This window comes from Ancylobacter sp. Lp-2, from assembly GCF_020523795.1.
Taxonomy (GTDB): Bacteria; Pseudomonadota; Alphaproteobacteria; order Rhizobiales; family Xanthobacteraceae; genus Ancylobacter.
Window position 1 is genome coordinate 228,288 of sequence record NZ_JAJALI010000003.1, and the last position, 221,677, is coordinate 449,964.

A 221,677-nucleotide genomic window follows, 5' to 3' on the forward strand; every position below is an offset into this window, starting at 1 on the left:
CCTTGAGTTCGGCATTGCGCGAATTGGTCCAGCTCATGAAGGAAATCCCGGTTCCGGAAGGAGGCGCCGCCGATGCATCCTGCGCGGCCGGACGGTGCCCCGGAACGCCCTGCCTGCATGTCTGGCGAGTTCGACAACGACAATAATGATAAAAATATCGACTATCAATCGGAAACTGCACAAGCGGCCAACAGGCGATTTGCGGCCCTACCGCCGTCCGTCTAGCCTCCTCCGGGGAAAACGCGCGGCAGGGGCACGATGAGCAGCGATACCGGCGGGACTGAAGCCAGCCGCGAGAGCGACGACGACAGCGAAATCGCCGCCACCGAGCGGGCGCCGGCACGGCGCCGGCGCGGCCAGCTGCGGCTGAAAGTGCTGATCGAGGCCACCGACGCCCTGCTCGCCGAACACGACGTCAGCGAGGTCGGCCTCTACCAGATCGCCGAGCGCGCGGGGGTGCCGACCGCCTCGATCTACCACTTCTTCCCGAACAAGGAAGCGGCGCTGGTGGCGCTGGCGGAATCCTGCCTGGCGGAGATGGGCGAGACCGTCCGCGTCGAGCTGACGCCGCGCCCGGCGACATGGCAGGAGCTGATCACCCGGCGGGTGCGGGCCGGCGCCGCCTATTACAATGAGCACCCGGCACTGATGAAATTGTTCCTCGGCGCCAGCATCAGCGCCGAGGTGCGCAAGCGCGACATGGCCGGCACCCTCGCCATGAGCGAGGCCCGCATCGAGCTGCTCGACCGCTATTTCGTCATGCCGCCGGTGCCGGACTGGACCGACAGGGTCGCGACCTCGCTGGCGCTGTGCGACGGCATCTGGGCGCTCTCCTACAGCCAGCACCGCTGCATCACCCCTGCCTCGATCGAGGAAAGCACCCGCGCCGTCCTCGCCTATATGCGCCTCTATCTGCCGGAATGGATTGCTCCGCGCCCGCCGCAGGCCGGTTGATCGCGGCCGACCCGGGAGCCGTAATGAGAGAAATATCGATTTGCACGGTTGACGATACCCATCAACTGGCAAATCCTCACCGGCACCCACGACCCTAATCGAGTTCATCGACGCTTCGGCGCACGAGGCGGCATGGCAGATAGCCAAGATAGCGGCAACCAAGATACCGGCAACCAAGATACCGGCAGCCCAGACAGCAGCGGAACGCTGCACCGCCCGCCGGTCCGCAAGCGCGGCATCGAGCGCTTCGAGCACCTGCTCGACGCCACCGCGGCATTGATCGGCGAGCGCCCGGACGAAGAGGTCAGCCTCGCCAACATCGCCGCCCGCTCCGGCGTGCCGCTGGCCTCGCTCTACCACTTCTTCCCGAACCGCAACGCCGCGCTGGTGGCCCTGGCACAGCGCTACCACCGGCAGATCCACGAGCTGGCCACCTTCCCGGCCGGCAGCGCGCCGCAGCGCTGGCAGGAGGTCTTCGCCTTCCGCGTGCGCAACACCGCCCGATTCCTCAACGACAATCCGGCGGCGCTGCGCCTGTTCATGGGGGCCGGGGTCAGCGCCGAGGTGCGCAACACCGACGTGGCCGGCAACGACCGGCTAGCCGCCATGCGGGCGGATTATCTGCACCGCCATTTCGTCATGGCGCCGATGCCGGATCTGCCCCGGCGGATCGCCGTCTCGCTGGCGATCCTCGACGGCATCTGGGCCTATTCCTACAGCCACCACCGGCGGATCACCGACGACTATGTCGACGAGGCGATCCGCGCCACGCTGGTCTATCTGCGCTGCTTCCTGCCCGAAGAGCTGCAGCCGCGCACGGATTGAGCGCGCCCTCCGCCCACCCCGTCGAGGCGCCTCCAGGAATTTATCGACTTTTCTCTCATTTTCTCCGCACCCTTTCCGCGACCAAGTGGCGGCAGATCATCCCGCAATCCGCCCCTTCCCCATCCCGAAACAGCGAGAAAGGTCGACGAAAACAGCCGCGGAAGCAGCAGAATCCTGCCTAGACCCCAGCCATACCGCTCAAATTATCGGCAAGCAGGCCCGCCGCCGCCCTTTCAGTCAAAGTCGCGTTGATAATCGACAAAATTATCATTATTTATCTTCGACAACAGCGAGCGCAGCCCTGAGCACGCCGAGCCTGCGGCGCGGAATTTCCCGCGCGGCGGCCCGGCAGCGGCAGAGGGCGACCGCCCTCCCTCGGCGGACGAACCGCCGGAATTATCGAGTTCGTCGCGGCGCCGGGTGCCGAGGCCGCGACGTCCATCCGCAACCTGCGTCCGCGACCCAGATATCGACCCAGGCATGATCGAAGGGGAACCCAATGGCATATGACGTTCTGGCGCGGCCGCTGCGCCTGATGGGAAGCACGGCGCTGGCACTGACGCTCGCCGCGTCGCTCGCCGTGTCCTTCTCCTCCGCCGCGAGCGCGCAGGAGAAGGACACGCTGGTCATCGCCCGCTCGATGGACGTCAACGCCCTCGATCCGGCCCGCGCCTTCTGCGACACCTGCCAGATCGTGCTGACCTCGATCTACGATCCCCTCACCACCCTGGCGCCGGACAACAAGACCATCGTGCCCCGCCTCGCCAAGAGCTGGGAGGTCAACGACAACCAGACCGTCTTCACCTTCCATATCGACCCGGCGGCGGTGTTCGCCGACGGCTCTCCGGTGGAGGGCAAGGACGTGAAGTGGTCGTTCGAGCGACTGAAGAACATGAAGGGCAACCCGTCCTTCTTCATGGACGGCGTCAAATCCATCGAGGTCACCGACCCGAGGACCGTCGTCATCACGCTCGACGCCTCCAACTCCGAGTTTCTCAACAAGCTCTCGGCCGGCTTCACCGGCGTCATCAACAGCGACGTCGCCATCGCCCAGGGCGCCACGGCGGATGCCGACGCCGACAAGACCGACAAGGCGGAAGCCTGGTTCCTGACCCACTCCGCCGGCTCCGGCCCCTTCGCCCTCAGCGCCTACCGGCCGGATGACGAACTGCGCCTGACCCGGAACGAAGCCTATTGGGGCAAGAAGCCGGCCTTCTCGGAAGTGGTGTTCCGCCAGACCAAGGATTCGGTGGCGCAGGCGCAGATGCTGGAATCCGGCGCCGCCGACATCGCCATGCAGATCGACATGGATACCGCCGGCTCGCTTGCCTCGCCGCAGGTGAAGACCGAGATCATCCCCTCCTACAACTTCCTCTACATCGCGCTCGGCGCCGGGGCGAAGTCGAACACGGTTCCGCTCACCCCGGACGTGCGCAAGGCGATCGCGCTGGCCATCGACTATGAGGGAATGATCGACTTCACGGTCGGCGGCAAGGGCAAGAAGCAGTCGACCGCCATCCCCAACGGCTTCTCGGGCACCGAGGGTCTGCCGGAGCGCAAGGAGAACCTCGCCGAGGCGAAGGAGCTCCTGAAGAAGGCCGGCGTGCCGGACGGCTTCGAGATCGAGGCGGTCTATCCGAACGACAACATCTATGGCGTCGACATCAACCTGATGATGCAGAAGGTGCAGCAGGACCTCGCGCGCATCGGCGTCAAGGTCAGCCTGAAGCCCTCGACCTATCCGGTCTGGCGCACCCAGGTGAACGGCGAGGGCATCCCGCTCACCGCCGTCTACTACGCGCCGGATTATTACGGCACCGGCCAGTATGCCGACTATTTCGCGATGATGCCGGGGACCTCCTGGTCGAAGCGCGCCGGCGCGGCCAACAATCCGGCCATCATCAATCCGAAGGAGGCGCCCCTGCTCGCGAAGGCGCTCGCCTCGGCCGGCGCCGATCAGGAGAAGGCCTTCCACGAGCTCGCTTTGGAGATGATGGCCGACAACATCATCATCCCGATGGTCTCGCCCGATCTGGTGCTCGCCCATCGCGCCGACATCGAGGGCGTGCGCTACAGCGCCTGCTGCAACCTGCCGGTCGCCGAGATCAGCCGGAAAAAGTGAGATGCTGCGCTTCGTGCTTCGCCGCGTCATCGCCACCCCCCTGCTGCTGCTGGGGGTGGCGACCGTCGCCTTCTTCCTGTCGCAGATGACCAAGGGCGACCCGCTCTCCGCGATCGTCCCCGAGCGTCAGATGAACAACCCGGAAGTGGTGGCGGCGGCGAAGCAGAAATGGGGGCTCGATAAGAGCCTGCCGGAGCGCTACGCCCTCTATATCGGCAATCTCGTGCAGGGCGATCTCGGTACCTCCTTCTCCACCCGCCGCCCGGTCAGCGCCGATCTCGCCGACCGGCTGCCCGCCACCTTCGAGCTGGTGCTGGCGGCGATGAGCTTCGCCACCCTGTTCGGCATCGCCCTCGGCGTCGTCGCCGCGCGCTACCGCGACCGCGCGGCCGATTATCTCGCGCGCATGTTCGCGCTGATCGGCTCGTCGCTGCCGGTGTTCTGGTCGGGCCTGCTGCTGCTCTTCGTGTTTTCGGTGCAACTTGGCTGGCTGCCCGGCCCGGGCCGGCTCGACGCCCGCAGCGTCGCCCCGCCCGGCATCACCGGCCTCTACACCGTCGACGCGCTGCTCGCCGGCGACCTGCCGCTATTCATCGAGGCGCTGCACCACCTCCTGCTGCCGGCGGTGGTGCTCGGCTGGTCGGTGGTCGGCGTCATCGTGCGGCTGGTGCGCTCCAGCCTGCTGGAAGTACTGGGACAGGACTATATCCGCACCGCCCGCGCCAAGGGGGCCGGCGAGAAGCGGGTGATGCTGCATCACGCGCTGCGCAACGCGCTGATCCCGACGCTGACCATCATCGGCTTTTCCTTCGCCTACCTCATCACCGGCGCGGTGCTGACCGAGACGGTGTTCTCCTGGCCGGGCATCGGCTCCTACGCGGTGTCCTCGGCCCGCTCGCTGGATTTCCCGGCGATCATCGGCGTCACGCTGGTCGGCTCGCTCGCCTTCCTGCTCGCCAATCTGGCGACCGACCTCGCCTATGCGCTCGCCAATCCCCGGGTGAAGCTCCAGTGAGGCGGGCGTGATGACGGACCGAACCCTCGACATGGCCCTCCCCGCCGCCGGCCGCCTACGCGGCGCTGCCGCGCGGGCGCTCGCCACGCTGCGCCGGCTGCCCGCCCCCGCTCTGTTCGGCGGCGCGGTGGTGCTGTTCTGGGTGATCGCCGCGCTGAGCGTGCAGTATTGGGGCCTGCCGGAACCGCTGCAGATCGCCGGCAAGCGGCTGCAGGCGCCGAGCCTGTCGCACTGGCTCGGCACCGACGCGCTCGGCCGCGACGTGCTCTCGCGCACGCTGCACGGCGCGGTGTTCTCGGTTCCGGTGGCCATCGGCGTGGTGGCGGCCGGCGTCGCCATCGGCGCGGCACTCGGCGCCGTCGCCGGCTATGTCGGCGGCGTGGTCGACGGGCTGATCATGCGCCTCGTCGACGTCACCGTCGCCTTCCCGCCGATCCTGCTCGCCATGACGGTGGCGGCGATCCTCGGCCCCGGCCTCGTCAACGCCGCGCTCGCCATGGTCATCGTCTGGTGGCCGATCTATGCCCGGCTGATGCGGGCGCAGGTGCTGGAAGTGCGTGAGCGCGAGCATGTGGAGGCCGCCATCGCCGGCGGCGCCGGCCATACGCGGGTGCTGTGCGTGCATATCCTGCCGCTGTGCTGGACGCCGATCCTCGTCAACGCGACGATGGATTTCGGCCAGGTGGTGCTGCTCGCCGCCTCGCTCAGCTTCATCGGCCTCGGGGCCTCGCCGCCCACCCCGGAATGGGGCTCGATGATCTCCGAGGGCGCCTCGCGCTTCTACAATTGGTGGGTCGCCTTCGGCCCGGGCATGGCGATCCTCACCTTGGTGCTCGGCTTCAGCTTCCTCGGCGACGGCCTGCGCGACCTCCTCGATCCGCGTTCCAACTGAGGGCGATCATGACAGTCCTCGACCCCACGCCCCTCATCGACATCCGCGACCTGCGCGTCACCTTCAACACCGCGCGCGGGCCGGCGGAGGCGATCTGCGGCGTCAACCTCAGCCTGAAGCCGGGCGAGGTGCTGGGCATCGTCGGCGAGAGCGGCTCCGGCAAGAGCGTCGCCATGATGGCGCTGATGCACCTGCTGCCGCCCTCGGCGACCATCACCGGCAGCGTGAAGTTCCGCGGCCGCGAGCTGGTCGGCGCCCCGCGGGCGGAGATGGACCGGCTGCGCGGGGCGAAGATCGGCATGATCTTCCAGGACCCCCTCACCGCCTTCAACCCGGTGCTCACCGTCGGCGCGCAGATCGTCGAGGCGCTGCGCCTGCATGACGCCGCGCTGTCGAAGCGGGCGGCATGGAATCGAGCCATCGAGCTGCTGGCGGAAGTCGCCATCCCGCAGCCGGACCGGCGCGCCGCCCAGTATCCGCACGAATTCTCCGGCGGCATGCGCCAGCGCGCCATGATCGCCATGGCGATCGCCAACCGGCCGGAACTCTTGATCGCCGACGAGCCGACCACCGCGCTCGACGTCACCGTGCAGGCGCAGATCATGGACGTGCTGCACAAATTGCGCGAGGAGCGCGGCATCGGCCTCATCCTCATCACCCACGATCTCGGCGTGGTGGCGGGGGCCGCCGACCGCATCGCGGTGATGTATAGCGGGCGCATCGTCGAGCAGGGCACGGTGGACGACGTGTTCCACGCCTCGCGCCATCCCTATACGCGCGGCCTCATCGCCGCCCTGCCCCGTCTCGACGGCGGCGACGGGCCGCTCACCGCCATCGAGGGCACGCCGCCCTCGCTGTTCAACCGCCCGCGCGGCTGCGCCTTCCGCCCGCGCTGCCCGGTCGCGCTCGCGCCATGCGGCGAGGGCGTGCCGCCTCTGCGCCGGGCCGGCGCGGTGGAAAGCGCCTGCTGGCGCGCCACTGAGTTCGCCGAGGTGCCGGCATGATGGAAACCAACACCGCCTCCGCCCCCATCCTCGAGGTGCATGGCCTCGTCAAGGACTTCCCGGTCGGGCGCGGCCTCCTGCTCAACAAGCCGACCGGCCATGTGCGCGCGGTCACCGGCGTGTCGTTCAAGCTCGGCGCCGGCGAGACGCTCGGCCTGGTCGGCGAGTCCGGCTGCGGCAAGTCGACACTCGGGCGCTGCATCATGCGCCTGATCACCCCTACCGCCGGCGAGGTGCGCATCGACGGCCGCGACATCGCCAGCGCCTCCCCCGCCGAGCTGCGCGCCATCCGTAAGGATCTGCAGATCGTCTTCCAGGATCCGCTCGCCTCGCTGCATCCGCGCATGAAGGTGCGGCGTCTCCTCGCCGAATCCCTGCGCCTCGCGAAACTGCCCGCCGCCGCGCTCGCCGCGCGCATCGAGGAACTGCTCGCCCTGGTGCAGCTCTCCCCCGAAATGGCCGAGCGCTACCCGCACGAACTCTCCGGCGGCCAGCGCCAGCGCGTCGGCATCGCCCGCGCTTTGGCGCTGGAGCCGAAGGTGATCGTGCTCGACGAGCCGGTCTCGGCGCTCGACGTCTCCGTGCAGGCCGGCGTGCTCAACCTGCTGCAGGACCTGCAACGCCGGCTCGGCGTCTCCTATCTGTTCATCGCCCATGATCTCGCGGTGGTCCGGCACATCTCGCGCCGGGTGGCGGTGATGTATCTCGGCGGCATCGTCGAGATCGCCTCCGTGGAGGACCTCTATGCCCGCCCGCGCCATCCCTATACGCGGGCGCTGCTCTCCGCCGTGCCGCTGCCGGACCCGCGCGCCGAGCGCTCGCGCACCCGCATCGTGCTCAAGGGCGACGTGCCGAGCCCGATGAACCCGCCGAGCGGCTGCCGCTTCCGCACCCGCTGCTGGAAGGCTAGCGAGCTGTGCTCCCGTGCCGAGCCGCCGCTGCGCCAGTTCGCCGACGGCCATTTCGCCGCCTGCCACCACCCGGAAGGCTCGGGCTGAGCGCGACGCCCTTCCCACCTATCGCCCCGCCCGCCGCTCGGCTACACCGGCGGCGCCCGCCCGCGTCGCCCGACGCACCGTTTCCTGCCAGCTTCCGTCATCCCGTCATGCGCCGCGCCGATTTCCTGCTGCTTATGTTCGTCTGCTTCATCTGGGCGGTGAACGTGGTCATCGGCAAACTGGTCTTCGTCCACATGGCGGTGCCGCCGATCTACTACGCGGCGATCCGCTTCCTGCTGGTGGCCGGCGTGCTGGCGCCGCTGCTGCGCCCGCTCCCCGAGCAGCTCGGCCGCATCGCCATCGTCGCCCTGCTGGTCGGCGCCGGCCATTTCGGCCTGCTGTTCCTCGGCCTGACCGCCTCCACCCCGTCGAGCGCCGCCATCGTGCTGCAGCTCGGCATCCCCTTCACCGCCATCCTGTCTGTGACGGTGCTGCGCGAGCGCACGACCACCAAGGCGGTGGTCGGCACCGTCGTCGCGCTCGCCGGCGTATTGGTGGTGATCTGGAACCCGGACGAGATGCGCGCCTCGATCGGGCTGCTCGCCATTGTCGGCTCCACCCTGTCGCTGTCGGTCGGCAGCATCCTGCTGAAGCGGCTGCGGCACATCGAGCCGCTGCGGCTGCAAGCCTGGGTCGGCGTCATCTCGTGGCTGCCGCTCGCGCTCGCTTCGCTGACGCTGGAGAGCAACCAGCTCGCCACCTCGCTCGACGGCGGCTGGCTGTTCCTGGCGGCGCTGGTGTTCTCGGTGGTGGTGGTCACGGTGTGGGCACACACCAGCTATTACGGGCTGCTGCGCCGCTACGACGCCAATCTGATCGCCCCGCTCACCCTCGCCATGCCGATCATCACCGTGGCGCTCGGGGTGCTGATCACCGGCGACGCCGTCGGCCCGCGCCAGATCGCCGGCTCGGTGGTCGCTCTCGCCGGCGTCGCGCTGGTGCTCACCGGCCGCCCGGCGCCGCTGCGTCCTCGCTGAGGGCGCACGCCCATTCTCGCGGGTTGCGGAAAAGGCCACCCGCGATGTTAGTCTCTCCCTGCCGCAAGGTCGGGATGTCCACGCATTCGTGAAGGCGTCCGTCTTCCCGCTGTGGCAGCTGCCGTGCCCTTGTGGGCGACATCGATTCCCTGTCCGGAAAAGGAACCATGCTGTTCGAATGGATTGCCGATCCCGCCGCCTGGGCTGGCCTGGCGACGCTGATCGTTCTTGAGATCGTTCTCGGCATCGACAATCTCGTCTTCATCGCCATCCTCGCGGACAAGCTGCCGCCGGCGCAGCGCGACAAGGCCCGCATTCTCGGCCTGTCGCTGGCGCTGTTCATGCGCCTCGCGCTGCTGGCCTCGGTGTCGTGGATCGTCACGCTCACCTATCCCCTGTTCACCGTGCTCGGCAGCGAGATTTCCTGGCGCGACGTCATCCTGATCGTCGGCGGCCTGTTCCTCCTGTTCAAGGGCACCACCGAACTGCACGAGCGTCTGGAGGGCGGCGGCGAGGCCGAGGATTCCAGCCCGGTCCACGCCGTGTTCTGGCAGGTGATCGTGCAGATCGTCGTGCTCGACGCGGTGTTCTCGCTCGACAGCGTGATCACCGCGGTCGGCATGGTGCGTGAGCTGTCGATCATGATGATCGCGGTGGTGATCGCCGTCGGCGTGATGATGCTGGCGAGCCGGCCGCTGATGAGCTTCGTCAGCCGGCATCCCACCGTGGTCATCCTCTGCCTCGGCTTCCTGCTGATGATCGGCTTCAGCCTCATCGTCGAGGGCCTCGGCTTCCACATCCCCAAGGGCTATCTCTACGCCGCCATCTGCTTCTCCATCCTCATCGAGGCGGCCAACCAGATCGGCCGGCGCAATGTGCGCAAGCGCGTCACCACCATGGACCTGCGCGACCGCACCTCCCGCGCCGTGCTGCGCCTGCTGCGCGGTGGGAATAGCGCGCCGCAGACCTCGGACGAGATCGCCGTCATCGCCTCCACCATGGGCGAGGCCGGCGCCTTCAGCCCGCAGGAAAGCGCGATGATCGAGCGCGTCCTCACCCTCGCCGAGCGGCCGGTACGCGCCATCATGGTGCCGCGGGTCGACACGGTGTGGCTGGACGTCGCCGATCCGCCGGACGTCCTCCTCGACGAAATCCGCCGCAGCGGGCGCTCGCGCTTCCCGGTGTGCCGGGGGGAGATCGACGAGGTGCTCGGCGTCGTGCACGCCAAGGACCTGCTCGCCCAGCACCGCGCCGGCGGCACGCTCGACATCGAGACGCTGCTGCGCCAGCCGCTCTACATTGCCGAGACGCTGCCGATCCTGCGCCTGCTCGATCAGTTCAAGGGCTCGCCGGTGCACATGGCGGTGGTGGTGGACGAGCATGGCACCTTCGAAGGCATCGTCACGCCCACCGACATCCTCGTCGCCATTGCCGGCGATCTTCCCGAGCTCGCCGGCGAGGAGACCCCCTACGCCCAGCGGCAGGAAGACGGCTCCTGGCTGCTCGACGCCCGCATGCCGGTGGACGAGGTGGAGCGCGCCCTCGGCCTCGACGATTTGCGCGAGGACGGCGACGATTTCGAGACGCTGGCCGGCTTCGTGCTGGAGCGCTTCGGGCACCTTCCGACTGTCGGCGAGGCGGTGGAATGGCGCGGCTGGCGGTTCGAGGTTCTGGCGCTCAAGGGGCACCGCATCGACCGGGTGCGCGCCGGGCCGGTCGCCGGCGCCGAGGCCGCCCTCTAGGCGACCGCGCCGCCTACCAGGAGAACCCCGGCCGCTCGGTGGCGAGAGACAGGCCGGGGAACAGCGGCGGCACCGCGCCGATGCGCGCCTGCGGCAGGAAAGCCGGCAGCATCGCGCCGGGCCGGACCGCTGCCACCAGCGCGCGCAGCCCGCCGGCGGTCGGGTGGACGTTCCAGCGCCGCACTGTCGCGTGCCCGGCCGCCATCAGGCGCTCGGCCGCCGAGCCCTCGGCGACATGGCCGGTGAAGACGATGTCGGCCTCGCCGCTGGCGGCGAAGCGCTGCGTCAGCTCGGCGGACAGCCCGCGCTCCGCCTGCGCCCCGGCGACGATCATCGCGCCCGCCGGCCGACTGTCGGCGGTGAGTTCCTCCGTGGTCGCCAGCAGCTCCGCCGGCCAGTCGCGCAAGGCCGGCACGGCGGCGGCGGGATATTCCGTCATCGCCCGCGCCACCGCCCGGGTGGCGGCGCAGAGCGCCACCGGCACCCCGGCGCGCTGGAAGGCCAGCGCCATCTCCAGCGCCCGCCCGGCCGGCGGCGCCGGCAGCAGCAAAGGTCGCCGGCGCGCCCGCTCCACGAGCTCGACGATCTGCCGGTCCAGCGGCTCCTCGGCGTCGCCATAGCTGGCGTCGCACACCAGCGCCGCGGCGGGCAGCGGCGGCACGCAGGGAAACAGCGCGCTCTCGGCGGAATAGTCGCCGGTGTAGACGAGCCCCTGCGGCCCGCCGATGCGCATCCACACCGCCCCCGGCGCGTGGCCGGCCGGCCCGGTCTCGATCTCCAGCCCGGCGATCCGCGTCGCGCCGCCGAAGGGTAGGTCGCGCGCGCCCTTCAGCCGCGCGTCGCCCAGCGCCCGCACCGGCGCGGTGGCGTAGATCGGCGGGTCGCCGACCTGCGGCGCGAGGTCGAGCGCGCCGACATGGTCGGCATGGCCGTGCGAGATGAGGATGGCGTCCACCGCGCCGACGCCGGCGAGATCCGGCCGCCGCCCGGCATCGGGTCCCTCGCCGAGGTCGAGCAGCAGCCGCCGGCCCTCGACCTCCACGAGGAAGCAGGCCGGCCCCTTCACCCCCCAACCGGACAGTGCGACGAGGCGTCCCATCAGTGCAGCCCGGTGAAGCGCGCGCCGGCGAAGCGCCGTAGCGCGGCGATCAGCAGCATGGGGATCAAGGTCGTCAGCACGATGGCGATGAAGCTCATGGTCATCCCCAGGCCCACGGAGCCCTGCTCGAACTGCCGCCAGATATAGCCGGCAATGGTCATCATCCCCACCGGCGCCACCAGGAGCGAGGCGACCAGTTCCCGCGAGGCCACCGCGAAAACCAGCAGCATGGAGGTGATCAGGCTCGGCAGGATCAGCGGCAGCATGATGCGACGAAACACGGTGAGCGGCCCCGCCCCCGCCACCCGCGCGGCGGCCTCCAGATTGTCGCCGATCTGCTGGAAGGCGGCGGTGGCGTAGCGCACCGGCTGCGGCAGCAAGATGCAGCAATAGGCCAACAACAGGATGAAGGCGGTGTTGTAGGGGGTGAAGGGCAGCCATGGCTGGTTCCAGGCGAGGATCATGCCCACCGCGACGACGACGCCGGGCAACGCGCTCGGCAACATGGCGAGCGCGTCGAGCACCGGCCGGCCGCGCCCCTGCCCCTTCACCACCGCATAGGCGGTGAGCGCGCCCAGCGCCCCGGCGACCAGCGCCGTGCCGATGCCGAGGCTCAGCGAATTGCCGAGCGCCTGCAGCGCCCCGCCGGCATTGCCGAGCACCTCCTCGAAATTCTGCAGGCCCATATTCGAGGGCTTCAGCCCGCCGGAAATCGTCTTCGACAACGCGGTGGCGAGGATGGCGGCCAGCGGCAGTCCGGTCGCCAGCAGGGCCACCAGCGCGAAGGCCAGCGCCACCGGCAGCGCCCATGGGCCGAGCGCCCGCTTGTCCTTGGCCTGCGGCTTGCCGCCGACGGTATCGAAATTGCGCGAGGACAGAATGCGCCGCTGGATCAGGAACGCCACCAGCGACAGCCCGACCAGCAGCAGCGACAGCACCGCCGCGCCCGGCAGGTCGATCGGCCAGTCGGCGATCCGCCCCTCGATGCCGGTCACCAGCACCTGGAAGCCGAAGCGGGTGCCGAGCGCCGCCGGCGTGCCGTATTCCTCGATGGCGAGCGCGAACACCAGCAGCAGGCTCGCCGCCAGTCCCGGCGTCGCCAGTGGCAGGGTGATGCGCCAGAACGCCCGCGCCGGCCGCGCCCCGAACACCCGGCCGACATCGGCATAACGCGTGCCCACCGCCTCGATGGTGCGCGACACCGCGAAATACACCACCGGGAACAGGTTGAGGCTCATGATGAGGACCATGCCCGGCACCGAGAACAGCAGTGGCCCGAGATTGATCCCGGTCAGTTGCTGGAGATAGCCGCGCGGCTGCATCGTCATGATCCAGCCCAGCGTGGCGATGTAGGGCGGGATCATGAACGGCACCAAGAAGGCGACGTCCCAGAGGAGCGCGCCCGGCACCTTGAACAGCGCCCGCGCCACCGCGAGCGGCACGCCGATCAGCGTGCAGCCGGCGACGACGCCCAGACCGATGATCAGCGTGTTGCCGGCGAGGCGGATGAGCGCCGGGTCGGCGAGCAGCTTCGGCACGTGCTGGAACGGCGCGGCGAACGAGCCGCGCCCCAGCTCGGGGAAGATCGCCTGCAGCACGATGAAGACGAAGGGCACCGCCACGATCACCGTGAGGCTCGCCCCCGCGATCCAGCCGATCGGGCCGTGGCCCCCCGCCTTCGCCGCCGCCGCGCGCATCCCGGATGCCTTACTTGCCGAACACCTTGGCGAACTCCGCCAGCGTGGCGTCGCGCTTGCCATAGACGGCGGCGGCGTCGACCGGCAGGATCTTCAGCTCGGAGATCAGCGGCCGGTTGGCCTTCACGTCGGTGCGCGCCGGCATCAGATAGGTCGCCGCCACCGCCTTCTGGCCCTCGTCGGAGAGCACGTAGTCGATGAACTTCTTGGCGTCGTCCTGCTGCTTCGACCAGTTGAGGATCATCATCGGGCGGGGCGCGATCACCGTGCCGGAGGCCGGGAAGATCACGTCGATGGATTCGCCCTTCGCCTTGGCGGCCAGCGAGATGTAATCGACGGCGCCGAACACCGCCGCCTTGGCGCCCTGCATCACCGGGTTCAGCGCCTCGGCATTGGCGCCGGCGACGATGGCGCCGTTGGCGGCGAGGCCCTTAAACAGATCCCAGCCATCCTTGGCCTGCAGCGCGGCGGTGAGCTCGAAGGAGGCGCCGGACTGCGCCGGGTCGGGAATGGTGACGAGGTCCTTGTAGTCCGGCTTGGTCAGGTCGGCCCACTCGGTCGGCTTCGGCGTGCCGGAGGCCGGGTTCCAGGCGATGCCGAGCGCCGAGATGCCCTGCGCCACCGCGGTGTCGTTCTTCAGGAAGGCCGGCACCTTCTCGGCGTTCGGGCTGGTGTAAGCAATCAGCCAGCCGCGCTTGGCGAAGTCAGTGGCGGTATCCCACGAGGCCGAGATCAGCACGTCGACCACCGGGTTGGCGGCCTCGGATTCGATGCGCGCCATGATCTTGCCGGTGGTCGCCTGGAACACGTTGACCTTCACGCCGGTCTTGGCGGTGTAGCCGGCGGCCAGCTTGTCGATCAGCCCGCCGGGGCCGGCGGAATAGACGGTGATGTCGGCGAAAGCGGCGGTGGTCGCGACGAGCGACGCGCCGAGGGCGAGAGCGAGGGAAAGGGCGCGCATGATCGGCTCCTGGAGCTAGGCGGCGGCCGATGAGGCCGCAGGGGATGGGGTGGCGGGATCGGCGAACCAGCGCAGATCCTGCGGCGGGCAGAACAGCCCGACGATCTCGCCGAGGGCGGCGCGGCGCGGGCTGGTGATCTGGATGTCGAGCGCGGTGCCGCAGAGGCGCAGCGTCAGCACATGGCCGTCGCCGCGAAAGCGGCTGCGGATCACCTCGGCGCGCGGGCGCCCTTCCACTGCCGGGCCGACCAGCGTCGCCCGGCCGGGCAGCAGCAGCCGCGCGGTGTCCGCCGCCGGCCCGCCGGGGCCGACGCTCATGCTGGTGCCTTCGATCATCCAGCCCTCGGCGGCGCGGCGCACCGGCAGCACGCAACCGAGATTGAGGAACTCCGCCACTTCCGGGCTGGCCGGCGCGGCGGTCAGCGCCTCCGGCGCGGCGAGCTGGGCGATGCGCCCGCCGCGCATCACCGCGACCTCGTCGGCGAGAGCGAAGGCCTCGGTGCGGTCGTGCGTCACATAGATGGCGGTGAGGCCGAGCTGAGCGACCAGCGCGCCGATCTCGCCCACCATCGCCTCACGCAGCTCGGGATCGAGATTGGACAGCGGCTCGTCGAACAGCACCAGTTGCGGCTCGGCGACGATGGCGCGGGCGAGCGCGACGCGCTGCTGCTGGCCGCCGGACATGTCGGAAGGCCGGCGTTCCGCCATGGCGCCGAGGCCGACGCGCTCCAGCGCCGCCGCCACCCGCGCGCGCCGCTCGCTGGCCGGCACGCCACGCATCTCCAGCGGGAAGGCGACATTGGCCGCCACGCTCATATGCGGCCACAGCGCATAGTCCTGGAACACCATGCCGAGGCCGCGCGCCTCCGGCGGCACGAAGCGGCCGAGCGCGGCATCGGCCACCGGCGCGCCCAGGATCTCGATCCGCCCGGCGCTCGGCACCAGCAGCCCGGCGATCAGTTGCAGCAGGGTGGTCTTGCCGCAGCCGGAAGGCCCGAGCAGCGCCAGCACCTTGCCCGGCGCCACGTCGAAGCCGACCTCGTCGAGGATCCGCGCCGGGCCGTAACTCAGGCCGAGGCCGCGGACCGAGACCGCTGGGCTTGTGTCTGAGGACATGAGGGATCCGGATGCGAACGATCCGGCACTGCTAAGCGAGCCGCATGACAGTTGCGTGACGCCGGAAGCGCCGGGCCGCCCCGTGGGGAACCCCTCGCCGCCCCGGCCGTTAGCTCGGCATCGGCAGCGACAAGCGGGGGTCGGAGATGGGCATGCTCGACAGGCCGACATCGAATGCGCCCGTGCAGGACACCCCAATCCGGGACGCCCTAATCCGGGATGCCAGCGAGCGGAGGAGTTCGGCGCGGGACGCCGGCGCCCACCTCGCGGCCGAGGTCGCGGCGCGGACGCCGGTGGTGTTCGTGCCCGACGGCCCGCGCACCGGCGACCACCGCCAGCAGGCGGTCGAGGCGCTTGCCCGGCGGATCGCGCGCTTGCGCGGCAGTCCGTTTCTCGAATCCCTCCCCGATCCGGCGTCCCGCCCGCATGTCTATGCCGTGCCGGTGGCGACGCTCGTCGGCGGCCCGGCCGGCGCCGCGCTGGGCATCCAGACCGAGGCCGATCTGTATGGCGGGCTGGTGCCCTACGCCGTGCAGGCCGGCAAGACCATCACTCACGGGCTGGTGGACGCGGAAGCGACGCGGCCGGAAGGCTGGTCGCCGCGCTTTGGCGACGCCATCGGCGAGGTGGTGCTGTCCGGTTTCTCCGCCTTCGACAGTGGGAGCGCCCGTCGCGCCGGACGCCGTCTGCTGGAAGCCGGCACGGTGCGGCTCAAGCCCGGCTGGGCCGATGGCGGCCACGGCCAGACGCTCATCGACAGCGTCGAAGCGCTCGACGCCGCCATCGGCGACCTCGATCCCGCCGACATCGCCCGCCACGGACTGGTGCTGGAAGAGGACCTCGCCGACCCCTTCACCTTCAGTGTCGGCCAGGTGCGGCTCGGCGACACTCTCTTGTCCTATGTCGGGCGGCAGGACACCACGACCGACAATGACGGTGCCACCGCCTATGGCGGTTCGACGCTGATGGTCCTGCCCGGCGCGTTCGACCGGCTGCTGGCGCTGAAGCTCGATGCGCCGACCCACCGCGCGGTCGAATGCGCCCTCGTTTATGACCGCGCGGCGATGGAGCATTTCCCCGGCCTGATCGCTTCCCGGCGCAATTACGACGTGATTTCCGGCCGCGACGCGCGCGGCGCGCAGCGCATTGGCGTGCTGGAGCAGTCCTGGCGTATCGGCGGCGCCTCCGGTGCCGAGATCGCCGCCTTCGAGGCCTTCCACGACGATCCCGGCCTCGGCGGCGTGCGTGCCGCCTGCGTCGAGCGCTACGGCGAGGGCCAGCGGCCGCCGCAGGGCAGCTTCATCTATTACCGGGGCGACGACGCCGATCTCGGCCCCCTCGTCAAATACGCCACCATCGAGACTCGCTACCGTGCATCGTGAGAAGCTCTGCATTCCCGTCGACGGCGACCATATCGACGGCACCTTCGCCGTGCCGCGAACCGGCGTGCCCGGCGTGCTGTTCGTGCATGGCTGGACTGGCAGCCAGCAGGGCGACCTCAAGCGCGCCAAGGCCATCGCCGAGCTCGGCTGCGTCTGCCTCACCTTCGATTTGCGCGGCCACGCCGCCACCGAAGCGATGCGCATGAACGTCACGCCCCGGCAGAACCTGCACGACGCCATCGCCGCCTATGACGCCCTCGCCGCCCACCCGTTGGTCGACAGGAGCGCGATGGCGGTGATCGGCTCCAGCTACGGCGCCTATCTCGCCACCGTCCTCACCTCGTTCCGCCCGGTGCGCTGGCTGTCGCTGCGGGTGCCCGCCCTGTATCGCGACGAGCACTGGGCGCTCGCCAAGGGCCGCCTCGACCGCCTCGACCTCACCACCTACCGCAACTCGCGGGTGGAACCGGAGGACAACCGAGCGCTGGCCGCCTGCACCCGCTTCCAGGGCGACGTGCTGGCGATCGAATCCGAGCATGACGACCTCGTTCCGCACGCGACGGTGGCGAATTACCTCGCCGCCTTCCGCCAGTCCCGGTCCCTCACCTACCGGGTCATCGAGGGGGCCGATCATGCCCTCTCCGGCAAGGAATTCCGCGAGGCCTATTCCAGCCTGCTGCTCGGCTGGTTCCGCGAGATGGTGCTCGGCGCGCGCTGATCGTCCGCATCGGACAAAGCCGATACCCGGTCGTTCCCATCGTCCACCTCACCGTACTGCCGTCCGGCCCGCCTGCTGGGCCATCTCGCGCGCGCAAACCAGATCGGCGACGAAGGCGTCATAGGCCTCCTTCCTCCCCGCCTCGTCCGGCATGCGCAGCAGATAGGAGGGGTGCACGGTGAGAACGCCCCGCCGGCGACCGAAGGTCAGCGGCCCACGCTCCCGCGTCACCGTGACCCGCCGGCCCGCCAGCGCCAGCCCGGCGGTGGCGCCGAGCGCGACCACCACCTCCGGCTGGACGAAAGCGAGCTCCCGCTCCAGCCACCAGCGCTCCTGCGTCACCTCGCTGGCATTCGGCTTGCGGTGCAGCCGGCGCTTGCCGCGCTCGACAAAGTTGAACCTTTTCACGGCGTTAGTGACATAAGCCAGCCGCCGCTCAATGCCGGCATCCGCGAGAGCGCGGTCGAGAACGCGGCCCGCTGGCCCGACGAAGGGACGGCCCTGCCGGTCCTCCTCGTCACCCGGCTGCTCACCGACAAGAGCGATGGGCGACGGCACCGCCCCTTCCCCGACCACCACCCGCCCGATCCCTGGCCCCGGCGTCAACGCCGCCTGCAAAGCGTCGTTCAATGCCGCGAGCGAGGTGAACTCCTTCACCACCATGGCCGCGTCCTCCGTGGAACGGCAGCCGCCATTCTCGATTCAACATATTGATATCGCACGATTTACCTACCCGCCCCTCCGCCGCTCGGCGCAGCGACGACACGGAAAGCACAGCTCACGACTCCCGCGCGAAGAGGCTCAAGCGTCGAACGCGCCGCCGGCACGCAAGTTCCGCCCGAGGCAGGCCTCAACCGGGCACACGCCATACCCCGGCGCGGGTAAGCAGCGGGCGGTGCACTCCCGCTGCGGACGGCCGAAGAGCTGCGCCGCCGCCCCAGTCTCCATCACCTCGCCGGCGTAGACCAGCGCTGCCTCTTGTGCCCCGTGGGCGGCAAGGCGCAGGTCGTGGGTGGCGATCAGTACGATGGTTCCCTCGCAAGCGAGTTGCGCCAGCACTTCCACCACGTCCAGCGACAATCTGGGATTGGGCACCGAGGTCGGCTCGTCGCAAAGCAGCACTCGGGACGAGGAGGCGCGGGCACTGGCGACACGCGACTGTTGCCCCGCCGAACGTCACGCCGACCATCGGCTACTCGATTGTATTAATTGGAAATTTTTAGATACGGTCCGCGATCACACCAAGTGCCGCAACGTTTCCGTCGCCGCGGCGAAGGCGAAGCGGATCGGCTGCGGGTGGCCGAGAAAATATCCCTGCCCTTCGGTGCAGCCGACCCGACGGGCCACGTCCAATTGCTCGGCGGTCTCAATGCCTTCGGCCGTCGTGGTCATGTTGAGGCGCACCGCCAGCGCGGCGAGGGCATCGACGATGGCGGCGCTGTCGGAGCGATAGGTCATCTCCTGCACGAAGGAGCGGTCGATCTTGATCTTGTCGAGCGGGAACTGGCGGAGATGGCTGAGGCTGGAATAGCCGGTGCCGAAATCATCGAGCACGACGCGCACGCCGAGCGCCCGCAGGCGGCGCAGGACATCCAGGTTGCGCTGGTCGTCGGCGAACAGCGCGGTCTCGGTAATCTCCAGTTCCAGCCGGGCCGGATCGAGGCCGGTCTCGCGCAGCACCTCGCCCACCGTCGCGACGATGTCGCCGAAGGCAAGCTGCACCGGGGAAATGTTGACCGCCGCCTTGAGGTCGCCCGGCAGCAGCATGATGTCGGCGCAGGCCTGCCGCAGAACCCAAGCGCCGATATCGACGATCAGCCCGGTTTCCTCGGCCAGTGGAATGAAACGAGCCGGGCAGACGGCCCCGCGCCGTGGATGCGTCCAGCGCAGCAGCGCCTCGAAGCCACGCAGCCGCGCATTCGCCAGCTCGTAGATCGGCTGATAGAAGAGCTCGAACTGCTGTGCCGCCAGCGCCTCCCGCAGATCGGCCTCCATCTCCAGCCGGGCGCGCAGATGCTCGTCCATTTCCGGCACGAAGATGCGATAGGTGCCCCGCCCCTTCGCCTTCGCTTCGTAAAGGGCGAGGTCGGCCTGCTTGAGGAGGCCGTCGGCGTCGGCCTCGGCGCCGTCGGCGAGGGCGATACCGACGCTGACGCTGATCGCGATGGTGTGCCCCATGATCGCGTAGGGCTCGCTCAACGCCTCGATGATGCGCCCGCTCAGCGCTTCGGCCTCCTGCGAGGGGGCCGGATCAAGGCTGATGACCGCGAATTCGTCGCCGCCGAGCCGGGCGATCCGTTCGGAATCGCCGACACAGCCGCGCAGCCGCTCGGCCGCCGCCCGCAACAGCGCATCGCCGACCGGATGGCCGAGCGTGTCGTTGACGTCCTTGAAGCGGTCGAGGTCGAGATAGAGCAGCGCCAGGCGCACACCCTGTCCGGCGGTGGCGCGCAGCGCGGCCTCGGCACGCTCGCGGAACAGCACCCGGTTCGGCAGGCGGGTCAGGTCGTCATGATGGGCGAGGAAGCGGATACGGCCCTCGCGCTCGGTGAGCGCCGCATTCTGCCGCTGCGCCTCCTCCGCCGCCTCGGTCGCGCGTGCATTGGCTTCGGCGAGTTCGGCCAGCATGGTCTTCAGCGCGGTGACGTCGGTTCGGATGCCGACGATACCGCCATCGGCGGTGTGGCGCTCCCGCACCAGGATCCAGCGCCCGTCCGGCAGGCGGCGCTCGATGGTCCCGGCGCCACCGCGATGCCACTCGACCATTTCCGTCACGAAGGCATCGACATCGCCGCCGGCATCGGGGAACTGCCCGACCTGCACCCCCTGGCGGATGATGTCCTCATAGCGCGTGCCGGGGAGCAGGAACGGCGCGATCAGCGGATAGACGTCGCGATAGCGCTGGTTGCAGGTGACCAGCCGGTCCTGCTCGTCCCACATCACGAAGCCGTCCGACATCGCGTCGATGGCGTTCAACAGCACCGTGGCCGCCCGCGTGCGCTCGGCGTCGCTCCGCTCGCGCTGACGCAGCGCCACCAGCAGCGCACTCGAAAAGGCGGTGAGCAGCAATCCGCCCAACACGGTCGCGACGACCAGGCGGTCGCGGTCGCGCTGCCAGTCCTCCAGCATCGCCTGCCGGCCAGCGGTGAGCACCACCCGCACATCGTCATAGAGCGAGGCGCGGACCACCGCCAATTGCCGGCCTTCCTCGCCATGTCCAGCCACCACGAAAACCCGGCCGTCCGGCGTATGGGTCCCGAGCGCGCCCGGAGCGATCTGGCCGGTGCGCAGTTCGTCATGCGGTAGGGCGGCGATGAGCTGGCCGTTCGGCCGCTCCAGCTGGATCCGCATGCGCGGATCGATGCCGGTTTCGCCGAGCAGTCCCATCAGCGTCGGCAGCGGCACTTCGGCCACCGGGGTGACGTCCTTCCAGTCGGCGACGATGCGGGAGACGTAGAGCGCCCAGTCGCCGGTGATGCGATTGCGGACCGGGCCGATCAGCGCCGTCGGCCCGGCGCCGAATTCGGCGGCTCCGAAGGGCAGCGTCCGCCCGTTGCTGCGCGCCCGGGCGGACACCAGGATCCGGCCGGCGGGATTGACCAGCAGCAGGTCGTGATAGGCTAGGGTCTGGAAATTCACCCCCCGCAGCAGGTCCCCGGCGACCTCCGGCGTTTCCGGCGAGGCCTTGGCCGCCGCGAACAGGGTCGGCAGGCTGGCCAGCGCGCCGTGAACCTGCAGCAGCTGGCGGTTCAGCGCGTTCTCGACCGCCTGCGCCGTGCGCGTGAGCGAGGTTTCCGCCGCCGCCAGCGCGCCGCGCTCGCCGCGTTCGAGCAGCGCCGCCATTCCGACCGCCATCACCACCAGAATGATGGCGGTGCCGACAATGACGATCAGCTGGAGGCGGTGCCAGATCATCGCTTACCGTTGGCTGCAGCGTTCACCGTTCACTTTGCCTTGGCTTCGATGGCGAGGGTTGGGGCGATGTAAGTGTTCCAGGCCTTCACGCAGCCTTCGCCGCAGCGTTCGATCCAGCGCGGCAGCACCACCTCCCGCAGGAGATGGGCGCGGCGATCCTCGTCGGCGGCCGAGGTCGGCACCAATGTCATCGGTCGTTTCAGCGGCGTGGTGCAGACGATCTTGCCGGTATTGCAGGCGAGGCCGCGCTGCGTGTCCGCCTCCGCCTGCTGCCAGATGCGGCGCTCAAGATCGGCGACGCCGGTGCGGATGATGGCTTGCGCATCGGGCGGCAGGGCCTTCCATGCTGTCAAATTGGCGCCGAAGAAGGAGAGCCCCCAGCTGAGTGCCATGGCGTGCACATGGGTGGTGACCTCCGGGAGCCCGATCTCGAAGCCGCTCAGCGTGCCGGTGATGGCGCAGTCCACCACCCCGTCCTCAAGAGCGTTCGTCATCTCGGCGAAGGGAACCACCACCGGCACCGCGCCGAGCGCGTTCATCAGCTCGAACTGGGCGATCGACGAGGTCCGCACCTTGCGGCCGGAGAGATCGTCGAGCCCGGTGAACGGCTTGTCGCAATAGAGCACCTGCGCCGGATAGGCGTAGACCGCCAGCAGCTCGATGCCGTAGCGCGTGCGCAGCACCGTGCCCAGATGCTCGCGGAACAGGCCCAGCGTCCGGCGCAGCGTCTTCATGTCGGGATTGAGCACCGGCAGATCGACGGCGTTCAGCTCGGGATCGTCGGACGAGGCGATGCTGAGCAGCACGGTACCGAACGGCACCACGCCGAGGCGCATCAGCTGCAGCATTTCCTGGCCGCGCAGCCCGCCGGCGTCGAAGGATTTGATGGTGGCGGTGATGCGCCCACCGGAACGCTCGGCGATCTCCTTCTCCCAGAAGGGCTTCTCGAGCTTGGTGAACTGGGTGACGCCGGCGAGGCCGCCGACGATCTGCAGCTTGATGGTTCCGTCATCGGTCGCAGCCGCCAGCACCACGCCGCCGCACAATACCAGCGCGACCAAGGCAATGAGCACTCGCCGCCACAAACCACCCGGCCGGCCCATCACGCCTCCACGTCTCCCCGGCCTCACGTCCCCGTACGCAGCTTTGTGCCACTCTTGCGCATTTTCAGACAATAGGCGCGTTCGTGTATACGCGAAATAGTCAAACGAATGGCTTGCACATGAGACGATGCGACATCGTCGCGCTTTGTTTTTGCGCGCGTGCGTCCATTATTCTCGCTCGACTTGGGTATCGGCAGCTTCGCGATGGATGTCACGGCGAGCGCGGCGAGCCTCCGCCCGCGCTGGGGCGTCAGAACTCGTCGCGCCGCACCCGAAACTGCTCGGCCGCCAGCTTGTCGAGCAGGCGCGGCAGGTCGGAAGGATCGCGCAGTTCGACATCGAGCGACACCGAGCTCTCCTTGGCACGGCTCGCCGCCGCCAGCCTTTCGTGGCGCAGTTCGTAGATGTTGCCGCCCTCGTCGGCCACCACGGCGGTGAGCCGGGCGAGCGCGCCGGGATGGTCCGGCAATTCGGCGCGGATACGCACCATGCGGCCGGAGCGGGTGAGATGACGCTGGAGCACCGCCACCAGCACGCGGGTGTCGATATTGCCGCCGGAGAGGATCACCCCGACCCGGCGGCCGGCGAACAGCTCCGGCCGCGCCAGCATGGCGGCAATACCGGCGGCACCGGCGCCCTCGCACAGCGTCTTCTCGATGCCGAGCAGCAGCGCGATCGCCTCCTCGATGGCGTCCTCGCTCACCACCGCGATCCCGTCGACCCCGTCGCGCACGATGGCGCGGGTGATCTGGCCGGGATCGACGACGGCGATGCCCTCCGCCACCGACGAGCCCGGCGCCGGCTCGCCGGTATAGCGCCCGACCGCCCGCGCCATGCCGGGAAAGATCTCCGACTGCACGCCGACGATCCGCATGTCCGGCCGCAGCGCCCGCGCGACCACGGTAGCGCCGGCGATCAGCCCGCCGCCGCCGATCGGCACGGCGAGGGTGTCGAGCATCGGCTGCGCGCGCAGCATCTCCAGCGTCGCCGTGCCCTGTCCGGCGATGACGGCGAGATCGTCGAAGGGGTGGACGATGGTGCGTCCCTCCTCGCGGGCGAGGCGCGCCATCTCGGCGGCGGCCTCGGCGAAGCCGGCGCCGTGCAGCACGACCTGGGCGCCATGCTCGCGCACCCGCTCCACCTTGAGGTTGGGCGTAGTGGTCGGCATCACGATGGTGGCGCTCACCCCGGTGCGGCGGGCGTGATAGGCGACGCCCTGCGCATGGTTGCCGGCCGAGGCGGCGATCACCCCGCGCGCCTTCTCGGCCTCCGACAGCGACAGGAGCTTGTTGAGCGCACCGCGTTCCTTGAAGGAGGCGGTGAACTGCAGATTCTCGAACTTCAGCCACACCTCGGCGCCGAGCTTTTGCGACAGCGTCTCGGAATGCACGAAGGGCGTCACCGCCACCGCGCCGGCGATGCGCGCCGCCGCCGCCTCGACATCGCCGAGGCCGATTTCAGGAAAAGTCACGGACTTTCTCGCTCCAGTCGCCGGTGGTGCCCAACCTATCCCGACGGGTACCGCAGCAATAGTGGGGGGCGAGAGCCCCGGATCGTGGCCCGGAATTTCCAATCCGGCAGCGATCATGCTGGAATGGCCTACGTTACCGCCACAACGGAAGGGTGCGATGGAACGGCTGGATTGCGACCGCATGCTGGTGGCGGTGCTCGACCTCGGCAGCTTCGCCGCCGCCGCCCGACGACAGGGCACGTCGAGCGGCCAGGCATCCAAGCTGGTGTCGCGGCTGGAGGCCGAACTCGGCATCCAGTTGATCAAGCGCACCACCCGGGCGCTGGCGCCGACCGAGGTGGGCGCCGCCTATTACCACCGCATCAAGGCGCTGCTGGAGGAGTTCGACGCGCTCGACGCGGCGGTGCGCAACGCGTCGGGCACGCCGACAGGCACGCTGCGCATCACCGCGCCGATGTCGTTCGGCTCGATCCAGCTCACCCCGGCGCTGCTCGATTTCGCCAGCGCCTATCCGGAGATCCGGCTCGATGTCGGCTTCACCGACCGGGTGGTCGACCTCGTCGAGGAAGGCTACGACGCCGCTGTGCGCATCGGCACGCCGGTCGACAGCAGCCTCGTCGCCCGCAAGCTGTGCGACGCCCGCGTGGTGCTGGTGGCCGCGCCGGCCTATCTCGCCGCCCGTGGCGCGCCCCTCCGCCCGCAGGATCTCGCCGGCCACGACTGCATCGTCGACACCAATTTCCGCGATCCGCACAATTGGCGGTTCTCCATCCCGGACGGCGGCACCCTCGACGTGCCGATCGCCGGGCGGCTGCGCTTCTCCAGCGGCGAAGCCTGCCTCGCCGCCGCCACCGCCGGCCTCGGCATCGCCAATGTGCCGAGCTTCATCGCCGGCCCGCATCTGCGCGCCGGGCTGGTGCAGCGGCTGCTGTCGGCGAGCGAGCCGCCGCCGCACGGGCTGTTCGCCCTCTATCCGCCGGGACGGCATCTCGCCCTGAAGGTACGGGTGCTGGTCGACTTCCTCGTCGCCCGCTTTCGCGGCGAGCCGGCCTGGGACCACGGCTGGTAGCGCGCCACTCCTTCCATTTCAGAAGGAAACATTCTCGATCGAGCCGGATAATCACGCGCGCCCGATGGGAGCAGGATCGCGGCGATTTCCGTTTCCCTCGATAAGGATCCTGTCATGATCGATACGCGCACGGCCCCCTATGCCGTCTTCGTGCTGCGCCTTGCGCTCGGCATCCTGTTCCTGGCCCATGCCGGGCTGAAGCTGTTCGTGTTCACCCCGGCCGGCACCGCCGGTTTCTTCGGCTCGCTCGGCCTGCCCGGCTGGCTCGCCTATGTCACCATCGCCTGGGAGATCGTCGGCGCCGTGGCGCTGATCCTCGGCCTGTGGCCGCGCATCGCCGCCCTCGCGCTCATCCCGATCCTGCTCGGCGCCATCGTCACCGTGCACGGCCCGGCCGGCTTCTTCTTCACCAATCCGAATGGCGGCTGGGAATTCCTGGCGCTGTGGATCGTCGGCCTGCTCGCCGTGGCGCTCGGCGGCGACGGTGCGCTGGCGCTGAAGCCCACCACCTCGGCCGCCCGCTGACGCGACCGCATCGTCCGCCACCCGAGGCCGCCGGTATCCGCCGGCGGCTTCCTGCCTTACACAACCGGAACAGACACCGAGGAGCGCAGCCATGCTGGTCGACGGAAAATGGACGGCCGACTGGCATCCGGTCCAGGCCAAGGACGCCAAGGGCGGTTTCGTGCGCCAGGTGTCCGGCTTCCGCAACTGGGTGACGCCGGACGGCGCGCCCGGCCCCACCGGCGAGGGCGGCTTTGCCGCCGCGCCCGGCCGCTATCACCTCTATGTCGCGCTGATCTGCCCCTGGGCCTCGCGTGCGCTGATCGCCCGCAAGCTGAAGAAGCTGGAGGACGTCGTCTCGCTCTCCGTGGTCGAGCCGGCGCTCACCGACGAGGGCTGGCGCTTCGGCACGTCGTCGAGCCTGCCCGGCGCGACGCCGGACACGGTGAACGGGGCCACCTATCTGCATGAGCTCTATACCCGCGCCGACCCGCACTACACCGGCCGCGCCACCGTGCCGGTGCTGTGGGACAAGGAGCGCGGCACCATCGTCAACAACGAATCCGCCGACATCGTGCGCATGTTCAATTCGGGCTTCGGCGCGCTGGCGGATGCGGGGGTCGACCTCTACCCCGCCGATCTGCGCGAGGCCATCGACGCGCTGAACGAGCGGATCTATCCGCGCCTCAACAACGGTGTCTACCGGACCGGCTTCGCCACCACGCAGATCGCCTATGAGGAAGCCTTCGCCGATGTGTTCGGCATGCTGGCGGAGCTGGAGCAGCGCCTCGCCGGCGGCGGGCCGTTCCTGCTCGGCACCCGCTTCACCGAGGCCGACATCCGCCTGTTCGTGACGCTGGTGCGCTTCGACGCCGCCTATCACGGCCTGTTCAAGTGCAACCTGAGGCGCATCACCGACTACCCGTCGCTGCAGGCCTACATGATGCGGGTGCTGGACGTGCCCGGCATCCGCGACACCGTGAACATCGACCACATCAAGCGCGGCTATTACTCGATCAAGTCGCTGAACCCGAACGGTATCGTCCCGGTCGGCCCGGACCTGCCGGGCCTCGCCCCGGTGACGCTCGCCCCGGTGATGCTCGCCCCGTCGAGCTGAGGTCGGCGGCCTGAGCGCCGCCTTGCGACCGATCTGAGGCCCATAGCCCGCCCGCGCGCACCTGCCCTCATGGAGAGGCTGTGCGCGACGTCAACCTAACGTCACATACGGACTTGCGGCCGGGCGGCAATCGTTCCACGCTCCCTACTTGCCGATGATGCTTCTGCCTGCCTTGTCGGGCCGGCAAAGCAGTGCGTATGCGTGAGGGTGAGATGCCGGCGAGGTTTCCTCTTCTACAGGGCTTTGCGGGCTACAAGGCGCAGTGGCTGGGCCGCGACGCCATGGCTGGCCTCGCCATCGCCGCCGTGGCCATCCCGAGCGCCATCGCCTATCCGGCCATCGCCGGCCTGCCGCCGGAAGTCGGCGTCTACGCCTCGATCTTCCCGCTGCTCGGCTATGCGCTGCTCGGCCCATCCCACCGGCTGATCGTCGGGCCGGACGCCGCGACCATGACGGTGCTCGCCGCCGTCCTCGCCGGCCTCGTCGCACAAAGCCCGACGGCGGACCGCGTCGGCGTCGCCGCCTTGCTGGCACTCATCGTCGGCGTCATGTGCGTCGTCGCCAGCGCGCTACGTCTGGGCGCGGTCGCCGCCTTCCTGTCGCGACCGATCCTCATCGGCTTCATCGGCGGCATCGCCATCTCCATCATGGTCGGGCAGATCAGCCGCCTCACCGGGCTGAAGGTCTCGTCGGACGGCCTCCTCGAGCCGCTGGTCGATCTCGCGCACCAGTGGCACGACATCCACTGGCCGACGCTGGCGCTCGGCCTCGGCCTGCTGGCGCTGACCCTGCTGCTGCAACGGCTGAAATCTCCGGTGCCCGGACCGCTGGTGGTGGTGGTGCTCGGCATCGCCGCCTCCGCCCTGTTCGATTTCGAGGGGCACGGCATCAAGGTGGTCGGCGCGCTGCCGCAGGCGCTGCCCTCGCTTTCGCTGCCCTCGCCGTCCGGCCTGCCGCTGCAGAACCTGCTGCTGGGCGCCGGCGCGCTGTGGCTGGTGAGCTTCAGCTCCGGCCTCGTCGCCGCCCGCAGCTTCGGCGCCCGCGAGGGCTTCCCCGTCGATGCCAACCGCGAGCTCATCGGCTTCGGCGGCGCCAATTTCGCCGCCGGCCTGTTCAGCGGATTTCCGGTAACGGTTTCGGATTCGCGCACCGCCATCAACCTGTCGGTCGGCGGGCGCAGCCAGATGGCCGGCCTCGTCGCCGCGGCGGCGCTGGCCAGCGTGATGCTGTATCTCAACGACGCGCTGCGGCTGCTGCCCGCGCCCGCGCTCGGCGCCATCCTCGTCGCCGCCTCGATCGGACTGCTCGATCTCGGCAGCCTCCGGGAATTGTGGCGCATCAGCCGCATGGAGTTTGCCTTCGCGCTGATCGGCATGTGGGGTGCGATCAGCCTCGGCGTGCTCAACGGCGTCATCGTCGCGGTGGCCGCCACCCTGCTCTATGTGCTGATCAAGGAGATGCGCCCGCACGACGCGCTGCTGGGACGCCGGCCCGGCCGGCCCGGCTTCTACAAGCTGCATCGCTTCAAGGACGCCCGGCCGGTTCCCGGCCTCACCATCTTCCTGATCCAGGGCAGCCTGCTGTTCTTCAACGTCGACTACATCCGCGCCCGCCTGCAGGAGGTGATCGACGCCCTGCCGGCCGACACGCGCTGGCTGCTGCTCGACGCCAGCGCCGTGGTGCAGCTCGACAGCACGGCGGCCGGGATGCTCGACGAGGTGCGCGCCACCCTCGCCGCGCGCGGCGTCGCCTTCGGCATCACGGAGCTGCACAACACGCCGATGACGCTTTTGGAACGGGCCGGCGTGATCGACCGGATCGGCGCGAACATGATGTTCGACGACATCGAGGAGGCCGCCGCCCAGTTCAGCCTCAGGAGTTCCGAGGCGCAACCGCCCGTCATTCCGACGCCATCGCCGACATCTGTTCCGACAGCTTCGCCGTCTTCTTCTCCGTTGCGCGGATGATCGGCGGATACCTCGCGCACCGGTTCTCTGCTACCTTGGTCGAGTGTCCGCCGAAAAATTACGCCGCAGGCTGCCCAAGAAACTCCAGGGAGTAACGTGTCATGGACACCGTCATCGAGAAGCCCGCCATAACCGACAAGATGTCGCGCGCCGAATATGAGCGCGAACTCGCCAAGCTGCATGCCGAACTGGTGAAGATGCAGGAATGGGTCAAGGCGACCGGCGCCAAGGTCTGCGTGCTGTTCGAGGGGCGCGACGGCGCCGGCAAGGGCGGCACCATCAAGGCGCTCACCGAGCGCGTCAGCCCGCGCGTGTTCCGCGTGGTCGCGCTGCCCCCGCCCAGCGACCGCGAGAAGTCGCAAATGTACGCCCAGCGCTACCTGCCGCACCTTCCGGCGGCGGGCGAGGTCGTGATCTTCGACCGCAGCTGGTACAACCGCGCCGGCGTCGAGCGGGTGATGGGCTTCTGCACCGACAAGCAGGCGCGCCGTTTCCTGGAGACCATCGGCGGCGTCGAGAAGATGATCACCGATTCCCGCATCATCCTCATCAAATACTGGCTTGAAGTCAGCCAGGAGGAGCAGACCCGCCGCATCGAGCAGCGCATCCGCGACCCGCGCAAGATCTGGAAGCTCTCGCCGATGGATCTCGAATCCTATAGCCGCTGGTACGATTATTCGCGGGCCCGCGACGAGATGTTCGCCGCGTCCGACACCGACTCCTCGCCGTGGCATGTGATCCAGTCCGATGACAAGAAGCGTACCCGGCTCAACATCATCGCCCATTTCCTGTCGCAGGTGCCCTACGAGGCCCTGGAACGGGAACCGGTCAAGCTGCCCAAGCGCCAGAAGCCGAAGGGCTATGTCGAGCCGCCCTATGACCGCCACCGGATACCGGAAGTGTTCTGACGCGGCCCCGTAGGATCGGCAACGCCGTTGCCGATCCGCCCGCCCCGGCGCGCCGGCCGGCGCCATTCGTCGGGAAAAGACGCCGGCGACCGGCGCGATCATGCTGTCTTCGATCCCGGACATCCATCCGCGAGGAGAAGACGATGGAACACCTGTCCCGCCGCAGCCTGCTGGCCGCTGGCGCCGTCGGCAGCGCCGCGCTCGCCGCCGGCAGCGCTCACGCCGCCAGCTTCGGCAATCCCGACGAGCCGCCGCAGGGCGCGGTCAATTCGACGCCCGGCGCCCTGTCCAATCCCGGCCCGCGCAACCCGGCGCTGGAACAACAGCTGCCCAGCTTCCAGAGCCCGCCGCCCACCGATGTCGGCAACATGCCGATGATGTGGTCGTCCTTCAACATCATGCCCAAGCGCGTGCAGGGCGGCGGCTGGGCGCGGCAGGCCACCGCCACCGAATTCCCGGCGGCGAAGGAAGTGTCCGGCGTCAACATGCGGCTCGGTCCGGGGGGCATTCGCGAGATGCACTGGCACCTCGCCGGCGAATGGGCGCTGATGACCAATGGCCGCTGCCGCATCACCGTGCTCGACCCGCAGGGCCGCGCCTATGTGCGCGACGTCGGCGCCGGCGATATCTGGTTCTTCCCGGCCGGCTACCCGCACTCGCTGCAAGGGCTCGGGCCGGAGGGCTGCGAATTCGTCATCGTCTTCGACGATGCCTATCAGTCGGAATATAACACGCTGCTGCTGAGCGACTGGTTCATCCACACCCCGCCCAAGGTGCTCGGCCAGAATTTCGGTGTGCCGCCGGAGACGTTCGGCAAGATCCCGCTGCACGACCTCTGGATCTTCCAGGGCGAGGAGCCGCCGGCGCTTGCCGTCGACCAGGCGGCGGTCGCCTCCGGCGGCACCCCGCCCGAGCCCTTCACCTTCTCGCTGACCGGCACCACGCCGGTGATCGACGGTGCCGGCGGCAGCATCCACCTCGCCGACAGCACCACCTTCAAGGTGTCGAAGACCATCGCCGCGGCGATCGAGACCATCAAGCCCGGCGCGCTCAGGCGCATGCACTGGCACCCCAATGCCGACGAGTGGCAGTACTGGATCAAGGGCAAGGGACGCATGACGGTGTTCAATGCCGGCCCGCGCGCGCAGACCATCGACTTCCAGGCCGGCGACCTCGGCGTGGTGCCGAGGAGCCAGGGCCACTACATCGAGAACACCGGCACCGAGGACATCCAGGTGCTGGCGGTATTCCGCGCCCCGGAATATCAGGAGATCGACCTGTCGAACTGGCTGGCCCACGCGCCGCCGGAGCTGGTCGCCCAGCACCTGAACATCGATCCGGCGGTCATCGCCCGCTTCCCCAAGGGGCAGCCCGGCATCCAGCCGGGCTGATTGCTAGCGGGATCGCCGGCATCCTGCCGGGCTGATCGAGCGCAGGACCGAGGCAATGAGACCGCCTGCCCTCCGTTCCTCGCCGCAGGCAAGCCGGCACGATCCGGTTGCGGCCGGTGCCCCGCCCGTCCGATAAAGACGTGCGGGGCGATCGGGCGTGGAGACAGCGGTGGCAGCATCGTCGACCATCGAACTTCGCCCCGCCGATGAGGGGGATGTGCCGGCGCTCATTCGCCTTCTGCGACGTTCCTGGCTTGTCGCCTGGGCGCCCGAGCTGCCGTTCGAGGCCGTGCAGGCGTTCGCGTCCTTCGATCCCGCCCGCTCGCATGCCGAGACGGCGTGGCGGGATTTTACCGTCGCGATACGGAGCGACGACGGCACGCTCGTCGGCATGGTTCAGACTACCGACGATGTCGTGGACGCGCTGCATGTGGACCCGGCATGCTGGAACGGCGGCGTGGGAACGCGGCTGCTCGATGCCGCCGAGCGCCGGATCGCACGCACCCATCCCGTGGCGCGGCTGGAGGTCCGTCACTTCAACACGCGGGCGCGCACTTTCTATAAGCGGTGCGGCTGGGTCGAGATACGGCGCTACGCCGGGACCGAATGCGGGTCCCCGGTCGAGAACATCGAGATGCGGAAGATCTTGCGAACGTAAAGTCTTGCGGACGTATGGCGGAAATCGCCTGCCTCCACCACCGCCGATGCGCGGACGGCTTTCCTCCGGCGGCCGGACGGCGTTACAAGGTCTGCCTTACTTCGACCTTGTGCGTCCGGCGCGCCGGCCCGACCGGCGGCCGCCATTCGGAGAATTCCCGTGCTGACACTGAAGGATCCCAGCCTGCTGCGCGACGACTGCCTTGTGGGCGGTAGCTGGATCGGCGCCGAGAGCACCATCGAGGTCCGTAATCCCGCGACTGGCGAGCTCGTCGGCACCGTGCCGAATTTCGGCGCCGCGGAGACCCGCGCCGCCATTGCCGCGGCCGACGCCGCCTGGCCGGAATGGCGTGCCCGCACCGCCAAGGAGCGCGCCGCCGTGCTGCGCCGCTGGTTCGAGCTGATCATGGCCAACCAGGACGACCTCGGCGCCATCATGACCGCCGAGCAGGGCAAGCCGCTTGCCGAGGCCAAGGGCGAGATCGCCTATGCCGGCTCCTTCGTCGAGTGGTTCGCCGAGGAAGGCAAGCGCATCTATGGCGACATTATCCCGGCGCCGGCCAAGGGCCAGCGCATCGTCGTCACCAAGGAGCCTATCGGCGTCTGCGCCGCCATCACCCCGTGGAATTTCCCGGCGGCGATGATTACACGCAAGGCCGGCCCGGCGCTCGCCGCCGGCTGCACCATGGTGGTGAAGCCGGCCTCGCAGACCCCGCTCACCGCGCTCGCCCTCGCCGTGCTCGCCGAGCGCGCCGGCGTGCCGGCCGGCGTGCTCTCGGTGATCACCGGCTCGGCTCGCGCCATCGGCGGCGAGATGACCTCCAACCCGACGGTGCGCAAGCTCACCTTCACCGGCTCCACCGAGGTAGGCCGGGTGCTGATGGAGCAGACCGCCGCCACCATCAAGAAGGTGTCGATGGAGCTCGGCGGCAACGCCCCCTTCATCGTCTTCGAGGACGCCGATCTCGACGCGGCGGTGGAAGGCGCCATCCTCTCCAAGTACCGCAATGCCGGCCAGACCTGCGTCTGCGCCAACCGGCTCTATGTCCACGCCAAGGTCTATGACGCCTTCGCCGAGAAGCTGGTGAAGGCGGTTTCGGCGCTGAAGGTCGGCGACGGCACGGCAGAGGGTGTGCGCATCGGGCCGCTGATCGACGAGACGGCGGTGGAGAAGGTCGAGGAGCACATCGCCGACGCGGTGGGCAAGGGCGCGAAGGTGGCGCTCGGCGGCAAGCGCCACGCGCTCGGCCATTCCTTCTTCGAGCCGACCATCCTCGTCGACGTGAAGCCGGAAATGGCGGTGTCGCGTGAGGAAACCTTCGGCCCGCTGGCGCCGCTGTTCCGCTTCGAGACCGAGGACGAGGTGGTCGCGCTCGCCAACAATACCGAGTTCGGCCTCGCCAGCTATTTCTACGCCCGCGACCTCGGCCGGGTGTGGCGGGTGGCAGAAAAGCTGGAATACGGCATCGTCGGCGTGAACACCGGCCTGATCTCCAACGAGGTCGCGCCGTTCGGCGGCGTGAAGCAGTCCGGCCTCGGCCGCGAAGGCTCGCATTACGGCATCGAGGACTATGTCGTGGTGAAGTACATCAACATGGCCGGGATCTGATCCCGGCCCACCGGGCGGCCGGGATCTCCCGGCCGCTCACCCCTTCGGCTTCGAGGGAACGTGCTTCTCGATCGCGTCGAGCGCCTTGCCGACCTCGTCGAACCAGCCCTGCCGCAGCAGATAGCCACGGCCGCATTCGTTGAGCCCGCCGGCGGTCTCGTGATGCACCGGATCGACCGGCTCGCCGCGACGCGCAGCATCGAGGCCGAGCTCGCCCAGGCCGGCGAACAGCGAGCGCACATAGAGCGCCGCCATCGCTTCGGGGAGGCCGCGCGTCTCCAGCCAGCCGATGACGCGGTTCTGCAATTCGTAATGCGACGACATCACCGCGCTGGCATGGCCGATTGAGGTCAGCTCGCTCTCCTTGTCGACGACGATCAGGTCGCCCAGCCTGCCGAACAGTTCCTCGACCCGCGCATTGGCGGGATGGATCACCACCGGCCCCTTGCGGAAGCGGATCGGCGGCAGCGGGATCACCCGCACCACCGTCTCGGCCGGCGCCACCAGCGCCTTCACGCTCTCAATCGGCGCGCCGGCGATGAAACTGACGATCAGCTGCCCGGGGCGGAACGCCAGCTCCGCCGTCACCTCGGCCAGCTGCTTCGGCAGCACCGCGAGCACGACGACGTCGCTGCGCTCGACCACCTCGGCATTGCCTGCGCAGCGCTCCACCGCCTCATGCGCCTGCGCCAGCCGGCGCGAGACCGCCTCCGAGCGCGGCGACAGGAGGATGCGGCAGCGGCCGGCGTGAGTTTGCAAGAGGCCGGTGACCACCGCCTCGGTGAGCGTGCCGGTTCCGACGAATCCGATGGTGAGCATGGGGCGATCCGTATTGCTGCGAGATTTCCTGGACGATTTCCTGGGCGCCGCCGGTATAGGCCCTCGCCGCCGCGCGGCAAACAACCTCCGGGCCCGCCTCGCTCAGCGCCGCTTCGCCGCCATCACGTTGCGGATCGAGAAGCTCGAATGGATACGCAGCACGCCGGGCAAGGTCGAGAGAATCTCGGTATGCACCCGCTCGAACTCGCCGGCATTCTCCACCTCCACCCGCAGCAGGTAATCCGAGCCGCCGGTCATCAGGTAGCATTCGCGGATCTCGGGATGGCGGCGCACCGCCGTCTCGAAGCGGGTGAGGTAGTCCTCGGTCTGCCGCTCCAGCGTGATGTTGACGATCACCGCCATGCCGGGGTCGCGCGCCGAATGGTCGACGATGGCCGTGTAGCCGCGGATCACCCCGCTATGTTCCATCAGCTTGATGCGCCGGAGGCAGCTCGACGGCGACAGCCCGACCTCCTCGGCGATCTTCGCCGTGCTCATGCGGGCGTCGAGGCGCAGCAGGCGGAGAATCTCACGGTCGACGGGGTCGAGGGCGGACATGGCGGAATCGTCCGTTTCTTGATCGGTTCGTGCATGAAATACCAAACACCGGAATTTCCAAGCACGAAATGACCGGCAATTGCGCGATCGGCGCGCTACGCTTCTTTATTCCTGTAGAGAGGTGTCGCATGTTCGCGGATATTGCCGAGCGGCCGATCGTCGATGCCGCCTCCGGGGTTCTCACCATCGATCTCACGGCGCTGGCGGCGAATTACCGCCTGCTCCAGGCCCGGCTCGCGCCGGCCCGCGCCGCCGGCGTGGTCAAGGCCGATGCCTATGGGCTCGGCGCCTCTCGCGTCGCCCCGGCGCTCTATGCCGCCGGCTGCCGCGACTTCTTCGTCGCCCATCTCGGCGAGGCGCTGCGGCTGCGCCCGCTGCTGGCCGGCGACGCCCGCCTCTATGTGCTCAACGGCCTGCAACCGGGCGCCGAGGCCGCCTGCGCCGAGGCCGGCATCGTGCCGGTGCTCAACTCGCTCGACCAGGTCGACAACTGGGTGGCACTCGCCCGTGCGCGCGGCATCACCCTGCCCGCCCTGCTGCAGTTCGACAGCGGCATGTGCCGGCTCGGCCTGGAGCCGCAGGAGGCCGAGGCGCTCGCGGCCGATCCGGCCCGGCACGCCGGCCTCGAGATCCTGCACGTGATGAGCCATCTCGCCTGCGCCGACGAGCCGGACAACGCGCAGAACGCCGAGCAGCTCGCCGCCTTCGAGCGTCTCGCCGCGCTGTTTCCGGCCGCGACGCCCTGCTTCGCCAATTCCGGCGGCAGCTTCCTCGGCGCCGCCTATGCCGGTTCGCTCGCCCGTCCCGGCCTCGCGCTCTATGGCGGCGCGCCGTTCGGCGGCCTGCCCAATCCGATGGCCCCGGTGGTGCACCTCGACGTTCCGGTGATCCAGACCCGCACGGTGCCGGCCGGCTCGCGCATCGGCTATGGCGGGCGCTTCGTCGCCCCGACGCAGATGCGCCTCGCCACCATCGGCGCCGGCTATGCCGATGGCCTGCCCCGCCATTTGTCGGACCGCGGCGCCGCCTGGTTCGGCGACGTCCGGCTGCCCATCGTCGGGCGGGTGTCGATGGACAGCATCATTCTCGACATCAGCGCGCTACCGGCCGGCTCCTTGCATCTCGGCAGCCTGGTCGAGGTCGTCGGGCCGCACCAGACGCTGGAAGACGTCGCCGAGGCGGCCGGTACCATCGCCTATGAGGTCCTGACCCGTCTCGGCGCCCGCTACCACCGCATCTACCGCTGACGGCCGGCAAACGGCCGCAAGAACAACAGGGGCCTTCCATGAAGATCGTCATCCTCGGCGCCGGCGTGATCGGCGTCACCACGGCGTGGTACCTTGCCAAGTCCGGCCACCAGGTCACGGTCCTCGACCGCCAGACCGGCCCGGCGCTGGAGACCAGCTTCGGCAATGCCGGCGAGGTGTCGCCCGGTTATTCCTCGCCCTGGGCCGCGCCCGGCATTCCGCAGAAGGCGGTCAAGTGGCTGTTCATGAAGCACGCGCCGCTGATCATCCGGCCGATGACCGATGCCGCCACCTGGCGCTGGGTGCTGGCAATGCTGCGCAACTGCACCTCCGAGCGCTATGCGGTGAACAAGGGCCGCATGGTCCGCATCGCCGAATATAGCCGCGACTGCCTCGAGGGACTGCGCGCCGAGACCGGCATCCACTATGACGAGCGCATGCAGGGCACGCTTCAGGTCTTCCGCGACCAGAAGCAGCTCGACGGCATCGGCAAGGACATCGAGGTCCTGAAGGCCGACGGCGTGCCCTTCAACGTGCTCGATCCGGCCGGCTGCGTCGCCGCCGAGCCCGGCCTCGCGCCGGTGAAGCACAAGATCGTCGGCGGCCTGCAACTGCCCGGCGACGAGACCGGCGACTGCTTCAAGTTCACCAACGCGCTGCACAAGCTCTGCGAGCAGGCCGGCGTGACCTTCCGCTTCGGCATCGACATCCGCCGGCTCAAATATCAGGGCGAGCGCATCGTCGCGGTGGAGACCAGTCTCGGCGACGTCGAGGCCGATACCTATGTGCTGGCGCTCGGCAGCTACGCCCCGGCGCTAGTGAAGCCGCTCGGGCTCGACCTGCCGGTCTATCCGGTGAAGGGCTATTCCATCACCGTGCCGATCGTGAACGAGGCGCGCGCCCCGGTCTCCACGGTGATGGACGAGACCTACAAGGTCGCGATCACCCGCCTCGGCGACCGCATCCGCGTCGGCGGCATGGCGGAGATCGCCGGCTTCAACCTCGACCTGCCCCCGGCCCGCCGCGCCACGCTGGAGCATTCGGTCGAAGACCTGTTCGGCGGCGCCGGCGACCAGAAGCGGGCGACGTTCTGGACCGGCCTGCGGCCGATGACGCCGGACGGCACCCCGGTGATCGGCCCGACCCGCTACGGCAATCTCTACATCAATGGCGGCCACGGCACGCTTGGCTGGACCATGTCCTGCGGCTCCGGCAAGGTGCTGGCGGACCTGATCAACCGGGTGAAGCCGGCGATCGAGACCGCCGACCTCGCACTGTCGCGCTACCGCTAGCGCCCTCTCCGATCAGGTGGAATCACCTGATCGATAGGAATATGCCTAGCGCCGGCTTCGGCGCTCGCCTCCGGGGATCGTGAACACTGCATGGCAGGGTCGGCGATCTCGGGGGTTGCGGGGAGCGCCGAATTCCGCGATGCCGGGTCCAGGGGCCGCTTCCCGTCCGGGGCCCGCGCAAGAGCCTTCCGCCGGCCAAGAGCCTTTCATGCTGAACCCCTCCATGGCATCGCCCTTCACGCGGACACGCATCGCCGCCGCGCGCGTCCTCCTTCCCGGCCGCATCGCGGGATCCGGCCGGTGAGCGTCCCTGCCCTCGCCACCGTCGAGCCTCCCCGCGAGCCGGAAAGGCCGGCCGCTCCCCTCCACGCCGCGCCGCAGGCCGCCCCGGTCGCCCCGCGTCCACGGGTCAATCTCCTGCTGATGGCGATGACCACCGCCGTCGGCACCTTCAGCATGCATGTCTTCGTGCCGGCCCTGCCGGCGGCGGCGGCGGCGCTGTCGGCGACGCCCTCGCAGATCCAGCTCACCGTCACGCTCTATCTGGTCGGCCTCGCCCTCGGCCAGATCGTGCACGGCCCGCTGTCGGACCGCTTCGGCCGCCGGCCGATCATCCTCGGCGGCATCGGCGTCTATCTGGTCGGCACCGTCGGCGCGCTGCTGGCACCGAGCCTGTCGACCCTGCTGGTGGCGCGGGTGCTGCAATCGGTGGGCAGCTGCGCCGGGCTGGTGATCGGCCGCGCCACCATCCGCGAGACCTCCTCGCCGCAGGGAGCGGCGGCGGCGCTCGCCGTGCTCGCCTCGGCGATCACCCTCTCTTCCGCCGTCGCGCCGCTGGTGGGCAGTTATCTTTCGCTGCTGCTCGGCTGGCGCATGCTGTTCGCGGTGCTGCTGGTCGCCGCCAGCGTGATCCTGCTGCTGCTCTACCGGCATTTTCCGGAAACCAATAAGGATCGCGGCGGATCGCTCAGCCTCTCCGGCATGGCGCGCGCCTATGGGCAATTGCTGCGCATGCCGGCCTTCATGGGCTATTCGCTGTGCGGCGCCGCCTGCACGGTGACCGCCTATGCCTTCTACGCCGCCCTGCCCTTCCTCGTCGCCGAGGAGCTGCCGCATGCCAGCCTCGGCATCGGCTTCATCTATCTGGCGGTGGTGGCCGGTTCGATCCTCGGCGCCCTCACCGCCCGGCAGGCCGCCCGCCGGATGAGCCTCGACGCGCTCGCTTTGTACGGAACGGCAGGCGCGACGCTGGCGGCCCTCGCCTTCCTCGCCGGCCGCATGGTCGCGCCGGACACGGTGGTGACGGTGGTCGCGCCGCTGTTCCTGATGACCTTTGCCGGCGGCTTCGCCAATCCGGGCGCGGCGACGCTGGCGATGAACGCCAACCCGCATGCGGTCGGCACCGCCTCCAGCCTCTACGGCTTCATCCAGATGGCGGTCGGCGCCCTGGTGACGCTGTTCGTCGGCCTCATCGGCCACGATTCGCTGTCGGTCGGCGGCATCGTATCGGTGTCGATGCTCCTCGGCTTCGCCGGCCTCATGCTCGCCCGCCGCACCCGCGAGATCGACGACCCGGTCTGATCAGGCGACCGCCGCCGGATCGCCGACCCTGGCCGCGACGACTTCCGGCGCCTCCGCGGGCGGCAAATACATCAGGTTGCTGACATAGGGGCCGCGGCCCTCACCCCAGCCCGGCACCATGTTGTAGCGGTTGACCAGGAAGCGCTCGAAGCGCGGGATGTCGTCCCGCTCGATGGCGGTGAGCGTGACGCGCCGCGGCCCCTTGCGCGCCATGCCCGCCCATTTCTTCCATTCGAAGGTGAAGTTCTTGATGCGGAACTTGTCCGGCGTCTGCTTCAGCTCGGCATTGGCGGTGAAGAACAGCACCGGCGCCTCGCCTTCCTCCTCGACCAGCAACGGACGGGAATCCGCCGTCGACTGGAACGACAGGCAGATCAGCGGCCCCGGCAACTCGACGGCGAGGCCCTCGCCCGGCTTCAGCGCGCTCGCCTTCCGCACGAAACGGGTGTTCTCGAACGCGCGCACCTCGAGGCCGACCGGCATCTCGGTGATGCGATGGAGCTGCGCCCGGTCGAACACGTCGGCATGGCGCGGCGGCGGACAGGTGGACGAGGCCGGCAGCGGCTCCGTCGTCAGGTGATGGGCGACATAGCGGCTGAGAAGCGGGATGCCGTTCTCGAAATCGTAATGGGCATCGTCGCTGTAGTGCTGCTCGATGCGCGCCTGATCGTTCTCCAGCCTCTTGCGCAGATAGCCGTCGAAATCCAGCAACCGCACATCGCGATGGCCTTTGTAGTGATTGACGATCTGCTTCATCCCGTCGCGGATGCGCGCCGTCTGCTCCTGCTTGCGCTCGGCCCGGCGCCCGAGCACGAGATGGAACACCTGCGCATCAGGACAGAGCCGCAGAATATGGCGCAGCAGGCCCTCATAGGCGCATTGCCACGTCTCGAACCCGTCCGGCGTCGCCAGGGAAAAATCGTTGATCGCGAACTCGACGACGACCTTGTCGAACGGCCCTAATCCATCGAGTTCCTTGAGGTTTTCCAGCCCGATCAGGCAATTATTCGCGCCGACGCTGATATTGGTCAGCTTCGGGGCCTGGCGGCTCTTTTCCTTGATCCGTACGCAGGCCTGGCCGACATATCCCGGCGCCATGACGGAATTCGAGCCGCCGATCACCAGCAGTTTCATGAAAATGCCCCGGCCGTCGCGAAGAAACCGGGCGGATCATGCGGATCAACGTTCCCTTCCGCAAGCGGCGGGGCGGAAACGCTGCGGCAACGTCGGGCTTGGTCGAGCGAAAGCCGCCAGCCCGTGCCGCGAAAAGCCGAATCGCGAAATCAGAACCTGTCGTGGTGCCGCCGGCTGCGCACGGGAACGCGGACGGGAACAGGGCGCGGCTGCAGCCGGCCGCCGCGCCCGCTCGTTTCCTCGCCGAGCAGCATCACCGCGAAGCCCATCTGCAGGCTGGCGAAGGTGAGGCCGATGGCGGCGGTCAGCACCGCGACCGCGAGCGGGCCGGAAGGCGAACCGAACACAACGCGACCGAGGCCGGCCACGTCGAAGGCAAGAAGCGCCGCGATGAAGGGCACCGCGATGCCGAAGCCGATGAGGGCATGGCGGAAAAGGAAGCTGACGAGCCGAGGCATGGTACACCGCCCTTCTGAACCGCCGCCGGTCGACGCCGTGCGGGCCGACGGCCGCTACTGGTTTAACGGATCATAAACCTTGTCGGCGCGGCTGCGAAGCCCTGTTTCCCGGCGGCCGAGACGCGTCAGGCGGGGCCGATCGGACGCGGCCGGCGATCGGCGTCGATCGCCACGAAGGTGAACGTCGCCTCGGTCACCTTGATCATCTCCTCGCCCTCGCGCTTGCGGCGCCAGGCTTCGATGCGGATCCTCAGCGAGGTGCGGCCGGTGGTGATCACGGTGCCGTAGAAGCTCACCTCGTCGCCCACCAGCACGGGGCTGAGGAACGTCATGGCCTCCACCGCCACCGTGGCGGCCCGCCCCTTGACCCGGCGGGTGGCGACGTTGCCGGCCGCGAGGTCCATATGCGCCATCAGCCAGCCGCCGAAGATGTCGCCGGCCGGGTTGGTGTCGGCGGGCATGGCGATGGTGCGGATCACCGGGCTGTCGCCCGGCGGTTGCGGCGTGGTGTCTGTGTTCATCCGGCTGTGTCCCGAGGCGACGCATGGAAAGGCGGGAGCACGGAACGGCGAAGTCGGCAGTTCTGGAAATAGTAGAATAGTATCAGACTGCGACCGGGGCGGTGGCCGGGCAGTGGCCGGTGACGCGAGATTCGTGCGGCAGCGTCGCCTTCATCGGGCGCCTCGGCCCGGAATGGCGGATCGATCTGGTGCAGCGGCCATCGGGCGCGGTGCGGATATGATCAAATTTTAATCAGATAGCCCGGTTAGCGGGCACATAACGAAAGAGGGCCGGAACGCTGTGCGCCGGCCCTCTCCGGGGTGTTGACCGTACCGAGTACGGACCATCATCGGGCAATGACAACACGCGCGTCACGACCGCTTGTTGGTGGGCTGATCCTGCTTGATCGCCTCTTCATGGTACCAACTGGCGTCAAACGCCACCGGCACGGGGCGGGGGGCGGCAACATTCGCGTCGAAGCGTTCGGTTTCGCGACGACCAGCAAGGCCGGCACGCCCACCCCGGGGGAACTCGTAGATCTTGGCGCTGCCGCCAATCGGACTGACATTCATCGTTTCTTCTCCTGTTTACACCGCGTCTACCGACACCGGCGGTCAACGATATATAGCACGCATTGCGCGGATATCGATCAGGATGCGTAAAAAAATATCAGTCATTGCATAATATTTGATCATAAGCCGGAATGCTCCGGCCATCGGCACTCCAGCTCCTACCTACGACACCTTTTGACATCAACGCATGGCAGGGCATTCCGTTCATTGCGAGACCCAAAAGCCCCGGCATGGACGGCAAGGCAGCGGCAGATCCCCGCCGCCACAGGCCTCGCCCGCCGCCGGCGCACCCACCTTCCTTGCGCGCCGCCGTGCGGCGAGACACTAGCCCGCCGACGCTCTCGTCGACGCGATCCGGACACGGGACACCGCCAGGAGGCGACACCATCGAACTGGCACGAATAATGCTACGAATTCGTTGGCCGTTGGCGGCCGGACCCTCAACGGTCACTGGCAGCAACTTGGTTGGCGATGCCAGCTCATGAGAGACCCGATATGACGAAATACAAGCTCGAATACATCTGGCTGGACGGCTACACGCCGGTCCCCAACCTGCGTGGCAAGACGCAGATCAAGGAATTCGATCACTTTCCGGCGCTCGAGGAGCTCCCGCTGTGGGGCTTCGATGGTTCCTCCACCTTGCAGGCGGAAGGTCGCAGCTCGGACTGCGTGCTGAAGCCCGTCGCGGTGTATCCCGACCCGGCCCGCAAGAACGGCGTCCTGGTGATGTGCGAAGTCATGATGCCGGACGGCGTCACCCCGCACTCGACCAATGCGCGCGCCACCATTCTTGACGACGAAGGCGCCTGGTTCGGCTTCGAGCAGGAATACTTCTTCTACAAGGACGGCCGTCCGCTCGGCTTCCCCGAGCATGGCTATCCCGCGCCGCAGGGTCCCTACTACACCGGCGTCGGCTTCAAGAATGTCGGCGACGTTGCCCGCCAGATCGTGGAAGAGCATCTCGAGCTCTGCCTCGAGGCCGGCATCAACCACGAAGGCATCAACGCGGAAGTCGCGAAGGGCCAGTGGGAATTCCAGATCTTCGGCAAGGGCTCCAAGAAGGCGGCCGACGAAGTGTGGATGGCCCGCTACCTGCTGCAGCGCCTCACCGAGAAGTACGGCATCGACATCGAGTGGCACTGCAAGCCGCTCGGCGACACCGACTGGAACGGCTCGGGCATGCACTGCAACTTCTCGACGGAATATATGCGCACCGTCGGCGGCAAGGCCTATTTCGAGGCGATGATGGCGGCCTTCGAGAAGAATCTCGACGACCACATCTCCGTCTACGGCCCGGACAACCACCTGCGCCTGACCGGCAAGCACGAAACCGCGCCGTGGAACAAGTTCTCCTATGGCGTGGCCGACCGTGGCGCCTCGATCCGCGTGCCCCACTCGTTCGTCAAGAACGACTACAAGGGTTACCTTGAGGATCGCCGCCCGAACTCCCAGGGCGACCCCTATGCGATCGCTTCCCAGGTGCTGAAGACCATTTCGGAAGTCTCGACCTCCGCCTCCGCGGCGGCGTGAGCCTTTGCGGCGAAGCGGGCCAGGCTCGCTTCGCCGTCACACATCAAAGGCCCGGTACGCCCAACGGCGTGCCGGGCTTTTGCGTTTCAGAGCGAGAGCGGTCACGGCGGGGCGAGAATGGCGGGGCCCCGCAGGATGTGCCCGGCACCGCCCCGCCGGGGTGCCGCCCCACGGCTCTGGCGAACCGGCATGGCAGCCGCGAGGCCCCGCAGGAAGCGGCCGGGCGAGCTTACAATTTCGCCGGCCGACACCTCGCCGATCCTTGGGTCTTGCCCCAGCCCCCCCGCGAGGCCTGCGGCGCCTCGAAACACGGCGTAGCGCATGGCGCCATCGCGGATAGGGCGCCCCGATCGGCAACCGTCCGGGCGGGACGGCGTCATCGCCGCGATCGGCAGGACGACCGGCGACCGGCGGCAAGGGAGCACCGGCAAGACGCAGGCCTCGATACCGTAGCCGACGGCAACGAGCGCGGACGCGACCGGCCTCGAACGCCGGTCGGCGCACGGGTCGGGACATAGCCGACGCCGAGGCTAGATGGACGGCGTCCAGAAGCTCGTCAGCGCCTCCGCGTCCGGCCGAGGGCGTTCGGGCGGCACGCTTGCGGCGGTGCCGAGATGCACGATGCCTGCGATTTTCTCGCCCTCGCGGGCACCGATCAGGGTGGCGGCCGCGGGATTGGTCGCCGCCCAGCCGGTCACCCACATCGCGCCGAAGCCGGAGGCCTGCGCCGCATGCAAGAGGTTCATGCACACCGCGCCGGCGGAAAGCTCCTGCTCGAACACCGGGATGGCGCAGTTGCGGTCGGGGCGGCTGATCACCACCACGGCCATCGGGGAGGCAAGGAACAGCCGCTCCATGATCCCGGCGAATTTCTCGCGCTTTGCCTCGTCCATCTGTGGATTGGCCACGCGATAGAGCGGCGCAAGGCCGCGACCGAGCTCCGCCCGCGCCTCCCCGTCGATGACCACGAAGCGCCACGGCTCGCGCAGGCCATGGTCGGGCACTCGCAGCGCCAGGGCCAGCATGTGCCGCAGTTGCTCATGCGAAGGTGCCGGGGCGCTCAGCGCCGCCGGCGGCACAGAACGCCGGCGGGCCATGGCGGCAAGCAGTTGCGGCGCTGGCGGTACGAGCGCGGATTCGAGCGGAATGTCGGACATGGCAATCCTCCAGACTGGCACCGCGGGAACCCCGGCCGTCCGCGGAGGTTGACGATGGAGCCGGCATAGCCCAGGCCTCCGGCCGGGTCAAAAGTCGCCGCCGGGAGCTGCCGGAAGCCCCGCCTCCACCGCCGTGCAAAGATTTCACGCTGCCGGGGGGCGACGGCGGATCGGTTTTGGTCGACAATATCCCATGCAGCGCCTACCAGATGCGGACAAATCCCGAAAACGGGCATAGCCTCCAAGGAGCATGAGATGAGCATGAACGGCGAAATCCCGGTCCGCGACAACCGCGCCAAGGACCGGTTCGAGATCGAGGTCGACGGGCATCTCGCCATCGCCCAGTACATACTCGCGCCGGATCACATCATCTTCACCCACACCGAGGTGCCTCCGGAGCTCGGCGGTCGTGGTCTCGCGACCCGGCTGGTGGAAGCCGGCCTCGCCAGCGCCCGCGAACGGCATCTGTCGGTGATTCCGCGCTGCTCGGTGTTCGGCCGCTACATGATCAAGCACCCGGAGACCCACACTCTCATGGCGCCGGAAATCCGCGCCACGCTCGGCCTGCCGGTCTGATCGGTCACCCCATCGGCGTGGCGCCGGCGCATCACCCGCTGGGGAAAGTGCCGGCGCCAAACGCTTCATTAACGCTGATCTTCTATGCCTGAAGCCAGTTGAGTAGCGGGCCGCCATCGGCAGTCCGCCAAGGTTCCAGCGGCACAGGTTTGGCGGCTCATGCGTTTCCCGGATCGTCCTTCCGATCGGAATGGTTCCCCATCCACTCAGGCGAGCGACGATGCCGCGCGCGCCGCGCGCTTGGTCTCGCGCGTCAATCATAAGCTGAACGCGCCGCCGCCGCCCCAGGTGAAGAATCCGGCCGGCGGGCCCGGCTCCACCCTGCCGGCGCCCTCGCTCTATGCCGGCGCGCCCCTCGCCGAGCCGGCCAGCCGACTGGCGCCCCGCCCCGTCGCGGCGGGTTATCCCAACACCGGCACTCCCCGTCTGCCGGCGGTGCCCCGCGATCCCGCGCCGCTGCGCGAGCCGGCCTATGCCGGCAATCCGGTCCCGACGGTGGCTCCCGGCCCGCGCGTGGTGATTCCGAGCTGGCTGCAACCCTTCACCATGCCGCCCAATACCCGGTTCACCCGCACGCCGGACTACCTGCTTCGCCAGCCGCCGGCGCCGGAACCCGCCGCGGTTCCCGCCGCGCCGGTGGCGACGCCGGCCGAAGCCTCCGCACCGGCGACGACCGTGCGTCCGCCCGCGCTGCTGGTGCCGCCGCGCCGGCCGCCGGCCTCGCCGGTTCTCCAGCCGGCCACGCCCAACAACGTCATGCCCGCCGCCGTGGTGTCGAGCGAGACGGCACCCGTCGCCCTGACGGCGCCGACGCCGGCTCCCGCAGACGTGCCGCACGCACCGGTTCCGGTCGTCACTGCCAGCTTCGAACCGCAGGACAACGGCCTACCCAACTCCATTCAGCGCATCGCCGGACTAATCCAGCTCGGCTGGGCGGAACCGCCGGTGGTGCCGGCGCATCAGGACATGACGATCGACGCCTCCACCGCGGGTGCCGCCAACACCGGCGAGGCGATCGCCAACCTCGTCGTCGACGCGGATGACGCCGAAGAAAACACCTTCGAGGCGCTCGCCGACGACGGCGACGACCTGGCGTATGACGAGTTGGACGACGAGGATGACGAGGATGACGAGGACGGGTTCGACGACATCGATGACGACGAGGGTGTCGACGAGTCGCCTGTCGCCGCGGTGTCCGCGGAAGCGGTGATCGTCGAAAGCGCGCCGATCGAGGAGATGCTCGCCGCCGTGGCACCGGCACCGGAAGCCGCTGCGCAGGATCTCGCCACGGCGTTCGATGCCCCCTATGCGCTGGGCGGGGCTGCCGTCACCTTCTCCTGGCCGGCCTTCGCCATCGCCGCGGCGCTGCCCAAACCGGCGCCCGAGGCCCCGGCCCCGGAAGCCCCGGCGCCGGTCGCCGCCCGGCCGGCGCCGGCCACCGAGCATCCGGCGACGCCCGCTCCCCGCCCGGCCCCGGTGCCGGCGGTGTCCGCGCGCTTCGGCTACGAGTTGCCGCCGCTCGAGCTGCTGACCGTGCCGCCGGAAGTCGAGCCGGACTACGAGCTGTCGGAAGAGTTCCTCGAGCGCAACTCGGTGAAGCTCCAGCAGGTGCTGCACGATTTCGGCGTGCGCGGCGAGATCATCGACGCCAATCCCGGCCCGGTGGTGACGCTCTACGAGCTGGAGCCGGCGCCCGGCATCAAGTCGAGCCGCGTCATCGGCCTGTCCGCCGACATCTCCCGCTCGATGAGCGCCATCTCCGCCCGCGTCGCGGTGGTGGAAGGCCGCAACGTCATCGGCATCGAGCTGCCCAACCAGCGCCGCGAGACGGTGTGGCTGCGCGAGATGCTGTCCAGCCACGAGTTCGAAGCCGCCAAGGCCAAGCTTGGCATCGCGCTGGGCAAGACCATCGGCGGCGAACCGGTCATCGTCGATCTCGCCCGCATGCCGCATTTGCTGGTCGCCGGCACCACTGGCTCCGGCAAGTCGGTCGCCATCAACACCATGATCCTCAGCCTGCTCTACCGGCACCGCCCGGACCAGTGCCGGCTGATCATGATCGACCCGAAGATGCTGGAGCTCTCGGTCTATGAGGGGATCCCGCACCTCCTCACCCCTGTCGTCACCGACCCGAAGAAGGCGATCGTCGCCCTCAAATGGGCGGTGCGCGAGATGGAGGAGCGCTACAAGAAGATGAGCCGCCTCGGCGTGCGCAATATCGACGGCTTCAACGCCCGTGTTGTGGAGGCGGCGGCCAAGAGCGAGATCATCACCCGCACCATCCAGAAGGGTTTTGATCGCGAGACCGGCGAGATGATGGAAGAGGAGGAGATCATGGATCTCACGCCTCTCCCCTACATCGTCATCGTCGTCGACGAGATGGCCGACCTGATGATGGTTGCCGGCAAGGACATCGAGGGCGCCATCCAGCGCCTCGCCCAGATGGCCCGCGCCGCCGGCATCCACCTGATCATGGCCACCCAGCGCCCCTCGGTCGACGTGATCACCGGCACCATCAAGGCCAACTTCCCGACCCGTATCTCCTTCCAGGTCACCTCGAAGATCGACAGTCGGACCATTCTCGGCGAGATGGGCGCCGAGCAGCTGCTCGGCCAGGGCGACATGCTCTACATGGCCGGCGGCGGGCGCATCTCGCGCGTGCACGGCCCGTTCGTCTCCGACCAGGAGGTCGAGCGCGTCGTCGAGCATCTGAAGGCGCAGGGCCGACCGGACTATCTCGACGAGGTGACGGCGGAAGACGACGAGGACGTGCCGCCGCCGGCGGGCGACGTCGCGGTGTTCGACGCCACCGCCATGGGCACCGAACCGGGCGATCTCTACGATCAGGCGGTGGCAGTGGTGATGCGCGACCGCAAGGCCTCGACGAGCTACATCCAGCGCCGGCTGCAGATCGGCTACAACCGCGCCGCCTCGATCATGGAGCGCATGGAAAACGAGGGGCTGGTCGGCCCGGCCAACCATGCCGGCAAGCGCGAGATCATCGCGGGTGGCCACTCGGGTCACTGATCCCGCGCGTCATCGCCCGCACCCACAACACGAGAAAGGGCTCCGGCTGATCTGGCCGGGGCCCTTTCTGATTCCGGGCCGGGTGCAGGGCCGGGCAAAGCCTATCCGCCGAACAGCGCCGCCTCGCTCCAGACCGTCAGCACCAACCCCATCAGCAGGGCCGCACCGGCGAGCATCAGCGCCGCGCCCCAGCTGCGCTGCCACCAGCGGCGTCGCTCTCCGGCCCGGAGGCTTCTTGCCTGGCGGCTGGCCGATGCCCGATCGTCCGGCGCGTCGTCGCCACTGGTGCGGTTACTCATGAGCCCCCATCGCCCGGTGAAAGTGGAACGCCGGGTCAAGCCCGCTCTCCGCCAACGTCCGTTCCCGCCTCGCGGTTCCCGCATGAATGAACAACCGTGCCGCGCAGATCCCGGATCCAATCGCGCATTCGGCCCTTCCAACCGGGCGGTCGGGCGATTAGGTGTGGGATACCGCGACGCCCCGTAGCCCCGCTTGGGCATTTTTCACGTCGGCGCCTTTTCTTTGCACGAGGTTCCCATGTCGACCGTTTCCTATCCCGATGTCCTTCTGTTCATCGATGGCGTCTGGCGCGAAGGCTCGCGCCACGGCGGCGCGCCCGCCAGCCAGCCCATCGTCGACCCGGCGACGGAAGAGGTCATCGGTACCCTCGCCCATGCCTCGACCGCCGATCTCGACGACGCCCTCACGGCGGCGGAGAAGGGCTTCGCGACCTGGAAGCGCGTGCCGGCGCATGAGCGCTACAAGATCATGCGCAAGGCCGCCGAGATCCTGCGCGAGCGCGCCGAGAACATCTCGCGCATCATGACCCTGGAGCAGGGTAAGCCGCTTCCCGAGGCCCGCGTCGAGACGCTGGCCGCCGCCGACATCATCGACTGGTTCGCCGAGGAAGGCCGCCGGCAGTATGGCCGCGTCATCGCCCCCCGCGCGGAGAACATCCACCAGGAGGTGGTGCGCGAGCCGGTCGGCGTCGTCGCCGCCTTCACGCCGTGGAACTTCCCGATCAACCAGGCGGTCCGCAAGGCCTCCGCCGCGCTCGCCGCCGGCTGCTCGATCATCCTCAAGGGACCGGAAGACACCCCCGCCTCCTGCGCCGAGCTGTTCAAGGCCTATCAGGATGCCGGCGTGCCGGCCGGCGTGGTCAATCTGGTGTTCGGCGTGCCCGCCGAGATTTCCAGCTACCTGATCCCGCATCCGATCGTGAAGAAGATCACCTTCACCGGCTCCACCGTGGTCGGCAAGCAGCTGGCGGCGCTCGCCGGCGCGCATATGAAGCGCGTCACCATGGAACTCGGCGGCCACGCCCCGGCGGTGGTGTTCGAGGATGCTGACCTCGACCATGCGGTGAAGCTGCTGTCCGGCGCCAAGTTCCGCAATGCCGGCCAGGTCTGCGTCTCGCCCACCCGCTTCCTGGTGCACGAGAACCTCTACGACAAGTTCGTCGACGGCTTCACCGAGGCGGTGAAGGGCATGAAGGTCGGCAACGGCCTCGATGACGGCGTGCGCATGGGCCCGCTGGTCAATTCCCGTCGTATCGACGCCATGGAGGCGCTCACCGCCGATGCGGTGCAGAAGGGCGCCACGCTGCGCACCGGCGGTTCGCGCATCGGCAACAAGGGCTATTTCTTCGAGCCGACCGTGCTCACCGACCTCTCCCCGGATGCACGCATCCTCAACGAGGAGCCGTTCGGCCCGCTGGTGCCGATCCAGCCCTTCACCTCGACCGAAGCGGTGATCGCCGAGGCCAACCGCCTGCCTTACGGCCTCGCGGCCTACGCCTACACCACCTCCTCCGCCACCGCCGAGGCGTTCTCGCGCCGGGTGGAGAGCGGCATGATCTCGATCAACCATCACGGCCTCGCCCTCCCCGAGGTGCCGTTCGGCGGCATCAAGGATTCCGGCTACGGCTCGGAAGGCGGCACCGAGGCCATGGAAGCCTATGTGAACACCAAGTTCGTCACCCGTTTCGCCGTGTGACGAAACTGTCATAAAAGCTCGGCGGCGGGCACGGAATCGTCTATCACCGTGCCCGCCGGTCCATCGGGATCGGCCTTCCCCGCAGGCCGCCGCCGAATGGAACCCAGCGTCTTCCTGGCGGTCATCGCCGCCGCCGTGATGCATGCGGGCTGGAACGCCCTCTTAAAGATCCGGCTGGATCCGTTCATCGCCGTCGCGCTGATCACCGGCGCCTGCTCGGTCATCGCCCTGCCGATCGCCTTGTGGATGGGGCCGCCACCAGCCCATATCTGGCCGTGGATCGCCGGCTCCATCTCCGTCCATCTCGTCTATTACCTGACGCTGACCGGAGCCTATCGGCGGGCCGATATGGGCTTCGTCTATCCGGTGGCGCGCGGCGGCTCGCCGCTGATCACCACGCTGTTCTCGCTGGTGCTGCTGGGAGAGCCGATCGACGGGCAAGGGGTCGCGGGCGTCGCCATCCTCGCCGCCGGCGTGCTTGCCATCGCCTGGCCGCGCAAGGGCCATCTCGACGTCCGTGCGCTCCTCCTCGCGAGCGCCTGCGCGCTCTCCATCGCCGTCTACTCGATCATCGACGGCATGGGCGCCCGCACCACCGGCAACCCGCACCTCTACTCCGCCTGGCTGTTCCTCCTGGAAGGTCCCTGCGTGCTCACCGTCGCACTGCTACGCCACCGGCCGGCGGCGCTGCGGCCGATGCTCGGCTTCCTCGGCCCGGGCGCGCTGGGCGGGGCGATGTCGCTCTCGGCCTATTGGATCACCATCTGGGCGATGACCAGGGCACCCATCGGCCTCGTCTCGGCGGTGCGGGAATCCAGCGTGCTGTTCGCCGCGGTTATCGCGATATTCCTGCTGAAGGAGACGCCGCGCCCCAGCCGTCTCGCCGGCGCGGCGCTGATCGTCGCCGGGCTCGCCCTGATCAAGCTGCACTGAGTTCGGCGATCCCGTCCCGGCCTCCGGATTTGGGCAGCGGCGCCAGCTGTGCTCAATTGGACCGATGAACACGACAGCTACCGACAGCACAGCGATTCGACCGGCCGACACGTCGGCAGACCGGGAGGTCGACTTCGCCCGGCCGCTCGCCACGCTACGCGAGCAGGCGCCGGTGACCATGGTGCTGGGCGGCGCCGGCACCGGCAAGACCACCTTCCTGCACATGCTGCGCAAGCATGGCGGCGCGCGGCAGGTCTTCCTTGCTCCTACCGGCGTGGCGGCGCTGCAGCTCGGCGGCCAGACCATCCATTCCTTCTTCGGCTTGCCGCCGCGCCTCGTCGATCCCGATCAGGTGCGGCCCCGCTCGCCCAAGCGCACGCTGATGAAGAAGCTCGAACGCCTCGTCATCGACGAGGTGTCGATGGTGCGCGCCGACGTGCTGGACGCGGTAGACCGCTGCCTGCGCATCGCGCGTGGCCGGCCCGAGCCGTTCGGCGGCGTGCAGGTCGTGCTGGTCGGCGACTTCCTGCAACTGCCGCCGGTGGTGCCGATGGCCGAGCGCGAGATTCTCGGCCATCTCGGCTATGAGGGCCCCTTCGCCTTCGACGCCCGCGTGCTGCGCGAGACCCATGTCGCCCGCCTGCCCTTCACCCGGGTCTGGCGCCAGTCCGACGAGTACTTCGTCGGGCATCTCGCCGCGCTGCGCTCCGGCCGCTTCGTCGCCGATGCGGTGGCGGCGATCAACGAGGCGAGTTACCGCCCGCATCGCGAGGGGCGTATCCCGGTGGTGCTCGCCCCCACCAATGCCCGCGTCGACGCCTATAATCGTCGCGGCCTGGAAGGTCTCGCCGATGACGGCCGCATCTATGAGGGCGCGAGCCAGGGCGAATTCGACCTCGCCAATGACCGCCTGCCAGTGCAGGAATCGCTGCTGCTCAAGGTCGGCGCCCGCGTCATGACGGTGCGCAACGATCCCGAGAAGCAATGGGTCAACGGCTCGGTCGGCACCGTCATCGGCCTCGCGCCGGACCGCGCCTTCGTGCGGCTCGACGCCGGCGGCGTCGCCGAGATCGAGCGGGTGAGCTGGGAGCGCATCCGCTACGACTGGGACGAGGCGACCGGCAAGGTCGAGGCCAAGATCGTCGGCACCTACACCCAGCTGCCACTGGTGCCCGCCTGGGCGATCACCGTGCACAAGGCGCAGGGCCTGACGCTGGAGGACGTGCGCATCGATTTCGATTCCGGCGCCTTCGCCGCGGGGCAGGCCTATGTCGCCCTCTCCCGCGCCCGCTCGCTGGAAGGCCTGTCGCTGGTTCGCCCCCTGCGCAGCAGCGACATCCGCATCGACCGCCGCGTCGCCGCCTTCGCCGCCGCGTTCGAGGCAGAAGCCGAGGCCTTCCCACCTCAATCCCAATAATCACATATAAATTTCGTTGTTAATTTCGCCCATGCGGAAATTTTCGTGATTCAGCCGATTTCCCACTTTACATAGTCCATGGTGTCCATAGACTATGAGATGAGAGGAAATCATGAGCCGCATTGTCCGCCATCGTCACACCCTGATGTTCGCACTCGCCTATGGCGCCATCGCCGCGGCGGTGCTGTTCGTGCATCCCGGCGCCAGCGAGGCGGAGGCTCCGGCGGCGACGATTGCCGCTTCCGCTGCGTCCCGCTGAACGCCCTACCCTCTTGCGCCCTCTTTAAAAAGCCGCTTGATCTATCATCTATGAAGAAATGCCGGAGCGGAGGATTCGCTTCGACCTGTCGGGATTCATAGCGGCGATGTTGACCAATAAGGGCAAGTACGGGCTCAAGGCGATGCTGTTCCTCGCCGGCTTGCCCCAGGGGCAGAGCGCGATGGGCGCCGAAATCGCCAGCGCCAATAACATTCCGAAGAAATTCCTCGACGCCATCCTGCTCGAATTGCGCAATGCCGGCATGCTGCGTTCCAAGAAGGGACCCGGCGGCGGCTACGCGCTGTCGCGCCTGCCGAAGGAAATCCGCGTCGGCCACATCATCCGCACGCTGGACGGGCCGCTGGCGCCGATCAACTGCGCCTCCAAGAGTGCCTATGTGCCGTGTCAGGATTGCCAGGATCTCAAGATCTGCGCGGTCCAGGTCACCATGAGCAAGGTGCGCGACGCCATGAGCGACATTCTCGACCGGATGACGCTGGAAGAGATGATGGCGTTCGCCCGCAATGCCGACGCCGATCTGATGTACCACATATGAGCCTTCGCCCGTGAGCTTGCCGCCCAACCCCGGCCCCGCCGCCGGCCTTCTCGGCCTCGTCGCCCATGACAGCAAGAAGCACGACATGGTCGCCTGGGCGACCGAACATCGTCGCGTGCTCGCGCATTTCGACATCGTCGCCACCGGCACCACCGGCGGGCGCATCCTCGAAGCCTGCCCGGAGCTCCGTCTCACCCGGCTGAAGAGCGGCCCGCTCGGCGGCGACCAGCAGATCGGCGCGCTGATCGCCGAGGGCCGGGTGCGGGCGCTGGTCTTCCTCGTCGACCCGCTCAGCGCCCAGCCGCACGATGTCGATGTGAAGGCGCTGATGCGCGTCGCCCTCGTCTACGACATCCCGCTGGCGCTCAACATCTCCACGGCGGAAATGCTGATCGCCGCGCTGGAGAGCGAGGCGGGCTGACCGCCCGCCCCTTCATTCACCTTCCCAGAAGAGCATCTGGCTCAGAAGAACGCCTGGATCCCGGTGATCGCCCGGCCGAGGATCAGTGCGTGGATGTCGTGCGTGCCCTCATAGGTGTTCACCGTCTCGAGGTTCACCATGTGGCGCATCACCGGATATTCCGACGAGATGCCGTTGCCGCCATGCATGTCGCGGGCGACGCGGGCGATGTCGAGCGCCTTGCCGCAATTGTTGCGCTTCAGCACCGAGATCGCCTCCGGCGACAGGCGCCCCTCGTCGAACAGCCGGCCGGCGCGCAGCGCGAGTTGAAGCCCCAACGCGATCTCGGTCGCCATGTCCGCGAGCTTCTTCTGGATCAGCTGGTTGGCCGCCAGCGGCCGGCCGAACTGCACGCGGTCGAGCGTGTAGGAACGCGCCGCCGCATAGCAGGCCTCCGCCGCGCCCATGGTGCCCCAGCCGATGCCGTAGCGGGCGCGGTTGAGGCAGCCGAACGGCCCCTTCAGCCCGGCGACGTTCGGCAGCAGCGCCTCTTCCGGCACCTCGACGTCGTCCATGACGATCTCGCCGGTGATGGAGGCGCGCAGCGAGAGCTTGCCCTCGATCTTCGGCAGCGACAGCCCCTTGGTGCCGCGCTCCAGCACGAAGCCGCGAATGGCGTTGTCATGCGCCGCCGACTTCGCCCACACCACCGCGATATCGGCGATGGGAGCGTTGGTGATCCACATCTTGGCGCCCTTGAGCCGGTAGCCGCCATCGATCTTCTCGGCGCGTGTACGCATGCCACCGGGATCGGAGCCGGCGTCCGGCTCGGTCAGGCCAAAGCAGCCGATCATCTCGCCGGTGGCGAGCTTGGGCAGGTATTTCTTCCGCTGCTCCTCGCTGCCATAGGCATGGATCGGGTGCATCACCAGCGAGGACTGCACGCTCATCGCCGAGCGATAGCCGGAATCGACGCGCTCGACTTCCCGCGCAACCAGCCCATAGGCGACATAGCCGAGGCCGGCACCGCCATATTCCTCCGGGATGGTGGGGCCGAGCAGGCCGAGTGCACCCATCTCGCTCATGATCTCGCGGTCGAAACGCTCCTCGCGATAGGCGGAAGCTACCCGCGGCATCAGATTTTCCTGGGCATAATCGCGCGCCGTGTCACGCACCATCCGCTCTTCCTCGGTGAGCTGGCCGTCGAGGTCGAACGGATCCTCCCAATCGAAGATGGCCTTCGAGGCAGCATGCGACGCGGCGTTCATTTGTCTCGTCTCCCTGATGCGCGCGCGCCTCTTCGCGGCGGCGCCGCCTTCGTCTTACACCGGCGCGGGGGCGGCGCCCATAGCGACGGCCAAATGTCTATACATACGACTTTGGTAGGGGAGCTGAGCCTTATTGCACAAGTGATCAAGGCGTGTTTGATTTCGCGCTATGGGTGCGACGAATTGGCAATAATCAGCCTGCGCGCAACGGGCTACCGCCGCACATCCTAAAAGGGGAACTCATTATGCCGGTATTCAATGCCAAACTGGCCGCAACCGCGGCCGTACTCGTGGCGCTGTCCGCGCCCGCCTATGCCGCCAAGACGCTCGTCTATTGCTCGGAAGGCAGCCCCGAGAACTTCACGCCGGCGCTCAACACCACCGGCACCAGCTTCGATGCCGCCCGCCCGGTCTACAACCAGCTCGTCGAGTTCGAGCGCGGCACCACCAAGGTGGTGCCCGGCCTCGCCGAGAGCTGGACTGTCTCCGACGACGGCAAGGAGATCACCTTCAAGCTGCGCAAGGGGGTGAAGTTCCACTCCGGCGTCAACGGCTTCACGCCGACCCGCGACTTCAACGCCGACGACGTGCTGTTCTCCTTCGAGCGCCAGTGGAAGCCGGAGAACCCCTATCACAAGGTCACCGGCGGCGCGTATGACTACTTCAACGACATGAGCATGCCCGATCTGCTCAAGTCGATCGACAAGGTGGACGACTACACGGTGAAGTTCACGCTCACCGAGCCGAACTCGCCGATGCTGGCCAACCTCGCCATGGACTTCGGCACCATCATGTCGAAGGAATATGCCGACTTCCTGCTCAAGAAGGGCACCCCCGAGCAGTTCGACCAGATCCCGGTCGGCACCGGCCCGTTCTCCTTCGTGAACTACCAGAAGGACGCGGTGATCCGCTACAAGGCCAACCCGGCCTATTTCGAGGGCAAGCCGGCGCTGGACAACCTCGTCTTCGCCATCACCCCGGATCCGACCGCCCGCTATGCCAAGGTGAAGAAGGGCGAGTGCCACGTGATGATCGCGCCGAACCCGGCCGACATCGCAGCGATGAAGACCGATCCGGCGCTGAACCTGCTGTCGCAGCCGGGCCTCAACATCGCCTATCTGTCCTTCAACACCCAGAAGCCGCCCTTCGACAAGAAGGAGGTCCGCCAGGCCTTCAACATGGCGATCGACAAGGCGGCGATCATCAAGGACGTCTATCAGGGCGCCGGCCAGGCGGCCGTCAATCCGATCCCGCCGACCATCTGGTCCTACAACACCGCGGTGAAGGACTATCCCTTCGACCCGGCCAAGGCCAAGCAGATGCTCGACGCGGCCGGCGTGAAGACGCCGCTCGACATCGACCTGTGGTGGATGCCGGTGCAGCGCCCCTACAACCCGAACGCCAAGCGCATCGCCGAGATGATGCAGTCGGACCTCTCCAAGCTCGGCATCAACGCCAAGCTGGTCTCCTATGAGTGGGGCGAGTACCGCAAGCGCCTGCAGCAGGGCGAGCACATGACCGGCCAGCTCGGCTGGACCGGCGACAATGGCGATCCGGACAACTTCTTCTTCCTGCTCGGCTGCGCCGCGGCCCGTCCGGGCGGCCAGAACCTCGCCAAGTGGTGCAACAAGGACTTCGACGCCCTGATCAACAAGGCGAAGACCATCCCGGACGTCGCCGAGCGCACCAAGCTCTATGAGCAGGCGCAGGTGATCGTGAAGGAAGAGGCGCCCTGGTTCACCATCGCCCACTCGGTGGTGTACGAGCCGACCCGCAAGGAAGTCGTCGACTACAAGGTCAGCCCGTTCGGCCGCCACGAGTTCTATGGCGTCGACCTGAAGTGACGTGATGCCGGTGCCGGCGGAGGGAGCGCTCCGCCGGCACCGTGCCTTTTCGAAACGCTGCGACCCTGCCGATGCGCTAGAGCAGGCTCCGCGGAAGTCGTCCGGCTTCCGCACCCGCCGGCCTTCGAGCCTGACGGGTCTGTACCGCCCCCGCCGGTGACGCGTTGCGCCCCGTGGGACAAGGCGATGAAACCCGCCCGTCCGAACCCGCGGGTTCGTTCGGCGACCGCTCGATGCCGCCACGCAGACCGCATGCGTAGAGCCTTGTCGCACGCGTAGAGCCTTGGTGCCTCGTCCGTGATGTGACGACCTCCGATCCGCCGCCCGCCGCGCCCATCGCTCCCCGACGAGCGAGACGTGCGGGCACAAGCGCATCGCAAGCCCGGGATATCGATGTTCCGCTTTTTCATTCGCCGCGTCGCCCTGACGCTGCCGACCTTCGTGGCGCTGATGTTCGTCACCTTCGTGGCGGTGCGCCTCGTGCCCGGCGACCCGATCGAGGCCCGTACCGGCGAGCGCGGTATCGCCCCGGAGCGCCTCGCCATGCTGCGTCATGAGCTCGGCCTCGACCGGCCGGTGTGGCAGCAGTTCCTCGACTATGCCAACGGCATCGTCCATGGCGATTTCGGCGTCTCCATCGTCACCAAGACGCCGGTGCTGCACGAATTCGCCACCCTGTTCCCGGCGACGCTGGAGCTGACGCTCTGCGGCCTGATCTTCGCCATCGTGCTCGGCATACCCGCCGGCGTCATCGCGGCGGTGAAACGCGGCAGTTTCTTCGACCATTCGGTGATGACCGTGGCGCTCACCGGCTATTCGATGCCGATCTTCTGGTGGGGCCTGCTGCTCATCATGTTCATGTCGGAATATCTGGGCCTCACCCCAGTCTCCGGCCGCATGGACCTGATCAACTACTATTTCGAGCCGGTCACCGGCTTCATGCTGATCGACAGCCTGCTGTCGGACCAGGAAGGCGCCTTCGGCTCGGCGGTGGCGCATCTCATCCTGCCCTCCATCGTGCTCGGCACCATCCCGCTGGCCGTCATCGCCCGCATGACGCGCTCGTCGATGCTGGAGGTGCTGGGCGAGGACTATGTGCGCACCGCCCGCGCCAAGGGCTTGTCACCGCTGCGGGTGGTCGGCCTGCACGCACTGCGCAACGCGCTGATCCCGGTGGTCACGGTGATCGGCTTGCAGACCGGCACGCTGCTCGCCGGCGCGGTGCTCACCGAGACCATCTTCGCCTGGCCCGGCGTCGGCAAATGGCTGATCGAGTCGATCGCCCGCCGCGACTATCCGGCGTTGCAGGGCGGCATCATGCTGATCTCCGGCATCGTCATCCTCGTCAATCTCATCGTCGACCTCACCTATGTCGCGATCAATCCGAGGATCCGTCATGGTTGATCCCACAGCCGCCGAGAGCGGAACCCTGCTGCCCGCGAGCGGCGGCGACGGCCATCTTCTCGTCGAGACCGTGCCGCCCGCCCCCTCGTCGCTGCGCGCCTTCTGGTCGGCCTTCAGCGAGAACCGCGGCGCGGTGCTCGGCCTGATGGTGGTCGCCTTCATCGCCTTCCTCGCGCTGTTCGCGCCGTTCGTCGCGCCGCACTCGCCCATCGAGCAGTTCCGCCAGTTCGTGCAGCAGCCCCCGGTCTGGGCCGGCGGCACGTGGCAGTTCCCCTTCGGCACCGACGCGGTCGGCCGCGACATCCTCTCGCGGCTGATCTACGGCGCGCGCATCTCGCTCGGCATCGGCATGTCGGTGATGATCGTCTCGGTGGCGCTGGGCATCGTGCTCGGCCTCGCCAGCGCTTTCCTGCGCGGTGCCGTCGAGGTGGTGGTGATGCGGGTGATGGACCTCGTGGTCGCCATTCCCTCGTTGGTGCTCGCCATCCTGGTGGTGGCGGTGCTCGGCCCGAGCCTCGTCAACACCATCGTCGCGGTCACCGTCGTCTACCTGCCGCGCTATGTGCGGCTGGTGCGGGCCGCCGCCATCGCCGAGCTGTCGAAGGAATATGTCGTGGCCGCTCGCGTCGCCGGCGTCGGCAAGCTTCGGCTGATGTTCGTTACCGTGCTGCCGAACTGCCTGGCGCCGCTGATCGTGCAGGCGGCGCTCGGCATCTCCGACGCCATCCTGGAGGCCGCCGCGCTCGGCTTCCTCGGCCTCGGCGCCCAGCCGCCGATCCCGGAATGGGGCGCGATGCTGGCCGATTCACGCGAATTCATCCGCGCCGCGCCGTGGATCGTGACGCTGCCCGGCCTCGCCATCCTGGTGACGGTGGTCGCCATCAACCTGATGGGCGACGGCCTGCGCGACGCGCTCGACCCGAAGCTGCGGAGGAGCTGATCCATGGCCGCACAATCCCCCCTCCTCTCCATCCGCAACCTCAGCGTCACCTTCGCCACCGGGCGCGGCCCGTTCCGGGCAGTGGACAAGGTGGATCTCGACGTCGCCGCCGGCGAACTGGTCGCCATCGTCGGCGAGAGCGGCTCCGGCAAATCGGTCGCCATGCTGGCGGTGATGGGCCTGCTGCCCTGGACCGCCACCGTCACCGCCGACCGCCTGACCTTCGACGGCAAGGACATGCTCGCCCTAGCTCCCCGCGAGCGCCGCAGGATCATCGGCAGCGACCTGGCGATGATCTTCCAGGAGCCGATGTCGAGCCTCAACCCGTGCTTCACCGTCGGCTTCCAGCTGCGCGAGGCCATGAAGGCGCATCTCGACCTCGACAAGGCCGCCCGTCAGGCGCGCGCCATCGAACTGCTCGAACTCGTCGGCATCCCCGAGCCGGAGCGGCGGCTGAAGGCGTTCCCGCACCAGCTCTCCGGCGGCATGAGCCAGCGGGTGATGATCGCCATGGCGCTCGCCTGCAATCCGAAGCTGATCATCGCCGACGAGCCGACCACCGCGCTCGACGTCACCATCCAGGCGCAGATCCTCGACCTGTTGCTGCGCCTGCAGAAGGACAGCGGCGTCGGGCTCGTGCTCATCACCCACGACATGGGCGTGGTGGCGGAGACCGCGCAGCGCGTCTGCGTCCACTATGCCGGCCAGCAGGTGGAGATGCAGCCGACGCGCGGCCTGTTCCGTGATCCGCATCACCCCTACACCTCGGCGCTGCTGGCGGCGCTGCCGGAGCGGGCGAGCGGGCGCATCCTGCCCTCGATCCCCGGCGTGGTGCCCGGCCTCGCCGACCGGCCGGCCGGCTGCCTGTTCTCGCCGCGCTGCCGCTTCGCCACCCAGACCTGCCGGACGGTTCCGCCGCCCCGCGCGGGCGCCGATCTCGGCTATGCCCTCTGCCATACGCCGCTCGTCGACGGTCATCCGCGCGCGCTGAAGAAACTGGAGATGCCGGCATGACGAACTCGGTGATGGAGGCGATCGACCTCGCCCAGTCCTACGAGGTCTCACGCGGGCTGCTCGCCAAATCGGCGACGGTAAAGGCGGTGGCCGGCATCAGCTTCGCGCTGGCGCCGCGCAGCACGCTGGCGGTGGTCGGCGAATCGGGTTCCGGCAAGTCGACGCTGGCCCGCATGCTGACCATGATCGAGAAGCCCGGCACCGGCGCGCTGCTCATCGACAATGTCGACGTCGCCGACGCCGATGCCGGCACCCGCCGCCGCTATCGCGGCGAGGTGCAGATGGTGTTCCAGAATCCCTATGGCTCGCTCAATCCGCGCCAGACCATCGGCACCGCCATCGAGGAGCCGCTGCTGGTCAACACCCGACTGTCCGCCGCCGAGCGGCGCGAGCGCGCCATCGACATGATGAAGCGGGTCGGCCTGCGCCCCGAGCATCACGGCCGCTACCCGCACATGTTCTCCGGCGGCCAGCGCCAGCGCATCGCCATCGCCCGCGCTCTGGTGCTGCGCCCGAAGATCCTCGTGCTCGACGAACCGGTCTCGGCGCTCGACGTCTCGGTGCGGGCGCAGGTGCTCAACCTGCTGGTGGAACTGCAGGAAAGCCTCGGCGTCGCCTATGTGTTCGTCTCGCACGACCTCGGCGTGGTCCGGCACATGGCCGACGAGGTGATGGTGATGTATCTCGGCCGGGCGGTGGAGCACGGCCCGCGCGACGCCATCTTCGACAGCCCGAAGCACCCCTATACGCGGGCGCTGATGTCGGCGACCCCGGTCGCCGATCCCGAGGCGAAGAAGGAGCGCATCGTGCTGGAGGGCGAGTTGCCCTCGCCGTTCAATCCGCCGACCGGCTGCGCCTTCAACCCGCGCTGCCCGCTCGCCTTCGAGCGCTGCCGCCATGAGACGCCGCCGCTGGAGATGAAGGCCGGTCGCCTGGTCGCCTGCTGGGCGGTGGAGCCGTCCTAGCGGGAAAGGAGACCGGCGATGCGTGACGCCACGCAATGCGTGCATCACCCCGAGGTGCCGCAGGATGGCTATGCCAGCCTCGCCGTGCCGACGCACCGCGCCTCCACCATCGTCTATCCCGATGGCGAGGCCTTCCTGCAACGGGCGGAGCGCGGGGTGGACGGCTACACCTACGGCCTTGCCGGCACGCCGACCACCCGCACGCTGGCCGAGCAGCTCACGCGGCTGCAAGGCGGCGCGCGCACCGTCCTCGTGCCGTCCGGCCAGGCCGCCATATCCATGGTGATGCTGACATTGCTGGGGCCGGGCGACCGGGTGCTGATTCCCGACAATGTCTACCCGCCGGTGCGGACGCTCGCCTTCGATCATCTCGCGGCGCGCGGCATCGACGTCACCGTCTACGACCCGATGATCGGCGCCGGGATCGCCGGCCTGATCGACGACCGCACCCGGCTGGTCTGGATCGAGACGCCCGGCTCCGGCAGCATGGAGGTGCCGGACGTTCCGGCCATCGTCGCGGCGGCCAGGGCGCGCGGCGTCTTTACCGGCTGCGACAACACCTGGGCGACGCCGCTGCTGTTCAAGCCGCTCGCCCACGGGGTCGATTTCGCCTGCGAGGCGCTGACCAAATATGTCGGCGGCCATTCCGACCTGCTGCTCGGCTCGATCACCGTCACCGACATGGACCTCCACCGGCGCCTGCGCCAGACCCTGTCGGCGCTCGGCATAGGCGTGTCGCCGGACGAATGCGCGCTCGCCCTGCGCGGCATCGAGACCATGGCGGTGCGCCTCGCCCATTGCGGTCGGGTGGCGGAAGACTTCGCACGCCGCCTCGACGGCCGGCCGCAGGTCGAGACGGTGCTGCACCCGGCGCTGCCCGGCTGTCCCGGTCATGCCGTGTTCGCCCGCGACTTCAAGGGCCCCTCCGGCGTGTTCAGCCTGGTGCTGAAAGCGGGCACCGACGCCCGCCTCGCCGCCGCCCTGTCGAGCCTCAAGCTGTTCTCCATCGGCGCCTCCTGGGGCGGCACGCACAGCCTCGTCGCGCCGATGGACATCGCGCCGCTGCGCACCACCGTGCCGTGGCCGCACAAAGGGCCGATTCTGCGGCTCAGCATCGGCCTCGAAGACCCGGAGGAGCTGTGGGACGACCTCGGCGCCCTCCTCGCCCGGCTTGATGGCTAGAAGAGACCCTTTGTGATGCTTATCCGCGATGAGAAGACCCGCGAGGGAGCCGCGATCCACGCGCTGCTACGCGACAGTTTCGACGGGCCCGATGAGGCCGATCTGGTGACGCGCCTGCGCGAAGCCGGCGACGCAACCTTGTCGCTGGTGGCCGAGGACGATGGCGAGATCGTCGGCCATGTGCTGCTCTCGCCGATCGCCGCCGCGTTCCCCGCGCTCGCCCTCGCGCCGCTGGCGGTGGATGCCGACCGACGGGCGCACGGCATCGGCGCGGCGCTGGTGCGCACCGCCATCGCCCGTGCCGAGGCGATGGGCTGGCGGGCGCTCTTCGTGTTGGGCGATCCCGCCTATTACCGTCGCTTCGGTTTTTCGACCGAGCAGGCGGCGGGCTTCTCCTCGCCCTATGCCGGACCGCATTTCATGGCGCTGCCGCTCGGCGGCGACCTGCCGACCACCGCCGGCGCCCTGCGCCACGCACCCGCCTTCGCGGAACTGTGACGGGCGCCGCGCGTCAGCCGCGCGTCGTCACCGCAGGGTGAAGTCCACCGGCACGGTGAAGGCGATGGTGTTGCCCGGCACTTCCGGCGGCGGCGGCGGCACCGGCGAGGCCCGACGCAGCATCGCCACGGCTTCCTCGTCGAAGCGGGAATTGCCCGACGAGCCCACCAGCCGCGCGCTCAGCACCTGCCCGGCGCGGTTGATGGTGAAGGCGACCCGCGCCTTGCCCGCGCCGCTCTCCCCGGTCGGGTAGCGCTTGTGCCGGTTGAGATGCGACATCAGCCGCGAGCGCCAGTTCGCCGGCGTCATCGAGCGCGAGGAGGAGGCGCCCGCCGTCGGCGCGGCGATCTGCTCGGAGTTCTCCGCCTGCATCTGCGGCGCGGCAGAAGTGCGCGGCGCCGGCGGCTTCTCGCTCTTCTCGCGCGGCTTCGGCTTCTTCTTCGGCGGTTCCTTCTTGGGCTCGATCTTCTTCTCGGGCGGCGTCAGTTCGGAGGCCAGCGGCGCCGGCGGCGGCAGCGGCACCTCGATGTCGGGGGCGGGGGATTCCGTCACCTCCGGCAGCGGCTCTTCCTGCTTCACCGGCTCGGGCGGAGGCGGCTCGACCTCCTCCTCGGGCTCCTCGTCCGGCTTGACCTCTTCCTCGACCTCTTCCGGCGCTTCCATCATCTGCGGGCCGGGCGCGACATCGGCCGGCTGGGAGGGCGGCGCCACCGGCACTTCGGCGAGCTCGATCATGATCGCCGCCGGCTCCGGCATGAGCTCGGGCGGCGGAGAGGACAGCAGATAGGCCAGCGCGCCGCCATGCGCGCCGAGGACGATCGCGCCGCAGCCGATCCAGCAGCCGGCGCGGGCGATCCGCTCCAACCTTCCGCCGCGCAGAAGCATCAGGCTCATTGAGCGGCACTCGCCGGCGCCGCGGGCGCGGAAGCCGCAGGAGCGGCGGTCTCACCCGCCGGGGCCGCGGCGGCCGCCGCCGGCACCGCCTCCAGCCCGACCAGCGCGATCTTGAGATAGCCGGCGGCGCGCAGGAGGTTCATCACCTCCATCAGGTCGCCATAGGCGACGCTCTTGTCGGCACGCAGGAAGATGCGGGTATCCTTCTTGCCCTCGGTCGCGTGGTCCAGCGTGCTGCCGAGCACGCCGCGCGGCACGTCGTCATTGCCGAGCGCCAGGCCGAGGTCGCTCTTCACGCTGAGATAGACCGGCTTGTCGGGACGCGGCTGCACCACCGCCGTCGAGGCCGGCAGGTCGACCTTCACGTCGACGGTGGAGAGCGGCGCCGCCACCATGAAGATGATCAGCAGCACCAGGATGACGTCGATGAACGGCGTGACGTTGATCTCGTGGTTTTCGCCGAGATCGTCGACGTCGCTGCTCTGGAGCTTGGCACCCATATCGGCTCACCTCACTCGGCGGCGGCGCGGATGCGGGCCGGGGTCGGGGCCGCCGCGCGCTGCGTCTCGCGAGCGTCGCGCCGGTCGAGGTCGCGCGACAGCAGCCGCAGCACCTCGGCGGAGGCGTCGCCCATCAGGATGCGATAGCCGGCCACCTGGCGAGCGAAGTGATTGTAGATCACCACCGCCGGGATGGCGGCGACGAGGCCGATCGCAGTGGCAAGCAGCGCCTCGGCGATGCCCGGCGCCACCACGGCGAGATTGGTGGTCTGCGCCTTCGAAATGCCGATGAAGGAATTCATGATGCCCCAGACCGTGCCGAACAGGCCGACGAAGGGGGCGGTGGCGCCGATGGTGGCGAGCAGGCCGGTGCCGCGATTGATCGCGCGGCCGGTCGCCACCTCGATGCGGCCGAGCGAAATGGAGACGCGCTCCTTGATGCCTTCGGCCGGCAGGTCGCCGGAGCGCTTCAGCTCGAGATCGGTGGTGCGGAGCATCGCGAGCGCCGGCCCCTTGGCGCCGATCCGGCGGGCCTCGTCCAGCGAGGCGCTGGCGAGCAGGCCGCGCAGCGCCTTGCGCACCCGCGTCTGCGCCGCCATCAGCTCGACGCTCTTGGCCAGCCACACCGTCCAGGTCACCACCGAGGCGAAGGCAAGGCCGAGCATGACCGCCTTCACCACCCAGTCGGCGGCCATGAACATGCCCCAGGGCGACAGGTCGTGCGGCAGCTGCGCGGAAACGCTGCCGTCCTCCACTTCCGGCAGCGGAGCGCCATCGGTGGGAGCAGCAGCGGCATCACCCGCGACCGGCGCCGGAGTGACCGCCGGCGCTTCGCCGGTCGCGGGAATGCCGGTCGCGGCAGGCGCGGTCGTCGTCGCAGGAGCCGTAGCAGCCGGAGCGGGTGCGGTCACCGCGGGAGCCGTCGTATTCGCCGGCACCGACGTTGCCGGAGCCTGCGGCTGCGCCGGAGCAAGCGTCGGGGTGGCTACCGGAGCCTGCGTCGTCGTCCCGGTTCCCTGCGCGAACGCCACCGGCGGCCCGGCGAGCACCGACAGCGCCGCGAGCCCGACCAGCGGACGGCGGAGCGCAGCGGCGAGGCGCGGCATCGAGAGGCGGATCGTCGGAAGACGCAGGGTCGGCATTGGGGCTACCCGTCATTGGCGGCCCGCTCGCGGCTTCGCGCCGCGCTTTCCGCACGACGCCCACGGCCCTGCGAGTGGGCGACTGGTCAATTAACGGTTTCCTTAAACCCCTCTATACGCTCCCGACAACCTTTAAATGCCCATTTCTCAAACAGTAGAACGTTTCAAAAGAAGCTGAATACTTCGATTCTCTACTTTATGATCGTTCTAGACTGAGATTATCGGCCACTACACATCTAGTACCTTGCCGGGGTTCAGCAATCCCTGCGGATCCAGCGCGCGCTTCAACCGGCTCATCAGCTCCAGCGCCAGCGGATCGGCGTAGTGGCCGAGCTCATGCGCCTTCAGCCGGCCGATGCCGTGCTCGGCAGCGATGGAGCCGTCCATGTCGGTCACGATGTCGTGCACGATACGGTTGAAGTGCTCCCACATGTCGATGAAGGCGGCCTTGTCCATCCCCACCGGCTGGCTGAGGTTGAAATGGATGTTACCGTCGCCGACATGGCCGAACGGGCACGGGCGCAGCCCCTCCAGCTCGGCGGTGACCGCCGGCAGCGCGCGGGCGAGGAACTCCGGCACGCGGGAGACCGGCACCGAGACGTCGTGCTTGATCGAACCGCCCTCGTGCTTCTGCGCCTCGCTCATGTCCTCGCGCAGCCGCCACAGATTGTTCGCCTGCGCCTCGCTCGACGCGATCACCGCATCGACCACCTCACCGGCCTCCATCGCGGCCTCCAGCCCGCTCTCCATCAGCGCGGCGATGTCGAAGGCGCGGGTCGGCGAGGAGAACTCGGCGAGCACGTACCAGTCGTAGCGGCCGGCGAAGGGGCGCACCGTGCCGGGCATATGCTTCAGCACCGTCTCGATGCCGAAATCCGCCATCAGCTCGAAAGTGGTCAGGCCGTCGCCGGCGAGGCCGCGCAGCCGGTGCAGCAACTTCAGGGCATGCTCGGGGTCGGGCACGGCGAGGAAGGCGGTGGCGCGCTGCGCCGGCGCCGGGAACAGCTTCAGCACGGCGGCGGTGATGATGCCGAGCGTGCCCTCGGTGCCGAGGAACAGCTGCTTGAGATCATAGCCGGCATTGTTCTTGCGCAGCCGCTTCAGCCCGTTCCACACCCGCCCGTCGGCCAGCACCACTTCGAGGCCGAGCACCAGCTCCTTGGCGTTGCCGTAGCGCAGCACGGCGGTGCCGCCGGCATTGGTGGAGAGGTTTCCGCCGATGCGGCAGGAGCCCTGCGCCGCGATGTGCAGCGGGAACAGGCAGCCGACATCCTCCGCCGCCTTGTGGACGCTGTCGAGGATGCAGCCCGCCTCTACCGTCATGGTCATGTCGATGGGGTCGACATGACGGATTTTGTCGAGCCGGGCGAGCGAGACGACCAGTTCGCCGAACGGCATCTGCCCACCGACGAGGCCGGTATTGCCGCCCTGCGGCACCAGCGGCGCGCCCGCCGCGGCGCAGGCGGCGACGACGAAGGCCACCTCCTCGGTATTGCCCGGCCGCAGCACCGCCGGGGTGCGTCCGTCATAGAGCCCGCGCTCCTCGCGCAGATAGGCCGCGGTGTCCCCGGGGGCGGTCAGCACGTGCTGGGCGCCGATGCGCTGGGCGATCTTGCTGAGGAGCGGGGCGAGGTCTGCGGTGGTCGTCGAGGTCATGGCAAGTCCGATTGGCTGGCGGAGACGTTCCGTCGCTGTTTACACGCCCGCTTCCCCGGCCGCCACATGACTGCCGGCCGGCGGCTCGGTGTCGCGCCCGTCTTCCGCTCGCCGCCTATTCGCGGATAGCGTCGGGAGACCATCCTCACGGGAGACCCGGCATGCCCTCGCTCGTCCTCTATGTCACGCTCGGCGTCTCGGATTTCGAGCGAGCACTGGCCTTCTACGATGCGGTCATGGCCACGGTCGGTCAGGCCCGCACCGACGAGACGCTGCCCGGCTGGGTGGGCTTCGGCCCGGACTATGACCACGGTGTCAGCCTGTGGCTCTGCAAGCCCTTCGACGGCGATGCCCCGACCCCCGGCAACGGCCAGATGACGGCCCTGCGCGCCGCCAGCGCCGAGCAGGTCGACACCTTCCATGCCGCCGCCCTAGCCCATGGCGGCACGAGCGAGGGCGCGCCGGGCCTGCGCCCGTCCTATGGGCCGGGCTTCTACGCCGCCTATGTCCGCGACCCCGATGGCAACAAGCTCGCCTGCGTCTTCCATCGCCACGGATTGGCTGGCTGACGGCGACGCTTCGCGTCTCGCCTTCTGCCGCCCGGAGCCGGTCTCCATCGGCCCCCCTCGCTACGACACAGATAAACGTGGCATTGTCAGCCGCCGCCCCACAGCGACCCATAAACAAATTAAGGGGCGTCGGAGGAAAACATGCTGAAATCGATTCTACGAAAGGCAGGCTATATCGTTCACAGCCCTGACGAATTCGATCAGCTACTACGACAGACAACGCCATCCACGGATTGGAATCGAACCGAAGACAACTACCACCGACTATCTCAAGAATATTTTGGCATTCCGCTGACGCGAAATATTCAGAATGTCAAACTACATTCCATCTATAAGGACGGATCCGATCAATTCCAGAGGTGCTTCGAGGCCCTTCTCAATGTCGAATCGGAATATATTCAGCAGCTGATCGTCGAACTTGCCGGTTCCGGTGTCCGAGGCGACTTCACCGAGTTCGGCATCTTCCAGGGAGCGTGGATCGACAAGCTGTTCTCGATGACCGAGGTGGCGGGCCTCGCCGACCGCCAGATCTGGGGCTTCGACAGCTTTCGAGGCTTGTCGGAGCCACACAAGGTCTTTGACAGCAGCTTCTGGAAGAAGGGCATGTACGCCGCCGGCCGCGAGCTCGTGGAAGCGAATGTTCGTGCCGCCGAACGGCCGCGCATCCGCCTGGTCGAAGGATTTTTCTCGGATTCCCTGCCCACGCCGAAGGCGCAGGCGCTGGGTGAGGTGGCGTTCGCTCGCATCGATTGCGATATCTACGAACCCGCCAAGGAATGCCTGGCGTTCCTTTCCCATCGGTTGTCGCATGGCTCGATCCTGGTTTTCGACGACTGGAGCCATGATTTCGCGATCGGCGAAGCCCGCGCCTTCGCCGAGTGGGTCGATACGGTCCCTCATCTGCGATTCAAGTTCATCTTCCTCGGACCGTGGGATCACCTCCATCTGAGAGTGCTCCATCGGGACAAGCCGGACATCTTCTGAAGGCCGGCGAGCCGCTCCGACACGAAGGGGCCTGTCCGCCGGCCCTTTCGTGTCAAATTCTTCGAGCCCCTTGCCCCGCGCGGGTTCATCGCCTATCCCCCCGCCATGGCACCCCCTCTCCTTCTGCTTCAAGACACGCGCCTCACCTTCGGCGGCACGCCGCTGCTCGAAGGAGCGGAGCTTTCCGTCTCCGCCGGCGAGCGCGTCGGCCTCGTCGGCCGCAACGGCTCGGGCAAGTCGACCTTGCTCAAGATCGCCGCCGGCCTCGTGCAGGCGGATTCCGGCCCGCGCTTCGTGCAGCCCGGCGCCACGGTGCGCTACCTGCCGCAGGAGCCGGACCTCTCCGGCTTCAAGACCACGCTCGACTATGTCGAGGCCGGCATGGGTCCGGGCGATCAGGAATACCGCGCCCTCTATCTGCTGGGCGAACTCGGCCTCACCGGCGAGGAAGACCCGGCGAACCTGTCGGGCGGCGAGGCCCGCCGCGCGGCACTGGCCCGCGTGCTGGCCCCCGAGCCGGACATCCTGCTGCTCGACGAGCCGACCAACCATCTCGACCTGCCCGCCATCGAATGGCTGGAAGCCGAGATCGCCGGCCTGCGCTCCGCCCTCGTGCTGATCAGCCATGACCGCCGCTTCCTGCAGGACCTGACCCGCGCCACCGTCTGGCTGGACCGTGGCCGCACGCGGCGCATGGAGCGCGGCTTCGCCTTCTTCGAGGAATGGCGCGACCAGGTGCTGGAGGAGGAGGAGCGCGACCAGCAGAAGCTCGCCCGCAAGATCGTCGCGGAAGAGCACTGGATGCGCTACGGCGTCACCGCGCGGCGCAAGCGCAACATGCGCCGCGTCGGCCAGCTGGCGGATCTGCGCGCCAAGTTCCGCGACCATCGCGGCGCCGTCGGCACCATCTCCGTCACCGCCACCGAGGCCGATGTCTCCGGCAAGCTGGTGATGGAGGCGGAGAACATCTCCAAGTCCTATGGCGATCGCGTCATCGTGCGCGACCTGTCGATCCGCATCCAGCGCGGCGACCGCATCGGTATCGTCGGCCCCAACGGCGCTGGCAAGACCACGCTGCTGAAGATGCTCACCGGCGAGTTGGCGCCCGACAGCGGCAAGGCCAAGCTCGGCACCAATATCGAGATGGCGACGCTCGACCAGCGCCGCGCCGCGCTCGATCCCGAGCGCTCGGTGCGCGACACGCTCACCGACGGGCGCGGCGACCAGGTGTTCGTCGGCGGCAATCCGCGCCACGTCATCGGCTACATGAAGGACTTCCTGTTCACCCCGGAACAGGCCGGCACCGCCGTCTCCCGGCTGTCGGGCGGCGAACGCGGGCGGCTGCTGCTCGCCTGCGCGCTGGCGCAAGCCAGCAACCTGATGGTGCTGGACGAGCCGACCAACGATCTCGACCTCGAGACCCTCGACCTGCTCGAGGAGATGATCGACGACTATGCCGGCACGGTGCTGCTGGTCAGCCACGACCGCGACTTCCTCGACCGTACCGTCACCGCCACCATCGCCTATGAGGGCGACGGCAACTGGAACGTCTATGCCGGCGGCTATTCCGACATGGTCGCCCAGCGCGGCCATGGCGTGAAGGCGCGCGCCGCCGCTGCGGCCGCCGCCGCACCGGCGAAGGCGTCCGCGCCGGCCTCCCCGGCACCGACGACATCGGGCTCGAAGCGCAAGCTCTCCAACAAGGAGAAATATGCGCTGGAGCATCTGCCCAAGCAGATGGCTCAGCTGGAATCCGACATCACCCGGCTGAATAATCGGCTGGCCACGCCGAATTTCTATACGCGCGATCCTTCCGGCTTCCAGAAGGCCACCGCCGAGCTGACCAAGGCCCAGGCCGACCTCGCCAAGGCGGAAGAGCAGTGGCTGGAGCTGGAGATGCTGCGCGAGGAACTCGGCGGATAAGGCATCGCGCTGTCTTTCCCTCTCCCCACTGGGGAGAGGTGACCCGCGAAGCGGGTCGGTGAGGGGCGACGCGATCGGGAAGTCGAGAAAATCTCTCCCCGCCCGAACAAGGGTGCGGTGCGCTGTGATGCCCCCGGCGACAGTCCGCCCCTAAACGGGTATGAGGCCGCCATGGTCCATCTCATCCCCCTCACCGCTCCGGACGATCCGCGCATCGACGCCTATCGCGTCATCAAGGAGCGCGATCTCGTCGGGCGCGGCGGGCGGTTCATCGTCGAGGGCAAGACGGTGCTCGACGTCGCGCTCTCCCCGCGCAACCGCTTTCGCCTGGAATCGCTGCTGATCGCCGAGAGCCGGGCGGAGGCGCTGGCGCCGTTGCTGGCGCAGGCGCCGGACGACCTGCCGATCTACACCGCCAACCAGACGATCCTCGACGGCATCACCGGTTTCCACATCCATCGCGGGCTGCTCGGCGTCGGCCTGCGCGGCGAACAGCCCGGCGCCGCCGCGCTGCTCGCCTCGCTGCCGGTGCGCGCGCTGGTGGTCGTGGCGCTCGGCATCACCAATCACGACAATGTCGGCGGCATCTTGCGCAACGCCGCCGCCTTCGGGGCGGATGCAGTGCTGCTCGACTTCGCGTCCTGCGATCCGCTCTACCGGAAGGCGATCCGCGTCTCGGTCGGCGGCAGCCTCATCGTGCCCTTCGCCCGCGAAGGTGGTGCCGGCGCCCTCCTCGACCTGCTGGCGGCCGGCGGCTTCGAGCTGCTCGCCTTCAGCCCGGCCGGCACCACCACGCTGAAGCAACTGGTACGCGCACCACGTACCGCGCTGATGGTCGGCGCCGAGGGACCGGGCCTGTCCGCCGACAGCCTGGCGCGGGCCCGCACGGTGCGCATTCCGATGGCCGGTGGCTTCGATTCCCTCAACGTCGCCACCGCCGCCGGCATCGCCCTGCACCATCTCGCGGACCTCTGAGGCGGTGGCCATTTGCCGCCTCCGGGGCAGCCCGCCGTGGCGCAACGACGCGCGTGAGGAGGGTTGATCTGCGAATCCCGAATACGTGATCGGCGCCGAATCACCCTCGACAAGCCCCCGGAACGGGCCCATGTTCAACCTCGGAATACGGAGCGGCTTGCCGCTTTATGACCGTCTAACCTTCAAAAGCCCGGAGCCCCCGCTCCGGGCTTTTTTTTGTTTTCCACCCCTGAGCCAGGGCACAGAGGCTTTCGGAAACCCGAATACCGACACCGTATCCATATTATTGGTACTGTGAAGTTTCTAAATTGGATGCTAGAGTTCCATCGTCATCGCGGCAGAGACGAACCGACCCTTGTCTCGCTGAAGCCGATCGCCTGTATTTTCGCCCCCCGCAGCGGGCGACCGGTATGGCGTAGCCGCGAGACAACCAAGGTGCTGCGTTCCGACGCAGGCGCCCGATGCCGGGCCGCCCCCGCCAGGGCGGTCCGGCTATCGGACGGCGTGCCGTCGTCGTCCCTATCCCCGTCTTCTCCCGTACCGGTGACAATGCCCCCCTGCCCTCGGCCGGAAGGGTCGCCCTGGCCGGCACACGGCAAGGCGCGGGAGGCAAAGGGTTTTCCCGTCCGACCTTTTGTCGCATAAGCACCGCTGCGCATCCGTGCTCAATGGAGCGGAACTGCGAGTTGCGGGACGTGACCTCATGCACCAGACGCCTATGCCGGAAGCGGTCATCGTCAAGCTCGGCGGCAGCCTTGCCGCCGCGCCGCGCCTCGCCGAGCTGCTGTCCGGCCTCGCGGCGGCCGGTGCCCCGCTCATCGTGGTGCCGGGCGGCGGCCCGCTGGCGGATGCGGTGCGGGCGCTGCAACCGCGCCTGTCGCTGAGCGAGGACGCCTGCCATCACATGGCGATCCTCGCCATGGAAAGCCTCGCGCTGGCGCTCGCCGACATCGAGCCGCGCCTCACTCCCGCAGCCGATGCGCCCGCCATGGCCCGCGCCCATGCGGCCGGCCGCGCCGCGCTGTGGCTGCCGGCGGCGATGGCCCGCGCCGCCGATCTCCCGGCGAGCTGGGAGGTCACCTCCGACAGCCTGGCGCTCTGGTTGGCGCTGCAGCTCGGAGCCCACCGGCTGGTGCTGGTGAAATCCGCGCCCGCGAGCACCGGCCAGCCTGCGGAATGGGCCGAAGCCGGCCTCGTCGATCCCTACTTCCCGCCGCTCGCCGCGCGCTACACTGGGCGGATCGACCTCCTCTCGGTCGACGAGGCGCTGGCCGCCTTCTCCCGCGACAGGAGCGCGGCATGAGCGAGACCCGAACCAACCCGCGCAAGGACGCCCGCTGGGCCTGGGCGCTCACCGGCTCCGGGCACTTCTTCGTCGAGTCGCTGGCGCTGATCGCCAGCCTCGACCCGGTCGACCTGTTCGTCTCCAAGGCGGCGGAGGAGGTGCTGCGCATGTACCGGCAGGAGCTGCCGGAGCATCTGCGCATCTATCACGACCTCTCCGCCTCCGCCGTGCCGGTCGGCCGCTTCTATGAGGGGCGCTACCACACGCTCGTCGTCTCGCCGGCCTCGGCCAACACGGTGGCGAAATGCGTGTACGGCATTGCGGACTCGCTGGTCACCAACTGCTTCGCCCAGGCCGGCAAGTGCCGCGTGCCGAGCATCGTCTTCGCCTGCGACACCTCGCCGGAGATGATCACCATGGCGCCGCGCGGGCCGGTGCCGGTCTATCCGCGCGCCATCGACCTCGAGAACACCGACCGCCTGTCCCGCTTCGAGTACTGCACGGTGGTGGAGACCATCGGCGCGCTGGAGCAGGCGGTCGCCGCCCGCAAGGTCGAGCTCGCCGCCGGGACGCCGGCCGATGGCTGAGGACAACGAGAAACCCGCCGGCCACGGCGCGGAGCGGGTCGCCCTCGTCACCGGCTCGCTCGCCGAGCCGCGCCTCGTCAAGGTGGCGGGCGAGATCGCCTCGCCGGCGCTGGATCCGGTGGTGGTCAATGTCGGCGTCAAGGTCGCGGCGCTGATGACCGCCGAGATCGTCGAACGCCGCTTCAAGGTGCCCGAGGGCACCAGCCGCGTGGTGATGCCCGGTCGTTTCCGTGGCGACCTCTCGCGGCTGGAGCGGCATTTCGGCCTGCCCTTCGAGCGCGGCCCGGACGAGCTCGCCGACCTGCCGGAGCATTTCGGCAAGGCGCGCGCCCGCGCCGACCTGTCGCGTCACGACGTCACCATCTTCGCCGAGATCGTCGACGCCTCGGCGCTGTCGCTCGACGATCTCCTCGCCAAGGCGAAGCGCCTCGCCGGCGACGGGGCGGAGGTGATCGATCTCGGCTGCCTGCCCGACACACCCTTCCCGCATCTGGAGGCGGCCATCGCCGCGCTCAAGGCGGAGGGGCTGAAGGTCAGCGTCGACAGCTTCAATCCCGAGGAGCTGTCCCGCGCCACCCGCGCCGGCGCCGACTATCTGCTCAGCCTCACCGAGCACAACCTCGCCATCGCCGAGGAGGGCCCGGCCATCCCGGTGCTGGTGCCCTCGCCGCCGAGCGACCTCGGCTCGCTCATCCGCGCCATCGAGGCGTGCCGGGCGAAGAACATCCGCTTCCTCGCCGACCCGATCCTTGAGCCGATCCATTACGGCTTCACCGCCTCGCTGGAACGCTACGCCACGCTGCGCCGGCAGTATCCGGACATCGACATCCTGATGGGCATCGGCAACGTCACCGAGCTCACCGACGCCGACACCACCGGCATCAACGCCCTGCTGATGGGCGTCATCTCCGAGCTGCGGCTCAACGCGGTGCTCGCGGTACAAGTCAGCCCGCATTGCCGCACGGCGGTGAAGGAGTTCGACCGCGCCCGCCGCGAGTTCTTCGCCGCCCGCGAGGCCGGTGCGCTGCCGCAGGGCTTCGGCGGCGGGCTGATGGCACTGCGCGACCGCCGCCCCTATGCCGCCTCGCCCGACGAGATCGACGACCTCGCGAAGGAAGTGCGCGACCGCAATTACCGCATCATGGTGGCCGAGGACGGCGTGCACGTCTTCAACCGCGACGGCCACCACATCGGCGACGACCCGTTCGCCTTCTTCCCCTCGCTGGGAGTGGAGGACGACGCCGCGCACGCCTTCTATCTCGGCGTGGAGACCGCCCGCGCCGAGATCGCCTTCCGGCTCGGCAAGCGCTACGCGCAGGACGAGGCGCTCAAATGGGGCGTCGCCGGGCGGGGCGACGGGCGCGACGATGACGGCAAGGCCGATCCGCACCGTTTGACATTCGACAAGGCGGGTTCAACCTTGGCAAGCAAGACCTCGACCGGCTCGACGCTGCCGACGAAGCCCGATAAGAGCGAGCCATGATCCGCGAGACCATCGTCACCACCCGTTCGCGCGCCGGCGAGCGCCACATCGCTCCCATGGGCGCCACGGTGATCGAGGGCGGCTACCTGCTCCAGCCTTTCAAGCCGTCGCGCACGCTCGACAATCTGGCCGACACCCAGATCGGCGTCATCAACTTCACCGACGACGTCCGGCTCATCGCCGCCTGCGTGCTCGGCAAGCGCATTCCGGTCGAGACGCAGAAGGCCAGCTATATCGACTGCCCGCGCCTCGTCGGCGCGCTGTCGCATGACGAGATCACCGTCGACCGGATCGAGGACCACCCGCAGCGGCCGCGCATCTTCTGCAAGACCTATCACAGCGAGGGCCATCACCGCTTTCTCGGCATGAACCGCGCCAAGGCGGCGGTGCTGGAAGCTGCCGTGCTGATCAGCCGCCTGCACATTCTCCCCGACGACAAGGTGGATGCCGAGATGGCCTATCTCGCCATCGCCGTGGAGAAGACCGCCGGCCCCGAGGAGCAGGAGGCGTGGGAGTGGATGCTGGAGGCGGTGTCCTCGCATCGCCGCACGCGCGACGGCCTGCCGCCGGCCGCGACACCATGAGCGTGATGCGATGGAACCGGGTCTCATGAGCCGCCACGTCTCGCATCTCCGTCCGGTCGTGCCCGGCGCGGCACCCGGCCTGCTCGCCAGCGTCGCCGATCTCGCCGAGATGCGCGCCGCCATCGCCGGCGGCGCTGATATCGTCGACCTCAAGCAGCCGGCCTTCGGCGCGCTCGGCGCCTGGAGCTCGGAGGCGCTCGATGCCGCGATGATGCTGTGGAACGCCTGCGGGCCCGACCGCCCGGCGCTCAGCGCCACTGCCGGCGACCAGCCCATGGTGCCGGCCATCCTGGCCAGCGCCTGCGCCCGCGTCGCCGCCACCGGCGTGCCCATCGTCAAGGCTGGCCTGTTCGCCAGCCCGCATGCCGCCGCCTGCATCGCGGCGCTGGCGCCGCTGGCGGCCCGGACCCGTCTCGTCGGCGTGCTGTTCGCCGACCAAGACCCCGACTTCTCGCTGATCGCCGACGCCGGCGGCGCCGGCTTCTACGGCATCATGCTCGATACCGCCGACAAGAAGGCCGGCCCGCTCACCGCCCATCTCGACGCCCTCACCCTCGGCCAGTTCGTCGAGGAGGCGCACCGGCATGGCCTGATGACCGGCCTCGCCGGCTCGCTCACCCTCGACGACATCCCGGCGCTCGGCGGCGTCGGTGCCGACTATCTCGGCTTTCGCGGCGCGCTCTGCGCCGATGGCCGCACCGGCCGCTTCGATCCGGTGAGGCTCGCCCAGGCGCGGGCTCTGGTACGCGCGCTCCGCTGATCGTGACCCGCGGCCCGACCCGCGCCGGCAAAACTCCCCCGCCTCGATCTGGACTCCGCAGCCGGAGTGAATTACCGTTCCGTTAATATAAAAAATTGAAACAATTTATGGAGGATTTCGATGCAGACGGAACGGGACGAAATCAGCGGCAGTCGATCCTTCGGGGGCTTTGTCTCCCTCGCGGTCGTGCTGCTCCTGCTGGTCTGGCTCTTGGTCTGATCCCGACTGGCCGGCAGCCATACGCTCGCTGCCGGCATGAGATGTCGACGGCGACATCTTTCGCCGTCGCCTGCCCGCTTGCGGCCGCGCCGAAGCGTCGCCCCGGTCTTTCCCAACATCCCTGAACCGCTGCAAAGATGCGCCGGATGCCGCAGCGTCGGCCGGCCGCTGGGATGAGGCTTGACAGAAATGCGGGCCGGGTTCACTGAAACCGTCATGATGCAGTGCATCATCGATGCAATGCTCTCCACAAAGATCAAGATTCAACACATGCCCAGCGACAGTGACAGTCGATCGTCCGGCCCGTGGCGGCCGGCGTGCGTGAGCCGACCGCAGGCATGACCTAGCACTCGGCTCGCTGCGCCGCCCTCCCGGGACGGACGGTGGAAAGTGAGCCGAAATGGACGATATCCGCAACACGGCCGAAGACCGCCGCGACGATCCCCGTCGCGACGACGAATTCGTGGACGCCGCCGCCCTCGCGGCGGAGCTTGCCGAAGAACACCCCGCCGACATTGCCGAGGCCCTCGACGACGAGGAGCCGGAAGTCGCCTCGGCGGTGCTCGCCAGCCTGCCGCGCGAGAAGCAGATCGAGATCCTCGACCTGCCCGACTTCGATCTCTCCAGCGATCTCATCGAGGCGCTGCCGGTCGAGGAGGCGGTGCGCCTCATCTCCGAGCTCTCCGCAGACCGCGCCGCCGACCTGTTCCGCTGGATGGAGGAGCCGGCGCGCTCGCACCTGTTCGCCCGCCTGCCGGCCGCGACGCAGGCCGAGCTGAACCGGCTGCTCTCCTGGCCCGAGCACACCGCCGGCAGCCTGATGACCACCGAGTTCGTCTCCGTCCCCTCCAGCTGGACGATCGGCGACACGCTGCGCCATATCCGCGCCATCGAGCGCACGCGCGAGACCATCTACGCCATCTACGTGCTCGATCCCGAGACCCACAGGCTGCTGCAGGCGGTGACGCTGCGCCGGCTGATCATCGGCGAGCCGCAGCAGCCCATCCTGTCCGCCGCCCCGGATCATGACCCGATCACCGTCGATCCGCTGATGGACCGCGAGGAGGTGGCGCGGCTCATCTCCAAATACGATCTGCTCGCCGTGCCGGTGGTCGACGCCAACGAGCAGGTGCTCGGCATCGTCACCGTCGACGACATGATCGACGCCATCATCGAGGAAGGCACCGAGGACGCGCAGAAGTTCGGCGGCATGGAAGCGCTGGACGAGCCCTATATGGAGATCGGCTTCCTCGACATGCTGAAGAAGCGTGCCGGCTGGCTCTCCATCCTGTTCCTCGGCGAGATGCTCACGGCGAGCGCCATGCAGCATTTCGAGGACGAGCTGGAGCGCGCCATCGTGCTCACGCTGTTCATTCCGCTGATCATGAGCTCGGGCGGCAATTCCGGCTCGCAGGCGACCTCGCTGATCATCCGTGCGCTCGCTCTGCACGAGATCAAGCTCGGCGACTGGTGGCGGGTGGCGCTGCGCGAGCTTCCCTCTGGCCTCGTGCTCGGCGCCATTCTCGGCACGCTCGGCATGACGCGCATCACCATCTGGCAGCTCGCCGGCTTCCACGACTATGGCGAGCACTGGGTGCTGGTGGCGGCGACCGTCGGCTCGGCGCTGGTGGCCATCGTCACCTTCGGCTCGCTGATCGGCTCGATGCTGCCCTTCGTGCTCCGGCGGGCCGGCTTCGACCCAGCGAGCGCGTCGGCACCCTTCGTCGCCACCTTCATCGACGTCACCGGCCTCGTCATCTATTTCAGCGTGGCGCTGGCCATCCTGCACGGCACGCTGCTGTAGCGTCCAAGGCACGGCACCCGTCCCCGCGGCATCCCGTCCCTACCGCAAGAGGGACGGGATGCCGGGATGTCAGGCCGCTCGCGGCGCGGCGGCCGGCGGCGTGCCGCGGTGGATGACCTTCTTCATCTCACCGCGCAGTTCCGGCGTGTCCTTGTGGCCGTGCATGGCGACGGCATGCTGCACGGCGGCCTCCATCAGCTCGCCTTCGCTGTCGGCGGCCATTGCGAGCGTGCATTTCTTGTCGCTGGGCATTTCCCGGCAATCGATGAAATAGCGTCCCATATGCGCCTCCCTTGTCAGGGCACCGCGCGGGTCAATCCCATCCTGCGATCGGCATCCACCGCAGGGCGGCACCGTCCAGTGAGGCTACGCCCGTCGGAGGAGCCCGGCAAATCACGAAGCGCCGCCTTCGCGGGCGCCGGCCCTCCCGCCGCCCACCGGCAAATGGTCGCGCCCGGTTGCCCGTGGCGGCGACGGGGCTCTACCATGGTGGGGAGGAAATGCCCGTGAACGAAAATACGACGACCATCGCCCACCCCGACCGGCCGACCCATGCGAACGGGGTGCGCGTCATCGCGCCGGCCCGGCTGCATCTCGGCTTTCTCGATCTGTCCGGCAGTCTCGGCCGCCGCTTCGGCAGCCTCGGCCTCACGCTCGACCAGCCGACGCTGTCGCTAAGGATGCAGCCGGCCGACGCGCTGGTCGCGACCGGGCCCGACGCCCCCCGCGCCCGCGCCGCCGTCGAGCGGGTGGCGGCGGCCTTCGATCTCGATCCACGCGTCGCTGTCACGGTGGAGCGGGCGCTGCCGCCGCATGCCGGGCTCGGCTCGGGCACCCAGCTGGCGCTGGCCGCCGGCTCGGCGCTCGCCGCGCTGCGCGGCCGGCCGCTCGATGCCCGCACCCTTACCGACGCGCTCGACCGCGGCGCCCGCTCCGGCATCGGCATGGGCGCCTTCGCGCAGGGCGGCGTGCTGCTCGACGGCGGCAAGGCGGCCGGCCATCACGCCCCGCCGCCCATCCTCGCCCGCCATCCCTTCCCCGCCGACTGGCGTATCCTGCTCGCCTTCGACGACACCGCGCACGGCCTCAGCGGCAGCGAGGAAGTGTCGGCGATGAACGCCCTGCCGCCCTTCGAGGAGGCTCTCGCCGGCCATCTGTGCCGCCTAACGCTCATGGTCGCCCTGCCGGCGCTGGTCGAGGAGGACTGCACCGGCTTCGGTGCCGCCGTCGGCGAGATCCAGGCCCGGCTCGGCGATCACTATGCCCGCGCGCAGGGCGGACGCTACACCAGCCGGGATGTCGAGGCCGCCATGGAGTTCGCCGCCGCCGAGGGCGCCACCGGCGTCGGCCAGAGCTCCTGGGGCCCAACCGGCTTCGCGCTTGTCGCCTCGCCCGACGCCGCCGAGCGGCTGGCGGCGCTGCTGCGCCAGCGCTTCGCCGACCGGCCGAACCTGTCCTTCACGGTGGCGCGCGGCCGCAACACCGGCGCGCGCACCGACTGGCTCGCCCCCGACTGACACGCCGCCGACTGGCACTTCCCCGGAGAACCACGGAATGGACGAGCACGCGCCGATCCTGCACATCGTCTCGCCGCTGCGCCACATCAGCCCCTTCGACGTCAACATGGCGGTCGATGCCGGCTACGCGACCATCCTGCCCTATAGCCAGGTCGCGCTGGAGGAGATCGGCGAACTGGTGCAGGACATGATGTTCTCGCGCCCGCCGGCGGGCGCGCCACGCACCGGGCTGTTCATCGGCGGCAAGGACGCCGCGCTGGCGCTCGACATGGCGGCACGAGCGCAGGAAGTGCTGTTCCCGCCGTTCCAGATCTCGGTCTTCGTCGATCCGGCGGGCGCCTTCACCACCGCCGCCGCGATGGTGGCGGAAGTCGAGCGCCATCTGCGCGTCGTCCGCCCGCAAGGGCTGGAGCACGCGAGGGTGCAGGTCTACGGCGCCACCGGCGTGGTCGGCGGCATTGCCGGCGTGCTCGCCGCCCGCGCCGGCGCGCAGGTGACGCTGGTCAGCCATCGCGACATCGAGACCGTCGAGGCCAAGGCCCGCGACTTCGCGCACCGCTTCAGCGTCTCGCTCGCCAGCGCCGCCGCCCGCAGCGAGGAGGACAAGCGCGACCTGCTGCCGGAGGCCGATGTCGTACTCGCCTGCGGCAAGGCCGGCGTCGAGATCCTGTCGCCAGACGCGCTGGCGGCCGCTTCCTCTCTCAAGGTCGCCGCCGACATCAATGCGGTGCCGCCGGCCGGCATTGCCGGCATCGACGCCATGGCCAACGGCGTCGCCCTGCCGGGCGGGGCGCGCGGCATCGGCGCGCTGACCGTCGGCCAGCTCAAATATCAGGTGCAGCATGAATTGCTGAAGCGCATGCGGGTCGCGGAAGGCCCGCTCGAGATCGGCGTCGAGGTCGCCTTCGACCTCGCCCGCTCGCTCGCCGCCTGAGGCCTGCCATGCCCGACATCGTGCTCGCCGCCCTGTCCGCCCGCGCGCTCGCGGCGGCGGCGCGGCGCGCCGGCCTCGAACCGCTGGTGCTCGACCTGTTCGGCGACGAGGACACGCGCGAACTCGCGGCACAGATGGTGGCACTGCGCCGTCACGACGGCCTCGCCATCGACGCCGACGACCTGCTCGCGCAGCTGGACCTGCACGCCGCCGCGTCCGCCCCCCTCGTGCTCGGCTCCGGCTTCGAGGCGATGCCGGAGCTCGTCGACCGGCTGGCCGCGCGCGGCAATCTCGCCGGCAATGACGGTGCGGTGCTGCGGCAGCTCAAGGATCCGTTCGCGCTGAGCGGGTTGCTGGCCAGCCTCGGCATCCCGCATCCACGCGTCTTCGCCGAGGTGGCGCCGATCGGCGTGGACACGCTGGAAAAGGCCATCGGCGCCTCCGGCGGCGGCCACATCCACCCGGCGCAGCGGGTGCACGGCGCCGGTCATTACCTGCAGGAGCGGATCGAGGGGCGCTCGGTCTCGGCGCTGTTCCTCGCCGATGGCCGCGACGCCCGCCTGCTCGCCTTCTCCGAGCAATGGTGCGCGCCGGATGCGAGTTCGCCCTATCGCTATGGCGGCGCCGCCGGCCCCATCGCGGTGCCGCCCCATGTCGAGCGGGAGGTGGCGCAGGCACTCGCCCGTCTCGCTGGCGCCACCGGGCTTGTCGGCCTCGCCAGCGCCGACCTCATCCTGTCGCACGAAAGCTGGAACCTCATCGAGCTCAACCCGCGACCGGGGGCGACGCTGGATATTTTCGACCGCCCGCCCCTGCCGCCGCTGCTGCGCCTGCATCTCGACGCCTGCGCCGGCCGCCTGCCGGACCTGCTCCCCCTGCATCCCGACCCGCAGGCTGGCGCCCGGGCGGCCGGCATCCTCTATGCGCCGGCCGGCTTCGAGATGCGGCTCGCGCCGCTACCGACCCACACCGCCGACCGGCCGGCACTCGGCACCCGGCTGCACCCTGGCGAGCCGGTCTGCACGGTGTTCGGCGAGGGCCGCGATGCCGAGGAGGCGCGCGGCGTGATGCTGCTGCGCATGGACGCGCTGTGGGACGCCATGCGGCGCGCCGGAAGCGGAGCGCGGCCATGACCATGGTCGACATCGAAGCCGCCTTCCTCGCCGCCTGCTTCGCCGAGCTCGACGCGCTGAAGCCCGGCAATGTACATCGCTTCGCCGCCGGCCACGGCATGGAGGTCGCGCATTTCGAGGCCGCCGCCTTTGCGGCCGCACCCTGCATCGCCCGGCGGGGAGAACGGGTGGGAGCCCGGATCGAGGCGGCAGTAGCCGCCTCGCTGGCGGTCGCCGGGCTCAACACCAATCTCGGCATCCTGCTGCTCTGCGCGCCGCTGGCGGCGGCGGCCGAACGACCGGCGCCGCTGCGGCAGGCGCTCGGCGAGGTACTGGCGACGCTCGACCTTGCGGACGCCTCCGCCGTGTTCCGCGCCATCGCCGCCGCCAGTCCCGGTGGGCTCGGCCGGCGCGCCGATCACGATGTCGGCGCCCCCGCCACCATCGGTCTCGTCGAGGCGATGCGGCTCGCCGCCGGCGAGGACCGTATCGCCGCGCAATATGTCGGCGGCTTCGCGGATGTGTTCGATATCGGCGTCGCCCGCCTGCGTGCCCTTCCCGATGCCGAGCCGGAGGCGCGTACCGAGGCTGCCTATCTCGCCTTCCTCGCCGCCTTCCCCGACAGCCATATCGGCCGCAAGTTCGGCCGCGCCGTCGCCGGAGAGGTGCAGGCGGAAGCGCAGGCGGTGGCCGCCGGCATCGACTGGCTGGCCCCGGCGGCGCGGCGCCATCCGCCGCTCGCCGCCTTCGACGCCCGCCTGAAGGCGCGCGGGCTCAACCCCGGCACCAGCGCCGACCTGACGGTGGCCAGTCTGTTCGCCGCCGCGCTCAGCTCATGAAGCCGGAAATGTCGGCGGCACTGAGCCGGCCGTCATGCAGCGCGCTCGCCACCAGCACCCCGGCGACGCCGATATCGCGCAGCCGGCGGAGATCCTCGACGTCGCGCACGCCGCCGGCGGCGTAGACGCGGCGCGCCCCCGCCCGCCCCAGCACGTCTCGCAGCCGATCGTAATCGGGGCCGGCATCGCCGCCGACGCGGGCGAGCGTCATCACGATCACCTCATCCGGCCACAGCTCGGCGCGCTCATGCAGTTCCGCCGGCCCGCGCCGGCCCTCGGTGTCATGGTCGAGCGAGAGCACGGTCGGCCCCTCGCGCAGCGCTGCCAGCCCACCTGCCGCATCCGCCATCGATTCGGTGCCGAGCACCCGGTGCAGCCGCTCTCCCTCCAGCCGCGCCTCGCCGGCATCCACCCACAGCCGCTCGAACTGTTCCGCCAGTTGCGCCAGCTCGGCCCGGTGCGGCTCCCGCCCGGCAATGGCGTCGAGATCGGCGACATAGAGCGTGCGGAACGGCGCCAGCGAGCGCAGCGCCCGGGCGATGTCCGCCGGCGCCGAACCGGCGCAGAGGCCGGAGACGATGGGACGATAATTCGCACGGTCGCCGCGCCGCGCATGCACGACGGCGCCTCCCATCAGGTCGATCACCGGTATAAGTTCCACGCCGATACGCTCCGCCGCGAAGGGTTCCATGCAGGTTCTGGTGTGCGAGTTTGTAACCGGAGGCGGGCTCCGGGGCGAAGCGCTTTCGCCCTCGCTCGCCGCCGAGGGCGCGCTGATGCGCGACGCGCTGGTCGGCGATCTCGAGGATCTGCCCGGCATCCGCGTCATTACCACGCACGATGATCGCCTGCCGCCGCCCCCGCGCGGCGACAGCCGACCGCTTGCCGCCGGTGACGACGCGGTGGCGGTCTGGGCCGATCTCGCCGTCGGCGCGGACGTCGTCTGGCCGATCGCCCCGGAGACCGGCGGCGCGATGGAGGCGGTCACTGCCAAGCTGCGCCGCCACAGCCGTTGCGTCCTCGCGCCCGATGCCGAGACGCTCCGCCTCTGCGCCGGCAAATACGCCACCGCCGTCCGCCTCGCCGCCGCCAGCATCGCGGTGGTGCCGAGCTGGCGCCCCGTCGAGGTGCCGCCGGAGGCCTCCGGCCTTCTGGTGGTGAAGCCCGACGACGGGGCCGGCAGCCTCGACATCCGCCTGTGCCCGCGCGAGGACGCCGTTGCCGCCGGCATCGACATGGTGGTTCAGCCCTATGTCGCCGGCGCGGCCGAAAGCCTCACCTTGCTCTGCCAGTCCGGCCGCGCCCATGTGCTGAGCGTCAATCGCCAGCATGTGGAATGCGCGGACGGACGGCTCGGCTTCCACGGCGTCACCGTCGGCATCCGCCCGCCCGGCGCGGTCGAGGCCGGGCTGGCGCAGGCGATCCTCGATGCGCTTCCGGGCTTGCATGGCCTCGTCGGCGTGGATTATCTGGCGACGCTCGCCGGGCCGGTGGTGGTCGAGGTCAATCCGCGGCTGACCACCTCCTATGCCGGCCTGCGGCGGGCACTCGGCGTCAACGTCCTCGCCTTCGTCGCCGATCTCATGCGCGACGGGGCGGTGCCGGAGCTGCCGCGTCTTCCCCCGCCTGTTCCGGTCGAGGTGCTTGTGTGACGACGATTACGCGTTTGGGCTGGGATGTCGGCGGCGCTCATGTGAAGCTGGCCGCCTTCGGCGAGGATGGCCGGCTCGCCGCCGTGCGTATCGCCCCCTGCCCGGTCTGGAAGGGCGCGCAGCACCTCGCCGAGGCGCTGCGCAAGCTGCGCGCCGAATTCCCCGCCGGCATTCCCTCCGCCGTCACCATGACCGCCGAGGGCGCCGATCTCTGGCCGGACCGCCATGCCGGCGTGGTCGGCACCGCCGCCGTGCTGATCGAGGAACTCGCCGGCGCGCCGCTGGCGCTGTTCGCCGGGCCGGAGGGCTTCGTGCCGGCCGATCAGGCCGCCGCCCATTCCGCCACCATCGGCTCGGCGAACTGGTACGCCACCGCCGCCGTGCTGGCGCATCTGCTGCCGGCCGGCGTGCTGGTCGATATCGGCTCCACCACCGCCGACCTCATCGCCTTCGGCGAGGGCCGGGTCGAGGCGCGCGGCTTCTCGGATGCCGAACGGCTCGCCAATGGCGAACTGCTCTACACCGGCATCGTGCGCACCCCGGTGATGGCGCTCGCCGGACACGTGCCCTTCGCCGGCCGCCTGGTGCCGCTGATGGCCGAGCTCTACGCCACCACCGCCGACATCTACCGCGTGCTCGACGTGCTGCCCGACGATGCCGACCTGCACCCGGCCGCGGATGGCGGCGCGAAGAGCGCGGAGGCCAGCGCCCGCCGGCTGCTGCGCATGGTCGGCGAGGACCTCACCGCGGCGAACCAGACGCGCGCGCGGCGCCTCGCCTATCATCTGAGCCAGCAGCAGCTGCATCGCCTCGCCGGCGCGCTCGATGTCGTCGCCTCGGCGCGGGAGGACGATGTCGGGCTGGTGGTCGGTGCCGGCATCGGCCGCTTCCTGTCGCGCCAGCTCGCCGAGCGGCGCGGCGCTGCCTATCTCGATCTTGCCGACGTCCTCACCGACGACCCGGCGCTTGCCGGCCCGGCCGCCGACTGCGCGCCGGCGGTGGCAGTCGGCCTCCTGTCCGCCGCGCTGGCGCCGGGCTGAACCATAATAACGACCGGGAGCGCCCCCATGTCCGACCGTATCTTCCTGCGCGGCATCGAGCTGCACGCCTATCACGGCCTCTATGAGGAGGAGGCGCGGCTCGGCCAGCGCTTCATCATCGATGTCGACTGGTGGCTCGACGCCCATTCCGCCGCCGCCCATGACGATTACGCCGAGACCGTCGGCTACGAGAAGGTGTTCGAGACGGTGCACGCCGTCTCCTCCGGGCACCGCTTCCACATCATCGAGGCGCTCGCCGAGGCGATCGCCGCCGAGATCCTGCGCCGCTTTGGCCGCGTCGAGCGGGTGCGGGTCGAGGTGCACAAGCCGAACGCGCCGATCCCCGGCGTACTGCGCGACGTCGGGGTCGAGATCGTCCGCCAGCGCGGCTGAACGGGTCAGCGACGCCTGACGCGTACCGGCACCGGCTCGCCGCAGCGCGCCGTGGCCCGCGCGGCGGGCAGCAGGCTCCTCGGCTTTTCCTGCACGCGCGCCAGCCGGGCGAAGCGGTCGCGCCAGGGCACCTCGACAAGCCGGAACGTCAGCGCTGCCAACGCCACCGCCAGCGCCACCACCAGCGCCAGCAGCGTGGTCGCGCCAGCCGGGCCGACGGCGTAGAGCTGCTTGGCGACCCCGTCGACCGCCACCTCCTGCCGGAGCGCGACGCCGGCGAGCTCGCCATAGGCCCACAGGCCGTAGCTCACCACCAGCACCAGCACCGGCATGTGGATGAGGTAGATCGAGAACGACCAGCGACCGAGCGCCTGCAGCGGGGACAGCCGCATCAGCCGCGAGGCCAGCCCGCCCTCGCGCGCGAACACCAGGATCGGTACCGCGAAGGCGAGCGGCGCCAGCACGCTCAGCGCATGCGCCTTGTCCGGTCCCCGGCCGGCGGCGAGGATGAACGCCACCGCCAGCGCCAGCGACGCCATCTCGCAGAAAGTGGCGAAGGGCAGCCGCCGGCCGCGCAACGCGGCGTGCACATGGTAGGCGCCGACGCCGGTGAAGAAGCCGGCGATGCAACGTATGAGCCCGAAATCGGCGGTGGAATTCATATAGGCCGGCGCGAACGTCACAATGACCAGCCCCGCCCCCACGGCGAGCGCCGACGCCACCAGCAGCAGCTTGCGCCGTGCGACCAGCACCACCAGCGCGAACAGGATGTAGGTGTAGAATTCCGCGCCGATGCTCCAGGCCGGGCCGTTCCAGGCGGAGCCGTACAGCCCCATGGAATTGAGCAGGAAGGCGTTGAGCAGCAGTGCCTGCAGCGAATAATTGCCGCTGCCGGCATCGATCAGCAGCCGGTCGGGATGATGGCCGACGACGTTGATCGCCATCACCGCCAGCATCATCGCGAACAGCACCGCCAGATGCAGCGGCCACAGCCGGCCGATGCGGCGCAGCAGGAACCCGACGAATTGCCGCCGGTCGCCGATCCGGTCGCGATAGGCGTGGCAGACGACGAACCCCGACAGCACAAAGAAGAAGTCCACGAAAAGATATGAATTCAAAACAAATTCATTCTGCAAGAACGGGGTATTGACGATAAATATGAAGTGATAAATGACCACCATGACGGCACATATGCCACGCCAGGAGTCGAGAACCTCGAATCTTTCGCTCATCGCGACAGAATTCATGCCTCATACCTCTCAGGTACCATCCTGCCGCCCGAATCATTAGACATAAAACTGGCGGCACTCACCCCAAGCGCTAACGAAACAATGTGGCGAGAGTTCCGTTTTCAATTCGCCGTCCGCGACGCCGGGGGGACTTCCGGTCGCCGCGCCGACGTTCTACAGCTTGATCCTCGTGCATGCGGGAGTAAGCGATGATGCGTGATGCCGATCCGAAGCCCGTCCGTCTCGCGGATTACCGGCCGCCGGACTGGCTGGTCGATACCGTCGATCTCGACATCGGCCTCCACCCCACCGCGACGACGATCCGCGCCCGGCTCGCCATGCGGCCGAACCCGCTCGGCCGCGAGGGCTCGCCCATCGTGCTCGACGGCGACGAGCTGGTGCTGAAGTCGCTGGCGCTCGACGGCGCGGCGCTGGCGGGCAACGCCTACAGCGTCACCCCGTCCTCGCTCACCCTGCTGGCGCCGCCGCAGCGCCCGCTGGTGCTGGAGATCGAGACGCAGCTCGATCCCTCCGCCAACACCAAGCTGATGGGCCTCTACCGCTCCAGCGGCAGCTACTGCACCCAGTGCGAGGCCGAGGGCTTCCGCCGCATCACCTATTTCCCGGACCGTCCGGATGTGCTCGCCGTCTACACCACCCGCATCGAGGCCGACCGGGCCGAGGCGCCGGTGCTGCTCGGCAACGGCAACAAGGTCGAAGAGGGCGAGATCCCCGGCACCTCGCGGCACTTCGCGGTGTGGCACGATCCGTGGCCGAAGCCCTGCTACCTGTTCGCGCTGGTCGGCGGCCGGCTCGACCGCGTCGGTGACCGTTTCGTCACCGCCACCGGCCGCGAGGTCGAGCTCGGCATCTATGTCGAGGCCGGCAAGTCCGCCCGCGCCGGCTACGCCATGGACGCGCTCAAGCGCTCCATGCGCTGGGACGAGGAAGTCTTCGGCTGCGAATATGATCTCGACGTGTTCAACATCGTCGCCGTCGCCGATTTCAACATGGGCGCGATGGAGAATAAGGGCCTCAATATCTTCAACGACAAATACGTGCTGGCGAGCCCGGAGACCGCGACGGATTCCGACTATTCCAGCATCGAGGGCATCATCGCCCATGAATATTTCCACAACTGGACCGGCAACCGCATCACCTGCCGCGACTGGTTCCAGCTGTGCCTGAAGGAAGGCCTCACCGTCTTCCGCGACCAGGAATTCACCTCCGACGAGCGCTCGCGGCCGGTGAAGCGCATCATGGATGTGCGGCTGTTGAAGGCCTTCCAGTTCAGCGAGGATGCCGGCCCGCTCGCCCATCCGGTGCGGCCGAGCACCTATCGCGAGATCAACAACTTCTACACCGCCACCGTCTACGAGAAGGGCGCCGAGGTGGTGCGGATGCTGAAGACCCTTCTGGGGCCGGACGGTTTCCGCAATGGCATGGACCTCTATTTCGAGCGCCATGACGGCGAGGCGGCGACCATCGAGGATTTCCTCGCCTGCTTCGCCGACGCCACCGGTACCGATCTCGGTCACTTCGCCCTGTGGTACGCGCAGGCCGGCACGCCGCAGCTCACCGTCACCGGCGAGTGGAACCCGGCGGAGAAGAGCTATCGGCTCGACGTCGAGCAGTCCGTGCCGCCGACGCCCGGCCAGCCGGACAAGCAGCCGCTGGTGATCCCGCTCGCCATCGGCCTCGTCGCGCCCTCGGGCGAGGACCTGCCGCTCACCCTCGCCGACGGCTCCTCGCCGGTCGGCGGCGTGCTCACCGTCGACACCGCCCGCGCCAGCTTCGTGTTCCGCAACGTCGCCGAGCGGCCGGTGGCCTCGCTCAATCGCGGCTTCTCGGCGCCGGTGCGGCTGGTCAGCAACCTGTCGACCGAGGACCTCGTCTTCCTCGCCCGCCACGACCACGACCCGTTCAACCGCTTCGAGGCGGTGCAGACCATCGCCTTCGCCTATCTGATCGAGGCGACGCAGGCGGCGCGCTCCGGCCGCAACCTGCCGGGGCCGGAGGCGCTGATCGCCGCCATGGGCGCCAGCCTCGCCGATCCCGCGCTCGACCCCGCCCTCGTCAGCCAGGTGATCCTCGTCCCCTCGGAAAGCGACATCGCCCGCGAGATCGGCCAGGACGTCGATCCGGACGCCGTCAACGCCGCACGCGGCACGCTGCGCCGCGCCATCGGCACCGCGCTCGCCGATCCGCTAGCGCACGCCTTCGAGCGCTTCGCCGCTCCAGGCCCCTACTCGCCGGACGCCGCCTCCGCCGGGCGGCGGGCGCTGCGCAATGCCTGCCTCAGCCTGCTCGCCGAGGCGGGGACCGGCGAGGGCGTCGCCCGCGCGCTCGGCCTCTACCGCGCCGCCGACAACATGACCGACCGGCTGCAGGCGCTGACCACATTGACGCATTACGCGCCCCAGCATCGCGATGAGGTGCTGGCCGACTTCTACGAGCGCTTCCGCGACGATCCGCTGGTGATCGACAAATGGTTCGCCCTGCAGGCGCAGATCGCCGAGCCGGCGACGCTGGACCGCATCCGCGAGCTGACCGGCCATCCCGCCTTCTCGCTGCGCAACCCCAACCGGGTGCGCGCGCTGATCGGCAGCTTCGCCGCCAGCAACCCGACGCAGTTCAACCGCGCGGACGGCGCCGGCTACGATTTCCTCGCCGACACCGTGCTCGGCCTCGACGGCTCGAACCCGCAGTTGGCGGCGCGGCTGCTCGGCGCGTTCAAGAGCTGGCGTGTGCTGGAGGAAGGCCGGCGGACAAAGGCCGAGGCGGCCCTGCGCCGCATCGCCGGCACGCCCGGCCTGTCGCCGGACGTCACCGACATCGTCAGCCGTTCGCTGGCGTAAAGCGCGCCGGGGCCGTCGCCCCGGCCGAACTTCCGCCGTGCGCGGCGTTACAGTCGTGCTAGTGTCTTCGTAGTGCAGCGCAGCAAGGAAGACCGTCGGCCGTCATGGGCGAGAGGACATCGGGCGCGTTCGAAACAGCATCCGCCGGCGGCGGCGGGTCGGCCTACGAGCTGGCGCCCGTCGGGCTGTGCACCCTCGACAGGCACCGCCGCGTCCTCGTTTGCAATCGATGTTTCCGCGAGCTGATCACCGCGCCGACCGACCTCGCCGGCCGGACGCTCGCCGAGTGGCTGCCGGCCGCCGACACGCTGCTCGACCGCCTGCCGGTCGAGCCGGGGGGCACGATCGAAGCCGATCTCACCATCGAGCAAGGCAACCGGCGCCTGCTGCGCCTGTCCGCCACGCGGCTCGATGACGGCCTGTCGCTGGCCCTCGCCGACGTCACCGCTGCCACCGAGGCACTGGACGCCCTCCGCCAGGCCGCCGAGCGGTCGAGCTTCGCGCTGGAAAGCGCCGGCCAGTGGGTCTGGGACTACGACATCGTCGAGAACCGCGTCTGGCGCTCGCAGCAGTGGAAGCGTGCGCTGGGCTACGCACCGGAGGAGCTCGCCGACCAGGACGAGCCCTGGCGCATCGTGCACCCCTCCGACCGCAAGATCGTGCAGGCGGCGATGGCGCCGATCCTCGCCGGCACGCGCCGCGATTTCGAGGCCACCTACCGGCTGCGCCACAAGGACGGCGGCTGGCGCTTCATCCTCAGCCGCGGCAAGGTCATCGCCCACACGCCGGACGGCCGCCCGGCCCGCATGCTGGCCACCAGCGTCGACATCACCCCGCAGAAGGAGGTCGAGCGCGAGCTGGAGGCGACCATCCGCCAGCGCCGGCAGCTGGAGCACGACCTGATCACCGCCAATCGCCGGCTACGGCTGCTGGCGGAGATCGACAGCCTCACCGAGCTGCCCAACCGCCGCAAGTTCGACAAGTGCCTGGAGCGCGAGTTCCGGCGCACGCGGCGCGAGCGGCCAAGCCTCGTGTTGTCGATGCTCGACGTCGATTATTTCAAGTCGTTCAACGACCTCTACGGCCATCAGGCCGGCGACGACTGCCTGCGTGCCGTGGCAGAGGCGTTGCAGCAGGTCGGGCGGCCGACGCGCGACATCGTCACCCGCTATGGCGGCGAGGAGTTCGCCGCCATCCTGGTCGACATCGACCTGGACGAGGCCATTGCCGTCGCCCGGCGCATGGCCGAGGCGGTGGAGCGGCTGGCGATCCCGCATAGCGGCAGTCCGTTCGGCCGGGTGACGATCTGCATCGGCCTCACCCTGTTCCGCTTCGGCCAGCAGCGCCGGCTGCGCACGCCCGATCAGCTCGTGCAGGCCGCCGACCGGGCACTCTACGCGGCCAAGGATGCCGGGCGCGATCGCATCGCGGTCGCCACCCGGCTGGAGGAAGGCCGCGTCGAGACCCGCATCGTCGGGCGCGACACAGAGGCCGCGCCCGCCGGCTGAGGCGCTCAGTACTCGACCACGCCGTCCAGCGCGTAGTGCTTGACGCTCTTGCGGTTGGCGATCAGCTCGTCCGCCGTCGGCTTGCCGGTCAGCGCCCGCTCGATGGCGATCTTCATCGCCTCGTGGTTGGTGCGGTAGAGGTCCTTGAGGTCGAGGTTCGGATCCTCCGGGCAGCGGGGATCGAGCCACACCATGACGATCATGCACAGCTCGTCGGCCTGGTCCTTCGGCAGGATGCCCTCGGCAAGACAGTCGACGATGGCGTCGCCGATGGCCGCCTGCACCACGCCGCCCAGCAGCTCGACATAGGCCGCGGAGGGGATGGTGACCTTGGAGGTCATCATGGTCGCCGGCCGCACCATCTGGTTGAGGTCGCGGATCACGAACATGCGGGTATGGCCGGCCGCCTGCCCCATCATGGAGGCGAAGGCCTGGCCGGCGGGGCCACGCACCGAGCCGATGAGGATCTCCGGCATCGCGTCGGTGAACTGGCCTTCGGCCGCGAGCACCGTCGCTTCACCGGTGCGGAACCAAATATCGGTCATGATTTTCTCCCTTCATGGGCTCCATGTCGTGCGGCCATAGCATCCCGATCGGATCATCGTCCATGCGGCTGATGCGCCATCCCGGCGTAACTGTCTGGGCGGACTCGATTTGAGCTCGGGGATACCCCTTAAAGTTGCTGAATCGTTAACTTGACTCTCAGGGACTCTGGACAGGGAGGGGCCGTTTCGATTCAAATCAGTGGTGATTCGGCGGGCAGGGATGGGCCGCCGGACACGGGATCAGGGCAAGTGTGTTAGGGGGAGGCCGGCGATGGCACGCGCCAACGCTGCGGGCGCGTCTGTGCGCGTTCAGGCCATGCGCGGCCTGGCACGCTCAGTCGCTCGACCCGCCTATCAGCGGCTGGTCGATGCCGAACCCTTCATGCGCCGGGCGGTGCCGGCGCTCATCGTCGCCTTCATCGCCATCGTCGCGGTCGCCGCCGTGGTGCAGATCCGCGCCTATCGCGCCGATTCCATCACCGACGCCAAGGACGAACTGGCGCTGTTCACCCTCGCCGTCGCCAGCGAGCTGCGCCAGCATCAGGGCCAAAGCGGCGCCACCGACACCGTCACCCTGACCACCACGCTGAAGGCGAGCCTGCCAGTGCGCGCGGCGGAAGCCCGCCGACGCTACGCGATTGCCGACGCCAGCGGCAATGTGCGCGCCGCCAGCGATGACGATCCGGCCATCGTCGCCGATATCCGCTTCGTGCTCGCCAATGCCCAGGCGCTGACCATCTTCGCCGAGAGCGCCGGCGTGCTCGACGTCACGTTGAGCGACGGCCGCGACGGCCTCGCCACCGTCCGGAACATTCCCGGCCAGCCCTTCCAGCTGGTGGCCATCCAGCCGCTGGCCGGCGCGCTGTCGACCTGGCAATCCGACACCATTCTCACCGTCACCCTGCTCTCGACCACCGGCGGCGTGCTGCTGATCCTCGGCTTCGCCTTCCACTGGCAGGCGACGCGGGCCCGCGAGGCCGACGGCATCTACGACACGGTGCGCGCCCGCATCGACACCGCGCTTTCGCGCGGCCGCTGCGGCCTATGGGACTGGGACATGGGCCGCGGGCGCATGTTCTGGTCGGAATCGATGTTCGAGATGCTGGGCCTCGAACCGCGCGACGAACTCGTCTCCTTCGGCGATGTCTCGGGCCTCGTGCATCCCGACGACGTCGACCTCTATGACGTCGCCAAGGAAATCGCCGACAAGCCGGGCCGCATCATCGAGCGCGTGTTCCGCATGCGGCATGCCGACGGCCATTGGGTATGGCTGCGAGCACGAGCCGAGGTGGTGGCGCAAGAAAATGGCGAGCCGCCGCATCTGGTCGGCATCGCCGTCGATGTCACCGAGGAGCGCCGCCTCGCCGAGCGCACCGCCACCGCCGACATGCGGCTGCGCGACGCCATCGAGAGCATTTCGGAATCCTTCGTGCTGTGGGACAGCTCCAACCGGCTGGTGCTGTCCAACTCGAAATTCCAGACCCTGCACGGCTTCGGCGACACCACCCTGGCGCCCGGCACCCCGTTCGACACCATCGCCACCCAGCTGCGCCAGCCGGTGGTGCGCATTCCGCTGCGCTCAGAGGACCGACCGGAGGAAGGCGCGCGCTCCTTCGAGGCGCAGATCGAAGGCGGGCGCTGGCTGAAGATCGCCGAACGCCGCACCAAGGACGGCGGCTATGTCTCGGTCGGCACCGACATCACCGCGCTGAAACGCCACGAAGAACGGCTGATGGACAGCGAGAAGCGGCTGATGGCGCTGGTCGCCGATCTCCGCAAATCGCAGCAGACGCTGGAAATGCAGGCGCTGCAGCTCGCCGAGCTGGCGCAGAACTACGCCGACGAGAAGACCAGGGCCGAGGACGCCAACCGCGCCAAGTCGGAATTCCTTGCCAATATGAGCCATGAGCTGCGCACGCCGCTCAACGCCATCATCGGCTTCTCCGAATTGATGGAGAGCGGCCTGTTCGGCCCGCTCGGCAGCGAGAAATACAACGAGTACAGCCGCGATATCCGCGATTCCGGCCGCTATCTCCTCGACGTCATCAACGACATCCTCGACATGTCGCGCATCGAGGCTGGCCGCATGCAGCTCAGCCTGCAGCCGACCAAGCTCGACGAGATCGTCACCGACGCCATCCGCGTCATGTCGGTGCGGGCGGATGAGAAGCACCTCGCCGTCATCTCCGAGGCCGACCCGGAGCTGGTGGTCGAGGCCGACCGGCGGGCACTCAAGCAGATCGCGCTGAACCTGATCTCCAACGCCATCAAGTTCACCCCCGAGCACGGCCGCATCACCCTGCGCACCCGCCGCACCGCCCAGTCGGCGCTGCTGGTGATCGAGGATACCGGCATCGGCATCCCGAAAAGCGCCCTCGCCAAGATCGGCCGCCCCTTCGAACAGGTCGAGAGCCAGTTCACCAAGACGCACAAGGGATCCGGCCTCGGCCTCGCCATCGCCAAGTCGCTGGTCGAGCTCCATGGCGGCACCATGCGCATCCGCTCCTCCGAGGGCGTCGGCACCACCGTGATCATCCGCCTGCCGCTGAACGGTCGTCCCGGCCTGCAATACCGCAATGCCGCCGGCGAATTGTCGGACGAGACCGAAGCAGGCTAGCTTTGGCCTCATCGTCCACCGGATCGTACTCCATGCCCGCACTTTCCATCGCCGAAGCCGTCCCCGTCGATTGCGTGGTCGCGGGGGCCGGAGTGGTGGGGCTGGCGGTCGCGCGGGCGCTCGCCCTCGCCGGGCGCGAGGTGCTGGTGCTGGAGGCCCATGGCCTCATCGGCTCGGAAACCTCCGCCCGCAACAGCGAGGTGATCCATGCCGGCATCTACTACAAGCCCGGATCGCTGAAGGCCCGGCTCTGCGTCAACGGCCGGGATCGGCTCTATGTCTATTGCGCCGAGCGCGGCATCGGCCACCGGCGCTGCGGCAAGCTGATCGTCGCCAGCGGCGAAGCGGAGATCGCGAAGCTCGACGGCATCCGGACCCAGGCCGCCGCCTGCGGCGTCGTCGACCTCGCCCCCCTGGACCGGGCAGAAATTCGCGAGATGGAACCGGCACTTGCGGTCGACGCGGCGCTGCTGTCGCCCTCGACCGGCATCATCGACAGTCACGGCCTGATGCTCGCGCTGCAAGGCGACATCGAGGATCGCGGCGGCGCCATCGCCTTCAACGCCCCCATCCTTGGTGGCAAGGTGACAGACGCCGGCATTCTCCTCGACGTCGGCGGCGCCGAGCCGATGACGCTTCTCGCCACGACCTTCGTCAATTCGGCCGGCCACGGTGCCGTCGCGCTGGCCAACGCCATCGAGGGGCTCGACCAAGGCCACGTCCCCCCGGCCTATCTCTGCAAGGGCTCCTATTATTCCCTGCCCGGCCGCGCGCCGTTCTCGCGCTTGGTCTACCCGGTCCCGGAGGCCGCGGGCCTCGGCGTCCACCTCACGCTTGACCTCGGCGGGCAGGCCCGGTTCGGACCGGATACCGAATGGATCGAGGCGGTCGACTACAATGTCGAGCCGGCCCGTGCCGAGCGCTTCTATGGCGCCATCCGGCGCTATTGGCCGGCGCTGCCCGATGGCGCGCTGGTGCCCGCCTATGCGGGCATCCGGCCGAAGATCACGCCCCCGGGCGCACCGGCAGCGGATTTCCGTATCGATGGGCCGGCCGAGCACGGCGTGCCGGAGCTGGTCAACCTGTTCGGCATCGAATCGCCCGGCCTCACCGCCAGCCTCGCGATCGGCGATCTGGTCGTCGACAAGCTCACCCGCTGACACTCAGCGCCGTCGGGGCGTACCAGCGTCGGATAACAGGCGCAGGAAGACACCGCGCACCTCCTGCTGCGTCTCGCGCAGATGAGCGTCGAGGGTAGCGAAATCCGGCATGGTACCGGCGCGGGCCAGCAATTGGCGCAGGGCGGGGCTGGCCTGCGTCGGATCGAACACGCCGGTAACGGCCAAACGCAGCACCTGCGTGAGATCATGCAGCAGCGAGCAGGCGCGGGTCAGCAACTGCGCATCCGCGGCCTCGATCACCCCTACGCGCCCGGCGCTGGTAAGCACCCGCACCGTGGACGTCTGCACGATTTCGGGCTGCGAAGCGCCATGGGCGAGCACGAGGAACTGCGCCAGGAATTCGAGGTCGACCAATCCCCCCTGGCTGTATTTCAGGTCCCAGGGCTGGCCGTCCCCCTTCTCCTCGGCAATGGCCATGCGCATGTCGAGAATGTCGGCAGCCAGGCGCTCCGGGTCGCGCCGCCGGCAGAGCACGGCCGCGATCGCCTGCTCGACCCTGCCGCGAAAAGCCGGCGACGCCAGCACCACCCGCGCCCGCGTCAACGCCATATGCTCCCAGGTCCAGGCCTCCTCGGCCTGGTAGACCTCGAAGGCCGGCAGCCGCGTGGCGATGGGGCCCGCGCGGCCAGAAGGGCGCAGGCGCAGATCTACCTCATAGAGCCGCCCGGCATTGGTGGGCGTGGTGAGCGCGCTCACCAGCCGCTGCGTGAGCCGGGCGTAATATTGCGTGCCGTGCAGCGGGCGCGGCCCGTCGGATTCGGGCGCCTCGTCGTCGAAGTCGTAGAGCACGATGAGATCGAGATCGGACCCTGCGGTCATCTCCCGCCCGCCGAGCTTGCCCATCGCCAGCACCGCCAGCTCGCCACCGGCCAGCTCGCCATGCGCTTCGTGGAAGCGAGCGATCACCGCCTCGCCCAGCACCCGGATCACCACGTCGGCAAGCCGCGCGAAAGCATCGCCCGCCTGCGCCGCCGGCAGCGTACCGGACAGCACGCGCACGCCCATCAACACATGCTGTTCCTGGCGGAAGCGGCGGGCACGGTCGAGCAGATCCTCTTCATCGCTCGCTTCGGCCAGCTGGGCGCGCAGCCGCGCCTCCAGCATCGCTTCATCCGGCAGCGTACCGAAGAAGGCAGGATCGAGCAGCGCGTCGAACAGCACCGGCCGCCGAGCGAGGATTTCGCCCAGCCGCGGCGCGGTCGACAGGATGGTGGCGAGCAGGCGCACGAGGTCGGGATTTCGCGCCAGCACCGAGAGGAGCCGCAGCCCCGTGGCAAGCTGGCGGAAGAAGCGATCGGCGGCGATCAGCGCCAGGTCCGGCTCGCCGCCACGCGCCAGCGCGTCGAGAAGCAGCGGTACGATGGCGGCCAATCGTTCGCGTGCGGTAGCGGTGCGCAGCGCGCGCGGCTCGCCGGCCAACCAACCCCGCACGGTGGCACTGGCCTGCTGCGGTTGCTGGTAGCCGAGCCGATGCAGCGTCGCCAGCGTCTCGCGGTCATCTGCCTTGGCGGGAAATTCCAGCCGCCCCTCCACCGCCGCACGCGGCGGAGCATCCTCGAACAGGCGGGAATAGTGACGCTGCACGCGCGTCAGACGGCGGGTCAGCTCGGCGGCGAACGCCTCGCGCGAGGGATAGCCCATGAAGACGGCGAAGGCCGCCAGCGCCTGCGGCTCGTCGGGCAACGTGTGGGTCTGCTCGTCGGCGACCATCTGTAGCCGATGCTCAACCCGGCGCAGATAGACATAAGCCTCGCTGAGTTCCTCGCGCGCCGTCTTGCCTATCCAGCCATCCTCGGCGAGCCGTTCCAGCGCCTCCAGCGTGCGCGGGGTGCGCAACCGGGCATCACGACCGCCGGCGATGAGCTGCTGTGTCTGGGCGAAGAATTCGATCTCGCGAATGCCGCCGCGCCCGAGCTTGACGTTATGCCCTTCGACCGCCACGGCGTCGTGGCCACGAAAAGCATGGATCTCCTGTTTCATCGCATGCACATCGGCGACCGCCGCGTAGTCCAGCGAGCGGCGCCAGACGAACGGCGCCATCTGCTTCAGGAAGCTTTCGCCGAGCGCCAGATCGCCGGCGATCGGCCGCGCCTTGATATAGGCGGCGCGCTCCCAGGTCGCACCCTCGCGCTCATAATAGTCGAGCGCGCTGTCGACCGAGAGCGCGGCCTGCGTTGAGGCGGGGTCCGGCCGCAGCCGCAGGTCGACGCGCGCCACATAGCCGTCGGGGGTGCGCTCCTGCACCAGCCGCACTAGCTGACGCGTCAGCCGCACGAAGAAGGGCGCCGCCTCCACATCCTTGCCGAGCGGCGCCCGCGCCGGATCGTAGAGCACGATGAGATCGACATCGCTGGAATAATTGAGCTCGCGCGCGCCATGCTTGCCCATGGCGAGCACCACATAGCCACTGACACCGCGTGAGAATTTCCGCAGCTTGCCGGCTCCGACCGCTTCGCGCAGCAGATAATCGACCGCCGCCGAGATGGCGGCATCGGCGGTGGCGGTGAGTTCGGCTGTGACGGTGGCAAGGTCGAACACCTCGCCGATATCGGCGAGCGCGACCGCAAGCGCTGTCTCGGCACGTAGCTGCCGCAGAGCTGCCATCATCTCGGTTTCGTCCGTCGCCGCTCGCACCACCTTCATCATGGCGGCTCGTGCCTCGGCGAGCCCCGCCTCCGGCTCGCTCGTCAACAGCCGCAGCAGCCGTTGCGGGTCTCGGCGGATCAGCTCGGACAGGAACGGCGAGTGAGCGCCAATATTGGCCAGCACGGCCGATGCTGCCGGATGGGCCGCCAGCACCTCGTCGAGCTGAAGGCGGACGGGATCCTCGGCCGTCTCGACCAGCGCAGCGAGCGGGTGCGGCGCAGAGACGACCGGCTCGCTCGCCCCCATGCGCATGCGCGCCGCCAGTCCGCTCGGTTCCTTCCGCGCCGTCTTCCGCCTGCCCTGCCGTTCAACCATCTCGCCCGTGCACCTCCAGCCCTTCGCCCAGTCTATAGGCAAAGAATTGTCAAAGTGCTGCATCCTCGGGCGACGTTGCGGCAGCATCCTCCATTTCCACCTCGGCGGGCAGCTCGATCACCACGCGCAGGCCGGGCGCGCTGTCCTCCAGCCGCATGGCGCCGCCATGCAGCTGCACCACCGCGGCGACCAGCGAAAGCCCGAGCCCTGATCCCGGCTGGGTCCGACTCTTCTCGAGCCGCACGAAGCGTTGCAACACATGCGCCCGCTCCTCGGGCGGAATGCCCGCACCGCTGTCGGCGACCGCGAGACGCACCATGTCGCCCTCGCGGCTGGCTGAAACGGTGATGCGGCCGCGTGCGCCGGGAACGTCGGGCGCGCCGTATTTGATCGCGTTGTCGATGAGATTGGACAGTGCCTGCCCGAGCAACTCCCGCACGCCGAGCACCATCAGCGGTCCGTCGATCGTGACATCGAGATCCAACCCCTGCTCGTCGGCAAGCGGCTCGTAGAGCTCGGCGACACCGGTCGTCGTCTCGGCGAGGTCGACCGGCTGCATCGCCGACCGGCCCTGCCCCGCTTCCACCCGCGCGATCATCAAGAGCGCGTCGAAGGTGCGGATCAGCCCGTCGGATTCGTCGATGGTCTGCTCGGTCGCCGCCCGCCAGTCCTCGTCGTCGCGGGCGGTGCGCAGCGCGTCCTCGGCGCGATTGCGAAGCCGGGTGAGCGGCGTCTTCAGATCGTGGGCGATGTTGTCGGAGACCTGCTTGAGCCCGACCATCAGCGCTTCGATACGCTCCAGCATGGCGTTGAGGCTCAGCGCCAGCCGGTCGAACTCGTCACCGGTCCCCGCCACCGTCAGCCGGCCGGAGAGATTGCCGGCCATGATGCTCTCGGAGGTGGCAGTCATCTGGTCGATGCGCTTGAGCACCCGGCGCGTCACGAAGATGCCGCCGGCGACACCGAGCACCACCAGCAACACCAGTCCCCACACCACCGGGCCGATGATGATCTTGCGCAGCTCCTCGCGCTCGACGACGTCGCGCCCGACCAAGAGCCGGAACTCGCCGGGCAGGTAGACGACATGCACCAGCGCCCGGCTCGGCGGCCGGGTGGCGTCGTCGGAGCGCAGATAGTCGATTTCCTGCCAGCCTTCCTGCGACAGGAAATTCAGCGGCAGGTTCAGCACGTTGCCGGCCAGTGGCTCGCCGTTGAAGCTGGTCAGCAGCAGCAGCCCGGCATCGGGCGCGCGGGAGCGCCGGTTCACCACCTGCACGAGGCGGGAAAGCCCGCCGCGCTCGAACTGGCCCTTCAAGAAATCGGTATCGGACTGGATCGCCTCGCTCGCCTGTCGGGTGACGAGGCGCTGGGTGTGCCAGCCGAGATAGCCGATCAGCGAGCCGGCGAAGACCGCGAAGACCAGGAGGTAAGCGGCGATCAGCTTGATCGCCGTGGTGCGGGCCAGCTTACCGAGCGATGTCACGAACGACATATCCAGCCCCGCGCACCGTGTGCAGAAGCGGCGGATCGAACCCCTTGTCGATCTTGGAGCGCAGCCGCGAGACATGGACGTCGATCACGTTGGTCTGCGGATCGAAGTGGTAGTCCCAGACATTCTCCAGCAGCATAGTGCGGGTCACCACCTGCCCGGCATGCCGCATGAGATATTCGAGCAGCCGGAACTCGCGCGGCTGCAGCACGATCTCCTGCCCGGCGCGGGTGACGCGGTGCGCCAGCCGGTCGAGTTCCAGATCCGCGACGCGATAAAGCATGTCGGTGGCCTGCGGCCCGCTGCGACGGGCCAGCGCCTCGACGCGGGCCAGCAGTTCGGAGAAGGCGTAGGGCTTGGGCAGATAATCGTCGCCGCCGGCGCGCAATCCCGTCACCCGATCGTCGACCTGGCCGAGCGCGGAGAGGATCAGCACCGGCGTCGCGTCGCTGCGCCCGCGCAATTCCGCGATCAGCGACAGCCCGTCGCGGCGCGGCAGCATGCGGTCGACCACCAGCACGTCGTAACCGCCCTCGAGCGCGAGGGCGAGGCCCTCCTCGCCATCGCCGGCAAGATCGACGATATGCCCCGCCTCGCGGAACGCCTTGCGCAGGTAGTCGGCAGCGGAGCGGTCGTCTTCGACGATGAGCAGGCGCATGGTGAAGTCTTCAGCGGAGGGATAGCCGATCGGCGGCACGTCGATGGCGCCCGCGGGGCGCACCGGCGGCCGAAGGGAATCGGCAGCGGAAGTCGGTTTCGACATGATGTACGGCATATTCGGCCTCCCGCCTATCGCAGAGGCACCTCTGCGGTGCCCGCACTGCCCGCAAAGGAGAGCGCGGGAGCCCTTTCGGACCCCCGCGCCATCGGACCGGCTGCAACCCAAGGGGCGACGGAACGGACCGCAGCCGGAACCGATTTCGAACGGTCGGTTCGCGAAAACGGCCGGGATCAGCCGTTCTGCTTGCCGAGCGAGATGGCGACGAAGTGCGTGCCCTGCTCGGACTTCACCCGCATCAGCACCGCCTTGCGGTTATCCTTGCGGGCGTCGGCGAGGCCGGCGCGCACATCGGCCGGGCTGGAGACCGGCTTGCCGCCGACGTCGAGGATGACGTCGCCCGCCTTGATGCCGCGTTCGGCGGCCGGGCCGTTCGGGTCGACCTCGGTCACCACCACGCCCTGCTCACCGGCACCGGCAACGCCCTTGGCGGGAGCCAGCGACAGGCCGAGACGCGGCGTGTTGCGGTCCGCCTTCTCCTCGTCAGCGCCCTTCTGGTCGTTGGAAGCGACGTCGGTCGGCAGCTGCTCGAGATTCACCGCCACGGTGATCGGCTTGCCGTCGCGCAGCACGCTCAGCTTCACGCTGGTGCCGGGCTTCAGCTTGGCGATCTCGCGCGACATCTCGCGGGAGTCCTTGATGTCCTTGCCGTCGATGGCGGTGACGACGTCACCCGCCTTCAGGCCGGCCTTCTCACCGGGCGTATTCGGCTGCACCTGAGCGATCAGCGCGCCCTGGGCTTCCTTCAGGCCGAGCGCCTCGGCGACATCCTCGCTCACCGGCTGGATCTGGACGCCTACATAGCCGCGCGCCACCGTTCCACCGTTCTTGAGGGCGTCGACGACTTCCGACACCGTCTCCGACGGGATCGCGAAGGCGATGCCGACATTGCCGCCCGAGGGCGAGACGATCGCAGTGTTGACGCCGATGACCTCGCCATTGAGGCCGAAGGTCGGGCCACCCGAATTGCCGCGGTTGATCGGCGCGTCGATCTGGATGAAGTCGTCATAGGGGCCGGAGCCGATGTCGCGGCCGCGAGCCGAGACGATGCCGGCGGTCACGGTACCGCCGAGGCCGAACGGGTTGCCGACAGCGACCACCCAGTCACCGACGCGCGGCGGGGCGCCGGCGAGTTTCACCCACGGGAAGTTGTCCTTGCCGTCGACCTTCAGCAGGGCGACGTCGGTGCGCGGATCGGTACCGATCACCTTGGCGGTGTAGCTCTTGCCATCGGTGGTGGTCACGTCGACCTCGGAGGCACCGTCGACCACGTGATTGTTGGTCACGACATAGCCGTCGCCGGAGATGAAGAAGCCGGAACCCTGGCCGACGACGCGGCCATGGCCCTGCGGGCCGGGACCACGGCCGGGACCGCCGGGGCCCCCCTGGCCGCCGGGGCCGAAGCCGAAGCGGCGCATGAAGCGCTCAATCTGCGGCGGCACGTTCTGCGCGCCGGGCTCGTCGTCGTTGGAGGCCATCTCCTCCGGCTCGTCCTTCTTCACCTTCACGCTCACCACGGCGGGCGAGACCTTCTCGACGATGTCGGCGAAGGAGAAGGCGTTGGTCGGCTGGTTGGTGGTGATCTGGGCGAAGGCCGGCGTCACCGCCTCCGGCACGACGAAGGCGCCGACCGCACCGCCGGCGAGCGCCAGGGTGAACACGCCGGCGAGCAGCCGGCTGCGGCTCTTGCGCAGGGTGGAGGTCTTGTTGGATTCGGGAAGCGCGTTGCGCGACATATGTCAGTCCTCGTTCATCGACCTTCGCTACCTCCCGCAGGAGGCTTGAACGAGAACCTAGAGCGCGTCGCCTTAACGCAGGCTGGCGGGGAACTTAAACATTTGTAATGCTGTCGTCCGACTTGCTCATCAGCTCGTCAAACTTCCGCCTTTCTTCGGCCGACAGCGCCGGAACGGCAGCCGGGGCGGCGTCGCGCCGGCGCGCCCGCAGCCAGATCGCCAGCCCGCCGCCGATAAGGATCAGGAACGGCGCGGTCCACAACACCACATTCGCGCCGTGCCAGCTCGGTCGCAGCAGCACGAACTCGCCATAGCGGGCGACGAGGAAATCGAGCACCGCCCGGTCGTTGTCGCCAACCTTGATGCGCTCACGCACTAGCAGGCGCAGGTCCTTGGCGAGCGGCGCGTCGGAATCGTCGATGGACTGGTTCTGGCAGACCATGCAGCGCAGCTCCTTCGAGAGCGTGCGCGCCCGCGCCTCCTGCGCCGGGTCGGGCAGCACCTCGTCCGGCTGCACGGCGTGGAGCGGCGTCAGCCCCGCGACGAGCAGCGCCACTCCGGCGAACAGGCTGCGCATCCGGTTCATTCCGCGGCCACCGGCTTTGCGGCGGGCACCGCCTTGCGGGCCGGCTTCGGCGCGCCGACGCGCAGCCGGCGGTCGCTCAGCGAGAATACCCCGCCCAGCGCCATGATGATCGCGCCGATCCAGATCAGCGTCACCAGCGGCTTCCAATAGGCACGGATGGCGAGCCCGCCGCCCGGCAGTTCGTCGCCGAGGCTGACATAAAGCTGGCTGAAGCCGAAGGTGCGGATGCCGGCCTCGGTGGTCGGCATGTTGCGGGCGGTGAACAGGCGCTTGGAAGATTCGATGCTGCCGACGCTCGCCCCGCCGCGGCTGATGTCGAACACCCCGACCAACTCGCGGTAGTTCGGCCCGGTGCGCGGCTCAAGGCGCGCGAGCGTCAGCTCGTAGCCGCCCACCGGGAAGCGGTCGCCGACCTTGGCGCCGATGATGGTCTCGCTGTTCCAGCTGGTCTCGGCGACGATGCCGAGCAGGCAGATGCCCACGCCGGCATGGGCGAGCGCCGCACCATGCGCCGCGCGCGGCAGGCCCCGGAAGCGGGCGAAGGCGGTCGCGGCCGGCACCCGGCCGATGCCGGCGCGCTCGGCAACGTCCACCACTGCGCCAAGCACCACGAAGGCGGCAAGCCCGATGCCGATCGGCGTCAGCGCCGGCCCGCCGCCCTGCGCATAGGCGGCGACACCGGCGGCCACCAGGCCGAGGAAGAAAGCAAGCATCAGCCGCTGCGCCGCACCGGCAAGATCGCCGCGCTTCCAGGCCAGCAGCGGCCCGAACGGCATGGCGAACGTCACCGGCAGCATCAGCGCCCCGACGGTGAGATTGAAATAGGGTGGCCCGACGGTGATCTTCTCGCCCGTCACCGCCTCCAGCGCCAGCGGGTAGAGCGTGCCGACAAACACCGCCGCCGCCGCTGCGGTGAGCAAGAGATTGTTCAGCACCAGCGCGCCCTCGCGGGAGATCGGCGCGAAGATACCGCCCTGCCGCAGGCTGCCGGCACGCGCGGCGAACAGCGTCAGCGAGCCGCCGATGAAAAAGATGAGGATGGCAAGGATGAACACACCGCGCGTGGGGTCGGTGGCGAAGGCATGTACCGAAGTCAGCACGCCGGAGCGCACAAGGAAGGTGCCGAGCAGCGACAGCGAAAAGGCGAGGACGGCGAGCAGCACCGTCCACACCTTGAGCGCGTCGCGCTTCTCCATCACCACCGCGGAGTGGATCAGCGCCGTGCCGGCGAGCCAGGGCATCAGCGAGGCGTTCTCCACCGGGTCCCAGAACCACCAGCCGCCCCAGCCGAGTTCGTAATAGGCCCAGTAGGAGCCCATCGCGATGCCGAGGGTGAGGAAGCCCCAGGCGCCCAGCGCCCAGGGCCGCACCCAGCGCGCCCAGGCGGCGTCGATCCGCCCATCGATCAACGCCGCCACCGCGAAAGAGAAGGTCACGGAGAAGCCGACATAGCCGAGATAGAGCAGCGGCGGATGGATGGCGAGGCCGATATCCTGCAGCACCGGGTTGAGGTCGTGACCCTCGGCCGGCGCCGGGATCACCCGGGTGAAGGGATTGGAGGTCAGCAACAGGAAGGCGGTGAAGGCGACGCCGATCGAGCCCTGCACACCCAGCACGTTCGCCTTCAGCCGCGCCGGCAGATTGCCGCCGAACAGCGCCACGGTACCGCCGAAGATCGCCAGCACCAGCGCCCAGAGCAGCATCGAGCCCTCATGGTTGCCCCAGGTGCCGGTGATCTTGAACAGCAGCGGCTTCATGGAATGCGAGTTCTCGACGACGTTCAGCACCGAGAAGTCGGATTGCACATAGGCCGTGACCAGCACCGCGAAGGACAGCGCGACGAAACCGCAGAAGGCCAGCGCCAGCGACGGCCCGACCCGCATCAGCGCATCGTCGTTGGTGCGCGCGCCCCAGATCGGCAGCACGGTCTGCAGCAGGGCGACGGCGAGCGCCAGTACCAGCGCGTAATGGCCGATCTCCGGGTTCATTGCACGCTGCTCCCCTGGCTCGCCTTGACGGGAGCGCCATTGGCGCCCTCCTGCCAGACGCCCTGCTTCTTCAGCGCGTCGACCACTTCGCGCGGCATGTATTTCTCGTCGTGCTTGGCGAGCACGCTGTCGGCGGCGAAGCTCATCGGGCCGGTCAGCCGGCCTTCCGCGATCACTCCCTGCCCCTCGCGGAACAGGTCGGGAAGGATGCCGACATAGGCGACCTCGACCTCGGCGCCGCCATCGGTGATGGCGAAGCGCACATGCACATTATCGCTCTTCACCACGCTGCCGTCCTTCACCAGCCCGCCGATGCGCAGCCGCGTGCCCGGCGCGGTGTGCTCCGTGGCGATCTCGCTGGGCGAGCGGAAGAACACGATGGTGTCGTTGAGCGCGAACAGCACCAGCCCGGCGGCGATGGCGAGCACGCCCAGCGCGGAGGAGATGAGGACGAGGCGGCGCCCCTTGCGGGTCATGTTGTTAACTCCCCAGCCCGAGTTCGCGGGCGAGCGCGTCGATGCGACCGAGCGCCTGCGTATCGGCGGCGAACTGTACCCGCGCCTTGGCGGCGGCGTCGCGGGCCTTGCTGCCCTCGCCGAGCACGTTCCAGGCCCGCATGAGGCGCAGCCAGCCGTCGAGATCGTCGCCGTTCTCGGCGAGGCGCTGCGACAGCCGGTCGACCATGCCGCGCACCATGGCGCTGCGGTCCTCGGCGCTCATCTGCTGGGCGGCGGCGACATCGGCCGCGCTCGGCCCGGGCGTCGGTGCGACGGGCGCTCCCACCCGCGCCAGGGCCACGTCCAGCATCGGCCGCCACGGCGCGTCGGCGGGCGTGTCGGCGGCGAGCCCCGACCAGATCGACGCCGCCTCCTGCGGCCGGCCGTCCTGCTCGGCGGCGAGGCCGAGGAAATAGCGCGCCTTCGGATCCTTGGGATCGTCGGCCTGCGCCGCCTGGAAGGCCGCCTTGGCCTCGGCGGTGACGACACCGCCGGACTGCGCCAGCAGCGCCTCTCCGAGACCGTTCTGCCCCCGGGCATCGGAGCCGTTGAGCCTTATCGCGTTTTCCCACGCCCGCGCCGCGTCCTCGAAGCGGCCGATGCGCATATAGATCGGCGCGATCACCTCGTAGCCGCGGCCATCGTCGGGATTGGCATTGAGGTGGTCCTCGACCCGCCGCACCAGAATGGCGACGTCCGCCTGCTCCGGCCGGGCGTCGAGCCGCGCCGCCAGCGGCTGGCCGCCCTGCTCCGGCGAACCGAGCGCGAAATAAAGCCCGCCGGCGAAGAGCGGCACGCCGACGAGCGCCACCGCCGCGGCCAGTCGCCGCCGCCGGTCGCTGCTGGTCGCCATCCTGTTGGCGGCATCGGCCTCCGCCACGCGCAGCATGCGCCGGGCGACCTCGGTGCGCGCCGCCTCGCTCTCCGGCGCGCCGATCAGCCCGGCGGCACGGTCGCGGTCGATCTCGGCGAGCTGGTCGCGATAGACGGCGAGATCGGCCTGTCCGTCGGACACGCCGTCGCCGGCGCGCGGACGCAGGGGCCACAGCACCGCCATGATGGCGGCGCCGGTCATCAGGGATATGGCCAGCCAAAGCAACATTAGTCTTCCTCTAATGCGCTCAGGTAGCCGACGCGGCGGTCGCCGCCAATCCGTAACAGCCTCGGTCCGATCGCCGCAGCCTCACAGTCACGCGAGAAATCGGCCCATTCTCACGCGACTGTGAGCCTGCGGACAAATGAAAACCGCCCGCCGGCACATGCCGGCGGGCGGTTTGACGCACAGACTCGCTGCCCGGAAGCGGCAGAACTCAGCCCGCCACCGGCGACCAGGTGCCGTCCGGATTGCGGCAGGCGGTGCCGCGCGCGGTCTGCGGCTGGCCGTCGATATAGATGGTGTGGGTGAATTCGCGGCAACGCGGCGAGCCGCCACGGGCATAGGTCGGGCCGGGCACGATGGTGCCGTAATTGCCGTTGTCGCCGCGCCAGCTCACCGGGGCGCCCGGATTGCCATATTCCAGCGCCTGCATCTCGGCCTGCTGGGCACGCTGGCGGTCCTGCTCATCGAGCGCGCTGCCGATGGCGCCGCCGATCAGGCCGCCGGCCAGCGCGCCGATGGCCGCGCCCGCGACATTGCGCCCCGCAATGGCACCGATGACGCCGCCGGCCAGCGCACCCGTCGCCGCGCCGCCGACCATGTTCGGATTTTCCTGCGTGGCGGTGCAGCCGGCAAGCGTCGCGCCGATCAGCGCAACGGCGACGAAGTGGGTAGCGCGCATCAAGAATCCCTTCCGAATAACCCCAGACCTAACGGTGCGGCGCAGAAAGCGGGAGGATTCGGGCGAAACCGCGACGCTCGAGCCTCACGCGGCCGGCAACCGCACCACGCAGCGTAGCCCACCGAAAGGGGAGCGGTCGAGCGCGAGCGAACCGCCATAGAGCCCGACCAGTTCGGAGACGATGGACAGCCCAAGTCCCGTGCCCGGCGTCGTCTCGTCGAGCCGGCGGCCGCGCTTCATCGCTTCGCCGCGCTGCGCCTCGGTGAGGCCGGGCCCGTCATCGTCGATGGTGATCTCGAAGGCCGCCCGCTGCCCCGGCGCGTCGGCCGCCGGCCGGACGTTCACCTCGACCAGGGTGCGCGCCCATTTGCAGCCATTGTCGACGAGGTTGCCGACGATCTCCTCGAGATCCTGCCGCTCGCCGCGGAAGCGCGCCGCCCCTTCGACCTCGGTCTCCACGTCGATGCCACGGCCGCGATAGACCTTGCCAAGCGAGGCGGTGAGCTTCTCGACCACCGGCCCGACCTCCTCCACCGTGGTGACGACCTTGGCGCGAGCGGCGATGCGGGCGCGCTCCAGATGGTGCGCCACCTGCCCCTTCATCACCTCGGCCTGCTCCTGCACCTTGGCGGCGAGCGGCGAATCGGTCGTGCCGGCCAGCGCCCGGCCGGCTTCGTTCTGCAGCACCGAGATCGGCGTCTTCAGCGCATGGGCGAGATTGCCGACATGGGTGCGGGCGCGCTCGACGATCTCGCGATTGGTGTCGATGAGCGCGTTGACCTCGGTGGCGAGCGGCGCGACCTCGATGGGATAGTCGCCCTCCAGCCGCTCGGCGCGTCCTTCGCGCACGGCGGCGAGCGCGGCGAGCATGCGCTTGAGCGGCCTGAGCCCGAACAGCACCTGGAACGCCACCGTCATCAGGAACACCAGGCCGAGCACGGCGAGGGTGATGGTCAGGGCGGCGTCGAAGCCTTCCACCTCGTCGTCGATCTCGCTGGCGTCGGCGGCGACCGCGATGGCGTAGCGTCCGTCCTCGCCGAGATCGACCACCCGCTCGACGACGCGCAGCCGCTGGTCGGCCGGCCCCTTGGCGTAGTCTTCGCGCAGGCCTGTCAAATCGGAATCGGTGCCCTTTTCCACCAGGATGGGCAGCGTGCCCTCGGGCAGCGAGCGGGAGGTCTTCACCTCCTTGGCGGTGCGGTCGAGCCGCACGATCTGCCAGTACCAGCCGGAGAGCGGGAACGAGAAGATCGGGTCGCCCAGCGTGGTCGGCTCGGGCATCTGGCCGGCGGTGGAATTGGCGACGTCGGCGACGATGGTCTTGAGATAGACGTCGAGCCGGCGGTCGAAGGCGCGCTCCACCGCCTGCCGGTAGGCGGTGGACAACACGAAGCCGGTCACGGCCAGCACCGCCACGATCACCAGCGTGGCAGAGACGAACAGCCGGAGCGCCAGCGAGCGCGAGCGCATCAGCGCGGCGGGTCCGGCATGGCGAGCAGGTAGCCGAGCCCGCGCACGGTCTGGATGACGTCGATGCCGAGCTTCTTGCGCAGCCGGCCGACGAACACCTCGATGGTGTTGGAATCGCGGTCGAAATCCTGGTCGTAGAGATGCTCGACCAGTTCGGTGCGGGAGACCACCCGGCCGACATGATGCATGAGATAGGCGAGCAGCCGGTATTCGTGCGAGGTCAGCTTCACCGCCCGCCCGTCCACCGTCACCCGGCCGGAACGGGTGTCGAGCATCACCGGGCCGCAGGTCAGCTCGCTGGCGGCATGGCCGGCCGCACGGCGCAGCAGCGCGCGGATGCGGGCGAGCACCTCCTCCATGTGGAAGGGCTTGGCCACGTAGTCGTCGGCGCCGGCGTCGAAGCCCTGCACCTTGTCGCTCCAGCGGTCGCGGGCGGTGAGCACCAGCACCGGCATCTTCTTGCCGTCGCGCCGCCAGGCTTCCAGCACCGACAACCCGTCCAGCTTCGGCAGGCCGATGTCGAGCACCACCGCGTCATAGGGCTCGCTGTCGCCGAGAAAATGGCCCTCCTCGCCGTCATGCGCGCGGTCGACGGCGTAGCCGGCGTCGGTCAGCGCCTCGGTGAGCTGGCGGTTGAGATCGGGATCGTCCTCGACGACGAGCAGACGCACGGGCAGGCCCTTTCATGCAACGAATCGCCGCGCGCCGTTGCCGGTCGCGCGGCCTTCGCCAGGGAGCATGCCATTGCGGCAAGGGCTTGTCAGGCGAGCAGGATCAGGCGAGCCCGGCCTCCTCCCGGGCACGGCGCAGCACGCCATAGAGCGCGACGCCGACACCGAGCACGGTCAGCGCGATGAAGGCGTGCTTGGCGACCTCCGACGCCTCGGCGAAGGGCGAAAGCTGCTGCGCCGCCTCCGCCGCCGCGGCACCGAGCGTGCCCAGCGCCGCGGCAAGCGCCCCCTTGCCGTCGGGACCGGCGGTGGCGGTCACGCGGGCGGCCGGCTCGACATAGTTGGAGACGACGAACTCGCCCTTCGCCCACAGCCCGGCCTCGGCGGCGCGGCGATTGGCGAGGCCGGGCAGCACCTTGCCGCCCGCGCGGTTCCATTTGGCGAGCTCGCCCGGCACCGCGGCATGATCGCCGGCGTTCAGCTTCTTCAGCAGGGTCGAGCCACGGAAATTCCCCGGCCCCACGTTGAAGCAGAACGAGACCAGCGCCGCGAACTGGTTGTCGGTGAGCGTCACCGTCACCGCCGCCGCGACCGCCGCCTCATATTGCGCGAGATCCGTGCGCAACATCGTCTCGGCCTGCGCCTCGCTGATCTTCTGTCCGCGCTTCACCGCCGGCGGCCCGGCGGCGTCGGTATGGCCATAGCCGATGGTCCAGACGCCGACCGTATCCTTGTAGGCGGTCAGCCTCCGGCCCTCCCACTGCTTGATGAGGGCGAGGCCCGCCTCGTTCACGCTGCGCGGCATGAGGTTCTCCGTTGCTCGGGTAAGGGCGCCGCCATTCCGACGTGGCGGCTACGGTGCGCCGACGGGCGCGTCAGGCGAACAGCGCGGTGTTGATCGCGCCGGAAGCCGCGACCAGCAGATTGGCGGCGCGGGTCGGGTGGATACCGTCCGTGGTCAGCCAGCCGGCGGTGCCGTTCACCTTCCACTTGCCGCTGTTGCGGGCGCTCTCCACCGCATCCGCGACGTCGAACACCGCATGCAGCGGATGCGCGCCGTCGCCGGCTCTGCGGGCACCGCCGGTGCCGATCGCGGCCGGCGCCCCGTCGACGATCGGCGCGCCGTCGCGCAGCCAGCTATTGAGCTGCTCGCGCTTGCCATCCCCGGTGATGGAGAAGCCGGGCAGCGCGGTCTGGTTCTCCAGCGTCGCCCAGCCGTCCGTGCTGCCGGTCTCGGGGGTAATCGTGGTCTGGAACAGGCGCGAGCCGGTCCGGGCCGCACCGGCGCCGCGCAGCCACAGCTTCACCATCAGCGCCTTGATGGTGCTCAGCTCGGTGTCGTTGATGTCGTTGACGCCATGCTCGAAGACGATGTTCCGCACATAGCGGGCCAGCGACAGCCGGCGCTCATTGCTGCGCGTGACGATCGTGAGCGCATCGCCGGCCTGGCCGGCATTGATATAGGCATGCGTACCGCTCACCGCCCGGCCGACCAGCCCGAAGCCATTGCCGTCGCTCGTCCCGTCCGGGGCGGCGTAGCTGTCACCGGTTCCCTGCAGGATGCTGTCGCCGATGCCGAGCACACCGCCATGCGTGGTGCGCGCGATGATGCCGATCGGATAGGTCGCCACCGAACGCGGGCCCGGATCGGGACTGCCAAAGCGACGGGTCAGGTCGCTCACGCGGGTGGTCGCCGCGGTGCAGCCTTCCGAGACGTTCGTGTTCTGGCCGAAGCCGACAAAGGGATAGCCGCTGGCGGCGAACACCGCGATCCGCGTCCATATATTGGTGCCGGCCGGCAGGCTGACCGGCACGAAATCGGAACAGACCTCGCCTCCCATGTCAGCGATCCCCTGGGAAGCGCCGGTGAAAGTGAGATCGATCAGCGTTCCGCTGGGATATTCGAGCGCCATCGAATAGGCGGCCTACGACTGCAGCGACATCTCGAACTTGTCGAGATTGCGGGCGGCCATCCAGTTCGGCATGCGCACCGCAAGTTCGGTAACGTCGGCGCGCAGCGTGTGGCAGCATTTGGTGAAGGTGCTGATGCCGTCCGAGGCCTGCGCCGTCGAGATACGGCAATTGGTGGCCACCTGACCATAATATTCGCCGCCGCCGCGCAGCGGAAAGTCGGTGAGATTGGCCGGAAGCGCCCCCGCGAGGGAGCGCAGGCCACCGAGGGAATGGCGGCCATAATAGCCGTCGACATCATGGCCGATGAGATGGGTGAGCGTGCGCTGCGGCGCGAGTTCGAGTTCGCCCGACATCAGCTGGCCTTTCCTGAGAGTGGAGAATGGGAATCGTCCGGCAGCCGGCCGGAAAGCACGCGCCGCACGCCCTCCGCCTCCAGCCCGGCGAGTACCGCGCGGCCGGTGGACGGCTCGGGAGCGGGTCCGTCCGGTGCGGTGAAGGCGAGCGTGGTCAAGGCGAGGCGCAGCCGCCCGCCGGTAAAGGCACCGCCGATGGCGGTCACCACCACCGGGGTGTCGGCGTAGAAGGCCTGCGGGCCGATCACGCCGATATTGGTCGCCCCCACCGCCGCCCCGAGTTCGTCGCCGAACTTGCCCGGCTCGCCGGCGGTGCCGACGCGATAGGCGCTCGCGCCGGTGACGGCGACCAGGGTGCGGCTGGCCACGGCGAGGCAGATCGCCCGGTCGGGGATCACCAGCCCGGTCGTCACCGCGGCACCGGCGAGATCGACTTCAATCTCCTCCACCCGCAGCCCCACGCCGGCGCCGGAGAGCGAGGTCGCCAGCGCGTCGCGCCAGGCAATGCCGTCGAAGCCGACGCTGCGCCCCTCGGCGACGACCTGAGCCCGCCAGCCGGGCCGCGGGAACAAGAACCGCCAGCCGGTGCCGTCATGCAGCGCCACCGCGCCGGACTGCCCGGCCCAGTCGCCGCCCGCGCCGTCGGCGACGATATGTCGGTCGCCGGCGAGCGGCGTGGAAGGCGGCGTGGTGCGCGTGCGGTCGAGCACCGCCAGCTGCACGGCGGCGTCGAGCAGCAGCAGGGCCTCGTTATGGGTCACGTGCTTCTGCGCCTGCGCCGCCGCGAGCAGCGGCAGCGCGAGCGACGGGGTCGTCTCGCTCATGATTGTCTCGTGCGGTTGCGGCGATGGAGCCGGCGGGCGTCAGGTAGCGAGCCGCGCGAGGAGCGGCGTTCCCGCCCCGACGCTGGCGGAGAGCTGCGCGATGCGCAGGTCGAGAAAGCTCCGGGCGGCACCGAAATCGGCGATCTCGGCGGCCGCCTCGTAGAGGCAGGCCGGGCTCGAAACCTCCAGCGTCCGCACGGTCGCGGCACCGTCGAGGATCTCGACCCGATAGGCTTCGGAGGCCTCGCCGAGCGGCACCTCCACCACGTCCCAATTGTCGCCCTCCTGCCGGGTGCGGCGGATCCAGCCGATCTCCACCCCCGCCGCCGTCCGCCGCGCCCGCGCATGCACCGGCGCGAGCGGCGCCAGCGCGAGGCCGGAGACGCTGGTGCCAAGCTCCGCCACCGCCGGGTCGCCATGATCGCGGTCGGCCCGACCGGCGCGCAGGGTGAGCGCCCGGCCGATCAGCTCGGTACCACCGGCCACGCCGGCGAGGTTGCGGTCGAGCCGCACGAACAGCGTGCCGGCCGGCCAGCCGGCCGCCGCCCGCGCCTCGGTGCCGCCCTGGCCGCGCAGCAGGCCGCCGAGCGCCCATAGCCGGGTGCCGACCAGTTCCGCCTCGGCGAACTGGATCACCTCCGCCGCACCGTCGGGCGCCACCAGCGCGGCGAGGTTGGCGCCGTTCAGCACCGCCTCCTCACTCGCCGCCGCCAGCAGCCCGCCATGAAGCTCGACCGTCAGCCGCGCCCCGCGCTGCCACAGCCAGGGCGCGCCCGATGCCAGCGGCTCCGTCAGAAGCCCCATGACCGAGGGCGCCGGCAGCGTCGCCACCCGCTCGAAGCTCGCCCCGTCGACGCCGCGCCACACCGCCAGCGCGCCCGGCCACGGCGCCTGGAACCCGGCGAGCCAGGCCAGCGTCGGCACCGTCTCGCGCGCGGAAGGCAGCATCGGCAGCGCCAGCACCGCCATTTCCGGCGGCCCAGCGGCCGGGGGCATGGCGATGCGCGTCACGCGCGGCTCGCGCACCGCCAGCGCGAACACGTCGGGATCGATGCTGCGCCCGCTCACCTCCCGCGCCTCGGTGTCGCTGATCTCGGTGATCTCGACCAGCCGGCGCCGGCCGTCGCGGGTCACGCCCACCACGTCGCCGGGCTCCAGCGCCAGCCGCGAGGGTGCCAGCGCGAAGCGCACGCTCTCGCGGCTGGCCCAGGCATCCTGCAGCCGCATCTCGGCGAGGCCGGCGGCAAGGCCGTCATGCGTCGCCAGGGCGAGGTCGAGGCTGGTCTCCGCGCGCGCCGCGCCGGCGAGCCTTCGCGAAGCCCCCGTCGCCCGCCGATAATCCGCCAGCGCGTCGACGAAGCCGATGGTCACCGACAGCGGCAGGTCGCCCTCCGAACCACGGGTGAAGCTCGGCGCTGGCACGTCGTCGCCGGTGAGGAAATCCTCGTCGGTGAGCTCCGCCCGCACCCGCCCGCCGCGCGGGCGCAGCGCCAGCCCCTCGCCGGTCTCCATCAGGTCGAAGCCGAACGCCTGGCCCAGCGGCTCCAGCGCGGCGCGTACGCTCATCGGCCGGTCGACGACATAGCCGTCGACGACGCCGCGCAGCGCGGAGGCGTCGAGTTCGGGCACGCCGGCATCGGCGGCGATGGCGGCACAGGTCTCCGCCAGCGGCGCCGCGCCCAGCCGGCCGGTCAGCCAGTGGCCGGTCGCCCAGTTCGCCCCGTCCGCCCAGATATCGGTGGCGAGCGGAAACGCCGGAAACGGCCGCGCATCCCAGGTCCAGGCATAGATGCCGCCGGGCTCGATCATCCGCCCGCCCGGCAGGCCGGCGGCCGGGGGATTGACGGCATCGGTCGCCATCGCGTCCAGCGAGCCCTCGAGGTGCCGGCGCTGGATCAGGTCGTCACGCCGGCCACTGGAGAAGGGCGGCAGGCCGTTCTCCACCGATTTCGGATCGGGGAACACGCTCGGCCGGTTCGCTCCCTTGTCGACCGCCGCGCAGCCGATCTCGGTGAGCCGCACCGGCTTGGCACCCGGCACATAGGCGGTCGGGCCGGCCTGCCGCACCCCGCCGATCCGCTCGTGATGCGCACTGGCCCACCAGGCGGCGATGTCCTTCTGGCGGAACACCCAGGGCTCGCCATAGGCGCCGTCGGTGATCGGCAGGCGGGTCTGGCTGACCCGCGCCGTCTCGTCGGCATAGTACCAGTCGAAGCCCTCGCCGCCGGCGACATTGCCGGCGAGATAGGCGGTGTCGTAGCCGCTCTCGAAATTCGCGGCGTCGAGATGGGCGTCGCCGTCGCGCCAGTCGGCGAGCGGCGCGTACCAGTCGATGCCGATGAAATCGATCGCCGGCGAGGCCCAGAGCGGATCGAGCGGAAACCGCACCTCCGCCCCGCCGTCGAGCGCATGCGCGCCATATTCCGTCCAGTCGGCGGCATAGGAGACCAGCGTGCCCGTGCCCACCGTCGCCTTCACCTCGGCGGCGAGCGCGGCATAGGCGTTCGCCGCCGGGTAGACGCCGGGCGCCGAGCGCACCCGCGTCAGCGCCGCCATTTCCGAGCCGATCAGGATCGCCTCGACGCCGCCGGCCAGCACGCTCAGCCGGGCATAATGCAACGCCATGCGCCTGAGGCCCCACTCCGCCGGGCCGGAATACACCACCTGCCCGCCGGAGACGGCGAATTGCGCCGCCATGGCGGTGCCGAACAGCGCCGCCACCTGCGCGCCGGCGGTCGGCGTCGCGTCGGGCGAGCCCGGCTGGCCCGGAGCGGGATCGCAGGTGATGCGCCCGCGCCAGGGATAGGGCGGCTGGCTCGTCGCGCCGCTCCACGGGTCGGCCAGGCCGCTGCCGGACGGCACGTCCATCATGATGAACGGGTAGAGCGTCACCTTCAGCCCGCGCGCCTTCAACGCCTGGATGGCGCGCACCACGCTGCGGTCGGAAGGGGTGCCGCCATAGGCCGGGCGCCCGTCATGCTGGCTCACCAGATGCGCGTTCGCCCGTGTGCGACCGGCGACGCCCCAGGCCTCGACGACATTGCCGGCCTTCACCGTCTTCTCGCGCCGCTCGACGCCGGGATGCACCTCGCACTGCCCGGCGCGCAGGTCGGTGCCGAACCACGACACCACCAGCGCCACCCGTTCGAGGTTCGGGCAGCAGGCCAGCAGCCGGTCGAGCGCGGCCTCGAAATCGCTGTCCGCCACGCTCACATGGCGGTTCTCCGCCGCATAGGAGCCGGCACTCTCGACCCGCTGGAGCTCGGTGGTGTCGTAGCCGAACTCAGTGGCGGCCGGAATCATCGTCACCGCCTTGAGGCGCGGCTCCAGCGCGCCCACCGCCCGCTCCACCTCGACGGAGAGCTGCGGCAGCCGGTTACCGAAATCGGCGAGCGGCAGCCGTTCGAAGACCAGATAGGTCAGCCCGCGATAGGCCGGCGCGCCCTCGCCCTTCAGCGCGGCGATCAGCGGGTCGGGCGTCTGCCCCTCGCCGCCGAGATAGCTGCGCAGGTTCAGCCCCTGCAGGTCCAGCTCGCGCCCGTCGGCCCAGATACGGCCGATCCACGTCGCCGGCCCCTCGCACAGGCCGACGGCGAAGCTCGCATAGTAGGAATAGGTCGTGGTTGTCGTGGAGCCGCCGCTGAGCGAGGAGCCCTTGCCGCCGGCCGAACTGGTCTCGGTCGACACCACCTCCTCGATCTCGCTCGCCCAGATCAGCTGGGCGGAGAGCCGCGCGCGGCCATAGAGCCGCGGCATCGGCGCCCCGTCCACCGAGGTCATAACGTCGAGATCGGCGAGGCGCGGCCCCTCGACTCTCTTGCCGGGGGTGAGCAGCGCGCGGTCGATCACCGCGCCGCCGAGCGCGCCGACGGCCCGCCCCGCAATGGCGCCGAGCGGCCCGAACAGCGAACCGCCCAGCGCCGCGCCGGCACCGCCGAGAAGAAGAGTGGCCATGAATGAGAATCCGTTTCGCGAATGATCGGAAAGGGTTCACGCCCCCGGAAAGGCGAAGGCGTAGGCGAGGCGCCGTCGCCACCAGGGCGCGAAGGCGACTTCCGCCACCGCCGCCCCGTCATGGGCGTGCACCATGCGCTCGGGTGCGACGAGGATCGCCGCATGCTTGGCCGGCAGATGCGCCCGCCAGCGGAACAGCAGCACGTCGCCCGGCCGCACCGCCTCGGTCGTCACCGGTATGAGATGCCGGATGCCGGCGCCGGCCAGTTGCTCGGCCAGCGTCGCCTCCGCCCAGTCGGGCGTGTAGGCCGGCAGCCGTTCCGGCTCGGCGCCGATCGTCGCCCGCCACACCCCGCGCACCAGCCCGAGGCAGTCGGCGCCCTCGCCCTTCAGCGAGGCGCGGTGCAGATAGGGCGTGCCGATCCACCCACGCGCCTCCGCGACGATCCGCTCTCGTAAAGCCTCGCCGCCCATCTCAGCTCGCTCCCGGCCGGGCGATGCGCAGCACCGCGTCATTGCCCGGCATGTGCGGCATGCCGCGGAAATTCACCGTGTTGGCGAAGCGGGCGCCGCAGGTGGCGAAGCGCTTGTCGCAGCCGGCGGTGACCGTGAAGCCGTCGCCGATGTCGAGCGGCTCCGGCGGGCGCTGCCACAGGTCGAGGCGCACCGTGCCGGCGAGGGCGTCATGCGCCTTCACCTCGGTGGCGAAACCCGCATTGGCGCCATCGGTGAAGACCAGCCGTCCCTGCGCGAACCAGCCGGCGGCGAAGCCGTCGAGCCCGCCGGCGACGAACAGCCCGGCGCCCGCCACCGCGAGCACCGTTCCGCTGCCGCGAAAGGCCGGCGCGGCGAGGTCGACCCGGCAGCGCGCATCGCCGAGATCGGCGTCGCAGCCACGGGTGAACAGCCGCCCGCGCACCTGGCCGAGCGCATCGGCCAGCGCCCGCAGCTCCGCGACGAACACCCCACCCTCGCGCCGCACCTCGCCAAGGCCCGCGCGCCGCAAGCGTATGAAGCTCGCCGGGCTCGACCAGTCGACCAGCAGCAGCTCCACATCCGCCCCGTCAAAGAGCCCGGCAGCGAGGTCGCGCTCATCGAGCTGGTCGGCGGCGAGCGCGCCGTTGAGCTCGCCGGCATTGGCGGCGAAGCCGAGCGCCGCCGGCGTCTCGCTGCCCGCCACGCCGGCAGCGGCATGGAACGTCGTGCCGTCGACGGAAAGATCGCGATCATGCTCGGTCAGCCCCAGCACCGCGCCGTCGCGGCGGGTGATCCGCCAGCAGCGCGCCTGCGTGGTGACGCCGGAGGCCAGGGCGGTGGCGAAATCGGCGGGCAGCGTCCTCATGGCAGCGTCCTCATGGCCGGATCTCCAAAAGCGGAATGCGCGGAATCTGCCCGGCCTCGAAGGCGGTGAGGTTCACCTCCAGGAAGTCGGTGTCGAAGCGCACGGGCACGTCGAACAGGAAGCCCGCCGTCACCACCGCCCCCGGTCCCGGCACCTCGCCGGCGAAGAAGGTGATGGTGCCGAGCGTGGCGTCGAGCGCGTAATGCACGCCCTCGGCCCGCTCGGCTCCATCAATCGCCACCCGCACCGTGCCGGCGACCGGTTTGGCGATCGGCCGCTCATAGGGCGCGTGCACGCCGCCATAGGTCTTGGCGAGCTGGAACTGCGCCTGCGCGCCCGTCCCGGCGCCGATCACCTGATCGAGCGACCCCGGCACGGCACCCGGCGCGGCGGAGGAATGGTCGAGCCGGTCGCGCCAGCGAAAGCCGTAGAGCCGGCCGCGCCGCTCCTCGAAGAAGGCGACCACATGCGTCAGCTGGAGCAGCGAGGTGACGCCGTAGCCGGCATCCCAGCGCCGGCGCGAATGGGCGAGACGGGTATTGCGCTCCTCGCGGCCGGTCAGCGTGGTGACGATTTCCGTCGCCCGCTCCGGCCCGCCCGCCGCGCCGAGCGCGATGTCGAGCGGGAACAGCACTTCGTGGAAGGCGGCCATGGAGCACCCTTTCGGATCAGCCTTTCATGCGCATAACGACAGGGCGGAAAACGGCGGGCGGCACCTCACCCGCTGCGCTCGCCGCGCGCTACCGCCCGGCTCACCAGCCCGGCGAGATAGGCTTCCGAGCGGCGGAACGAGCCGGCATCCGGCGTCGAGACGTTGACGGTCACGTTCACCGCCCGCCCGCCCCCGCCGGCGGCGACGCCGAGCTTGCCGTCCGGGCCGCGCGCCAGCGGCAGGATCGCCTCGGCGCCCGCCTCGCCCATCAGCCCGGTGCGTCCGCCGGTGAGCGGGAAATAGCTCGGGCTGGCCACCACGCCGCCGGAGGCGAACGGCACCACCCGGCCGCCCTCGAAGGCGCCGCCTTTCGCGAAGCCCAGCGCGCCGCCGAACAGCCCCTGCACCAGGCTGGCGAAGCCTTGCTCCACCGGCTTCAGCGCCATGTCGAGCGCCAGCGAGGAGAGCCGCAGCCCGAGCGCGCGGATCACGTCGTCGGCCTCCTTGCCCTTCACCACCGCGCCGGTCAGCGCGTCGCCCACCGCCCGACCGAAGCCGCGCGCGAGCCGCTCGGCGTCGGACAATTCGCGGCGGAAGGCGCTGGTATCGGCCGATATCTCGACGGTGAGGCTTTCCACCGCTAGGCTGTCATCCTCGGTCATGTCGGCTCCGTGGGATCGGTCGAATTCGTGTCAGGCACGGTCGGGAAACCGCGCCATCAGCGTGGCGAGGCCGGCGCGGTCCAGCGGCGCGCGCTCCGGCCCGATAAAGGCGCGCATGGCGGCGGCGAGCTCGCGCGGGGTCAGCGCCCAGAAATCGCGAGCAGCGAGACGCAGCCGGCCGAAACCGAACGCCATCGCCTCCGCCCAGGGGAAGGCCGCGACAGGCCGCGACGGGTCGGGAGCGCTCAGTCCCGCCGCGGCACGCGAGGGTCCGGCGCCGTCTCCGCCGCCCCGGTCGTGCGCGCCGCCGGTCGTTCGTCGGGCAGCACGCCGAAGGTGGCGGCGATGAGTTCGCCGACGATGCGGGCGAAGCCGGTCGCCCCGCCCGGCGTGGTCATCCGCGCCACCTGCTCGACGCCGACCGCCTCGCCGGCGCCGTTCAGCCCGGCGGCGATGACGCGCATGGCATCGCCGGCGGAGAGCCGCCCGGCGCCGAAGCGCTCGGCCAACGCCACCAGGTCGCCGGCACCGAAGGCGCTCTCCAGCTCGGCGAGCGCGCCGAGGGTGAGCACCAGCCGGCGCGGGCGGCCGTCGAGTTCGGCGGCGATCTCGCCGCGGTGCCGGTTGACCGCGAAGTTGCTCATCGGCCCGCCCCTCACAGCGCCGCGAAGGTGAGCTCGCCCGCGCTCTCCAGCGCGATGTCGAACGTCACCTCGCGGTCGTGCTCGGCGGCGATCTCCAGCGAGGAGATCTGGAACGGCCCGGTCAGCGTGCCGAAATCCGGCACCAGCAGCTGCGCGTTCTGCACCGCGCCGTCGAAGAAGCTCTGGCGGATCAGTGCGTCCGAGGCGGCGTCCTTGAACACGCCAGAGCCGGAGATCGAGGCACGCTTCACCCCTGCCCCGGCCAGCAATTCGCGCCAGCGCCCGGCGCTCTCGGCGTGGGTCACGTCGACGGTCTCGGTGTTGAAGGCGATCTGCCGCGAGCGCAGCCCGGCGACGGTCACATAGGCCGAGCCGTCATGGATCTTCAAAAGCAGGTCCTTGCCCTTCTGCGCGGCCATGGCCGTCTCCCGTTGCGGTAGTGAGGAACCGTTAACCGCGATGCGGTAACCTTGAGTCAGGATCGGCGGCCTGTGACCGCCGCGAGGGGCGCTTTCATCTTCTGAATCAACCTCAGAAAACGGCGCCAAGTGACTTCATCTTCCGATTCAGGGTGAAGCCGTCTTCCTGAGTCCGCACGGACTCTTGGTCGGCTTTCCTGAAGTGCCGGCTTCGTCTTCAATTCGATTCCGTCACGGCGCGGAAACGCAGCACGGCGCGATAGGTGCGCCCGCCCGCCTCGCGACGGATTTCCGCCCCGGTGGCGCGCAGATTGACCAGCCGTCCCTCGGTGAGCGGCAGCGCCGCATCGTGCAGCGCCTCCTGCACCAGCGCGGCGAGGTTCAGCGCCTCGCCATGCCCGCCCTGGCGCGACCAGACATGCAGGGTCAGCCGATGCTCCTCGCCGCGTTCCGTGGCGGTCGACCAGTCGAGCACCTGCGCCTCGCCGAGCGTGACATAGGGAAAGTCCGGCGAGGCCGGCGGCACGTCGTGGATACGCGCGCCGCCCAGCGCGGCGATCAGCGGCGCGTCGGCGACGAGCGCCTGGTGGAGCGCGGCCCGCAAGGCCGTCGCCGCGCTCATCGCGGAACTCCACGGACGGTTGCTCGCCGGCGCAGCGCGGCGATCAGCCGGGCCAGCGTCCCGGCCGGCAGGCGGGATGAAAATCTCATGGCGTCTCCTCCCGGCAGCGGCAGGTCAGCCGCCGCCCGCGTCCCTCGGCATCGCTGATCGCCTCGACGAGCAGCACCCGCGCGCCGAGCCGCAGCCGGTCGCCCGGCATCACCTCAGCCGGCGCGCGCAGCGTCACCCAGTGCGTCAGCACCGCACCGGGCCGGTCGGCGATCTCGGCGGGGGCGGCGTCGCTGCGGATCGCGCCCCAAACGTCGCCCACCACCTGATAGCTGAGCGTCGTCCCGCCGAGCCCGTCGGGGGTGCCCACCGGCGTCTCATGGGTCAGCCGGTGGCGCAGCTCGCCTGCCCGGCTCACAGCCGCGTCACCCGGTAGGGCGCGACCAGCGCGCCGAGCGTCGCGGGGAAGGCGGCCGAGGACCCGGTCTCGTCGCGGTGCTCGTAGAAATGCGCCAGCACCAGCCGCACCGCCTCGATCAGCGGCGCCGGCACGTCGGCGGCGGCCGGCCCGTGCCCGGCGGTGATGTCGAGCGCGAGGCCGGCGAGAGGCCGCTCCGGCGCCGGCACCCTGCCGCGCTCGACGCGGATCAGGCCCGGCAGCCGGGCGGTGTCGAGGGCGAAGGCGTCGAGCGGCAGCTCGGTCTCCGCGCCGGCCGCATCGATCCGCACCACCCGGTCGAGCGTGCGCAGCGGCGATACCGGCACCGGGATCAGCCCGCTCGCCGGCCAGGCGTCGCGGACGATCCGCCACGTCTGGTCGATCAGCGCCCGGCGGGTCAGCGTCTCCACGCTCGCCCGCGCGGCGGTGATCATCGAGGCGATCAGCGCGTCCTCGGCGTCGTGGTCGACGCGCAGATACGCCTTCGCCTCGGCGAGCGTGAGCGGTTCGCTCGCGGGTCCCGCGAGCAGCAAAGCGGGCATCGGCCCCTCCCCTGATGTGCTGAAACGCTATGAGCGGCCTCGCCGCCCTCGCTTGACGCGGCGGGAACGGGCCGGCAGAACCGCGCCATCCCTCCGTGAGGAAGCCCGATGCCGAGCCCGTCCTTCGTCCGCCTGTCCCGGATCGGCGTCGCCGCCGCCCTGCTCTGTGCCGCCGTCCCGGCCGCCGCCATTGTCGGCGGTCGCCCGGCCGACGAGGCGACGCGGGCACAGACCGCGCTGATCGTCTCGACGCGCGGTGCCTCCTGCACCGGCGTGGTGCTTACCCCGCTGGTGGTGCTGACCGCGGCGCATTGCGTGCAGCCGGCGGCGAACTACGCGGCGGTGGCGTTCGAGGCCTCCGGCCCGCGCATCATCGAGGCGAGCCGGGTGGCGCTGCACCCGCAATTCGACCCGAACTCCTTCGCCACCCGGCGCCCGACGCCGGACCTCGCTCTGGTGAAGCTCTCGGCTCCGCTGCCCGGCGTGCGCCCGGCGCGGCTGTCGAGCGAACCGGCGCTGCCGGCGCGCCGCACCGCCTTCACCCTCGCCGGCTACGGCGTGGTGAAGGACGGCGACGGCAAGTCGGCCGGGACGCTGCGCACGGTCGAGCTTCCGAGCATCGGCACCACCGGCGGCATCATGATCCGCCTGTCCGATGGCCCGGCCGCCGGCGGCTGCACCGGCGACAGCGGCGGCCCGGTGTTCCTCGAAGGCGAGGTGGCCGGCATCATCGGCTGGTCGACGGCGGCCGGCGGCGCGCGCGGCTGCGGCGGCGTCACCGGGGCGACGCTGGTCGGTCCCCAGCGCGCCTGGATCGACGCCACCGCAAGGAGCATGGGGGCGCAGTGAGCCATACCGACTGGGAACCCGAAATGACAGAACCGCGATCAAGGAACGGATGTCGTTCTGAACGCTTTCTGAAGACTATCGTCATGCCGAACTTCGCGGCAGCGGTAGACGCGCCTGACGATGAGCGCCACATGGCAAACGCGGTGCTGACGATTGATGCCTGTATCGGCCTCATCCATCGAGATCTGATCGAAGACGGACACCACAACATTCCGTCGCGCGACGACAACTATCGAGACCAATTGGCCGAAACGACATTAGACTATCATCTTCTTCGCGACCTCGCCGCCGCTTATAAGCACGGCGAACTAACGGGCAAGAAACCCCGCCTACTCCGGACTACCGATCAAATGTCGACAATTCAGAACGAGTTGGGATTTCTTCAGTGCGGGGATGAACTTGGCGGAAATATCCTCATCGTCGAGACAAGCGAGGGGAAGTTTGTCCGTGCAACAGATACTCTCTTCACGACGGTGGGCATGGCACGCGATCTCGTGAAAATGCTCACCACACCCGAGCCGGCTTGAGACAGATTTCCCCTCGCCCGTTAGCCCCTCACCCTTGAAGAGGAAGAGGCTCGATACTCACGACGCCGCGAACTTCAGCAGCTTGATCGCGTCGAAGTCCTGCACGCCGCCGCCGACGCGCTTGGTGGTGTAGAACAGCACATAGGGCTTGGCGGAATACGGGTCGCGCAGCACCCGCACCCCGGCGCGGTCGACCACCAGATAACCGCGGCGGAAGTCGCCGAACGCCACCGACAGGCTGTTCGCACCGATGCTCGGCATCTCCTCCGCCTCATGGACGGGGAAGCCCAGCAGGCTCGGCGGCTGGCCGGCCGCCGTGGGCGCCGCCCACAGATACTGGCCGTTCTCGTCCTTCAGCTTGCGCACCGCGCCCTGGGTACGGCGGCTCATCACGAAGCTGCCGTTCTGGCGGTAGCCGGCCTTCAGCGCATAGACGAGGTCGACCAGCGGGTCGGACGGATTGGCGGTGGGAAAGTCGCCCGCCGCCCCGGTCGCCACATAGCCGAGATTGCCCCAGCTCCAGGCACTCTCCGCCACCGCCGTATAGGCGAGGAAGCCCTTCGGCTTGCCGGTGCCGTCGCCGGTGACGAAGGCGGTGCCCTCCTGGGCCGCGAAAGCGGCCTCCACCTCGATGGCGAGCCATTCGTCGATGTTCACCGCCGCGTCGTCGAGCAGGGTCTGCGTCGCCGCCGGCATGGCGTAGAGCTCCATCGCCGGGAAGCTCAGCTCGTCGAGCACCGGGCTGGCGGTCTGCGCGCGGGCCGCCGTCTCGGCGACCCAGCCGACCGCCGGGCCGGAGGTCATGAACGGCTTCTTGTAGGTGCCGGCCGAGATGGTGCGCACATCCGAGATGGCGCGGATCGGCGACAGCGCGGCGAGGCGCTTGCCGATCTCGCGCTCGGTCTCGTTCGGCACCACATAGCCGCCATCGGCGGCGACACCGGCCGACATCGCCTTCATCTCGATACGCTTGAGGCCGGCGGCCTCGCCATGGCGAACATAGGCGTCGAAGGCCGCCTTGTGCTCGCGCGCGGCGAGGTCGGCGACGAGGTCGGCACGCCCGCCGAGCCCCGGCCGGCGCGCTTTCAGCACCAGCTCGTCGATCAGCGCCTTCTGGGTGTCGAGCGCGGCATTGATACGCTCCACCTTGTCATGGGTCACCGCGTCGACGCCGCGCCGCTCCAGCTCGCCGAGGCGCTGGTCGTTGGCGTCCTTGAACGCCTCGAAGGCGCCCATGAATTCCTCGAAGGCGGCGCTCACCTCCGGGCCGCCCGACTTCGTCTCGAAGCCGGATTTGGTCTCGAAGCCGGACTTCATCTCATGGCTGTTCTGCATCAGGGATCATCCTTTCAGGGGAGAGAGGGAGCCGACCGGCGGCAGGGCGCCGAGGGCACGCAGCCGCCGCGCGCCGCGACGTATGGCGGCGGCGAGCGGCGAGCGCCCGCCGGCGGGGGACCGGGCCTCGGCCCCCGCCCGCTTCACGGCGTCGATGCGGGCATCGGGCTGCATCGGGAAGGTGACGACCGACACCTCCCACAAATCGATGCGGGTGAGCCGGCGCACCCGCGAGCGCGGATCGGTGCGGCCCTCCACGGCGCGAAAGCCGATGGACAGCCCGTCGATCGCCCCGGCGCGCATCAGCGCCAGCACCTCGCGGGCGCGCGCCACCTCGGGCGTCAGCCGGCCGCGCACGAACAGGCCGGTCGAATCCTCGCGGATCTCAGTCCACACGCCGATCGGCTCGGCGGGGTCGTGCTGGAACAGCATGCGCACCCCGCCTGCGCCGCGCTCGGCGAGCGAGCGGGCGAAGGCGCCGTGCACGATCAGGTCGCGGCCGAGATCGACGCGGCCGAACAGCGCGGCATAGCCCTCGAAGGAGCCGTCGGCCTCGATCTGCGCCAGCGGAGGGCCGGCCTTCACCTCGACGGCGGGCCCGGCGAGCGGCCCGGCCGGCGGAACGCGGGAATGGATCATGCGCCGCCCTTTCCGCCCTTGGCGCCGGTCGTCCGGCCGGATTTGGCGTTACCGGGCTTGGCCGTGTGGGCGGCGCGGTCGAGCTTGCCGAGGGTTCGGCCGAAATCGCGAAAGACTTTCGGCGCATCGCCGGCGCGGGTCGGCGCCGGCAGCCGCGGCCGTCCGGGCAGGAAGGCCCGGATGCGGGGTGTGACCTTCATTCGTCGTCTCCGAACTCAGCGGTTGGGTCGGCGGTGAACCGGGCGTTGAAGCGCGCGAGCTCGCGCACGAAATCGTCGAAGCGCCGCGCGCCGGCAGCGAGCTCGCGGAACAGCACATAGGCGAAGGAGGAGGCGCCCAGCGCCCAGGCGAGCAGCGCCAGATGCGCGAGATCGCCCCGCGCCACGAAGGCGTCGATGAACTTGTCCATGGGGGCGAACATCAACCCAAGATTGTATGTCGTGTAAGTTGCATTAAGATTGCAACTGCATGTGATTCTGGGCGTCCAATGATGACGATGTTGCCAAGCAAATCAGGTGATCGATGCAAGACAAAATTGAGTTGATGATCCGTGCCGTGAATGGAAAGAAGCAGGTGACCTGCTCCTATCAGGGCCATCATCGTGAATTGTGCGTGCACGTCGTAGGATACAAAAACGACCGTCCGCAGATCCTGGCATTCCAGTTCGGCGGCTCCAGTTCGAAAGGACTTGTCATAGGAGGAGATTGGCGCTGCATGGTGCTAAACGAAATCAGAGATATCCGTCTACAGGATGGACAGTGGTACTCGCCAGACAACCATTCACGTCCACAAACCTGCGTAGACCGCATCATTGCAGAAGTTCGCTACTGACGCAGTAACTCCAGATAGCGTAGCGCGCGGTCTTTAGAATCAGGCCCATAAAAAAGCGGTCACATAGCATGTTCCATTATGCTCGCTGTCGATGACCTCTACAGACCAGAGACCGAATTGCTCGGGACGCTCAACAATAGCGCTCTCGACATCTTCCATCGGCCTCTCTCCCTGTGAAGCACCACCCCGAACGTTAGAGACGGCTCTTATCCGCCGCCCCTACTCCTCGCCATACCCCACGGCCGCGCGTTTCTCGGCGTCGCTGAGGAACCCCGCCTCGCCCACCCGCCGCCACAGCGCCTCGCGCTCGGCGGAGAGCGCCTCCACCGCATCGAGGTCGGGCACCAGCTCCAGCGTCGCCTCGCCGAGCCCGGGCGCCAGCCAGCGCGCCAGCCCTTCGCCGATACGGCGCGCCATTGGCAGCACCGCCTGGCGCCAGAACACCCGGTTGGCCTCGGAATAATTGGCGTAGGTGGCGTCGCCGGGAATGCCGAGCAGCATCGGCGGCACGCCGAAGGCGAGCGCGATCTACCGCGCCGCGGCGTTGCGCGCCTCCAGGAAGTCCATCTCCTTCGGCGACAGCGACAAGGGCCGCCAGTCGAGCCCGCCTTCCAGCAGCAGCGGCCGCCCGGCATTGGCGGCGCCGGAGAAATTGGCCTCCAGCTCCTCCTTCAAGCGGTCGAACTGCTCGTCGGAGAGGTTGCCCGCCCCGCCATAGATCAGCGCCCCGGAGGGCCGCGCCGCATTGTCGATCAGCGCCTTGTTCCAGGCGCCGGCGGCATTGTGCAGGTCGAGCGCCACCTGCGCCGCCTCCAGAGGCGGCGTGCCGTAATGGTCGTCGAGCGGATTGAACAAGGCGAGATGCAGGATCGGCGGCACCGCGGATCCCCCTTGCCCCTCCTGCAGGAAGCGCAGCGTGCGCCCGCCCACCGTGTAGTCATAGGCCTCGGCCCAGCCATCGGTGCCGGGCACCACCTTCATGCGGTCGGGCCGCAGCACGTGCAGCTCGCGCACCCGCCCGTCGAGGCTCACTGCCTCGATATAGGCATTGCCGGCGAGCAGCAGATGCCCCGCCACCGCCTCGATAAAACCGGAGCCGGACATCCGCTCGTTCGGCCGCCGCAGCAGGTCGATGAGCGGATGGTCCGCATGTTCCTGCGCGCCCTCCATCAGGCTGAAGCGCACCTGCGCCGCACCCTCGGCGATCATGCGGACGCAGCGATGGGCGACGGCGTTGCGGCTATAGCCCTCGACGGCGAGCGCGGCATAGTCGCGCGGCGTCCAGCGCGGCCGCCCGGCGGCGAGCAGCGCCACCAGCGGCGCCGCGCGGGACGCCTTCACGTCCGGCGGCGCGGAGGGGCGGGAGAAGAAAGGCAGCCTCATGGGATGATCTCTCGAAACGGCACGTGATCGGCTGAGCAGCAGCGAATTAGGAACGCTGGTTACGGATCTCGCGAATCACACGCCATGGTGGTAAATGATTTCATGGTGGTTCTATGAGGCCATTCGAGAATGGGCATCCGCTTCGAGCATCTCGATGAGGTCACGCGCCCATTTATGACCGGCGAGATAGACGCCGACATCACAAGTGGTGGTCTTTATCTCAGCAACTACCTTAACGATCAAGGTCAGCAGAGATGGCCAACCTTGTTACGCCAGGCATCTCAAAGTGGCACGGATGACACTCTTGCTCAAATACTCCGAACCGAACGGAGCTTTAAGCTGCAAGTGGAACGCCGAAAGCCAAAAGGTGGCTTTACCATGGTGAGCGTACCGGTAACGGCCGCTCAAACACTGGCTGAATCGCAATTCAATATGTATTACATGAGAGGCTTAGCTCTTCGGGCAATAGCCGAAGGAAGGTTCTTGGTCGTGTATCGTGGAAAGGTAGTTGACAATCCGCGCCCAGAGTCGGAGCGGCTTATTGGCTCGCAATTGGACCCGAAGGAAGTGCTTCAAGCCCTGAGAGCAACGAAGGGCGTGGAGCCATCCATCGGTATTCCTCTCCCGAACTCAGGCTTGACTGTTCGGTTAAGCTAAGATCATCCTGCTTCCGGCGTCACATGTGTAGCCAATATCGTGATCGTCGCGCTCCAAAATGAACAATACCGGTTGCCCGCCAATGCCTAGTCCATATTCACGAGCGAGTTCGGTCAACGCGCGGAGGAACGCCTCCGCCTGCTCGCTCATATCGGATATTTGCGCAACCAGATGATCATTTACCTGAGCGACCATGATTTCCTCCTGACCAACGTCAATCTGAGCTGGCAGGCACGCGTTCCCAAGGGGCGCGCGTAACTGCCGGTACGGCCCCCGCCCCCCTCACACCCGCCGCACCCGCGGCGCCGTCTCCTTCGGCCCCAGCGCCAGCGCGGTGATCGCCCAGACCAGCGCGTCGAGCCGGTCCGGCGAGCGCCCGCCGGACAGCCCGTCCGGGCCGAAGTCGCAAAGCTCGTCCTCCAGCGCCGGGAAGGCGCCGGCATGGCGCACCCGGCCGCGCTCATAGAGCGCCGCCACCGGCTCGGCGCGCAGCCATTTTCCGCGCGTCGCCCGCACCTCGGCCACCGGCAAGGCGGGGTCGATGCCGGCGAGGATGGTGCGCACCATCTCGCCGCCCTGGTTCACCTCCACCACCACCCGGTCGGCGGCGAGCTTGTGGAACAGCGCCACCACGCGCGCGCCCCAGGCGGCCGGCGTCAGGCCGTGGCCGCTCTCGTCGGCCAGCACATGCGCGATCCCCTCGCCGTCGAGCCCGGCGGCGACGATGCCGCAGGCATCCGCTCCCTTGCGCGAGGAGGCCGGCGGGTCGACCGCCACCACGATGCGGGCGAGCGCCGGTGCCGCCTCCTCGCGTGCCGCCTCGATGCCGGCCCGGCTCCACAACGCGTCGGCGCGGTCCTCGATCAGTTCGCCTTCCAGCTCCTGCCGGCCGAGCCGCGTGCCGGCATAGCGAGAGACCACCGTCTCCAGGAAGGTCGGCGCCAGGTGCGCGGCGTTCTCCGCCGTGCCCATCCGGGTGATCGCCGTCATCGGGTCGGCAATGAGCCGGCGCATCAGCTGGGTGGCGCGCGGCGTCGTCGTCACCATCTGGCGCGGCCGCTCGCCGAGGCGCAGGCCGAATTGCAGCATGTCGAAGGCCGCCTCGGCATAGCGCCATTTGGCCAGCTCGTCGCACCAGGCGGCGTCGAATTGCGGGCCGCGCAAGCTTTCGGGGTCATCGGCGGAAAAACCCTGGGCGATGGCGCCGTTCGGCCATTCGAGGCGCCGGCGGGTCGGTTCCCAGCGCGGGCGCTCATGGCGCGGATGCACGGCGAGCAGGCCGGAGACCCCCTCGACCATCACCTCGCGCACATCGCTGAACGTCTCGGCCACCAGCGCGATGCGCCCGGCCGGGCGGCTGGCGAAACCCGGCGTCCCCAGCGCCAGCCCGCGCACCCATTCGGCGCCGGTGCGGGTCTTGCCGGCACCGCGCCCGCCCATCACCAGCCAGGTGATCCAGTCGCCGCCGCCCTGCGCCAGTTCCGGCGGCATCTGCGCCGGCCGGGCGAGCAGGCTCCAGCAATGCAGCAGCCAGTGCGCGCCGCCGGGCGAAAGCCCGGCGACCGCCTCGTCAAGCCGCCCGTTCCGCCAGCACGCGCTCAAGAGTTGCCGCAAGCTCGCGTCGGTAGGCGTCGGCATCGCGGAACATGTCGTCATCGGCGCGCTCGTCCCCGGCATCCTCGTCCTCGTCGCGGGCGATGGCGGCGAGCTCGCGCAGCGAGCGCACCAGCACCGCGAGGGTGCGCGCCGCCCGCTCGGCGTCGGCGCCGCTGCGATTGGCGTTCAGCCCGGCGCGGGCCACCAGCCGCTCGACGGCGGCGATCTCGCTTTCCACCCGCGCCACCAGCCGGGCGATCAGCAGCCGGCGCGACACCGGCCCCTCGGCGTCCAAGGTGGGCGTTTGCGGCGCGGGCGACGGCAAGACTTGCGATGGCGACGCCTGCGATGGCGGAACGGCCAGCGGCGACGCTTGCAGCATCGACGTCTCCGGCATGACCGCCGCCAGCCGGTCCTTGCGGCGCTTCCAGCCCCAGTGGCGGACGCGCTGGTTCAGCGTCGAGCGGCTGATGCCGAGCAGGTCGGCAATGTGCTGGTTGGGCACGCTGGTGTTTTCGTACAGGCGGCGCGCCTCCTCGATGGCCTCGAGCGGAACGTCGCGCTTGGGTATCGTCATGGTCGGTGGTTTCCCTGAAATGCAGCCCCCGCGACAATAAAAAAGCCGGCCATGCCGGCCGGCTGATGAAAGCAAGGCGCCCTGCCGGCCTCGCCGGCCCCGGACGCAATTGTGGAGCATGGCAGAAAGCTACCGGAGCAGCGTCACGCTGTCAAGGCATTTATTCCTACGCCCGTGGATTTTCTCACAACCCTCGATCGTGTTGCCGGCTGCGCTGCCCTGCTATATTCATCGGCACATAGCTTTGAGGTGTCCATGTCGTTCTCTCCGCGACGTCTTGCCCGCGCCGGCTGCCTCCTGGCGGTGCTCGCCACGCTGCCGGCGGCCGCCGCGACGGCACAGGAGCTCACCCTTTCCGCGCCCGGCGGCGCCACGCGGACGCTGGATCTCGCCGCGCTGCGCCAGCTACCGGCCACCACTGTCGAGGTCACCTTCCTCACCTCGCGCGGCGAGGAGACCGGGCGGTTCACCGGCGCCCTCCTGTGGGACGTGCTCACCACCGCCGGCCTCGTCGATGCCAAGGACCAGCACGGCGTCGCCCGCAGCGCGGTGCTGGCCACCGCCCGCGACGGCTATGCCGCCGTGCTCGGCCTCGGCGAGATCGCGCCGGAACTGGAGGGAAAGCGGGTGCTGATCGCCTATGAGCGCGACGGCGCCGCCATCCCCGACGACAAGCTGCCCCGTCTCGTGATACCCGGCGACCGGCGCGGTTCGCGGGCGGTGTTCTCCGTCGACCGTGTCGACATTCTCAAACCGGAGTCCCGGAAATGAAGCTCAGCGCGCGCAACGTCATCCCCGGCAAGGTCGTGGCCATCCAGAAGGGCGCCACCACCGCCCATGTCCGCATCGAGATCGCCGGCGGCCAGGTGCTCACCTCCTCCATCACCAACGAGGCGGTGGACGAGCTCGGCCTCACCATCGGCAGCACGGCCTCGGCGGTGATCAAGGCCTCCGACGTGCTGGTCGCCGTCGACTGAGCGGCAGGCCACGGAAAGGCGACGATGGTCCGCCTCGACGAAATCCGCGCCGGCGAGGTCCTCGCGGCCCCGCCGGCCGGCAATGATGCCGGCCTCACCTTCATCGGCCGCATCCGCACGCCCTGGGTGTCGCGGCTGGAAACCCCGCGCCTCGGCCGGCCGGACGGGCCGGAATGCCTCATCGAGATCTTCGAGCCCTGGCGCCCGGCTCTGGCCGGCATCGAGTCCTACGCGCGCATCGAGGTGCTGTTCTGGATGCACCTGTCGCGCCGCGACCTCGTCATCCAGAGCCCGGCCAATGACGGGCGCGGCCACGGCACCTTCGCGTTGCGCTCGCCGGCACGGCCCAATCCGATCGGCACCACCATCGCGACATTGGTGCGGGCGGAGCCGGACCGGCTGATCGTGCGCGGGCTGGACTGCATCGACGGCACGCCGCTGCTCGACCTCAAGCCCGACCGCAGCCTGTTCACCCCGATCGCGCCCGAGCAGCCAGGCGACCGTCAGACTGGCGACCGTCAGACCGGCTGAGTGCTCCCGGCAGGATCGCGTTCCCGGCACGTCGATGCGATCGTCTTCTTCGCCGGCTCATCAAGCCGCTGTCGCGAGGCCGCCATTTTTGCGGGCGGCAAAGTCATACCCGCGGCAAACCTGTTAAGAAGCCGGGCGGACAGCCGCCAATGCTCCGGGAGACGCGCATGCACTCGGTAAAGCTCGAAGACGGTATCGTGCAGATCGCGCTGCAGAGGCGCGGCCGCCTGCGCCTGTTCGAGACCATCGATCCGAAGCGGACGGCGCATCTGGTGATCGACATGTAGGTCGGCTTCATGACGCCGGGCGCGCCGGCGGAGATCGCGCCGGCCGCCACCATCATTCCCAACATCAACCGCATCAGCGCGGCCTGCCGCGAGGCCGGCGCCCTCAACGTGTTCGTGCAGAACTCGATCAGCGAGGAGAGCAAGCACAGCTGGTCCAACTGGTTCGGTTCGTTCTGGACGCCCGACAAGCGGGAGGGCATGTACGCCACCTTCATGGTCGGGAAGCCCGGCCATGCGCTCCACCCCGACATCACGGTCGAGGACGGCGACATGCACATCAACAAGTTCCGGTTCGGCACCTTCGTCGACGGGTCGTCGGATCTTCACGGGCGCCTGCAGGCTCTCGGCATCGACACCGTCATCATCACCGGCTGCGCGACCAATATCTGCTGTGAATCGACCGCCCGCGACGCGATGATGCTCAACTACAAAGTGCTGTTCGTTTCCGATGGAACCGCGACGCACACCGATTACGAGCACAACATCACGCTCAACAACATGATGCTGACCTTCGCCGACGTAGTCACCACCGACGACGTCACCGGCCTTCTGCAACCGGCCCGGATCTCCCTGGCCGGAACCTGAAGGCGACGCGAGAACCAGTCTCCGACGATCGATGGAAGCTTGAAAGCTTCAAAGCTTGGAAGCTTGGTGTTCCGGCAGCAACCTGCAATTCCGGCAGGACACCGGGAGCGCGGCACCCGGTCGCTCCGCTGCCGCGCATGTCGCTCAGCATCGCTCGGCTCCCCGGACCAGCCGCACACCACACAGCGGCGATCCGGCCCCCGGGGGAGGCTCTGGCGAAGCCGCCTCATCTTTCCAAAGAAGCGCCTGCGGGGCTGTCGCCCCTACCCGCCCCGCGCCATCACCGCCGTCAGCGCCCGCACCGCTGCCGCCACCGCATCGGCGCGCTCATCCGCACTGGCTGGCTGCGACTGGAACAGCGCCCGGTGCTGCAGGTCGCCCGCCACCATGTCGTGGAATAGCCGCGCCAGCCGGGCCGCCTCACGCCCGCCTGCCTCCTCGGCGCCCTGCCCACCCGCCTCGGCAATGAACCGCGCCAGCACGCGCTGCGAGGTCGCCGGCCCGGCCGCGTACCAGGCGGCGCCGAGCCGGGGGAAGCGCCCGGTCTCGCCGATCAGCGTACGGTGCAGGGCGAGCGCCTCCGGGGTCAGCAGCGCGTCGAGCAGGGCCCGCCCGAGCCGGGTCAGCCCTTCTTCCAGCGCCAGCCCGCGCGTATCGGCGCCGGTGAGCGGCCGCAGCACCTCGCCGAGGGCATCTTCTATGGCGGCGACGAACAGACCTTCCTTGCCACCATAGAAGGCATAGATGTTGGTCTTGGAACCGCCGGCGGCCTGGACGATCTCGTCGAGGCTCACCCCGGCATAGCCGCGGGCGACGAACAGGCAGGCGGCGACGCGGCGCAGCCGCTCGCAGGTCGCCTGCCCCCGGCCGGTGCGACGGTCGGAGGGGCGACGGGCGGTGGAACGCGCCGCCCCCTCCAGCGCGACCGGCGGCACCGGCAGGCCGGCGCCGCTATGGTCGTCCGGGCCCGTGTCAGGCCCCCTTCTTCACATGCTCGACGAAGCGGATTTCGGTGATGAGCGCGTCGACGCCGCTGACCACGAAGTTCTTGGTCTTGTCGTCGGTGAACGCGCCGTCCTTCACCTTCTCGCCGACGCCGGGCACCGCCACATGCGGCACCACCGCCACGCGGGCGCCGGCGGCGGTCAGCGATTCACGCAGCTGCGCCTGGGCGCGGATGCCGCCAGTCGAGCCGGGCGAGGAGGTGACGACCAGCACCGGCTTGCCGAGCAGCGCGCCCTTGGAATAGGGACGCGAACCCCAGTCGATGGCGTTCTTCATCGCGCCGGAGGTGCCGAAATTATATTCCGGCGAGGAGAAGATCACGCCGTCCGCCTCGGCGATGGCCGCGCGCAGCGCCGCCGCCCCGGCCGGCGGGGTCGCGGTGTCCTCGTCCTGGTTGTAGAGCGGCACGTCGTTCAGGCGATACACGGTCAGGTCCGCCTTGTCGGCGACCGCCGCCTTGATGGCCTCGAGGACGGCGGTAGAATAGGAGGCGGCGCGCAGGCTGCCGGAAATGCCGAGAAGCTTCAAACGAGCGGACATGGGGAAGAACGTCTCCTGAACATGAATGATACTACCTGGTATCATTTCATATGTAACATTGCCCGCGCAAGGACTGTTTCGCGATTGCAACATGGTTCCGCTGCAACGCAGCTCTCGCGCCGCCCCGGCATTCATGTTACCGATCATGGGCTTGTCTCGCGTAAACGGGGTGCCTGCCCTTGATCCTGACCGATCGCGATATTCGCGACTCGCTGGCCGCCGGCCTGCTCTGCATCGATCCGCCGCCACCGGCCGAGTTCTACGCGCCGAACGGCGTCGACCTGCGTCTCGACGCCCGGCTCACCCTCTATCGCCCCCCGGCGGAAGGCGAGGACCCGGTCATCGACCCGGCCGGCCCCGGCTACAGCTTCCGCGAGGCGATCCTCGCCATGGCCGGCGACATCGAGATCGGCGAGGACGGCTTCGTGCTCGATCCCGGCCGGCTGGTGCTGGGCTGGACCTGCGAGAAGGTCGACCTGATGCCCGGCGCCCGCCTCGCCGCGCGGGTGGAGGGCAAGAGCTCGCTGGCCCGCATCGGCCTCATCGTCCACCTCACCGCACCCACCATCCACGCCGGCTCGACGGGGCGTATCCAGCTGGAGATCATCAATCTGGGTCCGCGCCCCATCCGGCTGCGGACCGGTATGAAGGTGTGCCAGCTGATCCTGGAGCAAACGCTGGGAATCCCCGAGGTCGGCTATCGCGGCCAGTTCGCCGGCCAGCGCGCCGCCGGCTGACCGCCTCTATCCTGGCCGCCGCTATCCCTGGCCGCCGGCGATCAGCGTCGAGCGGTTGAGCCGCCGCAAAGCGAGGCTGGTGCGTGCCTCGTCGCGGCGGAAGCGCTCGACGCTCTGGCCGGTATAGATCAGGTGGCGCAGCGCCGCCGCCTCCGCCACCTCGGCGTTGCCGGCCACCACCGCCTCACCTATCGCCTTGTGCTGGCTCAGCAATTCCTCGCGGAACTCGTCGATGGCGAAGAGCTGCGTGCGGTTGAAGAAGATGTCCCGCCGCAGCATCTCGCTGAAGGCGCGCATGACGTGCAGGATGACGAGGTTGTGCGAGGCACCGTAGATCAGCCGGTGCAGCACGATGTCCGCCTCCGCCTCGCGGTCGGGTTCGTTAGCGTCGTAAGCCGCCTGCATCTCGCCGAGGCATTCGCGGATCGCCTGCCGCTCGGGGTCGCTGGCCCGCACGGCGGCGAGGCCGGTCGCCTTGCGCTCCACCGCCTCGCGATACTCGAAATAGTCGGCCGTCACCTGCTCGTTGGAATGCAGCAGCCCGGCCAGCGGCTCGGTGAGCGGGGCGAGGAACTGCGTCACCCGCGTGCCGTCGCGGCCGATCGCCAGAAGCCCGCGTTCTTCAAGTATTTGCAGCGCGTCGCGCAGCGAGGGGCGCGAGACCTCCAGCTGCTCGGCGAGGTCGCGTTCGCTCGCCAGCCGCTCGCCGGGCCGCAGCACGCCTTCGAGGATCAGCCGCTCGATATGTTCGGCGATCGCCTCGGCCAGTTTGGGCGTGCGCAGCCGCGCGGTCATCTGCTTCGATCTCCGAACCGATTTCCCGCTGCTTTTTTCATTTTCCGGCCCGCGCGTCTACAACCAAGAGCTAAGCGGCTGACCAGTTGACTCCTTTGGTAAGACAATTTTACCAAACATGACTCCTGTTACTACCTTCCCTAACGGGTCGGGGTTAAGGTGCCGCCGGCCGGCATCCAATCGCGAACGCGCAAAACGGACGTCAAGTCCGCTGTTCACTTGGAGGAAACGGACTTTGACCTGGAACCAGATTTACGACCCGTTCGGCAGCCTCGCGCTGTCGACGCTGTTCGCGGCCGTACCCGTGGTGGTAATGCTCGTCGGCCTCGGCTTCCTGCACATGAAGGCGCATGTCGCGGCGTTCGCCGGCCTCGTCGCCGCCTTCGTGATCGCGGTGTTCGTGTTCGGCATGCCGTCGGAGAAGGCCGGCATCGCCGCCGGCTACGGCGCCATGTACGGCCTGATGCCGATCGGCTGGATCGTGCTCAACATCATCTTCCTGCACCAGATGACCGAGGCGAACGGCTCCTTCACCACCCTGCAGCGTTCCATCGCCGGCATCACCGGCGACCGCCGCCTCCAGCTCCTCCTCATCGCCTTCTCCTTCGGCGCCTTCTTCGAGGGCGCGGCCGGCTTCGGTACGCCGGTGGCCGTCACCGCGGCGCTGCTGATCGGCCTCGGCTTCTCGCCGCTCGCCGCCTCCGGCCTGTCGCTGATCGCCAACACCGCCCCCGTCGCCTATGGCGCCCTCGGCACCCCGGTGATCGCGCTCGCCGCCGTCACCGGCCTCGACCTGATGGACCTGTCGGCGATGATCGGCCGCCAGTTGCCCTTCTTCTCGCTGATCGTGCCGTTCTGGCTGATCTGGGCGTTCGCCGGCTGGCGCGGCATGCTGGAGATCTGGCCGGCCATCCTGGTCTGCGGCATCTCCTTCGCGATCCCGCAGTTCCTGGTGTCCAACTTCCACGGCCCCTGGCTGGTGGACGTGGTGGCCGCCATCGTCTCCATGCTCTGCCTGGTCGCCTTCCTGCGCGTCTGGCAGCCGAAGAAGATCTGGACCTCGACGGCGCTGAAGGGCCGCGAGAACGGCGACGGCTCGGAAGGCTCGACCACCAAGGGCGCCACCGACTTCACCACCGCCCGCCCCTCCACCAAGGCGCTGGTGCTCGCCTGGCTGCCCTGGGCCATCCTGACCGTATTCGTGTTCGCCTGGGGCATCCCGCAGGTGAAGGCGGCGCTCGACGGCTTCTTCATTCAGAAGTTCGAGATGACCGGCCTGCACAACCTTATCTTCAAGACCCCGCCGGTGGTCGCCACCGCGCATGCCGAACCCGCGGTGTTCAACTTCAACATCCTGTCGATGACCGGCACCGGCATCTTCCTCTCCGCCATCGTCGCCGGCCTCGCCATGGGCTTCTCGCCGCTGGGGCTGGCGAAGATCTATGGCCGCACGCTGTGGAAGGTGCGCTACTCGCTGGCCACCATCGCCATCATGCTGGCGCTGGGCTTCCTGACCCGCTATTCGGGCCTCGACGCCACGCTGGGCCTTGCCTTTGCCGCCACCGGGCCGTTCTACCCGCTGTTCGGCACGCTGCTCGGCTGGCTCGGCGTCGCGCTGACGGGTTCGGACACCGCGTCGAACGTGCTGTTCGGCGGCCTGCAGAAGATCACCTCGCAGCAGCTCGGCCTGTCGCCGGTGCTGATGGCGGCGGCCAACTCCTCGGGCGGCGTGATGGGCAAGATGATCGACGCGCAGTCGATCGTCGTCGCCTCCACCGCCACCGGCTGGCAGAACTCGGAAGGCACCATCCTGCGCTACGTGTTCTTCCACTCCATCGCGCTCGCGGTGCTGGTCGGCCTGCTCGTCAGCGCCCAGGCGCATCTGTGGCCGTTCACGGCCCTCGTCATTCACAATTGACGCCACGCGGGGGAGGCGTAGAGCCTCCCCTCATTCTTTGAAAGTATAGGAGCCCCGGCCAATGGCCCCCGTGACGAACATCAAGGATCTTCGCGCCATCGCCATGAAGAAGGTGCCGCGCGCGATCTTCCACTACGCCGACCGCGGCTCCTATGACGAGACCACCCTCAAGGCCAACAAGGCCGACCTCGACGCCATCCCGCTGCGCCAGCGGGTGATGATCGACGTCTCCGAGCGCACGACCAAGACGACAATGATCGGCGAGGAGGTGTCGTTGCCGCTCGCCATCGCGCCGACCGGGCTCACCGGCCTGTTCCATGGCGACGGCGAGATCCATGGCTGCCGCGCCGCCCAGGCCGCCGGCATTCCCTTCACCCTGTCCACCATGTCGATCTGCTCGATCGAGGACGTGGCGGCGGCGGTGAACAAGCCGTTCTGGTTCCAGCTCTACGTGATGCGCGACCGCAAGTTCTCCGAGTCGCTGATCGAGCGCGCCAAGGCGGCGAAGTGCTCGGCGCTGGTGCTCACGCTGGATCTGCAGATCCAGGGCCAGCGCCACATGGACATCAAGAACGGCCTCGCCGTCCCGCCCAAGCTCACCGTGGCGAACGCCATCGACATCGCCACCAAGCCGGCCTGGGCGATGAGCGTGCTGATGGGCAAGCGCCATTCCTTCGGCAACCTCGCGGTGCGCAAGGAGAGCGACAGCCTCACCACGCTGTCGCAGTGGATCGCCGGCCAGTTCGACCCTTCGCTGTCGTGGAAGGACGTCGAATGGGTGCGCTCCATCTGGCCCGGCAAGCTTATCCTCAAGGGCGTGCTCGACGTCGAGGACGCCAAGATCGCCGCGCAGACCGGCGCCGACGCCATCGTGGTGTCCAACCATGGCGGCCGCCAGCTCGACGGCGCGGTGTCCTCCATCTCGGCGCTGCCGAAGATCGTCGACGCCATTGGCGGCGGCAAGAGCGAGATCTGGTTCGACGGCGGCATCCAGTCCGGTCAGGACGTGCTCAAGGCCGTGGCGCTCGGCGCCAAGGGCTGCATGATGGGCAAGTCGTTCCTGTGGTCGCTGGCCGCCGGCGGCCAGGCCGGCGTCGCCAAGGCGATCGAGATCATCCGCAAGGAGCTCGACGTTTCCATGGCGCTCACCGGCACCAAGGACATCAACAAGGTCGACAAGAGCGTGCTGGCGCTCTGATCGTTCCGTGCATCGCGGAACTCCCCTTTCCCCGCACGGAACTCGGCATTAGCCGAGTTCCGCACCTGGAGTGGTCGACAGCGGATACATCCGATGTCGACGGAGAGGGATGGAGCGAAAGGCCTCCGACGTTTCCCGGCACCCCTCCCCTCGCCGGCCCGCGGCGCTTTCCACGGGTTCGCCGGAGACGCGATCCGCAGGCGAGCACCCTCCCCATGGGGAAAGATAAGGGGTCGATGCGGAAAACCGCTCGACCTCGTCCCGGCCGGAGGCCGAGCCACCGGGCCCGGGACCGCTCGCCACCTCCCACGTGCGCCGTGGGTCGACCTTGGCGAGGGGGCGGGACGACGCCGGCCGGGAAATGCGGGCCTAAGCAGAGCCCCCGATACCGGTCTCCCGGCACCTCCGCTATCAAGACCGGCATGACCGATCCCGTCCTGTTCGCTCTTGCCGTGCTGGCGATCCTCGCTACCCCCGGTCCCACCAACACGCTGCTCGCCACCGCCGGTGCCGCAGGCGGATGGCGCCGGGCGCTGCCGCTGATGCCGGCGGAGATCGCCGGCTACCTCATCGCGATCTCTACCATCGGCCTCGCTCTCGGCCCGGCCGTGGCCGCCTCGCCGGTGCTCGGCCTGAGCCTCAGGATCGCCGTCGGCCTCTATCTGCTCGCCACCGCCTGGGCGCTGTGGCACCGGGCCGGCGGCGCGCCGGCCGAAGTCGCTCGCGTCGTCACCCCGCTGCGGGTGTTCGTGACCACGCTGCTCAATCCCAAGGCGATCCTGTTCGCGCTCGGCGTGGTGCCGTTCGGGACGGAGCGGGTATGGCCCTATCTCGCCGGCTTCGCCGGGCTCTGCGCGCTGGTGGCGCTGGGCTGGGTCGGCTTCGGCACCCTCGCCGGCCGTGCCGCCGCCGCGACGGGGCGCGGCCATGTCGTCCCGCGCATCGGCGCCGCCGCGGTCGCCGGCTTCGCGGCGATGCTGCTGGTGTCGCCGCTGCTACGCTGAGCGCCGCCGCCCCGCTTCTCCCTTGCCCCGCCGGCTCGCGGCTTCCTTGCCTGCCGGCTCGCTTACCCCCTTGCGCTGCCGGCTCGCCGCCCCCTTGGGCAGGCGCAGCGGCCAGCGCACCATGTGGTCGACGAAATCCTCCAGCGGCAGGTCGTCCTCCAGCGCCGCCACCCGGCCGCGCACCGAAACGCCGGCGGCATGCACCGTGTCGCGGTCGCCGGAGACGAGGTGATGCCACCAATAGAGGTCGCGCCCCTCGGCGATCAGCCGGTAGCCGCAGGACGGCGGCAGCCATTCCAGCGTGCGCACCACGTCCGGGGTCAGGCGCACGCAGTCCGGCACCTGAGCCTGACGGTTGGGGTAGTCGCGGCAGTGGCAGCCGAAATCGTCGAGCAGCTGGCAGCCAATGTCGGTATAGGCGATCGCCTCGGTGTCCTCGTCCTGCAGCTTGACGAGGCAGCAGCGCCCACAGCCATCGCACAGGCTCTCCCATTCGGCGGCGCTCATCGCTTCCAGCGGCGTGCGCTTCCAGAACGGGGTCTCCGGCGGAACGGCCTCGGGAGCTTGAGCTTCCGGGGCACGGGCATCCGGGGTGTGGGCGGTGTCGACAGTCATCGGACCTCTCGGCGAACGCGGCGGGCGGCGGCGCGCTTCACGGCTTGGCAATCAAACCTTAGATAGCTTCCATGTCCGGCCAAGGCGAGACCCGCACCGTCAAGTGGTGTGCCATCGGTGTCTCGGCTATAAGGACGGGCATGTAGAGTACCTCGCGGAGAGCGCGGCTTGGACGACGGCTCGAAGAAGGACGACGCCCCGGCGGCAAACACGGGACCGGACGGCGCCTCCCCCGGCGAGGGGCAGCCGCGCCGCACGCGCCGCCTGCGCAACCTGCTGCTCATCATCGATTCATGGATCGATTCGACGATCTATAGCGGCGGCGTCCGGCTGCACGCCGCGTGGGATTCCTTTGTCGCCTTCACCGAGCGCTTCAATCTGCGCGGCCCGGCGCGCTGGGGCGTGGAGATCGCCTCGGAGGGCATGACCTGGGGCGCGGTCGGCGCGGTCTTGATGCTGGCGCTCGCCATCCCCGCCTTCCACGAGACCTCGGACGACTGGCTGAAGCGCTCCGAGCTCTCGGTCACCTTCCTCGACCGCTATGGCAACACCATCGGCGAGCGCGGCATCCGCCACAACGACACCGTGCCGCTGGAGGAGTTCCCCGATCACCTGATCAAGGCGGTGCTCGCCACCGAGGACCGGCGCTTCTACGAGCATTTCGGCATCGATATCCCCGGCACCTTCCGCGCGGTGCTGTCGAATGCCCGCGCCGGCGGCGTGGTGCAGGGCGGCTCCTCGCTCACCCAGCAGTTGGCCAAGAACCTGTTCCTGTCGAACGAGCGCACGCTGGAGCGCAAGATCAAGGAAGCCTTCCTGGCGCTGTGGCTGGAGTTCCACCTCACCAAGAACCAGATCCTCAAGCTCTATCTCGACCGCGCCTATATGGGCGGCGGCTCCTTCGGCGTCGACGCGGCGGCGCAGTACTATTTCGGCAAGTCCGCGCGGGAGGTCACGCTGGCGGAAGCCGCCATGCTCGCCGGCCTGTTCAAGGCGCCCTCGAAATTCGCCCCGCACGTCAACCTGCCCGCCGCGCGCGGCCGGGCGAGCGTGGTGCTCGACAACCTCGTCGACGCCGGCTTCATGACCGAGGGCCAGGTATTCGGCGCCCGCCGCAACCCGGCGACCCCGATCAACCGCAAGCAGGAAGACACGCCGGACTATTATCTCGACTACGCTTTCGACCAGGTGAAGACCATCGTCGAGACGCTGCCGCGAAACTACGCCGAGCGCTCCTTCGTGGTGCGCACAGCGCTCGATCCCAACATCCAGAAGGCGGCGGATACCGCGATCCGCGACAGCCTGAAGGAGTTCGGCAAGGATTACGGCGCCAGCCAGTCCGCCATGGTGGTGCTGGAGCCGAACGGCGCGGTGCGCGCCATGGTCGGCGGGCGCGACTATGGCGAGAGCCAGTTCAACCGCGCCACCGACGCGCTGCGCCAGCCCGGCTCGTCCTTCAAGCCCTATGTCTACACCGCCGCGCTGATGACCGGGAAATACACCCCGCAGACCATGGTGGTGGACGGGCCGATCTGCATCGGCAACTGGTGCCCGCAGAATTACGGCCGCTCCTATGCCGGCCGCCTGCCGCTGATCCAGGCGCTCACCCGCTCGCTCAACACCGTGGCGGTGAAGCTCGCCGAGGCGATCGGACGCGGGCGCATCGTCGATCTCGCCCATGCCATGGGCGTGAAGAGCGAGCTGAAGATCACCCGCGCCTTGCCGCTCGGCGCCGCCGAGGTGACGGTGATCGACCAGGCCACCGGCTACGCGGTCTTCGCCAATAACGGCATGTCGGTGGCCCCGCACGCGGTGCTGGAGATGCGCACCCCCGCCGGCGAACCGGTGTGGAGCTTCGACCGCAACGGCCCGAAGCCGCACCGCGTGATCCCGGAGAACATCATCGCCATGATCAACCCGATGCTGAACAGCGTGGTGGAGAACGGCACCGGCCGGCGGGCGATGATCCCCGGCACCAAGGTCTCCGGCAAGACCGGCACCACCAACGCCTATCGCGACGCCTGGTTCGTCGGCTTCACCGGCAACTATGCCGGCGCGATCTGGTTCGGCAATGACGACTTCACCCCCACCCGCAAGATGACCGGCGGTTCGCTGCCGGCGATGACCTGGCAGAAGGTGATGGCCTTCGCGCATCAGGGCATCGAGCTCAAGCCGACGCCCGGCCTCGGCAACCAGCCGGCGCCGAAGCTGGACGGCGCGGTGGCGGAGGCGTCGCCGCTCGACATTGGAGGCTTCCAGCGGCCGGTGACCCTCGCCCCGGCCACCGCCACCCGGCTGATGGCGCTGTCGGAACGCATGCGCGCCGCCGCCGAGGCGTCGCGCCGGCCGAGCGCGTCGCTGCCGGCGAATGAGCAGTTCGCCGGCGCCGCCGACCGCCCGATAACCGACCGCAATTGATGCCGCCGGCGGGCCGCCGCTGATGCCTGCCTGATACCGTCCCCGATACCGGATTCCTCCCGCCCGTGCGTCCGCTGCTTTTCATCCTCACTCTCGTCATCGGCGCCGTGGTGGGCCTCGGCCTCACCTGGTTCGTCACCACCAATGGCTACGGCCCCGGCGTGGTGCGGGCCGGGGCCTGGAAGGCCTGGCCCAAGGCCGGCACCGAGAATGCCGATCCCTATGCGCGGGCGACGCTGGCGCGCGCCGGCGAATTGCCGCTGGAACTGGCGGACGGCCTCGCCTTCGTCGCGTCGAGCGACGACAAGGGCGCGCCGCTCGACGGACGCTGCGACATCCGCCTCTCCGGCACGGTGCCGCAGGCGCGCTTCTGGACGCTCACCCTTACCGACCGCGCCGGCAATCTCGTCGACAACGCCGCCGACCGGCACGGTTTCACCTCGACGGAGGTGGTGTGGAACCGCGACGGCACGGTCGACGTCGTGCTGAGCCCGCGGGCGCGCGCTGGCAACTGGCTGCCGACCGGCGCCCGTGACCGCCTCATGCTGACGCTTCGCCTCTATGACGCGCCGGTCGGCCTCGCCAGCCGCACCAGCGACGCCCCCGACATGCCCGCCCTGGTCACGGAGCGCTGCCCGTGAAACGCCTCGTGGTTCCCATCCTCGCCGGGCTGGTGCTGGGCGCGCTCGTGCATCTCGTCGGGGTGCTGATGATGCCCTATGTCGCCGAGCGGGACGGTTATGCCCGTCTGGCGGAAGCCGGCCAGGTGAACGCCGTCACGCTGCTTGAAAACCGCCGCCTTCTCGCCGAGGCACTGCCCGCCTCGGACCCGGCCTTCGTCACCGCCGTCTGCCTCTATGATCTCACCGAGGGGCCGCTGAAGGTCCGGGTGCCGACCACCGAGGACTACACCTCGATTTCCTTCTACACCCGCCAGGGCCTGCCCTTCTACGCCATCAACGACCGCTCGGCCGGGCGCACCGTCATCGAGCTCGATCTGATGAACGCCCGCCAGAAGGCGGCGATGCCGGAAGATGAGGAGGTGACGGTCGCCGACCGGTTGGTGGTGGAATCGCCCTCGCAGGAGGGCATCGTCGTCATTCGCGGGCTGGCCCGCGAACGCGGCGCCCGCGCGGAGGTACAAAGCGCCATCGCCTCGGCGCGTTGCACGCCGACGCCCTGAATTCACCCGTTCATGCCGCTCTACGCCTTGGGCGGCCCGGCGCTGGCGACCGTCTGGGTGGATACCGGCGGCGGCGCGCGCGTGATGCGTATGGCCGGCAGGATCACGACTTTCGCCGACACGGGCAGCGTCGCCTCCCGGCGCCGGTCACGGCGCGCGCGCGGCTTGCGGAAGGCAGGAAACGGTACGACCGAACCCATTCTGCGTCCTCCGATCTTCAGCCAAACCGGACAAGTGGAAGCTAGTTCCGGCGTGGTTAACGCGCTGCTAACGTTCATGGCGCAATTTAGTTCGGCCGGTCCCGGCGTACCCTCCCTCATCGCTCGAACCTGTCGCCCTTCATGCCCTCCACCGTCGGCCCCAGTCTCAAGGCCACCCTCGAGGACGCCCGTCGTCGTGACGCCGATACGCGCCCGGCCCTGCTGGCGCTGCTGGTCGACCGCGTGATCGCGCAGGGCGTCGGCGACGACGACGCCGCCCGCCGCCTCGGCGTGCTGCTGCCCCGGCTGATGGAAGCGGTGCCACTGACGCAGGCGCGCCAGGCCGCCGAGCGCCTCGCCCGCCGCGCCGACCTGCCGGCGGAACTGATTCACCGACTGGCCGCGGGCTCCATCGAGATCGCCGCGCCGCTGCTGCGGCTTTCGCCGGTGCTGGACGAGGCGGCGCTGATCGATCTCGCCGCCGACGCCGAGCCGGCGCGGCTGCAGGCGATCGCCGCCCGCCGCGACGTCTCGCCCGAACTCGCCAAGCAGCTCGCTTCCACCGTTCATCACGCACGGGACGGGCATCGGCAATCACCCTCGGCCGCCCCGGACTTCTTCGGCGCCTCGCCGGAGGAGCGCACCGCCCTGCTGCACCGCCTGCTCACCCTGCCGCCGCTGCCGCTGGCGGAGCGGGTCGGCGCCCAGGGAGAGCCCTTCGTCGAGAACCTGCTCGCCGCCGCCAAGCGCGATGATCGCGTCGCCCTCGCCCTGCTCATGGAGCGGGCGCTGTCCGTGCCAGCCGAGACGGCTATGCGCATCGTCGCGGACGAGGCGGGACAGGCGCTCGCCATCGTGGCGCGGGCTCTCGGCCTCAGCCTCGCCGTGCTGTCGCGGATCCTGTTCCGGCTGCATCCCGGAGTCGGGCGCTCGTCGAGCGACATGGCGCGCCTCGCCGATCTGTTCGATGCGCTGCCGTCGGCGAGCGCGCAGCACATGGTGGCGATCTGGCGCGGCACCCGCCGCCCGGGCGCGGCGCGCCCCGCCCTGGAAGCTCCGTCGATGCGCAATGTCGCCGTGCCGCGGCCCGCGCCCGCTCAAACCGGCGACGGCGCGAGCGAGCCGCGCCGGCAAGAGGGCTGAGGAACAAGGCTGAGGACCGGGCTCGACCCGAGACCGGGCCGGCCTCAGGCAAGGTCGAGGAAGCTGCGCCCCTCGCGATCCTCGATCTCGACGAACCACAGATCCGGGTCGAAGCGGATTTCCTTGACCATCCGCTCTTCCGCCTCGACCTCCGCCCGGTCGGCCGGCACGAGAACGACAAAGCGGCGCTCGGGGCTGACCTCGTCGTCGAGGGAGGGTGGCGCCGGGCCGTAAAGCGCCGCCTTGCCGTCCAGGCTGGCGACCTTGACGAAGGCCGCGCCGGCCTCCTCGGCGCCGCGGCGGCGCACGGCGGCAAAGGCCCCCACCCCGTTGGCGCGCCGGATCAGGGCGGAAACCCAGATGGCGCTCTTCAGGCGCATGCCGCTCCCCTACTGGATCGAGAAACCGGCAACGGCGTTGAGTTCCTTCACCAGCCGGTCGGAGATCTGACCGGTCACCGGCAGGCGGCGGTCGCGCTCGAAATCCTTGATCGCCTTTTCGGTCGCCTCGCTGGCGCGCCCGTCGATGCGGATCGGCCCGTAGCCGAGGCGGGCCAGGGCCTTCTGCACCTCGACCATGCGGGCGGACACCGCCACCTCGGCCGGCGGGCGCACCGGCGCGGCGGCAGCGGCCGCAGCCGCCTGAGCGGCGGGCGCGGCGGGCTCGACCTTGGCGACTGGCTTGGGCACCGGCGGCTTGACCGGCGGCAAGGGCATCGCGACGGCCGCCGGCGCGGAAGCCGGGGCCGCAGCCGGCATGGCGTCGGTATCGGCACTGCGGGCGACGGGCTTTGCGGCGGCGGCCGGGGCCGAGGGCGCCGGGCGTGACGCCGCCGGTGCGGGAGGCGGAACCGGCGTGCCGTTGCTCTCGCGCCGCCCATCCTGGAGCACGAAGGCATTGGCGATCACCGCCGCGCTGGCGGCAGCGGCCACGACCACCATGAACAGGTCCGAGCGCCGATGCTTCGGACGTTCGGGCACGACCAGAGCGCGCTGCGCGCCGAGGTCGATTCCATCCACGAGAAGGTCGCTCGCATAAGATCGCGGCATCCCGTACTCCCCAGCCTCCGGCCCTGCCGGCCGGCCTCCCACGGCGCCGCTGCCGGCACCTGAGCGGCCATGATGCCGCCGGCGTGCTTAACCGCAGCTTTACGCAATCTAACGATTTTGCCGGATCCCGACACCGGTTGTGCAACGTCTGCGCGTTATGCTGGGGAAAGATGGGCGAGAAAGGGCGTACGAGGAACGCCGGCCGCGCCCATCGCAAACGAGAGACGGGGCGATGTTCTTCCTTCTGCGTGTCGCGTTCTGGTTGACGCTCGTACTGATCCTGCTGCCGTCCATTCCCGGGCTGCAGTCGTCGCAGCCCCATGCCCCGGCTCCGGCTTCCACCGCCGGCTCCGCGCCGGTCGATCCCCTGCAGGCGCTGTCCGCCGCCGGTTCGGCTATGTCGGACGCGCGCGGCTTCTGCGATCGCCAGCCGCAGGCCTGCGCCATCGGCAGCGAGATCGCCACCACGCTCGGCACCCGTGCCGAGGCCGGCGCCCGGCTGCTGCTGAGCTATATCGGCGAGCAGATCGCCGAGCAGAAGCGCAAGGTCGCCGAGCGCGCCAATGCCAACGCCCCCGGCGATACCCTCACGGCGCACGACCTCAGCCCGGCCTGGCAGGCGCCGGGGTCCGGCGACGGCGGCACCCGCGCCGAAGCCGACAACTCCACCATCTTCGGCCCGCCAGTAGGCGCCCCCGCAGCGGCTCCCGCCACCGCGACGCCGGCGGTACCGACGCCGCCGCGCCGGCCGAGCTGACGGCAGCCATTGCGCTCGGGCAGGTCGCGCCCCTATATGCGCCCTGAGGGACGCCGCGACATGACCATGACCATCGACGACATCATCGACGATTTCGAGCTGCTCGATAACTGGGACGACCGCTACCGCTACCTGATCGAGCTCGGTCGCAAGCTACCGCCCTTCCCGGAAGCCGAGCGGTCGGAGACGACCAAGGTGCAGGGCTGCGCCAGCCAGGTGTGGCTGGTGAGCGACCTGTCGGCGGGAGCCGACGGCCCCCGCCTCGCCTTCATCGGCGATTCCGACGCGCATATCGTGCGCGGCCTCATCGCCATCCTGCTGGCGCTGTATTCCGACAAATCGGCCCGCGACATACTCGGCATCGATCCCGCCGCCGTGTTCGACCGGATCGGCCTGCGCGACCATCTCACCCCGCAGCGCTCGAACGGCCTGCGCTCCATGGTGGAGCGCATTCGCGCCGACGCGCGCGGCGCGCTAGCCACCGTCTGACCGCCCCGCCTCCCCCGACTCTGGCGCGCTCCAGCTGCGGATCTGCGCCCGCGCCGGCCCGGTGACCTCCCGCGACAGGCCGTAGTGACGGGCCAGCCGGTCGAGGCCGAGGCCCAGCACCACCTTGCCGGAGCGCGCCGGCCAGCCCCGCTCCTGCTCGACCCGCTCGATCCCCTTGAGGAAGCAGCACACGTCGAGCAGCGTGCCGGAGAATTCCGGCCCGACGACCTCCATCGCCTTCGCCACCCGCTGCTTGGCGGCCAGCGCCGCCTCGCCGGAAGCCAGCCCCGTGCGCGCGGCATGGCGCGCCGGCCCGCGGCCGATCCCGCTCCAGTCGGCGGTGGTGCGCGGCATCATCTGCGCGCGGGTGAAATCGGCCCGCAGCCGTTCTCCCGCCATCAATTGCACCGCGTCGATGAAGCCGCGCCCCTCGCGGCCGCGCCGCCGCGCCAGCCAGGCGAGCGGGCTCTCCGTGAGATCGACCTCCACCTGGTGGCGCTGGCCCTCGATGATGATGTCCAGCCGCTCGACGATCCGGCCCGCCGCCATGTGCTCACCCGCCATGACCGGCCTCCGTCGCGCGGCGCAGTCGTCGCTCCAGCCCATCGATCCAGTCGTCACAGCGGCGGTCCTCCCGACGCTCCTCGATCTGGCGGCACGCATGCGCGACGGTGGAGCGGTGGCGGCGGAAGTCCCGCGCCACCCGACCCATGGTTTCGCCGAGGCCGACATGGGCGAGATACATGGCCAGCGCGCGGGCGGAGGCGCTGGCACGCCGCCCCCTTCGCGTCTGCAGGAGGTCATGAAGCGGCACGCCGGCGTTTTCGGCCGCGAGGCGGGCGGCCAGCAGGCTGACATGGCCCATTGGACCGGCGGTCGGAAGGCTAGGGAGAAGCGGCGCCATGAGGACATACCCTTGATTGCAGGAATTTAAACCTACACTCAAAAGATGAACATAACAACCTGGCCGTGCCGCATGGCTTCCGCACCGCACCGGGCATCGCCCCGCGCGGTGCCAGCAACCAACTTATCCGCCTTTCTCCGCATGGCATCACAATGAGCGTGCTCACGGAGATGCCCATGCGATACTCACAACCAAGGCGTGCAACCCTGCGCGCAAGCCGCGACCACGATGCCGCCGAGGCGATCGCCGCCCGGGTCGCGGCGCTCAGGCCGTTTCTCGGCCCCGACATCGGCGAGCGGCGCACCCGTCTCGCGCGCCTGCTGCGTATCGAGCGGCGCGCCGCCCTCAGCGGCATCGGCTACGATCCGGCGCGCCATGCGGCTCTGCGGCGGCTTGAGGCCGAGACGGCAGCCGAATTGAGCCGGCGAGGCGCCGGCGCGCCCGCGTCATGCCGACGCACGGCGCCTCCTCGGGACGGCAGCTTCCATCCCGCTCCGCCGGGTGGTGCACGCACGCCCCGCGCGGCGTCCTGACGCGGCCGCTGGCGACGTCAGCGAGTTGCCCCTGCCCAACCGCATGGCCGCACGATTCGCTCGCCCCTCCGGCAGGGTCGGGGCCACCCGCCATGCGGCGTCGCAAATGAAAAGGCCGCCGCGTAACGCGACGGCCTTGATCGAATCGTCGGGCCGGGCCCTCGAGCCACGGCCCGGATGCCAGCGGCGCTCAGGCGGCGCCGCGCCGACGCTGCTGGCCGAGCCCCATCTGCTTGGCCAGCTCCGAACGCGCCGCCGCGTAATTCGGCGCCACCATCGGGTAATCGGCCGGCAGGCCCCACTTCTCGCGGTACTGCTCCGGTGTCATCCCGTACTGGGTACGCAGATGGCGCTTCAGCGACTTGAACTTCTTGCCGTCCTCGAGACAGACCAGATAGTCCGGCGCGATCGACCGCTTCACCGACACCGCCGGCTTCAGGGGTTCGGCGGCCGGCTCCTCGGCCACCTTGCCGAGAGACTGCAGCGCCGCGTGCACGTCGCCGATCAGCGACGGCAGGTCGTTCGACATCACCGCATTGTTGCTCACATAAGCGGAGACAATGTCAGCGGCGAGTTCAATATATTTCTCGATATCAGTATTTTCGCTCATGAGTCGTTCTTTTTCGACAGGTCGACAGAAAAGACGCCGACCATCCACCCACCACGACATCGGCCTTAGGACGAACCCACACGACCATCAGCAGCCATATGCGTTTCTAACCTTTTTAGATAAGGTTGTCTTTAACCGACATCAAGAACTTTCGAATTTGATTCGAACTTTAGTCGCTCATCGCATGTGTTGTCGCCCGTCATCGGACGATACACCGCACCCTCAACTGAATGTGTTCACCCGAGCGAAACCCCGCGCCGCTCGACCCGACAGATATATCGCATCGGCGACGGAGTTTTGATGAATTTCCGGTAAGGTAGCCTGTCGTCGTCGCGGAGCCTTCGTCTCCTCGGCGCGGCTTGAAGGCGGCGGGTCCGACGCTTATGTCAGGGGCGTTCAGCAGGAAGGCCGATATGGACGAAACCGCCCCCCGCCCCAAGGTCGTGAAGACGGAGGCCGAGTGGCGCGCCCTGCTCACTCCCGAGCAGTTCCGCGTCACCCGTGGCCACGGTACCGAATGCGCCTTTACCGGCCCGCATCTGTCGCAGAAGGAAGCCGGCACCTATAGCTGCGTGTGCTGCGGCGAGCCGCTGTTCCACTCCTCGGCGAAGTTCGAATCCGGCACCGGCTGGCCGAGCTTCTTCCAGCCGGTCTCGAAGGACGCCGTCACCGCGATCCATGACCACTCGCATGGCATGCACCGCATCGAGATTCGCTGCGCCAGCTGCGACGCGCATCTCGGCCACGTCTTCCCCGACGGGCCGCGCCCGACCGGCATGCGCTTCTGCATGAACGGCGTCGCCATGACGTTCCGCGCCGACGCCGGAAGCGAGAACGCCCGGTGAGCGTCGACCTCCCGGCGGAGGCCGCCCACGCATCTCACCACGCCCCCCTCGTGCGCCAGTTCCATGGCGAGACGCTGGTCGATCCCTATGCCTGGCTGCGCGCCGACAATTGGCGCGACGTCATGCGCGATCCCTCCCTGCTGGCGCCGGACATCCGGGCGCATCTGGAGGCGGAGAATCAGGCGGCGGACGCCTGGTTCGCCCCGCAGGCGGATCTCTGCCGGACGCTGGTGAAGGAAATGCGCGGGCGCATCAAGGAGGACGATTCCTCCGTGCCCTCGCCCAATGGCCCGTTCGCCTACTACACGCGCTTCCGCGAAGGCGGGCAGCATCCGCTCTTTTGCCGCATCCCGGTGGAGGGCGGCGAGGAACAGCTGCTGCTCGACGGCGATGCGCTGGGGAAGGAGCCGGCCTATTTCAGCTTCGGCGACATCCAACCCTCGCCGGATCACCGCCTGGTCGCCTGGACCGCCGACAGCGCCGGCTCGGAATATTACACGCTGCGGCTGCGCGACCTCGCGACGGGTACCGATCTGCCCGACGTGGTCGAGGAGACCACCGGCGACGTGCTGTGGAGCAACAGCGGCGCCTATCTCTATTACATCCGCCGCGATGCCGAGCACCGGCCGAGCTTCGTCTATCGCCACGCGCTCGGCACGCCGCCGGAAGATGACGTGCTGATCTATGAGGAGCCGGACAAGGGCTTCTTCGTCTCGCTGGGCCGCACCCAGTCGGAGCGCTTCGGGCTGATCTCCTGCGGCGACCACGACACCAGCGAGGTGCACCTGGTCGACCTCGATGCGCCGCTGGAGCCGCCGCGCCTCGTCGAGCCGCGCGAGCCCGGCCTGCGCTACGGCGTCGAGCACCACCCTTCCATCGACGGCGTGGAAAGCCTGGTCATCGAGACCAATGCCGACGGCGCCGAGGACTTCAAGATCGTCACGGCCCCGATCCTGTCTCCCGGACGGGCTCATTGGCGCGATCTGGTGCCGCACCGTGCCGGCCGGTTCATCCTCTCCCAGAGCACCTTCCGCGATCATCTGGTGCGGCTGGAGCGCGAGGATGGCCTGCCGCGCATCGTGGTGCGCACCCTGGCCGATGGCGCCGAACACGCGGTCGCCTTCGCGGAGGAGGCCTATTCGCTCGGCTTCGACCCAGGCCACGGCTTCGACAAGACGCTGATCCGCTTCACCTATTCGTCGATGACCACCCCGGCGGAGGTGTGGGATTACGACGTCGCCTCGCGCGAGCGGGTGCTGCGCAAGCGGCAGGAGGTGCCCTCCGGCCACGATCCGGCCCGCTATGTCACCCGGCGGCTGATGGTGGAGGCGAAGGACGGCGCGCGCGTGCCGGTGTCGCTGCTGTTCTCCCGCGACACGCCGCTCGACGGCAGCGCGCCCTGCCTGCTCTATGGCTATGGCGCCTACGGCATCTCGATCCCCGCCGGCTTCTCGACCTCGCGGCTGTCACTGGTGGATCGCGGCTTCGTCTATGCCATCGCGCATATTCGCGGCGGCACCGAGAAGGGCTGGCGCTGGTACCTCGACGGCAAGCTCACCAGCAAGACCAACACCTTCCACGATTTCATCGCCGCGGCCGACCATCTGGTCGAAGCCAGCATCGTCGCGCCCGACCGCATCGTCGCCCATGGCGGCTCGGCCGGCGGCATGCTGATGGGGGCGGTGGCCAATCTGCGCCCGGACCGGTTCGCCGGCATCGTGGCGGAAGTGCCGTTCGTCGACGTGCTCAACACCATGCTCGACGACACGCTGCCGCTCACCCCGCCGGAATGGCCGGAATGGGGCAACCCGATCACCGATGCGGAAGCCTTCCGCTTCATCCGCGCCTATTCGCCCTATGACAACGTCGCGGCGACCGACTACCCGGCGATCCTGGCGCTGGCCGGCCTCACCGATCCGCGCGTCACCTATTGGGAGCCGGCGAAATGGGTGGCGAAGCTGCGCGCCACCCGCACCAACGACGCGCCGCTGCTCCTGAAGACCAACATGGATGCCGGCCATGGCGGCGCCGCCGGCCGCTTCGACCGGCTGGAGGAGACCGCGCTGGTCCACGCCTTCGCGCTGGCCGCCGCCAAGGTGACGGACACCATGGCGGATGTCGCGGCGAGCGCCCTGGCGGATACCGCCCGCTGACGAAAAAGGGCGCCGCGACCCTCGTCGCGGCGCCCTGTCGGTCGATGCCTCTTTCCGGCGAGGTTCAGCCCGGACCGGCGCCGGAGACGTGGTCGCGAAGATCCTGAAGCGAGGCGAAACGCAGCGTGCCATCCGGCAGCTCGGCCTCGATCGAACCGTCCGAGAACAGCTTGTAGGCCATGCCGCCGATGACGCCGGCCTTGAGCACGGTGATCCCCGGCGGCTCGCTCGGCGGCTCGTCGGTCGGGTCGGAGACATGCAGGAAAGCCGGCGGCGCGCCCGGCCCCTCGTCGGTATCGGCGGCGGCCGGGGCTGTCTCGGGCGGCTTCGGCTTTGCGATCTTCGGCTCGGGCGCCGGTGCCGCCGGCTTGGCGGCCGGTTTGGGCTCGGCCGGCGGCTTCGGCTTGAGGAAGTCCGGCATGGCGGGCCTGGGCTCCGCCGCGGCAGGCTTGGTGTCGACCGGCTTGGTGTCGACCGGCACCGGCTCGGGCTCGAGCAGGTCCGACAGTTCGAACGGCGGCAGTTCCGGGCTGTCCGTCGCCAGCTCGGCGAGATCCGGCTCCGGCGCCGGCTCAACCGGGGCCGGTTCGGGCGCACGCTTGCGCCGGAACCAGGACGGCAGACCGCCTGAACTCTCCTTCGCGGGCGCAGGCGCGGGAACGCCGGACGCGGGAAATTCGGGGCCCGGCACGTCGGGCTCGGCCGGCAACACCGCAACGGGCGGCTCCGGCGGCTGCGCGGCCGCCTTCGGCTCGGAAAGCCGTGCCGGCGGCTCGAAGGGCGTCACCGCCGCGGGCGCCGCGCGGGTGTAATCCTCATGCGCGTCGTCATGGGCCGCCACCTGCCGGGCATGCTCGCCCTCGTAATACTCATCGGCCTCCACATGCACGACGCCGTCGAGCTTCAGGCCGATGTCGATCAAGGCGCGATGGACGAAGCCGAGCGCAAGCAGCAGCAATCCGCCGACAAAGCCGAGGGTGCCGACGATGACGAGCGCGGCCCCGGAAGGTTGTGCCAGGGATTGCACGCCGATCAGTCCGACCACGACGCCGATCGCGCCGATCACCAGACCGATGCCGATGATGATTGCACCCATAAAAACACTCCGCCGGGCTGATTCGCGACCAGCCCTCCTTGCATTCTAACTTATGCCGCGGACCGCTTTTACGAAAGCTCGCCACATTTACCAAGATGCTTTGCTTTCGCGCCGCTGTCGGCTCGTCGCCGAGCCGGTTGTCCACCTGCCGGAAATTCTTCCCAGGGAAATGCGGACTCGCCATGGCTTTCGGTTGTCCCCGGCGGCGGACCGCCCTATCTAGTCACGTCGATCTCTTTTCGGTGCGCACGCACCTTTGGGAGGAAGCCGCCCGGCGCTCGCTGCCGAGGCGGGAGCCAGATTTACATTGCGGAGACAGAGTCGATGTCCTTCACGCTTCCTGATCTGCCTTATTCCTATGATGCTCTCGCGCCCTATATGTCGCGCGAGACGCTTGAGTACCATCACGACAAGCACCACCTCGCCTATGTGAACAACGGCAACAACCTGCTGAAGGGCACCGAGTTCGAGGGCAAGTCGCTCGAGGAGATCGTCAAGGGCTCCTACGGCAAGAACCCCGGCCTGTTCAACAACGCCGGCCAGCACTACAACCACCTGCACTTCTGGAACTGGCTGAAGCCCAATGGCGGCGGCGCCATCCCCGGCGAGCTCGAGAAGAAGATCGTCGAGGATCTCGGCTCGGTGGAGAAGTTCAAGGAAGACTTCATCCAGGCCGGCGTCACCCAGTTCGGCTCCGGCTGGGCGTGGCTGGCGGTGAAGGACGGCAAGCTGATCGTCGCCAAGACCGCGAACGGCGAGAGCCCGCTGGTCTCCGGCGCCACCCCGATCCTCGGCGTCGACGTGTGGGAGCACTCCTACTACATCGACTACCGCAACCGTCGTCCCGACTACCTCAAGGCGTTCGTCGAGAACCTGGTGAACTGGGACTACGTCGCCGAGCTGTATTCCAAGGCCGTCTGATCCGGCCGGAAGGCTTCCAGCCTAAAGGCTTCCAAGGCGTCGGCCCCACCGGGCCGGCGCCTTTTTCATGCCCGCCCTCTTAGCCCCGCGCGGCCTCAGCCGGCATAGGGCCGGCGCGGCCTCGGCTGGTTGCTGATCACGCAGTAATCGTTCCAGAAATTGTACTGGTAGGTCGACCGCCACTGATACAGCCAGTTGTCGCATTCGCCCCGGCTCTTGAAGCAGCCTTCCACCGTGCGGGTCTGGATCTGCTCCTGGAAGGTGCCCCATTGCCGCTGGCCGGTGAAATGGCCGTACCAGAGCTTCGAGGCGGGTATGGTCTGCGCCATCACGGCGCAGTTGCCCCCCGGAAAGGCGCCGGTGAACTCATAGGCCACGGCACCGCCATCCGGCACCGCCACGGCCGCGACGCCGAGCCCGGCGGCGACGGCCATCATCGACAGCTTGTTCATCTCGCGCCTCGCGCTTGAATCCGGCGCCTCGCGCCGCGGCACCATTGTAACGCTGCGGCAGCCTCAGAGCCACCGCACCCAGCGGAACAGCCCGACCATCGCCACGCCGGCAATCCCGGCCAGCGAGGTGACGGCCCAGAAGCCCACCGGATCGTCGGAGCCGGGAATGCCGCCGACATTCATCCCCATCAGGCCGGTGATCAAAGTGAGCGGCGCGAAGATCACCGTCACCGCCGCCAGGATCTGCATGGAGCGGTTCATCTGCTCGGCGCGACGTTCTACCATCTGATCATAGATCACCGCCGCACGGTCGCGCACCGAATCCAGCTCTTCGGCGAAGCGCGTCACCCGGTCGCCGGCCTCGCGCAGCCGGTTGCGGTCGCGCACCGTCATCCACTCGGCATCCTCCAGCGAGAAATGGTTCAGCGCCTCGCGCTGCGGGGCGATGTAGCGCCGCAGGATGATCGCGACGCGCCGCAGCTCCGACACGCGCTGGCTGAGATTGGTGAGGGTGGCGCTCCAGACATTCTCCTCCAGCTCGTCGGCCTGCTCGGCCAGCGCGGTGATCACCGTGTCCATGCGGTCGACGAGGCGCAGCGACAGGTCGGCGATGAACTCGCCCGGCGTGCGCGGCGCCCGCCCGCGCGCCAGCGCGTCCTCGAAATCGGCCAGCGCGGACAAGGGATAGGTGCGCACCGAGATGATGCGCTTCGGTTCCACCCAGAAGCGGATCGAGTGCATCTCGTCCGGCAGCGAATAGGGTTTGAAGTTGATGCCGCGCAGATTGAGGAAGGCGCCGGAATCGAACAGCACGCAGCGCGGGCGCGTCTCCTCGGCGGTCAGCGAATCGGCGATGCCTGGCTCGATGCCGGCATCGGCCTCCAGCCAGGGCTGCTGGCGACGGTCCATCAGTTGGAGATGAATCCAGATGAAGCCGCGCTCGCCGACCGCGCAGCCCGCGCGCAGTTCGGCCCAGCCGACCTTGCGCGCCCCACCTGCGCCATCGAAGGCCCAGGCGGCGATGAAACCCTCGCTGTCATAGTCCGGCACCGGCCACCTCCCCGCTCGCGGGATGAACGCTGGATGAACGAGCCCGAAGGATTGCGTTCAGTTCGATGAACCTTTTGCAACAACGGGTTCAGATTGAGTTAGGGCGAGGAGCACTAGTGTCCTTTCCATCGACAGGCCGATCCCCGGCCGACACCGAGATGCAGAGGTCGTCATGAGCCGCTTCGCTCACAGCACCAAGATCGCCGCGATCGCCCTCGCAGGCGTCGCTCTGGCCAGCGCTCTCCCCACCCCGTCCCAGGCCCGCGACCACAATAACGGCGCCGCCGTGGCGGCCGGCGTGGTCGGTGGCCTCATCGTCGGCGGCCTGGTCGCCGGCGCGGCCAGCAACGCTTATGGTGGCGGCTATGGCGGTGGCTACTACGCCCCGCCCCCGCCGCCGCCCCGGGCCTATGCCCCCGGCCCGGCCTATGCCTACGGCCCCGGCCCCGGATATGGCTCCGGCTACGGCTACCGGCCCCACCGTCCGCGCTGCTGGACGGAGACCCGGACCTTCTACAACAATTGGGGACGCGCCTATTACCGCGACGTCGAGGTCTGCCGCTGAGTTGCGTAGAAGCGACAGGTCCTGACGGAACGAAAGGGCGACGGAGCGATCCGTCGCCCTTTCGACGTCAGGCCGCATCGGCGACCCGCACGATGCCGGATGTATCGAGCCCGGCCAGTGCGTCGCGGATGCGCACGCCGCCGACGGCGAGCTCCGGGGCGATCTCGGCCAGCGGCAGGAGAGCAAAGGCGCGCTCCATCATGCGCGGATGCGGGATCTCCAGATCCGGCTCGTCGATCTTCTCGTCGCCATAGATCAGGATGTCGATGTCGATCCGGCGCGGCCCGAAGCGCACCTCGCGGGTGCGGTCACGCCCGAAGGCGTGCTCGACGCCGAGCAGCATGTGCAAAAGCTCGCGCGCCGACAGCTCGGTCTCGATGGCGACCACCAAATTGAGATAGGGCCCCTGCGGCACCGGCCCCCAGGGCGGCGTCTCGTAGAGCGAGGAGCGCGACAGGATGCTGACGCCGCCAGTGCGGGCGATCAGCCCCACCGCCTTCGCCATGGTCTTCGCCCGGTCGCCCAGATTGGAGCCGAGGCAGAGATAGGCGACGTGCTTTTCGACCGGACGCGGCCGGCGGATGAAGAATTCAGGCGGCACCTTTGATGGCCTCCGTCACGCGGGCGGCCTGCACATGCGCGGCGACGTCATGCACGCGAATGATCGCGCAGCCGGCCATGATCCCGATCACGTTGGAGGCGATGGTGCCCGGCAGCCGCTCGGACGGCGTCGCCACCACCACCTTGCCGATCAGCGATTTGCGCGAGGTGCCGAGCAGCAGCGGGAAACCCAGTTTCACGAAGTCGCCGAGATGCGCCAGTGCCGAGAGATTCTGCTCGAACGTCTTGCCGAAGCCGATGCCGGGATCGAGGCTGACGCGGTCGGAGCGGATGCCGGCCCGCGCCGCCCGCTCCAGCGCCTTGTCGAAGAAAGCCAGCATGTCGTCGACGATGTTGATGGAAGGGTCCACCTCGGCCCGGTTGTGCATCACCACCACGCCGGCGTCGAAGGCGCTCGCGACCCGCGCCATCTCCGGATCGCCCATCAGTCCCCAAATGTCGTTGACGATGTGGGCGCCCGCCTTCAGCGCGGCGTCGGCGACCTCAGCCTTCTGGGTATCGACCGAGACCGGTACGCCGAGCCCGACGATCTCGGCCAGCACCGGCAGCACGCGGCGCATCTCCTCGTCGGCGGGAACCGGGGTGTGGCCGGGCCGGGTCGATTCGCCGCCGATGTCGAGGATATCGGCCCCATCCGCCACCAGTCTGGCCGCATTGGTCACCGCATCGTCCAGTGCGGCGCTGCGTCCGCCGTCGGAAAACGAGTCCGGAGTGACGTTGAGAATGCCCATCACCAGCGTGCGGCCGGCATAGTCCAGCCGCCGGCCGCGAGCGTCGAACACCGTCTGGCCCGGCGGCGGAAGGGAGGTTTCGAAGGCGTTCGACGGGGCGGACAAGGGGGCGGACATGGCGGTTTCTCACATTTCCCCTCAAATTGCGCGCCGCGCCGGCGAAAGCAAGACGCCGGTAGCCATCTCCGACAATCTGCGCAGGTCCCGCTTGCCGAACGCCCTGCCCCCGCGCTCTATAGGCGGCGCGGAATCCACCCGAGGAGACCAACATGACCGGGGATGTCGACGGCAAGATCCTGGTGGGACGTTCGGAAAAGCCCGAATATCTCACGCTCAAGCTCGCCAACCGCCACGGCCTCGCCACCGGCGCCACCGGCACTGGCAAGACGGTGACGCTGCAGACCCTCGCGGAAGGCTTTTCCCGTGCCGGCGTCCCGGTCTTCGCCGCCGACATCAAGGGCGACCTCTCCGGCGTCGCCATGAAGGGCGACGGCCAGGACTGGATCGTCAAACGCTGCCAGGAGATCGGCGTCGACTATGCCGCCGACGAGTTCCCGGTGGTGTTCTGGGATCTGTTCGGCGAGCAGGGCCATCCGGTGCGCGCCACCGTCACCGAGATGGGCCCGCTGCTATTGGCCCGGCTGATGAACCTCAACGACGTGCAGGAAGGCGTGCTCAACGTCGTCTTCCGCGTCGCCGACGAGCACGGGCTGCTGCTGCTCGACCTCAAGGACCTCCGGGCGATGCTCGCCTTCGTGGCCGAGAACTCCGCCAAGCTCACCACCACCTATGGCAATGTCTCCTCCGCCACCGTCGGCGCCATCCAGCGCTCCCTCTTGGTGCTGGAGAACCAGGGTGCCGACAAGTTCTTCGGCGAGCCGGCGCTGAAGATCACCGACCTGATGCAGGTCGAGCGCCGCTCCGGCTATGGCACCATCAACATCCTCGCTGCCGACAAGCTGATGGGCTCGCCGCAGCTCTACGCCTCCTTCCTGCTCTGGCTGTTGTCGGAACTGTTCGAGCAGCTGCCGGAGGTCGGCGACCCGGAGAAGCCCAAGCTGGTGTTCTTCTTCGATGAGGCGCATCTCGTCTTCGACGAGGCGCCCCGCGCGCTGCTGCAGAAGATCGAGCAGGTGGTCCGGCTGATCCGCTCCAAGGGCGTCGGCGTCTATTTCGTCACCCAGAACCCGCTCGACGTGCCGGAAACCGTGCTGGCCCAGCTCGGCAACCGGGTGCAGCACGCGCTACGCGCCTTCACCCCCCGCGACCAGAAGGCGGTGAAGGCGGCGGCCGACACGTTCCGGCCCAACCCCGCCCTCAACACCGCCCAGGTGATCACCGAGCTCGGCAAGGGCGAGGCGCTGGTGTCGATGCTGGAAGGCAACGGCACGCCCGCCATCGTCGAGCGCACGCTGATCTGCCCGCCGGCCGGCCGGGTCGGGACGGTGACGCCGGAAGAACGCGCCGCCATCATCGCCCGCAGCCCGCTGCGCGGCGTCTACGACCAGTCGCTCGACCGCGAATCCGCCTTCGAAATGCTGGCCAAGCGCGCCGAGGAAACGCAGGCCGACGCCGATGCCGGCAAGCCCGCCCCCAACGCCCCCGCCCCCACCGAGGCCGGCACCACGTCCGGCGGCGGCTGGATCAGCGACGTGCTCGGCGGCATCTTCGGCACCCCGTCACGCGGGCGCATGAGCGTCGGCGAGCAAGTCACCCGGCAGGTCGCCCGCGAAGTGACCAATCAGGTCACCAAGGCGATCCTGCGCAACGTGCTCGGCGGGCGTTCGCGCACCACCCGCGCTGTTTCCTCGACGCCGGCGCGCAGTTCGTCCAGCAGTTCGTCGAGCAAGGCGAGCTCCGGCGACGACTTCTCGCAGATCTTCGACGACTTCTCCGGGAGCGGCGGCCGCAAATAGGCAGCCTCCCTTCGCCTTCCTTCCAGTCCGAGACCCCAGCCATGTCCGATCTCGACCGCGTCCTCGCCGCTGTGGATGCCGATCTCGATGCCAGCCTCGAACGCCTGTTCGCCTTCCTGGCCATCCCCTCCATCTCGACCGACCGCAGCTACGCGCCGGACTGCCGCAAGGCCGGCCAGTGGCTCGCCGACGACCTCGCCGGCCTCGGTCTCGCGACCCGGCTGAACGACACGCCGGGCCATCCCATCGTCACCGGCACGTCGAGCCTCGGCGCCGCGCGACGCGTGCTGTTCTACGGCCATTACGACGTGCAGCCGGTCGACCCGCTGAACCTGTGGGAGAACCCGCCCTTCGAGCCGAAGATCGTCGAGGGGCCGAACGGGGTGAAGCGGATCGTCGCCCGCGGCTCATCCGACGACAAAGGCCAGGTGATGACCTTCGTCGAGGCCTGCCGTGCCTATCTCAAGGTCACCGGCACCCTGCCGGTGGACGTCACCATCATGGTGGAGGGCGAGGAGGAGAACGGCTCCGGCAACCTGCCGCCCTTCCTCGAAAGCCACAAGGAAGAGCTGAAGGCCGATGTCGCCCTCGTCTGCGACACTAGCATGTGGGATGCGAAGACCCCGGCCATCACCGTCTCGCTGCGCGGGCTGATGCATGACGAAATCGTCGTCACCTGCGCCAATCGCGACCTGCATTCCGGCTATTACGGCGGTGCCGCTGCCAACCCGCTGCATGTGCTGTCGACGATCATCGCCGCCGTGCACGGGCCGGACGGCCACATCGCGATCCCCGGCTTCTATGACGGCGTCGTCGAGCCGCCGGACGAGGTGAAGGCGCAGTGGAACGCGCTCGGCATGACGTCCGAGAGCTTCCTCGGCCCGATCGGCCTGTCGCAGCCGATCGGCGAGAAGGGCCGCTCGCTCGTGGAGATGACCACCTCGCGCCCGACCTTCGAGGTCAACGGCATGTGGGGCGGCTATATCGGCGAGGGCTCGAAGACGGTGATCCCCTCCATCGCCACCGCCAAGATCTCCTGCCGCCTCGTCGCCGGCCAGGATCCGATCCACGTCCGCGACGCGGTCCGCGCCTTCGTGCGCGCCCAGCTGCCCGCCGACTGCTCGGTGGCATTCCTCAGCGGCGAAGGCTCGCCCGCCGTCGCCGTCTCGCACGACAACCCGAATCTCGCCAAGGCGACCGCCGCGCTCAAGGACGAATGGGGCAAGCCTGCTGTGGTCATCGGCGCCGGCGGCTCGATCCCGATCGTCGGCCATTTCAAGAAGACGCTGGGCCAGGACGCGCTGATGATCGGCTTCGCGCTCGATGACGACCGCATCCATTCGCCGAACGAGAAATACGACCTCACCTCGTTCCACAAGGGCATCCGCTCCTGGGTGCGCATCCTCGCCGCGCTGGCGAGCTGAGCGCCCCTCGCCGAAAGGACAGGCTCCGCCGAAAGGACGAGGAAAAGCGGCGGCTGCCGCCTCGATCTTTCGCTATGGTGCGGCCTCGACGGATGTTCGACTGACACGTGTTCGACTGACGTTTGGGAGTGCATGAGATGATCGGTGAGTGGTCGCAGACCTGGACCTTCCTGGACGGTGCCTGGCACGAGGGCAACGTGCCGATCATGGGCGTGCGCACCCATGCCGCCTGGCTCGGCACCTCGGTGTTCGACGGCGCCCGTGCCTTCGAGGGCGTGACGCCTGATCTCGACCTGCATTGCGCTCGTATCAACCGCTCGGCGCTCGCCATGGGGTTGAAGCCGGTCGTCTCGGTCGAGCGCTGGATGGAGCTCACCGCCGAGGGGCTCCAGCGCTTCGCCCCGGACGCGGCGCTCTATATCCGGCCGATGTACTGGGCCGAGTTCCCCGGCGCGCGCACCGTCGATGCCGATGCGGAGTCCACCCGCTGGTGCCTCAGCCTCTACGAGGCGCCGATGCCGGCGGCGGAGCGCGGCACCTCCATCACCCTGTCGCCGTTCCGTCGGCCGACGGTGGAATGCGCCGTGACCGATGCCAAGGCCGGCGCGCTCTATCCCAACAACGCCCGCGCCCTGGTCGAGTGCAACCGCCGCGGCTTCGACAATGCGGTGCTGTGCGACATGCTCGGCAACGTGGCCGAGCTCGCCACCGCCAACATCTTCATGGTGAAGGACGGCGTCGCGCTCACCCCGGCCGCCAACGGCACCTTCCTCGCCGGCATCACCCGCACCCGCACCATGGGGCTGATGCGGCAGGCCGGCATTGAGGTGGTCGAGGCGTCGCTGCGCTGGGACGACTTCAAAGCCGCCGACGAACTGTTCACCACCGGCAATTATTCCAAGGTCTCGCCGATCACCCGCATCGAGGATCGCGAACTTCAGCCGGGTCCGGTGTTCCGTCACGCCCGCCAGCTCTATTGGGACTTCGCCCACAGCTGAGACCGGTCGACCGGCGCGGCCCGCCAATCGAAACGGCCGGGACGATGCCCGGCCGCCGCCTGTTGCGAATGATGCCGTGGCCGGCGCGTTCGATCACATCTTGTAGCGGCCGCTCCACTCGTCGACCTGACGTTTCGCCTCGTCCTTGGCGATGCCGTAGCGCTCCTGCAGCACGCCTTCGAGTTCCTCGCGCTTGCCGTGCAGGCGGTCGAGGTCGTCATCGGTCAGCTTGCCCCATTGCTGGCGCACCTGGCCCTTGACCTGCTTCCAATTGCCTTCGATACGGTCCCAGTTCATGGCGTTTATCTCCGTTGAAACATTGGGTTGCCGTGCCTCGTCAGGCTCGGCTGCGGCTGCTAGCATCCCCCCGACAACGCCCGGGACCTGATTTTGATCCACGCGCCCGCCCTCCCTTCCCTCGACCAACTCGTCGATGGCGTGCGCGCCGGACGGCGGGCCGTGTTGGCGCGCGCGATCACCCTGGTCGAGTCGCGCAAGCCCGCCCACCGTGCCCTGGCCGAGCAATTGCTGCAGGCGCTGCTGCCCTTCACCGGCGCGGCCTTGCGCGTTGGAATCACCGGCGTCCCGGGGGTCGGCAAGTCGACCACCATCGATTCGCTCGGAACCATGCTGACCGGCAAGGGCCATCGCGTGGCCGTGCTGGCGGTCGACCCGTCCTCGACCCGCACCGGCGGTTCCATTCTCGGCGACAAGACCCGCATGGCCCGGCTGGCGGTCGACGCACACGCCTTTGTGCGTCCCTCGCCCTCGGCGGGCACGCTCGGCGGCGTCGCCGCCCGCACCCGCGAGACGCTGCTGCTGTGCGAGGCGGCCGGCTATGACGTGGTGCTGGTGGAGACGGTCGGCGTCGGGCAGTCCGAAACCGCCGTCGCCGACATGACCGACACCTTCCTGGTGCTGATGCTGCCGGGCGCCGGCGACGAGCTGCAAGGCCTGAAGAAGGGCATCCTCGAACTTGCCGACATCGTGGCGGTGAACAAGGCGGATGGCGACGGCCTCATCCGCGCCCGCGCCGCCGCCGCCGAATACCGCGCCGCGCTGCAGGTGCTCGGCGTGCGCGAGCCGCATTGGTCCACGCCGGTGCTCGCCTGTTCCGGCCTCACCGGCGAGGGGTTGGAGACGCTGTGGCAACAGGTCCAACTACATGGCGAACGGTCGCAACAGGCCGGCGCCTTCGCGGCACGGCGCAGCGCCCAGCAGGTCCGGTGGATGTGGACGCTGCTCGACGAGCGCATCCGCGAGCGCATCCGCACCGATACGACGCTGCGGGACGAGGTGCCGACGATCGCCGCCGAGGTGGCGGCCGGCCGGCTCGCCCCCGGCCTCGGCGCCGCCCGCATCGCGGCGCGGCTTGGGCTTGAGCCGACCTGAAAAAGGCGGGATGCTCGGTTCACTTCTGTACAGTCTCCCGAACCGCCGAATGCTCAGATGGGCAATGGCGCTCCGGGCACGATGACGGGGCGATGGGAGCCACGATGGAAAATGACAACCGGCTCGCCGGGCGAGGTATCTTCGTCGTCGAGGACGAGCCGTTGGTTGCGCTGATGATCGAGGCCATGATCGAGGAACTCGGCGCGGTGGTGATCGGCAGCGCCCGGCGCCTGCCCGATGCGCTCGATTTCGTCGCCGCGCGCCATCGGGACATCGACGTCGCGCTCCTCGATCTCAATCTCGGCGGCATCGCCAGCTACGACGTCGCCCAGGCTGCCACCGACCAGGGCATTCCGGTGGTTTTCTCCACCGGCTATGACGATGAGGCGATCAGCGAACCCTGGCGCAGCCGGCCACTGCTATCCAAGCCCTTCCATCTCGCCCAGCTCGAGGACGCGCTTGCGCTGGCGGTCGCCGCCCGCGTCGGGCGCGAATGAAGGCGGCACGCATACCGCATATTCTCGTCACCGGCTTCGGCCCGTTTCCCGGTGCGCCGGCCAATCCGGCCGCCGGGCTCGCCCGCGACCTCGTGCGACTGCGGCGCCCGACGCTGGCCGGCACCCGGCGGAGCCTGCGGCTCCTGCCGACTATTTGGGAGGAAACCGCGGGCTTCCCACACGTCCTCGACGCCCTCGCGCCCGACATCGTGCTGATGATCGGCCTCGCCGCCCGCCGCCGGACGGTGTCGGTCGAGCTCTTGGGACATAACCGCACGCGGCTCTTTCCTGACGCGGCGCGGCGCCACCCACCTGGCCCACGCTTCGAGGCCGGCGACGCCGCGACCCGCCGTTGCAGCGCCGCTCCGGCCCCGCTGCTGTACGCGCTGGCCGCCGCGGGCGTGCCGGCCCGGCTGTCGCGCGATGCCGGCGGCTATGTCTGCAATGCCCTCAGTTGGAGCGCCTATGGCTGGGCGCAGCGGGACGCACGGATGCCCCTCGCGGTCTTCGTGCACATACCCCGCCCGCGCGCCAATGGTCCGCTCGGCCGCGCCCGCCTGCTGCGCGGCCTCGGTAACCTCATGGTGGCGCTGGTTGCCCAGCACCGGCTTAGGGCGGCGTCTGCACGCTGATCTCGATCGAGGCGTACCAGGCGGCGAAATTGGCGATGTCGTCGTCGGACAGATCCTTGGTCACGACCGTCATCATCTCGTTGACCCGCTTGCCGGAGCGGAACTCCTCGAGCGCCTTGGCGAGATACATCTCCACCTGACCGGCGAGGTTCGGCGCTTCCGGGTGCTGCGATAGGCCGTTGGTACCGTGGCAGACGGCGCATTGTTGGCTGGCCTTGACCCGGCCGGCGGCGGCATCGCCGGCCTGAGCCGGGACACCGGAGAGAACCGCGCCGCCGATTGCCAGCGAACCGAGCACCCGCGGGCCGAGCGCCGCTCGCGCCATGGCCTGGAAAACAAGACGAGCCGCCGCGACCGGCGGCCGGCTCCAGATCCGCATCATGAATGGCTTTCCATGCTTGTCGGGAAGGAACCGCGGCGGCATCCGCCGCGGTCCGGGTGTCGCCGTCACTCGCCGTAGGAGATGCGATAGATCGCGCCGGACGTATCGTCCGAGACCAGCAGCGAGCCGTCATTGAGTTGCGCCACCGAGGCCGGGCGACCGAGATATTCGCCGTTCGGCGTCAACCAGCCTTCGGCGAACGGCTCGCTCTTGCCGGCGGTGCCGTCCTCCTTCACCTCGGTGAACATCACCCGCGCGCCCACCGGCACGGTGCGGTTCCACGAGCCGTGCTGCACCGAGAACACGCCGCCGCGATACTTCGCCGGGAACTGGCTGCCGGTGTAGAAGGTCATGCCGAGATCGGCGGCATGCGCCACCATCTCCACCTGCGGCTTCACCGAATCCGCCGGCGGCTCCTTGTCCTTGTACTCGACCGTGCGCACCGAGCCGCCGCCATAATAGGGGAAGCCGAAGGTCTGGCCGGCCTTCTCGGCGCGGTTGAGCTCGCCGGGCGGGATGTCGTCGCCCATGCCGTCGACCTGGTTGTCGGTGAACCAGAGCGTCTTGTCCTTGGGGTTGAAGTCCATGCCGACCGAATTGCGGATGCCCCAGGCGTAGACCTCGCGGTTCTTGCCGTCGCGGTCCATCTTCACGATGCCGCCGATGCCGACCTTCTTGTAGAGGTCGTATTTCTCCGGCGCGAATACGTTGAAGGGCTGGCCGAGCGTTATGTAGAGCTTGTCGTCCGGCCCGATGCGGCAGACGCGCGCGGTGTGGTTGTAGGACTCCTCTTCCTTCGGAATGAGATCGCCCTGCTTCACCACCTGGAAGGCCGCCACGTCCGGCCCCTCGTAGAAGAACTCGGCGGCGGGGAACAACAGCACGCGGTTCTGCTCGACGATGTACAGGAAGCCGTCCTTCGAGAAGCACACGCCATGTGGCAGCTTCATCTGGATCGACGGCGCGAAAGGCTTCACTTCGTCGGCGACGCGGTCCTTGTCGCGGTCGGTCACCGCCCAGACCTTGCTCTTGCGGGTGCCGACAAACACCACGCCGGCCGACGGCCCGACCGCCATCTCGCGTGCATCCGGCACGATGGCGTAGAGCTTGATCTTGAACCCGTCCGGCAGCTTGATGCCGGCCAACGTCTTGTTAAAGGCCGCTACCCGCGGCCCGTCCTGCGGCACCGCGGGCATTTCCTGCGTACCGGTGGACTGGAAGTTCGACAGCTTTTCCAGATTGTCGGTGGCCTGCGCACGCGCGGCGCCCTGGCCTACCCCCACCAGCAAGGCGCCGGCCAGCATCGTCGAGCTCAGCAGCGCGCGCAGGCGCCGGCCCGTTCCATAGGTCGTCATGCAGTATCCTCCCAAGCATCCGGGCCTCGTCCGGGCCCGTTCCGCAAGGTCAGTATTACTATGATCCGGAGAAATGGAAGTCCAATTTACGCAAGATATACTCTGTAATAATTTATACACTGCTGCGATGCGGAATAATAATGAAATATATCCAATATCGATGCTTCCGGCCACCTGGCGATGCGCCCGCCGCAAGCCGGTGTCGGGCGACGCGCGGACCCGTTCCGGCCCATGGATCCCTCATCACCTGTTAGTGGAAATCTGCTAAGCGGGAAGCACGCTTACTTCCCCTGTCCGAGACCCGACACGCGTGACCATCTATCTGCCGATCGCCGAACTGCCGGTGAACATCTTCACCCTGCTCGCCCTGGGCATCGCGGTGGGCTTCATTTCCGGCATGTTCGGGGTGGGCGGCGGCTTCCTGATGACGCCCCTGCTCATCTTCCTCGGCGTCGCGCCGGCGGTGGCGGTGGCGAGCGTGTCGACCCACATGGCCGCCTCGTCGCTCTCGGGCACGCTGAACTATCTGCGACGAAGGCTCGTGGACGTGCAGCTCGGCCTCGTGCTGCTGGCCGGCGGCCTCACCGGCACGTTGACCGGCGTGCTCGCCTTCATGCTTTTGCGTCGCTTCGGCCAGCTCGATCTGTTCATCGCCCTCTCCTACATCGTGCTGCTCGGCACCATCGGCACGCTGATGGTGATCGAGAGCCTCAGGGCGCTGCTGCGCAACTGGCGCGGCGAACCGGCACGGGTCCGCCGCCCGGGCGCGCATCCGTGGTTCCTGCGCATGCCGTTCAAGATGCGCTTCCGTCAGTCGCGCATCTATGTCTCGATCATTCCCGTGGTCATCATCGGCTTCACCATCGGCTTTCTCGGCGCGCTGATGGGCATTGGCGGCGGCTTCCTGCTGGTGCCGGCGCTCATCTACCTGCTGCGCGTGCCGACGCTGACCTCGGTCGCCACCTCGCTGATGCTCACCCTCGTCACCATGGCGGCAGCGATCGTCATGCATGCGGTGCTGAACCAGACGGTCGACGCCGTGCTGGGGCTGGTGCTAATGGTCGGCGGCACCATCGGCGCGCAGTTCGGCGCCCGTGCCGGCCAGGCGATGAAGGCGGAAAATCTGCGCCTGCTGCTCGGCCTGCTGGTGCTCGGCGTCGGGTTGCGGGTCGCCGCCGACCAGATCCGCCAGCCTGCCGACCTCTATGCCGTCACCGTCGACGAGGCGAAGCGGTGAGGCCCGCCACGCGCCTCGCCCGGCTCGGCGCCCTCGCGCTCGGAATCGGCCTGTTCGGCGTCATGGCCATCGCGAGGGTACAAGCCCAGCCGGCCCCGGAACGACAGGGCCTTGTCCTGTCGCTGTCCAAGGCGCGGGTGACGATCACGTCCAGCTTTTCCGGCGACAGCATCGTGCTGTTCGGCGTCGTGCCCGACGACCTCGGCGGCGCGACACCGGACGTGGTGGTGACGGTACGCGGGCCGAACGGCAGCTTCGTCACCTGGAAGAAGGCCCGCCGCTTCGGCCTGTGGACCAATGCCGAGAGCCGCTCCTTCCTCGCCGCCCCCGCCTATCTCGCCGTCCTGAGCACCCGGCCGCCGGCCGAGATGGCGGAAGCCGACACGCTCCGGCAGGAGCAGGCCGGTCTTGCCAACAACCGCTTTGTCCAGCGCATCGGCACCGATTATGCCGACGTGGTGCCCGGCGACCCGTTCCGTCAGGCGTTCCTGCGGGTGAAACAGACGCAGGGGCTGTATTTCGAACGCCCCGACGCGGTGGAGTTCATCGCCCCGCACGTGTTCCGCGCGGTCATCCCGGTTCCCGGCATCGCCCCCATCGGCACCTATGAGGTGCAGGTGAAGCTGTTCGAGAATCGCGAGCTCGTCGCCCGCGGCCGGCTGCCGCTGGAGGTGGCCAAGGTGGATTTCGAACAATCGGTCGCCACCGCCGCGCAGCACTATCCTTTGCTCTACGGTCTTGCCACCATGTTCGGTGCGCTGGCCGTCGGCTTCGTCGCCAATCTGGCGTTCCGCCGCGACTGATCGCCGGCCCGCACGCTCTAGACCACCGGCTCCGGCGCGTAGGCGACGCCCGCCACCTCCAGAGCCCGCGCCGCCCGGAGCGCCGTGTCCTCCCGCCACGGCGCGGCGATGAGTTGCACGCCGATCGGCAGCGGCCCGCCGCCGGGAATCGGCGCCGCCACCACCGGCAGCCCTATGAAGGAAATCGGCTGGGTGTAGATACCGATATTCGGCCGCACCAGCATCTCCTTGCCGTCGAGCACGAAGGTAGCCTGCCCGCTGCGCGGCGCCGGCACCGGCGTCGCCGGCGCGATCAGCACGTCGAACTCGGTGAACAGCTCCAGCGCCCGGTCGTGGAACCAGCGGCGGAAGTTCTGCGCCTTGACGATCATTCCTGCCGGCAGCACCGCTCCGGCAAGCAGGCGCTCGCGCACCGCCGGATCGAAGTCCGCCGGCCGATCGCGCAGCCGATCGCGGTGCAGCGCTGCCCCTTCCGCCATGGTGATGACATAGGCGCTGGCCCGCGCCCGCTCGACCTCGGGCAGTTCGACGATCCGCGTGGCGTCGAGCGCGGCGGCGGCGCGAGCGACCGCATCATAGGCCTGCGGTGTGCCTTGCCGGGCGAACCAGCCACCGAGGATACCGACGCGCAGTCCGCCGGCACCGCGCGTGAGTTCCGGCAGCGTCGGCCGCGCCTCGATGTCGGCCACGGCCGGATCGTCCGCATCGGCGCCGACGAGCGCGTCATAGGTGGCGGCCAGGTCGGCGACGGTGCGGGCAAAGGGGCCGAGATGGTCGAGGCTCGCCACGAAGGGGAAGCTGCGCGCCCGCGACAGCCGCCCATAGGTCGGCTTCAGCCCGAAAATGCCGCAGAACGAGGATGGCACCCGGATGGAACCGTTGGTGTCGGAGCCAAGCGACAGCGGCACCAGCTTGCCGCCCACCGCCGATCCCGAACCGCCGGACGAGCCGCCCGACATATGGCCGAGGTCGTGCGGGTTGCGGGAACTGCCGGCATGCACATTCTCGCCGGTGAAATCATAGGCATACTCGCCCATGTTGAGCGCACCGAGACAGATCGCGCCGGCGGCCACCATCCGCTCCACCAGCGTCGCATCCCGCCCTGCCGGCGGCCGGTCGGCGTTGATCTTCGAGCCGGCCAGCGTCGCCAGCCCCTTGAGGTCGAACAGGTTCTTCACCGCGAAGGGCACGCCGGCGAGCGGGCCGAGCGCCGCGCCCGCCGCCCGCGCCGTATCGACGGCATCGGCTTCGGCCAGGGCCCGCACCGCGGTGACATGGGTAAAGGCGTTCAGATGCGGATCGACCGCCACGATCCGAGCCAGCGTGGCCTCGCAAATGGCGCGGGCGGAGACCCGGCCGGCGCGTACCGCCTCGGCGATGGCAAGTGCCGGCCCGGCGGCAAGTTCGGCGATGGTGGTGGGCGAATGCTCGGTCACGGTCGCGTTCATGGCCGATACACCGGCGCCGGTTCCGCCTCGTCGGGGAGCGGGAAACTCTCCACCAGCCGCCCCATGGCGAGCGCCGTCTCCAGGTGCATCAGCACGCGTGGCCGCAACCCGCTCTCCAGCGGCAGGCCGGCCAGCGCCAGCGCCGCATCGAGATAGGCTTCGAGATCGCCGGGCTTCCCACCCGTCCGGTCGTCCGTCACGTCCGCCTCCCTGGCGCCGCTCCGGCGCCCGTCATCCAATTCAGGAAACGTGCCACGCGAGCGCAGGCGCGGCGAGGCGCGGTGGGACGTCTATCCCAAGGATTTTGCGCGCGAGGGCTTGGCGCCCTTGCAAAGCGCGGTTCGCCCGATTAGGTTCCGCGCCATTCTGGCATGCAGGTGTAGCTCAGTTGGTTAGAGCGCCGGTCTGTGGAACCGGAGGTCGGTGGTTCGAGCCCACCCACCTGTACCACCAAAAAAGCCTGCGATATCAATCACCTACATTGAGATAGCTGTCATAAGTCGGTGGTTTTGGGGCGAAAGCCAGCTTGCGCGCCGGCCGTTGTTTTTCAACGCTTTCCCGCGCACTGCCAAAAGTCCATGCAACACGGATTCGGGGCATGTTCGCGGCGCGTTCCCCGAGCCGCCCTCGAATCCGCCGGGACCCAATTTCTCGACATCAACGACGGCGCGGCCGGGAAAAGGGCCGTGGTGGGGGGCGTGGGGATAGCCCTGGACCAAGACAAGCGGACGGGGCATGGAGGGCCGCCCATCCCTCACCGTCCGTGCTATGCTGAAGCTGGACGGAAAGTCGGACGAAGCCAAGCGCTCGCAATTGCGGCGTTGGCGCAGAATCAATCTTCACCCTCGCCGCAGTCGGTCAGAAGCGGTTGGTGCTCGACAGGCGTCAATGGCCATCTCGTTCGCAACCAGCAGGGCCTTATGGCGGCCCGCGGACGCCGGCGCAGGTGGCGATAGCCTCGTCGACAACGATGTCGGCGATGTGTTTGGGATGTCCCTGTTCGGCCATAACGCCCTCCTGACCTCATGTTGGAGCAAAAAAGAACAATCCCGATCTGGGTAGGGGGAGGAACATGTCGACGCTCTATCCGTTGGCTATGGGGAAGGAGGAACTCGCCATGCCGATCCTCGACCACATGCACACAGCCGAAGCCGTCGCCATCCCGGTCGTCCGCGTCCGGGCCGGCTCTGCCGTCTTCGATATCGACAGCCTCGATGAAGCCCTGTCGTTTGCCCAAGCCCATCCGCACCCGAGAGGTGACTATGACGGCCTTCTACACCGTCTGGAGAGCGCTACCGATGCGGAGGACGTCATGGAGGCCGGCCACGCGTTTCGTTGGTGGGCGGAAACCAACAACATAGTGGCTGGCCCCGTGCGCTACTGACCTAAAGGCCCCGCCAGTTCCCGCCGTTGCATGGTCTTTGGCACGGCGCCGGCCGCATCGCTCCCAGAGAGAAGGGGCGTGACGCTGTCTCTCAGCCACGACCAACTCCCGGCACCTGAAGAGGAGACGGTACGATGAAGTCGCTCATTACTCTCGCCGTTCTGATTGCCTTTGCCGGCCCTGCCCTCGCCGATAGCTGCGTCGCCACCGCCGATTCCAGGAAGCTCGCGGGGGCCGCGCGCACGAGCTTCCTCGGGAAATGCGAGCGCGATGCTCAGACCGCCTGCGACACTCAGGCGGCCACCAAGAATCTGGCTGGCGCGGCCAAGACGAGCTTCACCAGCAAATGCGTCAAGGACAGCGTCGGCGCACCTCCGGGCTGACGCTGCACGAGCAACCTGGCTAACGCATCTTACGCAGATCCGACGGCGTCCGACTCCAGACGCGCTTCGTCAGGGCGTTGATGTCGCTATGGACGCAAGCCCCGGCACCAGAGGGCTGCAGCGGCGCCCCTGGCTGCGCGAAAAACGGGGCTGCCGACACCGCCCCTCCACTTACCGTTACCTCTTCTTCATTCTCCAGCAACCTTGCGGCATGCTCGGCAGGTATAGTTTCCGGCCGCTCGCCGAAAGGCGGCTGCGGACATTCGTGTCTGTGGAGATGGAGCGCATCGTGGGGAGACGGTGCGCTCCATCTTGCCCTCCCCACCATCGCTCCCGAATTCCGCACCGCGCCGCGTCCGGCACCCAGCCGGCAAGCCGCCGACGCCGCACCGTGGCGCAGGACATGCGCCGGCAAGCGTACCCTGTTCGAGTCAGAACCGGATTTGGCGAGGTGAAGAAGCCGCCCCGCTGGCGCGCCCTGACCGACCGGTTCCCGCCGGCCGGACCCGATGGCTCCTTCCACAGGCGCGTGCCGTTGCCGGAGGGAGTAGGCGTCCACGTTACAAGGCTTGCAGGATCGTCCACCGCCCCAGCGTCCTGCACGGCGACCGAGTGCCGGCAAGCGCCGGCCTTGCGCTTTGGGACTAACGCATCGGTGCGCGAATTGGCTAGCATGTCCGTCGCCCGGTTTTCGGGTCCTATGGGAATCTGCCTATGAAAAGCCCCCCTCGCCGCGGCGGCTCGGCGCGCGATGCCGCTGAAGCCGCATTCAAGAGCGCCACGACCAAGCCGGCGCCCGAACTGCCGACAATCAAAACTCCTTCGCTTCCCAACGCGAAAGAACTGGTCACCATTCGCCTCGACCGCGATGTGCTCGATCATTTCCAGGAGGAAGGCCCGGGCTGGCAGGAGCGCATCAACGCCGCCCTGCGGAAAGCCGCCGGGCTTTAGCCGCCCCTTCTCCCAGGCATCGTGCCTCTTGATACGCGCGCGCTCGGCGAGTACAGGGCGCTGATGAAAATCAGTGACACCTTCGAAGACCGCCGTCGTACGGCCGACGCCGCGAAAGCCCGCCTCCTGGAGAGGCTGAAGCAGATGCCCAAGGCGGACGACCCGGCCGTGGTCGCACGCGCGGAAGCACGCAAGGCGGAAAAGGAGGCGCGCCTCCTCGCCAAAGCCGCTCGCAAGGAAGCCGCTGCGGCGGAAGCTGCGGCCAGCCACGCCGCCGCCGCGGAGCGCAACGCGGCTGAAGCCGCCGCCGCCAAGGCCAAGCGAGACGCGCGTTACGCGGCCAGGAAAGCCCGTACCGGCCAGTGAAGCAACGGCATCAACACCGGCCCGACAGGGCCGCGTGTGCCCACCCGGCCGCATCGTGCCCGCCCCTTTCTCGGTGGGGAGCACCTCGACATGCGTGCCCACAGGGAAGACCGCGCACGCGCTATTGATTACCTTGCGTGACAGCCGCGGCGATAATCGCGACGTGATCCGGTAATTTAGTGAGGCGAAGCGATGCGTACCTTTCTCCTGTCCCTGCCGTTCGTTCTCCTAGCGTCATCGGCCTTCGCTCAGTCGATGCCGAACTCGCTGAACATGACCTGTACCGCCACCAGCAACCTCGTCCGCCAGCATGGCGCGGTGGTCATCGGCACCGGCCCCAACATTTTCGACCGCTACGTCGCCAACCAGCGCTACTGCAACGTCCAGCAGGTCACCACCCCCGTCTGGCTGCAGACCTCGGACAACCCGCAGTGCTTCATCGGCTATCGCTGCCGCGAGCGCATCATCCACACGCGCTGAACCGCGAGGGGCGGTGACGGACCAGAAAGCCGGCGGGGCGGCGCGCGGTCTCCCCCGGCATGGCGTGTGGCGTGCCCCGCGGGTGAGGGAGCGCCCGGTCGTCGCGCATGAAAAAGGCGGCGCAAGCGCCGCCTTTTTCACCTTCATGCGGCGATAGCGACCGCTCAGTGCGCGAGCAGCAGCGGAACCGTCATGCGCTCCAGCATGTCGCGGGTGACGCCGCCCAGCACGAATTCGCGCAGCCGCGAATGGCCGTAGCCGCCCATCACCACCAGGTCGATCTCGCGCTCGGCGATCTCCTTCAGGAGCACGTCGACGATGCCCTCGTCGCTCGCCGGCACCAGCCGGCGCAGCTCGACATTCTTGTCGTGACGCGCCAGATGCTCGGCGAGATCGGCGCCCGGCAGGCGGCCCGGCTTGGACTTGCCGGTGTCGACCACCACCACCTCGACGAAATCCGCCTTCTCGACCAGCGGCCGCGCCTCGGACACCGCGCGGGCGGAAGCCCGGCCGCCGTCCCACGCCACCAGGATGCGGCGGGCGGCGAAGGGCTTCGACTGCTTGGTCGGCACCAGCAGCACCGAGCGCCCGGATTCGAACAGCACCGCCTCGGCGATCACTTCCTCGGGACCCATCCGGTCCGGGTCGGACTGGCCGACGATGGTGACGTCGAACAGCCGTGCCATCGAGCCGATCTGCTCGGCGGCGCCGCCCGGCGTGCCGTCGATGTTGCGCACCTCGGCGGTTATGCCGACCGCGCGCGCCGCCTCCCCGAAGCGATCCACCGCCAGCTTGGCGAGGCGCTGGCCTTCGGCGCGCTGCGCCTCGAGGAAATCGGTGGAGAAGGCTTCGGTGTAGACCGGCGGAATGTCGATGTCGTAGCTCACCGCCACCGCCGTGAGATGCGCGCCGAGCGCCGCCGCCGCGGATACCGCGTAATCCCCGGTGGTATCCACCCCCTCGCCGACGCTGAGGCTGACGAGAATGTCCTTGATCATGCCTTCCTCCACTTACATGACTTGATCGTTGTTACCTCCCACAAGGTGGCCCCGCCTTGACCGGCGTCAAGCCCATTCGGCGCGTCCGGGCATTTTGACCGCGACGGCTCTCGCTCCGGGGGAACCAGACGCGCTATGAGGGCGGGCCGACGCCTTCGCGCGCCCGGCGGGCCCGGCCTTGTGCCGGCCTCGCCGAGAGCGCGCCCTCGAATGGAGAACCCCGCATGGCCGGCCTCGCGCGCGCCTGCCTGATCGCCGCCCTGCTGCTGGGTCTCTGGGAGATCGCGGTGCGGCTCGCCGGCGTGCCGGCCTATATCCTGCCGGCGCCCTCGCGCATCGGCCTCGCACTGTGGTTCAATCGCGGCGTGCTGTTCGACAATGCGCTGATCACGCTGGGCGAGATGCTGCTCGGCCTCGCCTGCGGCGCCGCGCTGGGCATCGCCTGCGCGCTGGCCATGGCGACCTCGCCGGCGGTGCGGCGCGCCATGCGGCCGGTGCTGCTGGTGGCGCAGGCGCTGCCGGTGTTCGCCATCGCGCCGCTGCTGGTCATCTGGTTCGGCTTCGGCCTCGCCTCGAAGATCGTGATGGCCAGCCTGATCATCTTCTTCCCGGTCGCCTCGGCGTTTCACGACGGGCTGGCGCGCGCCGACCGGGGGCTGGTCGATCTCGGCCGCCTGTACGGCGCCGGCGACCTCGCGCTGCTGCGCTTCATCCGCGTGCCCGCCGCGCTGCCGGCGCTCGCCTCCGGCCTGCGCGTCGCCACCGCCGTCGCCCCGATCGGCGCGGTGGTCGGCGAATGGGTCGGCGCCTCGGCCGGGCTCGGCTATCTCATGATCTATTCCAACGCCCGCATGCAGACCGACATGGTGTTCGCGGCGCTCGCCATCCTCATGGCGGTGGCACTGATCCTGTTCGCGCTGGTCGACCGCGCCCTCGCCCGGCTGGTGCCCTGGGCGCCGGAGACCGCCTCGGCGCGCGAGTAGCGGCTAGATCGACGCAGGCAGTGGACGGGTGGGAGCGAATGGGCGAGGCTGCCTTTCCGTCGGTCCTGTGAGGATCCATGATTCCCCGCCAAGTCGTCTACGAAGCGCTGGTGGACGTGTTCGAACTCTCGCCCGTCGCCATCTGCATTTCGACGGCCGAATACGTCTCCCGCTACATCATGGCCAATCCGGCCTATCTCAATCTCATCGGCCGCAGCTGGGAGGAGATCGCCGACCAGCCAATGTATCTGGACACCGTCCGCAATCTCGACGACCCGAACCGGCTGCGGCGCCTGCACGAATTGGAGACCTCCGGCCTGTACCAGCTGGAGGAGGTAGACCTGCGGCATTCCTCCGGCCGCATCATCCCCACGCTGATCTCGACGCAGCGCCGCACCATCAACGGCCAGGCGCTCGACATCGAGATCATCATCGACAACTCCGAGCGCAAGGCGTTCGAGCGCGGCATCCTGGAAGCAGCCTATACCGACGTGGTGACCGGGCTGCCCAACCGCGCCGCCTTCGACCACCGGCTGCGCAACCTGCTCGCGCAGTGGCACGTCGACCAGGGCGTTGCCCTCGCCTATATCGATCTGAACGGCTTCAAGTCGGTCAATGACCGCCACGGCCATCTGGTGGGCGACCGGGTGCTGCGGCATGTGGCGGAACGCCTGCGCGGCTTCGTCGACCCGCAGCGTTTCGCGGCGCGGATCGGTGGCGACGAGTTCGTGCTGCTCTCCACCTTCCCGCGCGATCACGCGCCGACCGCCGACGATCTGCACGCCTTCGCCGAGACCATCTGCACGTCGATGCCGATCGACGATCGCCAGCTCGCTATCGGCGCCGCCATCGGGGTCGCCATGTGCATGACCGCCATCGACGCCGATGCACTGCTGCGCCAGGCCGACACGCTGATGTATGCCGCCAAGGCGACCGGGCGGACCATCGCCGTCGATCTGGGATGGATCGACGGCGCATGAGCCTCAATCTGTCCAACCACGACGCGCGGCGCATCTTCCTCGCCAAGCAGGGCCTGTCCCGTCCGCCCGGACGCGCGCTCGGCAAGGCCGGGCTGCTGGAACTCGTCAACGAGCTTGGATTCGTGCAGGTGGACAGCATCGCCACGGTGGAGCGGGCGCATCACCACATCCTGTTCGCCCGCGCCCAGACCTATCGCCGCGAGCACCTCACCGCCCTGGCGGAACGCGACGGCGAGCTGTTCGAGCACTGGACGCACGACGCCGCCATCATCCCCTCGGCGTTCTACGGCTACTGGAAGCACCGCTTCGCCCATGCGCGGGAGAACCTCGCCGAGCGCTGGCGAAGCTGGCACGAGAACGGCTTCGAGCAGTCGGTCGACCATGTGCTGGCGCGCATCACCACCGAGGGGCCGCTGATGGCCCGGCATTTCGAGGCGGAGGAGCGCACGCCCGGCGGCTGGTGGAACTGGCACCCGGCCAAGACGGCGCTGGAATATCTCTGGCGCACCGGCCGCCTCGCCATTGCCGGCCGCGACGGCTTCCAGAAGGTCTACGACTTGTCGGAGCGCGTCATCCCCGCCCGCCACTATGGCAGCGAGGTGACGCGCGAGGATTTCATCGAGTGGGCCTGCGCCTCGGCGCTGGAACGGCTCGGCTTCGCCACCCATGGCGAGATCGCCGCCTTCTGGGACCTTGTCTCGCCGGAGGAGGCCCGCGCCTGGGTGGCGGGCAATCGCGAGCGGCTGGAAGAGGTCAGCCTCGTCACGGCCGATGGTGGAAGGCCGCGCGCGTCCTTCGCCTTCGCCGGCAGCGGCCCGCTATTCGAGGCGCTGCCAGAACCGCCGGCACGGCTCAGGGTGCTCAGCCCGTTCGACCCGCTGCTGCGCGACCGCAACCGCGCCGAGCGGCTGTTCGGCTTCTCGTACCGCATCGAGGTGTTCGTGCCGGCGGAAAAGCGCGTCTACGGCTATTACGTCTTCCCGCTGATGGAAGGCGACCGGATGGTCGGCCGCATCGACATGAAGGCCGACCGCAAGGCCGGCACCCTCGACGTCAGGAAGCTCTGGCTGGAGCCGGGCGTGCGCGCCTCCGCCGGCCGGCTGGAGCGGCTCGACGGCGAACTCGCCCGCATGGCCCGCTTCGCCGGGGTCGAGAGCGTGCGCTATCTCGACGGCTGGCGGACCTAGCGGACCCCCGCAGAACCGCGCCGGCTAACCGATTGCCGTGGCATACCAGCTCTGCTAGGCTCCGTTCCATCCGAGGGGTGTCCCGCCGGCCCGTTGGGTCGAAGGGGCTGAGATGGCGTCCGCCAGACCCTTAGAACCTGATCCGGGTCATGCCGGCGAAGGGACGGAACCACGGCGAGGTCATCTCCGTCATCGGCGGAGGAATCCTGCGTCGGATTTCCCCCGAAAGCTCATGCGCCGGATCTCCGAAACGGGAGGAGATCCATATGTTCATCAAGACCATCGCTAGCGCCGGCCTCGCCCTGGCGCTTTCGTTCGCCCCAGCCGCGGCGGCCGACAAGCTCACCGTGCTGCTCGACTGGTACGTGAACCCCGACCATGCACCGCTGATCATCGCCAAGGAGAAGGGGTTCTTCGAGGCCCATGGCCTCGATGTCGAGCTGGTCGCGCCGGCCGATCCCTCCGCCCCGCCGCGCCTCGTCGCCGCCGGCCAGGCGGAAGTCGCGGTCAGCTACCAGCCGAACCTCTATCTGTCGGTAAAGGAAGGCCTGCCGCTGGTGCGCTTCGGCACGCTGGTCTCCACCCCGCTGACCGCGCTGGTGGCGCTGAAGGACGGCCCCGTGAAGTCGCTCGCCGATCTCAAGGGCAAGACGGTCGGCTTCTCGGTGGCCGGCTTCGAGGACGCGCTGCTCGGCACCATGCTCGCCGATGCCGGGCTGAAGCCCTCCGACGTCACCATGGTGAACGTCAACTTCGCGCTCTCGCCGGCGCTGGTCTCCGGCAAGGTCGACGCGGTGATCGGCGCCTATCGCAATTTCGAGCTCACCCAGATCAAGCTCGAAGGCAAGGAGGGCGTCGCCTTCTTCCCCGAGGAGCACGGCGTGCCGGTGTTCGACGAGTTGATCTACGTCACCCGCAAGGATCTCGTCGCCGATCCGCGCCTCAAGCGCTTCCTCGCCGCGGTGGAGGACGCCACCATCTATGTCCTCAACCACCCGGACGAAGCGTGGGGCGTGTTCGTGAAGGCCAACCCGAAGCTCGACGACGAGCTCAACCGCACCGCCTGGACCGACACGCTGCGCCGCTTCGCCCATGCCCCGGCGGCGCTCGATGCCAACCGCTATGCCCGCTTCGGTAATTTCATGAAGGAACACGGGCTGATCGACACCGTCGAGCCGGTCGCCACCTACGCGCCCGTCCTGCCCTGAGGCGGGAGGCCGCGCACTCCCTCCTGCCGCGCGCGCAAGAACAGCGCGCGGCAGCGTCGGTCCGCGCCGCAAGTGCCTTGCCGAACCCGTAAAACCGCCGATTTGGTTCTTTCGGCCGCTGCCCCGCGATGCTACCCGTGCCGGGGGACCGACAGCGCGGGCGCAGGGGAGACGAGATGGGCAATGGCGGTTATCACGCGGTAGCGATCGCCGTCGGCGTGGCGGTCGGCCTCGCCGGCGTCGCCTTCCATCTCGGCGTCGAGGAACTCACCGCCGCCTGGCCCGCGCTGCTGCGCGACACGCTCGACCTGTCCGGCACGGCGCTCTACGTCGCCGCCGCCCTCGTCGCCGCCGCCATGGCGGTGGCCTCGCTGTTCCTGGTGCGCCGCTTCGCGCCGGAGGCCGGCGGCTCCGGCGTGCCGGAGATCGAGGGCGCGATGGAGGGCCTGCGCCAGGTGCGCTGGAAGCGCGTGCTACCGGTGAAGTTCGTCGCCGGCCTGCTGTCGCTGTCCTCCGGCATGGTGCTCGGCCGCGAGGGCCCGACCATCCACATCGGCGCCTCCATCGCCAAGGCGGCGGCCGATGTGACGAAGATGTCTTCCGAGGACATGCGCGGCCTACTCGCGGCCGGCGGCGCCGCCGGCCTCGCGGCCGCCTTCAACGCGCCGCTCGCCGCGGTGCTGTTCGTCATCGAGGAGACGCGGCGGCAGTTTCCCTACAGCGCCCGCACCTATGTCGGGGTCATCCTCGCCTCGCTCGCCAGCGCCATCGTCACCGCGCAGCTGACCGGCAACGTGCCCTATATGCTGCTGCCGGCCTCGGCGCTGCCGCATGGCGTACTGCCGGCCTTCCTGGCGCTCGGCCTGCTGCTGGGCGCGATCGGCGTCGGCTTCAACCGCACGCTGGTCTGGGCACTGGACCATGTGCGGAGCCTGGGGCTGGCCAGCTCGTTCTACCTGTTCCCACTGATCATCGGCCTGATCGTCGGGCCGCTGATGTTCCTGCTGCCGGAGGCGACGCAGGGCGGCGAGGTGCTGGCCGTGCAGCTGGCGACGGAGAACCGCCCGCTCATGGTGCTGGCGGCCATCGTGCTCATCCGCTTCGTCATGACCATGGCGAGCTATTCCACCGGCGTCGCCGGCGGCATCTTCGCGCCGATCCTGGCGCTGGCCACCACCATCGGCCTCACCTTCGGCACCGGGCTGGAGACGTTGGTGGCTCTGCCCGAGAACACCCATGTCGCGCTCGCCATCGCGGCCATGGGCGGGCTGTTCGCCGCGACCATCGGCGCGCCGCTGGTCGGCATGGTGCTGGTGATGGAGCTCACCGGCGCCTATGGCATCCTGGTGCCGGTCATGCTCACCACCATCGTCTCCAACATGGTGGCGCAGCGGCTCGGCGGCCGGCCGATCTACGAGATCCTGCTGGAGCGCACGCTGGCCATCGAGGCCGAGGGCCAGCCGGCCCCGCGGCGGCGGTTCCGGCTGCGCCGGCCGCGCAGCGACCTCACTGGCATGGCCGCCGCCCCTCTGCCCGCCGCCAATCTCCCGGCGCCCGGGATGACGATCGCGGACGCGCCGGCCGCCAAGCCCGAGAACTGAGCGGGAAGGCGGAGCCGCCTCAGCCCGCCGCCACCAAGCGTCCCACGTCCTCAAGCCGGGCCGGACCGTCGGCAGTCGGCTCGAGTTCGAGATGGTGGCCATGCAGCGCGTGCAGGCTAGAACGGTGGCCGATGGACAGGATCGCCACCCCCGGCAACCACTGGCGCAGCACATGATAGAGCGCCGCCTCGCCCGCCTCGTCGAGCGCCGAGGTCGCCTCGTCGAGCAGCAGCACGTCCGGCTTGATCAAGAGCGCGCGGGCGACGGCGAGCCGCTGCTGTTCGCCGCCCGACATAACCGAGGGCCACAGCGCCCGCTCGTCGAGCCGGCTGGCAAAGGCTGAGAGCCCGACCGCTTCCAGCACCTCGCGCAACGCGGTGTCGTCGTGCTCGGCGAGCGGATCGGGATAGGCGAGCGCACCGCGCAGCGTCCCGACCGGCAGATAGGGCCGCTGCGGCAGCACCAGCAGCCGCGCCTCCGGCGCCACCGCCACCGTGCCCGAGCCATAGGGCCAGATGCCGGCGATGGCGCGCAGCAGCGTCGACTTGCCGGTACCGGAAGGCCCGGTCAGCAGCACGCTCTCGCCACGGCCGATGGCGACGCCGCCGGCGGTCAGCAGCGCCCGCCCGTCCGGGAGGCGCACCTCCATGTCGTCGAGGGCGAGCATGGCGCCGCCGGTGGCCGGCCGGCGCAGATAGGCGTCGGCGGCGGCTTCAGTGCGGGCCTGGGCGATGTGATCCTCGAAGCCGATCAGACGGTCGACCACCGCCTTCCACTCGGCCAGCGTCGAATAAGCGTTGATGAAGAAGGAGAACGAGCCCTGCACCTGCCCGAAGGCGGAGGCGGTCTGCATCAGCTGGCCGAGCTGGATCGCGCCGGAGAAATAGGCCGGCGCCACCACGATGAAGGGGAAGACGTTCGACAGCTGGCCATAGCCGGCGGTGAACCAGGTCAGCCGCTTCTGGGCGATCATCAGGCCCCAGTAATTGTGCACGACATGCGAGAAGCGCTCCAGCAGGCGGGCCCGCTCCACCTTCTCGCCCTCCATCAGCGCGATCTGCTCGCCATTCTCGCGCACGCGCACCAGGTCGACGCGGTAGTCGGCCTCGAAACGCTGCTGGTTGTAGTTCAGCAGCACCAGCACCCGGCCGATGAGGTGGGTGAGCCAGGTGCCGACCGCCGCATAGGCGAAGGCCGCCCAGACCAGATAGCCGGGAATGTCGATCTCATAGCCGAACAGCGGCAGATGGAAGTCGCCGGACAGGCCCCACAGGATCACCGCGAAGGACACCAGCGTCATCACCGCATTGAGGATGCCGATGAACAGGCTGATCGTGGTGCCGATATAGGAACGGATGTCCTCGGCGATACGCTGGTCGGGGTTGTCGGCGGTGTCGCCCTTGAGCCGCAGCCGGTAATGCGTCTGGTGGTCGAGCCAGGCCGAGAGATACTTCTCGGTCATCCAGGTGCGCCAGCGGATCTCCAGCCATTGCCGGAGGTAGATCTGGTAGACGGCGATGACGATCAGCACCGCGGCATAGAGGCCGAACAGCCAGAACTGGTGGACGAAGGCGGGATAGTCCTTCTCCTGGATCGCGTTGTAGAACGCGTTGTTCCACTGGTTGAGCAGCACGGTGCCGTAAACCCAGCCGACCTCCAGCGCCACCACGGCGGCGAGCAGGATGCCGCCCCGCCATTTGTCCTCGCCGCGAAAATAGGGGGTCGACAGCCGCCAGACGTCGGAGAGGAGGCTCAAAATCGCACGCACGGTATGTCTCCGGCCGGTGGGAACGGGCAACGCCACCGGCGCCGCACGAAACAAGATATGCCGCAGCGATTGCCGCAAGTCATGCGGCAAGACTAGCGGAAGCAATCCCGGCGGGAGGATGGCGGAGACATTAAAGTTTGTTCAGGCCGCCTGACGCTGGGGCACGAACACAACCCGGCGTCGGCGCGAATACGACGTGTGAATACGGCGCGCGCCGACAGGGCGCACATACGACAAGGGCGGCGCCCTTCCGGGTGCCGCCCTGATGGTCGTTACCGCTCCTGCGGAACGCCGCGCGTCACTGCGTGGCTGGTCACTGCGCCGGCTTGGCGGCTTTCGGGGCCTTCGAGGCGGGAGCCTGAGCCGGCTGCGCCGTGCCCTGCGGGGACTTCGTGACCTGATGGAACGTATCCCACCACGCCTTGCGCTCTTCCTTGCTGCGGCCGGAAGCGGAGGCGGCGGTGATGCCGGCCATACCGATGCTGGCGATCAGGGCGGTGACGACGAAAACGCGATTCATTTGGGGTCTTCTCCTAGTTGCGACATGTCGCACGAGCGACATTGGCGTGCTTTCGGAGAAGGATTTATGTCGCTTACGATCAGATCGTAAGGGAACTTCACGCATGTCTGATCAGGCGAAAATGCAGGGAACCGAACGGTCTTCCGTCACATGACCTACCGGCCCTGAAAGCCGCTGCGTCAGGCGCCGGCGCCGGTTTTGCCGCCGGTTTCGGGCGGAGACACCGGCGGCGCTCCTCAGATGAACCGCGTTCTTCAGATGAACCGCTTGCGGATATTCTGGCTGATCACGTCGAGCAGCGAGACGGTGACGATCACGATGATCAGGATCGCCGCGGCCTGCGAGTAGAGGAAGCCGCGCATGGTCTCGTTGAATACCATGCCGATGCCGCCGCCGCCGACGATGCCGAGCACGGTCGCCGAGCGCACATTGGATTCGAAGCGGTAGAGCGTATAGGAGATCCACAGCGGCAGCACCTGCGGCAGCACGCCATAGATCACTTCCTGCAGCCAGCTGCCGCCGGTGCCGCGAATGCCCTCAACCGGCGCCGGGTCGATCGCCTCGACCGCCTCGGAGAACAGCTTGGCGACCACGCCGGTGGTGTGGACGAACAGCGCCAGCACGCCGGCGAACGGGCCGAGGCCGACGGCGGCGATGAAGATCAGCGCGAAGACCAGCTCGTTGATGGCGCGGCAGGCGTCCATCACCCGGCGCACCGGGAAGGCGACCCAGCGCGGCACCACATTGTCGGCGCACAAAATGCCGAAGGGAATGCCGACGATCACCGCCAGCAGGGTGCCCCACACCGCGATGGCGAGCGTCTCGACCATCGAGTTGAAATAGACGTCCCAGTCGGTGAAGTCCGGGCGGAGGAACTCCGAGCCCAGCGTCGCCATGTTGCCGGCGTCGGCAACCAGCTGCGCCGGGTTCATTTCCGCCTCGTACCAGCAGAACACCAGCACCACCACCGCGACGGCGGCGATGGCGAGGCGGGTCAGCCTTGTGGCGAGCGGCGTCACCGGCGGGGCCGGCAGCGCGGCAAGGGCGGAGCGATGGGCGGTATCGGCGGCGAGCATGGGGCGTCCCTCTCAATCGAACGCCGTCCCCGGCGGACCGGAGACGGCGGCGAAGCCTGCATGGAAGCCGGGCGGGGCCCGGCCTCCGGCAACACATCACATGGCGGGCAGCTTCTTCTGCTGCGCGTCGAGCTCGGCGAGCTGGGCGTCGATCTTCTTTACCTCGGCGGCCTTCTCATCAGCCGACAGCTTGTCGTTGTTCTGGGCCTTCACCTTGGCCTTGAACAGCTCGAGCTGGCGGATCGGGATCAGCTGCGCGTCGGAGGAGGCGAGGAACGGACCCCAGCCGTCGGAGGTCTTGGCCAGCACCGCGCGGGCGTGCTCGATCTCTTCCGGGGTGCCGTTGCGGCCATAGGTCATGAAGAAGGTGTAGATCTTGGCCTTCAGATCGGCCGGCAGGTCCTTGCGCCACACGATCGGGTCGCCGGCGATCATCGGCGAGCGCCACACTTCCTTGATCTTCGCAGCTTCCGCCGGGCGGGTCTGCTGAAGGCGGGTCATGTTCTCGGTGTTGTTGGTGGCGAAGTCGACCTGCTTGTTGGCGACCGCGAGCAGGTTGCCCTCATGGTTGCCGGTCACGACGCGCTTGTAGCACTTCTGCGGCTCGACATTGTTCAGCGCGAACACGTAGTAGCCCGGCACCAGGAAGCCCGAGGTGGAGTTCGGGTCGCCATTGCCGAAATTGTAGCCCTTGGAACAGTCGAGGATGTCCTTCAGGTTGTTGATGTCGCTGCGGTCGGCATTGGTGACGATCAGCGAGTAGTAACCCGAGGAACCGTCCGGCTTGGCGGTCTTCACGAAGACTTCGCCATTGGCGCGATCCACCGCTTCCATGGCCGACTTGTTGCCGTACCACGCCACGTCGACCTTCTTGAAGCGCATGCCCTCGATGACGCCGGCATAGTCACCGACGAAGAACGGCTTCACCGGCACGCCGATCGCCTTCTCCATGTCCTTCAGGAGCGGCTCGAAGCTCTTGGCGAGGTTGGCGGAGGACTCGGTGGAGATGAAGCCGAAGTTCAGCTCCTTGACTTCCTGCGCCGCCAGCGGGGCGGTGAGGCCGGCCAGCACGAGGCCGGCGGCGAGAATGCGCTTCATGGTGTTCGCTCCTGTCAGGATACGGGTTCTGAAGAGACGGGCGCGAGCGGTTCGGCAGCGGGTACCGCGAACTGGCTCGGCAGGATCAGTTCCTCGGCGCTGGCGCCGTAGAGCTCGGTGAGGAAGGCCGCGGTGATGCGCGAGGCCGGGCCGTCGAACACGACGCGGCCGGCATTCATGGCGACCACCCGGTCGAAATAGGCGGTGGCGTAGTCGACCTGGTGCAGCGAGACGACCAGCGCGATGCCGTGGTCGCGGCTCATGGTCACCAGCGTGTCCATCACACGCTTGGCGGATTTCGGGTCCAGCGAGGCGATCGGCTCGTCGGCGAGCACCAGCTTGGCGCCCTGCACCAGCGCGCGGGCGATGGCGACGCGCTGCTGCTGGCCGCCGGAGAGTTGGCGCGCCTTCTTGGCGGCGTGCTGGGCGATGCCGACCTCGGCCAGCGCGGCGAGCGCGGTGCGCTTCTCGTCGGCGTTGAACAGGCCGAGCGTGCCGCGCAGCCCGCTGATGCGGCCGAGCACGCCGACCAGCACGTTGCTCATCACCGTCATCCGGCCGACCAGCGCGAATTGCTGGAAGACGAGGCCGATCTGCCGGCGGGCGCGCCGCACCTCGGAGGAAAGCTTGCCCTTGTCCTGCACGCCGACGCCGAAGGAGCGCACCGCGCCGCTGGTCGCGTCGGCCAAGGCGAGGCCGGAGGCGATACGGATCAGGGTCGACTTGCCGGAGCCGGAGGCGCCGATCAGCGCCACCCGCTCGCCCGGCTCGATGCGCAGCGAGACATTGTCGACGGCGCGCATCGCGCCCCACGTCTTGCTTACACGGTCGAGTTCCAGCGCTGCCGCCATCGATTGTCCTCGTCGGCCATCAGGGTCGAGGAGGGCGTATCGGCGGCGGGTGACGCCGGCATGAATATGCAGTTACAGTTCCGTGACACTCCGTCACGATCTTCCGCAACGTCACTCCACTCGCCGGGCCTCACCGATGATCTATTACGCCACGCTTCTGCTCACGATGGTCATCCTGCCCGTCGTCTCCATCGCCTCGGAGCTCGCCGGCAACGGCACGCTGATCGGCTTCTTCGCCATCGCGTCGAAATGGTTCGTGTTCTGGGCGGTCGGCGTACGCCTGCTGCTGGCGGGCATCGCCCAGCTGGTGAAGCCCGGTTTCACCGCCAGCTCCATCCTCGGCGTCGACGATGTGCGCGCGCATGTGCTGGTGCAGGAGCTCGGCTGCGCCAATCTCGCCATGGGCGCGGCGGGGCTCTTATCGCTGCTGATCACCAGCTGGGTGTTCCCGGTCGCCTTCATCGGCGGCGCCTTCCTCGGCCTCGCCGGGCTCAATCACATGCGCCGGCCGGAGCGGAACTTCCGCGAGAACATGGCGATGGCCAGCGACCTCGTCGCCGCCTTCATCCTGTTCGCCGCCTTCATCATCGCGCAGTTCTAGACGCCCTAGCGGCGGCGGAACCCGACATAGCCGCCATCGGCGTCGTAGAGCACGTCATAGCCGTTGAGCAGGTGGAAGCTGGTGTTGACGAACACCCGCTCGGGCGACACGCGCAGATGGATCGCCTCCGGCGCCAGCGGCGAGCCGCCGCCCACCGTGAAGCGGTAGAGTTCGAAGCCGTCCTGTGCCGTGCCGGCGCGGATCGCCACCTCGGTTCCCGCCGGCAGCGTTCCCTCGGCGCCCGCCGCCTGCGCCGGCGGCACCGTCATGAACATCGCCGACACGCCGGTATCGACCAGCACCGTGCCGCAGGCCGCTGGCGTCGCGCCGTTGAGCGCGATGCAGGCCGGCGTCGCCTTCCAGTCCGATCCGTCGTCCTGGCGGTCGAGCTTGAGCGCGCGGAAATCGCCGTGCGTATTGCCGCCGGTCAGCCCGACATGCACGCCCTCCGGCGAGAGAATGTAGCCGCGCCGGCGGGGTCCACCCTTTTCGACGCCCTCCCCGCCGGTCACCCGCAGCAGCGGGTTCTTGTCCGGCGTGCTCTGGCTCTGCCGGTCGGCCTCGCGGGCGAAGCCCACCCCGACCATGGCGATATGCTCGGGCATCTGCCGGGGCGTGCAGTCGCGGGCATAGTCGAGGCAGCGCAGCTCGGTCACCGCCAGCACCGGCATCGGCTCGGTGGTGACGGAGGCCCCCTCCTTGCCGGACAGCGTCACCGGCACCACCACCCATTGGCCGATCATCAGACGACCAGAGGAGGTGTAGGTCAGTTGCCCCGCTCCCTGGCTCGGCAGCTGGTTGAAGCCGGGAATATAGGCCGCGGCCACCACGATGCCGGTGGAGCCGGAATCGAGATCGGCCGACAGCCGCCGCTCGCTGCCGGGGAAGGACAGCCCGATGCGCGGCACCCGGTCGATCTGGCCGCCCGGCTCGGCGTCGAGATAGCGCAGGAACAAGCCTTCGCGGAATGGCGCGTAGTCCGGCAGCCCGGCGGCCCAAGCCGCCGACATCGCGGCCGGCATCGCCATCGAGATCGCCACCGTCGCGGCCAGCACCCGCAGCGCGCCCGTCACGCTTCCGCGCATGCCGTCGTCCTCACATATTGGGATAGTTCGGCCCGCCGCCGCCTTCCGGCGTCACCCAGGTGATGTTGCGGTTGGGATCCTTGATGTCGCAGGTCTTGCAGTGCACGCAGTTCTGCGCGTTGATCACGAAGACCTCCTCGCCGTCCTTCTCCACCCACTCATACACGCCCGCCGGGCAGTAGCGGTTGGACGGGCCGGCATAGACGTCGTGCTCGGAGGCTTTCTGCAGCGCCATGTCGCGCACCTTGAGATGAACCGGCTGGTCCTCCTCATGGTTGGTGTTGGACAGGAACACCGAGGACAGCCGATCGAACGACACCACGCCGTCCGGCTTGGGATAGGCGATCTTCTTCGAATCCTTTGCCGGCTTCAGCGTGTCCGAGTCCGGCTTGCCGTGGCCGAGCGTGCCGAAGGGCGACCACTTCAAGAGCGTGTTCGCCCACATGTCGAGCCCGCCCAGCCCGATGCCGATGAAGGTGCCGAACTTCGACCACAGCGGCTTGACGTTGCGCACCTTCCACAGATCGGCGCCGATCTCACCGGCGCGCCAGCCGGTCTCGTAGCCCTCCAGCACGTCCTGCGCCCGGCCGGCGGCGAGCGCGGCGGCGGCCTCCTCGGCGGCGAGGATGCCGGAGAGCACGGCATTATGGCTGCCCTTGATGCGCGGCACGTTGACGAAGCCGGCGGCGCAGCCGATCAGTGCCCCGCCGGGAAACACGGTGCGCGGCACCGACTGGTAGCCGCCCTCGGTGATCGCCCGCGCGCCATAGGAGAGCCGCTTGCCGCCCTCCAGCTGCGCGCGGATCAGCGGGTGGGTCTTGAAGCGCTGGAATTCCTCGAACGGCGACAGATACGGGTTCGTGTAGTTCAGGTGGACGACGAAGCCGACCACCGCCTGCCCGTCCTCCAGATGGTAGAGGAAGGAGCCGCCGCCGGTGGTGCCGTCGAGCGGCCAGCCGAACGAGTGCTGCACCAGCCCCGGCTTGTGCTTGGCCGGATCGAGCTGCCACAGCTCCTTCAGCCCGAGGCCGAATTTCGGCGGCTCGCGGCCCTCGTCCAGCTTGTACCGGGCGATGAGCTCTTTGGAGAGCGAGCCGCGCGCGCCCTCGGCGAACAGCGTGTACTTGCCGCGCAGCTCCATGCCGCGCGCGAAGTTCGGACCGGGCTCGCCGTCGCGACCGATGCCCATGTCGCCGGTGGCGATGCCGGTGACGGCACCATTCTCGTCGAACAGCAGTTCGGCGGCGGCGAAGCCGGGATAGATCTCGACGCCCAGCGCCTCGGCCTTGCCGGCCAGCCACCGGCAGACATTGCCGAGCGAGCCGACATAATTGCCGTGATTGTTCATCAAGGGCGGCATCAGCCCGTTGGGCAGCCGCAGCGAGCCGGCGGGGCCGAGCAGGTAGAAGCGGTCCTCGGTAACTTCAGTCTTCAGCGGCGCGTCGGCTTCCTCGCGCCAGTCCGGGAACAGCCGGTCGAGGCCGATGGGGTCGATCACCGCGCCGGACAGGATATGCGCACCGATCTCCGAGCCCTTCTCGACGACGACGACGGACAGGTTCTCGTCGAGCTGCTTCAGCCGGATCGCCGCGGCGAGGCCCGCCGGCCCGCCGCCGACCACCACCACGTCGTAATCCATGCCCTCGCGTTCGGGCAGCTCGGCGGCATTCATGTCACTCTCCGGCACGCAATCTGTTGTCTGGACTTCTTCCATGCTTGCGCCGGCCTGACAATCGTCGCCGCGACGCGATAGAATGGGATATGGACCTTTCCCACGATCCGCGCGACGTCGATCCGCGCGCCGCGCTTGCCGATCTCATGGCCTTCTACGCTGAAGCCGGGGTCGATGCCGGCATCGGCGATGCCCCGGTCGACCGATTCGCCGAGAGCGCCGCCGAACGCAGCACCGCACGCACCGCCAGCCGGCCGGCTGCCGCTACTTCTTCCGCCGAGCCCGGCGCGCCAGCCGCGAGGCGGGAGCCCGCGCGCGCTCCTGCCCCGCCGCCGCTCGCCGCCGCCCCTCCCCCGCCGGATCGGGCCGCCGCCGATGCCCGCGAAGCCGCCGCCTCCGCGCCCGACCTCGACGCGCTGCGCGATCTGCTGGAGCGCTTCGACGGTTGCCCGCTGAAGCTCACCGCCACCCGCCTCGTCTTCGCCGACGGCAATCCGCAGGCGCGGCTGATGCTGGTCGGCGAGGCGCCCGGCCGCGACGAGGACATCGAGGGCAAGCCCTTCGTCGGCCGCTCCGGCAAGCTGCTCGACCGCATGCTCGCCGCCATCGGCATCGACCGCACGCAGGCCTACATCGCCAATGTCGTGCCGTGGCGCCCGCCGGGCAACCGCACGCCGACGCCGCAGGAGACCGCCATCTGCCTGCCGTTCATCCGCCGGCAGATCGAGCTCGCCAACCCCGACGTGCTGGTCTGCCTCGGCGGCCCCTCGGCGCAGACGCTGCTCGGCATCAAGGATGGCATCACCAAGGCGCGTGGCCGCTGGATGGAATACGACACCGGCACGCGGCGCATACAGGCACTCGCCACCTTCCACCCGGCCTATCTGCTGCGCACGCCGCTCGGCAAGCGCATGGTCTGGCGCGACCTTTTGGCCGTCGAGCGCAAGCTCGCCGAGCCGCCGGTCGCCGACTGACGCGGCCTCCGGCGCCCCTGCCGGCTCCCTCGCCAATTCGCGCGCCCATCGCGCGGGCGCGACAGATGAGGCAGGACGCGACGCCCTCCTCGCGGGGACGTGGGACAAGGGCCTTCGGACCAGCACATGTCCCTGCCCTCTCCGATGCACGGCGCCGGTCGATCCTCCCGGCGAGAGCATCTCCGCCCGCCGTCGCGGACGATCGCAAGAAAAACGAGGCCTGCGCGACGCGCCGGATCCCGGGCGCTTCGCCGCCGCTCGACCCTCTGATCCATGTCATCGCCGCGTCGGCGTCACGGACTTAAGACCAGTTCCATTCTGCACGGCAACCGCGTAGTGTTTCCCTAGCGGCGCACCACCGCCGCATCGGACAGGGGCATGCCGATGGAATTCGATCCCGTTCTGCTGGCTCGCATTCAATTCGCCTTCACCGTCTCCTTCCACATCATCTTTCCCAGCTTCACCATCGGCCTCGCGGCCTATATCGCCACGCTGGAAGTGTTGTGGATCACCACGGGCCGCGAGCACTTCCACCGCATCGCCCGCTTCTTCACCAAGATCTTCGCCGTCTCCTTCGGCATGGGCGTGGTGTCGGGGATAGTGCTGTCCTACCAGTTCGGCACGAACTGGAGCCATTTCTCCCACGTCGTCGGCAACGTTGTCGGGCCGATGATCGGCTACGAGGTGCTGACCGCCTTCTTCCTGGAGGCCACCTTCCTCGGCATCATGCTGTTCGGCTGGAACCGGGTGCCGAAGGGGCTGCACGTCTTCGCCTCCATCGCGGTGGCGGTGGGCACCAGCCTCTCGGCCTTCTGGATCCTGGCGGCCAATAGCTGGATGCAGACCCCGGCCGGCCACGAGGTCATCGACGGCATCGCCTATCCGGTCGACTGGCTCGCCGCCATCTTCAATCCGAGCTTCCCCTACCGCTTCATGCACATGGTGACGGCCTGCTACCTCACCACCGCGCTGGTGGTGCTGGCGATCGGCGCCCGCTACGTCTATGCGGGGAAATACCCGCAGGACGGGCGCACCATGATGCGCATGGCCATCGGGCTCATCGCCATCCTCGCGCCGATCCAGGCCTATATCGGCGACGCGCACGGCCTCAACACGCTGCAGCACCAGCCGGCCAAGATCGCCGCGGTCGAGGCGAACTGGGGCGGCCACCCGCCGGGAGCCGGCGTGCCGCTGGTGCTGTTCGCCATTCCCAACGAGAAGACCGAGAGCAACGACTACGAGATCGCCATCCCGCATCTCGGCAGCCTCATCCTCACCCATAGCTGGACCGACGGCTTCGCCAGCCTGAAGGATTTCCCGCCGCAGGACCGGCCGCCGCTGCTGGTGCCGTTCTTCGCCTTCCGCATCATGGTGGGGCTCGGCGTGCTGATGATCGCGCTCGGCTGGGTCGGCGCCTTCCTGCTGTGGCGCCGCCGGCTGTTCGAGACCGACTGGTATCTCTGGCCCACCCAGTTCGTCTGGCCGGTCGGCTTCATCACCGTGCTGTCCGGCTGGTTCGTCACCGAGGTCGGGCGCCAGCCCTGGGTCGCCACCGGCATCTTGCGCACCGCCGACGCCATCTCGCCGGTCGAGGGCTGGGCGGTGTTCGTCACCCTCGTGCTGTTCGTCATCGTCTACGGCATCGTGTTCTCCGGCGGCATCTACTACATCAACCGGCTGATCGTGCGCGGCCCCACCGGCGCCTCCATCGAGCCGCCGGACGACGGCCTGCCGAGCCAGCCGCTCTCCGGCGCCCGCCAGGCGGCGCGCGCCGCCATCCAGCAACCCGGGGAGTGAGCGTCATGATCAGCCTCGGCATGGACTACTATCTGCCCGTCATCTGGGCGCTGCTGCTGGCGGTCGCGATCGCCCTGTATGTGATCCTCGACGGCTTCGATCTCGGCATCGGCATCCTGTTCCCCTTTGCCCGCAGCGAGGTGGAGAAGGACCAGATGATGAACTCGGTCGCCCCGTTCTGGGACGGCAACGAGACCTGGCTGATCCTCGGCGGCGGCGGGCTACTCGTCGCCTTCCCGCTCGCCTATTCGATCCTGATGCCGGCGCTCTACCTGCCGGTGATCTTCATGCTGCTGGCGCTGGTGTTTCGCGGCGTGGCCTTCGAGTTCCGCCACGTCGCCGACACCAGCCGCTTCCTGTGGAACGTCGCCTTCGCCGGCGGCTCGACGCTCGCCGCCTTCTTCCAGGGCGTGCTGCTCGGCGGCTTCGTGCAGGGCATGAAGGTGGAGAACAACGCCTTCGCCGGTGGCCCGCTCGACTGGGCGACGCCCTTCGCGCTCCTCTGCGGCCTCGGCGTCACCGCCGGCTACGCGCTGATCGGCGCGGTGTGGCTGATCCTCAAGACCGACGGCGCCGCCCAGGCCCGCGCCCGTCACCATGCCCGCTGGTTGCTGCCGCTGGTGCTGGTGTTCATGGGGATCGTCAGCCTGTGGACGCCGATCGCCTTCCCGCGCATCGCCGACCGCTGGTTCTCGCTGCCGAACCTCTATTACCTCGCGCCGATCCCGCTGGTGACGCTGCTGCTGGCCGGCCTCGTCTGGCGTTGGCTGGAGCGCGGCCACGAGCACCTGCCGTTCCTCGGGGTGATCGGGCTGTTCCTGCTCGGCTATCTCGGCATCGGCGTGTCGATCTTCCCGCATCTGGTGCCGCCGGTGCTCACCGTGTGGCAGACCGCGGCGGCGCCCGCGAGCCAGGTGTTCATGCTCATCGGCACGGTGTTCATGCTGCCGCTGATCCTCGGCTATGTCGGCTTCGTCTACTGGACCTTCCGCGGCAAGGTGCGCGCCGGCGAGGGCTACCACTAGCCCGGAACAGGCCGGCCGCCTGCTACTCGGCGGCTTCGGGCTCCCGCGCCAGCCGCAGGCGGATCGGCGCGAAGGAGGCGCGGTGGTGCCGGCACACGCCGAGCCGCTCCAGCGCCGCGCCGTGCTCGGCGGTGCCGTAGCCCATGTGCCGCTCGAAGCCGTAGCCGGGATGCACCCGGCCCAATTCGCCCATCAGCCGGTCGCGCGTCACCTTGGCAACGATGGAAGCGGCGGCGATCGAGGCGATGAGCCCGTCGCCGCCGATGATCGCCCGCGCGGCGCAGCCGACCGGTGGTAGGTCGTTGCCGTCCACCAGCAGCAGGCGCGGCGCGCGCGGCAGACCGGCGGCGGCACGCGCGAGCGCCCACAGCGTCGCCTGGCGGATATTGGTGGCGTCGATGCGCGCCGGCGGGGCAAAGGCGACCGACACCTCTGCCGTCTCGCAGATGATCTCGTACAGCGCCTCGCGCTTGGCCGCCGTCAGCTTCTTGGAATCGTTGAGCCCGGCCGGCACCCGCTCGGGATCGAGGATCACCGCCGCCGCCACCACCGGCCCGGCCCACGGGCCGCGCCCCACCTCGTCGGCACCGGCCACCGGTACGTCGCCCGCCATCCAGGCGGCGGTCTCATGGGAGAAATCGGGACCGGAACGGGCAAGCGGGCGCGGCGGCATTTTTGAGGGCGACTCCCTGTCGACGGATTGTGCGCCGACCATGCGTCTCTATGCTGCCGGACGCAACGCCCGCAGCGCGCCCTCGTGTCGCCACAGGCGCAGCATGTGGATGGCGAGCCGGATCGCGAGGCAGCTCGGCCCGATGGGGGACGAGGCCTCGCGATGGCCTCGTGCGGGCAAAGCGATGAACTGGTCGGAACGCCTACAGGAATTCGTCACCTTCTGGGTCGTCATCGACCCGATCGGCACCCTGCCGGTCTTCCTGGCGGTCACCGCCGGGCTGGAGCCGGCGGCGCGGAAGAAGGCGGCGATACTGGCGGTGATCATCGCCTTCTTCGTGCTGGTGTTCTTCGCGCTGGCCGGCCACTGGCTGCTCGACGCCATGGACGTCTCTATCGCGTCGTTCCAGATCGCCGGCGGCATCGTGCTGTTCCTGTTCGCGCTCAGCATGATCCATGGCGGCCACGCCCAGAACGCGCATCCCGAGATCGACACTAACCCGATGGACCTCGCGGTCTATCCGCTGGCCATCCCCTCCATCGCCGGGCCGGGGGCGATGCTGGCGGCGGTGGTGCTGTCGGACGATGCGCGCCACGACTTCGCCGACCGCATGTTCACCCTCGGGACCATGAGCCTGGTGCTCATGGTCTCGCTGGTCCTGCTGCTCTGCGCCGGCTTCCTGTCACGGCTGATCGGGCGCGGCGGCGGCTCCATCATCTCGCGGGTGATGGGCATGATCCTCGCCGCGATGGCGATCGACCTCATCCTCAGCGCCGCCGCCGGCTGGCTGCATTTGCCGCCGATCTGAACGCCGGCCCCCCGCCTCGCGCCGGTCAGGTCTCCACCGGCGGCGGCGCGCCGAGATGCTTGGCGAGGAAGGCGCCGGTGCGGCTCCAGGCCAGCGCGGCCGCCTGCGGGTCGTAGCGCGTCGGGCCGGTATCGTTGTTGAAGGCGTGGTTGGCACCTTCATAGACATAGATCGTGTAGTCCTTGCCCGCCTTCTTGAGCGCCTCCTCATAGGCGGGGATGCCCTCGTTGATGCGGGTGTCCAGCCCGCCATATTGCAGCAGCAGCGCCGCCTTGATGTCCGGCACCTTGTCGAGCGGCGGCTGCGCGCCGTAATAGGCGACGCCGGCCTTTAGCTGCGGGCTGGCCTCGGCGAGCAGGTTGACCATGCCGCCGCCCCAGCAGAAGCCGACCGCCCCCACCGATCCGGTCGAGGCCTCATGGCGGGCGAGGAAGGCCACCGCGTCGACGGCGCGCGCCAGCGTGGCCGGACGGTCGAGCGCGGCGATCATGTCGCGCGCCTTGTCCTCGTCGGCCGGCGTGCCGCCGTCGACCGAGAGCAGGTCGATGCCGAAGGCGAGATAGCCCTCCAGCGCCAGGCGGCGGGTGATGTCCTTGATATGCGGGTTGAGGCCGCGATTCTCGTGGATCACCAGCACCGCCGGCCGCTTGGCGTCGATGCGCTTGGCGCGGACGAGATAGCCGCTGACATTCTTGCCGCCGGAGAGGAAGCTCGCGGTGGTGATGTCGAGCCGCGCATCGTCCTCCGCCACCACGGCGGCGCTGGCATAGTCGTTGGACAGCAGCGGCAGCATGGCGCTCGCCGCCGCGACCGATCCCGCCAGTGTGATCAGTCCGTCCATGAATGCCCGCCGGCCGAGCTGGCCGTGGGTGAAACGGTCGTAGAGATCGATGATGCGCTGGTCCATTGGCGTCCCTCCCGAGGAGGCGGCAGGGTGGACCGGATCACGATCTCGCGCACATCAGAAATCGGCGAGCGGGCGCCGCGCCAAAAAGAAAGGGCGCCGCTCGCGCCGCGCCCTTCCCTGTCCCATCGGCTGAACCGCCGCGGAAGTCCATTCCGCCACCGAAGTCGGGCGAGCCCGACTTCGGTACACAGAACCGCGTGAGCGATTGGACTTCGACCGGAAATCCATGCCGCCATCCCAAGCCGGGCTTGCCCGGCTTGGGCACGTAAACCGCGTGGGCGATTTGGACTTCGATCAGAAGTCCATGCCGCCCATGCCGCCGCCCGCTGAAGTCGGCTGTTGCCGACTTCCGTTTCGCGCGAACGAGCCGGGCGGCCGGGATGGACGTCCTCAGAAGTCCATGCCGCCCATGCCGCCGCCCGGCATGGCCGGAGCGGCCGCGGCCGGCTTCGGCAGCTCGGCGACCATGGCTTCGGTGGTGATCAGCAGGCCGGCCACGGAGGCGGCGTCCTGCAGCGCGGTGCGCACGACCTTGGCGGGGTCGACGATGCCGGCCTCGATCATGTCGACGAACTCTTCGGTCTGGGCGTTGAAGCCGAAGTTCTGGTCCTTCGATTCCTGCACCTTGCCGACGACGATGGAGCCTTCCACGCCGGAATTCTCGGCGATCTGGCGGATCGGCGCCTCGAGGGCCTTCAGGACGATCTTGATGCCAGCCTGGATGTCGGCATTGTCCGAAGACAGCTTCTCGATGGCCTTCTTGGCGCGCAGCAGCGCGATGCCGCCGCCGGGTACGATGCCTTCCTGCACCGCCGCGCGGGTGGCGTTCAGCGCGTCGTCGATGCGGTCCTTCTTTTCCTTGACCTCGATCTCGGTGGCGCCGCCGACGCGGATCACCGCGACGCCGCCCGCAAGCTTGGCCAGGCGCTCCTGCAGCTTCTCACGGTCGTAGTCCGAGGAGGTCTCCTCGATCTGCACCTTGATCTGCGCAACGCGACCCTCGATGTCCTTCTTCTTGCCGGCGCCGTCGACGACGGTGGTCTTTTCCTTCTCGATGATCACCTTCTTGGCGCGGCCGAGCATGGCGAGCGAGACGCTCTCAAGCTTGATGCCGAGCTCTTCGGAGATCACCTGGCCGGCGGTGAGGATCGCGATGTCCTCGAGCATGGCCTTGCGACGGTCGCCGAAGCCCGGCGCCTTCACCGCCGCGACCTTCAGGCCGCCACGCAGCTTGTTGACGACGAGGGTCGCAAGGGCTTCGCCCTCGACGTCCTCGGCGATGATGACCAGCGGCTTGCTCGACTGCACCACGGCTTCGAGAACCGGCAGGATCGCCTGGAGACCCGAGAGCTTCTTGTCGAAGATCAGGATGTAGGGATCGTCGAGGTCGACGATCATCTTCTCGGCGTTGGTCACGAAGTACGGCGAGAGGTAGCCGCGGTCGAACTGCATGCCCTCGACCACTTCGAGCTCGGTCTCGGCGGTCTTGGCTTCCTCGACGGTGATGACACCCTCATTGCCGACCTTCTGCATCGCGCCGGCGATCATCTGGCCGATCGAGGCATCGCCATTGGCGGAGATGGTGCCGACCTGCGCGACTTCGTCGGAGGACTTCACCTTCTTGGCGCGCTTGACGATGTCCTTGATCGCCTCGGCGGCGGCGAGGTCGATGCCGCGCTTCAGGTCCATCGGGTTCATGCCGGCGGCCACCGACTTGGCGCCCTCGCGGACGATCGCCTGGGCCAGCACGGTAGCGGTGGTGGTGCCGTCACCGGCGAGGTCGTTGGTCTTCGAGGCCACTTCGCGCACCATCTGGGCGCCCATGTTCTCGAACTTGTCCTCGAGCTCGATCTCCTTGGCGACGGTGACGCCGTCCTTGGTGATGCGCGGGGCGCCGAAGCTCTTGTCGATCACGACGTTACGGCCCTTAGGGCCGAGGGTCACCTTCACCGCATTGGCGAGGATGTCGACGCCGCGCAGCATCTTCTCGCGCGCGTCGCTGGAAAATTTAACTTCTTTGGCAGCCATGGGGCTCACTCCTGAATGGATGTCGGTGCCGGCAACCCTGCCGCCTCAGCGGGGGCGGGGCGTGCCGGTCGGGGCGCGGGCGGCCGCTGTCAGCCGACGATGCCCATGACGTCGGATTCCTTCATGATGAGGTAGTCGGTGCCGTCGAGCTTCACCTCGGTGCCCGACCACTTGCCGAACAGCACCTTGTCGCCGGCCTTCACGTCGAGCGGAACCAGCTTGCCGGCCTCGTCGCGGGCGCCGGGCCCGACGGAGACGACTTCGCCCTGCGAGGGCTTTTCCTTGGCGCTGTCGGGGATGATGATCCCGCCGGCGGTCTTCTCTTCAGCGTCGATGCGCTTCACCACGATGCGGTCGTGCAGGGGACGGAACTTGAGCTTGGCCATCGGTGATCCTCGGCTATTTCTCTATGGCGCCGGCACGGCGCCGGCTTGACGCCTGAATGGGGCAGGCCGGCTGGCACTCAGCAAAAGCGAGTGCCAAAGCCGCAGCCGAGATAGGCAGGCCATGAGGCGGAGTCAAGGCAACGGCCGAGACGGCGCGGCGAATTCCCGCATCCCGAAAAGCGGTCCCCTGCGGACGCAAAAAGGCCCGGCTCGCGGGGTGCGGGCCGGGCCTTTGCGATGCCGGATGGCGAGAGGGCGTCAGGACGCCTTCTTGATGGTCTTCTCGACCGAGGCCTTGATCGGCTCGGCGGTCTCGTTCGCGACCTTCTGGGCCAGCACGGAGAGGTCCTTGGCCTGGGCGGAGAGCACGTCGAACTGCTTGCGCAGGTGGCCGGTGGAAAGCTCCACCGCCTCGGACAAGCTCTTGGTGCCGAGCAGGGCGCTGAAATAGTCGAAGGTGGAGTTCACATTGGTGCGCAGGGCTTCCAGCGCCAGCGTGTTGTATTCGGCGACGCCCTTGGAGGCGGTCGAATAGGTATCCTCGAGGAGGTCGGTGGTCTCCTCCGCGTGGGTCTTCATCTTCTCATAGGCGTCACGGGCATTCTGCACGCCCTTCTCGGCCATCTCGCGCACCGCGGCGGGCACTTCGAGATTGGGCAGATCGAACTTGGGCAGATCGAACTTGGGTAGCGCCGCTTCGAACGCCGCGGTGGCGGCCTTGGCGGTCTTCTTCGGGGTCGGGGTGGCAGCAGCCTCGGTCATGGGTTTGTCCTCGCGTTCACGGGTGCTCGATGAAGTTGCCCGGTCCGGCCATCGGCGCGGACTGGGCGGCGCTCGGAAAACGCGAGCGGGGAGTATCCCGCCCTTTCCGACTTCGCATCGTTTATTTGTGCAATGCAATATCATATTGCAATGCACAATCAACCCGTCTGTGCGGATTTTTTGATCCACTCCCCGGAGGGTGCTCTCAGCGGACTAACGTCGCCGGCGCCGGAGTGTTGCACGGCACCATGACAAAGGCCTCACCGCAGAGACCCTACTCCTGCGCCGTGGGGGTGGTCGATGCCGGCGGCACGCCGGCAGCCTCGACGGCCGGCGCGGTTTCGGCAGGCGCGGCCACGGGGGGAGAAGCGGCGGCCGGCGAAGCCGCGGCAGGGGCGGCCACGCGGGGCTTGCGCGCACCGGCGGACGCCCTGGGCGCGGCGGCCTTCTTGGGGGGCGCCGACGCTTTGGCAGCGGCAGGCACCGGCGCAACAGGAGCCGCGAGGGCCACAGGCTTAGCACCATTCGCCGCCGCGGCTTTAGGAGCAGCAGCCTTGGGAGCAGCGGCCTTGGGAGCAGCGGCCTTGGGAGCAGCGCGCTTGGCCACCGCACGCCGGGTAGCCACGGACTTCGGCGCTGCCTTGGCAGCCGGCACCTTGACGGCCGGTGCCGTCGCCACGGGTGCGGGAGCCTTGACGGCGGCAGGCGTCGCGCTAGCGGCCTTCACCTCGGGCGCAACAGCGGACTTTGCCGCGACGGGCTTGGCCGCCGGCTTGAGCGCAGCCTGGGGAGCGACAGCCTTGGCCGCAACGGGCCTGGCAGCAACAGGTTTAGCCGGCGCGGGCCGCGCCGCCGGACGCAGCGGGGCGGCAGCCCTCGCGGTCGTGCGCACGGCGCCGGACGGCCGGGACCGTTCGGCGGGGCGGGCGGCGCCATCCTCGGCGCCGGCGAAGCCGGCCTTGGACAGTACCCGCGCCTGCTCCCTGAGCCGCTGCGTCTGCTCGGCCACGAAGGCCGCGTTAAGCCGGTTCCATTCCTCCAGCGAGCCCGCCCGCGCCAGCCGCGCGATGAAATCGAAGACGGCGGCGATATTGGTCTCGGCGAAGTCGACCGTGGTCCGCCCGAGGTCGCGGGCGTTTTGCTGCGCCGCATCAACCCGGCGTTCGACATCGCTCAGCGCCTTGTGCGCAGCACCGAACAGGTTATCGACGGCGGAGCGGGCCTGGCCGACTCCCTGTTCAGCGAAGTTCCGCAGGTGGTTTGGAATGTCCAGCTTGGGATCCTGGGCCATCGGCGTCCTCCTGGAGGTGATGATTTTCATCATATCGCTGTCCGCGCCCGCGTCCATGCGCAGCGGCACCTACGACTAAAGTATCGTTTGCACTGCGAAAGGCAAATGGAATCGAGACCCGCCCTGGTGGCATCCGGTTAACCGCGAAACGCGAAGCTGCCTACCGGCCGCCGCAGCGCCATGGCGTCGGGGCGGCGGCAGCCCTATTATTATGGCGGTGAAAGCTGCCCGCCGGCGGCATTCCGAGTGTTTTTCCTTGTCCCGTGCGGAGCGTACAGTTCGGGTTTATGACGACACCGACCGACGGACATGACGCGGCAGGAGCCGGCGGACTGGCGACGCTGCTCGCCGAGCCCCGCATCGCGGCCACGCTGGCCGCTGCGGCGCCGGCGCTGCTGATCGACGCCGCCGGCCGCCTGCTCGCCGGCAATGCGGCCGGCCGCGCGCTGGTCGGCCCCGCCTCGGTCGCTCCCGCTACGGCCGATGCGTCGTCGCTTCGGCTGGCCCGCGATCTCGCCGGCCTCGCCGCCCGCAGCGCTGCCGCCCGCACCACCGCCGGCCATCGGCTGGAAAGGCTGCGCCTGCCGGCGCGGCTGACCCCGGTCACCGTCGCCTGCACGCTGATCGGCACCGGCGCCCGGCGCGCCATCCTCCTGGTCGCGCTCGATGCCCTGCCGGCCACCCTCGCGCCCGCCTTCCAGATGCCGGTGCCCGAACAGGCCCCGACGCCCGAACCCGCTGCTCCCCCGCAGGCCGCGATTGCGCCGTCGATCCCGCTGGTTGCCGAGCCGCCGCTGGTGGCGCCCCTCTCTTTGGAGCCCACCCCTGTGGAGGCCGCCCGGCCGCCGGCCCCCGGTCAGCGCTTCACCTGGCGCACCGGCGGCGATGGCCGGCTCGATCCGACCGCCGCGCAGCTCGGCACCCTGCTCGGCCGTTCGGCGCAGGAGATCGCCGGCCGCAGCTGGGCCGAGCTCGGCGCGCCGCAGGCGCATGACGCCGTCATCGCCGGGGTGAGCTTCACCCATCTGCCGGTCGAGCTGCCGGGTGCACGCGGCGAGACGCTGCGGGCCGAACTTGGCGGCGCGCCGCTGCGTGAGGGCGGCATGCGCGGCTTCGGCGTGCTGAAGGAGCGCATCGACGCGCCGACGCTCGCCGCATCCAGCCTACCCCCAGTCAAGACGCCGTCGCCTGCTCCTCCCGCAGAGCCGACGCCTGCCGCGCCCACGACTGCCACACAGATTCCTGCCACACAGATTCCTGCCGCACAGATTCCTGCCGAGACCGAGGCCCTGATCCCGGCGGCTCCGCCCTCCCCCGCCGCGCCGGACCTGCCGCGCCCCACCCTCAGCCTGGTGCCGCCGATCCCGAATGTCGTGCCGCTGCGCGCCGGCGAGAACGGCCGCGCCGACGCCGCCCGGGGCGATGCGGCGCGCGCCTCCTGGGAAGGCCTGTCGACCGGCGAGCGCAACGCCTTCCGCGAGATCGCCCGCGCGCTCGGCGCCCGCATCGAGGGCATGGATGTCGACCCGGCCGACACGTCCTCGGACGAAGCGCCGGCCGCCGATATCGACATCGCGCCTGCCCCGCCGGCGGCCTCGACATCGACGGCAGCGGAGCCCCACACGTCTCGGCCTTCCGCGCCGGCGCCGGCCGCCCCCACGCCGGCACCGCCGACAAGCCCGCCGCCCGCCGCCGCGATCGCCCCGGCGGAGCCTCGTCCTCCCGAGGGCCTGCGCCGCAGCCTCTCCGACGCCGAGCGCCCGGTGCTCGATCGCTTGCCCGTCGGCCTCGTCGCCTGGCGCGGCGACCGGCTGCTCTACGCCAACCGCACCCTGCTCGACTGGACCGGCTACAGCGACACCGGCGCCATGCAGGCGGCTGGCGGCCTCTCCGCCCTGTTCGGCAGCCCGCTCTCGGCCCAGGGCAATGACGACAGCGACGACGGCGCGGCGCTGTCGATCCTGCCGCGCACCGGCGCGCCGATCGCCGTCGAGGCGCGGCTGATGTCGGCGCCGTGGGACGGCACCCCGGCCATGCTGCACCTGCTGCGCCGCCTCGGCGAGCCGGCGGACGAGCGGCTGCGCCAGGCTGAGCTCACGCTGCGCCAGTCCGAGGCCACCGCCCGCGAGCTGCGTTCCATCCTCGACACCGCCACCGACGGCGTGGTGCTGATCGACGCGCAGGGCGTCATCCTCTCGATGAACCGCCCGGCGGAAGCGCTGTTCGGCTTCGATTCCGCCGAGGTGCAGGGCGAGAACTTCACCCTGCTCTTCGCTCCCGAGAGCCAGCGCGGCGCCGTCGACTATCTCGACGGGCTCGCCTCCAACGGCGTCGCCAGCGTGCTGAATGACGGGCGCGAGGTGATCGGCCGGGTGCGCGAGGGCGGGCTGATCCCGCTGTTCATGACGGTCGGCCGAGTCGGCGAGGATTCGAGCAAGTTCTGCGCGGTGCTGCGCGACATCACCCAGTGGAAGCGCGCCGAGGAGGAACTCACCGAGGCCAAGCGGCTCGCCGAGCGCGCCAACATGGCGAAGTCGGATTTCCTCGCCAAGATCAGCCACGAGATCCGCACCCCGCTCAACGCCATCATCGGCTTTTCCGAGGTGATGATGGAGGAGCGCTTCGGGCCGGTGGAGAACCAGCGCTACCGCGACTATCTGCGCGACATCCACTCCTCCGGCGGCCACCTCATCTCGCTGATCAACGACCTCTTGGACCTGTCGAAGATCGAGGCCGGCAAGCTCGATCTGTCCTTCACCAGCGTCGCGCTCAACGAGATCGTCCAGCAGGGCATGGCGATCATGCAACCGCAGGCGAACCGCGAGCGCATCATCATCCGCTCCTCGCTCGCCGCCGACCTGCCGCCGGTAGTGGCGGATGCGCGTTCGATCCGGCAGATCGTGCTCAATCTCGTCTCGAACTCGGTGAAGTTCACCCGGCCGGGCGGACAGGTGATCCTGTCGACGGCGCTCACCGCGCAGGGCGAGGTGGTGCTGAGGGTGCGCGACACCGGCATCGGCATGTCGGAGGCCGACATCGCCATCGCGATGGAGCCGTTCCGGCAGATCGTCACCTCCGGCCAGTCCGGCTCGGGCGGCACCGGGCTCGGCCTGCCGCTGACCAAGGCGCTGGCGGAAGCCAACCGCGCCTCCTTCTCCATCCGCTCGGCGGTGGATTCCGGCACGCTGGTGGAGATCACCTTCCCCTCGACCCGGGTGCTGGCGGAATAGGCCTTACAGCCGGCAGGCGCCGCGAAACTCGCCCGGCTGCGGCTGCAGCGGGAACGGCCTCGCGCGTGACAGACTGAACGTTCCCGCCTGCGGGAGGCTCAGGGCGTCGGCGCCAGGATCCCGGTCGCCTCCATGCGCGGGCCGAACAGCGGGCGCGCCGCGCCGGAGCGGCGGATCAGCGCCTGCGGATCCGGTAGCAGCAGCGGGTCGTCCCAATCGCCGCGCACCACGAAGGGCAGCTCGAACGGGCTCGCCTTGCCGCTGGCGTCCTTCAGCATGGCGGTGCCGGCAAGGTCGAGGTCGCGCGCCAGCAGCGAGGCGGTGCCGGTCATGCGCACCGCGAGGCGCGTGCTGTCCATCGAGAAGGCGGTGAGGTCGGCGACGCCGCCGGTGATGGTCGCTTCCGCCGCGACGGTGTCGAAGGCGGTACGGCCGCCGCGCAGATTGCCGACGCCGGACAACGGGCGCTCGGCCAGCCGCGACAGGATGCGCGCCGCGTCGAGGCCGACCAGCGCGCCATTGGCGCCTTCCAGCCGGAAGCTGCCGTCGAGGCTGTTGACGATGCCGGCGATGTCGGTCCCCGTACCCGTGGCGGTCAGGCGGAACGAGCCGGTTCCCTCCAGCCGCTGGGTACGGAACAGGTCGCCGAGCGCCTGGGCCAGCGCGACGTCCTCGCAGGCGAGTTCGACCCGCACCTCGGTGCCGGCCGGCGCCGGCGCCACCTGGGCGGAGGCGCGGAAGATGCCCTGCCAGCCCTCGGCCTCGCCAATGGCCAGCGACAGCTTGCCCCCCTTCACCACCGCGCTGGCGGCGAGGCGTTCCAGCTTGGCCGCGCCGGAGCGCACCTCAGCGGCCGAGAGCCGCAGATCGAGGTCGAAGCGCCCCAGCCGCTTGGTGTCGAGCGCGTCGCGGCTCCAGTCGCGGCCGTCCGGCGAGGCGAGCACCAGTTGGCCATAGGGCGCGAGGTCGAGCGTGCCGGCGGCGAGCGAGCCCTGAACCTGCGGGCGGCCCTCGTCGAGGCGCAGGGTGAAGCCGCCCTCGCTGACATTGCCGTCGAGTTCGAGCCGCACCCGGCTCAGCGACGCCGACTTGCCGGAATAAAGCATATCCGCCTTCAGCGCGAAGGGGCCGAAGCCGCCTTCGGTCGGCGCGTCGAGGTCGAGCCAGTCGAGCGCCGCGCGTGCCGAGCGCGCCGCGATATAGACGGCGCCCTCGCCGGACAAGCCGGAGGCGAAGCCGAAGCTGCCCTCATAGGACAGGTCGCCGAGCGGCCCGGTCGCGGAGGCGCGCAGCCGGGCGGGCCGGTCCTCGGCCAGCGCGGCGAGCTGCGAGAAGGCGACGTCGACATCCATCGGCTGGTCGTGCCAGATGAAGCCGCCGTCGAGGGTCAGCGAGCTGCCGCCCCGCCAGCTTATGGTGGCGTTCATCCGCGCGGTGGTGGTGAAGTCGCCGTCGTCGTCGGCGAGGCGCAACAGGCCGTCCATCACCCGGATCTCGCCGGAGACGGTGCCGGCGCCGATGCGGCGCAGCAGCCCGGCGAGCATGTCGCTATTGGAAACCCGGTCGGGAACGGTCAGCGACGGATTGGCCAGCGCGATGTAGTCGGCGCGGGCGGTTCCGGTGACCAGCGGTAGCAGGTCGAGCACGATCCGCAGCTGCGGCACGGTCAGGCCGATGCCGTCGCGCTGGCCGATGCGCACCCGCTCCATCTCCAGCGCCGGCCAGGGCAGCACGGAGAAGCGCACCGAGCCGTCAATGGCGGCGTCGAGCCCGGTGGCGGCGCGCATCAGGCCGAGCGCTTCGGCCCGCAACCGTTCCTGTGAGGCGAGCTTGGGAGCGAGGGCGGCGCCGACCACCACGAGAAGCAGCGGCAGCAGCAGGATCGCCAGCAGTTTTCTCATTGCGTGTCGCCACAACCCCGTCGGCATTCCGCTTGCTGCGCCTGCCCGTGCATTTCAACCCGACGAAGCACCCCTCCCGTCGTCGACCGGCTGGGAACTGGCATAAATCCAATTGCCGGCACACTGCAACATCCTGTTCCTCTGTGTCTGTTTCATGGCCTGACAAGTTGTGGACCGGGCGCTATGAATTCGCCGGGCACGGCAAACACTCGACAAAAGCCGGCCGACCACCGCCAATGGAACGTCGCTGCTGGAAGCCTGGGAGGGCACGCTTGATGAGTGCGGACTACGATCTGCCGCTGTGGACGCCGAGCGAGGAGCGGGTCGCCCGTACCGCCGTCGTCGCCTTCATCCGCACCGTCAACGAACGCCACGGCACCCGTCTGGCCGATTACCGCGACCTGCACGCCTGGTCGATCGCCGAGCCCGCCGCCTTCTGGGAGGCGGTGTGGGAGCTCGGCGAGGTGATCGGCGAACGCGCCGGCCCGAGCCTGGTCGATGGCGACAAGATGCCCGGCGCGGTCTTCTTCCCGCAGGCGCGGCTCAACTATGCCGAGAACCTGCTGCGCCCGCGCGATCCCGCGAGCCTCGCCCTCGTGTTCCGCGGAGAGGACAAGGTGGAGCGGCGCGTCAGCTTCGGCGAGCTCACCGCCCTGGTTTCCCGCCTGCAGCAGGCGATGAAGGCGGCCGGCGTCGGCATCGGCGACCGGGTGGCGGCGACCATGCCCAACCTGCCGGAGACCATCGCCATCATGCTGGCGGCGACCTCGCTCGGCGCCATTTTCTCCTCCTGCTCGCCGGATTTCGGCGAGCATGGCATACTCGACCGCTTCAGCCAGATCGCGCCCAAGCTCTATGTCGCGGTGGACGGCTACTGGTACAACGGCAAGCGCGTGCCCATCGGCGACAAGCTGAAAGCCGTGGTGCCGCATCTGGCTAGCGCGGCGAAGACGATCGTCGTCCCCTATCTCGGCGAGGCCGACGAGGTGGCGGCCGGGCTGCCGAACGGCATCTCCCTCGACGCCTTCATCGCCCCGTTCGCCCCGGCGCCGCTCGCCTTCGAGCGGGTGCCGTTCAACCACCCGGCGTTCATCCTGTTCTCCTCCGGCACCACCGGGGTGCCGAAATGCATCGTGCATGGCGGCGGCGGCACGCTCTTGCAGCACATCAAGGAGCACCGGCTGCACTGCGACCTGCATCCGGGCGACCGGCTGTTCTACTTCACCACCTGCGGCTGGATGATGTGGAACTGGCTGGTCTCCGGCCTCGCCAGCGACCTCACCCTCTGCCTGTTCGACGGCTCGCCCTTCGCCCCGGCCCCCTCGGTGCTGTTCGACTATGCCGAGAAGGAGGGCTTCGCGCTGTTTGGCACCTCGGCGAAATACATCGATTCGCTGCGCAAGGAGGGCCTGCGCCCGGTCGACACGCACGACCTGTCGAAGCTGAAGGCGATCACCTCCACCGGCTCGCCGCTGGCGCCGGCCGACTTCGCCTATGTCTATGAGGCGATCAAGCCGGACCTGCACCTCGCCTCGATCTCGGGGGGCACCGACATCGTCTCCTGCTTCGTGCTCGGCGATCCCACCTCGCCGGTCTATCGCGGCGAGATCCAGGCACCCGGCCTCGGCATGGCGGTGGAGGTCTGGTCGGACGACGGCAAGCCGATCACCGGCGAGCGCGGCGAGCTGGTCTGCACCCGCCCCTTCCCCTGCATGCCGGTGATGTTCTGGAACGATCCCGAGGGCGCCAAGTATCACGCGGCCTATTTCGAGCGCTTCGACAATGTCTGGTGCCACGGCGACTTCGCCGAATGGACGCGCCATGGCGGCATCATCATCCATGGCCGCTCGGACGCGACGCTGAACCCGCAGGGCGTGCGCATCGGCACCGCCGAGATCTACGCGCAGGCCGAGCAGGTGCCGGAGATCCTGGAGGCCATCGCCATCGGCCAGGAATGGGACAATGATGTGCGCGTCGTGCTGTTCGTGCGGCTGAAGGCCGGCACGGTACTCGACGCCGAACTGGACAAGCGCATCAAGACGCAGATCCGCGTCGGCGCCTCGCCGCGCCACGTGCCGGCGAAGATCGTCGCGGTGGCGGACATTCCGCGCACCCGCTCGGGCAAGATCACCGAGCTCGCGGTGCGCGAGGTGGTGCATGGCCGGCCGGTGAAGAACACCGAGGCGCTGGCCAATCCCGAGGCGCTGGAGTGCTATCGCAACCTGCCGGAGCTGGCGAGCTAGGCCACCGGCCGCCTCGCCGGGCAAGCTCGCCGGAGCGCCCCTGCCGAGGCCAGCGGGACGCTCCGCGCATGAAAAAGGCCGGTCTCCCGACCGGCCTCGCTCCACGGGGGCGGCAGCGGGACCGAATGGCCCCGCGACATCCGCCGGTCCGGCTCGCCTCAGTCCAGATCGCCGATATGGTGCTGGGCGTAGAGCTGCACGCCGAGCCGGCCGATGAGGTCGAGCTGGGTCTCGAGGAAGTCGATATGGCCTTCCTCGTCCGCCATCAGTTCCTTGAACAGGTCGCGGCTCGGATAGTCCTTCACCTCGTCGCAATAGGAGGCGGCTTCCTGGTAGAGCGCGCGCGCCTCGATCTCGGCGGCGAGGTCGCACTCGATCACTTCCTTGATGTCCTGGCCGATGCGCAGCGGGTCGAGCACCTGCAGGTTGGGGAAGCCTTCGAGGAACAGGATGCGGTCGACGAACTTGTCGGCGTGCTGCATCTCCTCGATCGACTCGGCGCGCCACTTGGCCGCCAGCTTCTTGAAGCCCCAGTTGTCGAGCATGCGATAATGCAGCCAATACTGGTTGATCGCCGTCAGCTCGGAGCGCAGGCCGCGGTTGAGATATTCGATGACCTTGCTGTCGCCCTTCATGGCCTTGCCTCTCGATTGGTACGCAATGGGTAAGCGCGCTCTTTTTAGAATTGTTCCAATCGAATGACAAGACGCGAACGGGGGACGAACGCGATTATCCACGCGATCGGCGGACGATCGCGTGGCGGGGCGCGCGCAAGCCGGCGAGCCAGCGCCGGCGCGAGGTCAGTCGGTCAGGATCGGGGAGGAGAAGCGGCTATTCCGCCGCCAGCAGATTGGCCGGCATGAGGTCGGCGAGCATCTGCTCGGCGGTATGGGCATGCTCGTGCGCGTGGCCGTGTGCATGAACGTGATCGTGCGCATGGTCCTTCACCGCGCATTCCAGCGGGCAGGCGCCGCAGGCCGGGGCGGCGTTGATGTCGTCGATCAGCTTGCGGATGGTGCGAGCGCAGCGGCCGCATTGCGGGCTGCAGCCGAGGCAACGATACACTTGTCCGGCCGTGCGCACGCTCGCCTCGGGATCGGCGATGGCGGCGCGGACCTGCGTGTCGGAGAGCACGTTACACGAACACACAATCATCGTGCGGCGGAACCAAGTGACGAGCTATTTAGAATAATTCTAAATTTCTGCCTGTACTTATCTTCTCGCGTCAATCTGCCCCGCCGTCAATCGGCAAAACCCGATCAGCCGATCACAGACGCGAATATTCATCTTCGCACGGCCACAGTTTTTAGGATTTCTAGTCTGTGGCGACTTCTTTTTATATGCATTCCAGACTGAAGCCTTGCCGAACACTACCGGGGCACCCGGCACCCTGCCATCCCCGCGTGCCGATACGCTGCAAGAGACGGTGCAAGACTCCACCCTAAGGACTCCGCCCCAAGGACTCAGCCCCAAGGACTTCGCCTGAGGAATCAGCCCGAGAACTCGGTGAAAGATCTGGCGACGCCGCGACCCCGTAGCCCGCCGGACCCGCCCGGCCCAACGATTCGGCTCAGCCGCCCCGTCCTTCATCGGCGTCGTGCACCAGGGTCGGGCGCGCCGGGGTCGGGGCCGGCGCCACCGGATCGCTGGAGAGCCGGGCGAACAGCAGGTGGTCCTGCCACACGCCGTTGATGCAGAGATATTCCCGACCATAGCCCTCGCGGCGGAAGCCGACCTTCTGCAGCAGCCGGATCGAGGGCTGGTTGCTCGGCAGGCAGGCGGCCTCGATGCGCCGCAGGCCGAGCGTGCCATGCGCATAGGGCAGCAGCGCCCGCACCGCCGCCGTCATGTGGCCCTTGCCGGCGAAGGGCGCGCCCATCCAGTAGCCGAGGCTCGCCGTCTGCGTCACGCCGCGCCGCACATTGGAGAGCGACAGCCCGCCGAGCAGCACCCGGTCGGTGGCGCGCAGCACCAGGAACGGGTAGGCGCTGTCCTCCTTGAGGTCGCGGGCGTAGCGGCGCATGCGGCGGCGGAAGGCGCCGCGCGTCAGGTCATGCGCCGGCCAGAGCGGCTCCCACGGCGCGAGGAAGGTCCGGCTTTCGTCGCGCAGCGTCGCCCAGGCCGCGAAGTCCGACATCAGCGGCATGCGCAGGACGACGCCCTCGCCTTCGATCAGCGAGGGCGGCTCCGGCCAGGAAACGCTGCGGAACAGAGCCATGGGGTCGACGGACGTTCGGGCCGAGGGATTCAGCCTGAACCCAAACGTTCGGCGAAGCGCGCGGCGGATTCAAGAGGCTTCTGCGGTCCCAGCGCCGTGAAGGTCGGCCGGGCGCCGGCCTTGCCGCCGGCGATGAGCCGCCGCCCGGCGGCGCGGGCGTCCTCCAGCGTCACCGCCTCCACCTTGGCGATGATCTCCTCCAGCGGGATAGGCCGGCCGAAGGCCAGCATCTGCCGGGCGAGCTGGTCGGCGCGGGCGCCGGAGCTCTCCAGCGCCGTCAGCAGCCCGACCTTGGCCTGCGCCTTGGAACGGTTGAGCTCCGCCTCGGTGATGGTCTCGGCGGTCGCGCCGATCTCGTCGACCACGACATTGACCAGTTCGCCGAGATCGCCGGCGTCGGTGCCGGCATAGACGCCGAACAGCCCGGTGTCGCCATAGCTCCAGTGGAAGGCATAGACCGCGTAGCAGAGCCCGCGCTTCTCGCGCACTTCCTGGAACAGCCGCGACGACATGCCGCCGCCGAGGATGTTGGTGAACACCTGCAGCGCGTGGATGCCGGGATCGCGATAGGACAGGCCTTCGAGGCCGATCAGCACATGCGCCTGTTCGAGCTCGCGTCCGTCGCCGATCTCGACGCCGCCCTTGTATTCCGCGGCCACCGCCGCCGGCTTGTCGCCGCGGGGCAGCGTGGCGAGCCGCCGGCCGGCCTCCTCGACCAGGCGATCATGGTCGATCGCCCCGGCACCGGCGACGATCATCCGCTCGGCGCGGTAATTGCGATCGAGATAGGTGCGCAGGTCGTCCGGCCGGAACGACTTCACGCTCGCCGGCGTGCCGAGGATAGAGCGTCCCACCGGCTGGCCGGGAAAGGCCCGCTCCTGGAACAGGTCGAACACCAGATCGTCCGGCGTGTCGAGCGCGGCGCCGATCTCCTGCACGATGACGTTGCGCTCGCGCGCCAGCTCCTCGGGGTCGAAGGCCGGCTCGGTCAGGATGTCGGCGAGCACGTCGACCGCCAGCGGCACGTCCTCGGCGAGTACGCGGGCATGATAGGAGGTGTGCTCGACGCTGGTGGCGGCGTTGATGTCGCCGCCCACCGCCTCGATCTCCTCGGCGATGGCGCGGGCCGAGCGCCGGCGCGTGCCCTTGAACGCCATGTGCTCGAGCAGGTGCGAGATGCCGTGCTCGTTCGACACCTCGTCGCGCGAGCCCGCCCCGGCCCAGATGCCGAGCGAGGCGGTGGCGAGGTGGCCCATGGCGTCGGTGATGACGGTGACGCCGTTCTCCAGCGTGGTGATGCGCGGCGTGTTCACAGGGGCACCGCTCATGACGCGCTCGCCGCGATGCGGGCATGCGCCTCGATATAGGCACGGATCGCCGCGATGTCGTTCGGCAGCGTCGGCGTGCGCTCGGGGCGCTCCAGCAGGTCGGCGAGATGCGGCGGCAGCGCCGGGCGCTCGCCGCAGGCCTTCTCGACCGCGTCGGGGAACTTCGCCGGATGCGCGGTGGACAGCACCACCTGCGGCACCTTCGGGTCGTGCTTCAGCTTCTCGGCCACCGCCACCGCGACGGCGGTGTGCGGGTCGAGGAGGTAGCCCGCCTCGCGCCGCACCCGGGCGATGGTGGCGGCGGTCTCGGCCTCGTCGGCGCGGCCGGCGTCGAATTCGGCGCGGATGGCGGCGAGCGCCTCGTTGCGCGGCGAGAACGAACCGGACTGCGCCAGCGAGGCCATCAGCCCGCGCACCGCCCCGGCGTCGCGGTCATGCGCGTCGAACAGCAGCCGCTCGAAATTCGAGGACACCTCGATGTCCATCGAGGGCGAGGAGGACGGCACCACCCCGGTCACCTCGTAGCGGCCGGTGGCCAGCGTGCGGGCGAGGATGTCGTTCACATTGGTGGCGATGGCGAGCCGGGCCACCGGCAGGCCCATCTGCTTGGCGACATAGCCGGCGAGGATGTCGCCGAAATTGCCGGTCGGCACCACGAAGGACACCGGACGGTGCGGCGCGCCCAGCGCCACGCCGGCATAGAAGTAATAAACCACCTGCGCGACGATGCGCGCCCAGTTGATCGAGTTCACCCCGGCGAGCGCCAGCCGGTCGCGATAGGCGTGGTCGTTGAACAGCGCCTTCACATGCGCCTGGCAGTCGTCGAAGGTGCCTTCCACCGCGATGGCGTGGACATTGGCGTCCGCCACCGTGGTCATCTGCCGGCGCTGCACCTCGGAGACGCGGCCCGCCGGATAGAGGATGAATACATCGGTGCGCGCGCGGCCACGGAACGCCTCGATGGCCGCCGAGCCGGTGTCGCCGGAGGTGGCGCCGACGATGGTCGCGCGGGCGTCCCGCTCGCTCAGCACATGGTCCATCATGCGGCCGAGCAGCTGCATGGCGACGTCCTTGAACGCCAGCGTCGGGCCGTGGAACAGCTCCAGCACGAAGCGGTTCGGCGCGATCTGCACCAGCGGCGTCGTCGCGACATGGCGGAAGGAGGCGTAGGCCTCCTCCAGCATCGGCGCCAGCACCTTGGGCGCGAAGGCGGCGTCGACGAAGGGCGCGATCACCCGGCCGGCGACCTCGGCATAGGAATGGCCGGCGAGGCGGGCGATGTCGGCGGGAGCGAGCGCCGGATAGGCCTCGGGCACATAGAGCCCGCCATCGCGGGCGAGCCCGGCCAGCAGGGCATCGGAAAAGGCGAGCGCCGGCGCTTCGCCGCGTGTCGAGATATAGCGCAAGCTCGCGCCTCCACTGGAACCGATCGGGCGGCGCGGGGCCGCCGGAAAGCGCCGCAACCTAGTGGCGGCGCGCCCGCGAGGCAAGCATCTCGGCTACCGCACCGCAAACGCCCCGCCGTGACCCGCTACCGAGGTCGCGAACTCATGAAAATTGTCAGTCTCCGAGCCTGGCTGCATCATGCACGGGGAGCCACGATGCAGACGGACGCGATCGAAGCGATTGGGATCGATGACGGCGGATCGCTTTGGGTGAAGCCCGCGACGGCGGCGTTCCCGTTCATGTACCGTGAGGCGATGGAGGTTCATTGGGACGCTGAACGGGCGTGCCTGTATGGCCCCAAGCCGCGCGAACGGACTTATGCGGCCTGGTTCGGGCAGATCGGCGATGCCGCGCGTGAGCAGGGTGTTGATCTGAGGCTCGTCCCCGAGACGGCGTGGACAGGGATCGACCCGGAGCTGCGGCAGGCTATCGTCACCGCCGATCGAGGGGTTCCACTGGGCGCCGCGTCCTGATTCAGGCCCTGCCGCGAACGCAACCTCATCGAGCGGCTCTTCTCCAAGTTGAAGCCCTTCCGCCGTGTCGCCGCCCGTTGCGATCAGCGCGCGTCCAATGTCCCCGCCATGGCCCGGCTCGCCTCGATGCGCCCGTGGCTCCATGACCTGTGGCTCCGCGACCTGTGGCTCCGCGACCTGTGGCCCCATGAGCCCACAGCCTATCCCCTTCTCCGCCGCCACAGCACCGCGACCCCGACGCCGGCCAGCGAGGCCGCGAGGCCGAACCAGGTCAGCGCGTATTCGAGATGCCGGTTGGGGAAGGCGATGCGCGTCAGCCCGCCCTGCGGCCAGCCGCCGGGATTGGGCGCGGCGTCGGCGTCGATGAGGAACGGCGCCACCCGCAGCAGGCCCTTGGCCTCGCCGATGGCGAAGGGGTCGCGCACATACCAGGCATCCTTGCCGGGATCGTTGGACGGCGTGAACAGCCCGCCCTCCTCCGGCATGCGGATCAGCCCGGTAACGGTCACCGCGCCGTCGACCTGTCCCTGGGTCCGCTCCGCCGGGTTCTTCAGCCGCATCGGCACGAAGCCGCGATTGATCAGAATCGCCGCGCCCTCAGCGGTCACCAGCGGCGTGATCACCCAGTAGCCGGGCCCGCCACCGCCATCCGGCGTCTGGTCGGCGAGCGTGTAGACCTGCACCTCCAGATCGTGGCGGAACCGACCGGTGACGTTCACCCGACGGTATTCGTCGTCCTCGAAATCGACCTCGTCCCAGTCCTGCTCGTCGGGCACCGGCACCGCCGCCTCGTGGATGCGGGCGTCGACCTTGGCGATGAGCCCCTGCTTCCAAGCCAGCCGCTCCAGCTGCCAGACGCCGAGCGACACCAGTATCGCGAGGGCGAGGCCGCTGGCGATCAGGCCGATGACCCGGCCGGGCTTCATCCGGCGGCGGACGGGGGATGCAGGCTCGCTCACGGCTCACCCTTGTCGAGCCGGCCCTGCTCCGCCTGCTTGGCGTATTGCAGGGCGATCAGCGTCGCCTTCAGCGGGCGCAGCAGGCCGAGCGTGGAGATCAGCACCAGCGGCGTCCACAGCAGCGCATGCACCCAGAGCGGCGGGGTGAAGCTGAGCTCGACCCACAGAGCGAGGCCGACCACCAGCGAGCCGGCGGCGAGGATGATGAACACCACCGGGCCGTCGCCGGAATCGTCGAAGGAGTAGTCGAGCCCGCAGCGCGTGCAGGCGGGAGCGACGGTGAGGAAGCCGGAGAACAGCTTGCCCTGGCCGCAGCGCGGGCAGCGGCAGGTCAGCCCGGCCGCATAGGGCGAGACGCCGGCGTGGAAGGGTTGCAGGTCCATTCTCGTCTCTCCCTCACCGCGCGGCTCGACCGCGCGGCGCGCCCTCCATGTCGCCGTCCGGCCCGGCCGCGCGGCATATTCTCCGTGTCTCGCGGCCGTCTCCGTCGGTCGGCCGTAAGAGCGGGCGGGCCACCGCGACGTCGCCCGGCGTCGCCCGCGTTCATATCAGCTTCCCACGCGGCGACGCCACCGGCATGCGGCCGCCGCTAATGAGCCGTACGAGCGTCCCCGCCGATCCGGGCCGGCTCCCGCCCGCCTCCCCGGTCCCATCCGGGCGGCGCCGCCCGAACGCGGCCGTCCCCATCGGCACGTCGCCACCGGCATATCGAGACCGGACCGGCACGGCATGGTCCGCACATCGCCGCCGGCCCGTATCGGCCGCAGCCCCGATCCCGGCCCCGGCCGGACGCCGATCGACAGACCTTCCCGCCGCGGCCGCCCCGGCGATCCCGGCCGCGCCATGGCGGGTGACGCCCGGCGGATAAGCTGCGGCAGGCGGCTCGCCACGACGGGTAACGCACAGCGTCCCGTCCGGTAACCGACGCTATCTGTCACGCGCGCCTCACCGCTCGGCCTTCACGCCCCGGGCGGGGTGCGGTGCGGGGATGATGACCGCCTCCCGAAAGACCGGGCAGCCGTAACCGTTCCGGTGCGCCCGCGCCCCGGAATACCCGCCCGAAACGCAAGCGGGGCGGCCCCGGCCGCCCCGCCAAATCTGTCGTCGGATGTCTCCGGCGCGTCGCTCAGTGCGCGGCGACAGCGCCGCCGCCCCACACATAGATGAAGGTGAAGAGGAACAGCCAGACCACGTCGACGAAGTGCCAGTACCAGGCCGCCGCCTCGAAGCCGAAATGCGCGGTCGGGGTGAAGTGGCCGGCATAGAGCCGCCCGAGGCACACGGCGAGGAAGATGGTGCCGACGATGACGTGGAAGCCGTGGAAACCGGTCGCCATGAAGAAGGTGGCGCCGTAGATGTTGCCGGAGAAGGCGAAGGTCGCGTGGCTGTATTCATAGGCCTGCAGGCTGGAGAACAGCACGCCGAGCGCCACCGTGCACCACAGGCCCCACTTCGCCTGCTGGCGGTCGCCATGCACCAGCGCATGGTGCGCCCAGGTCAGCGTGGTGCCGGAGGTCAGCAGGATCAGCGTGTTGAGCAGCGGCAGGTGCCAGGGGTCGAAGGTCTCGATGCCCTGCGGCGGCCAATGCCCGCCGGTGAACTCGGCGCGGGTGTAGTTGATCGCCTCGCCGGCATAGATCGAAGCGTCGAAGAACGCCCAGAACCAGGCGACGAAGAACATCACCTCGGAGGCGATGAACAGGATCATGCCGTAGCGCAGATGCAGCTGCACCACGCGGGTGTGGTAGTGCTGCTGGCCCTCGCGGATGACGTCCCGCCACCACACGCCCATCGTGTAGATGACGCCGAGCAGGCCGACGATCATCACCAGCGAGGTGAGCTGGCCGTGCATCCAGAACACGGCGCCGACCGCCAGCACGAAGGCGAAGATCGAAACCACGAACGGCCACGGGCTCGGATCGACGAGGTGGTAGTCGTGCTGCTTGGCGTGGGCCTCGGCCATGGGTCGCGCTCTCCGTTCCGTCTTATTCCTAGCGGTCCGATTTTGCGGCCGCAATGTGTCGTTCTGCCTCTAGGTCACGACCCAGCTGCGGCGTTTCCGCCCGCCGGGCCGAAGCCCTGCCTGGGCCGGTGCCCCTTTGCCGGACCGGCGCCCCGGCAAGGCCGAACCCTGGGCCATGTCGGAGCCCGTGGCCGGCCGTGCCACGGCGGCCGCCCTGCCAATCTCGTCGCCGGCCTCGCGTCGCCGGCTTGCCGCTCCCAGGCCCTGTCCCACGCGCCGGCCCTTCCGGCGAGGGGAACGCCCTAGAGCGGGGACTTGTCCGCCTCGCCCGCCTTCGGCCGCCCCGCCGCCGGCTCCGGCGTCCCGGCGCTGGTGTTGGCGACGCTGGTCTTGGCAACGTTGGTCTTGGCGAAGAAGGTGTAGGACAGGGTGATGCTGTTCACGCCCGTGGCGTCCGGATCGTCGGCCAGCGCCGGATCAACGAAGAACACCACCGGCATGTCCAGCGCCTCGCCGGGCTGCAACGTTTGGTCGGTGAAGCAGAAGCACTGCATCTTGGCGAAGTGGGAGCCGGCCTGCGCCGGGGTGACGTTGTAGCTCGCCGTCGCGGTCGCCGGCGTGGAGCCGGTGTTCTCGACCCGGTAGAAGATCAGCTTGGTCTCGCCGAGCTTCACCGTCACCGTGCGCTGCTCCGGCCCGAAGCGCCAGGACAGGCCGGGCGCCACATTGGCGTCGAAGCGGATCTCGATCTCGCGGTCGGAGGTGGCGGCGGGGGCGCTCGAGGCCACCTGGGTGGCGCCGCCGAAGCCGGTCACCCGGCAGAACAGCTGGTAGAGCGGCACCGAGGCATAGGCGGCGCCGACCATCAGCGCGACGAAGGCGACGCAGCCCGCCGCCACCAGCCCGTGCCGGCGCGCGGTGGCGCGGTCGGCGGCGGAATCGCGGTCCGGGCGGGACGTCTCGCTGGTCGGCGTCTCGCTCATCGGCGCCTCACAGCGGCCGGATCAGCACGGCGGGGCCGAGCTTCACGATGGTGACGACGTAGAACAGCAGGCACAGCGCGCCGAGCACGAGGGCGATCGCCACCGAGCGCGAGCGGCGGCTGCGGCGCTGCTCCTCGGTCAGCACCACGCCGTCGAACGGCGGCGGGCCGGCCTTGGTCTCGGGCTGCCCTTTGGTCTCGGACAACGCATCGCGGCGCTGGGTCTCCGGCTCGGCCATGGTCAGGCTCCCTTGCGCCATCGGCTCAGATCCCGAGCCCGGAGAGCCAGGACGGCACGTGCAGCGCCTCGACCAGCAGCACCGCGAAGAGCGTGAACAGATAGAGGATCGAGAAGCCGAACAGCTGCTTGCACGCCTTGGTCGCCGCCGCGCCCTCGCGGATGCGGTACACCTTCACGGCGAGCGCCAGCATCATCGCCCCAGCGATGCCGGAGATGACGCCATAGGCGAGGCCGGCCATGCCCAGGAACCAGGGCGACATGGCGAGCGGCACCAGCAGCAGCGTGTAGAGCAGGATCTGCCGCCGCGTCTCGTCCGGGCCGGCGACCACCGGCAGCATCGGCACGCCGGCGCGGGCGTAATCGTCGGCCTTGTAGAGCGACAGCGCCCAGAAATGCGGCGGGGTCCAGAAGAAGATGATCAGGAACAGGATCACGCTTTCGAGGCCGATGCCGCCCGAGGCGGCCGCCCAGCCCACCATGGGCGGGAAGGCGCCGGCAGCACCGCCGATGACGATGTTCTGCGGCGTCGAGCGCTTCAGCCACATCGTGTAGATCACGACATAGAAGAAGATGGTGAAGGCGAGCAGCGCCGCCGCCAGTTCGTCGACCAGCAGGCCGAGCACGATCACCGAGCCGACCGACAGCGTCATGCCGAAGGCGAGCGCCTCGCGCGGGGTGATGCGCCCGGCGGGAATCGGCCGGCGCTTGGTCCGGCTCATCACCGCGTCGATGTCGGCGTCCCACCACATATTGAGCGCGCCGGAGGCGCCGGCGCCGATGGCGATGCACAGGAGCGCGGTGAAGCCGATCACCGGATGCACGTCGCCCGGCGCGCGCAATATGCCGACCAGCGCAGTGAACACGACGAGCGACATCACCCGCGGCTTCAGGAGCGCGAAATAGTCGGACGCCGAGGCATAGGACGGCCCGTCGAGCGGGCGCTCCTTGGCGGTGAGGTCGTAATCGCGCGATGCGACGTCGGTCATCTCGTCACTCCAGCGCCGCGCGTGGCGGCGCCTGCGGCTTCACTGCGCCGCCGCGCGGGCGGCGCTTTCGTCGGAGACACCGCCCCGAGGGGTGGCGTTTGCGTTGTCTGCCGGGCAGGGCGCCGCGAGGGGCGCGCCGTCCGGTTGGTCATCGGGTCCGTCCCGCCCTCACTTGATGCGCGGCAGCACGTCGAAGTGGTGATACGGCGGCGGCGAGGGCAAAGTCCACTCCAGCGTGGTGGCACCCTCGCCCCACGGATTGGCGCCAGCCGGCACCTTGGCGGCGAACATGCGGTAGATGCCGAACAGGAACACCAGCACCGCGAAGCCCGAAATATACGAGCCGATCGAGGAGACGAAGTTCCAGCCGGCGAAGGCGTCCGGATAGTCGGCATAGCGGCGCGGCATGCCGGCGAGGCCGAGGAAGTGCTGCGGGAAGAACACCAGGTTCACGCCGATGAAGGTGAGCCAGAAATGCAGCTTTCCGATGGTCTCGGAATACATGTAGCCGAACATCTTCGGCGCCCAGTAGTACCAGCCGGCGAAGATGGCGAACACCGCGCCCAGCGACAGCACGTAGTGGAAATGCGCCACCACGTAATAGGTGTCGTGCAGCGAGCGGTCGATGCCGGCGTTGGAGAGCACCACGCCGGTCACGCCGCCGACGGTGAACAGGAAGATGAAGCCGAAGGCCCACAGCATCGGGGTGCGGAACGAGAGCGAGCCGCCCCACATGGTGGCGATCCAGGAGAAGATCTTCACCCCCGTCGGCACCGCGATGATCATCGTCGCCGCCACGAAATAGGCCTGCGTCGAGGAGGACAGGCCGACCGTGTACATGTGGTGCGCCCACACCACGAAGCCGACCACGCCGATCGCGACCATGGCGTAGGCCATGCCGAGATAGCCGAACACCGGTTTCTTCGAGAAGGTCGCCACGATGTGCGAGATGATGCCGAAGCCCGGCAGGATCAGGATGTACACTTCGGGGTGGCCGAAGAACCAGAACAGGTGCTGGAACAGGATCGGGTCGCCGCCGCCGGCCGGGTCGAAGAAGGTGGTGCCGAAATTGCGGTCGGTGAGCAGCATGGTGATCGCGCCGGCCAGCACCGGCAGCGACAGCAGCAGCAGGAAGGCGGTGACCAGCTGCGACCAGGCGAACAGCGGCATCTTGTGCAGCGTCATGCCCGGGGCGCGCATGTTGAGGATCGTCGTGATCAGGTTGATCGCGCCGAGGATCGAGGAGGCGCCGGCGATGTGCAGCGACAGGATCAAAAGGTCCATGGCCGGGCCGGGATGGCCGAGCTTGGACGACAGCGGGGGATAGATGGTCCAGCCGCCGCCGAAGCCGGTGGAGCCGGCGGCGCCCTCGACGAACAAAGAGAGGATCGCCAGAGCGAAGGCCGGGGGCAGCAGCCAGAAGGCGACGTTATTGATGCGCGGGAAGGCGGTGTCCGGCGCGCCGATCATCAGCGGCACGAAGTAGTTGCCGTAGCCGCCGATCATCGCCGGCATCACCATGAAGAAGATCATGATGAGGCCGTGGCCGGTGGTGAACACGTTGAAGGTCTGCGGATCGGAGAAGATCTGCATCCCCGGCTGCTGCAGTTCCATGCGGATGCCGATGGAGAGGGCGCCGCCGACGATCCCCGCCACGATGGCGAAGATCAGGTACATCAGGCCGATGTCCTTGTTGTTGGTCGAATAGACCCAGCGCTTCCAACCCGTCGGGTCTCCCCCATGCGCGTGATGGCCCTGCGCATGACCGGCTGCATGTGTCGCCATAGATCCGTCCCTCACTCGCCCGCTTGCGCGCGCTTCTTAAATCCCTGGGCCCGACGAGCCCGCTCCGCTTCCGATCCGGCCCGCCGTCCCGTCAGCGGGCGGCCGGCAGCGGCGCATTCTCGTTGGCGGCGACACGGGCCGGGGCCTCGGCCGCCGCGAACTTCTTCTTGGCGTCCTCGACCCAGGCGGCGAAATCGGCCTCGCTCACCACGCGGACGGCCAGCGGCATGAAGGCGTGGTCCTTGCCGCACAGCTCCGAGCACTGGCCATAATACACCCCCTCCTTGGTCGCCTGGAACCAGCTCTCGTTCAGGCGGCCCGGCAGGGCGTCGATCTTCACGCCGAAGGAGGGCACCGCGAAGGAGTGGATCACGTCGGCCGAGGTGACCTGGATGCGGACGTTCTTGCCCACCGGCACCACCACCTCGTTGTCCACCGCGAGCAGGCGCGGCTGGCCGGGCTGGAGGTCGGCGTCCTGCACGATCATGCTGTCGAAGCCGAACGGGCCGTTGTCGGGATATTCGTAGGACCAGTACCACTGGTGGCCCGTCACCTTCACCGTGAGGTCCGCCTTGGGCAGGTCGAGCTGCAGGAACAGCAGCCGGAAGGAGGGAATGGCGATCGCCACCAGGATCAGCACCGGCACCACCGTCCACAGCACCTCGATGAGGGTGTTGTGGGTGGTGCGCGAGGGCACCGGGTTGGCCTTTTCGTTGAACTTCACCGCCACGATGGCCATCAGCACGGCCACCAGCAGCACCACCGCGACGATGATGGCGAGCAGGAAGAGATGGAAGGAGTGGATACTCTCCATCACCGGGGTCGCCGCGCCCTGGAAGTTGATCTGCCAGGGCGAGGGCTTGCCGGTGTCGGCAAGGGCCGCCCCGGCCAGTCCGAGAAGGCCGGCGGCGGCGCCGGCGAGCCCCGCGCCGGTGCGCAGGGCGGGGCTGATCCAGTTACGGCTGGTCCGATTATCGCTCGTCCGCCCGTTCATCGCGATCGTCACTCCCCTCGACGCTCCGTCCTTCCGATCGATCCCCGGAAGACGGGGCCAGCCGGTCACATTTGATCTTCATCAAACACAAAATAACCCACCGGGCAACGAAACAACCGCCTCTGCCTCTGCGACAAGACGTCGGGTGCCTGGAACGGTTCTACCCCCCGCGACACCCCTGTCCGGGCCCGATTGAGCCCGTCCGGCAGGGGCATGAAGGCAACGTGAACGCAGGAAAACGCGGGAAGCGGGGCGCAAGGCCGTGAACCGGCCGCCGCATTCTTGACATCGCGTGGAAGCCTTGTAACCCCCTTGCGCCGCGGGGGTCCGATCGGGACCCGGGAAGGAGCGCCGTCGTCCGCGTGGCGATTCGCCCTTTCTTCACCGCTCGTTATTATCGTCGTCCCGGGTTTCGCCCGGAACGACTAATCCTGATTGGGAGACAAGGCCCATGCGCGGCTTCCCGGCCCTCCACCCTGCCATTCTGGCGGTGTTCGTCCTGCTCGGCTTCGCCGGCGGGTCGGCGCATGCCCAGGGCGTCGTGCGCTCGGTGCACGGCGAATGGCAGATCCGCTGCGACACGCCGCCCGGCGCCCAGTCCGAGCAGTGCGTGCTGCTGCAGAGCGTGCAGGCCGACGACCGGCCGAATGTCGGCCTCACCGTCATCGTGCTGAAGACCGCCGATGGCCAGAGCCGCCTCCTGCGCGTGCTCGCCCCGCTCGGCGTGCTGCTGCCTTCCGGCCTCGGACTGAAGATCGACAACGCCGATGTCGGCCGCGCCGGCTTCGTGCGCTGCGTGCCGAATGGCTGCGTCGCCGAGGTGGTGCTCGACGACAAACTGACGCAGCAGCTGCGCACCGGGCAGAACGCCACCTTCATCGTGTTCCAGACCCCGGAAGAGGGAATCGGCATCCCGCTGAGCCTCAAGGGCTTCGGCGAGGGATACGACGCCCTGCCGTGACGGGGGCGGCGATGGCTCCCTCCCCCCTTCCCCGCCTCGTCATCTTCGACATGGACGACGTGCTGCTGCATTACGATGTGGCGGCGCGCCAGCAGGCGATCGCCGAGCTCGCCGGGCTCGGCCTCGACGACGTCGCCCGGCTGATCTGGGAGGACGGCATCGAGGATGCCGCCGATGCCGGCCGGCTCGATGCCGATGCCTATCTCGCCGCGATCTCCGCCGCGCTGCGCGTGCCGTTCGGCCGGGCGGAATGGGCCCGCACGCGGGGCCTCGCCATGACGCTGTTCCCGGACTC

Annotated in this window: 218 protein-coding genes, 1 tRNA gene, 2 pseudogenes and 1 riboswitch (2 of these 222 only partly in view); of the genes and pseudogenes, 112 read left to right on the top strand and 109 right to left on the bottom strand. The window is 69.0% G+C overall.

All coding sequences use genetic code 11. The annotated features are described in order from the left end of the window. Positions 1 to 37 carry the start of an aminotransferase class III-fold pyridoxal phosphate-dependent enzyme gene (locus tag LGR54_RS09335; RefSeq protein ID WP_230361697.1) on the bottom strand. 1,259 nt of this gene lie to the left of the window's left edge, so only the first 37 of its 1,296 coding nucleotides appear in the window; it begins with the start codon at positions 35 to 37; its stop codon lies beyond the left edge, outside the window. A gap of 221 nt (positions 38 to 258) precedes the next feature. Between LGR54_RS09335 and LGR54_RS09340 the strand changes: the two genes are divergently transcribed. The 9 genes from LGR54_RS09340 (at position 259) to LGR54_RS09380 (ending at position 10,529) form a co-directional block, all read left to right on the top strand. Beyond that, the gene (locus LGR54_RS09340) at positions 259 to 954 is read left to right on the top strand and encodes a TetR/AcrR family transcriptional regulator (protein WP_230361698.1); all 696 of its coding nucleotides are present in this window, start codon (positions 259 to 261) and stop codon (positions 952 to 954) included. A gap of 132 nt (positions 955 to 1,086) precedes the next feature. Continuing rightward, entirely contained in the window at positions 1,087 to 1,779 is a 693-nt protein-coding gene (locus LGR54_RS09345; RefSeq protein WP_230361699.1) for a TetR/AcrR family transcriptional regulator, read from the top strand. A gap of 535 nt (positions 1,780 to 2,314) precedes the next feature. After that, entirely contained in the window at positions 2,315 to 3,901 is a 1,587-nt protein-coding gene (locus LGR54_RS09350) for an ABC transporter substrate-binding protein (RefSeq protein ID WP_230362077.1), read from the top strand. A 1-nt stretch (position 3,902) separates the two neighbouring features. Then, complete coding sequence (locus LGR54_RS09355; RefSeq protein WP_230361700.1) at positions 3,903 to 4,916, top strand: ABC transporter permease; 1,014 nt, start codon at positions 3,903 to 3,905, stop codon at positions 4,914 to 4,916. A 10-nt stretch (positions 4,917 to 4,926) separates the two neighbouring features. After that, on the top strand, positions 4,927 to 5,808 hold the full coding sequence (locus LGR54_RS09360) for an ABC transporter permease (protein ID WP_230361701.1): 882 nt from the start codon (positions 4,927 to 4,929) through the stop codon (positions 5,806 to 5,808). Between the two features lie 8 nt (positions 5,809 to 5,816). Further along, on the top strand, positions 5,817 to 6,812 hold the full coding sequence (locus LGR54_RS09365; protein WP_230361702.1) for an ABC transporter ATP-binding protein: 996 nt from the start codon (positions 5,817 to 5,819) through the stop codon (positions 6,810 to 6,812). Next, the gene (locus LGR54_RS09370) at positions 6,809 to 7,810 is read left to right on the top strand and encodes an ABC transporter ATP-binding protein (RefSeq protein WP_230361703.1); all 1,002 of its coding nucleotides are present in this window, start codon (positions 6,809 to 6,811) and stop codon (positions 7,808 to 7,810) included. The genes LGR54_RS09365 and LGR54_RS09370 overlap by 4 nt, the downstream gene beginning before the upstream one ends. A gap of 107 nt (positions 7,811 to 7,917) precedes the next feature. Then, positions 7,918 to 8,787: a DMT family transporter gene (locus LGR54_RS09375; protein ID WP_230361704.1), complete on the top strand. Its 870-nt coding sequence runs from the start codon at positions 7,918 to 7,920 to the stop codon at positions 8,785 to 8,787. A 167-nt stretch (positions 8,788 to 8,954) separates the two neighbouring features. Next, positions 8,955 to 10,529: a TerC family protein gene (locus LGR54_RS09380; protein WP_230361705.1), complete on the top strand. Its 1,575-nt coding sequence runs from the start codon at positions 8,955 to 8,957 to the stop codon at positions 10,527 to 10,529. Positions 10,530 to 10,542: 13 nt separating this feature from the next. On the opposite strand, the gene LGR54_RS09385 is transcribed toward LGR54_RS09380, so the two are convergent. From LGR54_RS09385 to LGR54_RS09400, 4 genes are read right to left on the bottom strand one after another with little or no spacing between them, the layout of a single operon-like run. After that, on the bottom strand, positions 10,543 to 11,628 hold the full coding sequence (locus LGR54_RS09385; protein WP_230361706.1) for an MBL fold metallo-hydrolase: 1,086 nt from the start codon (positions 11,626 to 11,628) through the stop codon (positions 10,543 to 10,545). Then, positions 11,628 to 13,325 (bottom strand): iron ABC transporter permease, encoded by a 1,698-nt coding sequence (locus LGR54_RS09390; RefSeq protein WP_230361707.1) that lies wholly within the window; start codon positions 13,323 to 13,325, stop codon positions 11,628 to 11,630. The genes LGR54_RS09385 and LGR54_RS09390 overlap by 1 nt, the downstream gene beginning before the upstream one ends. A 10-nt stretch (positions 13,326 to 13,335) precedes the next feature. Beyond that, positions 13,336 to 14,286, bottom strand: a complete 951-nt coding sequence (locus LGR54_RS09395; protein WP_230361708.1) for an ABC transporter substrate-binding protein — start codon at positions 14,284 to 14,286, stop codon at positions 13,336 to 13,338. A 15-nt stretch (positions 14,287 to 14,301) separates the two neighbouring features. Then, positions 14,302 to 15,402, bottom strand: coding sequence for an ABC transporter ATP-binding protein (locus tag LGR54_RS09400; protein ID WP_230361709.1), 1,101 nt, complete (start codon positions 15,400 to 15,402; stop codon positions 14,302 to 14,304). A gap of 152 nt (positions 15,403 to 15,554) precedes the next feature. Between LGR54_RS09400 and LGR54_RS09405 the strand changes: the two genes are divergently transcribed. Both LGR54_RS09405 and LGR54_RS09410 read left to right on the top strand, forming a co-directional pair. Continuing rightward, positions 15,555 to 16,784, top strand: coding sequence for a DUF3182 family protein (locus LGR54_RS09405; protein ID WP_230361710.1), 1,230 nt, complete (start codon positions 15,555 to 15,557; stop codon positions 16,782 to 16,784). Beyond that, entirely contained in the window at positions 16,774 to 17,502 is a 729-nt protein-coding gene (locus tag LGR54_RS09410; protein ID WP_230361711.1) for an alpha/beta hydrolase, read from the top strand. Before LGR54_RS09405 ends, LGR54_RS09410 begins: the two co-directional genes overlap by 11 nt. A gap of 48 nt (positions 17,503 to 17,550) precedes the next feature. On the opposite strand, the gene LGR54_RS09415 is transcribed toward LGR54_RS09410, so the two are convergent. The 5 genes from LGR54_RS09415 to LGR54_RS09435 all read right to left on the bottom strand — a co-directional run bounded on the left by LGR54_RS09415 (position 17,551) and on the right by LGR54_RS09435 (position 23,991). Continuing rightward, positions 17,551 to 18,165 (bottom strand): UdgX family uracil-DNA binding protein, encoded by a 615-nt coding sequence (locus LGR54_RS09415; RefSeq protein WP_230361712.1) that lies wholly within the window; start codon positions 18,163 to 18,165, stop codon positions 17,551 to 17,553. A 138-nt stretch (positions 18,166 to 18,303) separates the two neighbouring features. Further along, positions 18,304 to 18,597: a hypothetical protein gene (locus LGR54_RS09420; protein WP_230361713.1), complete on the bottom strand. Its 294-nt coding sequence runs from the start codon at positions 18,595 to 18,597 to the stop codon at positions 18,304 to 18,306. A gap of 141 nt (positions 18,598 to 18,738) precedes the next feature. Then, entirely contained in the window at positions 18,739 to 21,417 is a 2,679-nt protein-coding gene (locus LGR54_RS09425; RefSeq protein WP_230361714.1) for an EAL domain-containing protein, read from the bottom strand. 29 nt (positions 21,418 to 21,446) lie between these two features. After that, positions 21,447 to 22,490, bottom strand: coding sequence for a TRAP transporter substrate-binding protein (locus LGR54_RS09430; protein WP_230361715.1), 1,044 nt, complete (start codon positions 22,488 to 22,490; stop codon positions 21,447 to 21,449). Positions 22,491 to 22,770: 280 nt separating this feature from the next. Further along, on the bottom strand, positions 22,771 to 23,991 hold the full coding sequence (locus tag LGR54_RS09435) for a threonine ammonia-lyase (protein WP_230361716.1): 1,221 nt from the start codon (positions 23,989 to 23,991) through the stop codon (positions 22,771 to 22,773). Positions 23,992 to 24,148: 157 nt separating this feature from the next. On the opposite strand from LGR54_RS09435, the gene LGR54_RS09440 reads away from it, so the two are divergent. The 8 genes from LGR54_RS09440 to gabD all read left to right on the top strand — a co-directional run bounded on the left by LGR54_RS09440 (position 24,149) and on the right by gabD (position 33,213). Further along, positions 24,149 to 25,060 carry a LysR family transcriptional regulator gene (locus LGR54_RS09440; RefSeq protein ID WP_230361717.1) on the top strand — a complete coding sequence of 304 codons (912 nt, stop codon included), beginning with the start codon at positions 24,149 to 24,151 and terminating at the stop codon, positions 25,058 to 25,060. A 114-nt stretch (positions 25,061 to 25,174) separates the two neighbouring features. Further along, complete coding sequence (locus tag LGR54_RS09445) at positions 25,175 to 25,585, top strand: DoxX family protein (RefSeq protein WP_230361718.1); 411 nt, start codon at positions 25,175 to 25,177, stop codon at positions 25,583 to 25,585. Between the two features lie 91 nt (positions 25,586 to 25,676). Further along, the gene (locus LGR54_RS09450) at positions 25,677 to 26,681 is read left to right on the top strand and encodes a glutathione S-transferase family protein (RefSeq protein WP_230361719.1); all 1,005 of its coding nucleotides are present in this window, start codon (positions 25,677 to 25,679) and stop codon (positions 26,679 to 26,681) included. A 212-nt stretch (positions 26,682 to 26,893) separates the two neighbouring features. Then, a complete protein-coding gene (locus tag LGR54_RS09455; protein WP_230361720.1) occupies positions 26,894 to 28,648 on the top strand; it encodes a SulP family inorganic anion transporter in 1,755 nt (584 codons plus the stop codon). A 101-nt stretch (positions 28,649 to 28,749) separates the two neighbouring features. Continuing rightward, positions 28,750 to 29,556, top strand: a complete 807-nt coding sequence (gene ppk2 / locus LGR54_RS09460; RefSeq protein WP_230361721.1) for a polyphosphate kinase 2 — start codon at positions 28,750 to 28,752, stop codon at positions 29,554 to 29,556. Positions 29,557 to 29,699: 143 nt separating this feature from the next. Then, on the top strand, positions 29,700 to 30,947 hold the full coding sequence (locus LGR54_RS09465; RefSeq protein WP_230361722.1) for a cupin domain-containing protein: 1,248 nt from the start codon (positions 29,700 to 29,702) through the stop codon (positions 30,945 to 30,947). 169 nt (positions 30,948 to 31,116) lie between these two features. Next, positions 31,117 to 31,605: a GNAT family N-acetyltransferase gene (locus tag LGR54_RS09470; RefSeq protein WP_230361723.1), complete on the top strand. Its 489-nt coding sequence runs from the start codon at positions 31,117 to 31,119 to the stop codon at positions 31,603 to 31,605. Between the two features lie 159 nt (positions 31,606 to 31,764). Then, positions 31,765 to 33,213 carry an NADP-dependent succinate-semialdehyde dehydrogenase gene (gabD, locus tag LGR54_RS09475; RefSeq protein WP_370638170.1) on the top strand — a complete coding sequence of 483 codons (1,449 nt, stop codon included), beginning with the start codon at positions 31,765 to 31,767 and terminating at the stop codon, positions 33,211 to 33,213. 36 nt (positions 33,214 to 33,249) lie between these two features. On the opposite strand, the gene LGR54_RS09480 is transcribed toward gabD, so the two are convergent. Both LGR54_RS09480 and LGR54_RS09485 read right to left on the bottom strand, forming a co-directional pair. Continuing rightward, positions 33,250 to 34,032, bottom strand: coding sequence for an NAD(P)-binding domain-containing protein (locus LGR54_RS09480; RefSeq protein ID WP_230361724.1), 783 nt, complete (start codon positions 34,030 to 34,032; stop codon positions 33,250 to 33,252). Between the two features lie 102 nt (positions 34,033 to 34,134). Further along, positions 34,135 to 34,590, bottom strand: a complete 456-nt coding sequence (locus LGR54_RS09485) for an Lrp/AsnC family transcriptional regulator (RefSeq protein ID WP_230361725.1) — start codon at positions 34,588 to 34,590, stop codon at positions 34,135 to 34,137. Positions 34,591 to 34,718: 128 nt separating this feature from the next. Here LGR54_RS09485 and alr point away from each other — a divergent pair, with 128 nt between their 5' ends. The 3 genes from alr to LGR54_RS09500 all read left to right on the top strand — a co-directional run bounded on the left by alr (position 34,719) and on the right by LGR54_RS09500 (position 38,710). Then, positions 34,719 to 35,837, top strand: a complete 1,119-nt coding sequence (alr, locus tag LGR54_RS09490; protein WP_230361726.1) for an alanine racemase — start codon at positions 34,719 to 34,721, stop codon at positions 35,835 to 35,837. Then, on the top strand, positions 35,834 to 37,129 hold the full coding sequence (locus LGR54_RS09495) for a D-amino acid dehydrogenase (protein ID WP_255607522.1): 1,296 nt from the start codon (positions 35,834 to 35,836) through the stop codon (positions 37,127 to 37,129). Before alr ends, LGR54_RS09495 begins: the two co-directional genes overlap by 4 nt. 300 nt (positions 37,130 to 37,429) lie before the next feature. After that, positions 37,430 to 38,710: a Bcr/CflA family efflux MFS transporter gene (locus tag LGR54_RS09500; RefSeq protein ID WP_230361728.1), complete on the top strand. Its 1,281-nt coding sequence runs from the start codon at positions 37,430 to 37,432 to the stop codon at positions 38,708 to 38,710. Here LGR54_RS09500 and LGR54_RS09505 read toward each other — a convergent pair whose 3' ends face one another. From LGR54_RS09505 to LGR54_RS09520, 4 genes are all read right to left on the bottom strand, one after another. Continuing rightward, positions 38,711 to 39,844, bottom strand: a complete 1,134-nt coding sequence (locus tag LGR54_RS09505) for an SGNH/GDSL hydrolase family protein (RefSeq protein ID WP_230361729.1) — start codon at positions 39,842 to 39,844, stop codon at positions 38,711 to 38,713. It abuts the gene before it with no gap. A 149-nt stretch (positions 39,845 to 39,993) separates the two neighbouring features. Beyond that, entirely contained in the window at positions 39,994 to 40,302 is a 309-nt protein-coding gene (locus tag LGR54_RS09510) for a hypothetical protein (RefSeq protein WP_230361730.1), read from the bottom strand. A 125-nt stretch (positions 40,303 to 40,427) separates the two neighbouring features. After that, positions 40,428 to 40,823, bottom strand: a complete 396-nt coding sequence (locus LGR54_RS09515) for an acyl-CoA thioesterase (RefSeq protein ID WP_230361731.1) — start codon at positions 40,821 to 40,823, stop codon at positions 40,428 to 40,430. A gap of 351 nt (positions 40,824 to 41,174) precedes the next feature. After that, entirely contained in the window at positions 41,175 to 41,375 is a 201-nt protein-coding gene (locus tag LGR54_RS09520; RefSeq protein WP_230361732.1) for a DUF2735 domain-containing protein, read from the bottom strand. 495 nt (positions 41,376 to 41,870) lie between these two features. On the opposite strand from LGR54_RS09520, the gene LGR54_RS09525 reads away from it, so the two are divergent. Beyond that, positions 41,871 to 42,905: a glutamine synthetase beta-grasp domain-containing protein gene (locus tag LGR54_RS09525; RefSeq protein WP_230361733.1), complete on the top strand. Its 1,035-nt coding sequence runs from the start codon at positions 41,871 to 41,873 to the stop codon at positions 42,903 to 42,905. 530 nt (positions 42,906 to 43,435) lie between these two features. Here the strand turns inward: LGR54_RS09525 and LGR54_RS09530 are convergent. Continuing rightward, positions 43,436 to 44,062 (bottom strand): nitroreductase, encoded by a 627-nt coding sequence (locus LGR54_RS09530; protein ID WP_230361734.1) that lies wholly within the window; start codon positions 44,060 to 44,062, stop codon positions 43,436 to 43,438. Between the two features lie 255 nt (positions 44,063 to 44,317). Here LGR54_RS09530 and LGR54_RS09535 point away from each other — a divergent pair, with 255 nt between their 5' ends. Both LGR54_RS09535 and LGR54_RS09540 read left to right on the top strand, forming a co-directional pair. Next, the gene (locus LGR54_RS09535; protein ID WP_230361735.1) at positions 44,318 to 44,638 is read left to right on the top strand and encodes a GNAT family N-acetyltransferase; all 321 of its coding nucleotides are present in this window, start codon (positions 44,318 to 44,320) and stop codon (positions 44,636 to 44,638) included. A 288-nt stretch (positions 44,639 to 44,926) separates the two neighbouring features. Further along, positions 44,927 to 47,665, top strand: a complete 2,739-nt coding sequence (locus tag LGR54_RS09540; RefSeq protein WP_370638171.1) for a DNA translocase FtsK — start codon at positions 44,927 to 44,929, stop codon at positions 47,663 to 47,665. A 101-nt stretch (positions 47,666 to 47,766) separates the two neighbouring features. Here the strand turns inward: LGR54_RS09540 and LGR54_RS09545 are convergent, their stop codons facing one another. Beyond that, the gene (locus LGR54_RS09545) at positions 47,767 to 47,964 is read right to left on the bottom strand and encodes a hypothetical protein (RefSeq protein ID WP_230361736.1); all 198 of its coding nucleotides are present in this window, start codon (positions 47,962 to 47,964) and stop codon (positions 47,767 to 47,769) included. A 238-nt stretch (positions 47,965 to 48,202) separates the two neighbouring features. On the opposite strand from LGR54_RS09545, the gene LGR54_RS09550 reads away from it, so the two are divergent. The 6 genes from LGR54_RS09550 to LGR54_RS09575 all read left to right on the top strand — a co-directional run bounded on the left by LGR54_RS09550 (position 48,203) and on the right by LGR54_RS09575 (position 53,246). Next, positions 48,203 to 49,660: an NAD-dependent succinate-semialdehyde dehydrogenase gene (locus tag LGR54_RS09550; protein ID WP_230361737.1), complete on the top strand. Its 1,458-nt coding sequence runs from the start codon at positions 48,203 to 48,205 to the stop codon at positions 49,658 to 49,660. A gap of 96 nt (positions 49,661 to 49,756) precedes the next feature. Further along, positions 49,757 to 50,593 (top strand): EamA family transporter, encoded by an 837-nt coding sequence (locus tag LGR54_RS09555; RefSeq protein WP_230361738.1) that lies wholly within the window; start codon positions 49,757 to 49,759, stop codon positions 50,591 to 50,593. Between the two features lie 64 nt (positions 50,594 to 50,657). Next, the gene (locus tag LGR54_RS09560) at positions 50,658 to 52,010 is read left to right on the top strand and encodes an ATP-dependent RecD-like DNA helicase (protein ID WP_230361739.1); all 1,353 of its coding nucleotides are present in this window, start codon (positions 50,658 to 50,660) and stop codon (positions 52,008 to 52,010) included. 112 nt (positions 52,011 to 52,122) lie between these two features. Continuing rightward, positions 52,123 to 52,269: a hypothetical protein gene (locus LGR54_RS09565; protein WP_230361740.1), complete on the top strand. Its 147-nt coding sequence runs from the start codon at positions 52,123 to 52,125 to the stop codon at positions 52,267 to 52,269. Positions 52,270 to 52,375: 106 nt separating this feature from the next. Continuing rightward, entirely contained in the window at positions 52,376 to 52,825 is a 450-nt protein-coding gene (locus tag LGR54_RS09570) for an Rrf2 family transcriptional regulator (protein WP_213350391.1), read from the top strand. Positions 52,826 to 52,841: 16 nt separating this feature from the next. After that, a complete protein-coding gene (locus LGR54_RS09575) occupies positions 52,842 to 53,246 on the top strand; it encodes a methylglyoxal synthase (protein WP_255607524.1) in 405 nt (134 codons plus the stop codon). 41 nt (positions 53,247 to 53,287) lie between these two features. On the opposite strand, the gene LGR54_RS09580 is transcribed toward LGR54_RS09575, so the two are convergent. Then, positions 53,288 to 54,493 carry an acyl-CoA dehydrogenase gene (locus tag LGR54_RS09580; RefSeq protein WP_230361741.1) on the bottom strand — a complete coding sequence of 402 codons (1,206 nt, stop codon included), beginning with the start codon at positions 54,491 to 54,493 and terminating at the stop codon, positions 53,288 to 53,290. Between the two features lie 245 nt (positions 54,494 to 54,738). Between LGR54_RS09580 and LGR54_RS09585 the strand changes: the two genes are divergently transcribed. From LGR54_RS09585 to LGR54_RS09615, 7 genes are all read left to right on the top strand, one after another. Beyond that, entirely contained in the window at positions 54,739 to 56,337 is a 1,599-nt protein-coding gene (locus LGR54_RS09585; RefSeq protein ID WP_230361742.1) for an ABC transporter substrate-binding protein, read from the top strand. Between the two features lie 393 nt (positions 56,338 to 56,730). After that, positions 56,731 to 57,741, top strand: a complete 1,011-nt coding sequence (locus LGR54_RS09590) for an ABC transporter permease subunit (protein ID WP_230361743.1) — start codon at positions 56,731 to 56,733, stop codon at positions 57,739 to 57,741. Next, complete coding sequence (locus LGR54_RS09595; RefSeq protein ID WP_230361744.1) at positions 57,734 to 58,681, top strand: ABC transporter permease subunit; 948 nt, start codon at positions 57,734 to 57,736, stop codon at positions 58,679 to 58,681. The genes LGR54_RS09590 and LGR54_RS09595 overlap by 8 nt, the downstream gene beginning before the upstream one ends. A gap of 3 nt (positions 58,682 to 58,684) precedes the next feature. After that, complete coding sequence (locus tag LGR54_RS09600) at positions 58,685 to 59,695, top strand: ABC transporter ATP-binding protein (protein ID WP_230361745.1); 1,011 nt, start codon at positions 58,685 to 58,687, stop codon at positions 59,693 to 59,695. Continuing rightward, positions 59,692 to 60,660: a dipeptide ABC transporter ATP-binding protein gene (locus LGR54_RS09605; RefSeq protein ID WP_230361746.1), complete on the top strand. Its 969-nt coding sequence runs from the start codon at positions 59,692 to 59,694 to the stop codon at positions 60,658 to 60,660. The genes LGR54_RS09600 and LGR54_RS09605 overlap by 4 nt, the downstream gene beginning before the upstream one ends. 18 nt (positions 60,661 to 60,678) lie before the next feature. Further along, positions 60,679 to 61,842 (top strand): cystathionine beta-lyase, encoded by a 1,164-nt coding sequence (gene metC, locus LGR54_RS09610; protein WP_230361747.1) that lies wholly within the window; start codon positions 60,679 to 60,681, stop codon positions 61,840 to 61,842. 15 nt (positions 61,843 to 61,857) lie between these two features. Beyond that, complete coding sequence (locus tag LGR54_RS09615; RefSeq protein ID WP_230361748.1) at positions 61,858 to 62,340, top strand: GNAT family N-acetyltransferase; 483 nt, start codon at positions 61,858 to 61,860, stop codon at positions 62,338 to 62,340. Between the two features lie 27 nt (positions 62,341 to 62,367). Here LGR54_RS09615 and LGR54_RS09620 read toward each other — a convergent pair whose 3' ends face one another. From LGR54_RS09620 to LGR54_RS09635, 4 genes are all read right to left on the bottom strand, one after another. Next, positions 62,368 to 63,234, bottom strand: coding sequence for an energy transducer TonB (locus tag LGR54_RS09620; protein WP_230361749.1), 867 nt, complete (start codon positions 63,232 to 63,234; stop codon positions 62,368 to 62,370). After that, on the bottom strand, positions 63,231 to 63,734 hold the full coding sequence (gene exbD / locus LGR54_RS09625) for a TonB system transport protein ExbD (RefSeq protein WP_230361750.1): 504 nt from the start codon (positions 63,732 to 63,734) through the stop codon (positions 63,231 to 63,233). Before exbD ends, LGR54_RS09620 begins: the two co-directional genes overlap by 4 nt. Positions 63,735 to 63,745: 11 nt before the next feature. Then, a complete protein-coding gene (gene exbB, locus LGR54_RS09630; protein ID WP_230361751.1) occupies positions 63,746 to 64,876 on the bottom strand; it encodes a tonB-system energizer ExbB in 1,131 nt (376 codons plus the stop codon). A gap of 228 nt (positions 64,877 to 65,104) precedes the next feature. Then, the gene (locus LGR54_RS09635) at positions 65,105 to 66,532 is read right to left on the bottom strand and encodes an FAD-binding oxidoreductase (RefSeq protein WP_230361752.1); all 1,428 of its coding nucleotides are present in this window, start codon (positions 66,530 to 66,532) and stop codon (positions 65,105 to 65,107) included. 161 nt (positions 66,533 to 66,693) lie between these two features. Between LGR54_RS09635 and LGR54_RS09640 the strand changes: the two genes are divergently transcribed. From LGR54_RS09640 to mgtE, 10 genes are all read left to right on the top strand, one after another. Beyond that, entirely contained in the window at positions 66,694 to 67,101 is a 408-nt protein-coding gene (locus LGR54_RS09640; RefSeq protein ID WP_230361753.1) for a VOC family protein, read from the top strand. Positions 67,102 to 67,242: 141 nt separating this feature from the next. Then, positions 67,243 to 68,085: a TylF/MycF family methyltransferase gene (locus LGR54_RS09645; protein WP_230361754.1), complete on the top strand. Its 843-nt coding sequence runs from the start codon at positions 67,243 to 67,245 to the stop codon at positions 68,083 to 68,085. Between the two features lie 105 nt (positions 68,086 to 68,190). Beyond that, positions 68,191 to 70,008, top strand: coding sequence for an ABC-F family ATP-binding cassette domain-containing protein (locus tag LGR54_RS09650; protein ID WP_230361755.1), 1,818 nt, complete (start codon positions 68,191 to 68,193; stop codon positions 70,006 to 70,008). 171 nt (positions 70,009 to 70,179) lie between these two features. Beyond that, positions 70,180 to 70,983 (top strand): RNA methyltransferase, encoded by an 804-nt coding sequence (locus tag LGR54_RS09655; RefSeq protein WP_230361756.1) that lies wholly within the window; start codon positions 70,180 to 70,182, stop codon positions 70,981 to 70,983. Between the two features lie 703 nt (positions 70,984 to 71,686). Further along, the gene (locus tag LGR54_RS09660) at positions 71,687 to 72,286 is read left to right on the top strand and encodes an aspartate kinase (RefSeq protein WP_230361757.1); all 600 of its coding nucleotides are present in this window, start codon (positions 71,687 to 71,689) and stop codon (positions 72,284 to 72,286) included. After that, positions 72,283 to 72,855, top strand: coding sequence for a flavoprotein (locus LGR54_RS09665; protein WP_214011425.1), 573 nt, complete (start codon positions 72,283 to 72,285; stop codon positions 72,853 to 72,855). Before LGR54_RS09660 ends, LGR54_RS09665 begins: the two co-directional genes overlap by 4 nt. Beyond that, positions 72,848 to 74,338 (top strand): DUF6513 domain-containing protein, encoded by a 1,491-nt coding sequence (locus LGR54_RS09670; protein WP_230361758.1) that lies wholly within the window; start codon positions 72,848 to 72,850, stop codon positions 74,336 to 74,338. Before LGR54_RS09665 ends, LGR54_RS09670 begins: the two co-directional genes overlap by 8 nt. After that, on the top strand, positions 74,335 to 74,922 hold the full coding sequence (locus tag LGR54_RS09675; protein ID WP_230361759.1) for a DUF447 domain-containing protein: 588 nt from the start codon (positions 74,335 to 74,337) through the stop codon (positions 74,920 to 74,922). The genes LGR54_RS09670 and LGR54_RS09675 overlap by 4 nt, the downstream gene beginning before the upstream one ends. A 25-nt stretch (positions 74,923 to 74,947) precedes the next feature. Continuing rightward, entirely contained in the window at positions 74,948 to 75,682 is a 735-nt protein-coding gene (locus LGR54_RS09680) for a (5-formylfuran-3-yl)methyl phosphate synthase (protein ID WP_230361760.1), read from the top strand. A gap of 619 nt (positions 75,683 to 76,301) precedes the next feature. Continuing rightward, positions 76,302 to 77,705 carry a magnesium transporter gene (gene mgtE, locus LGR54_RS09685; protein ID WP_230361761.1) on the top strand — a complete coding sequence of 468 codons (1,404 nt, stop codon included), beginning with the start codon at positions 76,302 to 76,304 and terminating at the stop codon, positions 77,703 to 77,705. A gap of 69 nt (positions 77,706 to 77,774) precedes the next feature. On the opposite strand, the gene LGR54_RS09690 is transcribed toward mgtE, so the two are convergent. Further along, complete coding sequence (locus tag LGR54_RS09690; protein ID WP_230361762.1) at positions 77,775 to 77,987, bottom strand: DUF1059 domain-containing protein; 213 nt, start codon at positions 77,985 to 77,987, stop codon at positions 77,775 to 77,777. A gap of 218 nt (positions 77,988 to 78,205) precedes the next feature. Here LGR54_RS09690 and LGR54_RS09695 point away from each other — a divergent pair, with 218 nt between their 5' ends. From LGR54_RS09695 to LGR54_RS09710, 4 genes are read left to right on the top strand one after another with little or no spacing between them, the layout of a single operon-like run. Further along, positions 78,206 to 79,222: a beta-ribofuranosylaminobenzene 5'-phosphate synthase family protein gene (locus tag LGR54_RS09695; RefSeq protein WP_255607452.1), complete on the top strand. Its 1,017-nt coding sequence runs from the start codon at positions 78,206 to 78,208 to the stop codon at positions 79,220 to 79,222. Between the two features lie 37 nt (positions 79,223 to 79,259). Beyond that, positions 79,260 to 80,156 carry a methylenetetrahydromethanopterin dehydrogenase gene (locus LGR54_RS09700; RefSeq protein ID WP_230361764.1) on the top strand — a complete coding sequence of 299 codons (897 nt, stop codon included), beginning with the start codon at positions 79,260 to 79,262 and terminating at the stop codon, positions 80,154 to 80,156. 8 nt (positions 80,157 to 80,164) lie between these two features. Next, positions 80,165 to 81,289 carry an ATP-grasp domain-containing protein gene (locus LGR54_RS09705; RefSeq protein ID WP_230361765.1) on the top strand — a complete coding sequence of 375 codons (1,125 nt, stop codon included), beginning with the start codon at positions 80,165 to 80,167 and terminating at the stop codon, positions 81,287 to 81,289. Continuing rightward, positions 81,286 to 82,107, top strand: coding sequence for a triphosphoribosyl-dephospho-CoA synthase (locus LGR54_RS09710; RefSeq protein ID WP_230361766.1), 822 nt, complete (start codon positions 81,286 to 81,288; stop codon positions 82,105 to 82,107). Before LGR54_RS09705 ends, LGR54_RS09710 begins: the two co-directional genes overlap by 4 nt. Here LGR54_RS09710 and LGR54_RS09715 read toward each other — a convergent pair. Then, the gene (locus LGR54_RS09715; protein WP_230361767.1) at positions 82,097 to 82,768 is read right to left on the bottom strand and encodes a HisA/HisF-related TIM barrel protein; all 672 of its coding nucleotides are present in this window, start codon (positions 82,766 to 82,768) and stop codon (positions 82,097 to 82,099) included. The genes LGR54_RS09710 and LGR54_RS09715 overlap by 11 nt on opposite strands. A gap of 28 nt (positions 82,769 to 82,796) precedes the next feature. On the opposite strand from LGR54_RS09715, the gene LGR54_RS09720 reads away from it, so the two are divergent. Genes LGR54_RS09720 through folB form a run of 3 tightly spaced genes read left to right on the top strand, consistent with a single transcriptional unit; the run spans position 82,797 to position 85,192 of the window. Then, on the top strand, positions 82,797 to 83,759 hold the full coding sequence (locus LGR54_RS09720) for an ATP-grasp domain-containing protein (protein WP_230361768.1): 963 nt from the start codon (positions 82,797 to 82,799) through the stop codon (positions 83,757 to 83,759). After that, positions 83,756 to 84,799: a hydantoinase/oxoprolinase family protein gene (locus tag LGR54_RS09725; RefSeq protein ID WP_230361769.1), complete on the top strand. Its 1,044-nt coding sequence runs from the start codon at positions 83,756 to 83,758 to the stop codon at positions 84,797 to 84,799. Before LGR54_RS09720 ends, LGR54_RS09725 begins: the two co-directional genes overlap by 4 nt. A gap of 27 nt (positions 84,800 to 84,826) precedes the next feature. Next, the gene (gene folB, locus LGR54_RS09730) at positions 84,827 to 85,192 is read left to right on the top strand and encodes a dihydroneopterin aldolase (protein ID WP_230361770.1); all 366 of its coding nucleotides are present in this window, start codon (positions 84,827 to 84,829) and stop codon (positions 85,190 to 85,192) included. Positions 85,193 to 85,197: 5 nt separating this feature from the next. Here folB and LGR54_RS09735 read toward each other — a convergent pair whose 3' ends face one another. Continuing rightward, complete coding sequence (locus LGR54_RS09735) at positions 85,198 to 86,439, bottom strand: acyltransferase family protein (protein WP_370638172.1); 1,242 nt, start codon at positions 86,437 to 86,439, stop codon at positions 85,198 to 85,200. 194 nt (positions 86,440 to 86,633) lie between these two features. Between LGR54_RS09735 and pepN the strand changes: the two genes are divergently transcribed. Continuing rightward, positions 86,634 to 89,279 (top strand): aminopeptidase N, encoded by a 2,646-nt coding sequence (gene pepN, locus LGR54_RS09740; protein WP_370638187.1) that lies wholly within the window; start codon positions 86,634 to 86,636, stop codon positions 89,277 to 89,279. Between the two features lie 104 nt (positions 89,280 to 89,383). Further along, complete coding sequence (locus LGR54_RS09745) at positions 89,384 to 90,787, top strand: sensor domain-containing diguanylate cyclase (protein ID WP_230361773.1); 1,404 nt, start codon at positions 89,384 to 89,386, stop codon at positions 90,785 to 90,787. Positions 90,788 to 90,792: 5 nt separating this feature from the next. On the opposite strand, the gene LGR54_RS09750 is transcribed toward LGR54_RS09745, so the two are convergent. Continuing rightward, positions 90,793 to 91,332, bottom strand: coding sequence for a formaldehyde-activating enzyme (locus LGR54_RS09750; protein WP_230361774.1), 540 nt, complete (start codon positions 91,330 to 91,332; stop codon positions 90,793 to 90,795). A gap of 271 nt (positions 91,333 to 91,603) precedes the next feature. On the opposite strand from LGR54_RS09750, the gene LGR54_RS09755 reads away from it, so the two are divergent. Both LGR54_RS09755 and LGR54_RS09760 read left to right on the top strand, forming a co-directional pair. Continuing rightward, entirely contained in the window at positions 91,604 to 93,949 is a 2,346-nt protein-coding gene (locus tag LGR54_RS09755) for an ATP-binding protein (RefSeq protein ID WP_230361775.1), read from the top strand. Positions 93,950 to 93,981: 32 nt separating this feature from the next. Next, positions 93,982 to 95,109 (top strand): NAD(P)/FAD-dependent oxidoreductase, encoded by a 1,128-nt coding sequence (locus LGR54_RS09760; RefSeq protein ID WP_230361776.1) that lies wholly within the window; start codon positions 93,982 to 93,984, stop codon positions 95,107 to 95,109. Between the two features lie 3 nt (positions 95,110 to 95,112). Here LGR54_RS09760 and LGR54_RS09765 read toward each other — a convergent pair whose 3' ends face one another. The 26 genes from LGR54_RS09765 to LGR54_RS09890 all read right to left on the bottom strand — a co-directional run bounded on the left by LGR54_RS09765 (position 95,113) and on the right by LGR54_RS09890 (position 121,439). Continuing rightward, on the bottom strand, positions 95,113 to 98,091 hold the full coding sequence (locus tag LGR54_RS09765; protein ID WP_230361777.1) for a bifunctional [glutamine synthetase] adenylyltransferase/[glutamine synthetase]-adenylyl-L-tyrosine phosphorylase: 2,979 nt from the start codon (positions 98,089 to 98,091) through the stop codon (positions 95,113 to 95,115). 49 nt (positions 98,092 to 98,140) lie between these two features. Continuing rightward, positions 98,141 to 99,574, bottom strand: coding sequence for an ATP-binding protein (locus tag LGR54_RS09770; RefSeq protein WP_230361778.1), 1,434 nt, complete (start codon positions 99,572 to 99,574; stop codon positions 98,141 to 98,143). After that, positions 99,558 to 100,238, bottom strand: a complete 681-nt coding sequence (locus LGR54_RS09775; protein ID WP_230362081.1) for a response regulator transcription factor — start codon at positions 100,236 to 100,238, stop codon at positions 99,558 to 99,560. The genes LGR54_RS09770 and LGR54_RS09775 overlap by 17 nt, the downstream gene beginning before the upstream one ends. A 293-nt stretch (positions 100,239 to 100,531) precedes the next feature. Then, positions 100,532 to 102,094 (bottom strand): Do family serine endopeptidase, encoded by a 1,563-nt coding sequence (locus LGR54_RS09780; RefSeq protein WP_230361779.1) that lies wholly within the window; start codon positions 102,092 to 102,094, stop codon positions 100,532 to 100,534. A gap of 94 nt (positions 102,095 to 102,188) precedes the next feature. Beyond that, on the bottom strand, positions 102,189 to 102,680 hold the full coding sequence (locus tag LGR54_RS09785; RefSeq protein WP_370638173.1) for a cytochrome c-type biogenesis protein: 492 nt from the start codon (positions 102,678 to 102,680) through the stop codon (positions 102,189 to 102,191). After that, positions 102,677 to 104,668, bottom strand: coding sequence for a heme lyase CcmF/NrfE family subunit (locus LGR54_RS09790; RefSeq protein ID WP_230361781.1), 1,992 nt, complete (start codon positions 104,666 to 104,668; stop codon positions 102,677 to 102,679). Before LGR54_RS09790 ends, LGR54_RS09785 begins: the two co-directional genes overlap by 4 nt. Further along, positions 104,665 to 105,144 (bottom strand): cytochrome c maturation protein CcmE, encoded by a 480-nt coding sequence (gene ccmE / locus LGR54_RS09795; RefSeq protein ID WP_230361782.1) that lies wholly within the window; start codon positions 105,142 to 105,144, stop codon positions 104,665 to 104,667. The genes LGR54_RS09790 and ccmE overlap by 4 nt, the downstream gene beginning before the upstream one ends. 4 nt (positions 105,145 to 105,148) lie before the next feature. Further along, on the bottom strand, positions 105,149 to 106,267 hold the full coding sequence (gene ccmI, locus LGR54_RS09800) for a c-type cytochrome biogenesis protein CcmI (RefSeq protein ID WP_230361783.1): 1,119 nt from the start codon (positions 106,265 to 106,267) through the stop codon (positions 105,149 to 105,151). A gap of 208 nt (positions 106,268 to 106,475) precedes the next feature. Further along, on the bottom strand, positions 106,476 to 106,943 hold the full coding sequence (locus LGR54_RS09805; RefSeq protein WP_230361784.1) for a glycine zipper domain-containing protein: 468 nt from the start codon (positions 106,941 to 106,943) through the stop codon (positions 106,476 to 106,478). Between the two features lie 84 nt (positions 106,944 to 107,027). After that, positions 107,028 to 108,413 carry an ATP-binding protein gene (locus tag LGR54_RS09810; RefSeq protein WP_230361785.1) on the bottom strand — a complete coding sequence of 462 codons (1,386 nt, stop codon included), beginning with the start codon at positions 108,411 to 108,413 and terminating at the stop codon, positions 107,028 to 107,030. Then, a complete protein-coding gene (locus LGR54_RS09815) occupies positions 108,413 to 109,084 on the bottom strand; it encodes a response regulator transcription factor (RefSeq protein ID WP_214011396.1) in 672 nt (223 codons plus the stop codon). The genes LGR54_RS09810 and LGR54_RS09815 overlap by 1 nt, the downstream gene beginning before the upstream one ends. A 103-nt stretch (positions 109,085 to 109,187) precedes the next feature. Next, a complete protein-coding gene (locus LGR54_RS09820) occupies positions 109,188 to 109,889 on the bottom strand; it encodes a lysozyme (protein ID WP_230361786.1) in 702 nt (233 codons plus the stop codon). Positions 109,890 to 109,959: 70 nt separating this feature from the next. Next, entirely contained in the window at positions 109,960 to 110,925 is a 966-nt protein-coding gene (locus LGR54_RS09825) for an SGNH/GDSL hydrolase family protein (RefSeq protein WP_230361787.1), read from the bottom strand. A gap of 84 nt (positions 110,926 to 111,009) precedes the next feature. Continuing rightward, a complete protein-coding gene (locus LGR54_RS09830; protein WP_230361788.1) occupies positions 111,010 to 111,351 on the bottom strand; it encodes a hypothetical protein in 342 nt (113 codons plus the stop codon). Then, positions 111,351 to 112,175 (bottom strand): DUF2793 domain-containing protein, encoded by an 825-nt coding sequence (locus LGR54_RS09835; RefSeq protein WP_230361789.1) that lies wholly within the window; start codon positions 112,173 to 112,175, stop codon positions 111,351 to 111,353. Before LGR54_RS09835 ends, LGR54_RS09830 begins: the two co-directional genes overlap by 1 nt. Positions 112,176 to 112,214: 39 nt before the next feature. After that, complete coding sequence (locus LGR54_RS09840) at positions 112,215 to 116,129, bottom strand: glycoside hydrolase/phage tail family protein (RefSeq protein WP_230361790.1); 3,915 nt, start codon at positions 116,127 to 116,129, stop codon at positions 112,215 to 112,217. A gap of 36 nt (positions 116,130 to 116,165) precedes the next feature. Then, positions 116,166 to 116,603, bottom strand: coding sequence for an NlpC/P60 family protein (locus LGR54_RS09845; protein WP_230361791.1), 438 nt, complete (start codon positions 116,601 to 116,603; stop codon positions 116,166 to 116,168). Between the two features lies 1 nt (position 116,604). After that, complete coding sequence (locus LGR54_RS09850; protein WP_230361792.1) at positions 116,605 to 117,471, bottom strand: DUF2163 domain-containing protein; 867 nt, start codon at positions 117,469 to 117,471, stop codon at positions 116,605 to 116,607. 10 nt (positions 117,472 to 117,481) lie between these two features. Beyond that, positions 117,482 to 118,123 (bottom strand): DUF2460 domain-containing protein, encoded by a 642-nt coding sequence (locus LGR54_RS09855; protein ID WP_230361793.1) that lies wholly within the window; start codon positions 118,121 to 118,123, stop codon positions 117,482 to 117,484. A gap of 65 nt (positions 118,124 to 118,188) precedes the next feature. Next, positions 118,189 to 118,785 (bottom strand): phage tail tape measure protein, encoded by a 597-nt coding sequence (locus LGR54_RS09860; RefSeq protein ID WP_230361794.1) that lies wholly within the window; start codon positions 118,783 to 118,785, stop codon positions 118,189 to 118,191. A 30-nt stretch (positions 118,786 to 118,815) separates the two neighbouring features. Continuing rightward, on the bottom strand, positions 118,816 to 119,034 hold the full coding sequence (locus tag LGR54_RS09865; RefSeq protein ID WP_255607527.1) for a rcc01693 family protein: 219 nt from the start codon (positions 119,032 to 119,034) through the stop codon (positions 118,816 to 118,818). Then, a complete protein-coding gene (locus tag LGR54_RS09870; protein WP_230361796.1) occupies positions 119,031 to 119,429 on the bottom strand; it encodes a gene transfer agent family protein in 399 nt (132 codons plus the stop codon). The genes LGR54_RS09865 and LGR54_RS09870 overlap by 4 nt, the downstream gene beginning before the upstream one ends. Before the next feature lie 11 nt (positions 119,430 to 119,440). Further along, positions 119,441 to 119,848: a phage major tail protein, TP901-1 family gene (locus LGR54_RS09875; RefSeq protein WP_230361797.1), complete on the bottom strand. Its 408-nt coding sequence runs from the start codon at positions 119,846 to 119,848 to the stop codon at positions 119,441 to 119,443. Between the two features lie 217 nt (positions 119,849 to 120,065). After that, entirely contained in the window at positions 120,066 to 120,470 is a 405-nt protein-coding gene (locus LGR54_RS09880; RefSeq protein ID WP_230361798.1) for a DUF3168 domain-containing protein, read from the bottom strand. An 85-nt stretch (positions 120,471 to 120,555) separates the two neighbouring features. Then, on the bottom strand, positions 120,556 to 120,876 hold the full coding sequence (locus LGR54_RS09885; RefSeq protein WP_230361799.1) for a head-tail adaptor protein: 321 nt from the start codon (positions 120,874 to 120,876) through the stop codon (positions 120,556 to 120,558). Then, on the bottom strand, positions 120,873 to 121,439 hold the full coding sequence (locus LGR54_RS09890; protein ID WP_230361800.1) for a head-tail connector protein: 567 nt from the start codon (positions 121,437 to 121,439) through the stop codon (positions 120,873 to 120,875). Before LGR54_RS09890 ends, LGR54_RS09885 begins: the two co-directional genes overlap by 4 nt. A 108-nt stretch (positions 121,440 to 121,547) precedes the next feature. Between LGR54_RS09890 and LGR54_RS09895 the strand changes: the two genes are divergently transcribed. Both LGR54_RS09895 and LGR54_RS09900 read left to right on the top strand, forming a co-directional pair. Next, the gene (locus LGR54_RS09895) at positions 121,548 to 122,288 is read left to right on the top strand and encodes a trypsin-like serine protease (RefSeq protein WP_230361801.1); all 741 of its coding nucleotides are present in this window, start codon (positions 121,548 to 121,550) and stop codon (positions 122,286 to 122,288) included. Beyond that, entirely contained in the window at positions 122,285 to 122,815 is a 531-nt protein-coding gene (locus LGR54_RS09900; RefSeq protein ID WP_230361802.1) for a hypothetical protein, read from the top strand. The genes LGR54_RS09895 and LGR54_RS09900 overlap by 4 nt, the downstream gene beginning before the upstream one ends. Before the next feature lie 57 nt (positions 122,816 to 122,872). Here the strand turns inward: LGR54_RS09900 and LGR54_RS09905 are convergent, their stop codons facing one another. From LGR54_RS09905 to LGR54_RS09920, 4 genes are read right to left on the bottom strand one after another with little or no spacing between them, the layout of a single operon-like run. Continuing rightward, positions 122,873 to 124,150 (bottom strand): phage major capsid protein, encoded by a 1,278-nt coding sequence (locus tag LGR54_RS09905; protein WP_370638174.1) that lies wholly within the window; start codon positions 124,148 to 124,150, stop codon positions 122,873 to 122,875. A 6-nt stretch (positions 124,151 to 124,156) separates the two neighbouring features. Continuing rightward, positions 124,157 to 124,789 carry an HK97 family phage prohead protease gene (locus LGR54_RS09910; protein ID WP_230361803.1) on the bottom strand — a complete coding sequence of 211 codons (633 nt, stop codon included), beginning with the start codon at positions 124,787 to 124,789 and terminating at the stop codon, positions 124,157 to 124,159. Beyond that, on the bottom strand, positions 124,786 to 124,989 hold the full coding sequence (locus LGR54_RS09915) for a hypothetical protein (protein WP_230361804.1): 204 nt from the start codon (positions 124,987 to 124,989) through the stop codon (positions 124,786 to 124,788). Before LGR54_RS09915 ends, LGR54_RS09910 begins: the two co-directional genes overlap by 4 nt. Further along, on the bottom strand, positions 124,986 to 125,210 hold the full coding sequence (locus tag LGR54_RS09920; protein ID WP_370638175.1) for a hypothetical protein: 225 nt from the start codon (positions 125,208 to 125,210) through the stop codon (positions 124,986 to 124,988). The genes LGR54_RS09915 and LGR54_RS09920 overlap by 4 nt, the downstream gene beginning before the upstream one ends. Positions 125,211 to 125,332: 122 nt before the next feature. Here LGR54_RS09920 and LGR54_RS09925 point away from each other — a divergent pair, with 122 nt between their 5' ends. Further along, on the top strand, positions 125,333 to 125,620 hold the full coding sequence (locus LGR54_RS09925) for a hypothetical protein (protein WP_230361805.1): 288 nt from the start codon (positions 125,333 to 125,335) through the stop codon (positions 125,618 to 125,620). 219 nt (positions 125,621 to 125,839) lie between these two features. Here the strand turns inward: LGR54_RS09925 and LGR54_RS09930 are convergent. Beyond that, a pseudogene (locus LGR54_RS09930) lies at positions 125,840 to 127,003 on the bottom strand (phage portal protein). Positions 127,004 to 127,132: 129 nt separating this feature from the next. Here LGR54_RS09930 and LGR54_RS09935 point away from each other — a divergent pair. Further along, positions 127,133 to 127,660: a hypothetical protein gene (locus LGR54_RS09935; RefSeq protein ID WP_230361806.1), complete on the top strand. Its 528-nt coding sequence runs from the start codon at positions 127,133 to 127,135 to the stop codon at positions 127,658 to 127,660. On the opposite strand, the gene LGR54_RS09940 is transcribed toward LGR54_RS09935, so the two are convergent. The 3 genes from LGR54_RS09940 to LGR54_RS09950 form a co-directional block, all read right to left on the bottom strand. Continuing rightward, on the bottom strand, positions 127,652 to 127,855 hold the full coding sequence (locus LGR54_RS09940) for a hypothetical protein (RefSeq protein ID WP_230361807.1): 204 nt from the start codon (positions 127,853 to 127,855) through the stop codon (positions 127,652 to 127,654). The genes LGR54_RS09935 and LGR54_RS09940 overlap by 9 nt on opposite strands. 87 nt (positions 127,856 to 127,942) lie before the next feature. After that, positions 127,943 to 129,262, bottom strand: coding sequence for a DNA-packaging protein (locus LGR54_RS09945; protein WP_230361808.1), 1,320 nt, complete (start codon positions 129,260 to 129,262; stop codon positions 127,943 to 127,945). Further along, positions 129,231 to 129,833: a hypothetical protein gene (locus LGR54_RS09950; protein WP_230361809.1), complete on the bottom strand. Its 603-nt coding sequence runs from the start codon at positions 129,831 to 129,833 to the stop codon at positions 129,231 to 129,233. The genes LGR54_RS09945 and LGR54_RS09950 overlap by 32 nt, the downstream gene beginning before the upstream one ends. Before the next feature lie 255 nt (positions 129,834 to 130,088). Here LGR54_RS09950 and LGR54_RS09955 point away from each other — a divergent pair, with 255 nt between their 5' ends. The 4 genes from LGR54_RS09955 (at position 130,089) to LGR54_RS09970 (ending at position 132,213) form a co-directional block, all read left to right on the top strand. After that, entirely contained in the window at positions 130,089 to 130,604 is a 516-nt protein-coding gene (locus tag LGR54_RS09955) for a molybdopterin-dependent oxidoreductase (protein ID WP_230361810.1), read from the top strand. Next, positions 130,601 to 130,810, top strand: coding sequence for a molybdopterin-binding protein (locus LGR54_RS09960; RefSeq protein ID WP_230361811.1), 210 nt, complete (start codon positions 130,601 to 130,603; stop codon positions 130,808 to 130,810). The genes LGR54_RS09955 and LGR54_RS09960 overlap by 4 nt, the downstream gene beginning before the upstream one ends. A 24-nt stretch (positions 130,811 to 130,834) precedes the next feature. Further along, a complete protein-coding gene (locus LGR54_RS09965; RefSeq protein ID WP_230361812.1) occupies positions 130,835 to 131,341 on the top strand; it encodes an SAM-dependent methyltransferase in 507 nt (168 codons plus the stop codon). 296 nt (positions 131,342 to 131,637) lie between these two features. Then, the gene (locus tag LGR54_RS09970) at positions 131,638 to 132,213 is read left to right on the top strand and encodes a cysteine hydrolase (protein ID WP_230361813.1); all 576 of its coding nucleotides are present in this window, start codon (positions 131,638 to 131,640) and stop codon (positions 132,211 to 132,213) included. A gap of 263 nt (positions 132,214 to 132,476) precedes the next feature. Here LGR54_RS09970 and LGR54_RS09975 read toward each other — a convergent pair whose 3' ends face one another. Together LGR54_RS09975 and LGR54_RS09980 are read right to left on the bottom strand one after the other, a co-directional pair. Beyond that, the gene (locus LGR54_RS09975; RefSeq protein ID WP_230361814.1) at positions 132,477 to 133,148 is read right to left on the bottom strand and encodes a TetR/AcrR family transcriptional regulator; all 672 of its coding nucleotides are present in this window, start codon (positions 133,146 to 133,148) and stop codon (positions 132,477 to 132,479) included. 37 nt (positions 133,149 to 133,185) lie between these two features. Next, positions 133,186 to 133,758: an NADPH-dependent FMN reductase gene (locus LGR54_RS09980; protein WP_230361815.1), complete on the bottom strand. Its 573-nt coding sequence runs from the start codon at positions 133,756 to 133,758 to the stop codon at positions 133,186 to 133,188. A gap of 179 nt (positions 133,759 to 133,937) precedes the next feature. On the opposite strand from LGR54_RS09980, the gene dcd reads away from it, so the two are divergent. Further along, positions 133,938 to 134,495, top strand: coding sequence for a dCTP deaminase (dcd, locus tag LGR54_RS09985; protein ID WP_230361816.1), 558 nt, complete (start codon positions 133,938 to 133,940; stop codon positions 134,493 to 134,495). A 21-nt stretch (positions 134,496 to 134,516) separates the two neighbouring features. On the opposite strand, the gene LGR54_RS09990 is transcribed toward dcd, so the two are convergent. After that, complete coding sequence (locus tag LGR54_RS09990) at positions 134,517 to 135,290, bottom strand: FadR/GntR family transcriptional regulator (RefSeq protein WP_230361817.1); 774 nt, start codon at positions 135,288 to 135,290, stop codon at positions 134,517 to 134,519. 235 nt (positions 135,291 to 135,525) lie between these two features. Between LGR54_RS09990 and LGR54_RS09995 the strand changes: the two genes are divergently transcribed. From LGR54_RS09995 to LGR54_RS10005, 3 genes are all read left to right on the top strand, one after another. Next, positions 135,526 to 137,208: an L-lactate permease gene (locus tag LGR54_RS09995; protein WP_230361818.1), complete on the top strand. Its 1,683-nt coding sequence runs from the start codon at positions 135,526 to 135,528 to the stop codon at positions 137,206 to 137,208. Between the two features lie 61 nt (positions 137,209 to 137,269). Further along, complete coding sequence (locus tag LGR54_RS10000; RefSeq protein WP_230361819.1) at positions 137,270 to 138,406, top strand: alpha-hydroxy acid oxidase; 1,137 nt, start codon at positions 137,270 to 137,272, stop codon at positions 138,404 to 138,406. 422 nt (positions 138,407 to 138,828) lie between these two features. Further along, positions 138,829 to 139,410 (top strand): LysE family translocator, encoded by a 582-nt coding sequence (locus LGR54_RS10005; RefSeq protein ID WP_230361820.1) that lies wholly within the window; start codon positions 138,829 to 138,831, stop codon positions 139,408 to 139,410. Here LGR54_RS10005 and LGR54_RS10010 read toward each other — a convergent pair. Further along, on the bottom strand, positions 139,402 to 140,025 hold the full coding sequence (locus tag LGR54_RS10010; protein WP_255607462.1) for a YcgN family cysteine cluster protein: 624 nt from the start codon (positions 140,023 to 140,025) through the stop codon (positions 139,402 to 139,404). The genes LGR54_RS10005 and LGR54_RS10010 overlap by 9 nt on opposite strands. A 264-nt stretch (positions 140,026 to 140,289) precedes the next feature. Between LGR54_RS10010 and LGR54_RS10015 the strand changes: the two genes are divergently transcribed. The 3 genes from LGR54_RS10015 to LGR54_RS10025 all read left to right on the top strand — a co-directional run bounded on the left by LGR54_RS10015 (position 140,290) and on the right by LGR54_RS10025 (position 143,626). Next, entirely contained in the window at positions 140,290 to 142,443 is a 2,154-nt protein-coding gene (locus LGR54_RS10015; RefSeq protein ID WP_230362085.1) for a transglycosylase domain-containing protein, read from the top strand. Positions 142,444 to 142,508: 65 nt separating this feature from the next. Next, the gene (locus tag LGR54_RS10020; RefSeq protein WP_230361821.1) at positions 142,509 to 143,084 is read left to right on the top strand and encodes a DUF1214 domain-containing protein; all 576 of its coding nucleotides are present in this window, start codon (positions 142,509 to 142,511) and stop codon (positions 143,082 to 143,084) included. Then, the gene (locus LGR54_RS10025; RefSeq protein WP_230361822.1) at positions 143,081 to 143,626 is read left to right on the top strand and encodes a DUF1254 domain-containing protein; all 546 of its coding nucleotides are present in this window, start codon (positions 143,081 to 143,083) and stop codon (positions 143,624 to 143,626) included. Before LGR54_RS10020 ends, LGR54_RS10025 begins: the two co-directional genes overlap by 4 nt. Before the next feature lie 20 nt (positions 143,627 to 143,646). Here the strand turns inward: LGR54_RS10025 and LGR54_RS10030 are convergent, their stop codons facing one another. Continuing rightward, positions 143,647 to 143,826 (bottom strand): hypothetical protein, encoded by a 180-nt coding sequence (locus LGR54_RS10030; protein WP_230361823.1) that lies wholly within the window; start codon positions 143,824 to 143,826, stop codon positions 143,647 to 143,649. A 141-nt stretch (positions 143,827 to 143,967) separates the two neighbouring features. Here LGR54_RS10030 and LGR54_RS10035 point away from each other — a divergent pair, with 141 nt between their 5' ends. Beyond that, positions 143,968 to 144,969 carry a DUF2336 domain-containing protein gene (locus LGR54_RS10035; protein ID WP_230361824.1) on the top strand — a complete coding sequence of 334 codons (1,002 nt, stop codon included), beginning with the start codon at positions 143,968 to 143,970 and terminating at the stop codon, positions 144,967 to 144,969. Between the two features lie 44 nt (positions 144,970 to 145,013). Here LGR54_RS10035 and LGR54_RS10040 read toward each other — a convergent pair whose 3' ends face one another. Together LGR54_RS10040 and LGR54_RS10045 are read right to left on the bottom strand one after the other, a co-directional pair. Next, positions 145,014 to 145,349, bottom strand: a complete 336-nt coding sequence (locus tag LGR54_RS10040; protein WP_230361825.1) for a DUF1491 family protein — start codon at positions 145,347 to 145,349, stop codon at positions 145,014 to 145,016. Positions 145,350 to 145,358: 9 nt separating this feature from the next. After that, entirely contained in the window at positions 145,359 to 146,018 is a 660-nt protein-coding gene (locus LGR54_RS10045) for a peptidoglycan-binding protein (RefSeq protein ID WP_230361826.1), read from the bottom strand. Positions 146,019 to 146,250: 232 nt separating this feature from the next. Between LGR54_RS10045 and LGR54_RS10050 the strand changes: the two genes are divergently transcribed. Next, entirely contained in the window at positions 146,251 to 146,775 is a 525-nt protein-coding gene (locus tag LGR54_RS10050) for a DUF5330 domain-containing protein (protein WP_230361827.1), read from the top strand. 60 nt (positions 146,776 to 146,835) lie between these two features. Further along, the gene (locus LGR54_RS10055) at positions 146,836 to 147,264 is read left to right on the top strand and encodes a SufE family protein (RefSeq protein WP_230361828.1); all 429 of its coding nucleotides are present in this window, start codon (positions 146,836 to 146,838) and stop codon (positions 147,262 to 147,264) included. Here LGR54_RS10055 and LGR54_RS10060 read toward each other — a convergent pair. Both LGR54_RS10060 and LGR54_RS10065 read right to left on the bottom strand, forming a co-directional pair. Further along, positions 147,250 to 147,828 carry a DUF6456 domain-containing protein gene (locus tag LGR54_RS10060; protein WP_230361829.1) on the bottom strand — a complete coding sequence of 193 codons (579 nt, stop codon included), beginning with the start codon at positions 147,826 to 147,828 and terminating at the stop codon, positions 147,250 to 147,252. The two genes, LGR54_RS10055 and LGR54_RS10060, sit on opposite strands and share 15 nt — an antisense overlap. Further along, complete coding sequence (locus LGR54_RS10065) at positions 147,818 to 148,168, bottom strand: helix-turn-helix domain-containing protein (RefSeq protein WP_230361830.1); 351 nt, start codon at positions 148,166 to 148,168, stop codon at positions 147,818 to 147,820. The genes LGR54_RS10060 and LGR54_RS10065 overlap by 11 nt, the downstream gene beginning before the upstream one ends. A 152-nt stretch (positions 148,169 to 148,320) precedes the next feature. Between LGR54_RS10065 and LGR54_RS10070 the strand changes: the two genes are divergently transcribed. Continuing rightward, entirely contained in the window at positions 148,321 to 148,701 is a 381-nt protein-coding gene (locus tag LGR54_RS10070) for a hypothetical protein (RefSeq protein ID WP_230361831.1), read from the top strand. A 190-nt stretch (positions 148,702 to 148,891) separates the two neighbouring features. Here the strand turns inward: LGR54_RS10070 and LGR54_RS10075 are convergent, their stop codons facing one another. Next, on the bottom strand, positions 148,892 to 149,311 hold the full coding sequence (locus LGR54_RS10075) for a MucR family transcriptional regulator (protein WP_230361832.1): 420 nt from the start codon (positions 149,309 to 149,311) through the stop codon (positions 148,892 to 148,894). 413 nt (positions 149,312 to 149,724) lie between these two features. On the opposite strand from LGR54_RS10075, the gene msrB reads away from it, so the two are divergent. Both msrB and LGR54_RS10085 read left to right on the top strand, forming a co-directional pair. Beyond that, positions 149,725 to 150,156: a peptide-methionine (R)-S-oxide reductase MsrB gene (gene msrB / locus LGR54_RS10080; protein ID WP_230361833.1), complete on the top strand. Its 432-nt coding sequence runs from the start codon at positions 149,725 to 149,727 to the stop codon at positions 150,154 to 150,156. Beyond that, positions 150,153 to 152,309, top strand: a complete 2,157-nt coding sequence (locus tag LGR54_RS10085) for a S9 family peptidase (RefSeq protein ID WP_370638176.1) — start codon at positions 150,153 to 150,155, stop codon at positions 152,307 to 152,309. Before msrB ends, LGR54_RS10085 begins: the two co-directional genes overlap by 4 nt. A gap of 64 nt (positions 152,310 to 152,373) precedes the next feature. Here LGR54_RS10085 and LGR54_RS10090 read toward each other — a convergent pair whose 3' ends face one another. After that, positions 152,374 to 153,405, bottom strand: a complete 1,032-nt coding sequence (locus LGR54_RS10090; RefSeq protein WP_230362096.1) for a hypothetical protein — start codon at positions 153,403 to 153,405, stop codon at positions 152,374 to 152,376. Between the two features lie 324 nt (positions 153,406 to 153,729). On the opposite strand from LGR54_RS10090, the gene LGR54_RS10095 reads away from it, so the two are divergent. Further along, positions 153,730 to 154,326 carry a superoxide dismutase gene (locus LGR54_RS10095; protein WP_214011349.1) on the top strand — a complete coding sequence of 199 codons (597 nt, stop codon included), beginning with the start codon at positions 153,730 to 153,732 and terminating at the stop codon, positions 154,324 to 154,326. 95 nt (positions 154,327 to 154,421) lie between these two features. Here LGR54_RS10095 and LGR54_RS10100 read toward each other — a convergent pair whose 3' ends face one another. After that, a complete protein-coding gene (locus LGR54_RS10100) occupies positions 154,422 to 154,778 on the bottom strand; it encodes a hypothetical protein (RefSeq protein ID WP_230361834.1) in 357 nt (118 codons plus the stop codon). Between the two features lie 63 nt (positions 154,779 to 154,841). Continuing rightward, on the bottom strand, positions 154,842 to 155,828 hold the full coding sequence (locus LGR54_RS10105) for a zinc transporter ZntB (RefSeq protein ID WP_230361835.1): 987 nt from the start codon (positions 155,826 to 155,828) through the stop codon (positions 154,842 to 154,844). Between the two features lie 172 nt (positions 155,829 to 156,000). Between LGR54_RS10105 and LGR54_RS10110 the strand changes: the two genes are divergently transcribed. Next, the gene (locus LGR54_RS10110) at positions 156,001 to 156,393 is read left to right on the top strand and encodes a hypothetical protein (protein ID WP_230361836.1); all 393 of its coding nucleotides are present in this window, start codon (positions 156,001 to 156,003) and stop codon (positions 156,391 to 156,393) included. Between the two features lie 67 nt (positions 156,394 to 156,460). On the opposite strand, the gene folK is transcribed toward LGR54_RS10110, so the two are convergent. Both folK and folP read right to left on the bottom strand, forming a co-directional pair. Beyond that, entirely contained in the window at positions 156,461 to 156,994 is a 534-nt protein-coding gene (gene folK, locus LGR54_RS10115) for a 2-amino-4-hydroxy-6-hydroxymethyldihydropteridine diphosphokinase (protein WP_370638177.1), read from the bottom strand. Further along, positions 156,984 to 157,862: a dihydropteroate synthase gene (folP, locus tag LGR54_RS10120; protein WP_230361837.1), complete on the bottom strand. Its 879-nt coding sequence runs from the start codon at positions 157,860 to 157,862 to the stop codon at positions 156,984 to 156,986. The genes folK and folP overlap by 11 nt, the downstream gene beginning before the upstream one ends. A 152-nt stretch (positions 157,863 to 158,014) precedes the next feature. Here folP and LGR54_RS10125 point away from each other — a divergent pair, with 152 nt between their 5' ends. The 3 genes from LGR54_RS10125 to LGR54_RS10135 all read left to right on the top strand — a co-directional run bounded on the left by LGR54_RS10125 (position 158,015) and on the right by LGR54_RS10135 (position 162,083). Beyond that, positions 158,015 to 159,661 carry a helicase HerA-like domain-containing protein gene (locus tag LGR54_RS10125; RefSeq protein WP_230361838.1) on the top strand — a complete coding sequence of 549 codons (1,647 nt, stop codon included), beginning with the start codon at positions 158,015 to 158,017 and terminating at the stop codon, positions 159,659 to 159,661. Positions 159,662 to 159,702: 41 nt separating this feature from the next. Beyond that, a complete protein-coding gene (locus LGR54_RS10130; protein ID WP_230361839.1) occupies positions 159,703 to 161,085 on the top strand; it encodes a dipeptidase in 1,383 nt (460 codons plus the stop codon). A 137-nt stretch (positions 161,086 to 161,222) separates the two neighbouring features. Then, a complete protein-coding gene (locus tag LGR54_RS10135) occupies positions 161,223 to 162,083 on the top strand; it encodes a branched-chain amino acid aminotransferase (RefSeq protein ID WP_230361840.1) in 861 nt (286 codons plus the stop codon). A gap of 93 nt (positions 162,084 to 162,176) precedes the next feature. On the opposite strand, the gene LGR54_RS10140 is transcribed toward LGR54_RS10135, so the two are convergent. Further along, positions 162,177 to 162,380 carry a CsbD family protein gene (locus LGR54_RS10140; protein WP_214011340.1) on the bottom strand — a complete coding sequence of 68 codons (204 nt, stop codon included), beginning with the start codon at positions 162,378 to 162,380 and terminating at the stop codon, positions 162,177 to 162,179. A gap of 93 nt (positions 162,381 to 162,473) precedes the next feature. Here LGR54_RS10140 and meaB point away from each other — a divergent pair, with 93 nt between their 5' ends. From meaB to LGR54_RS10155, 3 genes are all read left to right on the top strand, one after another. Beyond that, on the top strand, positions 162,474 to 163,475 hold the full coding sequence (meaB, locus tag LGR54_RS10145; RefSeq protein ID WP_230361841.1) for a methylmalonyl Co-A mutase-associated GTPase MeaB: 1,002 nt from the start codon (positions 162,474 to 162,476) through the stop codon (positions 163,473 to 163,475). A 104-nt stretch (positions 163,476 to 163,579) separates the two neighbouring features. After that, the gene (locus LGR54_RS10150; protein WP_230361842.1) at positions 163,580 to 163,972 is read left to right on the top strand and encodes a response regulator; all 393 of its coding nucleotides are present in this window, start codon (positions 163,580 to 163,582) and stop codon (positions 163,970 to 163,972) included. Continuing rightward, entirely contained in the window at positions 163,969 to 164,604 is a 636-nt protein-coding gene (locus LGR54_RS10155; protein WP_230361843.1) for a peptidase C15, read from the top strand. The genes LGR54_RS10150 and LGR54_RS10155 overlap by 4 nt, the downstream gene beginning before the upstream one ends. On the opposite strand, the gene LGR54_RS10160 is transcribed toward LGR54_RS10155, so the two are convergent. Together LGR54_RS10160 and LGR54_RS10165 are read right to left on the bottom strand one after the other, a co-directional pair. After that, positions 164,582 to 164,929, bottom strand: a complete 348-nt coding sequence (locus LGR54_RS10160) for a cytochrome c (RefSeq protein ID WP_370638188.1) — start codon at positions 164,927 to 164,929, stop codon at positions 164,582 to 164,584. The two genes, LGR54_RS10155 and LGR54_RS10160, sit on opposite strands and share 23 nt — an antisense overlap. Positions 164,930 to 165,051: 122 nt before the next feature. Next, a complete protein-coding gene (locus LGR54_RS10165) occupies positions 165,052 to 166,290 on the bottom strand; it encodes a sorbosone dehydrogenase family protein (protein WP_230362088.1) in 1,239 nt (412 codons plus the stop codon). A gap of 361 nt (positions 166,291 to 166,651) precedes the next feature. On the opposite strand from LGR54_RS10165, the gene LGR54_RS10170 reads away from it, so the two are divergent. Next, a complete protein-coding gene (locus LGR54_RS10170) occupies positions 166,652 to 167,578 on the top strand; it encodes a sulfite exporter TauE/SafE family protein (protein WP_230361845.1) in 927 nt (308 codons plus the stop codon). Continuing rightward, a complete protein-coding gene (locus LGR54_RS10175) occupies positions 167,575 to 168,381 on the top strand; it encodes a TIGR02186 family protein (RefSeq protein ID WP_230361846.1) in 807 nt (268 codons plus the stop codon). The genes LGR54_RS10170 and LGR54_RS10175 overlap by 4 nt, the downstream gene beginning before the upstream one ends. 17 nt (positions 168,382 to 168,398) lie before the next feature. On the opposite strand, the gene LGR54_RS10180 is transcribed toward LGR54_RS10175, so the two are convergent. Further along, positions 168,399 to 169,829 carry an AtzE family amidohydrolase gene (locus tag LGR54_RS10180; RefSeq protein WP_230361847.1) on the bottom strand — a complete coding sequence of 477 codons (1,431 nt, stop codon included), beginning with the start codon at positions 169,827 to 169,829 and terminating at the stop codon, positions 168,399 to 168,401. Next, positions 169,826 to 170,029 (bottom strand): DUF4089 domain-containing protein, encoded by a 204-nt coding sequence (locus tag LGR54_RS10185; protein WP_230361848.1) that lies wholly within the window; start codon positions 170,027 to 170,029, stop codon positions 169,826 to 169,828. The genes LGR54_RS10180 and LGR54_RS10185 overlap by 4 nt, the downstream gene beginning before the upstream one ends. 173 nt (positions 170,030 to 170,202) lie before the next feature. Here LGR54_RS10185 and LGR54_RS10190 point away from each other — a divergent pair. The 6 genes from LGR54_RS10190 to LGR54_RS10215 all read left to right on the top strand — a co-directional run bounded on the left by LGR54_RS10190 (position 170,203) and on the right by LGR54_RS10215 (position 173,393). Next, positions 170,203 to 170,279, top strand: a tRNA-His gene (locus tag LGR54_RS10190). 622 nt (positions 170,280 to 170,901) lie between these two features. After that, positions 170,902 to 171,213: a hypothetical protein gene (locus tag LGR54_RS10195; RefSeq protein WP_230361849.1), complete on the top strand. Its 312-nt coding sequence runs from the start codon at positions 170,902 to 170,904 to the stop codon at positions 171,211 to 171,213. A 134-nt stretch (positions 171,214 to 171,347) separates the two neighbouring features. Then, positions 171,348 to 171,596 carry a hypothetical protein gene (locus LGR54_RS10200; protein WP_230361850.1) on the top strand — a complete coding sequence of 83 codons (249 nt, stop codon included), beginning with the start codon at positions 171,348 to 171,350 and terminating at the stop codon, positions 171,594 to 171,596. A 714-nt stretch (positions 171,597 to 172,310) separates the two neighbouring features. After that, positions 172,311 to 172,547, top strand: a complete 237-nt coding sequence (locus LGR54_RS10205; RefSeq protein WP_230361851.1) for a BrnA antitoxin family protein — start codon at positions 172,311 to 172,313, stop codon at positions 172,545 to 172,547. A 63-nt stretch (positions 172,548 to 172,610) separates the two neighbouring features. Beyond that, positions 172,611 to 172,913 carry a DUF6481 family protein gene (locus LGR54_RS10210; protein ID WP_230361852.1) on the top strand — a complete coding sequence of 101 codons (303 nt, stop codon included), beginning with the start codon at positions 172,611 to 172,613 and terminating at the stop codon, positions 172,911 to 172,913. Between the two features lie 192 nt (positions 172,914 to 173,105). Continuing rightward, complete coding sequence (locus tag LGR54_RS10215) at positions 173,106 to 173,393, top strand: hypothetical protein (RefSeq protein ID WP_230361853.1); 288 nt, start codon at positions 173,106 to 173,108, stop codon at positions 173,391 to 173,393. 164 nt (positions 173,394 to 173,557) lie between these two features. Here the strand turns inward: LGR54_RS10215 and LGR54_RS10220 are convergent, their stop codons facing one another. Next, positions 173,558 to 174,391, bottom strand: coding sequence for a universal stress protein (locus tag LGR54_RS10220; RefSeq protein WP_230361854.1), 834 nt, complete (start codon positions 174,389 to 174,391; stop codon positions 173,558 to 173,560). Positions 174,392 to 174,615: 224 nt separating this feature from the next. On the opposite strand from LGR54_RS10220, the gene LGR54_RS10225 reads away from it, so the two are divergent. The 5 genes from LGR54_RS10225 (at position 174,616) to clcA (ending at position 180,350) form a co-directional block, all read left to right on the top strand. Further along, positions 174,616 to 175,374 (top strand): ABC transporter permease, encoded by a 759-nt coding sequence (locus LGR54_RS10225; RefSeq protein WP_230361855.1) that lies wholly within the window; start codon positions 174,616 to 174,618, stop codon positions 175,372 to 175,374. A 77-nt stretch (positions 175,375 to 175,451) separates the two neighbouring features. After that, the gene (locus tag LGR54_RS10230) at positions 175,452 to 176,354 is read left to right on the top strand and encodes a sensor domain-containing diguanylate cyclase (RefSeq protein WP_230361856.1); all 903 of its coding nucleotides are present in this window, start codon (positions 175,452 to 175,454) and stop codon (positions 176,352 to 176,354) included. Further along, positions 176,351 to 177,541: a winged helix-turn-helix domain-containing protein gene (locus LGR54_RS10235; RefSeq protein ID WP_230361857.1), complete on the top strand. Its 1,191-nt coding sequence runs from the start codon at positions 176,351 to 176,353 to the stop codon at positions 177,539 to 177,541. Before LGR54_RS10230 ends, LGR54_RS10235 begins: the two co-directional genes overlap by 4 nt. A 63-nt stretch (positions 177,542 to 177,604) precedes the next feature. Further along, positions 177,605 to 177,722, top strand: a riboswitch (TPP riboswitch). 85 nt (positions 177,723 to 177,807) lie between these two features. Then, positions 177,808 to 178,749 carry an ABC transporter substrate-binding protein gene (locus LGR54_RS10240; protein WP_230361858.1) on the top strand — a complete coding sequence of 314 codons (942 nt, stop codon included), beginning with the start codon at positions 177,808 to 177,810 and terminating at the stop codon, positions 178,747 to 178,749. A 176-nt stretch (positions 178,750 to 178,925) separates the two neighbouring features. Then, positions 178,926 to 180,350, top strand: coding sequence for a H(+)/Cl(-) exchange transporter ClcA (gene clcA, locus LGR54_RS10245; protein ID WP_230361859.1), 1,425 nt, complete (start codon positions 178,926 to 178,928; stop codon positions 180,348 to 180,350). Between the two features lie 19 nt (positions 180,351 to 180,369). On the opposite strand, the gene LGR54_RS10250 is transcribed toward clcA, so the two are convergent. The 5 genes from LGR54_RS10250 to phnC form a co-directional block, all read right to left on the bottom strand. Then, positions 180,370 to 182,118 carry an ABC transporter ATP-binding protein/permease gene (locus tag LGR54_RS10250; RefSeq protein WP_230361860.1) on the bottom strand — a complete coding sequence of 583 codons (1,749 nt, stop codon included), beginning with the start codon at positions 182,116 to 182,118 and terminating at the stop codon, positions 180,370 to 180,372. Between the two features lie 313 nt (positions 182,119 to 182,431). Further along, positions 182,432 to 182,638, bottom strand: coding sequence for a hypothetical protein (locus tag LGR54_RS10255; RefSeq protein WP_230361861.1), 207 nt, complete (start codon positions 182,636 to 182,638; stop codon positions 182,432 to 182,434). A 254-nt stretch (positions 182,639 to 182,892) separates the two neighbouring features. Further along, positions 182,893 to 183,714 carry a phosphonate ABC transporter, permease protein PhnE gene (gene phnE, locus LGR54_RS10260; RefSeq protein WP_230361862.1) on the bottom strand — a complete coding sequence of 274 codons (822 nt, stop codon included), beginning with the start codon at positions 183,712 to 183,714 and terminating at the stop codon, positions 182,893 to 182,895. A gap of 96 nt (positions 183,715 to 183,810) precedes the next feature. Further along, the gene (gene phnD / locus LGR54_RS10265; RefSeq protein WP_230361863.1) at positions 183,811 to 184,812 is read right to left on the bottom strand and encodes a phosphonate ABC transporter substrate-binding protein; all 1,002 of its coding nucleotides are present in this window, start codon (positions 184,810 to 184,812) and stop codon (positions 183,811 to 183,813) included. A 14-nt stretch (positions 184,813 to 184,826) separates the two neighbouring features. Further along, on the bottom strand, positions 184,827 to 185,663 hold the full coding sequence (phnC, locus tag LGR54_RS10270) for a phosphonate ABC transporter ATP-binding protein (protein ID WP_230361864.1): 837 nt from the start codon (positions 185,661 to 185,663) through the stop codon (positions 184,827 to 184,829). A 136-nt stretch (positions 185,664 to 185,799) separates the two neighbouring features. On the opposite strand from phnC, the gene LGR54_RS10275 reads away from it, so the two are divergent. Continuing rightward, positions 185,800 to 186,264, top strand: coding sequence for a DUF6790 family protein (locus tag LGR54_RS10275; RefSeq protein ID WP_230361865.1), 465 nt, complete (start codon positions 185,800 to 185,802; stop codon positions 186,262 to 186,264). A gap of 5 nt (positions 186,265 to 186,269) precedes the next feature. On the opposite strand, the gene LGR54_RS10280 is transcribed toward LGR54_RS10275, so the two are convergent. Both LGR54_RS10280 and LGR54_RS10285 read right to left on the bottom strand, forming a co-directional pair. Further along, positions 186,270 to 187,349 carry a hypothetical protein gene (locus tag LGR54_RS10280; protein ID WP_230361866.1) on the bottom strand — a complete coding sequence of 360 codons (1,080 nt, stop codon included), beginning with the start codon at positions 187,347 to 187,349 and terminating at the stop codon, positions 186,270 to 186,272. Between the two features lie 10 nt (positions 187,350 to 187,359). Continuing rightward, complete coding sequence (locus LGR54_RS10285; RefSeq protein ID WP_230361867.1) at positions 187,360 to 189,021, bottom strand: electron transfer flavoprotein-ubiquinone oxidoreductase; 1,662 nt, start codon at positions 189,019 to 189,021, stop codon at positions 187,360 to 187,362. Between the two features lie 89 nt (positions 189,022 to 189,110). Here LGR54_RS10285 and LGR54_RS10290 point away from each other — a divergent pair, with 89 nt between their 5' ends. The 3 genes from LGR54_RS10290 to cydB all read left to right on the top strand — a co-directional run bounded on the left by LGR54_RS10290 (position 189,111) and on the right by cydB (position 192,817). Next, complete coding sequence (locus LGR54_RS10290; protein WP_230361868.1) at positions 189,111 to 189,995, top strand: uracil-DNA glycosylase family protein; 885 nt, start codon at positions 189,111 to 189,113, stop codon at positions 189,993 to 189,995. Between the two features lie 384 nt (positions 189,996 to 190,379). Then, positions 190,380 to 191,792, top strand: a complete 1,413-nt coding sequence (locus LGR54_RS10295; RefSeq protein ID WP_230361869.1) for a cytochrome ubiquinol oxidase subunit I — start codon at positions 190,380 to 190,382, stop codon at positions 191,790 to 191,792. Positions 191,793 to 191,797: 5 nt separating this feature from the next. Beyond that, positions 191,798 to 192,817 (top strand): cytochrome d ubiquinol oxidase subunit II, encoded by a 1,020-nt coding sequence (gene cydB, locus LGR54_RS10300; RefSeq protein ID WP_230361870.1) that lies wholly within the window; start codon positions 191,798 to 191,800, stop codon positions 192,815 to 192,817. A gap of 22 nt (positions 192,818 to 192,839) precedes the next feature. Here the strand turns inward: cydB and LGR54_RS10305 are convergent, their stop codons facing one another. Beyond that, positions 192,840 to 193,490, bottom strand: coding sequence for a ribonuclease HII (locus tag LGR54_RS10305; RefSeq protein ID WP_370638178.1), 651 nt, complete (start codon positions 193,488 to 193,490; stop codon positions 192,840 to 192,842). Positions 193,491 to 193,674: 184 nt separating this feature from the next. On the opposite strand from LGR54_RS10305, the gene LGR54_RS10310 reads away from it, so the two are divergent. Next, entirely contained in the window at positions 193,675 to 194,298 is a 624-nt protein-coding gene (locus LGR54_RS10310; RefSeq protein ID WP_214011315.1) for a MarC family protein, read from the top strand. Positions 194,299 to 194,323: 25 nt separating this feature from the next. Here the strand turns inward: LGR54_RS10310 and LGR54_RS10315 are convergent, their stop codons facing one another. The 5 genes from LGR54_RS10315 to LGR54_RS10335 all read right to left on the bottom strand — a co-directional run bounded on the left by LGR54_RS10315 (position 194,324) and on the right by LGR54_RS10335 (position 199,705). Next, positions 194,324 to 195,205, bottom strand: a complete 882-nt coding sequence (locus tag LGR54_RS10315) for a dienelactone hydrolase family protein (RefSeq protein WP_230361871.1) — start codon at positions 195,203 to 195,205, stop codon at positions 194,324 to 194,326. Positions 195,206 to 195,595: 390 nt separating this feature from the next. Continuing rightward, complete coding sequence (gene groL, locus LGR54_RS10320) at positions 195,596 to 197,233, bottom strand: chaperonin GroEL (protein WP_230361872.1); 1,638 nt, start codon at positions 197,231 to 197,233, stop codon at positions 195,596 to 195,598. Between the two features lie 89 nt (positions 197,234 to 197,322). Then, positions 197,323 to 197,619, bottom strand: a complete 297-nt coding sequence (gene groES, locus LGR54_RS10325) for a co-chaperone GroES (RefSeq protein ID WP_214011312.1) — start codon at positions 197,617 to 197,619, stop codon at positions 197,323 to 197,325. Positions 197,620 to 197,877: 258 nt separating this feature from the next. Then, positions 197,878 to 198,381, bottom strand: a complete 504-nt coding sequence (locus LGR54_RS10330) for a phasin (protein WP_230361873.1) — start codon at positions 198,379 to 198,381, stop codon at positions 197,878 to 197,880. Positions 198,382 to 198,655: 274 nt separating this feature from the next. After that, positions 198,656 to 199,705, bottom strand: a complete 1,050-nt coding sequence (locus LGR54_RS10335) for a phasin family protein (RefSeq protein ID WP_230361874.1) — start codon at positions 199,703 to 199,705, stop codon at positions 198,656 to 198,658. 254 nt (positions 199,706 to 199,959) lie between these two features. On the opposite strand from LGR54_RS10335, the gene LGR54_RS10340 reads away from it, so the two are divergent. Next, positions 199,960 to 202,902: an ATP-binding protein gene (locus LGR54_RS10340; RefSeq protein ID WP_230361875.1), complete on the top strand. Its 2,943-nt coding sequence runs from the start codon at positions 199,960 to 199,962 to the stop codon at positions 202,900 to 202,902. 98 nt (positions 202,903 to 203,000) lie between these two features. On the opposite strand, the gene LGR54_RS10345 is transcribed toward LGR54_RS10340, so the two are convergent. Continuing rightward, entirely contained in the window at positions 203,001 to 204,803 is a 1,803-nt protein-coding gene (locus LGR54_RS10345) for an AsmA family protein (protein ID WP_230361876.1), read from the bottom strand. 275 nt (positions 204,804 to 205,078) lie between these two features. Here LGR54_RS10345 and LGR54_RS10350 point away from each other — a divergent pair, with 275 nt between their 5' ends. After that, the gene (locus tag LGR54_RS10350; RefSeq protein ID WP_230361877.1) at positions 205,079 to 207,046 is read left to right on the top strand and encodes an acetoacetate--CoA ligase; all 1,968 of its coding nucleotides are present in this window, start codon (positions 205,079 to 205,081) and stop codon (positions 207,044 to 207,046) included. A 158-nt stretch (positions 207,047 to 207,204) separates the two neighbouring features. Here LGR54_RS10350 and bfr read toward each other — a convergent pair whose 3' ends face one another. From bfr to thrC, 5 genes are all read right to left on the bottom strand, one after another. Beyond that, a complete protein-coding gene (gene bfr, locus LGR54_RS10355; protein WP_230361878.1) occupies positions 207,205 to 207,681 on the bottom strand; it encodes a bacterioferritin in 477 nt (158 codons plus the stop codon). A 196-nt stretch (positions 207,682 to 207,877) separates the two neighbouring features. Next, positions 207,878 to 208,201, bottom strand: coding sequence for a bacterioferritin-associated ferredoxin (locus LGR54_RS10360; RefSeq protein ID WP_230361879.1), 324 nt, complete (start codon positions 208,199 to 208,201; stop codon positions 207,878 to 207,880). Between the two features lie 415 nt (positions 208,202 to 208,616). Beyond that, positions 208,617 to 209,264: a GNAT family N-acetyltransferase gene (locus tag LGR54_RS10365; RefSeq protein ID WP_214011304.1), complete on the bottom strand. Its 648-nt coding sequence runs from the start codon at positions 209,262 to 209,264 to the stop codon at positions 208,617 to 208,619. 29 nt (positions 209,265 to 209,293) lie between these two features. After that, positions 209,294 to 210,592, bottom strand: coding sequence for a pitrilysin family protein (locus LGR54_RS10370; RefSeq protein ID WP_230361880.1), 1,299 nt, complete (start codon positions 210,590 to 210,592; stop codon positions 209,294 to 209,296). Continuing rightward, on the bottom strand, positions 210,589 to 211,998 hold the full coding sequence (thrC, locus tag LGR54_RS10375; protein WP_230361881.1) for a threonine synthase: 1,410 nt from the start codon (positions 211,996 to 211,998) through the stop codon (positions 210,589 to 210,591). Before thrC ends, LGR54_RS10370 begins: the two co-directional genes overlap by 4 nt. Before the next feature lie 195 nt (positions 211,999 to 212,193). On the opposite strand from thrC, the gene LGR54_RS10380 reads away from it, so the two are divergent. Together LGR54_RS10380 and LGR54_RS10385 are read left to right on the top strand one after the other, a co-directional pair. Next, positions 212,194 to 212,511 carry a hypothetical protein gene (locus LGR54_RS10380; RefSeq protein WP_230361882.1) on the top strand — a complete coding sequence of 106 codons (318 nt, stop codon included), beginning with the start codon at positions 212,194 to 212,196 and terminating at the stop codon, positions 212,509 to 212,511. A 12-nt stretch (positions 212,512 to 212,523) separates the two neighbouring features. After that, positions 212,524 to 212,652: pseudogene (locus tag LGR54_RS10385) on the top strand (IS5/IS1182 family transposase); the annotation flags it as partial. Positions 212,653 to 212,711: 59 nt separating this feature from the next. On the opposite strand, the gene LGR54_RS10390 reads toward LGR54_RS10385, so the two are convergent. The 8 genes from LGR54_RS10390 to coxB all read right to left on the bottom strand — a co-directional run bounded on the left by LGR54_RS10390 (position 212,712) and on the right by coxB (position 220,421). After that, a complete protein-coding gene (locus LGR54_RS10390) occupies positions 212,712 to 213,470 on the bottom strand; it encodes an SURF1 family protein (protein ID WP_370638179.1) in 759 nt (252 codons plus the stop codon). After that, positions 213,467 to 213,853 (bottom strand): DUF983 domain-containing protein, encoded by a 387-nt coding sequence (locus tag LGR54_RS10395; RefSeq protein WP_230361883.1) that lies wholly within the window; start codon positions 213,851 to 213,853, stop codon positions 213,467 to 213,469. Before LGR54_RS10395 ends, LGR54_RS10390 begins: the two co-directional genes overlap by 4 nt. A gap of 743 nt (positions 213,854 to 214,596) precedes the next feature. After that, positions 214,597 to 215,433, bottom strand: coding sequence for a cytochrome c oxidase subunit 3 (locus tag LGR54_RS10400; protein WP_230361884.1), 837 nt, complete (start codon positions 215,431 to 215,433; stop codon positions 214,597 to 214,599). A gap of 302 nt (positions 215,434 to 215,735) precedes the next feature. Continuing rightward, the gene (locus LGR54_RS10405) at positions 215,736 to 216,416 is read right to left on the bottom strand and encodes a cytochrome c oxidase assembly protein (protein ID WP_230361885.1); all 681 of its coding nucleotides are present in this window, start codon (positions 216,414 to 216,416) and stop codon (positions 215,736 to 215,738) included. A 7-nt stretch (positions 216,417 to 216,423) separates the two neighbouring features. Beyond that, a complete protein-coding gene (locus tag LGR54_RS10410; RefSeq protein WP_230362097.1) occupies positions 216,424 to 216,675 on the bottom strand; it encodes a hypothetical protein in 252 nt (83 codons plus the stop codon). A 4-nt stretch (positions 216,676 to 216,679) separates the two neighbouring features. Then, positions 216,680 to 217,642, bottom strand: coding sequence for a heme o synthase (locus LGR54_RS10415; protein ID WP_230361886.1), 963 nt, complete (start codon positions 217,640 to 217,642; stop codon positions 216,680 to 216,682). 168 nt (positions 217,643 to 217,810) lie between these two features. After that, entirely contained in the window at positions 217,811 to 219,427 is a 1,617-nt protein-coding gene (gene ctaD, locus LGR54_RS10420; RefSeq protein WP_230361887.1) for a cytochrome c oxidase subunit I, read from the bottom strand. 91 nt (positions 219,428 to 219,518) lie between these two features. After that, positions 219,519 to 220,421, bottom strand: a complete 903-nt coding sequence (gene coxB, locus LGR54_RS10425) for a cytochrome c oxidase subunit II (protein WP_230361888.1) — start codon at positions 220,419 to 220,421, stop codon at positions 219,519 to 219,521. A gap of 451 nt (positions 220,422 to 220,872) precedes the next feature. Here coxB and LGR54_RS10430 point away from each other — a divergent pair, with 451 nt between their 5' ends. Continuing rightward, positions 220,873 to 221,382: an invasion associated locus B family protein gene (locus LGR54_RS10430; protein WP_230361889.1), complete on the top strand. Its 510-nt coding sequence runs from the start codon at positions 220,873 to 220,875 to the stop codon at positions 221,380 to 221,382. A gap of 11 nt (positions 221,383 to 221,393) precedes the next feature. Further along, a protein-coding gene (locus LGR54_RS10435; protein ID WP_230361890.1) for an HAD-IA family hydrolase crosses the window boundary here: on the top strand, positions 221,394 to 221,677 show its 5' end (the start). The gene runs 337 nt beyond the window's last position; 284 of the gene's 621 nt are visible here — the first part of the coding sequence; the start codon lies at positions 221,394 to 221,396; its stop codon lies beyond the right edge, outside the window.

What these genes read in the sequence shown, in the direction of transcription:
- LGR54_RS09340 (WP_230361698.1), top strand. Translation starts at nt 259, where the DNA reads ATGAGCAGCGATACCGGCGGGACTGAAGCCAGCCGCGAGAGCGACGAC.
- LGR54_RS09345 (WP_230361699.1), top strand. Translation starts at nt 1,087, where the DNA reads ATGGCAGATAGCCAAGATAGCGGCAACCAAGATACCGGCAACCAAGAT.
- LGR54_RS09350 (WP_230362077.1), top strand. Translation starts at nt 2,315, where the DNA reads ATGGGAAGCACGGCGCTGGCACTGACGCTCGCCGCGTCGCTCGCCGTG.
- LGR54_RS09355 (WP_230361700.1), top strand. Translation starts at nt 3,903, where the DNA reads ATGCTGCGCTTCGTGCTTCGCCGCGTCATCGCCACCCCCCTGCTGCTG.
- LGR54_RS09360 (WP_230361701.1), top strand. Translation starts at nt 4,927, where the DNA reads ATGACGGACCGAACCCTCGACATGGCCCTCCCCGCCGCCGGCCGCCTA.
- LGR54_RS09365 (WP_230361702.1), top strand. Translation starts at nt 5,817, where the DNA reads ATGACAGTCCTCGACCCCACGCCCCTCATCGACATCCGCGACCTGCGC.
- LGR54_RS09370 (WP_230361703.1), top strand. Translation starts at nt 6,809, where the DNA reads ATGATGGAAACCAACACCGCCTCCGCCCCCATCCTCGAGGTGCATGGC.
- LGR54_RS09375 (WP_230361704.1), top strand. Translation starts at nt 7,918, where the DNA reads ATGCGCCGCGCCGATTTCCTGCTGCTTATGTTCGTCTGCTTCATCTGG.
- LGR54_RS09380 (WP_230361705.1), top strand. Translation starts at nt 8,955, where the DNA reads ATGCTGTTCGAATGGATTGCCGATCCCGCCGCCTGGGCTGGCCTGGCG.
- LGR54_RS09385 (WP_230361706.1), bottom strand. Translation starts at nt 11,628, where the DNA reads ATGGGACGCCTCGTCGCACTGTCCGGTTGGGGGGTGAAGGGGCCGGCC.
- LGR54_RS09390 (WP_230361707.1), bottom strand. Translation starts at nt 13,325, where the DNA reads ATGCGCGCGGCGGCGGCGAAGGCGGGGGGCCACGGCCCGATCGGCTGG.
- LGR54_RS09395 (WP_230361708.1), bottom strand. Translation starts at nt 14,286, where the DNA reads ATGCGCGCCCTTTCCCTCGCTCTCGCCCTCGGCGCGTCGCTCGTCGCG.
- LGR54_RS09400 (WP_230361709.1), bottom strand. Translation starts at nt 15,402, where the DNA reads ATGTCCTCAGACACAAGCCCAGCGGTCTCGGTCCGCGGCCTCGGCCTG.
- LGR54_RS09405 (WP_230361710.1), top strand. Translation starts at nt 15,555, where the DNA reads ATGCTCGACAGGCCGACATCGAATGCGCCCGTGCAGGACACCCCAATC.
- LGR54_RS09415 (WP_230361712.1), bottom strand. Translation starts at nt 18,165, where the DNA reads ATGGTGGTGAAGGAGTTCACCTCGCTCGCGGCATTGAACGACGCTTTG.
- LGR54_RS09425 (WP_230361714.1), bottom strand. Translation starts at nt 21,417, where the DNA reads ATGATCTGGCACCGCCTCCAGCTGATCGTCATTGTCGGCACCGCCATC.
- LGR54_RS09440 (WP_230361717.1), top strand. Translation starts at nt 24,149, where the DNA reads ATGGAACGGCTGGATTGCGACCGCATGCTGGTGGCGGTGCTCGACCTC.
- LGR54_RS09445 (WP_230361718.1), top strand. Translation starts at nt 25,175, where the DNA reads ATGATCGATACGCGCACGGCCCCCTATGCCGTCTTCGTGCTGCGCCTT.
- LGR54_RS09450 (WP_230361719.1), top strand. Translation starts at nt 25,677, where the DNA reads ATGCTGGTCGACGGAAAATGGACGGCCGACTGGCATCCGGTCCAGGCC.
- LGR54_RS09455 (WP_230361720.1), top strand. Translation starts at nt 26,894, where the DNA reads ATGCCGGCGAGGTTTCCTCTTCTACAGGGCTTTGCGGGCTACAAGGCG.
- ppk2 (WP_230361721.1), top strand. Translation starts at nt 28,750, where the DNA reads ATGGACACCGTCATCGAGAAGCCCGCCATAACCGACAAGATGTCGCGC.
- LGR54_RS09465 (WP_230361722.1), top strand. Translation starts at nt 29,700, where the DNA reads ATGGAACACCTGTCCCGCCGCAGCCTGCTGGCCGCTGGCGCCGTCGGC.
- LGR54_RS09480 (WP_230361724.1), bottom strand. Translation starts at nt 34,032, where the DNA reads ATGCTCACCATCGGATTCGTCGGAACCGGCACGCTCACCGAGGCGGTG.
- LGR54_RS09485 (WP_230361725.1), bottom strand. Translation starts at nt 34,590, where the DNA reads ATGTCCGCCCTCGACCCCGTCGACCGTGAGATTCTCCGCCTGCTGCGC.
- alr (WP_230361726.1), top strand. Translation starts at nt 34,719, where the DNA reads ATGTTCGCGGATATTGCCGAGCGGCCGATCGTCGATGCCGCCTCCGGG.
- LGR54_RS09505 (WP_230361729.1), bottom strand. Translation starts at nt 39,844, where the DNA reads ATGAAACTGCTGGTGATCGGCGGCTCGAATTCCGTCATGGCGCCGGGA.
- LGR54_RS09510 (WP_230361730.1), bottom strand. Translation starts at nt 40,302, where the DNA reads ATGCCTCGGCTCGTCAGCTTCCTTTTCCGCCATGCCCTCATCGGCTTC.
- LGR54_RS09515 (WP_230361731.1), bottom strand. Translation starts at nt 40,823, where the DNA reads ATGAACACAGACACCACGCCGCAACCGCCGGGCGACAGCCCGGTGATC.
- LGR54_RS09520 (WP_230361732.1), bottom strand. Translation starts at nt 41,375, where the DNA reads ATGAATGTCAGTCCGATTGGCGGCAGCGCCAAGATCTACGAGTTCCCC.
- LGR54_RS09525 (WP_230361733.1), top strand. Translation starts at nt 41,871, where the DNA reads ATGACGAAATACAAGCTCGAATACATCTGGCTGGACGGCTACACGCCG.
- LGR54_RS09530 (WP_230361734.1), bottom strand. Translation starts at nt 44,062, where the DNA reads ATGTCCGACATTCCGCTCGAATCCGCGCTCGTACCGCCAGCGCCGCAA.
- LGR54_RS09535 (WP_230361735.1), top strand. Translation starts at nt 44,318, where the DNA reads ATGAGCATGAACGGCGAAATCCCGGTCCGCGACAACCGCGCCAAGGAC.
- LGR54_RS09545 (WP_230361736.1), bottom strand. Translation starts at nt 47,964, where the DNA reads ATGAGTAACCGCACCAGTGGCGACGACGCGCCGGACGATCGGGCATCG.
- LGR54_RS09550 (WP_230361737.1), top strand. Translation starts at nt 48,203, where the DNA reads ATGTCGACCGTTTCCTATCCCGATGTCCTTCTGTTCATCGATGGCGTC.
- LGR54_RS09555 (WP_230361738.1), top strand. Translation starts at nt 49,757, where the DNA reads ATGGAACCCAGCGTCTTCCTGGCGGTCATCGCCGCCGCCGTGATGCAT.
- LGR54_RS09560 (WP_230361739.1), top strand. Translation starts at nt 50,658, where the DNA reads ATGAACACGACAGCTACCGACAGCACAGCGATTCGACCGGCCGACACG.
- LGR54_RS09565 (WP_230361740.1), top strand. Translation starts at nt 52,123, where the DNA reads ATGAGCCGCATTGTCCGCCATCGTCACACCCTGATGTTCGCACTCGCC.
- LGR54_RS09570 (WP_213350391.1), top strand. Translation starts at nt 52,376, where the DNA reads ATGTTGACCAATAAGGGCAAGTACGGGCTCAAGGCGATGCTGTTCCTC.
- LGR54_RS09580 (WP_230361741.1), bottom strand. Translation starts at nt 54,493, where the DNA reads ATGAACGCCGCGTCGCATGCTGCCTCGAAGGCCATCTTCGATTGGGAG.
- LGR54_RS09585 (WP_230361742.1), top strand. Translation starts at nt 54,739, where the DNA reads ATGCCGGTATTCAATGCCAAACTGGCCGCAACCGCGGCCGTACTCGTG.
- LGR54_RS09590 (WP_230361743.1), top strand. Translation starts at nt 56,731, where the DNA reads ATGTTCCGCTTTTTCATTCGCCGCGTCGCCCTGACGCTGCCGACCTTC.
- LGR54_RS09595 (WP_230361744.1), top strand. Translation starts at nt 57,734, where the DNA reads ATGGTTGATCCCACAGCCGCCGAGAGCGGAACCCTGCTGCCCGCGAGC.
- LGR54_RS09600 (WP_230361745.1), top strand. Translation starts at nt 58,685, where the DNA reads ATGGCCGCACAATCCCCCCTCCTCTCCATCCGCAACCTCAGCGTCACC.
- LGR54_RS09605 (WP_230361746.1), top strand. Translation starts at nt 59,692, where the DNA reads ATGACGAACTCGGTGATGGAGGCGATCGACCTCGCCCAGTCCTACGAG.
- metC (WP_230361747.1), top strand. Translation starts at nt 60,679, where the DNA reads ATGCGTGACGCCACGCAATGCGTGCATCACCCCGAGGTGCCGCAGGAT.
- LGR54_RS09615 (WP_230361748.1), top strand. Translation starts at nt 61,858, where the DNA reads ATGCTTATCCGCGATGAGAAGACCCGCGAGGGAGCCGCGATCCACGCG.
- LGR54_RS09620 (WP_230361749.1), bottom strand. Translation starts at nt 63,234, where the DNA reads ATGAGCCTGATGCTTCTGCGCGGCGGAAGGTTGGAGCGGATCGCCCGC.
- exbD (WP_230361750.1), bottom strand. Translation starts at nt 63,734, where the DNA reads ATGGGTGCCAAGCTCCAGAGCAGCGACGTCGACGATCTCGGCGAAAAC.
- exbB (WP_230361751.1), bottom strand. Translation starts at nt 64,876, where the DNA reads ATGCCGACCCTGCGTCTTCCGACGATCCGCCTCTCGATGCCGCGCCTC.
- LGR54_RS09635 (WP_230361752.1), bottom strand. Translation starts at nt 66,532, where the DNA reads ATGACCTCGACGACCACCGCAGACCTCGCCCCGCTCCTCAGCAAGATC.
- LGR54_RS09640 (WP_230361753.1), top strand. Translation starts at nt 66,694, where the DNA reads ATGCCCTCGCTCGTCCTCTATGTCACGCTCGGCGTCTCGGATTTCGAG.
- LGR54_RS09645 (WP_230361754.1), top strand. Translation starts at nt 67,243, where the DNA reads ATGCTGAAATCGATTCTACGAAAGGCAGGCTATATCGTTCACAGCCCT.
- LGR54_RS09650 (WP_230361755.1), top strand. Translation starts at nt 68,191, where the DNA reads ATGGCACCCCCTCTCCTTCTGCTTCAAGACACGCGCCTCACCTTCGGC.
- LGR54_RS09655 (WP_230361756.1), top strand. Translation starts at nt 70,180, where the DNA reads ATGGTCCATCTCATCCCCCTCACCGCTCCGGACGATCCGCGCATCGAC.
- LGR54_RS09660 (WP_230361757.1), top strand. Translation starts at nt 71,687, where the DNA reads ATGCACCAGACGCCTATGCCGGAAGCGGTCATCGTCAAGCTCGGCGGC.
- LGR54_RS09665 (WP_214011425.1), top strand. Translation starts at nt 72,283, where the DNA reads ATGAGCGAGACCCGAACCAACCCGCGCAAGGACGCCCGCTGGGCCTGG.
- LGR54_RS09670 (WP_230361758.1), top strand. Translation starts at nt 72,848, where the DNA reads ATGGCTGAGGACAACGAGAAACCCGCCGGCCACGGCGCGGAGCGGGTC.
- LGR54_RS09675 (WP_230361759.1), top strand. Translation starts at nt 74,335, where the DNA reads ATGATCCGCGAGACCATCGTCACCACCCGTTCGCGCGCCGGCGAGCGC.
- LGR54_RS09680 (WP_230361760.1), top strand. Translation starts at nt 74,948, where the DNA reads ATGAGCCGCCACGTCTCGCATCTCCGTCCGGTCGTGCCCGGCGCGGCA.
- mgtE (WP_230361761.1), top strand. Translation starts at nt 76,302, where the DNA reads ATGGACGATATCCGCAACACGGCCGAAGACCGCCGCGACGATCCCCGT.
- LGR54_RS09690 (WP_230361762.1), bottom strand. Translation starts at nt 77,987, where the DNA reads ATGGGACGCTATTTCATCGATTGCCGGGAAATGCCCAGCGACAAGAAA.
- LGR54_RS09695 (WP_255607452.1), top strand. Translation starts at nt 78,206, where the DNA reads ATGCCCGTGAACGAAAATACGACGACCATCGCCCACCCCGACCGGCCG.
- LGR54_RS09700 (WP_230361764.1), top strand. Translation starts at nt 79,260, where the DNA reads ATGGACGAGCACGCGCCGATCCTGCACATCGTCTCGCCGCTGCGCCAC.
- LGR54_RS09705 (WP_230361765.1), top strand. Translation starts at nt 80,165, where the DNA reads ATGCCCGACATCGTGCTCGCCGCCCTGTCCGCCCGCGCGCTCGCGGCG.
- LGR54_RS09710 (WP_230361766.1), top strand. Translation starts at nt 81,286, where the DNA reads ATGACCATGGTCGACATCGAAGCCGCCTTCCTCGCCGCCTGCTTCGCC.
- LGR54_RS09720 (WP_230361768.1), top strand. Translation starts at nt 82,797, where the DNA reads ATGCAGGTTCTGGTGTGCGAGTTTGTAACCGGAGGCGGGCTCCGGGGC.
- folB (WP_230361770.1), top strand. Translation starts at nt 84,827, where the DNA reads ATGTCCGACCGTATCTTCCTGCGCGGCATCGAGCTGCACGCCTATCAC.
- LGR54_RS09735 (WP_370638172.1), bottom strand. Translation starts at nt 86,439, where the DNA reads ATGAATTCTGTCGCGATGAGCGAAAGATTCGAGGTTCTCGACTCCTGG.
- pepN (WP_370638187.1), top strand. Translation starts at nt 86,634, where the DNA reads ATGCGTGATGCCGATCCGAAGCCCGTCCGTCTCGCGGATTACCGGCCG.
- LGR54_RS09745 (WP_230361773.1), top strand. Translation starts at nt 89,384, where the DNA reads ATGGGCGAGAGGACATCGGGCGCGTTCGAAACAGCATCCGCCGGCGGC.
- LGR54_RS09750 (WP_230361774.1), bottom strand. Translation starts at nt 91,332, where the DNA reads ATGACCGATATTTGGTTCCGCACCGGTGAAGCGACGGTGCTCGCGGCC.
- LGR54_RS09755 (WP_230361775.1), top strand. Translation starts at nt 91,604, where the DNA reads ATGGCACGCGCCAACGCTGCGGGCGCGTCTGTGCGCGTTCAGGCCATG.
- LGR54_RS09760 (WP_230361776.1), top strand. Translation starts at nt 93,982, where the DNA reads ATGCCCGCACTTTCCATCGCCGAAGCCGTCCCCGTCGATTGCGTGGTC.
- LGR54_RS09765 (WP_230361777.1), bottom strand. Translation starts at nt 98,091, where the DNA reads ATGGTTGAACGGCAGGGCAGGCGGAAGACGGCGCGGAAGGAACCGAGC.
- LGR54_RS09775 (WP_230362081.1), bottom strand. Translation starts at nt 100,238, where the DNA reads ATGCGCCTGCTCATCGTCGAAGACGACCGCTCCGCTGCCGACTACCTG.
- LGR54_RS09780 (WP_230361779.1), bottom strand. Translation starts at nt 102,094, where the DNA reads ATGTCGCGCAACGCGCTTCCCGAATCCAACAAGACCTCCACCCTGCGC.
- LGR54_RS09785 (WP_370638173.1), bottom strand. Translation starts at nt 102,680, where the DNA reads ATGAACCGGATGCGCAGCCTGTTCGCCGGAGTGGCGCTGCTCGTCGCG.
- LGR54_RS09790 (WP_230361781.1), bottom strand. Translation starts at nt 104,668, where the DNA reads ATGAACCCGGAGATCGGCCATTACGCGCTGGTACTGGCGCTCGCCGTC.
- ccmE (WP_230361782.1), bottom strand. Translation starts at nt 105,144, where the DNA reads ATGACCCGCAAGGGGCGCCGCCTCGTCCTCATCTCCTCCGCGCTGGGC.
- ccmI (WP_230361783.1), bottom strand. Translation starts at nt 106,267, where the DNA reads ATGTTGCTTTGGCTGGCCATATCCCTGATGACCGGCGCCGCCATCATG.
- LGR54_RS09805 (WP_230361784.1), bottom strand. Translation starts at nt 106,943, where the DNA reads ATGCGCGCTACCCACTTCGTCGCCGTTGCGCTGATCGGCGCGACGCTT.
- LGR54_RS09810 (WP_230361785.1), bottom strand. Translation starts at nt 108,413, where the DNA reads ATGCGCTCGCGCTCGCTGGCGCTCCGGCTGTTCGTCTCTGCCACGCTG.
- LGR54_RS09820 (WP_230361786.1), bottom strand. Translation starts at nt 109,889, where the DNA reads ATGCCGCGCAGCGTGAACGAGGCGGGCCTCGCCCTCATCAAGCAGTGG.
- LGR54_RS09825 (WP_230361787.1), bottom strand. Translation starts at nt 110,925, where the DNA reads ATGGGAGGCGAGGTCTGTTCCGATTTCGTGCCGGTCAGCCTGCCGGCC.
- LGR54_RS09830 (WP_230361788.1), bottom strand. Translation starts at nt 111,351, where the DNA reads ATGTCGGGCGAACTCGAACTCGCGCCGCAGCGCACGCTCACCCATCTC.
- LGR54_RS09835 (WP_230361789.1), bottom strand. Translation starts at nt 112,175, where the DNA reads ATGAGCGAGACGACCCCGTCGCTCGCGCTGCCGCTGCTCGCGGCGGCG.
- LGR54_RS09840 (WP_230361790.1), bottom strand. Translation starts at nt 116,129, where the DNA reads ATGGCCACTCTTCTTCTCGGCGGTGCCGGCGCGGCGCTGGGCGGTTCG.
- LGR54_RS09845 (WP_230361791.1), bottom strand. Translation starts at nt 116,603, where the DNA reads ATGGGCGGCGAGGCTTTACGAGAGCGGATCGTCGCGGAGGCGCGTGGG.
- LGR54_RS09850 (WP_230361792.1), bottom strand. Translation starts at nt 117,471, where the DNA reads ATGAGGACGCTGCCCGCCGATTTCGCCACCGCCCTGGCCTCCGGCGTC.
- LGR54_RS09855 (WP_230361793.1), bottom strand. Translation starts at nt 118,123, where the DNA reads ATGGCCGCCTTCCACGAAGTGCTGTTCCCGCTCGACATCGCGCTCGGC.
- LGR54_RS09860 (WP_230361794.1), bottom strand. Translation starts at nt 118,785, where the DNA reads ATGACCGAGGATGACAGCCTAGCGGTGGAAAGCCTCACCGTCGAGATA.
- LGR54_RS09870 (WP_230361796.1), bottom strand. Translation starts at nt 119,429, where the DNA reads ATGAGCAACTTCGCGGTCAACCGGCACCGCGGCGAGATCGCCGCCGAA.
- LGR54_RS09875 (WP_230361797.1), bottom strand. Translation starts at nt 119,848, where the DNA reads ATGGCCGCGCAGAAGGGCAAGGACCTGCTTTTGAAGATCCATGACGGC.
- LGR54_RS09880 (WP_230361798.1), bottom strand. Translation starts at nt 120,470, where the DNA reads ATGAGCGCGGCGACGGCCTTGCGGGCCGCGCTCCACCAGGCGCTCGTC.
- LGR54_RS09890 (WP_230361800.1), bottom strand. Translation starts at nt 121,439, where the DNA reads ATGCCCGCTTTGCTGCTCGCGGGACCCGCGAGCGAACCGCTCACGCTC.
- LGR54_RS09895 (WP_230361801.1), top strand. Translation starts at nt 121,548, where the DNA reads ATGCCGAGCCCGTCCTTCGTCCGCCTGTCCCGGATCGGCGTCGCCGCC.
- LGR54_RS09905 (WP_370638174.1), bottom strand. Translation starts at nt 124,150, where the DNA reads ATGCAGAACAGCCATGAGATGAAGTCCGGCTTCGAGACCAAATCCGGC.
- LGR54_RS09910 (WP_230361803.1), bottom strand. Translation starts at nt 124,789, where the DNA reads ATGATCCATTCCCGCGTTCCGCCGGCCGGGCCGCTCGCCGGGCCCGCC.
- LGR54_RS09915 (WP_230361804.1), bottom strand. Translation starts at nt 124,989, where the DNA reads ATGAAGGTCACACCCCGCATCCGGGCCTTCCTGCCCGGACGGCCGCGG.
- LGR54_RS09920 (WP_370638175.1), bottom strand. Translation starts at nt 125,210, where the DNA reads ATGTTCGCCCCCATGGACAAGTTCATCGACGCCTTCGTGGCGCGGGGC.
- LGR54_RS09925 (WP_230361805.1), top strand. Translation starts at nt 125,333, where the DNA reads ATGATCCGTGCCGTGAATGGAAAGAAGCAGGTGACCTGCTCCTATCAG.
- LGR54_RS09935 (WP_230361806.1), top strand. Translation starts at nt 127,133, where the DNA reads ATGGGCATCCGCTTCGAGCATCTCGATGAGGTCACGCGCCCATTTATG.
- LGR54_RS09940 (WP_230361807.1), bottom strand. Translation starts at nt 127,855, where the DNA reads ATGGTCGCTCAGGTAAATGATCATCTGGTTGCGCAAATATCCGATATG.
- LGR54_RS09950 (WP_230361809.1), bottom strand. Translation starts at nt 129,833, where the DNA reads ATGACGATACCCAAGCGCGACGTTCCGCTCGAGGCCATCGAGGAGGCG.
- LGR54_RS09955 (WP_230361810.1), top strand. Translation starts at nt 130,089, where the DNA reads ATGTCGTTCTCTCCGCGACGTCTTGCCCGCGCCGGCTGCCTCCTGGCG.
- LGR54_RS09960 (WP_230361811.1), top strand. Translation starts at nt 130,601, where the DNA reads ATGAAGCTCAGCGCGCGCAACGTCATCCCCGGCAAGGTCGTGGCCATC.
- LGR54_RS09965 (WP_230361812.1), top strand. Translation starts at nt 130,835, where the DNA reads ATGGTCCGCCTCGACGAAATCCGCGCCGGCGAGGTCCTCGCGGCCCCG.
- LGR54_RS09970 (WP_230361813.1), top strand. Translation starts at nt 131,638, where the DNA reads ATGACGCCGGGCGCGCCGGCGGAGATCGCGCCGGCCGCCACCATCATT.
- LGR54_RS09980 (WP_230361815.1), bottom strand. Translation starts at nt 133,758, where the DNA reads ATGTCCGCTCGTTTGAAGCTTCTCGGCATTTCCGGCAGCCTGCGCGCC.
- LGR54_RS09990 (WP_230361817.1), bottom strand. Translation starts at nt 135,290, where the DNA reads ATGACCGCGCGGCTGCGCACGCCCAAACTGGCCGAGGCGATCGCCGAA.
- LGR54_RS10000 (WP_230361819.1), top strand. Translation starts at nt 137,270, where the DNA reads ATGGCCCCCGTGACGAACATCAAGGATCTTCGCGCCATCGCCATGAAG.
- LGR54_RS10005 (WP_230361820.1), top strand. Translation starts at nt 138,829, where the DNA reads ATGACCGATCCCGTCCTGTTCGCTCTTGCCGTGCTGGCGATCCTCGCT.
- LGR54_RS10010 (WP_255607462.1), bottom strand. Translation starts at nt 140,025, where the DNA reads ATGACTGTCGACACCGCCCACACCCCGGATGCCCGTGCCCCGGAAGCT.
- LGR54_RS10030 (WP_230361823.1), bottom strand. Translation starts at nt 143,826, where the DNA reads ATGGGTTCGGTCGTACCGTTTCCTGCCTTCCGCAAGCCGCGCGCGCGC.
- LGR54_RS10035 (WP_230361824.1), top strand. Translation starts at nt 143,968, where the DNA reads ATGCCCTCCACCGTCGGCCCCAGTCTCAAGGCCACCCTCGAGGACGCC.
- LGR54_RS10040 (WP_230361825.1), bottom strand. Translation starts at nt 145,349, where the DNA reads ATGCGCCTGAAGAGCGCCATCTGGGTTTCCGCCCTGATCCGGCGCGCC.
- LGR54_RS10045 (WP_230361826.1), bottom strand. Translation starts at nt 146,018, where the DNA reads ATGCCGCGATCTTATGCGAGCGACCTTCTCGTGGATGGAATCGACCTC.
- LGR54_RS10050 (WP_230361827.1), top strand. Translation starts at nt 146,251, where the DNA reads ATGTTCTTCCTTCTGCGTGTCGCGTTCTGGTTGACGCTCGTACTGATC.
- LGR54_RS10055 (WP_230361828.1), top strand. Translation starts at nt 146,836, where the DNA reads ATGACCATGACCATCGACGACATCATCGACGATTTCGAGCTGCTCGAT.
- LGR54_RS10060 (WP_230361829.1), bottom strand. Translation starts at nt 147,828, where the DNA reads ATGGCGGGTGAGCACATGGCGGCGGGCCGGATCGTCGAGCGGCTGGAC.
- LGR54_RS10065 (WP_230361830.1), bottom strand. Translation starts at nt 148,168, where the DNA reads ATGGCGCCGCTTCTCCCTAGCCTTCCGACCGCCGGTCCAATGGGCCAT.
- LGR54_RS10070 (WP_230361831.1), top strand. Translation starts at nt 148,321, where the DNA reads ATGAGCGTGCTCACGGAGATGCCCATGCGATACTCACAACCAAGGCGT.
- LGR54_RS10075 (WP_230361832.1), bottom strand. Translation starts at nt 149,311, where the DNA reads ATGAGCGAAAATACTGATATCGAGAAATATATTGAACTCGCCGCTGAC.
- msrB (WP_230361833.1), top strand. Translation starts at nt 149,725, where the DNA reads ATGGACGAAACCGCCCCCCGCCCCAAGGTCGTGAAGACGGAGGCCGAG.
- LGR54_RS10090 (WP_230362096.1), bottom strand. Translation starts at nt 153,405, where the DNA reads ATGGGTGCAATCATCATCGGCATCGGTCTGGTGATCGGCGCGATCGGC.
- LGR54_RS10095 (WP_214011349.1), top strand. Translation starts at nt 153,730, where the DNA reads ATGTCCTTCACGCTTCCTGATCTGCCTTATTCCTATGATGCTCTCGCG.
- LGR54_RS10100 (WP_230361834.1), bottom strand. Translation starts at nt 154,778, where the DNA reads ATGAACAAGCTGTCGATGATGGCCGTCGCCGCCGGGCTCGGCGTCGCG.
- LGR54_RS10110 (WP_230361836.1), top strand. Translation starts at nt 156,001, where the DNA reads ATGAGCCGCTTCGCTCACAGCACCAAGATCGCCGCGATCGCCCTCGCA.
- folP (WP_230361837.1), bottom strand. Translation starts at nt 157,862, where the DNA reads ATGTCCGCCCCCTTGTCCGCCCCGTCGAACGCCTTCGAAACCTCCCTT.
- LGR54_RS10125 (WP_230361838.1), top strand. Translation starts at nt 158,015, where the DNA reads ATGACCGGGGATGTCGACGGCAAGATCCTGGTGGGACGTTCGGAAAAG.
- LGR54_RS10130 (WP_230361839.1), top strand. Translation starts at nt 159,703, where the DNA reads ATGTCCGATCTCGACCGCGTCCTCGCCGCTGTGGATGCCGATCTCGAT.
- LGR54_RS10135 (WP_230361840.1), top strand. Translation starts at nt 161,223, where the DNA reads ATGATCGGTGAGTGGTCGCAGACCTGGACCTTCCTGGACGGTGCCTGG.
- LGR54_RS10140 (WP_214011340.1), bottom strand. Translation starts at nt 162,380, where the DNA reads ATGAACTGGGACCGTATCGAAGGCAATTGGAAGCAGGTCAAGGGCCAG.
- LGR54_RS10150 (WP_230361842.1), top strand. Translation starts at nt 163,580, where the DNA reads ATGGAAAATGACAACCGGCTCGCCGGGCGAGGTATCTTCGTCGTCGAG.
- LGR54_RS10155 (WP_230361843.1), top strand. Translation starts at nt 163,969, where the DNA reads ATGAAGGCGGCACGCATACCGCATATTCTCGTCACCGGCTTCGGCCCG.
- LGR54_RS10160 (WP_370638188.1), bottom strand. Translation starts at nt 164,929, where the DNA reads ATGGCGCGAGCGGCGCTCGGCCCGCGGGTGCTCGGTTCGCTGGCAATC.
- LGR54_RS10165 (WP_230362088.1), bottom strand. Translation starts at nt 166,290, where the DNA reads ATGCTGGCCGGCGCCTTGCTGGTGGGGGTAGGCCAGGGCGCCGCGCGT.
- LGR54_RS10180 (WP_230361847.1), bottom strand. Translation starts at nt 169,829, where the DNA reads ATGAACGCGACCGTGACCGAGCATTCGCCCACCACCATCGCCGAACTT.
- LGR54_RS10195 (WP_230361849.1), top strand. Translation starts at nt 170,902, where the DNA reads ATGTCGACGCTCTATCCGTTGGCTATGGGGAAGGAGGAACTCGCCATG.
- LGR54_RS10200 (WP_230361850.1), top strand. Translation starts at nt 171,348, where the DNA reads ATGAAGTCGCTCATTACTCTCGCCGTTCTGATTGCCTTTGCCGGCCCT.
- LGR54_RS10205 (WP_230361851.1), top strand. Translation starts at nt 172,311, where the DNA reads ATGAAAAGCCCCCCTCGCCGCGGCGGCTCGGCGCGCGATGCCGCTGAA.
- LGR54_RS10210 (WP_230361852.1), top strand. Translation starts at nt 172,611, where the DNA reads ATGAAAATCAGTGACACCTTCGAAGACCGCCGTCGTACGGCCGACGCC.
- LGR54_RS10215 (WP_230361853.1), top strand. Translation starts at nt 173,106, where the DNA reads ATGCGTACCTTTCTCCTGTCCCTGCCGTTCGTTCTCCTAGCGTCATCG.
- LGR54_RS10220 (WP_230361854.1), bottom strand. Translation starts at nt 174,391, where the DNA reads ATGATCAAGGACATTCTCGTCAGCCTCAGCGTCGGCGAGGGGGTGGAT.
- LGR54_RS10225 (WP_230361855.1), top strand. Translation starts at nt 174,616, where the DNA reads ATGGCCGGCCTCGCGCGCGCCTGCCTGATCGCCGCCCTGCTGCTGGGT.
- LGR54_RS10230 (WP_230361856.1), top strand. Translation starts at nt 175,452, where the DNA reads ATGATTCCCCGCCAAGTCGTCTACGAAGCGCTGGTGGACGTGTTCGAA.
- LGR54_RS10235 (WP_230361857.1), top strand. Translation starts at nt 176,351, where the DNA reads ATGAGCCTCAATCTGTCCAACCACGACGCGCGGCGCATCTTCCTCGCC.
- LGR54_RS10240 (WP_230361858.1), top strand. Translation starts at nt 177,808, where the DNA reads ATGTTCATCAAGACCATCGCTAGCGCCGGCCTCGCCCTGGCGCTTTCG.
- clcA (WP_230361859.1), top strand. Translation starts at nt 178,926, where the DNA reads ATGGGCAATGGCGGTTATCACGCGGTAGCGATCGCCGTCGGCGTGGCG.
- LGR54_RS10255 (WP_230361861.1), bottom strand. Translation starts at nt 182,638, where the DNA reads ATGAATCGCGTTTTCGTCGTCACCGCCCTGATCGCCAGCATCGGTATG.
- phnE (WP_230361862.1), bottom strand. Translation starts at nt 183,714, where the DNA reads ATGCTCGCCGCCGATACCGCCCATCGCTCCGCCCTTGCCGCGCTGCCG.
- phnD (WP_230361863.1), bottom strand. Translation starts at nt 184,812, where the DNA reads ATGAAGCGCATTCTCGCCGCCGGCCTCGTGCTGGCCGGCCTCACCGCC.
- phnC (WP_230361864.1), bottom strand. Translation starts at nt 185,663, where the DNA reads ATGGCGGCAGCGCTGGAACTCGACCGTGTAAGCAAGACGTGGGGCGCG.
- LGR54_RS10275 (WP_230361865.1), top strand. Translation starts at nt 185,800, where the DNA reads ATGATCTATTACGCCACGCTTCTGCTCACGATGGTCATCCTGCCCGTC.
- LGR54_RS10280 (WP_230361866.1), bottom strand. Translation starts at nt 187,349, where the DNA reads ATGCGCGGAAGCGTGACGGGCGCGCTGCGGGTGCTGGCCGCGACGGTG.
- LGR54_RS10285 (WP_230361867.1), bottom strand. Translation starts at nt 189,021, where the DNA reads ATGAATGCCGCCGAGCTGCCCGAACGCGAGGGCATGGATTACGACGTG.
- LGR54_RS10290 (WP_230361868.1), top strand. Translation starts at nt 189,111, where the DNA reads ATGGACCTTTCCCACGATCCGCGCGACGTCGATCCGCGCGCCGCGCTT.
- LGR54_RS10295 (WP_230361869.1), top strand. Translation starts at nt 190,380, where the DNA reads ATGGAATTCGATCCCGTTCTGCTGGCTCGCATTCAATTCGCCTTCACC.
- cydB (WP_230361870.1), top strand. Translation starts at nt 191,798, where the DNA reads ATGATCAGCCTCGGCATGGACTACTATCTGCCCGTCATCTGGGCGCTG.
- LGR54_RS10305 (WP_370638178.1), bottom strand. Translation starts at nt 193,490, where the DNA reads ATGCCGCCGCGCCCGCTTGCCCGTTCCGGTCCCGATTTCTCCCATGAG.
- LGR54_RS10310 (WP_214011315.1), top strand. Translation starts at nt 193,675, where the DNA reads ATGAACTGGTCGGAACGCCTACAGGAATTCGTCACCTTCTGGGTCGTC.
- LGR54_RS10315 (WP_230361871.1), bottom strand. Translation starts at nt 195,205, where the DNA reads ATGGACCAGCGCATCATCGATCTCTACGACCGTTTCACCCACGGCCAG.
- groL (WP_230361872.1), bottom strand. Translation starts at nt 197,233, where the DNA reads ATGGCTGCCAAAGAAGTTAAATTTTCCAGCGACGCGCGCGAGAAGATG.
- groES (WP_214011312.1), bottom strand. Translation starts at nt 197,619, where the DNA reads ATGGCCAAGCTCAAGTTCCGTCCCCTGCACGACCGCATCGTGGTGAAG.
- LGR54_RS10330 (WP_230361873.1), bottom strand. Translation starts at nt 198,381, where the DNA reads ATGACCGAGGCTGCTGCCACCCCGACCCCGAAGAAGACCGCCAAGGCC.
- LGR54_RS10335 (WP_230361874.1), bottom strand. Translation starts at nt 199,705, where the DNA reads ATGATGAAAATCATCACCTCCAGGAGGACGCCGATGGCCCAGGATCCC.
- LGR54_RS10340 (WP_230361875.1), top strand. Translation starts at nt 199,960, where the DNA reads ATGACGACACCGACCGACGGACATGACGCGGCAGGAGCCGGCGGACTG.
- LGR54_RS10345 (WP_230361876.1), bottom strand. Translation starts at nt 204,803, where the DNA reads ATGAGAAAACTGCTGGCGATCCTGCTGCTGCCGCTGCTTCTCGTGGTG.
- LGR54_RS10350 (WP_230361877.1), top strand. Translation starts at nt 205,079, where the DNA reads ATGAGTGCGGACTACGATCTGCCGCTGTGGACGCCGAGCGAGGAGCGG.
- bfr (WP_230361878.1), bottom strand. Translation starts at nt 207,681, where the DNA reads ATGAAGGGCGACAGCAAGGTCATCGAATATCTCAACCGCGGCCTGCGC.
- LGR54_RS10360 (WP_230361879.1), bottom strand. Translation starts at nt 208,201, where the DNA reads ATGATTGTGTGTTCGTGTAACGTGCTCTCCGACACGCAGGTCCGCGCC.
- LGR54_RS10365 (WP_214011304.1), bottom strand. Translation starts at nt 209,264, where the DNA reads ATGGCTCTGTTCCGCAGCGTTTCCTGGCCGGAGCCGCCCTCGCTGATC.
- LGR54_RS10370 (WP_230361880.1), bottom strand. Translation starts at nt 210,592, where the DNA reads ATGAGCGGTGCCCCTGTGAACACGCCGCGCATCACCACGCTGGAGAAC.
- LGR54_RS10380 (WP_230361882.1), top strand. Translation starts at nt 212,194, where the DNA reads ATGCAGACGGACGCGATCGAAGCGATTGGGATCGATGACGGCGGATCG.
- LGR54_RS10395 (WP_230361883.1), bottom strand. Translation starts at nt 213,853, where the DNA reads ATGGACCTGCAACCCTTCCACGCCGGCGTCTCGCCCTATGCGGCCGGG.
- LGR54_RS10400 (WP_230361884.1), bottom strand. Translation starts at nt 215,433, where the DNA reads ATGGCCGAGGCCCACGCCAAGCAGCACGACTACCACCTCGTCGATCCG.
- LGR54_RS10405 (WP_230361885.1), bottom strand. Translation starts at nt 216,416, where the DNA reads ATGAGCGAGACGCCGACCAGCGAGACGTCCCGCCCGGACCGCGATTCC.
- LGR54_RS10410 (WP_230362097.1), bottom strand. Translation starts at nt 216,675, where the DNA reads ATGGCGCAAGGGAGCCTGACCATGGCCGAGCCGGAGACCCAGCGCCGC.
- LGR54_RS10415 (WP_230361886.1), bottom strand. Translation starts at nt 217,642, where the DNA reads ATGACCGACGTCGCATCGCGCGATTACGACCTCACCGCCAAGGAGCGC.
- ctaD (WP_230361887.1), bottom strand. Translation starts at nt 219,427, where the DNA reads ATGGCGACACATGCAGCCGGTCATGCGCAGGGCCATCACGCGCATGGG.
- coxB (WP_230361888.1), bottom strand. Translation starts at nt 220,421, where the DNA reads ATGAACGGGCGGACGAGCGATAATCGGACCAGCCGTAACTGGATCAGC.
- LGR54_RS10430 (WP_230361889.1), top strand. Translation starts at nt 220,873, where the DNA reads ATGCGCGGCTTCCCGGCCCTCCACCCTGCCATTCTGGCGGTGTTCGTC.